This is a genomic window from Cellulomonas sp. SLBN-39, from assembly GCF_006715865.1.
Lineage (GTDB): Bacteria > Actinomycetota > Actinomycetes > Actinomycetales > Cellulomonadaceae > Cellulomonas.
In genome coordinates, this window is sequence record NZ_VFOA01000001.1 from 3372979 (window position 1) to 3603664 (window position 230686).

At 75.1% G+C, this 230686-nt stretch carries 204 protein-coding genes, 2 tRNA genes, 4 pseudogenes and 1 riboswitch (2 of these 211 running past the window's edge); of the genes and pseudogenes, 116 read left to right on the forward strand and 94 right to left on the reverse strand.

Features of this window, described 5'->3' with window-relative positions; translation table 11 throughout:
• Positions 1-460, reverse strand: the 5' portion of a protein-coding gene (locus FBY24_RS15400) for a fructosamine kinase family protein (protein ID WP_142161921.1). It extends 308 nt beyond the left edge of the window; only the first 460 of its 768 coding nucleotides appear in the window; it begins with the start codon at positions 458-460; the stop codon falls past the left edge of the window.
• Positions 461-473: 13 nt separating this feature from the next.
• The gene (locus FBY24_RS15405; protein WP_142161923.1) at positions 474-1016 is read right to left on the reverse strand and encodes an Lrp/AsnC family transcriptional regulator; all 543 of its coding nucleotides are present in this window, start codon (positions 1014-1016) and stop codon (positions 474-476) included.
• A gap of 202 nt (positions 1017-1218) precedes the next feature.
• On the opposite strand from FBY24_RS15405, the gene ald reads away from it, so the two are divergent.
• From ald to FBY24_RS15425, 4 genes are read left to right on the forward strand one after another with little or no spacing between them, the layout of a single operon-like run.
• A complete protein-coding gene (gene ald, locus FBY24_RS15410) occupies positions 1219-2358 on the forward strand; it encodes an alanine dehydrogenase (RefSeq protein ID WP_142161925.1) in 1140 nt (379 codons plus the stop codon).
• A gap of 10 nt (positions 2359-2368) precedes the next feature.
• Complete coding sequence (locus FBY24_RS15415) at positions 2369-3391, forward strand: NAD(P)-dependent oxidoreductase (protein ID WP_142161927.1); 1023 nt, start codon at positions 2369-2371, stop codon at positions 3389-3391.
• Positions 3392-3401: 10 nt separating this feature from the next.
• The gene (locus FBY24_RS15420) at positions 3402-5495 is read left to right on the forward strand and encodes a M3 family metallopeptidase (protein WP_142161929.1); all 2094 of its coding nucleotides are present in this window, start codon (positions 3402-3404) and stop codon (positions 5493-5495) included.
• Positions 5492-6808: a M20/M25/M40 family metallo-hydrolase gene (locus tag FBY24_RS15425; protein WP_142161931.1), complete on the forward strand. Its 1317-nt coding sequence runs from the start codon at positions 5492-5494 to the stop codon at positions 6806-6808. Before FBY24_RS15420 ends, FBY24_RS15425 begins: the two co-directional genes overlap by 4 nt.
• A gap of 37 nt (positions 6809-6845) precedes the next feature.
• Here the strand turns inward: FBY24_RS15425 and FBY24_RS15430 are convergent, their stop codons facing one another.
• Complete coding sequence (locus FBY24_RS15430) at positions 6846-7082, reverse strand: DUF5703 family protein (protein WP_142161933.1); 237 nt, start codon at positions 7080-7082, stop codon at positions 6846-6848.
• Between the two features lie 202 nt (positions 7083-7284).
• On the opposite strand from FBY24_RS15430, the gene FBY24_RS15435 reads away from it, so the two are divergent.
• Positions 7285-7566: a primosomal protein gene (locus FBY24_RS15435; protein WP_140458817.1), complete on the forward strand. Its 282-nt coding sequence runs from the start codon at positions 7285-7287 to the stop codon at positions 7564-7566.
• Positions 7567-7591: 25 nt separating this feature from the next.
• Here FBY24_RS15435 and FBY24_RS15440 read toward each other — a convergent pair whose 3' ends face one another.
• Positions 7592-8563 carry an aldo/keto reductase gene (locus FBY24_RS15440; RefSeq protein WP_142161935.1) on the reverse strand — a complete coding sequence of 324 codons (972 nt, stop codon included), beginning with the start codon at positions 8561-8563 and terminating at the stop codon, positions 7592-7594.
• A 63-nt stretch (positions 8564-8626) separates the two neighbouring features.
• Here FBY24_RS15440 and uppP point away from each other — a divergent pair, with 63 nt between their 5' ends.
• The gene (gene uppP, locus FBY24_RS15445) at positions 8627-9520 is read left to right on the forward strand and encodes an undecaprenyl-diphosphatase UppP (RefSeq protein ID WP_140458819.1); all 894 of its coding nucleotides are present in this window, start codon (positions 8627-8629) and stop codon (positions 9518-9520) included.
• 16 nt (positions 9521-9536) lie between these two features.
• On the opposite strand, the gene FBY24_RS15450 is transcribed toward uppP, so the two are convergent.
• A complete protein-coding gene (locus FBY24_RS15450) occupies positions 9537-10655 on the reverse strand; it encodes a CorA family divalent cation transporter (protein ID WP_142161937.1) in 1119 nt (372 codons plus the stop codon).
• A 50-nt stretch (positions 10656-10705) separates the two neighbouring features.
• On the opposite strand from FBY24_RS15450, the gene mshC reads away from it, so the two are divergent.
• Complete coding sequence (gene mshC / locus FBY24_RS15455; protein WP_142161939.1) at positions 10706-11953, forward strand: cysteine--1-D-myo-inosityl 2-amino-2-deoxy-alpha-D-glucopyranoside ligase; 1248 nt, start codon at positions 10706-10708, stop codon at positions 11951-11953.
• Between the two features lie 7 nt (positions 11954-11960).
• Here mshC and FBY24_RS15460 read toward each other — a convergent pair whose 3' ends face one another.
• Positions 11961-12839, reverse strand: a complete 879-nt coding sequence (locus tag FBY24_RS15460; protein ID WP_174243504.1) for a PAC2 family protein — start codon at positions 12837-12839, stop codon at positions 11961-11963.
• Positions 12840-13000: 161 nt separating this feature from the next.
• On the opposite strand from FBY24_RS15460, the gene FBY24_RS15465 reads away from it, so the two are divergent.
• Positions 13001-14017: a methyl-accepting chemotaxis protein gene (locus tag FBY24_RS15465; RefSeq protein ID WP_142161941.1), complete on the forward strand. Its 1017-nt coding sequence runs from the start codon at positions 13001-13003 to the stop codon at positions 14015-14017.
• A 78-nt stretch (positions 14018-14095) separates the two neighbouring features.
• A complete protein-coding gene (locus tag FBY24_RS15470) occupies positions 14096-14794 on the forward strand; it encodes an HAD family phosphatase (protein WP_255432431.1) in 699 nt (232 codons plus the stop codon).
• An 18-nt stretch (positions 14795-14812) separates the two neighbouring features.
• Here FBY24_RS15470 and FBY24_RS15475 read toward each other — a convergent pair whose 3' ends face one another.
• Positions 14813-15679, reverse strand: coding sequence for a PD-(D/E)XK nuclease family protein (locus FBY24_RS15475; RefSeq protein WP_255432532.1), 867 nt, complete (start codon positions 15677-15679; stop codon positions 14813-14815).
• A 111-nt stretch (positions 15680-15790) separates the two neighbouring features.
• Here FBY24_RS15475 and FBY24_RS15480 point away from each other — a divergent pair, with 111 nt between their 5' ends.
• From FBY24_RS15480 to dop, 4 genes are all read left to right on the forward strand, one after another.
• A complete protein-coding gene (locus tag FBY24_RS15480; RefSeq protein WP_142161943.1) occupies positions 15791-16918 on the forward strand; it encodes a site-2 protease family protein in 1128 nt (375 codons plus the stop codon).
• Positions 16919-16970: 52 nt separating this feature from the next.
• Positions 16971-18020, forward strand: a complete 1050-nt coding sequence (locus FBY24_RS15485; protein ID WP_370510999.1) for a tRNA (adenine-N1)-methyltransferase — start codon at positions 16971-16973, stop codon at positions 18018-18020.
• Positions 18021-18164: 144 nt separating this feature from the next.
• Positions 18165-19793, forward strand: a complete 1629-nt coding sequence (arc, locus tag FBY24_RS15490) for a proteasome ATPase (protein WP_142161947.1) — start codon at positions 18165-18167, stop codon at positions 19791-19793.
• Between the two features lie 64 nt (positions 19794-19857).
• Positions 19858-21468, forward strand: coding sequence for a depupylase/deamidase Dop (dop, locus tag FBY24_RS15495; protein ID WP_142161949.1), 1611 nt, complete (start codon positions 19858-19860; stop codon positions 21466-21468).
• Positions 21469-21486: 18 nt separating this feature from the next.
• On the opposite strand, the gene FBY24_RS15500 is transcribed toward dop, so the two are convergent.
• Complete coding sequence (locus FBY24_RS15500; RefSeq protein ID WP_142161951.1) at positions 21487-26085, reverse strand: hypothetical protein; 4599 nt, start codon at positions 26083-26085, stop codon at positions 21487-21489.
• A gap of 157 nt (positions 26086-26242) precedes the next feature.
• On the opposite strand from FBY24_RS15500, the gene FBY24_RS15505 reads away from it, so the two are divergent.
• The 6 genes from FBY24_RS15505 to hisF all read left to right on the forward strand — a co-directional run bounded on the left by FBY24_RS15505 (position 26243) and on the right by hisF (position 31170).
• Complete coding sequence (locus FBY24_RS15505; protein ID WP_140458828.1) at positions 26243-26437, forward strand: ubiquitin-like protein Pup; 195 nt, start codon at positions 26243-26245, stop codon at positions 26435-26437.
• Positions 26434-27285 carry a proteasome subunit beta gene (gene prcB / locus FBY24_RS15510; protein WP_174243506.1) on the forward strand — a complete coding sequence of 284 codons (852 nt, stop codon included), beginning with the start codon at positions 26434-26436 and terminating at the stop codon, positions 27283-27285. Before FBY24_RS15505 ends, prcB begins: the two co-directional genes overlap by 4 nt.
• On the forward strand, positions 27282-28022 hold the full coding sequence (prcA, locus tag FBY24_RS15515; protein ID WP_142161953.1) for a proteasome subunit alpha: 741 nt from the start codon (positions 27282-27284) through the stop codon (positions 28020-28022). Before prcB ends, prcA begins: the two co-directional genes overlap by 4 nt.
• Positions 28023-28068: 46 nt before the next feature.
• A complete protein-coding gene (gene pafA, locus FBY24_RS15520; protein WP_142161955.1) occupies positions 28069-29430 on the forward strand; it encodes a Pup--protein ligase in 1362 nt (453 codons plus the stop codon).
• A gap of 91 nt (positions 29431-29521) precedes the next feature.
• A complete protein-coding gene (locus tag FBY24_RS15525) occupies positions 29522-30403 on the forward strand; it encodes an FKBP-type peptidyl-prolyl cis-trans isomerase (RefSeq protein ID WP_255432432.1) in 882 nt (293 codons plus the stop codon).
• On the forward strand, positions 30400-31170 hold the full coding sequence (hisF, locus tag FBY24_RS15530) for an imidazole glycerol phosphate synthase subunit HisF (protein ID WP_142161957.1): 771 nt from the start codon (positions 30400-30402) through the stop codon (positions 31168-31170). Before FBY24_RS15525 ends, hisF begins: the two co-directional genes overlap by 4 nt.
• Positions 31171-31256: 86 nt before the next feature.
• Here the strand turns inward: hisF and FBY24_RS15535 are convergent, their stop codons facing one another.
• Positions 31257-31904 (reverse strand): TIGR03085 family metal-binding protein, encoded by a 648-nt coding sequence (locus tag FBY24_RS15535; protein ID WP_142161959.1) that lies wholly within the window; start codon positions 31902-31904, stop codon positions 31257-31259.
• Positions 31905-32031: 127 nt separating this feature from the next.
• Here FBY24_RS15535 and FBY24_RS15540 point away from each other — a divergent pair, with 127 nt between their 5' ends.
• From FBY24_RS15540 to FBY24_RS15620, 17 genes are all read left to right on the forward strand, one after another.
• Entirely contained in the window at positions 32032-33975 is a 1944-nt protein-coding gene (locus tag FBY24_RS15540) for an ABC transporter ATP-binding protein (protein ID WP_255432433.1), read from the forward strand.
• A complete protein-coding gene (locus FBY24_RS15545; protein WP_142161963.1) occupies positions 33972-35798 on the forward strand; it encodes an ABC transporter ATP-binding protein in 1827 nt (608 codons plus the stop codon). Before FBY24_RS15540 ends, FBY24_RS15545 begins: the two co-directional genes overlap by 4 nt.
• A 41-nt stretch (positions 35799-35839) precedes the next feature.
• Entirely contained in the window at positions 35840-36310 is a 471-nt protein-coding gene (gene hisI / locus FBY24_RS15550; protein WP_370511000.1) for a phosphoribosyl-AMP cyclohydrolase, read from the forward strand.
• On the forward strand, positions 36307-37914 hold the full coding sequence (locus FBY24_RS15555) for an anthranilate synthase component I (RefSeq protein ID WP_142161965.1): 1608 nt from the start codon (positions 36307-36309) through the stop codon (positions 37912-37914). The genes hisI and FBY24_RS15555 overlap by 4 nt, the downstream gene beginning before the upstream one ends.
• Positions 37911-38519: a Trp biosynthesis-associated membrane protein gene (locus tag FBY24_RS15560; protein ID WP_142161967.1), complete on the forward strand. Its 609-nt coding sequence runs from the start codon at positions 37911-37913 to the stop codon at positions 38517-38519. Before FBY24_RS15555 ends, FBY24_RS15560 begins: the two co-directional genes overlap by 4 nt.
• Positions 38520-38645: 126 nt before the next feature.
• Positions 38646-38951, forward strand: a complete 306-nt coding sequence (locus FBY24_RS15565; protein WP_142161969.1) for an HGxxPAAW family protein — start codon at positions 38646-38648, stop codon at positions 38949-38951.
• 72 nt (positions 38952-39023) lie between these two features.
• Entirely contained in the window at positions 39024-39560 is a 537-nt protein-coding gene (locus tag FBY24_RS15570) for a DUF4190 domain-containing protein (RefSeq protein WP_142161971.1), read from the forward strand.
• Positions 39561-39562: 2 nt separating this feature from the next.
• The gene (locus tag FBY24_RS15575) at positions 39563-40012 is read left to right on the forward strand and encodes a DUF2752 domain-containing protein (protein ID WP_142161972.1); all 450 of its coding nucleotides are present in this window, start codon (positions 39563-39565) and stop codon (positions 40010-40012) included.
• Between the two features lie 95 nt (positions 40013-40107).
• Entirely contained in the window at positions 40108-40761 is a 654-nt protein-coding gene (locus tag FBY24_RS15580; RefSeq protein WP_142161974.1) for a DUF4190 domain-containing protein, read from the forward strand.
• Positions 40762-40909: 148 nt separating this feature from the next.
• Complete coding sequence (gene trpC, locus FBY24_RS15585) at positions 40910-41722, forward strand: indole-3-glycerol phosphate synthase TrpC (RefSeq protein ID WP_140458843.1); 813 nt, start codon at positions 40910-40912, stop codon at positions 41720-41722.
• Positions 41723-41760: 38 nt separating this feature from the next.
• Positions 41761-43038: a tryptophan synthase subunit beta gene (gene trpB, locus FBY24_RS15590; RefSeq protein ID WP_142163626.1), complete on the forward strand. Its 1278-nt coding sequence runs from the start codon at positions 41761-41763 to the stop codon at positions 43036-43038.
• On the forward strand, positions 43035-43871 hold the full coding sequence (trpA, locus tag FBY24_RS15595) for a tryptophan synthase subunit alpha (RefSeq protein ID WP_142161976.1): 837 nt from the start codon (positions 43035-43037) through the stop codon (positions 43869-43871). The genes trpB and trpA overlap by 4 nt, the downstream gene beginning before the upstream one ends.
• On the forward strand, positions 43868-44746 hold the full coding sequence (gene lgt, locus FBY24_RS15600; RefSeq protein ID WP_142161978.1) for a prolipoprotein diacylglyceryl transferase: 879 nt from the start codon (positions 43868-43870) through the stop codon (positions 44744-44746). The genes trpA and lgt overlap by 4 nt, the downstream gene beginning before the upstream one ends.
• 149 nt (positions 44747-44895) lie before the next feature.
• On the forward strand, positions 44896-49461 hold the full coding sequence (gltB, locus tag FBY24_RS15605) for a glutamate synthase large subunit (protein WP_142161980.1): 4566 nt from the start codon (positions 44896-44898) through the stop codon (positions 49459-49461).
• The gene (locus tag FBY24_RS15610) at positions 49454-50929 is read left to right on the forward strand and encodes a glutamate synthase subunit beta (RefSeq protein ID WP_142161983.1); all 1476 of its coding nucleotides are present in this window, start codon (positions 49454-49456) and stop codon (positions 50927-50929) included. The genes gltB and FBY24_RS15610 overlap by 8 nt, the downstream gene beginning before the upstream one ends.
• A gap of 102 nt (positions 50930-51031) precedes the next feature.
• Positions 51032-52468, forward strand: a complete 1437-nt coding sequence (gene pyk / locus FBY24_RS15615) for a pyruvate kinase (RefSeq protein ID WP_142161985.1) — start codon at positions 51032-51034, stop codon at positions 52466-52468.
• 130 nt (positions 52469-52598) lie between these two features.
• Positions 52599-53633, forward strand: a complete 1035-nt coding sequence (locus FBY24_RS15620; RefSeq protein WP_142161987.1) for an RDD family protein — start codon at positions 52599-52601, stop codon at positions 53631-53633.
• 61 nt (positions 53634-53694) lie between these two features.
• Here FBY24_RS15620 and FBY24_RS15625 read toward each other — a convergent pair whose 3' ends face one another.
• From FBY24_RS15625 to FBY24_RS15635, 3 genes are read right to left on the reverse strand one after another with little or no spacing between them, the layout of a single operon-like run.
• On the reverse strand, positions 53695-54570 hold the full coding sequence (locus FBY24_RS15625) for an ABC transporter permease subunit (RefSeq protein ID WP_142161989.1): 876 nt from the start codon (positions 54568-54570) through the stop codon (positions 53695-53697).
• Positions 54557-55600: an ABC transporter ATP-binding protein gene (locus FBY24_RS15630; protein WP_142161990.1), complete on the reverse strand. Its 1044-nt coding sequence runs from the start codon at positions 55598-55600 to the stop codon at positions 54557-54559. The genes FBY24_RS15625 and FBY24_RS15630 overlap by 14 nt, the downstream gene beginning before the upstream one ends.
• The gene (locus tag FBY24_RS15635; protein ID WP_142161995.1) at positions 55597-56844 is read right to left on the reverse strand and encodes a hypothetical protein; all 1248 of its coding nucleotides are present in this window, start codon (positions 56842-56844) and stop codon (positions 55597-55599) included. The genes FBY24_RS15630 and FBY24_RS15635 overlap by 4 nt, the downstream gene beginning before the upstream one ends.
• A 94-nt stretch (positions 56845-56938) precedes the next feature.
• Between FBY24_RS15635 and FBY24_RS15640 the strand changes: the two genes are divergently transcribed.
• Positions 56939-57592 (forward strand): response regulator transcription factor, encoded by a 654-nt coding sequence (locus FBY24_RS15640; protein ID WP_142161997.1) that lies wholly within the window; start codon positions 56939-56941, stop codon positions 57590-57592.
• Positions 57589-59007, forward strand: a complete 1419-nt coding sequence (locus FBY24_RS15645; protein WP_142161999.1) for a HAMP domain-containing sensor histidine kinase — start codon at positions 57589-57591, stop codon at positions 59005-59007. The genes FBY24_RS15640 and FBY24_RS15645 overlap by 4 nt, the downstream gene beginning before the upstream one ends.
• 24 nt (positions 59008-59031) lie before the next feature.
• Here FBY24_RS15645 and FBY24_RS15650 read toward each other — a convergent pair whose 3' ends face one another.
• The 3 genes from FBY24_RS15650 to FBY24_RS15660 form a co-directional block, all read right to left on the reverse strand.
• Positions 59032-62211 (reverse strand): DEAD/DEAH box helicase, encoded by a 3180-nt coding sequence (locus FBY24_RS15650; protein ID WP_255432534.1) that lies wholly within the window; start codon positions 62209-62211, stop codon positions 59032-59034.
• A gap of 103 nt (positions 62212-62314) precedes the next feature.
• Positions 62315-62388: transfer RNA gene (locus FBY24_RS15655), tRNA-Leu, on the reverse strand.
• A 39-nt stretch (positions 62389-62427) separates the two neighbouring features.
• Positions 62428-64593, reverse strand: a complete 2166-nt coding sequence (locus FBY24_RS15660) for a SpoIIE family protein phosphatase (RefSeq protein WP_142162004.1) — start codon at positions 64591-64593, stop codon at positions 62428-62430.
• Positions 64594-64738: 145 nt separating this feature from the next.
• On the opposite strand from FBY24_RS15660, the gene FBY24_RS15665 reads away from it, so the two are divergent.
• The 3 genes from FBY24_RS15665 to FBY24_RS15675 all read left to right on the forward strand — a co-directional run bounded on the left by FBY24_RS15665 (position 64739) and on the right by FBY24_RS15675 (position 67748).
• On the forward strand, positions 64739-65419 hold the full coding sequence (locus tag FBY24_RS15665; protein ID WP_370511001.1) for an ANTAR domain-containing response regulator: 681 nt from the start codon (positions 64739-64741) through the stop codon (positions 65417-65419).
• A gap of 200 nt (positions 65420-65619) precedes the next feature.
• Positions 65620-66894: an ABC transporter substrate-binding protein gene (locus FBY24_RS15670; RefSeq protein WP_142162006.1), complete on the forward strand. Its 1275-nt coding sequence runs from the start codon at positions 65620-65622 to the stop codon at positions 66892-66894.
• 134 nt (positions 66895-67028) lie between these two features.
• Entirely contained in the window at positions 67029-67748 is a 720-nt protein-coding gene (locus FBY24_RS15675) for a bifunctional 2-polyprenyl-6-hydroxyphenol methylase/3-demethylubiquinol 3-O-methyltransferase UbiG (RefSeq protein ID WP_142162008.1), read from the forward strand.
• Positions 67749-67874: 126 nt separating this feature from the next.
• Here FBY24_RS15675 and FBY24_RS15680 read toward each other — a convergent pair whose 3' ends face one another.
• The 4 genes from FBY24_RS15680 to FBY24_RS15695 are packed head-to-tail and all read right to left on the reverse strand — an operon-like array spanning position 67875 to position 72081.
• Positions 67875-68783 (reverse strand): ABC transporter ATP-binding protein, encoded by a 909-nt coding sequence (locus tag FBY24_RS15680; protein ID WP_255432434.1) that lies wholly within the window; start codon positions 68781-68783, stop codon positions 67875-67877.
• Positions 68780-69709, reverse strand: a complete 930-nt coding sequence (locus FBY24_RS15685) for an ABC transporter ATP-binding protein (protein WP_142162010.1) — start codon at positions 69707-69709, stop codon at positions 68780-68782. Before FBY24_RS15685 ends, FBY24_RS15680 begins: the two co-directional genes overlap by 4 nt.
• On the reverse strand, positions 69699-70685 hold the full coding sequence (locus tag FBY24_RS15690) for a branched-chain amino acid ABC transporter permease (RefSeq protein WP_142162012.1): 987 nt from the start codon (positions 70683-70685) through the stop codon (positions 69699-69701). Before FBY24_RS15690 ends, FBY24_RS15685 begins: the two co-directional genes overlap by 11 nt.
• 16 nt (positions 70686-70701) lie before the next feature.
• Positions 70702-72081, reverse strand: coding sequence for a branched-chain amino acid ABC transporter permease (locus tag FBY24_RS15695; protein WP_255432435.1), 1380 nt, complete (start codon positions 72079-72081; stop codon positions 70702-70704).
• A gap of 322 nt (positions 72082-72403) precedes the next feature.
• Between FBY24_RS15695 and FBY24_RS15700 the strand changes: the two genes are divergently transcribed.
• Positions 72404-73069, forward strand: coding sequence for a GNAT family N-acetyltransferase (locus FBY24_RS15700; protein ID WP_142162017.1), 666 nt, complete (start codon positions 72404-72406; stop codon positions 73067-73069).
• Here the strand turns inward: FBY24_RS15700 and FBY24_RS15705 are convergent.
• Complete coding sequence (locus tag FBY24_RS15705; protein ID WP_140459200.1) at positions 72985-73368, reverse strand: hotdog fold thioesterase; 384 nt, start codon at positions 73366-73368, stop codon at positions 72985-72987. The two genes, FBY24_RS15700 and FBY24_RS15705, sit on opposite strands and share 85 nt — an antisense overlap.
• Before the next feature lie 100 nt (positions 73369-73468).
• Between FBY24_RS15705 and polA the strand changes: the two genes are divergently transcribed.
• The 3 genes from polA to FBY24_RS15720 all read left to right on the forward strand — a co-directional run bounded on the left by polA (position 73469) and on the right by FBY24_RS15720 (position 78409).
• The gene (polA, locus tag FBY24_RS15710) at positions 73469-76237 is read left to right on the forward strand and encodes a DNA polymerase I (protein ID WP_142162019.1); all 2769 of its coding nucleotides are present in this window, start codon (positions 73469-73471) and stop codon (positions 76235-76237) included.
• 154 nt (positions 76238-76391) lie between these two features.
• Positions 76392-76766: a DUF485 domain-containing protein gene (locus FBY24_RS15715; protein WP_142162021.1), complete on the forward strand. Its 375-nt coding sequence runs from the start codon at positions 76392-76394 to the stop codon at positions 76764-76766.
• A complete protein-coding gene (locus FBY24_RS15720) occupies positions 76763-78409 on the forward strand; it encodes a cation acetate symporter (RefSeq protein ID WP_142162023.1) in 1647 nt (548 codons plus the stop codon). The genes FBY24_RS15715 and FBY24_RS15720 overlap by 4 nt, the downstream gene beginning before the upstream one ends.
• A gap of 12 nt (positions 78410-78421) precedes the next feature.
• Here the strand turns inward: FBY24_RS15720 and FBY24_RS15725 are convergent, their stop codons facing one another.
• The gene (locus tag FBY24_RS15725; RefSeq protein ID WP_142162025.1) at positions 78422-79228 is read right to left on the reverse strand and encodes a class I SAM-dependent methyltransferase; all 807 of its coding nucleotides are present in this window, start codon (positions 79226-79228) and stop codon (positions 78422-78424) included.
• 293 nt (positions 79229-79521) lie between these two features.
• Here FBY24_RS15725 and FBY24_RS15730 point away from each other — a divergent pair, with 293 nt between their 5' ends.
• The 11 genes from FBY24_RS15730 to FBY24_RS15780 all read left to right on the forward strand — a co-directional run bounded on the left by FBY24_RS15730 (position 79522) and on the right by FBY24_RS15780 (position 93643).
• Positions 79522-81186 carry an ABC transporter substrate-binding protein gene (locus FBY24_RS15730; protein WP_142162027.1) on the forward strand — a complete coding sequence of 555 codons (1665 nt, stop codon included), beginning with the start codon at positions 79522-79524 and terminating at the stop codon, positions 81184-81186.
• 16 nt (positions 81187-81202) lie between these two features.
• On the forward strand, positions 81203-82207 hold the full coding sequence (locus FBY24_RS15735) for an ABC transporter permease (RefSeq protein WP_140458867.1): 1005 nt from the start codon (positions 81203-81205) through the stop codon (positions 82205-82207).
• Positions 82204-83148, forward strand: a complete 945-nt coding sequence (locus FBY24_RS15740) for an ABC transporter permease (protein WP_142162029.1) — start codon at positions 82204-82206, stop codon at positions 83146-83148. The genes FBY24_RS15735 and FBY24_RS15740 overlap by 4 nt, the downstream gene beginning before the upstream one ends.
• Before the next feature lie 3 nt (positions 83149-83151).
• Positions 83152-84900, forward strand: a complete 1749-nt coding sequence (locus tag FBY24_RS15745; protein WP_142162031.1) for an ABC transporter ATP-binding protein — start codon at positions 83152-83154, stop codon at positions 84898-84900.
• 129 nt (positions 84901-85029) lie between these two features.
• Complete coding sequence (locus tag FBY24_RS15750; RefSeq protein WP_140458870.1) at positions 85030-86055, forward strand: 6-phosphofructokinase; 1026 nt, start codon at positions 85030-85032, stop codon at positions 86053-86055.
• A 235-nt stretch (positions 86056-86290) separates the two neighbouring features.
• A complete protein-coding gene (gene rpsA, locus FBY24_RS15755) occupies positions 86291-87772 on the forward strand; it encodes a 30S ribosomal protein S1 (RefSeq protein WP_142162033.1) in 1482 nt (493 codons plus the stop codon).
• Between the two features lie 132 nt (positions 87773-87904).
• Complete coding sequence (gene coaE / locus FBY24_RS15760; RefSeq protein WP_142162035.1) at positions 87905-88534, forward strand: dephospho-CoA kinase; 630 nt, start codon at positions 87905-87907, stop codon at positions 88532-88534.
• A gap of 177 nt (positions 88535-88711) precedes the next feature.
• The gene (locus FBY24_RS15765; protein ID WP_142162037.1) at positions 88712-89158 is read left to right on the forward strand and encodes a hypothetical protein; all 447 of its coding nucleotides are present in this window, start codon (positions 88712-88714) and stop codon (positions 89156-89158) included.
• A gap of 58 nt (positions 89159-89216) precedes the next feature.
• Entirely contained in the window at positions 89217-91322 is a 2106-nt protein-coding gene (uvrB, locus tag FBY24_RS15770; protein WP_142162039.1) for an excinuclease ABC subunit UvrB, read from the forward strand.
• A 207-nt stretch (positions 91323-91529) separates the two neighbouring features.
• Entirely contained in the window at positions 91530-92612 is a 1083-nt protein-coding gene (locus FBY24_RS15775; protein WP_142162041.1) for a TerC family protein, read from the forward strand.
• Positions 92609-93643, forward strand: a complete 1035-nt coding sequence (locus tag FBY24_RS15780; RefSeq protein WP_174243508.1) for a TerC family protein — start codon at positions 92609-92611, stop codon at positions 93641-93643. The genes FBY24_RS15775 and FBY24_RS15780 overlap by 4 nt, the downstream gene beginning before the upstream one ends.
• Positions 93644-93731: 88 nt before the next feature.
• On the opposite strand, the gene FBY24_RS15785 is transcribed toward FBY24_RS15780, so the two are convergent.
• On the reverse strand, positions 93732-94025 hold the full coding sequence (locus FBY24_RS15785) for a YciI family protein (RefSeq protein WP_142162043.1): 294 nt from the start codon (positions 94023-94025) through the stop codon (positions 93732-93734).
• 123 nt (positions 94026-94148) lie between these two features.
• Between FBY24_RS15785 and FBY24_RS15790 the strand changes: the two genes are divergently transcribed.
• Positions 94149-95309, forward strand: a complete 1161-nt coding sequence (locus tag FBY24_RS15790) for an acyl-CoA dehydrogenase family protein (RefSeq protein ID WP_142162045.1) — start codon at positions 94149-94151, stop codon at positions 95307-95309.
• A 4-nt stretch (positions 95310-95313) separates the two neighbouring features.
• Here FBY24_RS15790 and FBY24_RS15795 read toward each other — a convergent pair whose 3' ends face one another.
• A complete protein-coding gene (locus FBY24_RS15795) occupies positions 95314-96021 on the reverse strand; it encodes an MBL fold metallo-hydrolase (RefSeq protein ID WP_142162047.1) in 708 nt (235 codons plus the stop codon).
• On the reverse strand, positions 96018-97925 hold the full coding sequence (locus FBY24_RS15800; RefSeq protein ID WP_142162049.1) for a glycoside hydrolase family 15 protein: 1908 nt from the start codon (positions 97923-97925) through the stop codon (positions 96018-96020). The genes FBY24_RS15795 and FBY24_RS15800 overlap by 4 nt, the downstream gene beginning before the upstream one ends.
• 111 nt (positions 97926-98036) lie before the next feature.
• On the opposite strand from FBY24_RS15800, the gene uvrA reads away from it, so the two are divergent.
• The gene (gene uvrA / locus FBY24_RS15805; protein ID WP_142162051.1) at positions 98037-100898 is read left to right on the forward strand and encodes an excinuclease ABC subunit UvrA; all 2862 of its coding nucleotides are present in this window, start codon (positions 98037-98039) and stop codon (positions 100896-100898) included.
• Between the two features lie 57 nt (positions 100899-100955).
• Here the strand turns inward: uvrA and FBY24_RS15810 are convergent, their stop codons facing one another.
• The gene (locus FBY24_RS15810; RefSeq protein WP_142162053.1) at positions 100956-101462 is read right to left on the reverse strand and encodes an OsmC family protein; all 507 of its coding nucleotides are present in this window, start codon (positions 101460-101462) and stop codon (positions 100956-100958) included.
• Positions 101463-101552: 90 nt separating this feature from the next.
• Here FBY24_RS15810 and uvrC point away from each other — a divergent pair, with 90 nt between their 5' ends.
• From uvrC to FBY24_RS15855, 9 genes are all read left to right on the forward strand, one after another.
• Positions 101553-103640, forward strand: a complete 2088-nt coding sequence (uvrC, locus tag FBY24_RS15815) for an excinuclease ABC subunit UvrC (protein ID WP_142162055.1) — start codon at positions 101553-101555, stop codon at positions 103638-103640.
• A complete protein-coding gene (gene rapZ / locus FBY24_RS15820; protein ID WP_140458883.1) occupies positions 103637-104578 on the forward strand; it encodes an RNase adapter RapZ in 942 nt (313 codons plus the stop codon). Before uvrC ends, rapZ begins: the two co-directional genes overlap by 4 nt.
• Positions 104579-104586: 8 nt before the next feature.
• The gene (yvcK, locus tag FBY24_RS15825) at positions 104587-105588 is read left to right on the forward strand and encodes a uridine diphosphate-N-acetylglucosamine-binding protein YvcK (RefSeq protein ID WP_255432438.1); all 1002 of its coding nucleotides are present in this window, start codon (positions 104587-104589) and stop codon (positions 105586-105588) included.
• 62 nt (positions 105589-105650) lie between these two features.
• Entirely contained in the window at positions 105651-106631 is a 981-nt protein-coding gene (whiA, locus tag FBY24_RS15830) for a DNA-binding protein WhiA (RefSeq protein ID WP_140458884.1), read from the forward strand.
• A 295-nt stretch (positions 106632-106926) separates the two neighbouring features.
• Positions 106927-107931 (forward strand): type I glyceraldehyde-3-phosphate dehydrogenase, encoded by a 1005-nt coding sequence (gap, locus tag FBY24_RS15835; protein WP_142162057.1) that lies wholly within the window; start codon positions 106927-106929, stop codon positions 107929-107931.
• 183 nt (positions 107932-108114) lie between these two features.
• Positions 108115-109314 carry a phosphoglycerate kinase gene (gene pgk, locus FBY24_RS15840; RefSeq protein WP_142162059.1) on the forward strand — a complete coding sequence of 400 codons (1200 nt, stop codon included), beginning with the start codon at positions 108115-108117 and terminating at the stop codon, positions 109312-109314.
• 3 nt (positions 109315-109317) lie between these two features.
• Positions 109318-110112: a triose-phosphate isomerase gene (tpiA, locus tag FBY24_RS15845; protein ID WP_140458887.1), complete on the forward strand. Its 795-nt coding sequence runs from the start codon at positions 109318-109320 to the stop codon at positions 110110-110112.
• 154 nt (positions 110113-110266) lie between these two features.
• Entirely contained in the window at positions 110267-110512 is a 246-nt protein-coding gene (gene secG / locus FBY24_RS15850; protein ID WP_140458888.1) for a preprotein translocase subunit SecG, read from the forward strand.
• Positions 110513-110534: 22 nt separating this feature from the next.
• Entirely contained in the window at positions 110535-110882 is a 348-nt protein-coding gene (locus tag FBY24_RS15855) for an RNA polymerase-binding protein RbpA (protein ID WP_142162061.1), read from the forward strand.
• A gap of 113 nt (positions 110883-110995) precedes the next feature.
• On the opposite strand, the gene FBY24_RS15860 is transcribed toward FBY24_RS15855, so the two are convergent.
• The 6 genes from FBY24_RS15860 to tkt form a co-directional block, all read right to left on the reverse strand.
• Positions 110996-111682: an O-methyltransferase gene (locus FBY24_RS15860; RefSeq protein ID WP_142162063.1), complete on the reverse strand. Its 687-nt coding sequence runs from the start codon at positions 111680-111682 to the stop codon at positions 110996-110998.
• A complete protein-coding gene (gene pgl / locus FBY24_RS15865) occupies positions 111675-112439 on the reverse strand; it encodes a 6-phosphogluconolactonase (RefSeq protein WP_142162065.1) in 765 nt (254 codons plus the stop codon). The genes FBY24_RS15860 and pgl overlap by 8 nt, the downstream gene beginning before the upstream one ends.
• Before the next feature lie 67 nt (positions 112440-112506).
• On the reverse strand, positions 112507-113421 hold the full coding sequence (locus FBY24_RS15870; RefSeq protein WP_142162067.1) for a glucose-6-phosphate dehydrogenase assembly protein OpcA: 915 nt from the start codon (positions 113419-113421) through the stop codon (positions 112507-112509).
• Positions 113418-114959, reverse strand: a complete 1542-nt coding sequence (gene zwf / locus FBY24_RS15875; RefSeq protein ID WP_142162069.1) for a glucose-6-phosphate dehydrogenase — start codon at positions 114957-114959, stop codon at positions 113418-113420. The genes FBY24_RS15870 and zwf overlap by 4 nt, the downstream gene beginning before the upstream one ends.
• On the reverse strand, positions 114956-116074 hold the full coding sequence (gene tal / locus FBY24_RS15880; protein ID WP_142162071.1) for a transaldolase: 1119 nt from the start codon (positions 116072-116074) through the stop codon (positions 114956-114958). The genes zwf and tal overlap by 4 nt, the downstream gene beginning before the upstream one ends.
• Before the next feature lie 86 nt (positions 116075-116160).
• Positions 116161-118329, reverse strand: a complete 2169-nt coding sequence (gene tkt / locus FBY24_RS15885) for a transketolase (RefSeq protein ID WP_142162073.1) — start codon at positions 118327-118329, stop codon at positions 116161-116163.
• A gap of 285 nt (positions 118330-118614) precedes the next feature.
• On the opposite strand from tkt, the gene FBY24_RS15890 reads away from it, so the two are divergent.
• From FBY24_RS15890 to FBY24_RS15945, 12 genes are all read left to right on the forward strand, one after another.
• Positions 118615-119691: a heme o synthase gene (locus tag FBY24_RS15890; RefSeq protein ID WP_255432439.1), complete on the forward strand. Its 1077-nt coding sequence runs from the start codon at positions 118615-118617 to the stop codon at positions 119689-119691.
• Positions 119692-119707: 16 nt separating this feature from the next.
• Positions 119708-120685: a site-specific tyrosine recombinase XerD gene (locus tag FBY24_RS15895; RefSeq protein ID WP_174243570.1), complete on the forward strand. Its 978-nt coding sequence runs from the start codon at positions 119708-119710 to the stop codon at positions 120683-120685.
• 109 nt (positions 120686-120794) lie between these two features.
• On the forward strand, positions 120795-121661 hold the full coding sequence (locus FBY24_RS15900) for a ParA family protein (protein ID WP_142162077.1): 867 nt from the start codon (positions 120795-120797) through the stop codon (positions 121659-121661).
• Positions 121645-122640: a ScpA family protein gene (locus tag FBY24_RS15905; protein WP_142162079.1), complete on the forward strand. Its 996-nt coding sequence runs from the start codon at positions 121645-121647 to the stop codon at positions 122638-122640. The genes FBY24_RS15900 and FBY24_RS15905 overlap by 17 nt, the downstream gene beginning before the upstream one ends.
• The gene (locus FBY24_RS15910) at positions 122637-123362 is read left to right on the forward strand and encodes an SMC-Scp complex subunit ScpB (RefSeq protein ID WP_142162081.1); all 726 of its coding nucleotides are present in this window, start codon (positions 122637-122639) and stop codon (positions 123360-123362) included. The genes FBY24_RS15905 and FBY24_RS15910 overlap by 4 nt, the downstream gene beginning before the upstream one ends.
• 200 nt (positions 123363-123562) lie before the next feature.
• Positions 123563-124297 (forward strand): pseudouridine synthase, encoded by a 735-nt coding sequence (locus FBY24_RS15915; protein WP_370511002.1) that lies wholly within the window; start codon positions 123563-123565, stop codon positions 124295-124297.
• Positions 124294-125403 (forward strand): prephenate dehydrogenase, encoded by a 1110-nt coding sequence (locus FBY24_RS15920; RefSeq protein ID WP_142162085.1) that lies wholly within the window; start codon positions 124294-124296, stop codon positions 125401-125403. The genes FBY24_RS15915 and FBY24_RS15920 overlap by 4 nt, the downstream gene beginning before the upstream one ends.
• Complete coding sequence (gene cmk / locus FBY24_RS15925; RefSeq protein WP_140458902.1) at positions 125385-126101, forward strand: (d)CMP kinase; 717 nt, start codon at positions 125385-125387, stop codon at positions 126099-126101. Before FBY24_RS15920 ends, cmk begins: the two co-directional genes overlap by 19 nt.
• Positions 126098-126787, forward strand: a complete 690-nt coding sequence (locus tag FBY24_RS15930) for a 1-acyl-sn-glycerol-3-phosphate acyltransferase (RefSeq protein ID WP_142162087.1) — start codon at positions 126098-126100, stop codon at positions 126785-126787. The genes cmk and FBY24_RS15930 overlap by 4 nt, the downstream gene beginning before the upstream one ends.
• A 71-nt stretch (positions 126788-126858) precedes the next feature.
• Complete coding sequence (der, locus tag FBY24_RS15935; RefSeq protein ID WP_255432440.1) at positions 126859-128394, forward strand: ribosome biogenesis GTPase Der; 1536 nt, start codon at positions 126859-126861, stop codon at positions 128392-128394.
• The gene (locus tag FBY24_RS15940) at positions 128391-129476 is read left to right on the forward strand and encodes a hypothetical protein (RefSeq protein WP_255432441.1); all 1086 of its coding nucleotides are present in this window, start codon (positions 128391-128393) and stop codon (positions 129474-129476) included. The genes der and FBY24_RS15940 overlap by 4 nt, the downstream gene beginning before the upstream one ends.
• 28 nt (positions 129477-129504) lie before the next feature.
• A tRNA-Pro gene (locus FBY24_RS15945) sits at positions 129505-129578 on the forward strand.
• Here the strand turns inward: FBY24_RS15945 and FBY24_RS19185 are convergent.
• Positions 129570-129896 carry a hypothetical protein gene (locus tag FBY24_RS19185; RefSeq protein WP_186343264.1) on the reverse strand — a complete coding sequence of 109 codons (327 nt, stop codon included), beginning with the start codon at positions 129894-129896 and terminating at the stop codon, positions 129570-129572. The two genes, FBY24_RS15945 and FBY24_RS19185, sit on opposite strands and share 9 nt — an antisense overlap.
• A gap of 221 nt (positions 129897-130117) precedes the next feature.
• Between FBY24_RS19185 and FBY24_RS19580 the strand changes: the two are divergent.
• The 3 genes and pseudogenes from FBY24_RS19580 to FBY24_RS15965 all read left to right on the forward strand — a co-directional run.
• Positions 130118-130207: pseudogene (locus FBY24_RS19580) on the forward strand (helix-turn-helix domain-containing protein); the annotation flags it as partial.
• 114 nt (positions 130208-130321) lie between these two features.
• Positions 130322-131707, forward strand: a complete 1386-nt coding sequence (locus FBY24_RS15960) for an aminotransferase class I/II-fold pyridoxal phosphate-dependent enzyme (RefSeq protein ID WP_370511003.1) — start codon at positions 130322-130324, stop codon at positions 131705-131707.
• A gap of 562 nt (positions 131708-132269) precedes the next feature.
• On the forward strand, positions 132270-133724 hold the full coding sequence (locus FBY24_RS15965; RefSeq protein WP_255432442.1) for a Tat pathway signal sequence domain protein: 1455 nt from the start codon (positions 132270-132272) through the stop codon (positions 133722-133724).
• Positions 133725-133777: 53 nt separating this feature from the next.
• Here the strand turns inward: FBY24_RS15965 and FBY24_RS15970 are convergent, their stop codons facing one another.
• Complete coding sequence (locus FBY24_RS15970) at positions 133778-134929, reverse strand: site-specific integrase (protein ID WP_142162089.1); 1152 nt, start codon at positions 134927-134929, stop codon at positions 133778-133780.
• Between the two features lie 280 nt (positions 134930-135209).
• Here FBY24_RS15970 and FBY24_RS19705 point away from each other — a divergent pair, with 280 nt between their 5' ends.
• From FBY24_RS19705 to FBY24_RS15985, 3 genes are all read left to right on the forward strand, one after another.
• Complete coding sequence (locus FBY24_RS19705; RefSeq protein WP_160158524.1) at positions 135210-136277, forward strand: hypothetical protein; 1068 nt, start codon at positions 135210-135212, stop codon at positions 136275-136277.
• 82 nt (positions 136278-136359) lie between these two features.
• The gene (locus tag FBY24_RS15980) at positions 136360-137763 is read left to right on the forward strand and encodes a UTP--glucose-1-phosphate uridylyltransferase (protein ID WP_142162091.1); all 1404 of its coding nucleotides are present in this window, start codon (positions 136360-136362) and stop codon (positions 137761-137763) included.
• A 234-nt stretch (positions 137764-137997) separates the two neighbouring features.
• The gene (locus FBY24_RS15985) at positions 137998-138891 is read left to right on the forward strand and encodes a hypothetical protein (RefSeq protein WP_142162093.1); all 894 of its coding nucleotides are present in this window, start codon (positions 137998-138000) and stop codon (positions 138889-138891) included.
• Between the two features lie 280 nt (positions 138892-139171).
• On the opposite strand, the gene FBY24_RS15990 is transcribed toward FBY24_RS15985, so the two are convergent.
• On the reverse strand, positions 139172-140023 hold the full coding sequence (locus FBY24_RS15990; protein WP_140458910.1) for a metal-dependent hydrolase: 852 nt from the start codon (positions 140021-140023) through the stop codon (positions 139172-139174).
• Between the two features lie 238 nt (positions 140024-140261).
• On the reverse strand, positions 140262-141158 hold the full coding sequence (locus FBY24_RS15995; RefSeq protein WP_160158525.1) for a universal stress protein: 897 nt from the start codon (positions 141156-141158) through the stop codon (positions 140262-140264).
• Positions 141159-141409: 251 nt separating this feature from the next.
• On the opposite strand from FBY24_RS15995, the gene FBY24_RS16000 reads away from it, so the two are divergent.
• Together FBY24_RS16000 and FBY24_RS16005 are read left to right on the forward strand one after the other, a co-directional pair.
• On the forward strand, positions 141410-141943 hold the full coding sequence (locus FBY24_RS16000; RefSeq protein WP_142162097.1) for an RNA polymerase sigma factor: 534 nt from the start codon (positions 141410-141412) through the stop codon (positions 141941-141943).
• Positions 141936-142526: a methylated-DNA--[protein]-cysteine S-methyltransferase gene (locus tag FBY24_RS16005; protein ID WP_142162099.1), complete on the forward strand. Its 591-nt coding sequence runs from the start codon at positions 141936-141938 to the stop codon at positions 142524-142526. The genes FBY24_RS16000 and FBY24_RS16005 overlap by 8 nt, the downstream gene beginning before the upstream one ends.
• A 59-nt stretch (positions 142527-142585) precedes the next feature.
• Here the strand turns inward: FBY24_RS16005 and FBY24_RS16010 are convergent, their stop codons facing one another.
• From FBY24_RS16010 to FBY24_RS16020, 3 genes are all read right to left on the reverse strand, one after another.
• On the reverse strand, positions 142586-143005 hold the full coding sequence (locus tag FBY24_RS16010) for a hypothetical protein (RefSeq protein WP_255432443.1): 420 nt from the start codon (positions 143003-143005) through the stop codon (positions 142586-142588).
• Positions 143006-143010: 5 nt separating this feature from the next.
• Entirely contained in the window at positions 143011-144510 is a 1500-nt protein-coding gene (gene mqo / locus FBY24_RS16015) for a malate dehydrogenase (quinone) (RefSeq protein WP_255432444.1), read from the reverse strand.
• Positions 144511-144697: 187 nt separating this feature from the next.
• Positions 144698-147472, reverse strand: coding sequence for a cellulose-binding domain-containing protein (locus FBY24_RS16020; protein WP_142162101.1), 2775 nt, complete (start codon positions 147470-147472; stop codon positions 144698-144700).
• Between the two features lie 273 nt (positions 147473-147745).
• Between FBY24_RS16020 and FBY24_RS16025 the strand changes: the two genes are divergently transcribed.
• Complete coding sequence (locus tag FBY24_RS16025; RefSeq protein WP_142162102.1) at positions 147746-147958, forward strand: hypothetical protein; 213 nt, start codon at positions 147746-147748, stop codon at positions 147956-147958.
• Positions 147959-148009: 51 nt separating this feature from the next.
• Here FBY24_RS16025 and FBY24_RS16030 read toward each other — a convergent pair whose 3' ends face one another.
• The 4 genes from FBY24_RS16030 to FBY24_RS16045 form a co-directional block, all read right to left on the reverse strand.
• A complete protein-coding gene (locus tag FBY24_RS16030) occupies positions 148010-149161 on the reverse strand; it encodes an App1 family protein (protein ID WP_142162105.1) in 1152 nt (383 codons plus the stop codon).
• A complete protein-coding gene (locus tag FBY24_RS16035) occupies positions 149158-149721 on the reverse strand; it encodes a Dps family protein (protein ID WP_142162107.1) in 564 nt (187 codons plus the stop codon). Before FBY24_RS16035 ends, FBY24_RS16030 begins: the two co-directional genes overlap by 4 nt.
• Positions 149722-149848: 127 nt before the next feature.
• Complete coding sequence (gene ligD, locus FBY24_RS16040) at positions 149849-150733, reverse strand: non-homologous end-joining DNA ligase (RefSeq protein WP_142163645.1); 885 nt, start codon at positions 150731-150733, stop codon at positions 149849-149851.
• Entirely contained in the window at positions 150730-151674 is a 945-nt protein-coding gene (locus FBY24_RS16045) for a DNA ligase (protein WP_142163646.1), read from the reverse strand. Before FBY24_RS16045 ends, ligD begins: the two co-directional genes overlap by 4 nt.
• A 117-nt stretch (positions 151675-151791) precedes the next feature.
• On the opposite strand from FBY24_RS16045, the gene FBY24_RS16050 reads away from it, so the two are divergent.
• The 4 genes from FBY24_RS16050 to FBY24_RS16065 all read left to right on the forward strand — a co-directional run bounded on the left by FBY24_RS16050 (position 151792) and on the right by FBY24_RS16065 (position 154639).
• Entirely contained in the window at positions 151792-152661 is an 870-nt protein-coding gene (locus FBY24_RS16050; RefSeq protein ID WP_142162109.1) for a Ku protein, read from the forward strand.
• On the forward strand, positions 152658-153710 hold the full coding sequence (locus tag FBY24_RS16055; protein ID WP_142162111.1) for a PHP domain-containing protein: 1053 nt from the start codon (positions 152658-152660) through the stop codon (positions 153708-153710). The genes FBY24_RS16050 and FBY24_RS16055 overlap by 4 nt, the downstream gene beginning before the upstream one ends.
• A 131-nt stretch (positions 153711-153841) precedes the next feature.
• A complete protein-coding gene (locus FBY24_RS16060; protein ID WP_140458921.1) occupies positions 153842-154123 on the forward strand; it encodes an HU family DNA-binding protein in 282 nt (93 codons plus the stop codon).
• Between the two features lie 114 nt (positions 154124-154237).
• Positions 154238-154639 (forward strand): Fur family transcriptional regulator, encoded by a 402-nt coding sequence (locus tag FBY24_RS16065; protein WP_140459212.1) that lies wholly within the window; start codon positions 154238-154240, stop codon positions 154637-154639.
• Positions 154640-154667: 28 nt separating this feature from the next.
• Here the strand turns inward: FBY24_RS16065 and FBY24_RS16070 are convergent, their stop codons facing one another.
• The gene (locus FBY24_RS16070) at positions 154668-155162 is read right to left on the reverse strand and encodes a DUF6328 family protein (RefSeq protein WP_142162113.1); all 495 of its coding nucleotides are present in this window, start codon (positions 155160-155162) and stop codon (positions 154668-154670) included.
• Between the two features lie 191 nt (positions 155163-155353).
• Here FBY24_RS16070 and FBY24_RS16075 point away from each other — a divergent pair, with 191 nt between their 5' ends.
• Positions 155354-156427, forward strand: coding sequence for a low specificity L-threonine aldolase (locus tag FBY24_RS16075; RefSeq protein WP_255432445.1), 1074 nt, complete (start codon positions 155354-155356; stop codon positions 156425-156427).
• A gap of 129 nt (positions 156428-156556) precedes the next feature.
• Here the strand turns inward: FBY24_RS16075 and FBY24_RS16080 are convergent, their stop codons facing one another.
• The gene (locus tag FBY24_RS16080) at positions 156557-158476 is read right to left on the reverse strand and encodes a glycoside hydrolase family 6 protein (RefSeq protein WP_255432446.1); all 1920 of its coding nucleotides are present in this window, start codon (positions 158474-158476) and stop codon (positions 156557-156559) included.
• A 176-nt stretch (positions 158477-158652) separates the two neighbouring features.
• Positions 158653-159714, reverse strand: coding sequence for a LacI family DNA-binding transcriptional regulator (locus FBY24_RS16085; RefSeq protein WP_255432447.1), 1062 nt, complete (start codon positions 159712-159714; stop codon positions 158653-158655).
• 164 nt (positions 159715-159878) lie between these two features.
• Here FBY24_RS16085 and FBY24_RS16090 point away from each other — a divergent pair, with 164 nt between their 5' ends.
• Positions 159879-162545 (forward strand): substrate-binding domain-containing protein, encoded by a 2667-nt coding sequence (locus FBY24_RS16090; RefSeq protein ID WP_255432448.1) that lies wholly within the window; start codon positions 159879-159881, stop codon positions 162543-162545.
• 101 nt (positions 162546-162646) lie between these two features.
• On the opposite strand, the gene FBY24_RS16095 is transcribed toward FBY24_RS16090, so the two are convergent.
• Positions 162647-164410: a DEAD/DEAH box helicase gene (locus tag FBY24_RS16095; protein ID WP_142162121.1), complete on the reverse strand. Its 1764-nt coding sequence runs from the start codon at positions 164408-164410 to the stop codon at positions 162647-162649.
• Between the two features lie 286 nt (positions 164411-164696).
• A complete protein-coding gene (locus FBY24_RS16100) occupies positions 164697-165182 on the reverse strand; it encodes a CoA-binding protein (RefSeq protein ID WP_142162123.1) in 486 nt (161 codons plus the stop codon).
• Positions 165183-165295: 113 nt separating this feature from the next.
• Between FBY24_RS16100 and FBY24_RS16105 the strand changes: the two genes are divergently transcribed.
• From FBY24_RS16105 to FBY24_RS16140, 8 genes are all read left to right on the forward strand, one after another.
• Complete coding sequence (locus FBY24_RS16105) at positions 165296-165862, forward strand: CDP-alcohol phosphatidyltransferase family protein (protein ID WP_142162125.1); 567 nt, start codon at positions 165296-165298, stop codon at positions 165860-165862.
• On the forward strand, positions 165859-166815 hold the full coding sequence (locus FBY24_RS16110) for a DUF881 domain-containing protein (RefSeq protein ID WP_142162126.1): 957 nt from the start codon (positions 165859-165861) through the stop codon (positions 166813-166815). The genes FBY24_RS16105 and FBY24_RS16110 overlap by 4 nt, the downstream gene beginning before the upstream one ends.
• A complete protein-coding gene (locus FBY24_RS16115; RefSeq protein WP_140458930.1) occupies positions 166812-167144 on the forward strand; it encodes a small basic family protein in 333 nt (110 codons plus the stop codon). Before FBY24_RS16110 ends, FBY24_RS16115 begins: the two co-directional genes overlap by 4 nt.
• Positions 167141-168334 carry a DUF881 domain-containing protein gene (locus FBY24_RS16120; protein ID WP_142162128.1) on the forward strand — a complete coding sequence of 398 codons (1194 nt, stop codon included), beginning with the start codon at positions 167141-167143 and terminating at the stop codon, positions 168332-168334. Before FBY24_RS16115 ends, FBY24_RS16120 begins: the two co-directional genes overlap by 4 nt.
• Positions 168335-168533: 199 nt before the next feature.
• A complete protein-coding gene (locus FBY24_RS16125) occupies positions 168534-168995 on the forward strand; it encodes an FHA domain-containing protein (RefSeq protein ID WP_142162130.1) in 462 nt (153 codons plus the stop codon).
• 24 nt (positions 168996-169019) lie between these two features.
• Positions 169020-169784 carry a MerR family transcriptional regulator gene (locus FBY24_RS16130; RefSeq protein WP_142162132.1) on the forward strand — a complete coding sequence of 255 codons (765 nt, stop codon included), beginning with the start codon at positions 169020-169022 and terminating at the stop codon, positions 169782-169784.
• A 59-nt stretch (positions 169785-169843) separates the two neighbouring features.
• The gene (locus tag FBY24_RS16135; RefSeq protein WP_142162134.1) at positions 169844-170380 is read left to right on the forward strand and encodes a bifunctional nuclease family protein; all 537 of its coding nucleotides are present in this window, start codon (positions 169844-169846) and stop codon (positions 170378-170380) included.
• A 167-nt stretch (positions 170381-170547) separates the two neighbouring features.
• The gene (locus tag FBY24_RS16140; RefSeq protein WP_140458935.1) at positions 170548-171135 is read left to right on the forward strand and encodes a MerR family transcriptional regulator; all 588 of its coding nucleotides are present in this window, start codon (positions 170548-170550) and stop codon (positions 171133-171135) included.
• Between the two features lie 99 nt (positions 171136-171234).
• Here FBY24_RS16140 and FBY24_RS16145 read toward each other — a convergent pair whose 3' ends face one another.
• The gene (locus FBY24_RS16145; protein ID WP_142162136.1) at positions 171235-172014 is read right to left on the reverse strand and encodes a ParA family protein; all 780 of its coding nucleotides are present in this window, start codon (positions 172012-172014) and stop codon (positions 171235-171237) included.
• 91 nt (positions 172015-172105) lie between these two features.
• Between FBY24_RS16145 and FBY24_RS16150 the strand changes: the two genes are divergently transcribed.
• The 3 genes from FBY24_RS16150 (at position 172106) to FBY24_RS16155 (ending at position 173535) form a co-directional block, all read left to right on the forward strand.
• Positions 172106-172756, forward strand: coding sequence for an MBL fold metallo-hydrolase (locus FBY24_RS16150; protein WP_255432449.1), 651 nt, complete (start codon positions 172106-172108; stop codon positions 172754-172756).
• Between the two features lie 77 nt (positions 172757-172833).
• Positions 172834-172992 (forward strand): hypothetical protein, encoded by a 159-nt coding sequence (locus tag FBY24_RS19050; RefSeq protein WP_160158526.1) that lies wholly within the window; start codon positions 172834-172836, stop codon positions 172990-172992.
• 33 nt (positions 172993-173025) lie between these two features.
• Positions 173026-173535: a GNAT family N-acetyltransferase gene (locus FBY24_RS16155; RefSeq protein WP_142162138.1), complete on the forward strand. Its 510-nt coding sequence runs from the start codon at positions 173026-173028 to the stop codon at positions 173533-173535.
• Positions 173536-173562: 27 nt separating this feature from the next.
• On the opposite strand, the gene FBY24_RS16160 is transcribed toward FBY24_RS16155, so the two are convergent.
• From FBY24_RS16160 to FBY24_RS19060, 10 genes are all read right to left on the reverse strand, one after another.
• Positions 173563-174240, reverse strand: coding sequence for a maleylpyruvate isomerase family mycothiol-dependent enzyme (locus FBY24_RS16160; RefSeq protein WP_142162140.1), 678 nt, complete (start codon positions 174238-174240; stop codon positions 173563-173565).
• A gap of 646 nt (positions 174241-174886) precedes the next feature.
• On the reverse strand, positions 174887-175474 hold the full coding sequence (locus FBY24_RS16165; RefSeq protein WP_142162142.1) for an AAA family ATPase: 588 nt from the start codon (positions 175472-175474) through the stop codon (positions 174887-174889).
• 4 nt (positions 175475-175478) lie between these two features.
• Positions 175479-175766, reverse strand: a complete 288-nt coding sequence (locus FBY24_RS16170; RefSeq protein ID WP_142162144.1) for a phosphopantetheine-binding protein — start codon at positions 175764-175766, stop codon at positions 175479-175481.
• Positions 175767-175861: 95 nt separating this feature from the next.
• Positions 175862-176920: a beta-ketoacyl-ACP synthase III gene (locus FBY24_RS16175; protein ID WP_142162146.1), complete on the reverse strand. Its 1059-nt coding sequence runs from the start codon at positions 176918-176920 to the stop codon at positions 175862-175864.
• Positions 176907-177608, reverse strand: a complete 702-nt coding sequence (locus tag FBY24_RS16180; RefSeq protein WP_142162148.1) for an AAA family ATPase — start codon at positions 177606-177608, stop codon at positions 176907-176909. Before FBY24_RS16180 ends, FBY24_RS16175 begins: the two co-directional genes overlap by 14 nt.
• A gap of 11 nt (positions 177609-177619) precedes the next feature.
• Entirely contained in the window at positions 177620-178666 is a 1047-nt protein-coding gene (locus tag FBY24_RS16185; RefSeq protein ID WP_142162150.1) for an AvrD family protein, read from the reverse strand.
• Positions 178663-180135 carry an MFS transporter gene (locus tag FBY24_RS16190; RefSeq protein ID WP_142162152.1) on the reverse strand — a complete coding sequence of 491 codons (1473 nt, stop codon included), beginning with the start codon at positions 180133-180135 and terminating at the stop codon, positions 178663-178665. The genes FBY24_RS16185 and FBY24_RS16190 overlap by 4 nt, the downstream gene beginning before the upstream one ends.
• Before the next feature lie 175 nt (positions 180136-180310).
• Positions 180311-181051, reverse strand: a complete 741-nt coding sequence (locus FBY24_RS19055; protein ID WP_160158527.1) for an MBL fold metallo-hydrolase — start codon at positions 181049-181051, stop codon at positions 180311-180313.
• Positions 181052-181143: 92 nt separating this feature from the next.
• Positions 181144-181974 (reverse strand): helix-turn-helix transcriptional regulator, encoded by an 831-nt coding sequence (locus tag FBY24_RS16200; protein ID WP_160158528.1) that lies wholly within the window; start codon positions 181972-181974, stop codon positions 181144-181146.
• The gene (locus FBY24_RS19060; protein WP_160158529.1) at positions 181971-182648 is read right to left on the reverse strand and encodes a thioesterase II family protein; all 678 of its coding nucleotides are present in this window, start codon (positions 182646-182648) and stop codon (positions 181971-181973) included. The genes FBY24_RS16200 and FBY24_RS19060 overlap by 4 nt, the downstream gene beginning before the upstream one ends.
• 223 nt (positions 182649-182871) lie before the next feature.
• On the opposite strand from FBY24_RS19060, the gene FBY24_RS16205 reads away from it, so the two are divergent.
• From FBY24_RS16205 to FBY24_RS16215, 3 genes are all read left to right on the forward strand, one after another.
• Entirely contained in the window at positions 182872-183945 is a 1074-nt protein-coding gene (locus FBY24_RS16205; RefSeq protein WP_142162158.1) for an alkene reductase, read from the forward strand.
• A gap of 249 nt (positions 183946-184194) precedes the next feature.
• Entirely contained in the window at positions 184195-184449 is a 255-nt protein-coding gene (locus FBY24_RS16210) for a hypothetical protein (protein WP_140458945.1), read from the forward strand.
• A 202-nt stretch (positions 184450-184651) separates the two neighbouring features.
• Entirely contained in the window at positions 184652-185095 is a 444-nt protein-coding gene (locus tag FBY24_RS16215; RefSeq protein WP_142162159.1) for a hypothetical protein, read from the forward strand.
• Positions 185096-185173: 78 nt separating this feature from the next.
• Here the strand turns inward: FBY24_RS16215 and FBY24_RS16220 are convergent, their stop codons facing one another.
• A complete protein-coding gene (locus FBY24_RS16220) occupies positions 185174-186130 on the reverse strand; it encodes an aldo/keto reductase (RefSeq protein ID WP_142162161.1) in 957 nt (318 codons plus the stop codon).
• Positions 186131-186299: 169 nt separating this feature from the next.
• Between FBY24_RS16220 and FBY24_RS16225 the strand changes: the two genes are divergently transcribed.
• Positions 186300-186644, forward strand: coding sequence for an RNA polymerase-binding protein RbpA (locus FBY24_RS16225; protein WP_140458948.1), 345 nt, complete (start codon positions 186300-186302; stop codon positions 186642-186644).
• 206 nt (positions 186645-186850) lie between these two features.
• Here FBY24_RS16225 and lnt read toward each other — a convergent pair whose 3' ends face one another.
• From lnt to FBY24_RS16270, 9 genes are all read right to left on the reverse strand, one after another.
• Positions 186851-188419: an apolipoprotein N-acyltransferase gene (gene lnt / locus FBY24_RS16230; protein ID WP_142162163.1), complete on the reverse strand. Its 1569-nt coding sequence runs from the start codon at positions 188417-188419 to the stop codon at positions 186851-186853.
• Between the two features lie 573 nt (positions 188420-188992).
• Positions 188993-190627 (reverse strand): amidohydrolase, encoded by a 1635-nt coding sequence (locus tag FBY24_RS16235; protein WP_142162165.1) that lies wholly within the window; start codon positions 190625-190627, stop codon positions 188993-188995.
• A gap of 37 nt (positions 190628-190664) precedes the next feature.
• On the reverse strand, positions 190665-193535 hold the full coding sequence (locus FBY24_RS16240; RefSeq protein ID WP_142162167.1) for an RNA helicase: 2871 nt from the start codon (positions 193533-193535) through the stop codon (positions 190665-190667).
• Between the two features lie 105 nt (positions 193536-193640).
• Entirely contained in the window at positions 193641-194558 is a 918-nt protein-coding gene (locus FBY24_RS16245) for a diacylglycerol kinase family protein (protein WP_142162169.1), read from the reverse strand.
• A 16-nt stretch (positions 194559-194574) separates the two neighbouring features.
• Positions 194575-195360, reverse strand: a complete 786-nt coding sequence (gene tatC / locus FBY24_RS16250) for a twin-arginine translocase subunit TatC (RefSeq protein WP_142163652.1) — start codon at positions 195358-195360, stop codon at positions 194575-194577.
• A 49-nt stretch (positions 195361-195409) separates the two neighbouring features.
• Positions 195410-195691 (reverse strand): Sec-independent protein translocase subunit TatA, encoded by a 282-nt coding sequence (gene tatA, locus FBY24_RS16255; protein ID WP_142162170.1) that lies wholly within the window; start codon positions 195689-195691, stop codon positions 195410-195412.
• A gap of 123 nt (positions 195692-195814) precedes the next feature.
• A complete protein-coding gene (locus FBY24_RS16260; protein WP_142162172.1) occupies positions 195815-196147 on the reverse strand; it encodes a hypothetical protein in 333 nt (110 codons plus the stop codon).
• Positions 196148-196152: 5 nt separating this feature from the next.
• The gene (locus FBY24_RS16265; protein ID WP_142162174.1) at positions 196153-197139 is read right to left on the reverse strand and encodes a YafY family protein; all 987 of its coding nucleotides are present in this window, start codon (positions 197137-197139) and stop codon (positions 196153-196155) included.
• Positions 197132-198175: a YafY family protein gene (locus FBY24_RS16270; RefSeq protein WP_142162176.1), complete on the reverse strand. Its 1044-nt coding sequence runs from the start codon at positions 198173-198175 to the stop codon at positions 197132-197134. Before FBY24_RS16270 ends, FBY24_RS16265 begins: the two co-directional genes overlap by 8 nt.
• Positions 198176-198304: 129 nt before the next feature.
• On the opposite strand from FBY24_RS16270, the gene FBY24_RS16275 reads away from it, so the two are divergent.
• Both FBY24_RS16275 and FBY24_RS16280 read left to right on the forward strand, forming a co-directional pair.
• A complete protein-coding gene (locus FBY24_RS16275; protein WP_142162178.1) occupies positions 198305-199468 on the forward strand; it encodes a DUF3866 family protein in 1164 nt (387 codons plus the stop codon).
• Between the two features lie 150 nt (positions 199469-199618).
• Complete coding sequence (locus FBY24_RS16280) at positions 199619-199936, forward strand: YciI family protein (RefSeq protein ID WP_255432536.1); 318 nt, start codon at positions 199619-199621, stop codon at positions 199934-199936.
• An 18-nt stretch (positions 199937-199954) separates the two neighbouring features.
• Here the strand turns inward: FBY24_RS16280 and FBY24_RS16285 are convergent, their stop codons facing one another.
• Positions 199955-200350, reverse strand: a complete 396-nt coding sequence (locus FBY24_RS16285) for a hypothetical protein (protein ID WP_142162182.1) — start codon at positions 200348-200350, stop codon at positions 199955-199957.
• Positions 200351-201400: 1050 nt separating this feature from the next.
• Here FBY24_RS16285 and FBY24_RS16290 point away from each other — a divergent pair.
• A complete protein-coding gene (locus FBY24_RS16290) occupies positions 201401-202042 on the forward strand; it encodes a hypothetical protein (protein WP_142162184.1) in 642 nt (213 codons plus the stop codon).
• Positions 202043-202619: 577 nt separating this feature from the next.
• On the opposite strand, the gene FBY24_RS19800 is transcribed toward FBY24_RS16290, so the two are convergent.
• Together FBY24_RS19800 and FBY24_RS19805 are read right to left on the reverse strand one after the other, a co-directional pair.
• Positions 202620-203009, reverse strand: a complete 390-nt coding sequence (locus FBY24_RS19800; protein WP_222117259.1) for a recombinase family protein — start codon at positions 203007-203009, stop codon at positions 202620-202622.
• Between the two features lie 16 nt (positions 203010-203025).
• A pseudogene (locus FBY24_RS19805) lies at positions 203026-203190 on the reverse strand (recombinase family protein); the annotation flags it as partial.
• On the opposite strand from FBY24_RS19805, the pseudogene FBY24_RS19810 reads away from it, so the two are divergent.
• The 3 genes and pseudogenes from FBY24_RS19810 to FBY24_RS16310 form a co-directional block, all read left to right on the forward strand.
• Positions 203144-203254, forward strand: a pseudogene (locus FBY24_RS19810) (hypothetical protein); the annotation flags it as partial. The pseudogenes FBY24_RS19805 and FBY24_RS19810 overlap by 47 nt on opposite strands.
• Positions 203255-203269: 15 nt before the next feature.
• Positions 203270-203347, forward strand: a pseudogene (locus FBY24_RS19815) (hypothetical protein); the annotation flags it as partial.
• Positions 203348-203668: 321 nt separating this feature from the next.
• Entirely contained in the window at positions 203669-203938 is a 270-nt protein-coding gene (locus FBY24_RS16310; RefSeq protein WP_142162186.1) for a Rho termination factor, read from the forward strand.
• A 35-nt stretch (positions 203939-203973) separates the two neighbouring features.
• Here the strand turns inward: FBY24_RS16310 and FBY24_RS16315 are convergent, their stop codons facing one another.
• The 23 genes from FBY24_RS16315 to pyrR form a co-directional block, all read right to left on the reverse strand.
• A complete protein-coding gene (locus FBY24_RS16315; protein ID WP_142162188.1) occupies positions 203974-204438 on the reverse strand; it encodes a PH domain-containing protein in 465 nt (154 codons plus the stop codon).
• Positions 204435-205283, reverse strand: coding sequence for an ATP phosphoribosyltransferase (hisG, locus tag FBY24_RS16320; RefSeq protein WP_140458964.1), 849 nt, complete (start codon positions 205281-205283; stop codon positions 204435-204437). Before hisG ends, FBY24_RS16315 begins: the two co-directional genes overlap by 4 nt.
• 75 nt (positions 205284-205358) lie before the next feature.
• A complete protein-coding gene (locus FBY24_RS16325) occupies positions 205359-205622 on the reverse strand; it encodes a phosphoribosyl-ATP diphosphatase (RefSeq protein WP_140458965.1) in 264 nt (87 codons plus the stop codon).
• Between the two features lie 36 nt (positions 205623-205658).
• Positions 205659-206144 (reverse strand): 6,7-dimethyl-8-ribityllumazine synthase, encoded by a 486-nt coding sequence (gene ribH / locus FBY24_RS16330; protein ID WP_142162190.1) that lies wholly within the window; start codon positions 206142-206144, stop codon positions 205659-205661.
• Entirely contained in the window at positions 206141-207607 is a 1467-nt protein-coding gene (gene ribA, locus FBY24_RS16335) for a GTP cyclohydrolase II (protein WP_142162192.1), read from the reverse strand. Before ribA ends, ribH begins: the two co-directional genes overlap by 4 nt.
• A complete protein-coding gene (locus tag FBY24_RS16340) occupies positions 207604-208215 on the reverse strand; it encodes a riboflavin synthase (protein ID WP_142162193.1) in 612 nt (203 codons plus the stop codon). Before FBY24_RS16340 ends, ribA begins: the two co-directional genes overlap by 4 nt.
• Positions 208215-209351 carry a bifunctional diaminohydroxyphosphoribosylaminopyrimidine deaminase/5-amino-6-(5-phosphoribosylamino)uracil reductase RibD gene (gene ribD, locus FBY24_RS16345; RefSeq protein ID WP_370511004.1) on the reverse strand — a complete coding sequence of 379 codons (1137 nt, stop codon included), beginning with the start codon at positions 209349-209351 and terminating at the stop codon, positions 208215-208217. The genes FBY24_RS16340 and ribD overlap by 1 nt, the downstream gene beginning before the upstream one ends.
• 92 nt (positions 209352-209443) lie before the next feature.
• Positions 209444-209575: riboswitch (FMN riboswitch) on the reverse strand.
• Between the two features lie 66 nt (positions 209576-209641).
• The gene (gene rpe, locus FBY24_RS16350) at positions 209642-210310 is read right to left on the reverse strand and encodes a ribulose-phosphate 3-epimerase (protein WP_142162195.1); all 669 of its coding nucleotides are present in this window, start codon (positions 210308-210310) and stop codon (positions 209642-209644) included.
• 98 nt (positions 210311-210408) lie between these two features.
• On the reverse strand, positions 210409-212055 hold the full coding sequence (locus FBY24_RS16355) for an RsmB/NOP family class I SAM-dependent RNA methyltransferase (protein WP_142162197.1): 1647 nt from the start codon (positions 212053-212055) through the stop codon (positions 210409-210411).
• A complete protein-coding gene (gene fmt, locus FBY24_RS16360) occupies positions 212052-213002 on the reverse strand; it encodes a methionyl-tRNA formyltransferase (protein ID WP_142162199.1) in 951 nt (316 codons plus the stop codon). Before fmt ends, FBY24_RS16355 begins: the two co-directional genes overlap by 4 nt.
• A 49-nt stretch (positions 213003-213051) precedes the next feature.
• Positions 213052-215154 (reverse strand): primosomal protein N', encoded by a 2103-nt coding sequence (locus tag FBY24_RS16365; protein WP_142162201.1) that lies wholly within the window; start codon positions 215152-215154, stop codon positions 213052-213054.
• Positions 215155-215192: 38 nt separating this feature from the next.
• A complete protein-coding gene (metK, locus tag FBY24_RS16370) occupies positions 215193-216392 on the reverse strand; it encodes a methionine adenosyltransferase (RefSeq protein WP_142162203.1) in 1200 nt (399 codons plus the stop codon).
• A 19-nt stretch (positions 216393-216411) separates the two neighbouring features.
• Complete coding sequence (gene coaBC, locus FBY24_RS16375; protein WP_142162205.1) at positions 216412-217701, reverse strand: bifunctional phosphopantothenoylcysteine decarboxylase/phosphopantothenate--cysteine ligase CoaBC; 1290 nt, start codon at positions 217699-217701, stop codon at positions 216412-216414.
• A gap of 10 nt (positions 217702-217711) precedes the next feature.
• Entirely contained in the window at positions 217712-217978 is a 267-nt protein-coding gene (rpoZ, locus tag FBY24_RS16380) for a DNA-directed RNA polymerase subunit omega (RefSeq protein WP_140458975.1), read from the reverse strand.
• A gap of 93 nt (positions 217979-218071) precedes the next feature.
• A complete protein-coding gene (gene gmk / locus FBY24_RS16385; RefSeq protein ID WP_140458976.1) occupies positions 218072-218647 on the reverse strand; it encodes a guanylate kinase in 576 nt (191 codons plus the stop codon).
• A 120-nt stretch (positions 218648-218767) separates the two neighbouring features.
• A complete protein-coding gene (gene mihF / locus FBY24_RS16390; protein WP_136520018.1) occupies positions 218768-219079 on the reverse strand; it encodes an integration host factor, actinobacterial type in 312 nt (103 codons plus the stop codon).
• A gap of 292 nt (positions 219080-219371) precedes the next feature.
• Complete coding sequence (gene pyrF / locus FBY24_RS16395) at positions 219372-220217, reverse strand: orotidine-5'-phosphate decarboxylase (protein WP_142163656.1); 846 nt, start codon at positions 220215-220217, stop codon at positions 219372-219374.
• 92 nt (positions 220218-220309) lie between these two features.
• Entirely contained in the window at positions 220310-223645 is a 3336-nt protein-coding gene (carB, locus tag FBY24_RS16400) for a carbamoyl-phosphate synthase large subunit (protein ID WP_142162207.1), read from the reverse strand.
• Complete coding sequence (gene carA, locus FBY24_RS16405; protein ID WP_142162209.1) at positions 223645-224874, reverse strand: glutamine-hydrolyzing carbamoyl-phosphate synthase small subunit; 1230 nt, start codon at positions 224872-224874, stop codon at positions 223645-223647. Before carA ends, carB begins: the two co-directional genes overlap by 1 nt.
• Complete coding sequence (locus FBY24_RS16410; RefSeq protein WP_142162211.1) at positions 224871-225440, reverse strand: hypothetical protein; 570 nt, start codon at positions 225438-225440, stop codon at positions 224871-224873. The genes carA and FBY24_RS16410 overlap by 4 nt, the downstream gene beginning before the upstream one ends.
• Positions 225440-226771 carry a dihydroorotase gene (locus FBY24_RS16415; protein ID WP_142162213.1) on the reverse strand — a complete coding sequence of 444 codons (1332 nt, stop codon included), beginning with the start codon at positions 226769-226771 and terminating at the stop codon, positions 225440-225442. Before FBY24_RS16415 ends, FBY24_RS16410 begins: the two co-directional genes overlap by 1 nt.
• Positions 226768-227793 carry an aspartate carbamoyltransferase catalytic subunit gene (locus FBY24_RS16420; RefSeq protein WP_142162215.1) on the reverse strand — a complete coding sequence of 342 codons (1026 nt, stop codon included), beginning with the start codon at positions 227791-227793 and terminating at the stop codon, positions 226768-226770. The genes FBY24_RS16415 and FBY24_RS16420 overlap by 4 nt, the downstream gene beginning before the upstream one ends.
• Complete coding sequence (gene pyrR / locus FBY24_RS16425; RefSeq protein ID WP_142162217.1) at positions 227790-228374, reverse strand: bifunctional pyr operon transcriptional regulator/uracil phosphoribosyltransferase PyrR; 585 nt, start codon at positions 228372-228374, stop codon at positions 227790-227792. The genes FBY24_RS16420 and pyrR overlap by 4 nt, the downstream gene beginning before the upstream one ends.
• Before the next feature lie 251 nt (positions 228375-228625).
• Between pyrR and FBY24_RS16430 the strand changes: the two genes are divergently transcribed.
• Positions 228626-230686, forward strand: the 5' portion of a protein-coding gene (locus tag FBY24_RS16430) for a bifunctional diguanylate cyclase/phosphodiesterase (RefSeq protein ID WP_142162219.1). Its footprint extends 240 nt past the window's final position; only the first 2061 of its 2301 coding nucleotides appear in the window; it begins with the start codon at positions 228626-228628; its stop codon lies beyond the right edge, outside the window.

Consider the following 230686-nt stretch of genomic DNA (forward strand, 5'->3'; position numbering starts at 1 on the left):
GGTCCTCGTCGTCCCACGTCCCGGCACGCAGGCGGTCGAGCAGCACCTCGGCCGCCTGCAGGTCGTCCGCGTCGAGGTCGTCGCGCAGGCGGGCGAGGACCGGGGTGAGCCGGTGGTCGGCCAGGAACCGGCCCCACGACGACTCCTGCGCCGCCGCCATCGGCAGCGGGTCGGACAGGGGGCCGAACCAGCCGTGGCCGGCCCACCCCGCGGGCGGGGCCCCGAACGCCTCGGCGCCGGCGTCGTGCGTCACGGCGAGGCGGGCGCCCAGCTCGGCCGCCGCCCACGGGGTCGGCGCGACCTCGTCGAGCCGGACCAGGTCGAGGTGGTCGTCGCCGACGTCGAGGACCTCGACCACCGGGACGCCGCCGGGCACGCGCAGCCACCGCAGGCCGGCCGCCTCGCAGCGGAAGAACCCGGCCGGTGCGCCGGGGCGCGCCTTGCGGTGGACGCCGGTCACCGGACGGGGTCCGTCACCGGGTCGCCGTCGGGGCGTGCAGGTGCTCGAAGACGAGGGAGGTCTGCGTGTGGGCGACCTCGTGCCGCGTGCTCAGGTGCTCCACGACGAAGGCGCGCAGCGCGGGGGAGTCCTGCACGGCCACGTGCACGAGCACGTCCTCGGCGCCGCCGAGCAGGTACACGTCGCGCACCTCGGGCCGCTCGGCCAGCCCGCGGGCGAACGCACCCAGGCGGGCCCGCGCGGCGGCCTGCAGCCGCACCGCGATGATCGCCTGCAGCCCGCGTCCGAGCGCCTCGGGGGACACGTCGGCGTGGAACCCGCGCAGCACCCCGCGGGCACGCAGCGCCGCGACCCGGGCGTGGCAGGTGGACGCGGCGACGCCCACCCGGTCGGCCAGGTCCTTGTTCGACATGCGCCCGTCGGCCTCGAGGGCACGCAGGATCGCGCGGTCGACGTCGTCGAGGGGGACACCCGCGGCGGCGACGGGCTGCGCGCCGAACGCCGTTCGGCGACCGGCGCTGGCCGACCCCGCTCCGGCCGACGTCTGTGCGGACATGAGGCCACCGTAACGAAGGAACATCAGTCGCAACCCGCTCGCAACACACGAACTTCACACTGGTGACCGGCGTCACACGCTTTCGGGTGAGGGCGGTCGTGCACCCCCGCGGCCCCCACGAGCGCCACCAGCACCACGACCACCACACCCGTGGTGGCACCGCAGACCCCACAGCCACCACACGCACCCGAAGGAGCCCGCCATGCGCGTCGGCGTCCCCCGCGAGGTCAAGAACCGCGAGTACCGCGTCGCCATCACCCCGGCCGGCGTCCACCAGCTCGTCCGCTCCGGCCACGAGGTCCTCGTCGAGACCGGGGCCGGCACCGGCTCCGCCATCACCGACGAGGCCTACACCGCCGCCGGCGCCACCGTCGTGCCCACCGCCGCCGACGCGTGGGCCGCCGAGCTGGTCTGCAAGGTCAAGGAGCCCGTCGCGTCGGAGTACCACCACCTGCGCGAGGACCTCGTGCTGTTCACCTACCTGCACCTGGCCGCCGACCAGGCCGGCACCGACGCGCTGCTCGCCGCGGGCACCACGTCGATCGCCTACGAGACCGTGCAGCTGCCCGACGGGTCGCTGCCGCTGCTCGCCCCCATGAGCGAGGTCGCCGGGCGCCTGGCCACCCAGGTGGGCGCGTACCACCTCATGCGCAACGAGGGCGGCCGCGGCGTCCTGCTGGGGGGCGTGCCCGGGGTCGACGCCGCCAAGGTCGTCGTGCTCGGCGGCGGCGTCGTGGGCACCCACGCCGCCGAGATCGCGCTCGGCATGCGCGCCGACGTGACGATCCTCGACCTGTCCGTGCCGCGCCTGCGCGAGCTCGACGTGGCGTTCGGCGGGCACGTGCGCACGCTGGCGTCGTCCGCGTGGGCCGTCGAGGACGAGCTGCGCACCGCCGACCTCGTCGTCGGTGCCGTCCTCCTGCCCGGCGCCCGCGCGCCGCGGCTCGTCAGCAACGAGCTCGTCGCCGCCATGCGCCCGGGCTCGGTGCTCGTCGACGTCGCGGTCGACCAGGGTGGCTGCTTCGAGGACACCCGCGCCACGACCCACGACGACCCGACCTACCGGGTGCACGACTCGGTCTTCTACTGCGTCGCCAACATGCCCGGCGCCGTCCCCGTGACGTCCACGCGCGCGCTGACCAACGTCACCCTGCCGTACCTCGCCGCGCTGGCGAACCACGGCTGGGAGGCCGCGACGGCCCGTGACGCAGCCCTCGCCGGCGGGCTCACGACGCACGCCGGGCGCCTGCTCAGCGCCGCGGTCGCCGAGGCCCACGGGTACCAGGTCGACACCCTCGGCGCCGACGTGCCGACCGGTGCGCCGGAGCCCGCCCGGGCCTAGGCTCGCGCGCATGGGGCGTGCGCTCGTCGTCGGCGGCACCGGGCAGATCGGCCGCGCCGTCGTGCCCGCGCTCACCGCCGCCGGGTGGCAGGTGGACGTCCTCACGCGGGACCCGGCCCGGCACGGTCCGTGGCTCGCCGACGCCGGGGCCACTCCCGTGCCGGGCCACCGCGGTGATCCCGCGGCGCTGGCCGGCGCGCTCGGCGCAGGGGTCGACCTGCTCGTCGACGTCGTCGCGTTCGACGACCGGGACGCCGCGGCGTTCCTCGACCGGCCCGGTGCCGTCGGTGCGGCCGTCGTGGTCTCGAGCGCCGCCGTGTACGTCGACCCCGACGGCCACGGCTTCGAGACCGAGCGGTTCGCCGCGTTCGACGGCCCCGTCGGCGAGGACGCGGGCACGGTCGCACCCGGGCGCGGCTCGTACGCGCGGGGCAAGGTCGCGCTCGAGCACGCGTGGCTGGGCTCGCCCGTGCCGACCACGGTGCTGCGCCCGGCCGCCGTGCACGGGCCGTGGAGCACCCAGCCCCGGGAGTGGCTGCTGGTCCGGCGGGTCCTCGACGGCCGGGACGTGCGGGTGCTCGCGCACGACGGGCGCAGCCGCTTCGCGACGACCGCGGCCGCCGCCGTCGGCGCCCTCGTCGCTGCAGCGGCCGCCGACCCCGCCGACCGGGTCCTCAACGTCGCCGACGCCGACGCCCCCACCGTGACCGAGATCGCGCGGGCCGTCGACGCCGCCCTCGGCGTCACGTCGCGGGTCGTCGGGCTGCCCGGACCGCCGCGCGGGGACCTCGGCCGCACGCCCTGGTCCGTGCCGCACGACCTCGTCCTCGACACCGGCCGCGCGCGTGCGCTGCTGCCCGCACCGCCCGCGCCGTACGCGCAGGCCGTCGTGCCCGCGGCGCGCTGGCTGGCCGCGCGCGGCCGGGACGCCACGTACGCCGGCTTCGCGCGCCTCGAGGGTGGCGGCGACCTGTTCGACTACGCCGCCGAGGACGCGTGGCTCGCGCAGCACGACGACGGGCGTGATCTGTGACGATGGGGGCATGACGTCTCCCGAGCTCGAGCTCGACCCGACCAACCCGTTCGCCCACGCCTCGTCCCTGCCCTACGGCCTGCCCGACTTCCGGGCGATCCGCGAGGAGCACCACCGGCCCGCCCTCCTGGCCGGGATGGCCCAGCAGCGCGCCGAGGTCGAGGCCATCGCCACCGACCCGGCCGAGCCCACGGTCGAGAACACGCTCGTCGCGCTCGAGCGCTCGGGCCGCCTCCTGCACCGCGCCGCCACGGTCTTCTACAACCAGTCCAGCGCGGACTCCACCCCCGGCCTGGACGCGGTCGAGGAGGAGATCGCCCCGCTGCTGGCCGAGCACTCCGACGCCATCTGGCTCGACCCGCGCCTGCACGCCCGGGTCGAGGCGCTCGCCGCCCGCGTCGAGGCGGGCGAGATCACGCTCGAGCCCGACACCGCGTGGCTGCTTCACCGCACCCGCACCCGCTTCCAGCGCGCCGGCGTGGGCCTGGAGCCCGTCGCGCAGGCCCGGCTGCGCGAGATCAACGGGCGGATCACGTCGCTCGACGCCCAGTTCGGCCGGCTGCTGCTCGCCGCGACCAACGCCGCCGCGGTGCTCGTCACCGACCCCGCCGAGCTCGACGGGCTGCCGCAGGACGCCCAGGACGCCGCCGCGCAGGCCGCCGCGGCCGCCGGGCACCCCGGGGCGTGGTTGATCGAGCTCCAGCTGCCCACGCAGCAGTCCGTGCTGGCGTCGCTGCGGCACCGCGGCCTGCGCGAGCGCGTGTTCACCGCGTCCGCGACCCGCGGGGCCACCGGCGGGGAGCACGACACCCGCGCCACGCTGCTCGAGCTCGCCCGGCTGCGCGCCGAGCGGGCCCGCCTGCTCGGCTACGAGCACCACGCCGCCTACGTCGCCGCCGACGCCACGGCCAAGGACGCGCAGGCCGTCGCGGACATGCTCGGCCGGCTCGCGCCCGCCGCCGTGGCCAACGCCCGCACCGAGGCCGCGGACCTCGAGGCCGCGCTGCAGGTCGACCACCCCGGCGCCGCTCTCGAGCCCTGGGACTGGCAGTACTACGCCGAGCGTGTGCGCGCCGAGCGCCGCTCCCTCGACGACAGCGCCCTGCGCCCCTACCTGGAGATGGAGCGCGTCCTGACCGAGGGTGTCTTCGGTGCCGCCACGGCCCTGTACGGGCTGACGTTCGCCGAGCGGCGCGACCTGCCCGGGTACCACCCCGACGTGCGCGTGTACGAGGTCTTCGACGCCGACGGCACCGGCCTGGGCCTGTTCCTCGCCGACTACTGGACGCGCCCGTCCAAGCGCGGCGGCGCGTGGATGAACAACCTCGTCGACCAGTCGACCCTGCTGGGCGAGCCGCCCGTCGTCGTCAACAACCTCAACGTGCCCAAGCCCCCGCCCGGCCAGCCCACGCTGCTGACCTGGGACGAGGTCATCACCGCGTTCCACGAGTTCGGGCACGCGCTGCACGGGCTGCTCTCGGACGTGCGGTACCCGTCGCAGTCCGGCACCGAGGTGCCCCGCGACTTCGTCGAGTACCCCTCGCAGGTCAACGAGATGTGGGCGTGGGACCCGGCCGTGCTCGCCCGGTTCGCCGTGCACCACGAGACCGGCGAGCCCATGCCCGCGGCCTGGGTCGAGACGCTGCTGGCCGCCCGCCAGGACGGGGAGGGCTTCGCCACCACCGAGTACCTCGCCGCGGCGCTGCTCGACCAGGCCTGGTACCGGCTGGCCCCCGAGGACGTGCCGACCGACCCCGAGCAGGTGCTCGCGTTCGAGGCCGCCGCCCTGCGTGAGGCCGGCGTCGACCTGCGCACCGTCCCGCCGCGCTACCGCACGACGTACTTCAACCACGTCTTCGGCTCCGGGTACTCCGCCGGGTACTACTCGTACATCTGGTCCGAGGTCCTCGACGCCGACACCGTCACCTGGTTCGCCGAGAACGGCGGCCTGCGCCGCGAGAACGGCGACGCCTTCCGCGCCAAGCTCCTCGGCCGCGGCGGCTCCGTCGACCCCATGGAGGCGTTCGCCGACCTGCGCGGCCGCGCCCCCCGCATCGAGCCGCTGCTCGAGCGTCGCGGGCTGACCGGGGCCGAGGCACGGTGAGCGGCACCACCACCGCCGCGGACGAGGTCGTCGACGTCTGCCGCGAGCTCATCCGCTTCGACACCTCCAACCCCGGCGACGGCACCGGGCCGGGGGAGCGGGCCGCCGCCGAGTACGTCGTCGGCCTCCTGCAGGACGTCGGCCTCAAGCCCGAGCTGTTCGAGTCCGCGCCCGGGCGCGCCAACGTCGTCGTCCGGGTCGAGGGCGAGGACTCCTCGCGCCCCGCGCTCGTCGTCCACGGGCACCTCGACGTCGTGCCCGCGCACGCCCCCGACTGGAGCGTCGACCCCTTCGCCGGCGAGCTGCGCGACGGCCTCGTGTGGGGCCGGGGCGCCGTCGACATGAAGGACATGGACGCCATGGTCCTCACCGTCGTGCGGCAGATGGCCCGCGAGGGCCGCCGCCCCGCCCGGGACCTCGTCGTCGCGATGTTCGCCGACGAGGAGGCCGGCGGCCGGCAGGGCGCCCACTGGGCCGTCGAGCACCGCCCCGAGCTGTTCGCCGGCGCCACCGAGGCGATCAGCGAGGTCGGCGGGTTCTCGGTCGACGTCGCCGGGCAGCGGGTCTACCTGCTGCAGACCGCCGAGAAGGGCCTGGCGTGGCTCCGGCTGGTCGCGTCGGGGCGCGCCGGGCACGGGTCCCAGGTGCACACCGACAACGCGGTCGTGCACCTGGCCGAGGCGGTCGCCCGCATCGGCGCCCACCCCTGGCCCACCCACCTGACGCCCACCGTCCGCGCCCTGCTCGAGGGCGTGGCCGAGCTCACCGGGCTGCCGTTCGACCCCGAGGACCCCGCGGGCCTGGACGCGCTCGTCGACGCCCTCGGGCCCGCCGCCCGGTTCGTCGGGTCCACGCTGCGGCACTCCACGAACCCCACGCGCCTGGCCGCCGGGTACAAGGAGAACGTCGTGCCCGGCACCGCCACCGGCGTCGTCGACGGGCGCTTCCTGCCCGGGCGCTCCGAGGAGTTCGACGCGCAGGTCGCCGCGCTCGCGGGCCCGCACGTGCGGGTCGAGGACGTCGTGCGCGACACCGGCCTCGAGGTGCCCTTCGAGGGGGACCTCGTCGAGGCGATGGTCGCGGCCGTCACCGCGGAGGACCCGGGGGCGCACGTCCTGCCGTACATGCTCTCCGGCGGCACGGACAACAAGGCGCTCTCGCGCCTGGGCATCACCGGCTACGGGTTCGCCCCGCTGCGCCTGCCCGCGGACCTGGACTTCGCCGGCATGTTCCACGGCGTCGACGAGCGCGTGCCCGCCGACGCGCTCGTCTTCGGCACCCGCGTGCTGGACCGGCTGCTGCGGACCTGCTGACGACGCGTGCGCCCCGCCCGTGCGGCGGGGCGCACGCTCAACCCAGGGTCTCGACCAGCGTCGAGCGCACCCGGATGATCTTGCGCCGCAGCCACACCCGCCGCTCGCCGCCCGCGTACAGGCGGGTGCGCGCCAGCTCCCAGCGGCCGTACTCGGCCTCGTCGGTGAGCATGCGACGGGCGTCGTTGCGCGACGTCGTGCGGGGGATCGTCACGACCCGGTACTCGTACTGCGCCGCGCTCGTGCGTGCGGCGCGCGCCTGGTCCACCGCCATGCCTCACCCGTCCCTCGTCCTGGCGCCCCGGACCGGTCCACGGCCCGTGCCTCGGCCGTGCCGCCGGGGCGCTGCGTCCGTCGGCCGTCGGCCGCCCCTCGTCCCGTCGCAGGTCGGGCCGCACGGGCGGCGTGACGTGCGCGACGGGCCGAAGGACGCCCGACCGGTGCCATTGTGCCCCCGGCGGCGCTACCGTCATCGCATGACCGTGGACCCGCGCGCTGCCCTCGACCGACTGGTGGCCGCCCTCGAGGCGCACTTCAACGCCGTGGTGGCCAGGAAGGGCGACGACGACCCCGCGGTCGACGACGCGTACGACGTGCTCGCCGACGCCTTCGAGGTGTACGACGACGCGCTCGGCACCGTGCACGGCGAGGCCACGCCGTTCTACCTCGCCGAGGAGGACGACGAGGACGACGACCTGGACGAGGACGACCTCGACGAGGACGACCTCGACGACGACGTGGACCTCCAGCAGGTCTGACGGCCCGGGCCGCCCCTGCGGCGCGTCAGCGGGCGTCGAGGCGCTCGGGGTAGCCGAACGACGGTGCCGTGATCTCGTCGAGCGCCCGGACGATCTCGTCCGGGAGCTCGAGGTCGTCCGCGCCCAGCGCCACCCGCAGCTGGGCGGCCGTGCGGGCCCCGACGAGCGCCGACGCCACGCCCGGGCGACCCACCACCCAGGCGAGCGCGACCTCCAGGGGCTGCCGCTCCAGGCCCGCCGCGGCCGTGGCGACCGCGTCGACGACGCCCGCCGCGTCGGCCGTCAGGTACGGGCGCACGAAGCCCGCCAGGTGCGCCGACGCCGCCCGCGAGTCCGACGGGATCGTGCGCCGGTACTTGCCCGTCAGCACCCCGCGACCCAGCGGCGACCACGCCAGCAGACCCGCACCGAGGCCCGTGCACGCCGGCAGGACCTCGCGCTCGACGCCGCGCTGCAGCAACGAGTACTCGGCCTCGACGGCCGCCAGGCCCGGGTCGGGCTCCAGCAGCGTCGCCGCCCGCGCGACCTGCCACCCCGGGTGGTTCGCCAGGCCCACGTACCGGGCGCGACCGCTGCTGACGGCCAGGCGCATCGCCGAGACCGTCTCCTCCAGCGGCGTGCGCGCGTCCGGGGTCTGCACCAGCCACAGGTCGACCCGGTCCGTGCGCAGGCGCGCCAGCGAACGGTCCAGGGAGTCCAGCAGGGTGCCGCGCGAGGCGTCGACCACGCCGCCGTCGACCGTGCGCCGCACCCCGCCCTTGGTGCACAGCACCAGCTCGTCGCGCGCCACCACGTCGCCCAGCAGCGAGCCCAGCAGCTCCTCGGCACCGCCGTCCGCGTACGACGCCGACGTGTCGACCAGGGTGCCGCCCGCCTCGACGAAGTCGCGCAGCTGGTCCTTGGCCTCGTGGTCGTCGGTGTCGCGGGACCACGTCATGGTGCCCAGGCCGACCGACGAGACGCGCAGGCCCGTGCGGCCCAGCTGACGGTGCTCCATGGCTCGTCACCCTAGCCGCGGACCGCGCCCGCGCCGACGACCACGGCGCTAGGGTGTGCGCTCGTGGCAACAGGCATCGGCATCGGCGACGGCATCCTCCTCGGGCTGGTCCAGGGGCTGACCGAGTTCCTCCCGGTGTCCTCCAGCGCGCACCTGCGCATCATCGGCACCCTGCTCGGCTCCGACCCCGGGGCCGCGTTCACCGCCATCACCCAGCTCGGCACCGAGACCGCGGTGCTGCTGTACTTCCGGCGCGACATCAAGCGGATCGCGCTCGCGTGGTGGTTCGCGGTCCGCGGCGGCTACGGCGTGGACTGGCGCTCGCGGATCGGCATGCCCCACGGCCGCCCGCAGGACCACGACGCGCTCATGGCGTGGTTCATCGCGCTCGGCTCGGTGCCGATCGTCGTGCTGGGCCTGGCGTTCCAGGACGCGATCGAGGCCCCGTTCCGCAACCTGTGGCTCACGGTCGTCACGCTGTCGGTGTTCGGCCTGATCCTCGGCTGGGCGGACAAGTTCTCGATCCGGCGCCGGCCCCTCGAGGAGCTCACGCCCAGGCACGCGCTGGCGTTCGGGTTCTGGCAGGCCCTCGCCCTCGTCCCGGGCGTGTCCCGGTCCGGCGGCACCATCACCGGCGGTCTGCTCATGGGCTACACCCGCGAGGCCGCCGCCCGGTACTCGTTCCTGCTCGCGATCCCCGCGGTCTTCGGGTCGGGCCTGTACCAGCTGGTCAAGAGCCTCGGCGACTTCGGGCAGGCCGGGACCCCCGGCTTCGGCGTGACGCTGGTCGCGACGCTCGTGGCCTTCGTCATCGGGTACGTCGTGATCATCGCGTTCCTGAAGATCGTCTCGACGTTCAGCTACAAGCCGTTCGTCGTCTACCGGCTCGCGCTCGCCGCGCTCGTCGCGCTCCTGCTGATCACGGGCGTGCTGGAGCCCACCGCCGGCGCCGTCTGACCGGTCCTGCTGCCGGTCAGAGCCAGCCCGAACGGCGGAACAGGCCCCACAGCAGCACGCACAGCACGGCCATGCCACCCACGGCCACCGGGTAGCCCAGGGGCCACGCCAGCTCGGGCATGTGCCGGAAGTTCATGCCGTACACGCCCGCGACGAGCGTCGGCACCGCGACGATCGCCGCCCACGCGCTGATCTTGCGCATGTCCTCGTTCTGCCGCACGGAGACCTGCGCCAGGTGCACCGCGAGCATGTCGCCCAGCAGCGAGTCGTGCGCCTGCAGGTGCCGGTCGGCCCGGTCGACAGCCACCTGCACGCGACGCAGCCAGTCCGGCTGCCGGTGGGCCGCGTCCCCGTCGAGGACCTCCTCGACCAGCTCGCCCAGGTGGGTGCCCAGCGGGGCGAGGGCACGACGGGCCTCGGCGATCTCCCGCTTGAGCGCGTAGAGCCGGTCGAGCGCGTCGGCGGCCGGGCGCTCGCTCAGCACGAGGCGCTCGACGTCGCCGACCGCGTCACCCACGGCCAGCTCGAGCTCGGCACCGCGGCCCGCGAGCGTCAGCAGCACCGCCGCGAGCACCGCACGCACCCCGTGCTCGCCCGAGGCGCGGCGCCCGTGCGTCAGACGGTCCACGGTCGCGGACACGACACCCGCGTCGCCGTCCTCGGCCGTCACCACCACGTCGTCGCGCACCACGACCACCACGCGGCCCGTCCGCACGTCCCACGAGGTGTCCACCCACGTCAGCGTCGGCGCCGTCAGGAGCAGACCGCCCCCCGGCAGCCGCTCGGCCCGGGCCCGCAGCCGCGGGTGCTCCGTCGTCGGCAGGGGGGCCTCGGCCTGCACCGTCGAGGCCCGGACGGTCTCGACGGTGCGCACGTCCGTGCCGACCGCCGCGAGCGCGTCGGCGACGTCGGCCACGTCGACGACCGTGAGCCACGTCGCCCCGCGGGCCGCCGCCTCGCCGGGGCGGACCGCCGGGTCGTCCAGCGGCACCCACGTGCCCGCGACCCCCTCCACCCAGCCCCGGGCGCCGGCCGGTGCCCCGGCCGGCGCGTCGTCGGGCGCCGCGTCCTCGTCGGGCAGCACCCCCGGGCGCACCGGTCCGTCGTCGTGGTCGTCGGGCGCGCTCGCGGTCACCGGGACATTGTGCGCCCGGGGTGGGCGCGGGGGCCGGTTAGGCTTCCGGCGTGCTCACCTGGCCTGCGCCCCAGATCCCCCGGCTCCCCGGGCGCGGCGGACCCGTCCGCGTGCTCGACACCGCCAGCGGCCAGGTCGTCGAGGCCGCGACCGGCCCCGTGGCCAGCCTGTACGTGTGCGGGATCACCCCCTACGACGCGACGCACCTCGGCCACGCCGCCACGTACGTCGCCTTCGACGTCCTCGGCCGGGCCTGGCGCGACGCCGGCCTGCAGGTGCGGTACGCGTCCAACGTCACCGACGTCGACGACCCCCTGCTCGAGCGCGCCACGGCCACCGGCGTCGACTGGCGCGACCTCGCCGTCGAGCAGACCGCCCTCTTCGCCGCGGACATGACCGCCCTCGGCGTCGTCCCGCCCGACGTCTACCAGGGCGTCGTCGAGAGCGTCCCGCAGATCGCCGCGGCCGTCGTCGCGCTGCTCGACACCGGGGCCGCGTACCGGGTGCCCACGCCCGACGCGGACGGTGACGACGTGTACGCCGACCTGTCCGCCGACCCCCGCTTCGGCTCCGTCAGCGGCCTGCCCGACGGCACGATGCGCGCGCTGAGCGCCGAGCGCGGCGGCGACCCCGACCGCCCCGGCAAGCGGTCGCCCCTCGACCCGCTGCTGTGGCGCGCCGCCCGCACCGGCGAGCCCGCGTGGGACGCCCCCGGCCTGGACCGCGGCCGCCCCGGGTGGCACGTCGAGTGCGCCGTCATCGCCCAGGGCGGCCTGGGCGTCCCCTTCGACGTGCAGGGCGGCGGGTCGGACCTGGCGTTCCCGCACCACGAGATGAGCTCCTCGCACCTGCGCCTGCTCGACGCCGGGCGGTCCGCCGCCCGGCACGTGCACGCCGGCATGGTCGGGTACGAGGGGCACAAGATGAGCAAGTCCCGCGGCAACCTCGTGCTCGTCTCGCGCCTGCTCGCCGACGGCGTCGAGCCGATGGCCGTGCGCCTGGCCGTGCTCGCGCACCGCTACCGCGACGACTGGGAGTGGACCCCGGCGGGCCTCGCCGAGGCCGAGCAGCGGCTGGTCACGTGGCGGCGCGCCCTGTCCGGCAACGGCGGTCCCGCCGCCGAGCCCGTGCTGGCCGCCGTGCGCGCCGCCGTCGCCGACGACCTCGACACCCCGACGGCTCTCGCGGCCGTCGACGCGTGGGCCGCGCGCTCGATCACCGGCGCCGGGCCCCTCGAGGAGGGCGCGCCGGGCGTCGTGGCCCGCACGGTCGACGCGCTGCTCGGCGTCCGGATGTGACGACCGCTCAGCCGCCGGTGCCCTTGTCGCGCCGGCGCAGGTAGCGCTCGAACTCCTGCGCGATGGCCTCGCCGCTGGCCTCGGGCAGCTCGGCGGTGTCCTTGGCCTCCTCGAGCTGGCGCACGTACTCGCCGATCTCGGCGTCCTCGCCCGCGAGCTCGTCCACGCCGCTCTGCCAGGCGAGCGCGTCCTCGGGCAGCTCGCCCATGGCCACGGGCTCGCCGAGGAGCTGCTCGACCCGGTGCAGGATCGCCAGCGTCGCCTTGGGCGACGGCGGGTGCGCCACGTAGTGCGGCACGGCCGCCCACAGCGACAGCGCGCGCAGGCCCCGGGCCGCGGCCTCGTGCTGCAGCACCCCGACGATCCCCGTGGGGCCCTCGTACGTGTTGGGCTCCAGCCCGAGCATCTCGCGGACCGCGACGTCCTCGCTGGTCGCGTTCACCGGGATGGGCCGGGTGTGCGGCACGTCCGCGAGGAGCGCGCCGACCGTGACGACGGTCTTCACGCCCAGGCCCTGCGCGATGTCGAGGATCTCCCCGCAGTAGCGGCGCCACCGCATCGACGGCTCGATGCCGTGCACCAGCACGACGGTGCGGCTCGTGCGCGGCGTGGTCGTCACCGCGACGGCCGTCGTGGGCCAGGTGATCTCGCGGTTGCCGTCGGGGCCGACGGCGATCACCGGGCGGTTCACCTGGAAGTCGTGGTACTCCTCGGGGTCGAGCTCGTCGACCTGCTCCGCGCCCCACGTGTCGTGCAGGTGCTCCAGCGCCTGGCTGGCGGCGCCGCCCGCGTCGTTCCACCCCTCGAACGCCGCGAGCAGCACGGGCTCGCGGGCCGGCAGGTCGGGCCGGCGCGGTTCCAGGTCGGGTCCGGGGTGCTCGCTCACCGCACCAGCCTAGGGTCCCGCACCGTCGCGGGCCTGGTCATCGGCCCGCGCGAGCCGCCACCCGTGCTGGACAGACGACCAGGAAGCCTCAAGCCCGACCCGTCGACGGTCGATGGACGGGTGAAGAAGCCCGGTCGAGCAGCGGTGAACGGAGTCCGAGCGTGCCCGAACGCGTCGTGCGGCTGGCCGAGGAGGTCGGCCAGGTCACCGGCCAGACCATGCAGGGGATCGAGCAGGTCGCCAGGAGCACCAAGATGCTCGCCCTCAACGCCCTCATCGAGTCGGCCCGGGCGGGGGAGCGCGGCGCCGGGTTCGCGGTCGTGGCCCGCGAGGTCAGCGAGGTCGCCGACCGGGCGCGGACCCTGTCCGAGGACCTGTCAGGCGAGCTGCGCCCCCGCATCGCCGAGCTCACCGAGCTCGGCCACCAGCTCGTGGCCCGCGTGCGCGGGCAGCGCCTCGCCGACCTGGCGCTCAACGCCATCGAGATCGTCGACCGCAACCTGTACGAGCGCTCGTGCGACGTGCGGTGGTGGGCCACCGACGCCGCCGTCGTCGACGCGCTCGCCCCCGGCGCCCCCGCAGCGGCCGCGACGTTCGCCGGGCAGCGTCTCGGCGTCATCCTGCGCAGCTACACCGTGTACCTCGACCTGTGGCTCGCCGACGCGCACGGGCGCGTCGTCGCGCACGGGTCGTCGACGCGGGCCCGCGACGCCGTCGGCTCTGACGTGTCCGGGCAGGCGTGGTTCCGGGCCGCCATGGCCACCCGCGACGGCGACGACTACGCGGCCCTCGACGTCGAGCAGCACGCCGCCCTCGGCGCGACCACCGCCACCTACGCCACCGCCGTCCGCGAGGGCGGGCGCGCCGACGGTCGGCCCGTGGGTGCGCTCGGTGCGTTCTTCGACTGGGAGCACCAGGCGCAGACCATCGTCGAGGGGGTCCGTCTGACGCCCGCGGAGCGCGACAGCACCCGCGTGCTCCTGCTCGACCGCGACGGCCTCGTGCTCGCCGCCTCCGACCGCGTCGGCGTGCTGCACGAGCGGGTCGCGCTGCGCACCGACGGGCAGGCCAGCGGCACGTACACCGCGGACGGCACGACCGTCGGGTTCGCCCTCACCCCCGGCTACGAGACCTACCCGGGCCTCGGCTGGTACGGCGCCCTCGTCCAGCGGCACTGACGGCCTCCTCCGACCTCGGCGGCGCCGGCACGTAGGGTCGTCACGCCCGCAACGCGCCGACGACGGAGGACCCCACCCGTGGCACCAGCACGCGACCACCGCACGCCCGACGACCTGCCCGCCGCGGTGCTGTGGGACATGGACGGCACGCTCATCGACTCCGAGCCGCACTGGATGGTCGCGGAGACCGAGCTCGTCGAGGCGCATGGCGGGGTGTGGACCCGCGACGACTCGGTGTCGATGATCGGCTCGTCGATGGACGTGGCCGCCGCACGGCTGCGCGAGCGCGGCGTGGCGCTGAGCACGGCGCAGATCGCCGACGCGCTCAACACGTCCGTCGCGGCGGCGATCGCCGCGGGCGTCCCGTGGCAGCCGGGTGCACGCGAGCTCGTCGAGGCCCTCGCCGCCGCGGGCGTCCCGCAGGCCCTCGTCACGTCGTCGTACCGGGTGCTCGCGGAGCCGTTCGCGCAGGCCGTCGGACTCTTCGACGTCGTCGTCGCCGGCGACGACGTGACCCGCCCCAAGCCGGACCCCGAGCCCTACCTCACGGCCGCTGCACGGCTCGGGGTCGACCCCCGCGCGTGCGTCGCCCTCGAGGACTCCGTCTCCGGCCTCGCGTCCGCGGTCGCGTCGGGCGCCCATGTCGTGGCCGTGCAGCTCATCGCGCCGGTCGACCCGCCGGCCGGGGTCTCGCGCACCACCACGCTGCGCGGCGTGACGGTCGCCGACCTGGCCCGGGTCGCGTCCGGGCAGCTGCTCGACCGGCGGGCGGCCTGAGCGCCGCCGCCGCGCGGGTCAGTCGGGGAGCACGCCGATCGCGCGCTGCACCGCCGCCGGCTCGACCGGCGGCGGCGTGCCGCCGAACTCCGGGCACAGGTCGCGGAACGAGCACCAGTCGCACAGCTTCGACCGGCGCGTCGGCCAGGATCCCGAGCGTGCCGTGTCCTCGATGCCCGCCCAGATCGACCGTACGCGCTGCTCCAGCGTGAGCATCTCCGCCTCGGTGGGCTCGTGCGAGACCACCACCCCGTCGCCCAGGTACTCCAGCTGCAGCCGCTTGGGCAGCACGCCGCGCGTCTTCCACACCACGTACGCGTAGAACCGCATCTGGAACAGGGCCGAGCTCTCGTAGCCCGCCCGCGGCGACCTCCCGGTCTTGTAGTCCACCACCCGCACCCAGCCGTTCGGCGCGACGTCGACCCGGTCGATCACGCCGCGCAGCTGCGGCCCACCGTCCAGGTCCACGCGCACCTGCAGCTCGCGGGCCCGCGGCTCCAGCCGGGTGGGGTCCTCCAGCGTGAAGTACGTCTCCAGCAGCCGCCCGGCCGTCGCGAGCAGCGCCAACCGCTCCTCGTCCTGCGCCACCAGGTCCGCGTACGCCGCCGAGCCGGCCTCCAGCACCGCCCATGCCGGCTCCACCAGCGCCTTGGCCGCGTCGACGGTGCGGTCGGCCGCCGGCAGGTCGAACAGCTGCTCGAGCACCGCGTGCACCAGCGTCCCGCGCGCCGCCGCCGTCGACGACGGCTCGGGCAGCCGGTCCACCACCCGCAGGCGGAACAGCAGCGGGCACTGCAGGAAGTCGTTGGCCCGCGACGGCGACAGCCCCGGCACCCGCGGGCTCGCCTGCGGGTCCGGCCCGACGGTCTCGACGCTGCCCTGCACGTCCTGGCCCCGCACGTCCACGCTCACGCGACGAGGGTAGGCGCCACGACCCACACCCCCGACCAGCCCCGCCACCGACGCCCCGGTCAGCGGCGACCGTAGGCTGGGCCCGTGAACGCAGCGCGCCCCGAGCGTCCCTCCGGCTGGGTGCTCGGGCACGTGGCCGGCGCCCCCGTCGTGCTCGCCCCGAGCTGGCTCCTCGCCGCCGTCGTCCTCACCGTGCTGTTCGCGCCCAACGTCAGCGCCTGGACCGGGCAGACCGGCACTCTCACGTACGTCGTCGCGCTCGCCTTCGTCGTCCTGCTGTTCGCCTCGGTGCTCGTGCACGAGCTCGCGCACGGGCTCGTCGCCCGCGCCCGCGGCCAGCAGCCGCACGCGTTCGTCCTGACGCTCTGGGGCGGGCACACGACCTTCGGCGGCGCCGCACCCACCCCCGCGACCACCGCGCTCGTCGCCATCGTCGGACCCCTCGCCAACATCGTCCTCGCCGTGCTCTTCCTCGTCGCCGGCCGCGCCGTCGGCGGCGACGTGCTGCTCGGCATGCTGCTGCTGTCCGGCGCCGTCGCCAACGGCTTCGTCGCCGCGTTCAACCTCGTCCCCGGCCTGCCGCTCGACGGCGGCCGCGTGCTCGAGGCCGGGGTCTGGGCCGCCACCGGCGACCGGCACCGCGGCACCGTCGTCGCCGGCTGGGCCGGGCGGCTCGTCGCCGTCGGCGTCGTCCTCGTCGCGCTCGGCAACCCCCTCCTCGCGGGGCGCACCCCCGACCTCGTCACGGTCGCCTGGGCCGCGCTCGTCGGGGCCTTCCTGTGGTCCGGCGCCACCGGCGCGATCCGCGGCGCGCGCACCGGCCGCGCCGTCGACGCCCTCACCGTCCAGCGCGTCGGCAGCCCCGCCACGGCCGTCGGCGCCCGCGCGTCCCTGGCCGAGGCCCGTGCCGCCGCGGCGGCCGCCGGCGTCGCCGACGTCGTCGTCGTCGCGCCCGACGGGCGCCCGGCCGCGTACGTCGACCCCGCCGCGGCCGCGTCGGTCCCGCCCGCGCTCGCGGGGACCACGGCCGTCGGGGCGGTCAGCGCGCCGCTGCCGGTCGGCACCACCGTCGACGGGGCGCTCGTCGGGCAGGCGCTGCTGCACGCGCTGAGCGCCGCGTCCGCGCACGGTCCGGTGCTCGCCGCGACCGTCGAGGGGCGCGTCGTGGCGCTCGTGCGGGCCAAGGACGTCGTCGCGGCGCTGCGCGGCTGACGACGGCGTCGACCGGGCCGCGTCCGGTCGCGCGGTCGTGGTGTGCCGGGGCGTGCGTGCTCGCCGCCTAGACTCGTGCCACGTGACCCACGACGCGACCGTCCCGCCCGCACCGACCGGCGCCGCCCTGCGTCGCGGGCCCCTGCGCGTCGGCGAGCGCGTCCAGCTGACCGACCCGCGCGGACGCCTGCACACGATCACCCTGCAGCCCGGCGGCACGTTCCACACGCACAAGGGCTGGTTCCGCCACGAGGAGCTCATCGACCAGCCCGAGGGTGTCGTCGTGCGCACCAGCTCGGGCATCGAGTACCTCGCGCTGCGGCCCCTGCTCTCGGACTACGTCCTGTCGATGCCGCGCGGCGCCGCCGTGGTGTACCCCAAGGACGCGGGCCAGATCGTCACGATGGCCGACATCTACCCGGGTGCCACGGTCGTCGAGGCCGGCGTCGGCTCGGGCGCGCTCACGCTGTCGCTGCTGCGGGCCGTCGGCGACGGGGGGCGGGTGCACTCGGTGGAGCGTCGCGACGACTTCGCGGCGGTCGCCCGGGGCAACGTCGAGGCGTTCTTCGGCGGCCAGCACCCCGCGTGGCGGCTGCACACCGGCGACCTGGCGGACGTGCTGCCGACGATCGCGGAGCCGGGCACCGTCGACCGGGTCGTGCTCGACATGCTCGCGCCGTGGGAGAACCTCGACGCGGTCGCGCACGCCCTGGCGCCCGGCGGGGTGCTCATCGGGTACGTCGCCACGGCCACGCAGCTGTCCCGGCTCGCGGAGGACGTGCGCACCGACGGCCGGTACACCGAGCCGCAGGCGTGGGAGTCGATGGTCCGCGGCTGGCACCTCGAGGGCCTGGCCGTCCGCCCGCAGCACCGGATGATCGGGCACACCGGGTTCCTGCTCACCACGCGGCGGCTCGCGGATGGCGTCGTCGCCCCCGAGCGCCGGCGGCGGCCCGCGAAGGGCTCGTACCCGGTGGCCGGCGACGGCACGCCGGTCGTCGAGGACGACGCCTGGACGCCCGAGGCGCTGGGCGAGCGCGCCGTCTCCGACAAGAAGGTCCGCCGCGTGCGCCGCGACCTCGGGGTCGCCGACGACGCCTGAGGTGTCCGCGGGTCGGTCACGACGCGCGCCCGCGCGGCGGACGGGCCAGGGTTGACACCGCTGGTTAGGGTCGTCGGACCAGCAGGCACAGCGGCGTGCACGGTGGACCCGGAGGGCAGGGCGACGCAGCGGAGGGGCGAGACCATGACGGAACCTTCTGGACGTGACCTGCAGCGCGAGCTCACGGTGCTCGCGGCGAAGAACGAGCGCCTCAGCGAGGCGCTGGTAGCCGCACGCGAGCAGATCCTCGAGCTCAAGCGCCAGGTGGACGACCTCGCCAAGCCGCCGGGGACGTACGCGACGTTCCTCGGCGCACGGCCGGACGGCACGGTCGACATCGTCTCGGCGGGCCGCAAGATGCACGTGGGCGCGAGCCCGACGCTCGACGTCCACCGCCTGCGCCCCGGCCAGGAGGTCATGCTCAACGAGGCCCTCACGGTCGTCGAGGCCGGCGGGTACGAGAAGGTCGGCGAGATCGTCACCGTCAAGGAGGCCCTCGGCGACGGCCGCGTGCTCGTCGTGGGCCGCGGCGACGAGGAGCGGGTCGTGCGGCTCGCAGGCCAGGTCGCCGACGCGAACGTGCGGGTCGGGGACGCGCTGACCATCGACTCGCGCAGCGGGTTCGTCTTCGAGGTCATCCCGCGGGCCGAGGTGGCCGAGCTGGTGCTCGAAGAGGTCCCCGACATCGACTACACCGACATCGGCGGGCTGGGGCCGCAGATCGAGACGATCCGCGACGCCGTCGAGCTGCCGTTCCTGCACCCCGAGCTGTTCCGCGAGCACGGGCTCAAGCCGCCCAAGGGCGTGCTGCTGTACGGGCCTCCCGGCTGCGGCAAGACCCTCATCGCCAAGGCGGTGGCGCACTCGCTCGCGGCGACGGCGGCGGCGGCGCGCGGCGAGGAGGTCACCGACGCCCGCAGCTACTTCCTCAACGTCAAGGGCCCGGAGCTGCTCAACAAGTACGTCGGCGAGACCGAGCGGCACATCCGCCTGATCTTCGCCCGCGCCCGCGAGAAGGCGTCGCAGGGGCATCCCGTCGTGGTGTTCTTCGACGAGATGGAGTCGCTGTTCCGCACCCGCGGCACGGGCGTCTCCTCCGACGTCGAGACGACGATCGTGCCGCAGCTGCTCTCGGAGATCGACGGCGTCGAGCGCCTCGAGAACGTCATCGTCATCGGCGCCTCGAACCGCGAGGACATGATCGACCCCGCGATCCTGCGGCCCGGGCGGCTCGACGTGAAGATCAAGATCGAGCGCCCCGACGCCGAGGGCGCCCGCGAGATCTTCGCCAAGTACCTCACGGCCGGCCTGCCGATCCACGCCGACGACGTCGCCGAGCACGGCGGCTCCGTGACCGCCGCGGTCGAGGCGATGATCCGCCGGGTGGTCGAGCGCATGTACTCCGAGGCCGACGAGAACCGGTTCCTCGAGGTCACCTACGCCAGCGGCGACAAGGAGGTCCTGTACTTCAAGGACTTCAACTCCGGCGCGATGATCCAGAACGTCGTCGACCGGGCCAAGAAGTCCGCGATCAAGGACTTCCTGGCCACCGGTCAGCGCGGCATCCGCGTGGACCACCTGCTGACGGCGTGCGTCGACGAGTTCAAGGAGAACGAGGACCTGCCGAACACGACCAACCCCGACGACTGGGCGCGGATCTCGGGCAAGAAGGGCGAGCGGATCGTCTTCATCCGCACGATCGTCCAGGGCAAGAAGGGCGTCGACACCTCCCGCACCATCGAGAACGTCACCAGCACCGGCCAGTACCTCTGAGGGGCGCCGGTCCGCCCGCTGGTCGTCGCGCTGCGCGGGCGGCACCGGCGCCTAGGGTGGTCGCGTGACGGTGACGCGCGTGATGGGCCTCGAGACCGAGTACGGGGTGCTCCAGCCCGGACGTCCGATGGCCAACCCGATGCTGCTGTCCTCGCACGTGGTGGCGGTGCACGCCGCGGCCCGCGACTCGGGTCGCTCGCGCGCACGGTGGGACTACGACGACGAGGACCCCCTGCACGACGCCCGCGGCTTCCACCTGCAGCGGGCCTCGGCCCACCCGTCGCTGCTGACCGACGACCCGCAGGCCCCGGCGCCCTCGGGCGACGGGCCGCAGGAGATGCCGCGCTCGACGGTCGAGGAGTACGAGGACCCGGGCGCGGCCAACGTCATCCTCACCAACGGTGCACGCCTGTACGTCGACCACGCCCACCCCGAGTACTCCACCCCCGAGGTCACGACCCCGCTCGACGCGGTGCGGTGGGACCGGGCGGGGGAGATGGTGATGCTCGGGTCGGTGCGTGCGCTCGCGTCGACGGCCGCGCTGCCGGACGTCGCGCTGTACAAGAACAACGTCGACGGGAAGGGCGCCACGTACGGCACGCACGAGAACTACCTCGTCGAGCGGGCCGTGCCGTTCGGGGACCTCGTGCGGTCGCTGACGCCGTTCTTCGTCACCCGGCAGGTCTTCACCGGTGCCGGCCGGGTGGGGCTGGGGCAGCGCGGGGAGACGCCGGGGTTCCAGCTGTCGCAGCGCGCCGACTACGTGGAGGCCGAGGTCGGGCTCGAGACGACGCTGCGCCGGCCCATCGTCAACACCCGCGACGAGCCGCACGCCGACCCGGTGCGCTGGCGCCGGCTGCACGTCATCGTCGGCGACGCCACGATGCTCCAGGTCGCGACGTACCTCCGGCTGGGCACGACGTCGCTCGTGCTGTGGCTCGTCGAGCAGGCCGCGGCGTCCGACGGGCCCGCGCGGGCCGCGCTGCGTGACGTCGACGCCCTCGCCCTGCGGGACCCGGTCGGGTCGGTGCACGCGGTCAGCCACGACCTGACCCTCACCGAGCGCCTCGAGCTCGCCGACGGTGGGCGCCTGACCGCGCTGGAGGTCCAGCGCGTGTACCTCGACGCCGTGCGGACCGCCCTGGACGCGACGGGGGAGGCGCCCGACGAGCAGACCGCCGACGTCGTGGGCCGCTGGGCGTCGTTGCTGGACCGGCTGGCGACCGACCCGGCGTCGTGCGCGCGCGAGGTCGAGTGGCTCGCCAAGATGCGGCTGCTGGAGGGCATGCGGCGCCGCGACCACCTCGACTGGGACCACCCGCGCCTGGCTGCCGTCGACCTGCAGTGGTCCGACGTGCGGCCCGAACGCGGGCTCTACCACCGGCTGGTCGCCGCCGGTGCGGTCGACCTGCTGGTCACCGAGGAGCAGGTCCGTGACGCGGTCGTGCACCCGCCGCAGGACACCCGCGCGTACTTCCGCGGTGAGGCCGTCGCCCGGTACGGGCCCCACGTGTCGGCCGCGAGCTGGGACTCCGTCGTCTTCGACGTGCCGGGCGCGCAGACGCTGCAGCGGGTGCCCATGCGCGACCCCCTGCGGGGCACGCGGGCGCACGTCGGCGAGCTGCTCGACCGCAGCCCCGACGCCGCGACGCTCCTCGCCGGGCTCGGCGGGTAGCGGGCCGGCAGCGACCGCTCAGCGCATCGCGCCCACGAGCCGCACCGCCTCACGGGCCTGCTGGACGCGTCGCTCGTACGTCAGCCCGAGGCCGAGGACGGCCGCACCGCCGACGGCGAGCAGGACCCACCCGTCCACGCGGGCGAGCGCGGACGCCGCGACCGGGCTGAGCACGACCGCGAGCGCGGCGAGGGTCGCGGCCGCACCGAGCAGGAACGGTGCCTGCGCCCGGGCCAGCGCGCCCCCGACGGTCGCGCCCACCGCGAGCGCCAGCACCAGCGCCACGCGCCACGGCGCGGGCGCTGCCACGAGCGCGAGCAGCGGGGCGCCGAGCAGCAGCATCAGCGGTGCCCCGAGCACGGTCCACGACGACGACCGGTCGGGCTGCCACCGGCGGACCGCCAGGGCCGTGGTCACGGCACCGAGCAGGACGAGCGGCACGTCGGCGGGCTCGGGACCGCCGCGGCCGGCCGCGACGAGCGCCCCGGCTACCGCCACGCCGACGGCGACGAGCACGTGGTGCCGATCGCGCGCCAGGTGCGCGAGCACCGACCCCGCCGCCAGCACCGCGTAGGCGCGGACCGTGCCGGTGGCCCCGGGGCCGGCGGCGACGAGCGTCGGCACGGCCGCGAGGGTCGCCAGCACGGCGAGCGCGGGCCACGGGACGGCGCGCCGGGACCCCCACCACGCGAGAGCGGCGCCACCCGCGACGACGACCGCGCCGAGGGAGACGACCTCGACACCGACGGGGGCGGGTGTCCCTGGTCCGGTGGCACGCACGGCGGCCTGCGACCACGGCCCGAGGGCGGCGAGCGCGGCAGCGGCGGCGGCCAGCGTGCGGCGCACGACGGGTCCGTCGACCGCGGCCCAGGTCGGGCGGGTCGCCGGTGCGGGCGGTGCGCCGGTGCGGTCCGCGGCCCGGGCCAGCACGAGCAGCAGTGCCCCGCCGGCCAGCCAGAGCGCGTCGCGACCGGGGGTGTCGCGCACGCCGAGCGTCGCCGCGGCGGCGACCAGGCCGACCAGCAGCCACCCGGCGGGTGCGGCGCCCCGGCGGACGGCCGCGGTCACGGCGGCGAGCGTCAGGGTGGCCAGCACGGCCGCCGGGGCGTCGCGCAGCCCGGGCACGGCCGCGGCCGTGGCCAGCGCGGTGATCACGGCGACGGCGACCCCGAGGTCGCCCAGGCGGGGGCGGCGGTCGGACCCGGGCACCGGCCCCTGCGCGGGGCGAGGTCCGGTGCGCCGGCCCGTGGCCGCCCCGAGGAGCGTCGCGGCTGCGGCGAGGACGGCGAGGACCCCCAGGCGGACGGCGTCCGGGAGGGGTGTGGCGGGCAGGGCGGTGGTGCTCGGGGCGGCTGCGGCCAGGCACGTCGGCAGCACGGCCGCCGCGAGGACGACCCACGGCGCGGCGACGGCCGTCCGGGCCCCGGCGGGCGGGGGGAGCCGGACGAGGACCGTCGCGCAGACGGCCAGGCCGACGGCCGCGGCGACCGCCCACGGCTCGACGAGCGGGCTCCCGTCGGCGAGCACGGGGACGGAGGGCGGCAGGGGGCCGCCCGCGGCGGGCGCGAACGCCCGGCGCAGCGGGGCGAGCGCGATCAGGACGGCGGCGAGCGCGGCGATCCCCGCCGCCAGCGGCGCGGGCGTACGGCGCGCGAGCAGGTGCGCCCCGGCCACGAGGAGGGCGGCGGCCACGGTCGCGACGGCGACGCGGTCGACGAGGACGGCGCCCACGGGCAGCGGTGCGACGAGCACGGCGGTCGGTGCGGTCGCCAGGGCCAGCCCGCCGACGACCTGCCCCGCGGCGGCACGCGACCCGCGGAGCGCGGACCTGGTGGTCGCGGCGGCGAGGACCAGCCCCGGCGGCACGACGTACGGTTCGACCAGCACGGTGCCCTGGACGCCGAGGGTGACCCACCAGGCGCTGCTGCCGAGGGCGAGTGCGAGCCAGCCGGCTGCGCGCCGGTCGCCCTGGAGCGCCCACGCGCCGGCGGTGACGGACGCCAGGACGAGGACCACGACGACCGTGGTGGCCGACACCCCGGCGGCGACGGCGACCGCGACGGCGAGCACCGACCACCCGGCGGCCTCGGCCAGGGGCCGGCCGGCGGCACCCGCGCGGCGCAGGGTGAGGTGGGCCGTGAGGACGCCTGCCGCCCCGAGGGCGGCCGCCAGCACGACGGCGCCGGCGGCAGGAGGCACGTCGAGCAGCGCGTGGACGGTGGCGACGCCGAGCGCGGCCACAGGGGCGACGGTGGCGGCGCCGACGGGCCCGGCCGTGGTGCCCCAGGCGGGGCCGCGGCGGAGCAGCTGGAGCGCGACGGCGAGCACGACGGCGGCGGCGGCGAGCACCGTCACGGCACCGGCTCCGGCGGTGCCCGAGCCGACGAGCTGGGCGGTGCCGGCCGCCCAGGCGACGGCGGGCACGGTCCCGGCGGCGGCGACGGCGGCGACCTGCTCGGTCCGTGCGGCGCGTGCGGCGTGCGCGCGGACGGCCAGGCCGGCGCCGACGAGCGCCGCGGCCCCGGCGGTGGTCACCGGCGCGACGAGGCCTGCCGCGTCGCCCGCGCGCACCAGTGCGACGAGCAGCAGGGCCGCCGCGCCGAGCGTCGAGGCCGCGTCGGCCGGGCCGCTGCCGGTGCCGGTGCGGTGCTCGGCGTCCGGGACCCGCGGCGGCACCCAGGTGCGCGCCAGGACGACGAGGAGTGCGGCGCCGCTCAGCGCGACCGCGCCCCAGGCGGGGTCCGTGCCGGCACCGAGCACGGCGGCGACCGCGGCCGCAGCAGCACCCGCGCGCGCGGTCGACGCCCGGACCCGTCCGCCGCGAGCCGCCGTGAGCAGCGCGACCGCGACCGCGACCTCGCCGACGACGAGGGGCGCCGCGCCCCCGGGCAGGGGCGCCACCGCAGGCAGGCAGACGAGCAGCAGCAGGCCCGTGACGGCGCGCACGAACGTCCCGGCACGGGCCCGGCCCGCACCGGACCGTGCGGCGAGCGTCGCGGTGCCCACGGTGACGAGGACGACGACGAGGGCGGCGCCCGTGGCGGGCGACCACGGCGGTCCCCAGGCCGACGGCACCCACGACGTCGCGTCGGCCGGTGCGGGACCCTGGGCGAGCCGACCCAGCACGGCGAGGACCAGGACCAGCGCCCCGGCCAGGGCACCAGGGGCGGCCGCGGCGACCGCACCGGCGGTCACGTGCCGGAGCAGCGGCCACCGCCCGCCCGCCCGGGACCCGGCGACCGCCGTGGCTGCCAGGGCCGCGGCCGGCACGAGCAGCGCCACGGCGCAGCCCAGCAGCAGCGCGCCCGCCGTGCCGACGCCGGCACCCAGCGTCGCGCCAGCCCCGGCGGACCCGGCGGCGGCGACCGCGGCGACGCCGGTGGCGACCGACCACGTCGCGGCCCAGGGCCCCGCACCCGGGGTCCCGCCCGCCGGCGTGCTGCTGACCGGGGCGGCCGCGGCACGGTGGTCGCGCAGGTCGACGACCGCCTGGGCGGCCAGCGCGGCACCGGTCAGGGCCAGGGCGCCGGTCGCGGCCCACGGCGCCTCGCCCGCCAGGGCCTGGACGCCGGCGGTCGCCGCGGCCAGGGCGAGCCCGGCCGGGACGAGGGCCGCCGCGGCCGCCTGCAGCACGCGTCGCTCCGGCGTGCGGGCGGGCGCGGGCAGCGCTGCCCGCAGCAGGCCCAGGGAGCCGGCACCGGCCAGCAGCGCGGCGGCGGACGCGGGCGTGCCGACGGCGGGCAGCCAGGCCAGCGGTGCGGCGGGGACCAGCATGGCAGCGGCGAGCGCCCCCACCCGGACCCGGGACGCCCGGGACCACGCGCCCAGCAGCACCGCGCTCGCCGCCAGCGACACCCCGGCCTGCGTGGTGGCGGGCCCGAGCACCAGGGTGCCGGTGGCGCGCAGCGCCCACGCGTCGAGCAGGAGCAGCACCACGGCGATCGCGCCCACCGCCTCCGCACCGTGCACGAGCCCGCGGCGGCGCAGCAGCGACGCGAGCGCGAACACCACGAGCGTCCCGCCGCCGACGACCGCGGCACGGGCGGGGAGCGTCATGACGTCCCACGCGAAGACGAGGAACGTCAGGCTGGCCGCCGCGAGGAGCCCGGCGCCGACCACCTGCAGCACGGTCTGCACGCGCCACGACGCGCGGGCGGGGGACGGCACCGGGCGCGCGGGCGGCGTGGTGGGGGCCGCCGGTGCGGCGGGGGCGGCCGGCACGGTGCCCGTCGGTGCGGCGACGGGCCGCGACGGAGCAGGGGTCGGGGGAGCGAACGGAGCCGGGGGTACCGGCCGGTGGGTGGGCGACGTGGCGCTCGGCGTCGCCGTGGAACCGGGGTGGGCCGGCGGGGCCACGACCGGCCGGACGGCGGGCGCCACCACCGCAGGTGCGGCGGCGCGCAGCTCGGCGATCGTCTCGGCGCGGCGGCGCAGCGCCTGCGCGGCGGCCTGGCTGTCGGCCCACAGCCTGCTCGCCACCGGGCCCGTCACGTCCAGCCCGCAGGCGGCGCACCGCGTCGACCCGAGCGGGGCCGTGCACGCCGGGCAGCACGTGGGGTCCAGCAGCGCGGCGAGCGCACGTGCGTAGAGGGTGTCGGGTCGCACCGGCTCGGCCATGCCGGCATCGTGCCAGCACGACGACCCGCCGGGGGCCGGTGTCCGGCGTCTGTGGACGTCCGTGCCGGTCCGGCGCGCGGACGCCGGCACGCGGGTCGGCCGACGATGGGCCTAGGGTGGGCGGCAGGTCGTCAGCACCCGCGAGACGGAGGTCACCATGGCTGGTCAGGAGCACGTCAGGCGCCACGAGGACGACGAGCCGGTCGACGGCCCCGACGTCCCGGCCCCGGCGGCGGCGGGCGCGCAGTCCCGCGACGACGAGGTCGACGCCCTGCTCGAGGAGATCGACGACGTCCTGGAGTCCAACGCCGAGCAGTTCGTGCGCGGGTTCGTGCAGAAGGGTGGTCAGTGACCGCCCCGACCGGCCGGCTGGACCCCACGGGCCAGGGCCGGCTGCCGCACGCCTTCACGACGCCCGGCTCGGCGTCGTTCGTGGACTTCCTCGCCGGGTACGCCCCGGAGCTGCTGCCCGGGGCGCGCGCGGTGACGGGCCACGGCCCGGGGGCCGGCGTCCAGGCCCCGCACGGCACGACCATCGTCGCCGCGACGTTCGACGGCGGCGCCGTCCTCGCCGGCGACCGTCGCGCCACGATGGGCTCGATGATCGCCAGCCGGCACATCGAGAAGGTCTTCCCGGCCGACGACTACTCGGCCGTCGGGATCGCCGGCACCGCCGGGCTCGCCATCGAGCTGGTCCGGCTGTTCCAGCTCGAGCTGGAGCACTACGAGAAGATCGAGGGCAGCCTGCTCTCCCTCGACGGCAAGGCCAACCGCCTCGCGACGATGATCCGGGGCAACCTCGGCCTCGCGCTGCAGGGGCTGGCCGTCGTCCCCCTGTTCGCCGGGTACGACCTGGACCGCTCGCTCGGGCGGATCTTCTCCTACGACGTCACCGGCGGCCGGTACGAGGAGCACGAGCACCACGCGGTGGGCTCGGGCTCCGTCTTCGCCCGCGGCTCGCTGAAGAAGCGCTGGCAGCCGGGCATGGACGCGGCCGCCGCCGTGAGGGTCGCGGTCGAGGCGCTCGTCGACGCGGCCGACGACGACTCCGCCACCGGCGGGCCCGACCGCGTCCGGCGCATCTGGCCCGTCGTCGCGACGGTCACCGAGGCCGGCTACCTGCGGGTGCCGGACGACGAGCTCGCGGACGTCGCGGCCCGGATCGAGGACGAGCGCCGCCGGGACGGGGGTGCGCGATGAGCATGCCGTTCTACGTCTCGCCCGAGCAGCTGATGAAGGACCGGGCCGACTACGCGCGCAAGGGCATCGCCCGCGGCCGGTCGGTCGTGGTGCTGCAGTACGACGAGGGCGTGGTGTTCGCGACCGAGAACCCCTCGCGCGCGCTGCACAAGATCTCCGAGATCTACGACCGCATCGCGTTCGCGGCGGTCGGCAAGTACAACGAGTTCGAGAACCTGCGGGTCGCGGGGGTGCGCTACGCGGACCTGCGCGGCTACTCCTACGACCGGGTCGACGTCACGGCGCGCGGGCTGGCGAACGCCTACGCCCAGACGCTGGGCACGGTGTTCACGACCGAGTCCAAGCCGCTCGAGGTCGAGCTCGTCGTCGTCGAGGTGGGCAAGGACGCCTCGGGCGACCAGATCTACCGGCTGTCGTACGACGGCTCGGTGACCGACGAGCACGGCTGGGTCGTGATGGGCGGCCAGGCCGAGCGCCTGGCGACGCTGCTCGGCGAGGGGTGGCGCCCGGGCATGACGCTGGCGCAGGCGCTCGGCCTGGCCGTGCGCGTGCTGGGCTCGGCGCCCGACGAGAAGGACGCCCGCACGCTCGGCGCGGCGCAGCTCGAGGTCGCGGTCCTGGACCGCACGCGGCCGCGGCGCACGTTCCGGCGGCTCACCGGCGCGCTGCTCGACGACGTCCTCGGGGCGTCCGGCGAGGTCGACGCCGCACCCGCGGCGGACGGCCCCGTGCACTGAGCGCGCCGCCCGGCAGGACGGCACCGTCGACGGAAGGGGAGGGCGCATGGACCGGCGCATCTTCGGGCTCGAGACCGAGTACGGCGTGACCTGCGCGGCGCAGGACGGGCGGGGCCTGTCGGCCGACGAGGTCGCCCGGTACCTGTTCCGCAAGGTCGTGGCGTGGGGCCGCTCGTCGAACGTGTTCCTGCGCAACGGGTCGCGGCTGTACCTCGACGTCGGCTCCCACCCCGAGTACGCGACCGCCGAGTGCGACGACTGGCGCCAGCTCGTCACGCACGACCGTGCCGGGGAGCGGATCCTCGAGGGCCTCGTCGCCGACGCCCAGCAGCGCCTCGAGCACGAGGGTCTGCCCGGGCGCATCCACCTGTTCAAGAACAACACCGACTCCGCCGGCAACTCCTACGGCTGCCACGAGAACTACCTCGTGCGCCGCCAGGGGGACTTCGCCCGCCTGTCGGACGTGCTCGTGCCGTTCCTCATCACCCGCCAGGTGCTCACCGGCGCGGGCAAGGTCCTGGCCACACCCCGGGGCGCCGTGTACTGCCTCTCGCAGCGCGCGGACCACATCTGGGAGGCCGTGTCGTCGGCGACGACGCGCTCGCGGCCGATCATCAACACCCGCGACGAGCCGCACGCCGACGCCGAGCACTACCGCCGCCTGCACGTCATCGTGGGCGACTCGTCGATGTCGGAGACCACGACGATGCTCAAGGTCGCCTCGACGGACCTGCTGCTGCGGCTCGTCGAGGCCGGGGTGCCCATGCGGGACATGGCGCTGGAGAACCCCATCCGCGCGATCCGGGAGATCAGCCACGACATGACGGGCAGCCAGCCCGTCACCCTGGCGTCGGGGCGCACGGTCACGGCGGTCGACCTGCAGGAGGAGTACCTGACCCGCGTCACGGACTTCGTCGGGTCGGAGCTGGGCCCGTCGCCGGAGACGAAGCAGGTCCTCGACCTGTGGGAGCGCGGGCTGCGCGCGCTGCGCACGGGCGACCTGGGCCTGGTCGACCGCGAGCTCGACTGGGTCATCAAGCACCGCATGATCGAGCGCTACCGCGCCAAGCACGGCCTCGACCTGGGCGACGTGCGCGTGCAGCGCCTCGACCTGGCGTACCACGACATCTCCCGCACCGAGGGGTTGTACAACCTCATGGCGGCCCGGGGCCTCGTCGAGCGGGTCACCACCGACCTCGAGGTCTTCGAGGCCACCGCCGTGCCGCCGCAGACGACCCGCGCCAAGCTCCGCGGCGACTTCGTGCGAGCCGCCCAGGAGGCCCGGCGCGACTACACGGTCGACTGGGTGCACCTCAAGCTCAACGACCAGGCCCAGCGCACCGTGCTGTGCAAGGACCCGTTCCGGGCCGTCGACGAGCGCGTGGACCGGCTGATCGAGTCCATGTGACGTGACGTCCGCCCCTGCCGCGGGCACGTACAGTGAGGCCGCGCCGCGCCCGTCCGGGGGCGGCGCGGGGTCGTCGACAGGAGGGCTGGGCGTGGCGCGTGTGACCGGTGCCCGCCGGTGGGGTGTGCTCGGTGTGCTGGTGGCGCTCGTGGTCGCGGGCTGCGGCGAGGTCGCCGCTCCGGACCCCGACGTGACGGTGACGGGCGACCCAGGCGTCGCACCCACGGTCACGTACCTGACGCCGCTGGCCGTCACGGACACCTACCGCGAGACCATCTGGCCCGGCACGGGCGACGCCCTCGTCGAGGGCGCACCCGTCCTCATCGACTTCCTGCTCAAGAACGCCACCGACGCGACGCTCGTCAAGGAGAGCTACTCCACGAGCCCCACGCCGCGCCTGCTGACCGAGGAGGACCTCGGCACCGACCTGTACGAGACCCTGCGCGGGCAGGACGTCGGCGCACGCCTGCTGCAGGTCGCGCCCGGCGGCTCGGGCGCCGACTACCCGACCGTCACAGTCCTCGACGTGCTGCCCACGCGCGCCGTCGGCGAGGCCGTCCCGCCCACCGAGGGCATGCCGACCGTCACCCTCGCGGGCAACGGCGAGCCGACCCTCGCCCCCGCGGGCACCGAACCGCCGGCCGACCTGCTCGTGCGGCCCCTGGTGCGGGGCACCGGCGCGCAGGTCCGCGCCAGCGACGTCGTCACCGTGCAGTACTCGGGTTTCGCATGGGACACCGGCGAGCAGTTCGACTCCTCCTGGACCCGCGGCCTGCCGGTGTCCTTCCTGCTGTCGGACGTGCAGGCCTGGGCCGACGGGCTGGTCGACCAGCCGACCGGCTCCCAGGTGATGCTCGTCGTGCCGCCGTCCTACCCGCTCGGCGTCACGGACGCCGAGGAGCTGGCGGGGCAGACGGTGGTGTTCGTCATCGACATCCTCGCGACCGGCGCACCCGCAGGAGGCGGATCATGACCCTGGCCCTGCGTGTCATCCCGTGCCTGGACGTCGACGCCGGGCGCGTCGTCAAGGGCGTGAACTTCCAGCACCTGCGCGACGCGGGCGACCCCGTCGAGCTCGCCCGCCGGTACGACGGCGAGGGCGCCGACGAGGTCACGTTCCTCGACGTCTCGGCGTCCTCGGGCGACCGGGAGACCACGTACGACGTCGTGCGGCGCACCGCCGAGGAGGTGTTCGTCCCGCTGACCGTCGGGGGCGGCGTCCGTTCGCCCGACGACGTGGACCGGCTGCTGCGCGCCGGGGCCGACAAGGTGGGCGTCAACACCGCGGCGATCGCCCGCCCCGAGCTGATCAGCGAGATCGCCGAGCGGTTCGGCAGCCAGGTGCTCGTGCTGTCGGTGGACGCCCGCCGCACGGGCGAGGGCACCAGGACCGACTCGGGCTACGAGGTCACGACGCACGGCGGTCGCCGGGGCACCGGCATCGACGCCGTGGCCTGGGCGGCGCGGGCGGCCGAGCTCGGTGCGGGGGAGATCCTGCTGAACTCGATGGACGCCGACGGCACGACGTCCGGGTTCGACCTGCCGATGCTGCGGGACGTGCGCGCGCAGGTCCGCGTGCCCCTCATCGCCTCCGGCGGGGCGGGCACGGTCGAGCACTTCGTCGAGGCGGCCCGGGCCGGTGCGGACGCCGTGCTCGCCGCGAGCGTCTTCCACTTCGGCACGCTGACCGTCGGGGCCGTCAAGGACGCGCTGCGCGCCGCGGGGGTCGTCGTCCGCTGACCCGGCGCGCGCCGGACGCCCAGGGCACGCGGGCGGCCAGGGAGCGCCGGGCCGTCGGGGGCGACGGCCGTGGCGGGCGCCGTTCGTCAGGGGCCGCTGAGCGCCTCGCGCACGTGCGCCGCGTCCGTCGCGTCGCCCTCGACCTGCACGTGGGCGGCCTGCAGCCGGCCCGACACGGCCAGGACGAGCTCGCCGACCTCGCCGCGCAGCACGACCGCGCCGTGGCCGGCCCGCGGCGAGCGCACCCGCCGGCGCACCCCGTCGGGGCGCACGAGCACCACGCCGACGCCGAGACGGGCCAGGCGCAGCGGCGCCACGGCCACGAGCTGCGACCACAGGCGGTCGCGCAGCTCGTCGGGCACCGCGCGCGCGGCCACGGGGCCGGCGCCGCGCCGCACGTCCTCGCCGTGCACGAAGTACTCGGTCACGTTGACCAGCTCGCCCGCCCAGGACATCGGCGACCACCGCGGGGGCGGCGTGGCGAACCGCTCGACGAGCGCCGCGTACCCGTCCGCGTCCTGCGCGCCGGCCGCGAGGGTGTCGATCGCCTCGTCGAGCCGGCCCGTCAGGACGGGGACGACGACGCCCGCACCCAGCGACGGTGCCTGCTCGCGCACGACGAGGTGCGCGGCGAGGTGCCGGGTGCGCCACCCCGCGCACAGGGTCGGTGCGTCGGGTCCGGCGGCGGTCAGGGCCTCGGCGAGGCGTGCCCGCTCGGTCGCGTGCCAGGTCATGGGCCCCGATGCTGCCACGTCGCGGCCGCCGGCGTCGCCGGTCCGGCCCCCGGGCGCGGACGGACCGCGTGAGAGGATGACGGCACCGCCTGCCCCACCCACGACCTCCGACCGAGGAGTGCTGCCTGTGCCTGCCCGCGCACCGTCACCGACCACCTCTGCGGCGCTGCGCGGCTCCGTGGCCCGCCGCTCCGTCGCCCTCGTGTGGCGGGGGCTGCGCGCGCACCCGGGCACGTACGCGGGCGCCATCGGTGCGTCCGCCGCCTTCGGTGCGCTGACCGTGGCGGTCAGCCAGGTGCTGGGCCGGGTCACCGACCAGGTCGTCGTCCCCGCCATCGCGGGGTCGGCGTCGGCGCGGGGGCAGATCTGGCTCGCGGGGGCGGTGGTCGCGCTCGTCGCGGTGAGCCTCGCGGTGGCCGTGGCGCTGCGCCGTGTCCTCGCCGGCGTCGGCGTGGCCCGTCTGCAGGCGGACCACCGGCGCGCCGTGACCCGGCAGTACCTGCGGCTGCCGATGTCGTGGCACCGGCGCCACCCCACCGGCCAGCTGCTGTCGAACGCGGGCTCGGACGTGGAGGCCGCGACGGGGGTGTTCAACCCGCTGCCCTTCGCGCTCGGCGTCGTGGTGATGATCGGTGTCGCGGCCGTCGCCCTGCTGCGCACCGACGTGTGGCTGGCGCTCGCGGCGCTCGTGGTGCTGCCCCTGGCGGTCGTGGCGAACCTGGTGTTCCAGCGGCGGATGAGCCCGGCCATCACCCGGGCCCAGCAGCTGCGCGCCGAGGTCGCGGACATCGCGCACGAGTCGTTCGAGGCGGCGTCCCTCGTGAAGTCCCTCGGCACGGAGGACCGCGAGGGCGCGCGGTTCACGGAGCGGGCCGCGGCGCTGCGGGACGCGAACGTCCGTGTCGGGGTCGTGCGCGCCGTGTTCGACCCCGTCATCGACCTGCTGCCCAACCTCGGCACCCTGCTCGTCCTGCTGGTCGGCACGCTGCGGGTGTCCGCGGGTGCGATCGGCACGGGCGACGTCGTGGCCGCCGCGTACCTGCTCACGGTGCTCGCGGTGCCCGTGCGCGCCTTCGGCTGGGTGCTCGGGGAGCTGCCGCGCGGGCTGGTCGGCCACGACCGGATCGCCCGGGTCCTCGACGCCGGCGGCGCCCCGCGCGACGGGGCGGTGCCGCTGCCGGTGAGCGCTCCCGGCGCGCGGGTGACGATGCGCGACGTCGTCGTGCGCGTCCCCACGGCCGAGGGCGAGGTCACGCTGCTCGAGGATGTCGCGCTCGACGTGCCCGCCGGGCGCACCGTGGCCGTCGTCGGCCCGACGGGCTCCGGCAAGTCGACGCTCGTGGGGCTGGTCGCCCGCCTGGCGGACCCGAGCGCGGGGGTCGTCGAGGTCGACGGGCGTGACGTGCGCGACGTCGACGCCGCCGACCTGGCGGCGCAGGTCGCGCTCGTCAGCCAGGCCACGTTCGTGTTCGAGGACACGGTGCGGGGCAACGTGACGCTCGCCGACGCCGGTGACCCCGGGGCCCCCACGGACGCCCAGGTGTGGGACGCGCTGCGCACCGCGCACGTCGAGGACGTCGTGCGGGCCCTGCCCGGCGGGCTCGACGCGCCCCTGGGCGAGCGGGGCGCGAACCTGTCCGGCGGGCAGCGTCAGCGCCTCGCCCTGGCCCGCGCCCTGGTCCGCCGGCCCCGCGTGCTCGTCCTCGACGACGCGACGTCGGCCGTGGACCCGCGCATCGAGCGGGCCATCCTCACGGGGCTGCGCCGTGACGACGACGGCGCCGGCGCGGGCGGCGACCCGACCGTGCTGCTCGTCGCGTACCGGATGTCCTCCGTCCTGCTCGCGGACGAGGTCGTGCACCTCGAGGGTGGTCGCGTGGTCGACCGCGGGACGCACGCCGAGCTGCTGGCCCGCGACCCCGGCTACCGCGACCTGGCGACCGCGTACGAGGAGGAGACGGCCCGCCGCGCGCGGGAGCGTGCGGACGCCGACGCGGTCGACGCGGACGCCGACCCGCCCCCGGGGGCCGGGGGGCGCAGGACCGACGAGGCGGCGGGGGAGCGACGATGAGCGGGACCGGACCGACGGCGGCCCAGCGGGGCGAGAGCGGACGGATGTCCGCGACCAGCGACCTCGGCGTCATGGCGACGCTGCGCCGCGGGGTGCAGGTCTCGCCCGAGCTGCTCGACGGCGCGGTCGTGACCCTCGGGCTGGCCGTGCTCGCCGCCACGGCCCGCGTGCTGGTGCCGATCGCGGTCCAGCAGACCGTCGACAGCGGCATCCTCGCCGGTGGCGGCGTCGACACCGCACGCGTCGCGGCGTTCGTCGGGCTGGCGGCCGTGGGCCTGCTGCTCGGCGCGGCGTGCTCCGCGGCGGTGAACGTGCGGCTGTTCCGGTCCAGCGAGTCCGGGCTGCTGACGCTGCGCACCCGGGCGTTCCGGCACGTGCACGACCTGTCGGTGCTCACGCAGAGCACGGAGCGGCGCGGGTCGCTGGTCTCGCGCGTCACGTCTGACGTCGACACGATCTCGATGTTCGTGCAGTGGGGCGGCATCATGCTGCTCGTCTCGGTGCTGCAGATCGGCGTCGCCACCGTCCTGATGGCCGTCTACTCGTGGCAGCTGACGCTGCTGGTGTGGGCGTGCTTCGTGCCGCTCGCCCTGGTCCTGCCGCGCATGCAGCGCGGGGTGAACCGCCGGTACGGGGCCGTCCGCGAGCGGTACGGCGCCATGCTGGGTGCGGTGTCGGAGGCGGTCGTCGGCGCGGAGACGATCCGCGCGTACGGCGTCGCGGAGCGCACCCAGCGACGCATCGACGCCGCCGTCGACGGCACCCGCCGGGCGATGGTGCGCGCGCAGAACCTCGTCTCGGTCGCCTTCTCCTCGGGCGTGCTCGTCGCGAACCTCGTCCTGGCCGTCGTCGTCGTGGCCGGCACGTGGCTCGGCGTCGCGGGCGACCTCAGCGTCGGGCGCGTCCTGGCGTTCCTGTTCCTCGTGCAGCTGTTCACCGGGCCCGTGCAGATGGCCACCGAGATCCTCAACGAGCTGCAGAACGCGGTCGCCGGGTGGCGTCGCGTGCTCGGCGTGCTCGAGACCCCCGTCGACGTGCACGACCCCGAGGACGGGGGTGTGCCGAGCCCGCGCGGACCGGCGTCGGTCTCGTTCCACGGGGTCGGCTACGCCTACCCCGGCGGGCCGCCCGTGCTGCGCGACGTCGACCTCGACGTGCCCGCCGGGGCGTCCGTCGCCGTCGTCGGGGCCACCGGCTCGGGCAAGACGACGATCGCCAAGCTCGTCGCCCGGTTCATGGACCCCACCACGGGCGTGGTGCGCCTCGACGGCGTGGACCTCACGCGCGTGCGCGGCGCGGACCTGCGGCGCCGGGTGGTGCTCGTCCCGCAGGAGGGCTTCCTGCTCGACGGCACGGTCGCGCAGAACGTGGCCTACGGGCTGCGCGACGACCACGGCGGGGACGTCGACGTCGCGGTGCGCGACGTGGTGGCCGAGCTCGGGCTCGACGCCTGGGTCGCCGAGCTGCCCCTGGGTCTGGGCACACCTGTCGGCCAGCGCGGGGAGCTGCTCTCGGCGGGGGAGCGGCAGCTCGTGGCGCTGGCGCGCGCCCGGCTCGCGGACGGCGACCTGCTGCTCCTCGACGAGGCGACGTCGGCGGTCGACCCCGTCAACGAGGTCCGCATCGCCCGGGCGCTGCGCGAGCTCGCCCGCGGGCGGACGACCATCACGATCGCGCACCGGCTCTCGACGGCCGAGGCCGCGGACCTCGTCGTCGTGGTGCACGCCGGGCAGGTCGTCGAGGTCGGCACCCACCACGAGCTGGTGGACGCCGGCGGGCACTACGCGGGCATGCACGCCGCCTGGGTCGCGCAGACGCGCTGACCCCGGCCGGACGGCGGCGGTCCGCGTGGCAGGATCGTCGCGTGCCCACCGCCGACCCCGCCCCGACCGCCGTGCCGTCCGACCCCGCCCCGTCGCTCGACCCCGCCGTCGCCGCGCGCCTGCGCCGTGACGACGCCGGCCTGGTGGCCGCGGTCGTCCAGCAGCACGACACCCGTGAGGTCCTCATGGTCGGCTGGATGGACGACGAGGCCCTGCGCCGCACCCTGACCAGCGGGCGGGTCACGTTCTGGAGCCGCTCGCGCCAGGAGTACTGGCGCAAGGGCGACACCTCGGGGCACGCCCAGCACGTCAAGCACGTCGCGCTCGACTGCGACGGCGACGCGCTGCTCGTCCAGGTGGACCAGGTCGGCGTCGCCTGCCACACCGGGACCCGCACGTGCTTCGAGGCCGGCGGCACCCTGCCCGCGGTGGTGGGGTCGCGCCCCGCCGCCGAGCCGACCCCGTCCGACCCGACCCCGTCCGACCGCGACCCCGCAGGAGCGACCCGGTGAGCGTCCCCTCCGTCCACGCCGCACCCTCCCCGACGGACCCCACGGCCCCGGCCGCGCCCGTCGCCACGCCCGCCGGGCTCGCGTGGGGTGCGACGTGGCCCGTGCTCGAGGACTTCCGCACGCTGGCCGCCGACCGCCGCGTCGTGCCCGTCGTGCGTCGCCTGCTCGCCGACGACGTCACGCCCGTCGGCCTGTACCGCACGCTCGCCGACGGCCGCCCCGGCACGTTCGTGCTGGAGTCCGCCGAGTCCGACGGCTCCTGGGGCCGCTGGTCGTTCGTCGGCGTACGCTCGCGCGCGAGCCTGAGCGTCCGCGACGGGCGGGCGCAGTGGTCCGGCGACGTGCCGGTGGGCGTGCCCACCTCCGGCGACGTCCTCGACGTGCTCGGCCGGACGCTCGACGTGCTCGCCACGCCCGCCGTCCCGGGCCTGCCCCCGCTCACCGGCGGGCTCGTGGGTGTGCTCGGCTGGGACGTCGTGCGGCACTGGGAGCCGACCCTGCCCGCGGTCGCCCCGGACGAGCTGGGGGTGCCCGAGGTCGCGCTGCTGCTGGCGACCGACCTCGCCGCGGTCGACCACGGCGACGGCTCGGTGTGGCTCGTGGCCAACGCCATCAACTTCGACGCGACCGACGAGCGGGTCGACGAGGCGCACGCCGACGCGGTCGCCCGGCTCGACGCCATGCAGGCGGCGCTGCGCACCCCCGCACCCCCGGCCACGTCCGTGCTGGACCCGACGCTGCCGGAGCCGGAGCTGGAGTTCCGCACCACCCGCGAGGACTTCGAGTCCGCGGTGCGCCGCGGGCAGGAGGCCATCCGCGACGGCGAGGTGTTCCAGGTGGTGCTGTCCCAGCGCCTGGACCTGGACTGCCCGGCACCGCCGCTGGACGTGTACCGCGTGCTGCGCACCATCAACCCGAGCCCGTACATGTACCTGCTCGCGCTCCAGGACGCCGACGGGCAGGACTTCGCGGTCGTCGGCTCGAGCCCGGAGACGCTCGTCAAGGTCACCGACGGGCACGTCACGACGTTCCCCATCGCGGGGTCCCGCCCGCGCGGGGCCACCCCGGAGGAGGACCGCGCGCTGCAGGACGAGGTGCTCGCCGACCCCAAGGAGCGGGCGGAGCACATCATGCTCGTCGACCTCTCGCGCAACGACCTGGCCAAGGTCTGCGAGCCGACGAGCGTCGAGGTCGTGGAGTTCATGGCCGTGCGCCGCTTCTCGCACATCATGCACATCTGCTCCACCGTCGTCGGCCGGCTGCGGGCCGGGTCGACCGCGCTGCAGACGCTCGTCGCGACCTTCCCCGCGGGCACCCTGTCCGGGGCGCCCAAGCCCCGGGCCATCGCGCTGATCGACGAGATCGAGCCGGCCCGCCGCGGCGTGTACGGCGGCACGGTCGGGTACTTCGACTTCGCCGGCGACATGGACATGGCGATCGCGATCCGTACCGCCCTGCTGCGGGACGGGCGGGCGAGCGTCCAGGCGGGCGGCGGGATCGTCGCGGACTCCGTGCCCGCGCTGGAGTACGCGGAGTCGCGCAACAAGGCCGCCGCGGCGGTGCGCGCGGTGCAGGTCGCGGCGCGGCTGCGCCGGGACGCGTGACGACCGCCCCGGCGCCGCACCGGCCGGGCCGCGGCCGGTGGGTCGTCGCCGTGCTGGCCGCGGCAGGGGTCGTCGGAGCGCTCGCGCTCCCGACCTGGGTGCTGGCGACGGCCGGCACCCCGGTCGACGGGGACGTCGCGCTCGCGGTCCGCGGCGCCGTGGCGGCCCCCGGCACCGTCGCGGGCGCCCTGGTCCTGCTCGCCTGCGCGGGCGCTCTCGCACTCGTGGGGCGGATCGGCCGCTGGGTCGTCGTCGGCGTGGTGGTGCTGGCCGGGCTGCTGGTGGCAGCCGCCGCCGGCACCGTGCTGGCGGACCCGGCGGGTCCGGCGGCGGCCGCCGTGGCCGAGGCGACGGGCGTGGTGCCCGCGGCCCCGCAGGCCGAGGTCACCGCCTGGCCCGTCGTCGCGGCGGGCGTCGGGGCGGGCCTCGTGCTGCTGGCCGGCGGGCTCGCCCGGGCGTCCGCCGCCTGGCTGCCGGCCTCGACCCGGCACGAGGCACCCGCCGCCGGCGGCCCGCGACCCGCGGGGCGGGCGCCCGACGAGCGCGACGACTGGGACGCGCTGAGCCGCGGCGACGACCCGAGCCGGGGCGACCGTCCGGCCTGAGCCACCGGCAGGCGCCCGCGCCGGGCGCTGCCGCGTCCCACCTGGCCAGGCCCCGGGCGGCGGGCGCGACGGCACCGGGACTCGGATAGGGTGGCCGCCAGGACCGAGCACGAAGGACCATCTCTGATGAGCGACCACTCCCTCGCCCACCGCGCCCAGCACGTGACCCGCACCGAGACGGTCCACCTGCCCCCGAGCGCCCCGCCGACCAACCACGGCCGCACCCTCGCGGCGTGGGTGACCACCTGGACGGTCGTGGCGGGCTTCGTCGTCGCCGCGCTCGGCGTCGCCTTCGCGCTCGTGTGGCTGGCCTGGGTCGGCGCCGCCGTCACCGTCGGGGGCATGGTCCTCGGCAAGGTGCTGCAGGTCCTCGGCCACGGCCAGGGCGGCGCGGCCACGCTCGCCCGCCAGGCCCGGCGCGGCGGGCACTGACGCCCACCGGGGCCTGACGCCCACCGACGGGCTCGCGCGCAGCGAGCGCCGACCGCACCCCGAGAGGACCGCATGTCGACCCCGCAGGAGCCCCGCGACCCGTACCAGCAGCCGGACGGCCCGACCTCCGGGACGCCCGCGACCGGCGTCCCGCCGACCGGGACGCCGTACCCCGCCGGGACCGGTCCGGAGCCGACGCCGGCGGCACCGCCGGTCGCCGGCCCGCAGCAGCCGTACTACCCCGCCGCCCCCGCGGTGCCGGGCTCCCCGGCCGCCGGGTACGGGGTCGCCCCGACGAAGAACGGGCTCGGCGTCTGGTCGCTCGTGCTCGGCATCGCCTCGGTCGTGCTGTGCTGCCTGGCCCTCGGCCTGCCGCTGGGCGCTGTGGCGATCGTGCTCGGTGTCAAGGCGCGTCGGGCGACCGCCCAGGGCCTGGCCACGAACGGTGGCATGGGTCTGGCCGGTCTGATCCTCGGCGTCGTCGGTGTGCTCGCGAGCCTCTACATGATCGTGAGCTTCGGTCTCGCGATGGCGCAGTTCGGTGGCCTCGACGGCTACATCGACTACGTGACCTCGCTCGCCGAGCAGGGCCAGGTGCCGCAGCCCTGACCATGGACGCGACGAGCGCACCCGCGACCCCGTCCGTCGCGAACGACGGCGGCGGACCGTGGGCGCGCACGCGGCTGCCGCTGCTCCTCGGCGGGGCCGCCGCGGCCGCCGTCGTCCTGGTGGCGGTGCGCTCGCCCTACGAGCCGTTCAGTTACGGCATCTGCCCGTCGGTGCTCCTGCTCGGCGTGTGGTGCCCCGGCTGCGGCGGCCTGCGGGCCACGCACGACCTGGCCCACCTCGACCTCGTCGGGGCCTGGCAGGCCAACCCGCTGTGGGTGCTGGTCGTCCCCCTGCTGCTGGCCGCGTGGGTGCGCTGGCTCGCGCTCGCGGCCCGGGGCCGTCCGGTGCCCGCCGCGCCCCGCTGGCTGCCGTGGGTGCTCCTCGCGGTGGTCGTGGGGTTCGCGGTCCTGCGCAACGTCCCCGCCCTCGTCCCGTACCTCGCACCCGTCTGACCCGACCGACCGCGCAGGCGGCCACCCGCCGGCCCCGCGACCCGCGGCGCCCCCACCGGGCGTCGACCCCGACCCACCCGTCCGAGGAGGACACCGTGACCCAGCCGACCGAGCCCGTGCCCAGCAACGAGGGCACCCCCGCGCCCTACGGCCAGGAGGCGCCCTGGGTGGGTGCCTCGGGCACGACGCCTGCCACCCCCGAGCCGACCGCCACCCCCGCGCCCGGCTCGGCGCCCGAGACCGGTGCCGCGGGGACGCCGGCCGTGCCGCCGCCCCCGGCGCCGACCGCCCCGTACGGCGCGCCCGCCGCTGCCCCGGCGCCGGCCGCGCCGCAGGCCCCCGCCTCGCCGTACGGCACCGCGCCCGCGTACGGGTCGGCCCCGGCCTACGGCGCGGCGCCCGCGTACGGCTCGGCCCCGCAGGGCGCCCCGGCCTACACGGGTGCTCCGCCGTACGCCGGCGGCGGCTACGTGCAGGCGTACCCCCGCAACGACCTGGCGGTCTGGTCGCTGGTCCTGGGCCTGGCCGGATTCGTGCTGGGCTGCCTGCTCCTCACCGGCATCCCCGCGATCATCCTCGGCAACAAGGCCAAGCGGGCCGTCGAGGCCGGCGAGGCCAACAACGGCGGCATGGCCACGGCGGGCATCGTCCTCGGCTGGGTCTCCGTCGCCCTCACCGTCCTGGCCGTCGTCGGCTTCATCGCGCTCGTCGTGATCGGCGTGGCGGTCGAGGGGACCTCCTCGTACTGACGCGTCCGGCGTGACGCCCCCGTCCATGGTCCGGGCCGTGGACGGGGGCACCGCAGGTCGCGTCTACGATGACCCGGTGGCGCCCGGACAGGGGGAACCGGGGCGAACCGCCGCGCCGCACCGACCGGGCGAAGGGGATGAGCCGTCGATGACCGTTCTGGACGACATCGTCGCGGGGGTCCGTGAGGACCTCGCGCTCCGGGAGGAGGCGACCCCGTTGGCCACGCTCAAGGAGCGGGCGACCCGCCGGGAGTCCGCCGTGCACTGCGTGTCCCGCCTCAAGGCCGCGGACGCCGTCACCGTGATCGCGGAGGTCAAGCGGTCCAGCCCGAGCAAGGGCGCGCTCGCCGCGATCAGCGACCCCGCCGCCCTGGCCGCGGAGTACGAGAAGGGCGGCGCGGTGGCGATCTCGGTCCTCACCGAGCAGCGCCGGTTCAACGGCTCGCTCGACGACCTCGACGCCGTCCGTGCGCGGGTCGAGATCCCCGTCCTGCGCAAGGACTTCGTGGTCTCCCCGTACCAGGTGTGGGAGGCCCGCGCCCACGGCGCCGACCTCGTCCTGCTCATCGTGGCGGCGCTGGAGCAGACCGTGCTGGAGTCGCTCGTCGAGCGCGTGCACTCCCTCGGGATGACTGCGCTGGTCGAGGTGCACGACACCGAGGAGGTCGCGCGGGCCGTCGACGCCGGTGCCCAGGTCATCGGTGTCAACGCCCGCGACCTGAAGACGCTCGACGTCGACCGCGGCACCTTCGCCCGCGTGGCGCCGTCGATCCCGTCGGACGTGGTCAAGGTCGCCGAGTCCGGTGTCCGCGGGCCGCTCGACGTCATGGACTACGCCCGGGCCGGCGCTGACGTCGTGCTCGTGGGCGAGGCGCTCGTCACCGACGACGCGCCCCGACGCTCGGTCGCCGACCTGGTCGCCGCCGGTGCGCACCCCTCGCTGCGGGCGGTGCGCCAGTGACGGCCGCGGAGGTCGGGCGCGCGGCGGGCACGCTGCGGATGCGCGACGTGCTGCGCGGGGGCGGGGTGCTCGGTGCGCACGAGGGCCCGTACTTCGGGGACTTCGGCGGACGGTTCGTGCCGGAGGCGCTCGTCGCCGCGCTCGACGAGCTCGAGACGGCGTACCACAAGGCGCTCGCCGACCCGACGTTCGCCGACGAGCTCGAGCGCCTGCACCGCACGTACACGGGCCGCCCGAGCCCCCTGACGGAGGTGCCGCGGTTCGCGCGGCACGTGGGCGAGGGGGTGCGGGTGTTCCTCAAGCGCGAGGACCTCAACCACACCGGCTCGCACAAGATCAACAACGTCCTGGGCCAGGCCCTGCTGGTCAAGAGGATGGGCAAGCGCCGGGTCATCGCCGAGACCGGCGCCGGCCAGCACGGCGTGGCCACGGCCACGGCCGCGGCGCTGCTCGACCTCGAGTGCACGGTGTACATGGGCGAGGAGGACACGCGCCGCCAGGCGCTCAACGTCGCCCGCATGCGCCTGCTCGGCGCCGAGGTCGTCCCCGTCACCATCGGGTCGCGGACGCTGAAGGACGCGATCAACGAGGCGCTGCGCGACTGGGTCGCGAACGTCGAGAGCACGCACTACCTGCTGGGCACGGTCACCGGGCCGCACCCGTTCCCCGAGATGGTGCGTGACTTCCACAAGGTCATCGGTGCCGAGGCGCGCGAGCAGCTGCTCGCCGAGACGGGGCTGCTGCCCGACGCGGTCGCGGCGTGCGTCGGCGGCGGCTCGAACGCCATGGGCATCTTCAACGCGTTCCTCGACGACCCGCAGGTGCGCCTGTTCGGGTTCGAGGCCGGCGGCGAGGGCGTGGGCTCCGGGCGGCACGCCGCACGGTTCTCCGGCGGCTCGCCGGGCGTGCTGCAGGGTGCGCGCAGCTTCCTGCTCCAGGACGAGGACGGGCAGACGCTGCCCAGCCACTCGGTCTCGGCAGGCCTGGACTACCCGAGCGTCGGCCCCGAGCACGCGTGGCTGCACGAGATCGGCCGCGCGGAGTACCTGCCCGTGACCGACGAGGAGGCCATGGAGGCGTTCCGCCTGCTGTGCCGCACCGAGGGCATCATCCCCGCCATCGAGTCCGCGCACGCGCTGGCCGGTGCGATCCGGCTCGGTCCGCAGATCGCGTCGTGGGGCGTGCGGGACCGCGAGCCGGTCCTGCTGGTCAACCTGTCGGGGCGCGGCGACAAGGACGTGGCGACCGCTGCGGCCTGGTTCGGGCTCATCGAGGACGAGCCGGTCGTCAAGGCCGACGAGGGGGAGCAGCTGTGAGCGTGACGGACGTGCGCTCGGTGACCGGGGACCGGCTGGACGCCCTGGCGTCCGGCGAGCAGCCCCGCGCCGCGCTCGTGGGGTACCTGCCCGTCGGCTTCCCGACGGTTCCCGGCTCGGTCGAGGCCGTCCGGACCATGGTCGAGGCCGGTGTCGACGTCGTCGAGCTCGGCATGCCGTACTCCGACCCGGTGATGGACGGACCGCTCATCCAGCACGCCGTGGACGTGGCGCTGCAGGGCGGCACCCGCGTGCGCGACACGCTGGTCGCCGTCGAGCAGGTCGCGGACGCCGGGGCCCCGGTGCTGGTCATGACGTACTGGAACCTGGTGCTCCGCTACGGGGTCGAGGCCTTCGCGCGCGACCTGGCGGCCGCCGGGGGCGCGGGCCTGATCACCCCGGACCTCGTGCCCGACGAGGCGGGGGAGTGGGTCACCGCGTCGGACGCCCACGGCCTGGACCGGGTGTTCCTCGTCGCACCGAGCTCGACGCCCGAGCGGCTGGTCACCACCACGGCCGCGAGCCGCGGGTTCGTCTACGCCGCCTCGACGATGGGTGTGACCGGCGAGCGGGCGACGGTCGGCTCACGGGCCGAGCAGCTCGTGGCGGACACCCGCGCCGCCGGTGCGCGGCGGGTGTGCGTCGGCCTCGGCGTCTCGACGCCCGAGCAGGCCGCGCAGGTCGCCGCGTACGCCGACGGCGTGATCGTCGGTTCCGCGCTGGTCCGCCCGCTGATGGAGGCCGCGACGCCGACGGCGGGCCTCGACGCGCTGGCCGCGGCCGCGGCCGGCCTGGCGGCCGGTGTGCGTGGCGCCCGGCGGAGCGAGCGGTGAACGCGCTCCTGGCCGAGATCCCCAGCCCGTCGCAGTCCGTGTGGCACCTCGGGCCGTTCCCGGTGCGCGCGTACGCGATCGCGATCCTCCTGGGCATCGTCGTCGCCGTGGTCATCACGCAGCGGCGCTGGAAGGAGCGCGGGGGCGACCCCGAGACGGTGCTGGACATCGTCTTCTGGGCGGTCCCGTTCGGCATCGTCGGCGGGCGGCTCTACCACGTCGTGTCCTCGCCGGACGCGTACTTCGGCCCGGGTGGCGACCCGTGGAAGGCGTTCGCGATCTGGGAGGGCGGGCTCGGCATCTGGGGTGCGGTCGCCCTCGGTGCGGTCGGCGCCTGGATCGGCTGCCGGCGCGCGGGCGTGCGGTTCGCGTCGTTCGCCGACTCCGTCGCCCCGGCCCTGCTCGTCGCGCAGGCGGTCGGACGCCTCGGCAACTGGTTCAACCAGGAGCTGTTCGGGGCGCCGACGACGTTGCCGTGGGGTCTGCGCATCGACGACGCGCACCTGCCGGCCGGCTACGACCCCGGCACGCTGTTCCACCCGACGTTCCTGTACGAGATGCTCTGGAACCTCGCGGCGGCCGCGTTGATCGTGTGGTTGGACCGCCGGTTCCGGCTCGGTCACGGCCGTGTGTTCTGGCTGTACGTGATGACCTACACGGTCGGGCGCCTGTGGATCGAGCTGCTGCGCATCGACCCCGCGGAGACCGTCCTGGGCCTGCGACTCAACGTCTGGACGTCCCTCATCGTGGGCCTCGGAGCGCTGGTAGCGTTCGTCGTGGTCGGACGTCGCAACCCCGGACGTGAGACGACCGTCCTGCTGGCACCCCCCTCGACGCAGGACGACGAGGCGGAGGCCTCCGAGCCGAGCCGCTGATCCGGCCGGACCGGACGCACCGACCTGATCCGCGGCGGTGCGGAGTCCCGGACACCGGGCGGTATCGTCGCCTCTCCAAGGGCCGATGGCGTCCCGTACCCCCTGTTCGCGCAACTCCCCCCGCCCCCGGGGACTGGAGGACGGTGCTGATGTCGACGTCGCCCGCAGGCCCCGGTGCCCTCGCGGCTCCCGCGCGCCATGCCCTCTACGACCCTGCCGCCGAGCACGACGCGTGCGGTTTCGCCTTCGTGGCGACCCTGCGCGGGACGCCCGGCCGGGACATCGTGGACGCCGGCCTGACGGCGCTGCTCAACCTCGACCACCGCGGTGCGGTGGGCGCGGAGGAGGACAGCGGCGACGGTGCCGGAATCCTCACCCAGATCCCCGACGCGTTCCTGCGCGACGTCGTCGACGCCGAGCTGCCGCCCGTCGGCCGCTACGCGATCGGCATGGCGTTCCTCCCGCACGGCGGGGACGAGCAGCGTCGCGTCGTGCGAGCGGTCGAGGCGATCGCCGCCGAGGAGAAGCTCGACGTGCTCGCGTGGCGCGACGTCACCGTCACGGCGGACCTCGTGGGCCCCACGGCCCGGGCGTCCATGCCGGTGTTCCGCCAGCTCGTGGTGGCCGACCCGTCCCGCGAGCTCGCGGGCGTCGAGCTGGACCGCCGCGCGTTCCGCCTGCGCAAGCGCGCCGAGCGCGAGGTCGGCCTCTACTTCGCGTCGCTGTCGTCGCGCACCCTGGCCTACAAGGGCATGCTCACCACGGGGCAGCTCGAGCCGTTCTTCACCGACCTGTCGGACCCGCGCTACGCCTCCGAGCTGGCGCTCGTCCACTCGCGGTTCTCGACCAACACGTTCCCCTCGTGGGAGCTGGCGCAGCCGTTCCGCATGATCGCGCACAACGGCGAGATCAACACGGTCCGCGGCAACCGCAACTGGATGGCGGCCCGGCAGGGCACGCTCGCCAGCGAGGCGCTCGGCGACCTGACCCCGCTCATGCCGGTGTGCACGCCCGGGGCGTCGGACTCGGGCAGCTTCGACGAGGTGCTCGAGCTGCTGCACCTGGCGGGGCGGTCGCTGCCGCACGCCGTGATGATGATGATCCCGGAGGCGTGGGAGAACCACGCCCAGATGGACCCGGCGCGCCGCGCCTTCTACCAGTACCACTCGACGCTGATCGAGCCGTGGGACGGCCCCGCGGCCATGACGTTCACCGACGGGACCCTCGTCGGGTCCGTCCAGGACCGCAACGGGCTGCGCCCCGGCCGGTACTGGGTGACGGAGGACGGCCTGGTCGTCTGCGCGAGCGAGGCGGGCGTGCTCGACATCGATCCCGCCACGGTCGTGGCCAAGGGTCGCCTGGAGCCGGGCCGCATGTTCCTCGTCGACACCGGCAGCGGCCGGATCGTCGAGGACGAGGAGATCAAGTCCCAGCTCGCCGCGCAGCGCCCGTACGCCGAGTGGGTCGAGCAGAACGCCGTGTTCCTCGAGCAGCTGCCCGAGCGCGAGCACATCGCGCACTCCTCGGCCTCGGTCCGTCGGCGCCAGCGCGCCTTCGGGTACACCGAGGAGGAGCTGAAGATCCTCCTGACGCCCATGGGCGGGACGGGCGCCGAGCCGCTCGGAGCGATGGGCTCCGACACCCCGGTGGCGGTGCTCTCGCAGCGCCCCCGCATGCTGTTCGACTACTTCACGCAGATGTTCGCGCAGGTGACGAACCCGCCGCTGGACGCGATCCGCGAGGAGCTCGTCACCTCGATCGGCGGGGCGATCGGACCGGAGCCGAACCTGCTCGTCGACGGTCCGGAGCACGCGCGCAAGCTCATGCTGCCGTTCCCGGTGATCGACAACGACCAGCTCGCGAAGATCGTGCACGTGGCCAAGGAGCCCTCGCTGGGCTTCCGTGCGACGACGATCCGCGGCCTGTACCGCGTCGACGGCGGGGGAGCGGCGCTGGAGAAGCGCCTCGAGGAGATCTTCGCCGAGGTCGACCGCGCCGTCGCCGACGGCGTGAGCTTCCTCGTGCTGTCCGACCGCCACTCCGACGCCGACCTTGCGCCGATCCCGTCGCTGCTGCTGCTGTCGGCCGTGCACCACCACACCCTGCGTCGGCACACGCGCACGCAGATCTCGCTGGTCGTCGAGGCCGGTGACGTGCGCGAGGTCCACCACGTCGCGCTGCTCATCGGCTACGGCGCGGCCGCCGTCAACCCGTACCTGGCCATGGAGACCGTGGAGGAGCTCGCGCGCAGCGGGTACCTGCCCGACGTCGCGCCCGAGAAGGCGGTCGCCAACCTCATCAAGGCGCTCGGCAAGGGCGTGCTGAAGGTCATGTCCAAGATGGGCATCTCGACGATCGCGTCGTACCGCGGTGCGCAGGTCTTCGAGGCCGTGGGGCTGTCGCACGCGCTCGTCGACCGCTACTTCACGGGCACGACGAGCCGTCTCGGCGGCATCGGGCTCGACGTCATCGCGGCCGAGGTCGCGGCGCGGCACGCCGACGCGTACCCGGCCAGCGGCAACCGTCAGGCCCACCAGCGCCTCGCCGTGGGCGGGGAGTACCAGTGGCGCCGCGGGGGCGAGGAGCACCTGTTCGACCCCGAGACGGTGTTCCGGCTGCAGCACTCGACGCGGACGCGGCAGATGGACGTCTTCCGGGAGTACACGGCCCGCGTCGACGAGCAGTCCGAGCGCCTGATGACGCTGCGCGGCCTGCTGCGGTTCCAGGAGGGTCGGCGCGCACCCGTCCCGATCGACGAGGTCGAGCCGGTCAGCGAGATCGTCAAGCGGTTCAGCACCGGTGCGATGTCGTACGGGTCGATCTCCGCGGAGGCGCACGAGACCCTCGCGATCGCCATGAACGAGCTCGGTGCCAAGTCGAACACCGGCGAGGGCGGCGAGGACCCCGAGCGCCTGCACGACCCGCGCCGGCGGTCCGCGATCAAGCAGATCGCGTCGGGCCGCTTCGGCGTCACGAGCGAGTACCTGACCAACGCCGACGACATCCAGATCAAGCTCGCGCAGGGCGCCAAGCCCGGTGAGGGCGGGCAGCTGCCCGGGCACAAGGTGTACCCGTGGGTCGCCAAGACCCGGCACTCGACGCCCGGCGTGGGGCTCATCTCGCCGCCGCCGCACCACGACATCTACTCCATCGAGGACCTCGCGCAGCTCATCCACGACGCGAAGAACGCGAACCCGTCGGCGCGCATCCACACCAAGCTCGTCAGCGAGTTCGGGGTCGGCACCGTCGCGGCGGGCGTGGCCAAGGCGCACTCGGACGTCGTGCTCATCTCGGGCCACGACGGCGGCACGGGCGCGAGCCCGCTGACGTCGCTCAAGCACGCCGGCACGCCGTGGGAGATCGGGCTCGCCGAGACGCAGCAGACGCTGGTGCTCAACGACCTGCGCGACCGTGTCGTCGTCCAGGTCGACGGTCAGCTCAAGACCGGCCGTGACGTCGTCGTCGGCGCGCTGCTCGGCGCCGAGGAGTTCGGGTTCGCGACGGCGCCGCTCGTGGTCTCGGGCTGCGTCATGATGCGCGTCTGCCACCTGGACACCTGCCCCGTGGGCGTCGCGACGCAGAATCCCGAGCTGCGGGCCCGCTTCAACGGCCGGCCGGAGTTCGTCGTCACGTTCTTCGAGTTCATCGCCCAGGAGGTGCGCGAGATCCTCGCGAGCCTCGGGTTCCGCTCGCTCCAGGAGGCCGTGGGGCGGGTCGAGATGCTCGACACCCGGCCGGCGATCGACCACTGGAAGGCCGAGGGCCTGGACCTCGCGCCGGTGCTCGCCCAGCCGCAGCCCAAGCCCGGCTCGGCGCTGCACCACGTGAAGGACCAGGACCACGGCCTGGCGCGCGCGCTGGACAACCAGCTCGTGCACCTCGCCGAGCCGGCGCTCGAGCGGGGCGAGCCCGTCCGCATCGACCTGCCCGTGCGGAACGTCAACCGCACGGTCGGCACGATGCTCGGTCACCACGTGACCAAGCGGTACGGCGGTGCCGGGCTGCCCGACGACACCATCGACGTGACCCTGACGGGCTCGGCGGGCCAGTCGTTCGGCGCGTTCCTGCCCCGCGGGGTCACCCTGCGTCTTTTCGGCGACGCCAACGACTACGTCGGGAAGGGCCTGTCCGGCGGGCGCATCGTGGTGCGGCCCGACCGCAGCTCGGTGCTGTCCAGCGACCGCAACGTCATCGCCGGCAACGTCATCGGCTACGGCGCGACCGGCGGGGAGATCTTCCTCCGGGGCCTGGCGGGCGAGCGGTTCGGCGTGCGCAACTCCGGGGCGACCCTCCTCGTCGAGGGCGTCGGCGACCATGCCTGCGAGTACATGACCGGCGGGACCGTGGTGGTCCTGGGCCGCACGGGCCGCAACTTCGGCGCCGGCATGTCGGGCGGCACCGCGTACGTGCTCGACCTGCGCCCGGCGCTGGTCAACACCGACGCGGTGCGCACCGGGGAGATCTCGCTCGACCCGCTGGACGACGAGGACGCCGCGCTGGTGGCGGACCTGCTGCGGCGGCACGCCGAGGAGACGGGCTCGCCGGTGGCGCGCCAGCTCCTCGAGGACCCCGCCGCCACGCGGGCGCGGTTCACGCGCCTGCTCCCGACCGAGTACGCCCGGGTGCGTCGCGCCCTGGCTCAGGCCGAGGCCGACGGTCTCGACCCGACCGCTCCCGGCGTGTGGAACCAGATCCTGGAGGTGGCACGTGGCTGACCCCCGCGGGTTCCTGAAGGTGCGGGAGCGCGAGCTCCCGCCGAACCGCCCGGTCGAGGTGCGTCTGCGCGACTGGAAGGACGTGCACGCCCACCTGCAGGAGGGCCAGCCGTACCTCAAGGAGCAGGCGGGTCGCTGCATGGACTGCGGCATCCCGTTCTGCCACAACGGCTGCCCGCTGGGGAACCTCATCCCCGAGTGGAACGACCTGGTGTGGCGCGGGCAGTGGTCCGACGCCATCGACCGCCTGCACGCGACGAACAACTTCCCCGAGTTCACGGGGCGGATCTGCCCGGCGCCGTGCGAGTCGAGCTGCGTGCTCGGCATCAACCAGCCGCCGGTCACGATCAAGAACGTCGAGGTCTCGATCATCGACGAGGCGTTCGACCGCGGGCTCGTGACGCCGCAGGTGCCGCAGCGCCTCACCGGGCACACCGTGGCCGTGGTCGGCTCGGGCCCGGCGGGCCTCGCCGCCGCGCAGCAGCTCACACGCGCGGGCCACACCGTCGCGGTGTACGAGCGGGACGACGAGATCGGCGGCCTGCTGCGCTACGGCGTGCCGGACTTCAAGCTCGAGAAGGTGCACATCGACCGGCGCCTGGAGCAGATGCGCGCCGAGGGCACCCGGTTCCGACCGGGTGTCGCGGTGGGCACCGACGTGACCTGGGTGCAGCTGCAGGCGCGCTACGACGCGATCGTCGTGGCGACGGGTGCCACCGTGCCGCGTGCGCTGCGCGTGCCGGGCGCCGACCTGGCCGGGGTCCACCCGGCGATGGAGTACCTGCACCAGGCCAACGCCGTCGCGGCCGGCAAGCCGGTGCCGGACCAGATCACCGCGGCCGGCAAGCACGTTGTCATCATCGGCGGCGGCGACACCGGCTCGGACTGCCTGGGCACGGCGCTGCGCCAGGGTGCGGCGTCGGTGACGACGCTCGCGATCGGCAAGCGTCCCCCCACGGAGCGCCCCGAGCACCAGCCGTGGCCCACCGACCCCGTGCTGTTCGAGGTCTCGTCCTCGCACGAGGAGGGCGGCGAGCGGTCGTACCTCGCGTCGACGGTCGCGTTCCTCGGCGGAGACGGTGACGCGGAGGGCCAGGTGCGCGCGCTGCGCCTGGCCACGACCGAGTACCTGCCCGACGGGCGCCGTGTGCCCACCCCGGGCACCGAGCGGGACATCCCGGCGGACCTCGTGCTCGTCGCGATGGGCTTCACCGGCCCGGAGACGGACACGCTCAGCGGCCAGACGGGCCTCGAGCTCACCGAGCGCGGGCTCGTGCGTCGCGGCGACGACTTCGCCACGTCCGTGCCGGGCGTGTTCGTCGCCGGTGACGCCGGTCGCGGGCAGTCGCTCGTGGTCTGGGCGATCGCCGAGGGCCGGGCCGCCGCGGCGGCCGTGGACGCCTACCTGTCGGGCACCTCGGAGCTCCCCGCGCCGGTCTCGGCGAGCACCGTCGCGCTGCGCCCCTGACCTCCTCTTTCACCCCCTCACGTCCCGCGTACCGGCAGCCTGCCGGTGGGGTCCGGGACGTCCGGCCTGAGGCCGACAACCAGGAAGGCATAGTCTTCAACCATGCGTAGAGCCAAGATCGTCTGCACCATCGGTCCGGCCACCGAGTCGCCGGAGCAGGTCCAGGCCCTCGTCGACGCGGGGATGGACGTCGCCCGTCTGAACCGCAGCCACGGTGACACCGAGGTGCACAAGCGCGTGTACGACAACGTGCGTGCCGCTGCCAAGGCCTCGGGTCGTTCCGTCGCCGTCCTCGTCGACCTCCAGGGCCCCAAGATCCGCCTCGGGCGGTTCGTCGAGGGCAAGCACGACCTCGCGGTCGGCGACGTCCTGACCATCACGACCGACGACGTCGAGGGGACCAAGGACCGCGTCTCCACGACGTTCAAGGGCCTGCCGGGTGACGTGAGCCCCGGCGACCCCATCCTCATCGACGACGGCAAGGTCCTCGTGCGGGTCACCGCCGTCGAGGGCAACGACGTCGTCACCCGCGTCGAGGTGCCGGGCCCCGTCTCGAACAACAAGGGCCTGAACCTGCCGGGCGTGGCCGTGTCGGTCCCCGCGATGAGCGACAAGGACGAGGAGGACCTGCGCTGGGCCCTCAACGTCGGCGCGGACCTCATCGCGCTGTCCTTCGTGCGCAGCGCGGCGGACTACGACGACGTGCGCCGGATCATGGAGGAGGAGGGCCGGGTCGTCCCGGTCATCGCCAAGATCGAGAAGCCGCAGGCCGTCGAGAACCTCTCGGAGATCGTCCAGGCGTTCGACGGCATCATGGTCGCCCGTGGCGACCTGGGCGTCGAGCTGCCGCTGGAGCAGGTCCCGCTGGTGCAGAAGCGCGCGGTCGAGCTGGCGCGTCGCAACGCCAAGCCCGTCATCGTGGCCACGCAGGTGCTCGAGTCGATGATCACGAGCCCCCGCCCCACGCGCGCCGAGGCGTCGGACTGCGCGAACGCGGTCCTCGACGGTGCGGACGCGGTCATGCTCTCGGGCGAGACCAGCGTCGGCGACTTCCCCATCGAGGCCGTGCGCACGATGGCGCGGATCATCGAGAGCACCGAGGAGCTGGGCCGCGAGCGCATCGCGCCCCTCGGCTCGGTCCCCTCGACGCGCGGCGGTGCCATCACCCGCGCCGCCGCCGAGATCGGCGAGACGCTCGGTGTGAAGTACCTCGTGACGTTCACGCAGTCGGGCGACTCGGCGCGGCGCATGTCGCGTCTGCGCTCGTCGATCCCGCTGCTGGCGTTCACGCCGGTCGAGGCCGTCCGCAGCCGGCTCTCGCTGTCCTGGGGCGTGCAGACGTACCAGGTGCCCGAGGTCGAGAGCACGGACGTCATGGTCAGCCAGGTCGACCAGACGCTGCGCGCCAACGGCCTGGCGGAGGTCGGTGACTACGTGATCGTGGTCGCCGGCACGCCGGTGGGTCAGATCGGCTCGACGAACACGGTCGTCGTGCACAAGATCGGCGACGAGGAGGTCGTGCGCACGCGCATCGCGTGACGCCGACCCCGGTCGAGACGGCCGCCGCCCCGCACCGGGGCGGCGGCCGTCGTCGTCGTGGCGTGCTCGTGCGCGGCAGGCCGGACGCCGTTCGGGCACGGTGGGGGTCGCGCTCTGCCACGATGGCGGGATGACGCAGGGGGGTGCGGCAGCGGTCCTCGAGGAGGTCGCGCCGGTGGAGGATGGACGGGCGTCGTACGCGACGTGGGGCCAGCGCGTGCTTGCTACGGTCCTGGACGGCGCCGTGCTGTCCGGCGTGACGTGGTTGGCCCTCGGGCCCGACGCGGCCCCGCCGACGTGGTGGCCCGGGCTGCCGCCGTCGACCGCGGTCGACCTGCCCCTGGCCTGGACGTCCTCGCCCTGGGTGTGGCTGCTCCTGGCCGTCTACGTGCTGCTGCAGGGCCTGACGGGGCAGACGCCCGGGCGGCGGCTCGTCGGCATCGCCGTGGTGGACCGCGTCACGGGCACGCCCGCGGGCCTGCTGCGCACGCTCGTGCGCCCGGTGGTGCACCTGCTCGACGCGATCCTGCTGGTCGGCTATGCGCGCCCGCTGTGGGACGGCCGGCGGCGCACGTTCGCCGACCAGGTCCTCGGCACGCTCGTCGTGCCTGCGGTACCGGCGGGGCGCGGTCCCCTCGGCGGACGCGCCGTGACCGCCGTCGCGACGGTCGTCTGCGTGCTGGGGCTGGGGGCGTCGTTCACGTCGTCGCAGGCCGGCGGGTCGGCGCAGACGTTGCGGGTCGCGTGCGCACCGGTGGACGGGGCCCCGGTGACGCCGGTCGGCGGGCTGACCTGGTCGGGCGAGATCACGCGCGATGTCACCTGGGGCTACGAGCGGCGGCTCTTCTGGACGCGGCACGAGCGGACGGATGCCGGCCCGTTGACGGTCCGCTGGTGGCCGCTCGCCGAGGCGGGCACGCCCCAGGTCACGGCGGCCGCGACGCTGCGCGCGCCCGGCATCGCGGACGAGCGCCAGGCCGAGCAGGTGGGCGACGGCGCAGGCGAGGTGGCGGTCGAGCTGCCCGTGCCTGCCGACGTGGAGGACGGCACCGTGGTCGTCACCTCGGAGGTCGTCGAGGCCGGGCAGGTCGTGGCGGCCTGCTCCCAGGTCGTCGACCTCGACGGGTCGCGGGACGTGCCGGAGGACGCGACGCGCGTGCCGTGACCGCGTGCGGGCGCCGAGCAGCACCGCCCGCACGCGGGACACGGTCTTCGCGCGACGTTGGTCAGGACGTGACGTCGGCGGTGGTGAACCGTGCCCACGCCAGCGACCCGAAGACCACCACCCACGCCGCCTGGACGTACATGCCCTGCGCGAGCACCCCGGGGTCGGGGGACAGGCGCAGGAGCTCGGCGAAGTCGAACCAGTGGTGCGTGAGCAGCCCCGGCCGGATCGCCGCGAGCTGCGGGAGCGTGTCGAGCACGGCGGACACGACCGCGACGACGACCGTCGCGGCCATGGCGCCCACGGGGACCTCGGTGAGCGTGGAGAAGAACAGCCCCACCGCGACGAGCCCCGTCATCGACAGCCCGACGTAGGCGACGATCCCCGCGACGCGCAGGACGCCGTCGGCGACGGGCACGGTGGTGCCCGAGAGCAGGGTCACCTCGCCGACGCCGAACAGCGCCCAGCCGGCGACCAGCCCCACCAGGGCGATGGCCAGGACGGCCGCCGCCGCGAAGGCGAGGGCGCCGGCGGCCTTGACGACGAGCAGCCGCGTCCGGTCGACGGGCACCACGAGCAGGTAGCGCAACGTCCCGGTGGCCGCCTCGCCGGCGATCGCGTCGCCGGACGCGATCCCGATGGTCAGGGGCAGCAGGAACGGCAGGCACAGGAACAGCGCCGCCACGACGAGGAACAGGCCGTTGCCGGTGACGCGGGCGACGAACCCGGGGCCCTGGCCGCCGAGCGCGGTGTCCTGCGTGAACCACAGCACGAGGCCCAGCAGGAGCGGCACGAGGGCGAGCCCCACGAGCAGCACGATGTTCCGGCGCCGGCCCAGCACGAGGCGCAGCTCGGCGCGCAGGAGGCGTCCGAACGCGCCCCGCACGTGCGCGGGCGCGACGTCCGGTGCGCGCACGGCGGTGTCAGCGGGCGACATCGAAGCCCTCCCCGGTCAGCTCCACGAAGACCTCTTCCAGCGACGGGTGGCGCACGTCGAGCCCCAGCAGCGGCACGTCGGCGCGCACGAGGGCCGCGGCGACGTCCTGCGGGCCGGGCGCCGAGGTGCCGGCCGGGACGGGGGCGGGCAGCAGGGCGGCGGTGAGCTCGGCGACCTGCGCCCCCGGCTCGGTGCGGACGTCCACGAGCCCGACCCGGACGAGCACGGTGCGGGCCGCGTCCAGGTGCTCGGGCAGGGTGCGGACCACGACGCGTGCGGTGCGGCGCTCGGCCAGGACGGACCGGGGGCCCTGCAGCAGCAGACGCCCGCGGCCCATGATGCCCACGTGGGTGCAGACCTGCTCGATCTCGGCCAGCAGGTGCGACGAGACCAGGACGGTGGTGCCGGACTCCGCGAGCTCGCGCACGAGCGTGCGGACCTCGCGGGTGCCCTGGGGGTCGAGCCCGTTCGTCGGCTCGTCGAGCACGAGCAGGTCGCGGGGCCGCAGCAGCGCCGCGGCCAGCCCGAGGCGCTGCTTCATGCCGAGGGAGTACTGCCGGTACCGCTTGTCGGCGGCCGCGAGCAGGCCGACGCGCTCGAGGGCCTCGTCGGCGCGGCGCCGGGACGTGCGCGGGTCGACGGTCGCGTCGGCGGCGTCCACGCGGGCGAGGTTCGCGCGGCCGCTGAGGTACGGCTGGAACGCCGGACCCTCGACGAGCGCGCCCACCCGGGGCAGCACGCGGCCGCCGGCCGCGGGCATCGGCTCGTCGAGCAGGTGCACCTGTCCCGCGGTGGGCCGCACGAGCCCCAGCAGCATGCGGATCGTCGTGGTCTTCCCCGAGCCGTTGGGCCCGAGGAACCCGTACACGGCACCGCGGGGCACGTCCAGGTCGACACCGTCGACCGCGACCTGCCCGGTGCGGAACCGCTTGGCCAGCCCCTGCGTGCGCACGGCGCTGGCCGTGGCAGGAGGCTCGACGCGCGCCGGGGCGGGCGCCTGCGCGGCGCCCGCCCCGGTGGTCGTCGTCATCCGGCGAGGTCCTGCAGCGTCTGCGCCGGAACGGCCCCGACGAGGACGCGTCCGTCGTCGGTGACCAGGACGGACAGCAGCGCCGAGGTCAGCAGCCGCCCCCCGTCGACGGGCGTCGTCAGCTGGTCGTACAGCGCGGTCGCGTCCAGGTCGGGCACGGGGCTCGTGCCGTCGGTCGCCACGAACTCGTCGACGAGGCCCTGGGCGGCCTCCGAGCCGAACGTCTTGTCCGGCAGGGCCATCTCGGCCACGGCGGTCGGGTCGGCGGCGAGCAGCCCCGCGACGTCGACGTCGGCGACCTCCAGGACCGTGTCCCAGCCGGAGCCGGTGACGGTCACGCCCTCGGGCAGCGCGGGCTCGCCCGTCGTGGCGTCCGGCGCGTCCGGGACCTGCTCGGCCTCGGGCACCGGCACGACGACGTCGCGCACCGAGGCGCCGGGCGGCGGCGAGAAGGCCAGCACGGCCTCGTCCGGGGCCTCGAACGTCACGTCGGTGAACCCGATCTCCAGGGCCGGGGTCTGCGTGTCGTCGCTGGACCACACCTGCACGCGCAGCGGCGTCGACGTCTGCGCGTCGACGGCCACGACGATCCGGCCCACCAGCGTCGTGCTGCTCGTCGGGGTCACGACCACCTGGTACGCGTCGCGCCCGGCGACGGTCGTGGGGGAGTCGACGCCGACCGTGGCGTCCTCCTCGGCCTTCGCGAGCGCCTGCGCGCCCACCTCGGCGGGCGTCGGCAGGTCGCCGGCGACCTCCGGGGCCGCCTGCGCGGCGGCCTCCAGCCGGGCCAGGTCCTCGTCGGCGACGGTGTAGTGCACGACCTCGTCGTCCGACGAGGAGTAGGTCCACGCCTGCGCGCCGTCCGTGACGACGGAGTACTCCGACGTCGGGCCGAGCAGCGCGACGCGCGAGCGGGTCTGCCCGTCGCTCCACACGCGCAGCGTCGACGAGCCCGACAGCAGGCTCACCGGGTCGGCCCCGCCGATCTGGGTGAACGACACGTCGGGCAGCCCGAGGCGGGCGGTGTGCACCACGGTCCCGGACAGCGCCGGCGGCTCGGCGGCGGCGACCCGCGCGACGAGCTCGGCCGCCGTCACGTCGGGAAGGTCGGTGTCGGCCGACGCCAGCAGCGGCGGCGCGGCGAACGCCCCCGCCACGGCGAGCGCGGCGACAGCAGGGACGGCCCAGCGTGCGCGGGCCGACGGCAGGCGCCGTGGGGCGCCGGAGGACGTCTGCGTGGTCATGGCACCAGGGTGCGCCCTGCGCGCTGAGCGGTCCCTGAGAGGCGCGCCGCACCGTCGTGGGCGGCGGACGCTCCGACGGTGGGATGCTGCGCAGGTGCGGGTCCTGGTGGTCGACGACGAGCAGGGGCTGGTCCGTGCCCTGCGCCGGGGCCTGGCGGCCGAGGGGTTCACCGTCGACGTCGCCCACGACGGGGCGACGGGCCTGGCGAAGGCGCTCGTCGGGGACTACGACGCGGTGGTGCTCGACATCATGCTGCCGGGGGTCCACGGCTACGACGTGCTGCGCCGGCTGCGCGAGCAGGACGTCTGGACGCCCGTGCTGATGCTCTCGGCCAAGGACGGGGAGCACGACGTCGCCGACGGGCTCGACCTCGGCGCCGACGATTACCTGACCAAGCCGTTCTCGTTCGTGGTGCTCGTGGCCCGGCTGCGGGCCCTCGTGCGCCGGCAGTCGGGCCCGCGCCCCGCCGTGCTGCGCGTCGGGGACCTCGAGCTCGACCCCGCCGCCCGGTCGGTCACCCGCGCGGGCGCTCCCGTCGACCTGACCGCCCGCGAGCTCACGCTCCTGGAGCACCTCATGCGGCACGCCGACCGGGTCGTGCCCAAGCTCGAGCTGCTCGACCACGTCTTCGACACCGGGGGCGAGGACCCCAACGTCGTCGAGGTCTACGTCGGCTACCTGCGCCGCAAGCTCGGCCGGGACGCCGTCCGCACCGTGAGGGGTGCGGGCTACCGGGTGGCGGGGTGAGCCGCGGCGATGCCGCCCCCCGTCCCGGCTGGCCGGCGCTGTCGCTGCGCTCGCGCCTGACCGCGCTGTCCACCGCGGCGGTCGCCGGGGCGCTGGTGCTCGGCGCCCTCGCCCTGTCGGGCGTCCTGCAGGCCGCCCGGGTGGGCGCCCTCGACGCCGTCGTGCAGGAGCGCTCCGCGGCCCTGGCGGCCCTCGTCGCCGACGACCGGGTGCCTGCGACGCTGCCCGTGGCGGAGCCCGGCGAGGTCGCGCAGGTCCTCGACGCCGCGGGCGGGGTGCTGGCCACGTCGACGACGGCGAGCCGCACCCTGCCCGTGGCGTCGCCGGACGTCCTGGCCGGGTGGCGCGAGCGGGCCGCCGCCGAGCCCGACGACGTCCTCGTCCTGACCACCTCGGACAGCGCCTACGACACCTCGGCCCGCGCCGCGGTCCGTGCCGCGACGCTCGACGGCGCACCCGTGAGCGTCGTCACCACCGTCCCGCTCACCGAGGTCGAGGGGCTCGTGCACGCCCTGCGCCTGGCGCTCCTGCTCGTGGTCCCCGTGCTCACCGCCGGTGTGGGGTTGGTCATCTGGTTCGTCATCGGGCGGGCGCTGCGCCCCGTCGAGGCCCTGCGCCGCGGCGCCGACACGGTCGCCCGGACGGGCGGCCCGGGGGCGCTGCCCGTGCCGACCGCCGACGACGAGGTCGGCGCCCTGGCGCGCACGCTCAACACGATGCTCGACCGGCTGCGGGTCGCCGCCGACCGCCAGCGCACGTTCGTCGCCGACGCCGCCCACGAGCTGCGCTCACCCGTCGCCGCCGCCCGCGCGGTCGTCGAGGTCGCCCGCGCCCACCCCGACGCGTACCCCGTGCAGGACCTGCTCGACGACCTGACACCCGAGGTCGCGCGCATGCAGGCCCTCGTCGACGACCTGCTCGTGCTGGCCCGCGTCGGGGCAGCACCCGTCGCACGCACGCCGGTCGACCTGCGGGCGCTGGCGGACGACGTGGTCGACGGCGTGCGCGCCGCGGCACGCGGGGCGACGGCACGCACCGTCGACGTGACGGTCGTCGGTGGCGGCAGCGCGCTCGCGGGGGAGGACGGGGTCCGTCGCGTGCTGCGCAACCTCGTGGACAACGCGGTCCGGCACGCCCGCTCCGCCGTCGTGGTGCGGGTCGACGAGGGGTCCCTGGTGGTCGACGACGACGGGCCCGGCATCGCCCCGGAGCAGCGGGAGGCGGTGTTCGAGCGGTTCGTGCGGCTCGACGACGCGCGGCAGCGCGACGCCGGCGGCACCGGGCTCGGCCTGGCGATCGCCCGCGAGGTGGCCGTGGACCTCGGCGGGTCGGTGCGCCTGGAGCAGGCGCCCGCCGGAGGGTTGCGGGCCGTCGTGGACCTGGCACCCTCGGACGGCACACGAGCCCGGGCCTGAGACGGCTCACGCGAGGAGGACGGCTCACGCGAGGAGCGCGCGCACCTCGTCGGCGGTGAGGGCCGAGGAGAACAGGTCCCCGTCGTCGATGACGGCGTCGACGAGCGCGGCCTTGCGGGCCTGCAGCGCCACGACCTTCTCCTCGATGGTCCCCGCCGCGACCATGCGGTACACCATCACGGTGCGCTGCTGGCCGATGCGGTGGGTGCGGTCCACGGCCTGCTGCTCGCTCGCGGGGTTCCACCACGGGTCGAGCAGGAAGACGTAGTCGGCCTCCGTGAGGTTGAGCCCCGTGCCGCCGGCCTTGAGGCTGATGAGGAACACCGGGGCCGCGCCCGTGCGGAACTCCTCGAGGACCTCCTCGCGGCGCACCGTCGAGCCGTCGAGCTGCACGAACGGCACGCCGGCCTCCCGCAGCGCGTCGCCGACGATCGCCAGGTACGACGTGAACTGGCTGAACACCAGCGCCCGGTGCCCCTCCGCGACGACGTCCTCGAGCTGCTCCAGCAGCGTGTCGAGCTTCGCCGACCGGCTCCCGCCGAGAGCGGGGTCGATCAGTGCGGGGTCGAGCGCGAGCATGCGCAGCAGCGTCAGCGAGCGGTACACGATGAAGCGCTGGCGGTCGAGGTCGTCGATGAGCCCGAACAGCTTGGCGCGCTCGCGCTGCAGGTACCGGTCGTAGACCTCCCGGTGCGCGGGTGTGAGCTCGACCGTGAGGGTCTGCTCCTGCTTGGCGGGCAGGTCCGCCGCCACGAGCTCCTTGGTGCGGCGCAGCAGGAACGGTCGCACGCGCCGCCGCAGCCGTGCCAGCCGCTCCGTCCGGACGCGTGCGACGTCGGCACCGACGTCCTCGCCGCCGCCGGGCCCCGCGGTGATGCCCGTCCGGACGCCCTCGACGGGGCGCACGTACTGCTCGACGAACCCGCGGGCGGACGGGAAGAGGCCGGGCACGGTCAGCGCGAGGAGCGCGTGCAGCTCGGTCAGGGAGTTCTCCATCGGCGTGCCCGTGACGGCGAGGGTGAACGGCACCTCGAGGTCGCGCGCGGCCGCGTGCACGAGGGACGTGGCGTTCTTCACCTGCTGCGCCTCGTCGAGGACCAGCCCGGCCCACCCGGTGCCCCGCGCGACGTCCCGGTACGCGTCGGCGTCGAGCCGCAGCAGCGCGTAGCTGGTGACCACCAGGTCCGCCTCGGCGGCGGCGTCGGCGACCCGGACCCCGCCGCTCGCCTCCGTGGCCCGGAGCCGGCGCACGCGCAGGCCCGGCGTGAACCGCGCCGCCTCGGCGACCCAGCCCGGCACCACCGACGTCGGGGCGACCACGAGGAACGGGCGGCGCGGCCCGAGCGCCCCCTGCCCGTCGACGGCGCGCTCCTCGACGGTGTGCTGCACGAGCGCGAGGCACTGCAGCGTCTTGCCCAGCCCCATGTCGTCGGCGAGGATCCCGCCGGTCCGGTGCCGCCACAGCGACGCCAGCCAGTCGAAGCCCTCGCGCTGGTACGGGCGCAGCGTCGCGCGCAGGCCGCGCGGCAGCGGCGTCGCACGCGGCGAGCCCTGCGCGACGTCCGCGAGCATCGCCTCCCACGTCGGTGCGGCCACCGCCTCGTCGGCGACGGCCACCAGGTCGGACCACAGGCTGGTCTGGTGCCGGCTGATCCGCGGACCGGTCTCCCACTCCGCGAGGTCGCGGGCCTCGGCGATCAGCGCCGCGAGCGGCGCCAGCACCGGGTGGTCGAGGCGCAGGTACGTGCCGTCGACGAGCAGCAGCCGCCGCTTGCCGCCCGCCAGAGCGGCGAACAGCGGCGCGAACGGCACGGCCCGCCCGTCGACGTGCACGCTCACGCCCAGGTCGAACCAGTCGTGCTTCTGCGTCTCGTACGTCGTGACGCTCAGCACGGGCGGACCGTCGAGGCGTCGGAAGTCCGGCGCCGTCCCCACCGTCTCCACGCGCACGCCGGGCAGACCCTTGAGCCGGGGGAGCGTCGTGGTCACGAGCTCGGCCGCGTCCTCGTCGCGGAGCGTGGCCGGGCCCGGCAGCGCGGGCGTGCCCGTGTCGTCGGTGACCGCGTCGGGCCACCCGAGCACCGCCCGCAGGTCGGCCGGCAGCAGCGTGCGGGGGTCCGGCGCCGGCGCCGACCGGGCGTGCCCGTCCCAGCGCCACGACAGGTCCACGGTGTGCGGGGGTCGGTGCCGCACCGTCAGCACCAGGGTCGGCGGAGCCGGCGGGGGCAGCACGACCGTCCGGTCCGCGCTGACGACGTCGAGCCCGGCGAGCAGCGCGGGCAGGTGCTCCTCGACGAGCTCGCCCGCGGCGTCCGGCGGCACGACCAGGCCGCCCGCCAGCACGTCCGCGAGGCCCCGGCCGCCCTCGGTGCCGGCGCCGAGCAGCACGAGCTGCTGCGCCGACCACGTCCGCGCCGCCGGTGCCAGGACCACCCGGTTGGGCCGGGTCAGGTCGACCACGTACACGCCGTGGGTGCCGATGGCGTGCGCGTGCGCCACGGGCGCCGGGGCGCCGTCGATGCGCAGCCGTGCCCGGACCACCACGCCACGCGCCTCCTGCACGACGTCCAGGTCGAGGTCCGCGCGCCCGGCGAGGCGCACGTCCGCGCCCGCGCCCGAGCCCACGAGCTCCACGCCCAGCTCCCGCGCCTGGACGAGGAGGTCCCAGAGCACCGGGTTGGTGAAGTCGTCGAGGTGCACCCAGTCGAGGTCGGTGCCCGGCACCGCCGGCCCGGCGGCGCGGTGGAACGCGCCCAGCTGGCAGAACCACCGGTGCTGCTCGACGTCGAGGTCCAGCCGGTGGCGCATGTGCGCGACGTTCGACCACGTGAGGTTCCCGCGGGCCCACCCGCGCGCCGTGCGCAGGACGGGCCGGGCACCGAGCCGGATCATCCCGGTCGCGGGGCCGCCCCCCGCGCCCGCGCCGGCCGGCACCGTGCCCGCCGCAGGGGGTCCACCCGCCGCCCGGCCGCGTCCGGCGGCGCCCCGCACGGCGGTGACCCGCCGTGACGTCGGCCCGTTCCACCGCTCCCGGGTGTGCGGCGTCAGCTCGCGCAGCTCCAGCTGCAGGCCGAGCACGCCCGTGGCCGCACCCTCGCCGGCGGGACCGGGCTGCGGCGCGGCCAGCGTCCGCAGGACCTCCTGCCACGCCATGCTGCGGGTGTCGCCGAGGACGAGCCCGACGGGGAGGTCGGGCGGGTCCATCGGCACCCGGCGATCGTGCCACACCGCACCGACAGCGCCCTGGCGCTGCACCGCACGGCAACTGGCGGGCGCCGGTGGACGACGTCCGCGCAGGTCAGACGGGTGCCCCGAGTGGGATTCGAACCCACACTGGATCGGGTTTGAGCCGAACGCCTCTGCCGGTTGGGCTATCGGGGCCGCCCGGAGAGGATAGCGGCCGACGACCCCCGCCGTGCCTCAGCCGGCTGGGTCGGGCGTGGTCCGGCGGGCGAGCCGGGTCACCACCAGCGCCACGTCGTCCTCGGGCTCGTCCACGGCCATCGCTGCCAGCACGGCGTCGGCGAACCCCTCGAGGTCGTCCGGCGCGACCGCCGCGGCCGTGCGCTCCACGACGTGCGTCAGCCGGGCGATGCCGTCGCGCAGGTGCGTGCCCCGCCGCTCGACCAGGCCGTCGGTGTACAGGACGAGGGTCGAGCCGTCGGCGAGGACGTCGTGCGACTCCTGCCGCGCCGACCGCGACCCGAGCCCCAGGACGATGCCCCCGTGCGTGGCGCGCAGCTGCCGGGCCGTCCCGTCGGGCCCGACCACCAGGGCCGGCAGGTGCCCCGCCGACGCCCAGCGCACCGGGTGGCCCGCCCCGGCTCCGACCGGTGCGGCACCCGCCGGTCCGGCGTCCGCACCCGGCCGCGCAGCGCCCACCGCGAGCACCAGCGCCGTCGCGACCGCCCCCACGTGCAGGTCCTGCATGGCGGCGTCGAGACGTTCGAGCACCTCCGCCGGGCCCGCGCCCGTCGTGTGCGCGATGCCGCGCAGGAGCGTGCGGACCTGGCCCATGGCGGCCGCCGCCTGCGTGTCGTGGCCCATGACGTCGCCGATGACCAGCAGCCGCTCGCCCGCCGGGGTGGTGAAGGCGTCGTGCCAGTCCCCGCCGACCTGCGCCAGCCGTGCCGCCGGCAGGTAGCGCGCGGCCACGAGGGGGTCGGCGGGCGAGGCGAGCAGCGCGCGCTGCAGCTGCTCGGCGATCGCGCGCTGCTCCCCGTACATCCGGGCGTTGTCCAGGGCAAGACCGGCGCGGTCCGCCAGCTGCTCGAGCGTGGCCAGGTCCTCCTCGGACAGGTCCGTGTCCTCCGCGCCCAGCAGCAGCGTCACCGCGCCGACCGTCGCGTGCCTGGCCCGCAGCGGGGCGATGCACGCGGTCCGCGGACCCAGCTCCCGCAGCAGCCCGCCCGCCTCGGCGCTGACCACGGCGGCCAGGCGCTCGGTCGCGTCCGGCACCACCACGGTCGTCCCCGAGCGCAGCGCCTGGTGCAGGTACGAGGTCGGCGACATGCCGCGCAGCCGGGTGCTGGCGTACCGCTCCACCGTGGCCCGCCGCGCCGGGTCGACGTGCCAGCTCGCGATGTCGCGCAGCCGGTGGTGGTCGTCCACGAGCGTGACCAGGCACGCGCTGCCGAAGGTCGGCACGAGGTGGCGGGCGAGGCGCGCCACCGCCTCCTCGACGTCGAGGACCGACGCGAGGTCGTCGCTCACCGCGCGCAGCAGCCGCCCGCGGGCCTCGGCCGCCCGCGCCGCCTCCTGCGCGCGGTGCCGCGCGGTGACGTCGTGGAAGTACACCGACAGGCCGTCCGGTCCTGGCCAGGCCCGGACCTCGTACCAGCCGTCCAGCGGCGCGGGGTAGTGCGCCTCGAACTCGTGCGGCTCGCCCGTCGCGACCGCCGCACGGTAGTGCTCGTCGAACGCGGACGCGTTGGCGGCGGGGAACAGGTCCCACACCACGCCGCCCAGCAGCTCGTCGCGCGGACGTCCCAGCAGCCGCTCCGCCTCGGCGTTCACGTACGTGAAGCGCCACTCGTGGTCCAGCAGGTAGAACGCCGAGGCCATCGTCTCGAGCACCCGGTCGATGCGGGCGTGGGCCGCGCGCTCGCGGGTCGTGTCGTACGCGGCGCCGATGACGCGCTCGGCGCCACCGGCCGGCCCGGCCAGCGCCTGCCCGCGGGCCTGCACCCAGCGGGTCGTGCCGTCGGGCCGCACCACCCTGTACTCGGCGGCGTACTCCCCGCAGACGGCGATGGCGTCGGCGAGCGCGCGCTGCACGCGCCGCCGGTCGGCCGGGTGGACGCACGCGTCGAACGCCTCGATGGTCCCGCCGAACTGGGCCCGGGTGAGCCCGAACACGCGCAGCAGCGCGTCGTCCCAGTCGAGCGCGCCCGTGCCCAGGTCCCAGTCGAAGGTCCCCACGCCCGCGGCGCCGACCGCCAGCCGGTGCCGGGTGCGACGGGCGGTCTCGTCGAGGTCGTCGGGTGCCCTGCGGAGGTCGGGCGGTCTCGTCGCGCGGGGCCCGGGGACGACGGGCGAGGGCGCGACGTCGCCGTCGCCGCCCTCGGGCGGTGGTGCTGCCGCCATGTCCGAGCCCCTTCCCGCGGTGGACGCAGCATAGGTCGCGCGACGCGCGCGTCGGGCCCTGCGGCGACGGTGCGGGCCGACGGTGCTCGAGGGACGTGACCTCGACCACGCGGACGTGGCCACCGACGGGCACTACGCTGTGCACGTGACCACGAAGGACGACAGCACCGAGCCGGCGGCGGACGCCACGCAGATCCTCGACCTCCCCACCGCGGAGCCGGGTGCCCCGAAGCCGGCGGGCCGGCCTGCTCGTCGCGCGGTCGTGGCCGAGGACGAGGCGCTGATCCGCATGGACGTCGTCGAGACGCTCACCGAGGCAGGCTTCGACGTCGTCGGCGAGGCGGGCGACGGCGAGACGGCCGTGGCGCTGGCCACCGAGCTCAAGCCCGACATCGTCGTGATGGACGTCAAGATGCCGGTGCTCGACGGCATCTCGGCCGCCGAGCGGATCGGCAAGGCCCACCTGGCGCCGGTCGTCCTGCTCACCGCGTTCTCGCAGACCGAGCTGGTCGAGCGGGCCCGCGACGCCGGGGCCATGGCGTACGTCGTCAAGCCGTTCAGCCCGGCCGACCTGCTGCCCGCGGTGGAGATCGCGATCTCCCGCTACGCGCAGATCACGGCGCTGGAGTCCGAGGTCGCCGACCTCGCCGAGCGGTTCGAGACGCGCAAGCGGGTCGACCGGGCCAAGGGTCTGCTCATGACGAAGATGGGCCTGAGCGAGCCCGAGGCGTTCCGCTGGATCCAGAAGACGTCGATGGACCGTCGTCTGACGATGCGCGAGGTCGCGGACGCCGTGATCGAGCAGGTCGGCGGCGGCGCGTCCTGACGCCTGCCTGACGTACCCCCGCCGGAACCCGGTCGACGCCCGAGTCGACCGGGTTTCGTCGTCTTGGTCACAAGTGCGCAACGACATCGTGGCGAGACGTTGCCATTCACATGGCGGACACAAAGCATGAGTACGTTCGCCGCACATTGCCGGGCACGCCAGTGCCCGGTAGGTGGAGTGCTCACAGAGGGGTACCACGCATGATTCGTTCGACACATGCAGGACGTGCTGTCGCCGTCGCCGGTGTGCTCGTGCTCGCGCTGACCGCCTGCTCGGGCGGCTCCGACGAGGCGGGCGAGGGTGGCTCGGGATCCGGGGAGCCGCTGAAGATCGGCACGCTGCTGCCCGTCACCGGCTCGCTCGCCCAGCTCGGCCCGCCGGAGATCGCCGGCGTCGACCTCGCGCTGGACGAGATCAACGCGGCCGGCGGCCTGTTCGGCTCCGACGTGACGGTCGTCCACACGGACTCCTCCGACGCGCAGAACGCCTCGGTCTCGACGGCCTCCGCCCAGGAGCTCATCACCGAGGGTGTCTCGGCCGTGATCGGCGCGGCGTCCTCGTCGGTGACGCTCAACGTGATCGACGACGTCACGGGTGCGGGCATCGTGCAGGTCTCTCCCGCCAACACGGCGACGAGCCTGTCGGGCTACTCCGACTTCTACTTCCGGACCGCGCCGCCGGACACGGTCCAGGGTGACGTGCTCGGCAACCTCATCGTCTCCGACGGGGCCGCGAACGTCGGCATCCTCGTCTTCAACGACTCCTACGGCACGTCGCTGCGCGACGTCGTCTCGGGCGTCGTCGAGGAGAGCGGCGGCACGATCGTCTACGGCGCCGACGGCGAGGAGTTCGACCCCGCGGAGCAGAACTTCGCCACGATCGTCGGCGACGCGATCGCCGCGCAGCCGGACGCGATCGCGATCCTCGCGTTCACGGACCAGACCCCGCTGATCGTGCGCGAGCTCGTGGCGCAGGGCTGGGACATGAGCAAGACGTACTTCGTCGACGGCAACCTGCAGAACTTCGGCACCGACGGTGACACGGGCTTCCCGGAGGACACCCTCACCGGTGCCCAGGGCACGCTCCCGGGCGCGTACCCGTCGGAGGAGTTCCAGGGCCGCATGCTCGAGATCGACCCCGAGCTGGAGGAGTTCTCCTACGGCCCGGAGGCGTACGACGCCACCATGCTCGTGGCGCTCGCGGCGCTCAAGGGTGGTGCCTCGGACGGCGAGACCATCCAGGCCAACATGGCAGCCGTCTCCGGCGCCACGGACGGCACGGAGTGCACGGGCTGGGAGGAGTGCTCGGCGCTCGTCGAGGACGGCGAGGAGATCGCCTACCAGGCCGTCTCCGGCGTCGGCCCGTTCAACGACGCCAACGACCCGTCGTCGGCGTTCATCGGCGTCTACGAGTTCGGCGCGGAGAACACGTACGAGTTCTCCCGCTCGGAGGAGGGTGTCGTCCCCCAGGGCTGACCGGGAGCGGCAGGACCGTCGACGAGGGCCCTCGGAGCACGCGCTCCGGGGGCCCTCGCCCCGTGAGGGGCGGGCGTCTTGCGTTATCGGCAAGGGGTGATGCCCGTCGAGCATCGCGGCGGCAGACTGAGTGCATGACGCACCAGCAGCAGACGCCCCCGCACCACGACACGCCCACCACCGGCGGCCACGGTCACCACCACGGCACCGGGGCGCCGGACGACGAGCTCGACGTGTTCGAGCCCGCCGGCTGGGAGATCCGGTACGCGGGCGACGCACCCGTCTGGAGCGGCGAGCCGAACCCCCAGCTCGTCACCGTCGCCTCCGGTCTCGGCCGCCCGGGCACGGCGCTCGACCTCGGCTGCGGCGAGGGCGGGGACGTGGTCTGGCTGGCGCGCCAGGGCTGGCGGGTCACGGGCGCCGACTTCTCCGCGAACGGCCTCGCGCGGGCCGCGCGGCACGCCGCCGACGCCGGTGTCGCCGACCGGGTCGACTGGTGGCAGGTCGACGCCCGGACGTTCGCGGCAGGCGGCCGGTCCTTCGACCTGGTCACGTCGCACTACCTGCACCCCGCGGCCGGGGGGATCGTCGACGTCGTGCGCCGTCTGTGCGAGGCGGTCGCCCCGGGCGGGCACCTGCTCGTCGTGGGTCATGCGCCGACGGACGAGCTCGCGGGGGTGAGCCAGCTCCGCCGGGCGGCGATGTTCGAGGCGACCGACCTCGTGCCCGCGCTGCCTGACGACGTCGAGGTGCTGGCCGCCGAGCGCCGCCCCCGGACCGTCGTCCGTGACGGGGTGCGTCGGGACATCCAGGACGCCGTCCTGGTCGCACGCCGGGGGCCCGAGCGCCCCTGACGGTGCCAGCGGCGCCGCCCTCAGCGACGGTGCTGCGGCCCGGTGGGCGCGTCGCGGACCCGAGGGCGGGGCGCCACGACGACGAGGGGGCCGGGAGCGAACGCTCCCGGCCCCCTCGTGCGCACCTCAGTCCTTGGCCTCGGGCGACGTGTCGGGACCGACCGGTGCGGTGCCCGCGGTGGCGGCGGCCGGTGGAGCTTCCGACGGAGCAGCCTCCGCGGCAGCGTGCGCCGCCGTGCCCGCCTCGGCGTCCGCGCGGGCGGCGTCCACGTCGGTCGCGAGCGTGCCGAGGTAGAGCTCGATCACCTTGGGGTCGGTCATGAGCTCGCGGCCCGGGCCGGAGTACGCGTTGCGTCCCTGGTCGAGGACGTACGCCCGGTCGCAGATCTGCAGGGCACGGCGGGCGTTCTGCTCGACGATGATGACCGAGACACCCGCCTTGTTGATGCGGCGGGTCCGCAGGAACGCCTCGTCCTGGCGGACGGGGGACAGGCCCGCGGACGGCTCGTCCAGCAGCAGCACCGACGGCTCGGGCATGAGCGCCCGGGCCATCGCGACCATCTGGCGCTCACCGCCCGAGAGTGCGCCCGCACGCTGCTTGCGGCGCTTGACCAGCTCGGGGAACAGGTGCAGCACGACCTCGAGGCGCTCGGAGAACTTCGCGGGCGTCTGGTAGACGCCCATCTGCAGGTTCTCCTCGATCGTCAGGCTCGGGAACACGTTGTTCGTCTGGGGGACGAAGCCCACGCCCTTGTGCACGAGCGCGTCGGCCCGCATGTTCGTGATCTCCTCGCCCCCGAGGGTCAGCCGGCCCTCGCGGATGTTCACGAGGCCGAACAGGGCCTTGAGCAGCGTCGACTTGCCGGCGCCGTTGGGGCCGATGATCCCGACGAGCTCGCCGGGGTGCAGCACGAGCGAGCACCCGTTGAGGATGTTGACGCCGGGCAGGTAGCCCGCGACGAGGTCGTCGGCGTGCAGCAGCGGCTCGCCCGCAGGCGCTCCGCGGTGCAGGGCGGGTGCAGTGGTCTCGGTCACGGCTTCGTCTCCTCGGCCTGCGCCTCGGCCTCGGCCTCGGCGTCGATGGTGCCGCCCTCGACGAGCAGCGCGTCGTCGCCCAGGTCGGTGTCGTGGTGGGCGCCCAGGTAGGCGTCGATGACGGCCTGGTCGGCCATGACCTCCGCCGGAGGGCCCTCGGCGACGACCTGCCCCTGGGCCATGACGACGACCCAGTCGGAGATGTGCCGGACCATGTGCATGTCGTGCTCGACGAACAGCACGCTCGTGCCGTGGTCGCGCAGGTCGGTGATGTGCCCGAGCAGCGACTGCGTGAGGGCCGGGTTGACCCCGGCCATCGGCTCGTCCAGCATCACCAGGGCCGGGTCGGACATGAGCGCGCGCGCCATCTCCAGGAGCTTGCGCTGCCCGCCCGAGAGCGAGCCGGCGAAGTCGTCCTTCTTGGCGTCGAGCTTGAACCGCTCGAGCAGCGACATCGCCTTGTCGGTGATCTCCCGCTCCCGCGGCGACCACAGCGGCTTGACGAGCGCCGTGAAGAGGTTCTCGCCGGGCTGGTCCCGGGCGCCCAGGCGCATGTTCTCCAGGACGGTCATGCGCGAGAGCGCCTTGGTCAGCTGGAAGGTGCGGACCATGCCGGCCGTGGCGACCCGGGACGCGGCGACGCCGGCGAGCGGTGTGCCGTCGAAGACCCAGGTGCCGGCGTCGGGCTTGTCGAACCCGGTCATGAGGTTGAAGAACGTCGTCTTGCCGGCGCCGTTGGGGCCGATGAGCGCGGTGATGACGTTCTTCTGCACCTCGAGGTGCGCCACGTCGACGGCGTTGACGCCGCCGAAGCTGCGGCGGACGCCGTCGGCGACGAGCACGGCGTCGGGCTTGACCGCGCCCGGGACGCGCTCGACGTGGGCGAGGTCGCGGCGGGCCTGGTCGACGACGTCCTTAATGGGCATTGATCGCCAGCTCCTTCTTGTCGCCCAGGATGCCCTGGGGCCGGAACACGATGAGCAGCATGAGCGTCAGCCCGACGAGGATCCACCCGATCTGCTCGATCTGCTGCACGGAGAGGACGTCGCCGGGGACGACGCCGCGCAGGAACCCGCGCACGAAGATCAGCGAGCCCCAGAACAGCAGCGAGCCGAGGACCGGGCCGAAGACCGTCGCGGCACCGCCGAGCAGCAGGATCGTCCAGGTGTTGAACGTGACCGGCCGGCCGAGCGAGTCGGCCTGCACCGAGCTGGCCAGGACGAACACGATGCCGCCGAGGGCGCCGAAGACGCCGCCGAGGACGAGGGCCTGGAGCTTGTAGGAGTACACGTTCTTGCCGAGCGCACGGACCGCGTCCTCGTCCTCGCGCACACCCTTGAGCACGCGGCCCCACGGGCTGCGCATGAGGCGCCAGACGAGCAGGCACGCGAGGGCCACCACGAGCCACCCGACGATCCGCAGCCACCAGCTGTTGGAGGTGTTGGTCGCCAGCGTGATCGGTCCGAGGGCCCAGCGGTCGTCGGGGAACGGCGACGCGTCCTGGAAGGTGCCCTTGAAGGAGTTGCCGGTCAGGCCCTCGGAGCCGCCGGTGATGTCCGTCAGCGCCGTCGAGCGGCCGATCATGCGGATGATCTCGGCGGCGGCGATCGTGACGATGGCGAGGTAGTCGCCCCGCAGCTTCAGGGTCGGCAGGCCCAGCAGCAGCGCGAAGAGCACCGCCACGACCACCGCGACCACGAACGCGAGCCACAGGGGTGCGCCCGCGATCGTCGAGATCGCGAAGCCGTAGGCGCCCAGCAGCATGAAGCCTGCCTGGCCCATGTTGATCAGCCCGGTGAGGCCGAAGTGGATGTTCAGACCGATGGCGGCGAGGGCGTACGCGATCGCGGTCGGCCCCGTCATCTCGGTGAGCACGTTGGTGAGCAGCTGCCCGAAGTCCATGGTTTCCGACCTCCCGCTAGCCGATGCGCTCGGCGCGCCCGAGGATGCCCTGCGGCCGCAGCAGCAGGACGAGGATGAGGATCACGAGCGCGCTGGCGTACCGCATGTCGCTGGGCAGCACGAGCGTGGACAGCTCCACGACCAGGCCGATGACGACGGCCCCGAGGACCGCGCCGAGCGGGGAGCCGAGACCCCCCAGCGTGATCGCCGCGAACATGAGCAGCAGCAGCGTCGACCCGAAGTTGAACCGCGTCGAGTTCAGGTACAGCGCGAGCAGGACCCCGCCGAGCGAGGCCAGGGCGGCCGAGACCACCCAGACGCCGCTGATGATCGACTCCACCCGGATGCCGGTCGCGGCGGCGAGGGCCGGGTTGTCGCTGACGGCCCGCGTCGCACGGCCCAGCCGGGTGCGCGACAGCGTGAACGCCACGACGGCCAGCGCCACGACGGCGATCGCCACCGAGATCATCGACTGCGCCGAGATCTGCACGGGCCCGATCTGGATGCGCGCGGAGATGCCCGAGACGATCGGCGTCGGCTGCGCCCCGAAGATGAACAGGAACGTCGACAGCCCCGCCAGGGCGAGACCGATCGTCACGATCATCTGCTGCGTGACCCCGACGCCGCGGCGGCGCAGCGGGGCGAAGATGATCGCGTTGAGCAGCCAGCCCGCGAGGGCGCCGGCCGCGGTCGCGACGACGATCGCCAGCCACAGCGGCAGCTCCCAGCGCTGCACCGCGACGAAGGCCATCATCCCGCCGAGGGTGACGAGCTCGCCGTGCGCGAAGTTCGACAGCCCGGTGGTGCCGTAGATCAGGTTCGCGCCGAGCGACGCGAGAGCCAGCAGCAGGCCGAAGACGAGACCGGCGAGGACGAGCTGGGCGACCCGGTTGGTGCCGCGCGTCGCACCCGCCTCGGCGCCGGTGCCGGTCTCGGGGGCGGCGGTGGCGTCGTCGGCGGGGCTCTCGCCGTCCGCGGGCGCGGTGGTCGGCGAGGCCGCGACGTCGGACGGGTCGACGGCCTGGAAGATGCGTCCGGCGGAACGGCCCAGCTCGACGGTCACCGTCGCGGGGTTCGCGGCGGGGTCCCGCAGCGTGGTGCCCGCGGGGAGCGTGGCCTCGTCCACCTCGACGACGTAGTCACCCGCGGCGGTGACGGGCACGCTCGCGCGGCCGGCCTCGTCGGTCGTGGCCTCGACGGTCGTGCCGTCGCCCTCGACGGTGAGGCCGACGTCGGCCGCCGGGCCCGTCCCGGGGACGGTGACGGTGATGTTGAGGCACGCGGTGGTGTCGTCAGGGGTGCACGCGGTGGCGGCGGCTCGCGCGGGGACGCCGGCGACGAGCGTCGCCAGGGTCAGCAGGAGGGTCGCCAGCAGGGCCGCCCCTCCCCGTCGCACGAGGGCTGGCCGGTCCGGGCATGCGACTGCTCGCACGAGGGACCTCCGTCCTTGGTGGTGGGCAGGTGCGCCGGGGCGCTGGGTCGTGGTGGGCCTGACGCCCGCCGGGTGGCAGACGATAGGGAGGGATTGTGTCCTGTTCATTACGTCCTGACGAGACCCCGCGCCGTCCGGACCGGCGCCGCGGTGCAGGCGTGGTGGACGCCCGGGACTCTCGACCGTGGGACTAGGCAGGGGCGTGCGGGTGCGCCATGATCGGGACGGGACGCGTCCGGGGGGAGCTGGTCCCGTCCGGCTGGTCCACCCCGTCAGGAGGCCCCCCGTGCGCTCTGGTGCGCGAGTCCGTCCGCTCACCCGGACCGACCTCGACCCCGTCGTCGACCTGTGCCTGCGGGCCCGTGCGGAGCTGGGCGTGGGGCGCCAGCTGTGCACCGACGACCGCGACCGCCTGCGCGAGCAGATCGGTGCGCTGCTCGGCCTCGACGGTGCGACGGTGCTCGTGGCGACGCTCGACGAGGAGCCCGCGGGCGTCCTGCTCGGGCGCCTGGTCGGCCCCGGGCCCTTCACCGACGCCGTGGTCCTCAACCTCGAGGCGCTCTACGTCCGGCCGGACGCGCGACGGCGCGGGCTCGGGCACGCGCTGCTGGTCGCGGCCGCCGACGCCGCGGGGCGGGCGGGTGCGGACGAGGTCTTCGCCTCCCCGCTGCCCGGTGCGCGCGGCATGCACCGGTTCCTCGCACGCCTGGGCTTCGCGCCGGCGGCCGCCCACCGGGTCGTGCCCACGGCCGTGCTGCAGCGGCGCCTCGCGCACGACACGGGGTCCGCGGCCGTGCGGCGACCCGCGGCCCGGGGGATCGAGGACCTTCTCGAGCGCCGGCGCCGCGCCCGCGCCGCCGAGGCCGCTCAGCCGGTCGCGTCGACGAGCATGCAGGTCAGCCGTGCCGTGCACAGCCGCCGGCCGTCCGCGTCCTCGACGACCACCTGGTAGGTCGCCAGGCTCCGGCCCAGGTGCAGCGCCGTCGCGGTGCCGCGCACGGTCCCTGCCCGGGCCGACCGGTGGTGCGTCGCGCTCAGCTCGACGCCGACGGCGGCGCGCCCCGCCCCGGCGTGGACCTGCGCGGCGTAGGAGCCCAGCGTCTCGGCCAGCACGGCCGACGCGCCGCCGTGCAGCAGGCCGTACGGCTGGGTGTTGCCCTCGACCGGCATCGACCCGCGGGCCTCCCGTGCGTCGACGTGGTCGATCGTGATCTGCATGCGTTCGATGAGCGTGCCGGCCACGGGCGGCATCGCGGCGGCGGTGCCCGGGGTGACGGGGTCCGGGGCGGGCGCGGCTGCGCCCCGACCGGTGGGAGCGGCGGCGGACGGTGCGCGGTCGGCGGTGTCAGGCATGGCAGATAGGTTGGCACCCGTGAGCGCCGTGCAGCCATCCGCCCCGTCGACGCCGACCTCGCAGGAGGGTGGCCCCGCCCCCCGCCTGCTCCTGATCGACGGCCACTCCATGGCCTACCGCGCCTTCTACGCGCTGCCCGTGGACAAGTTCGCCACGTCCTCGGGCCAGCCCACGAACGCCGTGTTCGGGTTCGTGTCGATGCTCGCGAACCTGCTCCGCGACGAGGAGCCCACGCACGTGGCCGTCGCGTTCGACGCCGGCCGCACGACCTTCCGCACCGAGCGGTACGCCGCGTACAAGGGCACGCGCGACGCGACGCCCGAGCCGTTCCGCGGGCAGGTCGACGTGGTCCGTCGGGTCCTGGAGACGATGCACGTCCAGGTCATCGACAAGCCCGGGTTCGAGGCGGACGACATCCTCGCCACGCTCGCCGGCCGCGCCGTCGCCCAGGGCATGCATGTGGCGATCTGCTCCGGCGACCGCGACGCGTTCCAGCTCGTGCGCCCCGAGGTCACGGTGCTCTACCCCGTCAAGGGCGTCTCCGAGCTCGCGCGCATGACGCCCGAGGCCGTCGAGGCGAAGTACGGCGTCCCGCCGCAGCGCTACCCCGACCTCGCGGCGCTCGTCGGGGAGTCCAGCGACAACCTGCCGGGCGTGCCCGGTGTCGGCCCGAAGACCGCCGCGAAGTGGATCGCCGCGCACGACGGGCTCGCGGGCGTCCTCGACGCGGCCGACCGCATCACCGGCAAGGCCGGGGAGTCGCTGCGCGCGCACCTCGACCAGGTCCGGCTGAACCGCGAGCTCAACCACCTCGTCGACTCCGTCGAGCTGCCGGTCGGCCCCGAGGACCTCGCCGTGCGGCCGTGGGACCGTGCCGCGCTGCACGCGATCCTCGACGAGCTCGAGTTCCGTGCCCTGCGCGACCGGCTGTTCGCGATGCTGCCCGACGACGGGCAGGAGGAGCGTGCCGCGACGGCAGCCGCGCTGGACGTCGTCGAGGTCGGCGCCGGTGGGCTGGCCGCGTGGCTCGACGCGCGCGGCACCGCCCTCGTCGGGGTCGACGTCCGGGGCACCGGGGCGCCGGCGCGGGGAGACGCGTGGGGCGTGGCGCTCGCCGACGGCAGCGGGCAGGCCGTCGCCTACGACCTCGCCGAGATCGACCCCGTCGACGAGGCGGCGCTCGCGGCGTGGCTCGCCGACCCGGCGCGGCCCAAGGCGGTGCACGCCGCCAAGACGGCCTGGCACGCGCTCGACGGCCGCGGCCTGACCCTCGCGGGCGTGGTGTTCGACACCGAGCTGGCCGCGTACCTGTGCCAGCCGGACCGGCGGGCCTACGACCTGGGCGACCTGGCGATCGGCTACCTGCACCGTGAGCTCGCGGCGGACGACGCGGCGTCGGCGGGGCAGGGGGCGCTCGACCTGGAGATGGACGGTGCCGACGAGGGGCGGCGCGCGGCGGTGCGTGCGGCGGCCGTGCGCGACCTCGTCGACGTGCTGTCCGCCGAGGTCGACGACCGGGGGGCGGGCGGGCTGCTGGCCGACCTGGAGCTGCCGCTGCAGGGGGTGCTCGAGCGCATGGAGCGGACGGGCATCGCGGTGGACCACGACCACCTGGTGGCGCTGGAGCGGACGTTCGACGGCCAGGTGCAGGCCGCCGCGGCGGACGCGTTCGCGGTGATCGGCCGCGAGGTGAACCTCGGCTCGCCCAAGCAGCTGCAGGAGGTCCTGTTCGACCAGCTGGGCATGCCGCGCACCAAGAAGATCAAGACGGGCTACACGACGGACGCCGCCGCGCTGACGGACCTGTTCGCCCGGACGCAGCACCCGTTCCTGGAGCACCTGCTCGCGCACCGCGACGCGATCCGGCTGCGGCAGACCGTGGAGGGTCTGCTGCGCTCGGTCACGCCGGCGGGTCGGATCCACACGACGTTCCAGCAGACCATCGCCGCGACGGGGCGCCTGTCGTCGGCCGACCCGAACCTGCAGAACATCCCGATCCGCACGGAGGCGGGCCGGCGCATCCGTCGGGCGTTCGTGGTGGGCGACGGCTACGAGACGCTGCTGACGGCCGACTACTCGCAGATCGAGATGCGGATCATGGCGCACCTGTCGGGCGACGTCGGCCTCGTGGAGGCGTTCCGCTCGGGGGAGGACCTGCACAGCTACGTGGGTTCGCGGGTGTTCGGCGTGCCGACGGACGAGGTCACGGCGGCGATGCGCTCGAAGATCAAGGCGATGAGCTACGGGCTGGCGTACGGCCTGTCGTCCTACGGCCTGTCGCAGCAGCTCGCGGTCGAGGTCTCCGAGGCGTCCGCGCTGATGGACGACTACTTCGCACGGTTCGGGGGCGTGCGCGACTACCTGACGGGCGTGGTCGACGAGGCCCGCGCGACGGGCTGGACGGCCACGATCCTGGGCCGTCGGCGCTACCTGCCGGACCTGACGAGCGACAACCGGCAGCGCCGGGACACCGCCGAGCGCATGGCGCTCAACGCGCCGATCCAGGGCAGTGCGGCCGACCTGGTCAAGGTGGCGATGCTGGGCGTGGACGCCGAGCTGACCCGCCGCGGCCTGTCGTCGCGGCTGCTGCTCCAGGTGCACGACGAGCTCGTGCTCGAGGTCGCGGCGGGCGAGCGCGAGGAGGTCGAGCAGCTCGTGCGCGAGCAGATGGCGCACGCGGGCGACGGGGCGCCCGACGGGCCGTTGTCGGTGCCGCTCGACGTGTCCGTCGGCGTCGGCGAGAGCTGGCACGCGGCCGGGCACTGAGCGAGCGAGGTCACTAACGCGGCTGACCACGGTGCGAATCGCAGAAACTCGGACGTTCTTCTGCGGCGCGGAATCTGGATTCCGTGGGTGATCTGCGCCACAGTAGGCCGCCTACGGTGGCAACGAGGCCGCCGGAGCAGCCCCGGAGGTGCTCGTGCCCGAGACCGCCCACCACGGCCCTGACGTCGTCGCCGAGACCGACTACCAACGCGTCCAGCGGTCGGCGGAGTTCGCCGACCTGCGCCGGCGCTTCCGCCGGTTCGTCTTCCCGCTGACCGCGTTCTTCCTCCTGTGGTACTTCACGTACGTGCTGCTGGCGAGCTACGCGCACGACGTCATGAGCCAGCGCGTCACCGGCACGATCACGGTGGGGCTGCTGCTCGGTCTCGGCCAGTTCGTCACGACGTTCGCGATCACGATGGGCTACGCCCGCTGGGCGAACAGGCGCCAGGACCCTGTCGCCGCGCGCCTGCGCGACCAGATCGAGCAGGGCACGGTCGGCGCGGCCGACGGGCAGGTGCGCGCATGAGCGCGGTGCGCGTCGCGGCCCCCGCCGCCCAGGTGGGTGACCCGGTCGTGAACATCGCGATCTTCGGCGCGTTCGTGCTGGTCACCCTCGTCATCGTGTTCCGCGCCTCCCGCAACAACCGCAGCGCCGCCGACTACTACGCGGCGGGCCGCTCGTTCACCGGTCCGCAGAACGGCACGGCGATCGCCGGCGACTACCTGTCCGCGGCGTCGTTCCTCGGCATCTGCGGCGCCATCGCGATCTACGGGTACGACGGGTTCCTCTACTCCATCGGCTTCCTCGTCGCGTGGCTGGTCGCGCTGCTGCTGGTCGCCGAGCTCCTGCGCAACACGGGCCGCTTCACCATGGCCGACGTCCTGTCGTTCCGGCTCCGGCAGCGCCCCGTGCGCATGGCCGCCGCGCTGTCGACCCTGGCTGTCGTCTTCTTCTACCTGCTCGCGCAGATGGCCGGGGCAGGCGGGCTGGTCGCGCTGCTGCTCGGCATCGAGGGCACGGCGGGGCAGGCGGTCGTGATCGCGGTCGTCGGCGCGCTGATGATCATGTACGTCCTCGTCGGCGGCATGAAGGGCACCACGTGGGTGCAGATCATCAAGGCGGTGCTGCTCATCGCGGGCGCCGGCGTCATGACGGTGTGGGTGCTCGCACGGCACGGGTTCGACCTGTCGGCGCTCCTCCAGGCCGCGATCGACACGGCGGGCGAGGGCGGGGAGTCCCTCGTGGAGCCCGGTCGGCAGTACGGCCTCTCGGGCCTGACGCAGCTGAACTTCCTGTCGCTGGCGCTCGCGCTCGTCCTCGGCACCGCGGGGCTCCCGCACGTGCTGATGCGGTTCTACACCGTGCCGTCGGCGCAGGAGGCGCGCCGGTCGGTGGTCTGGGCCATCTGGCTCATCGGCGTCTTCTACCTCTTCACCCTCGTGCTCGGGTACGGCGCGGGCGCGCTCGTCGGCCCCGAGGTCATCCTCGGCTCACCCGGCGGCGTCAACTCCGCCGCGCCCCTGCTGGCCTACGAGCTCGGCGGCGTGCTGCTGCTCGGCGTCATCTCGGCGGTCGCCTTCGCCACGATCCTCGCGGTCGTCGCCGGCCTGACGATCACGGCTGCGGCGTCGTTCGCGCACGACATCTACGCGTCGGTGATCAAGCGGGGCGAGGTCGCGCCCGACGGCGAGGTGCGGGTCGCGCGGATCACCGTGGTGGCGATCGGTGCGCTCGCGATCGTCGGCGGGATCTTCGCCAACGGGCAGAACGTGGCGTTCCTGGTGGCTCTGGCGTTCGCGGTGGCTGCGTCGGCGAACCTGCCGACGATCCTCTACTCGCTGTTCTGGCGCCGCTTCAACACGGCGGGGGCGCTGTGGAGCATGTACGGCGGGCTCGTCTCGTGCGTCGTCCTCATCGTCTTCTCCCCGGTCGTCTCGGGGAAGGTCGACCCGACGACGGGGGAGAGCCTGTCGATGATCCGCGACACGTCCGTCGACTTCTCGTGGTTCCCGCTGGAGAACCCCGGCATCGTGTCGATCCCGCTGGCGTTCCTCCTCGGGATCGTCGGCACCCTGCTCAGCAAGGAGACCGGCGACCCCGCACGGTTCGCGGAGATGGAGGTCCGGTCGCTGACCGGGGCCGGCGCGGAGAAGGCGACGGCCCACTGAGGGCGTGCGTGCTCAGCCGGCACGGCGGGTCACGAAGACCGCCGTGCCGGGCAGCAGCGCCCCGCGGACCGGGCCCCAGCCGCCCCACACCCGGTCGTGCCCGGCCGGCCACGGCGGCTCCACGAGGTCGTCCAGCACGAGGCCCGCGCCGGTGAGCTCACGGACGTGGTCGCCGAGCGTGCGGTGGTACTCCGCGTACAGCACCCGCCCGTCGGCGGCCTCCTCGACGTACGGCCGCCGGTCGAAGTACGAGCGCGCGGCCGTCAGCCCGCCGGTGCCCGGGTCGTCGGGGAACGCCCAGCGCACGGGGTGGGTCACCGCGAAGACCCACCGCCCGCCCGGGCGCAGCACGCGGGCGACCTCGGCGTGCACCCGGCCGGCGTCCGGCACGAAGGGCAGGGCGCCGAACGCGGTGAACGCCACGTCGAACGACGCGTCGGCGAACGGCAGGTGCCGGGCGTCGGCCTGGACCATCGGGGTGCGGCTCCCGCGACGGGCGTCGTACCCCGCGCCGGCGGCCAGCATGCCGCCCGACACGTCGGTCGCCACGGCGCGGGCACCGGCGGCCGTGAGCCACCGCGAGCACTGCGCGGCGCCCGCGCCGACCTCGAGCACCGTCGCGCCGCGCACGTCGCCGAGGAGGTGCGCGTCCGCCTCCCGCAGGCCCTCGGGGCACCAGACGAAGTCGTCCGGGCCCAGGAAGTCCCCGTGCTCGGCGAGGTACTCCTCGGCGTTGGCGTCCCACCAGCCGCGCGCCGCGCCGCCACCCTCCTCGGGGGCCACGTCGCGGTACCCGGCCCGTGCCAGTGCGTCGTCCACGGCCGCATCCTCCCAGGCCCGCGGTGCAGGGCGCGCGCGGGGCCGCGCCCCACGGTGCCGGCCTCGTGACCCCCGGGCGTGCCCCTGCCGGTCCGGGCGTCGGCCCGTGCGGTGCCCGTGAGCCGCCCGTGCGGCTGCGGTGAGCCCACCATGTGTCCACCATGTGAACAGTGCGTACTGGTACGTAACACGCCTGTGATGTGCTGCTCCACTCGCTGTGACGTTGGCTCTTTACGGTCGGGCGGGTTGCCCCGGCGCGGTCTGCTCCGCGCCCTGACGAGAGGTGCTGATCGATGAGGACCAGGTGGCAGACGGTCGCCGGCGGCGTCGCGGTGGGGCTCGTGCTCACCGGGTGCGCGGCGAGCGACCGCGACGCGGAGGAGGGCGCCACGGCGTCCGGAGGCCGGGACACGTTCATCTTCGCGGCGTCCTCGGACCCCGCGTCGCTCGACCCGGCGTTCGCGAGCGACGGTGAGTCGTTCCGCATCGCCCGGCAGATCTTCGAGGGCCTCGTCGGCGTCGAGCCCGGCACGGCCGACCCCGCCCCGCTCCTCGCGGAGTCCTGGGAGGTCAGCGAGGACGGGCTGGAGTACACGTTCGCCCTCAAGGAGGGCGTGACCTTCCACGACGGCACGGACTTCGACGCCGACGCCGTGTGCTTCAACTTCGACCGGTGGAACGGCTTCACCGGCGTGCTCCAGTCGGAGTCCCTGTCGTACTACTGGCAGAAGGTCAACGGCGGCTTCGCCGAGAGCGACGTCGAGACCCTCGACGGCACCGGCAAGTACGAGTCCTGCGAGGCGGTCGACCCCAGCACCGCCGTCGTCACGCTGCAGAGCCCGCTGCCCGAGCTCATCTCGGCGCTGTCCCTGCCCGCGTTCTCCATGCAGTCGCCCACCGCGCTCGAGGAGTACGACGCCGACGGCGTGACGGGCGAGGGCGACGCGCCGGTGCTGCCCGAGTACGCGACCGGCCACCCGACCGGCACCGGACCCTTCGTGTTCGAGTCGTGGAGCCCGGGCGAGGAGGTCGTCCTGTCGGCCAACGAGGAGTACTGGGGCGAGCAGGGCCAGGTCCGCCGGATCGTCTTCCCGATCATCGCCGACGCCACCGCCCGCCGGCAGGCGCTGCAGGCCGGCGACATCGACGGCTACGACCTGGTCGGCCCGGCCGACGTCGTCGCGCTCGCGGACGAGGGCTACGAGATCGTCAACCGCGACCCGTTCAACATCCTCTACCTGGGCATGAACCAGGCCAACCCGGACCTCGCGGACCTGCGGGTGCGGCAGGCGATCGCGCACGCGATCAACAAGGAGGCGCTCGTCGCGCAGACCCTCCCCGAGGGCACCGAGGTCGCGACCAACTTCGTCCCGCCCGTCGTGGCCGGCTGGAACGAGGACGTGACGACGTACGAGTACGACCCCGACAAGGCGCGCGAGCTCCTCGCCGAGGCCGGGAAGTCGGACCTGACGCTCGACTTCAACTACCCGACCAACGTCTCGCGGCCCTACATGCCGACCCCGGAGCAGGTGTTCACCGCGATCACGGCCGACCTCGAGGCCGTCGGCATCACGGTCAACCCCGTCCCGGACCCGTGGAACCCGGAGTACCTGGACAAGATCCAGGGCGGCGAGGACCACGGCCTGCACCTGCTGGGCTGGACCGGCGACTACAACGACACCTACAACTTCATCGGTGTCTTCTTCGGCGGCCCGTCGAACGAGTGGGGCTTCGAGAACGAGGACCTGTTCGCGGCCATCAACGACGCGCGGTACGTCGCCGACATCGACGAGCAGACCGCGGCGTACGAGGAGGCCAACGCGCAGATCCTCGACTTCCTGCCCGGCGTCCCGCTCGCCCACCCCGTGCCCTCGCTCGCGTTCGCGCCCTACGTCCAGGGGTACCCGGCGTCGCCGGTCCAGGACGAGGTCTACAACGTGATCACGTTCACGGACTGAGGAGCTGCACCACCCGATGACCCGACTGATCCTGCGGCGCCTGGCGCTGCTCGTCCCGACCCTGCTCGGGTTGTCGATCCTGCTGTTCCTGTGGGTGCGCGCTCTCCCCGGAGGGCCTGCCCAGGCCCTCCTGGGGGAGCGCGCCACCCCGGAGGCCGTGGAGCGGATCAACCAGCTCTACGGCTTCGACCGGCCCCTGCCCGAGCAGTACGTGACCTGGCTCGGCCAGCTGCTGCAGGGCAACTTCGGGGTCTCGACCCGCACGGGACGCCCCGTGCTCGACGAGTTCCTCCTGCGGTTCCCGGCGACGATCGAGCTCTCGCTCGTCGCCCTCCTGGTGGCGGTCGGCGTGGGCATCCCGCTCGGGTACCTCGCCGCCCGCCACCAGGGCCGGTCCGTCGACCACGTCGCCGTGGTCGTCTCCCTCCTGGGCGTGACCGTGCCGGTGTTCTTCCTCGCGTTCCTGCTCAAGTGGCTGTTCGCGGTGCAGCTCGGCTGGTTCCCGTCGTCCGGGCGCCAGGACCCCGCGATGATCGCGACGCACCCGACGGGCTTCTACGTGCTCGACGGGCTGCTGACGAGGGAGTGGGACGCGAGCTGGGACGCCTTCGTCCACCTCGTCCTGCCGGCGGTCGCCCTCGGATCGATCCCGCTGGCGATCATCGCCCGCATCACCCGCGCGTCCGTCATCGACGTGCAGCACGCCGACTACGTGCGCACCGCACGGGCCAAGGGCATGCGCCCGGACCACGTGCGCGGCCGCGTGATCCTGCACAACGCCATGCTCCCGGTGTCCACGACGATCGGTCTGCAGGTCGGCCTGCTCCTGTCGGGGGCCGTGCTGACCGAGACCGTGTTCGCCTACCCCGGGATCGGCAAGTTCCTGTCCGACGCCATCTTCTCGCTCGACTACGCGGTGCTGCAGGGGTTCATCCTGCTGATCGCCGTGGTCTACGCGATGGTGAACCTGCTCGTCGACGTGTCGTACGGGCTGATCGACCCGAGGATGAGGGCCCGATGAGCGCACCCGAGGTCTACGAGGTCCCGCAGGACACCCCCGGCTCGCCCGGGGACGGCCTCGCCGAGGACCGCCGCGCGGGCGAGGCGCTGTGGCGCGTCGCGGCCCGGCGCCTGGTCCGCAACCCCGGCGCGCTCGTCGGCGCCGCGATCGTCCTGGTGTTCGTGCTCGTCGCGCTGCTCGCACCCGTGCTGGCCCCCTACGCCCCGGGCGAGCTGCCCGGCCGGGCCGACGTGCGCCCCACGTTCATCCCCGGCCCCTCGGCCGAGCACCCCCTGGGCCTCGACCGCTACGGCGCCGACCTGCTGTCCCAGCTGATCTGGGGTGCGCGGGCGTCGCTGCTCATCGGCGTGCTGTCCACGCTGCTCGGGCTGGCCGGCGGCATGGTCGTCGGCCTGCTCGCGGGGGCGTTCGGCGGCTGGGTCGACTCGGCCGCGATGCGCCTGGTCGACCTCATGCTGGCCGTCCCCAGCCTGCTGCTCGCGGTCTCGATCGCCGCCGTCGCCGGACCGTCGCCCTCGTCGGTCGTGCTCGCCATCGGCGTCGTGCAGGTCCCCGTCTTCGCCCGGCTCCTGCGCGGGTCGATGCTCGCCCAGCGCGGCCAGGACTACGTGCTGGCCGCACGGTCGCTCGGGCTGTCCCGGCGCACGGTGACGATGAGCCACATCCTGCCCAACTCCGTCTCGCCGGTGATCGTCCAGGCCACGCTCCTGCTCGCGACCGCCGTCATCGAGGCCGCCGCGCTGTCGTTCCTCGGCCTGGGCGGCGGGTCGCCGACGACCGCCGAGTGGGGCCGCATGCTGGTCGCCGCGCAGAACGAGCTCGAGATCGCACCGCGCCTGGCCCTGTGGCCCGGCATCTGCATCTCCGTCACGGCCCTCGGCTTCACCCTGTTCGGCGAGGCGCTGCGCGAAGCCCTCGACCCCCGCTCCCGGAGGCGCTGACCCGTGACCACGCAGACCACGCCGTTGCTGAGCATCCGTGACCTCGAGGTCACCTTCCGCACCGACGCCGGCCCGACCGTCGCCGTGCGCGGCGTCTCGTTCGACGTGCACGCCGGCGAGACCGTCGCGGTGGTGGGGGAGTCCGGGTCGGGCAAGTCCACCTCCGCCGCGGCCGTCATGGGCCTGCTCGCCGACAACGGCCGGGTCACGGGAGGGCAGATCACCTTCGACGGCCAGGACCTGACGACGCTGTCGCCCGCGGCCATGCACCGGCTGCGCGGGTCGCAGATCGGCCTCGTGCCGCAGGACCCCATGTCGAACCTCAACCCCGTGCGCCGCGTCGGTCACCAGGTCGACGAGGCCCTCGTCGACAACGGGGTGCTCAGCGGCCGGGGTGTGCGCGCGCGCACCGTCGAGCTGCTCGGCGAGGCGGGGCTGCCCGACGCCGAGCGTCGGGCCCAGCAGTACCCCCACGAGTTCTCCGGCGGCATGCGCCAGCGGGCCCTCATCGCGATGGGCCTGGCCGCGCGCCCGCAGCTGCTGGTCGCGGACGAGCCCACGTCGGCGCTCGACGTGACCGTGCAGCGCACGATCCTGGACAACCTCACCGCGCTGACCGACCGGCTCGGGATCGCGGTGCTGCTCATCACGCACGACCTGGGCCTGGCCGCCGAGCGGGCCGACCGCGTGGTGGTCATGTACCGCGGCGAGGTCGTCGAGCAGGGGCCGGCCCGCACGCTGCTGAGCGACCCGCAGCACGAGTACACGCGCCGCCTCATCGCGGCCGCGCCGTCGCTGGCGTCCCGGCGGATCGACCTCGCGCACGCCGGGGCGCCCGTGCAGGCGTCGACGACCGCGTCCCCGCCCGCGGCGGACGTCGGCACGGAGGAGCCCGCCACCGCGGCGGCGCCGACCGGGGCGGCCGCGGCCGACGGGACGGCTGCCGACCACATCGTCGAGGTCGAGGACGTCAGCAAGGTGTTCCGCCTGCGCGGGCGCGGCCTGCTCGGGCGCGGCACCGACCTGCGCGCGGTCGACGACGTGAGCTTCGTCGTCCCGCGCGGGACGACGGTCGCGGTGGTGGGGGAGTCCGGCTCGGGCAAGTCCACCGTGGCGCGCATGATGCTCGGGCTGCTCGAGCCGACGTCCGGCACGATCCGCTTCGACGGCGAGGACGTCGCGGGCCGCGACCGTGCGGGCGAGCTCGCGCTGCGCCGCCGCGTGCAGCCGATCTTCCAGGACCCGTACGCCTCCCTCGACCCGCTGTTCACGATCTACCGGACCATCGAGGAGCCGCTGCGCGCCCACGGGCTCGGTGACCACGCCGCCCGCCGGGCCCGCGTGCGCGAGCTCCTCGAGCAGGTCGCGCTCCCGGCCGAGCTGCTGCGCCGGTACCCTGCCGAGCTGTCCGGCGGGCAGCGGCAGCGGGTCGCGATCGCGCGTGCCCTCGCGCTGGAGCCCGAGCTGGTCGTGTGCGACGAGGCCGTCTCGGCGCTCGACGTGATCGTCCAGGCGCAGATCCTGGGCCTGCTCGCGGACCTGCAGGACCGGCTCGGCCTGTCGTACCTGTTCATCAGCCATGACCTGGCGGTGGTGCGGCAGATCGCCGACCACGTCGTGGTGATGCAGCAGGGCGCGGTCGTCGAGCAGGGCTCGGCGGACGACGTCTTCGACCGGCCGGCCACCGACTACACCCGCATGCTGATCGACGCGATCCCCGGCCGCGGGCTGGAGCTGGGCCGGTCCGCCTGATCCGCGGGGCAGGTGGGGGCACCTGACCAGGACCGAAGGCGCACCCGGCCGGTCCGCGGCGTCAGTAGGCTGGTCGCGACGCGCACGGTGGCGCGTCGCACCCCCCACCACGAACGAGGAGCTACCAGCGTGCGAGTCGGACTGCTCACCGGCGGCGGCGACGTCCCGGGACTGAACGCCGCGATCCGTGCCGTCGTCAAGCGGGGCGAGGGCGACCACGGGCACTCGATCATCGGGTTCCGCAACGGCTGGAAGGGCGTCGTCGACGGCGACGTCATGCCGCTCACGCGCCAGCACATCCGCAACGTGCTGGCCACGGGCGGGACGCTGCTCGGCACCGCCCGGTACCACCCCCACGCGGACGACGGCGGCATGGACGCCGTGCTCGCGACGCTCGAGGCCGAGCGCATCGAGGCCCTCATCTGCATCGGCGGCGACGGCACCCTCAAGGCGGCCAGCCGCATCGCCGAGGCCGGCGTCCGGATCGTCGGCATCCCCAAGACGATCGACAACGACGTGTGGGGAACGGACCGCTCCATCGGCTTCGACACCGCGGTGACCATCGCGACCGAGGCCATCGACCGGATCCACACGACGGCCGAGTCGCACAACCGCGTCATGGTCGTCGAGGTCATGGGCCGCAGCGCCGGCTGGATCGCGGTGACGTCGGGCATCGCCGGCGGTGCGGAGCTCGTGCTCGCGCCCGAGGCGCCGTTCGACATCACCCGTGTGGAGAAGTTCCTCAAGCACCGGCACCGTGCGCACGCGAGCTTCTCGATCGTCGTCGTCGCCGAGGGCGCGGTGCCCGCGGAGGGCACGGCCATGCACTACGAGACCCAGGTCGGCCAGTTCGGCGAGATCGTCGCCGGGGCGATCGGCGAGCGGCTCAAGGGCGAGATCGAGCGGCGCACCGGCTTCGACACCCGTGTCACCGTCCTCGGGCACACCCAGCGCGGCGGCACGCCCACCGCGGCGGACCGCATCCTGGCGTCCCGGTTCGGGGTCGCGGCGATCGACGCGATCAACGCGGGCCGGTCGGACGTGATGACCGCGATCCGCGGCGAGCGGATCGAGCTCGTCGAGCTGCAGGAGGTCGCCGGGAAGGTGCAGCACGTGCCCGACGACCTGCTCATGGTGGCCGGTGCGCTCGCCTGATCGCGCACCTGCTCCTCGCTTTGCCTGCGCACCGCCGACCCGTTAGGGTTGACGGCGGTGCCGCGCGCCTTCGTCCTGGTCGGATCCGTGCAGCGACCGGTCGCGGAGCGGCCCTCGACCTCGGTCGCGGACCGCGCCCCCGGACCCCACGGACCGCCCGCCCGGCGGTCGTCGGCACCAGCACCACCCATCCCTGTCCGCACGACGCCCTGTCCGCATCGGAGCCCACCACTACATGAGCATCTCCACCCCCGCGAAGCCCGCCACGCCGCAGGTCGCGGTGAACGACATCGGCACGGCGGAGGACCTCCTCGCCGCGATCGACGCCACCATCAAGTACTTCAACGACGGCGACATCGTCGAAGGCACCATCGTCAAGGTGGACCGCGACGAGGTCCTCCTCGACATCGGCTACAAGACCGAGGGCGTCATCCCGTCCCGTGAGCTGTCGATCAAGCACGACGTCGACCCCGGCGAGGTCGTCCAGGTCGGTGACCAGGTCGAGGCCCTCGTCCTCCAGAAGGAGGACAAGGAAGGCCGCCTGATCCTGTCCAAGAAGCGGGCGCAGTACGAGCGCGCGTGGGGCACGATCGAGAAGATCAAGGAGGAGGACGGCGTCGTCACCGGCACCGTCATCGAGGTCGTCAAGGGCGGCCTCATCCTCGACATCGGTCTGCGCGGCTTCCTGCCCGCCTCGCTCGTCGAGATGCGTCGTGTCCGCGACCTCCAGCCGTACGTCGGCAAGGAGATCGAGGCGAAGATCATCGAGCTCGACAAGAACCGCAACAACGTCGTGCTCTCGCGGCGTGCGTGGCTCGAGCAGACGCAGTCCGAGGTCCGCTCCACCTTCCTGCAGACGCTGCAGAAGGGCCAGGTGCGCCCCGGTGTCGTGTCCTCGATCGTCAACTTCGGTGCGTTCGTGGACCTCGGCGGCGTCGACGGCCTCGTGCACGTGTCCGAGCTGTCCTGGAAGCACATCGACCACCCCTCCGAGGTCGTCGAGGTCGGCCAGGAGGTCACGGTCGAGGTTCTCGAGGTCGACTTCGACCGCGAGCGGGTCTCCCTGTCGCTGAAGGCGACGCAGGAGGACCCGTGGCAGGCGTTCGCCCGGACCCACGCGATCGGCCAGGTCGTGCCGGGCAAGGTCACCAAGCTCGTCCCGTTCGGTGCGTTCGTGCGCGTCGAGGACGGCATCGAGGGCCTCGTGCACATCTCGGAGCTGGCCGTGCGCCACGTCGAGATCCCCGAGCAGGTCGTCCAGGTCGGCGACGACGTCTTCGTCAAGGTCATCGACATCGACCTCGAGCGCCGTCGCATCTCGCTGTCGCTGAAGCAGGCGAACGAGGGCTTCGACCCCGAGTCCGACGACTTCGACCCCGCGCTGTACGGCATGGCGGCGGAGTACGACGACCAGGGGAACTACAAGTACCCCGAGGGCTTCGACCCGACCACCAACGAGTGGCTCGAGGGCTACGAGACCCAGCGCGAGACGTGGGAGGCCCAGTACGCGGCCGCGCACGAGCGCTGGGAGGCGCACCGCAAGCAGGTGTCGGACGCCGCGCGCGCCGACGCCGAGGCGTCGAACGAGCCCGCCGCCGCTGCGGTCAGCAGCAGCAGCGTGCCGTCGACGTACTCCTCGTCCACGGACGAGGCGACCGGCACGCTGGCCTCGGACGAGGCTCTCGCCGCGCTGCGCGAGAAGCTCACGGGCGCCTGAGCCCGGCGGCGCGCGCGCCGCACCGAGCAGCATCGACGGCCGGTCACCCTCGGGTGGCCGGCCGTCGGCGTCCCCGGCCGCGGGCCGGCCCAGCGGTCGCGGCCCCGCGCACCCTGCGGGCAGGATGGGGCCATGCAGAGGATCGGGCTCACGGGCGGCATCGCGGCCGGCAAGTCGGTGGCCGCTCGACGGTTCGCCGAGCACGGGGCGGTCGTGATCGACGCCGACGAGCTGGCCCGCACCGCGGCGGCGCCCGGGTCCGCCGGGCTCGACGCGGTGACCGAGGCGTTCGGTGCCGGGGTCCTCGCCGCTGACGGGTCCCTGGACCGCCCTGCCCTGGCCGCGGTCGTGTTCGCCGACGCCGCTGCCCGGGCACGCCTCGACGCGATCGTCCACCCGGTGGTGCGGCGCCTGGCCGCCGAGCGGGAGGCAGCCGCCGCCACGCTCGACGCGGGCGCGGTCGTCGTCCACGACATCCCGCTGCTCGTCGAGACGGGTCAGGCCGACGACTTCCACGTGGTGGTCGTGGTCGACGCCCCCGCGCTGCTGCGCGTCGAGCGGCTCGTCCGGCTGCGGGGCATGACCCGCCAGGACGCCGAGGCGCGCGTCGCGGCCCAGGCGGACGACGCGGCCCGGCTGGCTGCCGCGGACGTGGTCCTCGACGGCAGCGGCAGCGAGGACGTGCTGCGCGCGCAGGTCGACGTCCTGTGGCTGCGGCTGGCGGCGGAGCGCGACGCCGAGCTCGCGGCGGACACCCCCTGACGCTGCGACCCGCCCGGTCGCTACGATCGCCCTCGTCCGCCGGTCGGGTGAACCCGCCGTCGGACACGAAGGCGAGGGCTGCGTGCACCCGATGCAACGGTCGGGTGCGTGTCCCTCGGACCCTGCCCGGTCGACGACGACCGGGCTCCACGTGGGGGTACCTGTCGGAGGAGAGCGATGACGCTGGACGGGGACGGCTCGCACGGGTGGGAGCTGCGCCCGCTGCAGTCGAAGGCGTCGGTCTCGGTGGCGACCGCGACGTTGTCGGCGACACGGGTGCTCGAGATCGCGGCCAAGGCGGGGACGGGCGTCGAGGACGACTCGGGCTGGTTGAAGGTGGGCGAGCGCACCGCCGGTCAGGTGGAGTTCGTGGTGAAGGACCTCACGCGGACGGAGGACAGGGCGACGCTGCAGTTCGTCGTCGCGATCGAACGGTCGGTGGGGAGGGTGACGGCACGCTCGGCCATCACGCGGTTCGAGATGCGGTCGGGGCTGTCCTCGCTCGTGCCGGTCGCGCGGCGCAAGATCGTGGGCTTCAGCGTCTACCGCGCGTTCATGGACGCGTTCGTGGACGCCGTGCACGCCGAGGACCCGGGCTGCCGCGTGTCGTTCAGCGGCGACTGAGCCGCCGTGGCACCGGCCCGGACGGGTCGGTGTCACCGGCTCGTCGTACCGTGGGCCCATGCGACCCGTCACCGACCTGCAGCGGACCGTGGCACCGTTCGAGGTCGTCTCCGAGTACACCCCGAGCGGGGACCAGCCGACGGCGATCGCCGAGCTCGCGTCGCGCGTGCGGGCGGGCGAGAAGGACGTCGTCCTGCTCGGCGCCACCGGCACCGGCAAGTCGGCGACCACGGCCTGGCTGATCGAGGAGCTGCAGCGTCCGACGCTGGTGATGGCGCCGAACAAGACCCTCGCCGCGCAGCTGGCGACCGAGTTCCGTGAGCTCCTGCCGAACAACGCCGTCGAGTACTTCGTCTCGTACTACGACTACTACCAGCCCGAGGCGTACATCGCCCAGACCGACACCTACATCGAGAAGGACTCGTCGATCAACGACGAGGTCGAGCGGCTGCGGCACTCCGCGACCAGCTCGCTGCTGACCCGCCGGGACGTCGTCGTGGTCGCCACCGTCTCGTGCATCTACGGCCTGGGCACCCCGCAGGAGTACGTCGACCGCATGGTCACCCTCTCGGTCGGCGACCGTGTCGACCGGGACCAGCTCCTGCGCCAGTTCGTCACGATGCAGTACGCGCGCAACGACGTCGCGTTCACCCGCGGCACGTTCCGGGTGCGGGGCGACACGGTCGAGATCATCCCCGTGTACGAGGAGCTGGCCATCCGGATCGAGCTCTTCGGCGACGAGGTCGAGGCGATCGCGACCCTGCACCCGCTCACCGGGGACGTCGTGCGCTCCGAGCAGCAGGTCCACGTGTTCCCCGCGACGCACTACGTGGCCGGTCCCGAGCGCATGGAGCGCGCTATCGGGGGCATCGAGGCGGAGCTCGAGGCACGCCTGGCCGACCTCGAGCGTCAGAACAAGCTGCTCGAGGCGCAGCGCCTGCAGATGCGCACGACCTACGACATCGAGATGATGCGGCAGATCGGGTCGTGCTCCGGGATCGAGAACTACTCCCGCCACATCGACGGCCGCGCCCCCGGATCGGCGCCGAACACCCTCATCGACTACTTCCCCGAGGACTTCCTCCTCGTGATCGACGAGTCGCACGTGACCGTCCCGCAGATCGGGGCGATGTACGAGGGCGACATGTCCCGTAAGCGCAGCCTCGTCGACCACGGCTTCCGGCTGCCCAGCGCGACGGACAACCGCCCCCTGCGGTGGGAGGAGTTCGTCGAGCGCATCGGCCAGACCGTCTACCTGTCCGCGACCCCCGGCAGCTACGAGCTGTCGATGTCCGACGGCGTCGTCGAGCAGATCATCCGACCGACCGGCCTCGTGGACCCCGAGGTCGTCGTCAAGCCCACCCAGGGCCAGATCGACGACCTGCTCGGCGAGATCCGCGACCGGGTCGAGCGCGACGAGCGCGTCCTGGTCACGACGCTGACGAAGAAGATGTCCGAGGACCTGACGGACTACCTCCTCGAGAAGGGCGTGCGGGTCCGGTACCTGCACTCCGAGGTCGACACCCTGCGCCGCGTCGAGCTGCTGCGCGAGCTGCGGATGGGGGAGTACGACGTCCTCGTCGGCATCAACCTCCTGCGCGAGGGCCTCGACCTGCCCGAGGTCTCGCTCGTCGCCATCCTCGACGCCGACAAGGAGGGCTTCCTGCGCTCGGCGACCTCGCTCATCCAGACCATCGGCCGTGCCGCCCGCAACGTCTCGGGACAGGTCCACATGTACGCCGACCGCATCACGGCCGGCATGGCCACGGCGATCGAGGAGACCAACCGGCGGCGGGAGAAGCAGGTCGCCTACAACCTCGAGCGCGGCCTGGACCCCCAGCCGCTGCGCAAGCGCATCGGCGACATCACCGACATGCTCGCCCGCGAGGACGCCGACACCGCGGAGCTGCTCGGCGGCGCGGGCCGGCAGGCCAGCCGCGGCAAGGCCCCCGTCCCCGGTCTCGGCTCCCGGGCCGGCGGGCAGGACGGTCGGCGCGCGCTGGCGGGGGTCGCCGCGGGCGAGCTCGCGGACCTGATCCAGGAGCTCACGGACCAGATGCACGCCGCGGCGGGTGAGCTGCAGTTCGAGCTGGCGGCGCGGCTGCGGGACGAGATCTCGGGGCTGAAGAAGGAGCTGCGCCAGATGCAGGCCGCCACGGCCTGACGGCGCAGGCCTCGCCGCTCGCCGGGGTCCTCGCCTCCAGGTCGCCTATAGTGGCCCGTCGGAGGGGAGTACTCCCCGCGACTGCATCGTCATCACGGCCGCCGCTGACGCCGGCCCGGTGCGGCCGGCTGCGAGTCACGCCAGAGCGCGTGCGGTGGCGGAAGAGACCTCCGGTCATCCCCTGTCCCTACCGGGAGGTCATCTGCCGTGGACGTTCCTCTGTGGGCGTGGGCCGTCACCGTCGGCGTCATCCTCGTGATGCTCGCCGTCGACTACGTCGGCCACGTCCGTTCCCCGCACGAGCCGACCCTGCGCGAGTCCGCGTGGTGGTCCGCCGGCTACGTCGGCGTCGCGGTGCTGTTCGGCGCGATCGTGTGGGCCGTGTGGGGGTCGACCTACGGCGGGGAGTACTTCGCCGGGTACATCACCGAGAAGAGCCTGTCGGTCGACAACCTCTTCGTCTTCGTGCTGATCATGGCGAGCTTCCGGGTGCCGCGGCTCTACCAGCAGAAGGTGCTGCTCATCGGCATCACCATCGCGCTGGTGCTGCGGACCGTGTTCATCTTCGTCGGCGCGGCGCTCATCGAGAACCTCAGCTGGATCTTCTACGTGTTCGGCGCGTTCCTGCTCTGGACGGCCTGGTCGCAGATCCGCTCGGGCAGCTCCGACGACGACGAGGAGTACCAGGAGAACGCCGCGCTGCGTCTGACACGCCGGCTCCTGCCCACGACCGACGACTACGTCGGCGACAAGATGACGGTGAATGTCGACGGACGCCGGTTCATGACGCCGATGCTCATCGTCATGGTCGCGATCGGCACGGCCGACATCATCTTCGCGGTCGACTCCATCCCCGCGATCTTCGGGCTCACCCAGGAGACGTACCTGGTCTTCGCGGCGAACGCGTTCTCCCTCCTCGGCCTGCGCCAGCTGTTCTTCCTCATCGACGGCCTGCTCGACAAGCTCGTGTACCTGTCCTACGGGCTGGGTGCCATCCTCGGGTTCATCGGCGTGAAGCTCGTGATCCACGCGCTCCACACCAACGAGGTGCCGTTCATCAACGGCGGCGAGCACGTCACCGCCGTGCCCGAGATCACGACGCCCGTCTCCCTGGGGTTCATCGTGCTGACGCTGCTGCTGACCACCGTGCTGTCGCTGCGGCGCACGCGCCGTGACGAACGGGTCGCGCTGTCCGAGGCCACGTCGGCCCGCGAGGCGACGCTCGGCGTGCAGGACGGCCCCGAGGGCACCATCGGCGACGCAGGTCGGACGGACGGGGCGGACCGGTGAACCACGAGCTCCCCGTCGTCTTCGAGGTCGCCGCGATGGTCGCGGTCGTGAGCATGCTGGTGCTCGACCTCGCGATCGTCCGCCGCCGCCCGCACGTGCCGACCACGCGCGAGAGCCTCGTGTGGGTCCTGGTGTACGTGGGGCTCGCGCTCGGCTTCGCCGGGCTCCTCGCCGCCGTCGGCGGCGCGGCACCCGCGGGGGAGTTCCTCGCCGGGTGGCTGACCGAGTACAGCCTCTCGGTCGACAACCTCTTCGTGTTCATGCTGATCATGTCGAGCTTCGCGGTGCCGCGGGAGCAGCAGCAGCGGGTCCTCATGGTGGGCATCGTGCTGGCGCTCGTGCTGCGGGGAGGGTTCATCCTCGCCGGCGCGGCCGTGCTCGAGCGGTGGACGTGGGTGTTCTACCTGTTCGGCGCGTTCCTGGTGTACACGGCCGTGAAGATCGCACGCGACGGCGCCGGCGGCGGTGACGAGGAGTACGCCGAGAACCGGCTCGTGCGCACCGTGCGGCGGGTCCTGCCGATGTCGGCGGGGTACGACGGCGGCCGGGTGCGCACCGTGGTCGACGGCCGGCGCGTGTTCACGCCGCTCGTCGTCGTCTTCGTCGCGATCGGCACGACGGACCTGCTGTTCGCGTTCGACTCGATCCCGGCGATCTTCGGCCTGACGCAGGACCCGTTCCTGGTGTTCACGGCGAACGTCTTCGCGCTGATGGGGCTGCGCCAGCTGTACTTCCTGCTCGGCGGGCTGCTCGACCGGCTCGTGTACCTGCCGTACGGCCTGGCGGTGATCCTCGGGTTCATCGGGCTCAAGCTCGTGGCGGAGGCGCTGCACACCAACACGCTGCCGTTCCTCAACGGCGGGGAGCCCGTCGCGTGGGTCCCCGAGGTGCCCACGTGGGTGTCGCTCGCCGTCATCGCGGTGTCCCTGGCCGGTGCGACCGTGGCGAGCCTGCTCGTCACGCGCCGTCCCGAGGCGGCCGGTCCCGCCGACGCGGAGCCGGTCCTCCGCGAGACGGACGAGCAGCGCTGAGCGCAGCACGGGGACGACCCGCCGGGTGCACGGCGGGTCGTCCCCGTGCACGCACCCGGGGGCGTGGTCCGGGTGCGGTGCCGCTTCCTCAGACCGTCGTCGACCAGGGGCCCAGGACGAGGTCCCACGCGAGGACCTCGGCGTCCCGCACGAGCCCGGCACGGGCGAACGGGTCCTGGTCGAGCAGCGCGCGCACCTGCGCGACGTCCTGCGCGCGGAACACCAGCAGGGCGCCCGGCGGATCGGCCTGCGGGAGCGGGCCCGAGCCGAGCAGGGTGCCGGCCTCGGCGAGGGACGCGAGCCACGCCCGGTGCTCGGGGCGGACGACGTCACGCTCGGCGGCGCGATCGTCGTAGGTGTAGCGGACGGCGATGACGGTCATGGGGCCATCCTGCCCGAGCGTGCGTCGCGCCGAGGGGGCCGGACGACCCTGCGGACGCGGCGGCTGCCGGTGCGGGTGGCACAGTGGTCCCATGACCCGTACCGCTGCCCGCGGGGCCCGGCGATGACCCGCCGCCCGCGCACCCTGCTGACCGACGACCTGCTCGCCGCCGTGCACGCGCGCGCCCCGCAGCACGACCGCGACAACACCTTCCCGCACCACGACCTGGCCGACCTCGTCGCCGCCGGGTACCTGCGGGCCTTCGTGCCCGTCGAGCTCGGCGGTGCCGGGCTGACCCTCGAGGAGGTCGCGCGCGAGCAGATGCGGCTCGCGGCGGCCGCACCGGCCACGGCGCTCGCTGTCAACATGCACCTCGTCGTGACGGGACTGGCCGCGCACCTGCACGCCCACGGCGACGACTCCGTCGCGTTCGTGCTGCGCGACGCCGCGGCGGGCGAGGTGTACGCCTTCGGCAACTCCGAGGCGGGCAACGACCTCGTCATGTTCGGCTCGCGCACCCGCGCCGAGCCGCAGGCCGACGGCGGCTACCGGTACACCGGCACCAAGATCTTCACGTCCCTGTCGCCGGTGTGGACGCGCCTGGCCACGTTCGGGCTCGACGACTCCGACCCGGACGACCCCCGCCTCGTGCACGGCGTGGTCGCCCGCGGCGACGGCGTGCACGCCAAGGACGACTGGGACACCCTCGGGATGCGGGCGACGCAGTCGGCCACGACCGTCCTCGACGGGGCATACGCCCCGCCCGGCCAGGTGTACCGGCGCCTGCCGCCCGGCCCCAGCGCGGATCCGTTCGTCTTCGCGCTGTTCGCCGTCTTCGAGGTCCTGCTCGCCGCGGTGTACACCGGCATCGGCCGGCGCGCCCTGGCGCTGGGCGTCGAGCACGCCCACCGGCGCACGTCGATGAAGCACGACGGGCGCACCTACGCCCAGGACCCCGACATCCGCTGGAAGGTCGCCGACGCGGCCCTCGCCCAGGACGGCGCCGAGCTGCAGGTCGTCGCGCTCGCGCGGGACGTCGACGAGGACGCCGACCACGGTGCGCGCTGGTTCGCCCAGCTCGTCGGCCTCAAGGTCCGGGCCACCGAGAGCGCCCGGGTCGTCGTCGACCTGGCGCTGCGGGTCTCGGGCGGGGGCGCGTACTCCTCCGGCAGCGAGCTGGCGCGGCTGTACCGCGACGTGCTCGCGGGGATCTACCACCCGTCGGACGACGAGTCCGCGCACGGCACCGTCGCGACGTCCGTCCTCGGCCCGCCGCAGGGCTGAGGGGTCACCAGCCCCGGGCGCGCCACGCGTCCAGGTGCGGGCGCTCGGCGCCGAGGGTCGTGTCGGCGCCGTGCCCCGGGTACACCCACGTCGCGTCGTCGAACCGGTCGAAGACCCGTGCGCGGACGTCGGTGAACAGCTGCTCGAACCGCTCCGGATCGCCCCCGGTGGCCCCGACGCCACCGGGGAAGAGGCTGTCCCCGGTGAACAGGTGGACGCGCCCGGGCACGGCGTCGGGCACGTGGACGTGCTCGGGCTCGCGCAGGGCGAGGGCCACCGACCCCGGCGTGTGACCCCGCAGCGCGACGACCTCCAGCACGAGGTGCCCGACGGTGAGGGTGTCCCCGTGCACGAGCCGGCGCACGGGGGCACCACCGGCGGCGGCGCCGACAGCGTCCGCGTCGTCGGCGCCGGCCGCGAGGTCCGCACCGGTCACGGCCAGCACGGACACGAGCGCTCCCACGTGGTCGGCGTGCCGGTGCGTCGTGACCACGGTGGCGAGGCGGGCGGCCGGGGACCCCTCGCGCACGAGCGCGAGCAGCCGGTCGGGGTCGGCCGCCGCGTCGACGAGCAGCTGCGCGCCCGAGCGTCGGCACGTCACCAGGTACGCGTTGTTCGCGCCCGGGCCGACGGCGACCTTGCGCACCACCGCGTCGTCGAGCTCGCGCACCGCGGTGGGGCCGCCCACGCGGACGTCGCCGGTGTAGCTCATCCTCGGTCCTCCTCGTCCGTCGTGCGCCGCTGCTCGCGGTCCGGTCCTGCGACCGGTGCGCCCGACCGCTCGGCACGCAGCCGTTCGGCACGCCCGTGGCTGTGGGCGGCACGCACCAGCGCGAGGTGCGACAGCGCCTGCGGCACGTTGCCGAGCATGTGCCCGCCCACGGGGTCGTACTGCTCGGCCAGCAGGCCCAGGTCGCCGCCGAGCGGGACCACGGCGTCGAGCACCCGGGTCGCACCGTCCACGTCGCCCGCCCGGGCGAGCGCGTCCGCGAGCCACGACGAGCACGCCAGGAACGGCGCCTCCGGCCCGGCGAGGCCGTCGTCGGTCGCCTCCGTGCGGTAGCGCAGCAGCAGGCCGGGTGCGACCTCCAGCTCCTCCCGGACGGCCGCGACCGTGGACAGCACCCGCGGGTCGTCCGCGGGCAGGAACCCGACGAGCGGGATCTGCAGGAGCGCGGCGTCGGTGTGCTCCGCGCCCTCGTGCTGCACGAACGAACGGCGCCGCGACGACCACCCCCGGGCGAGGACGTCGGCGTGGATCTCGTCGCGCGCCGCCTCCCAGCGCGCCAGCGGGGCCGCCAGCCCGTACGCCCGCGCGCCGCGCACGGCCCGGTCGACGGCCGCCCACGTCATCACCCCGGAGTGCGTGAACCGGCGCGGTGCGCCCCGGACCTCCCAGATCCCCCGGTCGGGCTCTTGCCACCCGTCCAGCAGGGCGTCGACGAGCCGGCGCTGCAGCGCCCACGACGCGGTCGTCTCGGCCAGCCCCGCGTCGCGGGCCACCGCCAGCGCGCACATCACCTCGCCGAGGACGTCGTGCTGGACCTGGTCGACCGCGCCGTTCCCGACGCGCACCGGGCGCGATCCCGCCCAGCCGGGCAGGTGGTCGAGCTCGCGCTCCGGCATCCGCCGGCCGCCGTCGACCCGGTACATGATCTGCACGTCCCGCGGGTCCCCGGCGACGGCCCGCAGCAACCAGTCCCGCCACTGCGTGGCCTCGTGGCGGAAGCCCTGCTCGACCAGCGCCTCGACCGTCAGGGCCGCGTCGCGCAGCCACGTGTACCGGTAGTCCCAGTTGCGCGTGCCGCCCGGCGACTCGGGCAGCGACGTGGTCGCGGCCGCGACGATCCCGCCCGTCGCGGAGTCGGTGAGCATGCGCAGCACGAGCAGCGAGCGGACCACGGCCTCGCGGTACCGACCCTGGTACCGGCAGCCGCGCGCCCACAGGCCCCAGGCCGTCGCGGTCGCCTCGACGCGGGCCCCGTCGGGCAGGCGCGGCGGGGTCGGGCGCCACGACGGCGTCCAGGTCAGCGACAGGTCCACGGACTCGCCCGCGCGCAGCGTGAAGCGGTCGACGTGGTGGTGGTCGTCGGCGCGCGGCAGACGGGTGCCGCGCAGCACGAGGGCGTCCGGGCCGGCCGTCGCGCGGATCGTGTCGCAGCCCTGCGCGTCCTGCACGTGCTGCACCCACGGCTCGACGGCCCCGTAGCCGAACCGCACCGTCCACTCGTGCTCGACCTCGACCTCGCCCTCGGTGCACGTCAGCCGCCGCACGAGGTCCGCGCGTCCGTCGCCGAGCGGCATGGCGTCCACGGCGACGGCCGTGCCCGTGGCCGAGCGGTACGTCGTCTCGAGCACGAACGAGTCGCCGACCCAGCGCCGGCGCTCGCAGGTGGCGCCGGCGACGGCGAGGCGCCACCGGCCGTGCTCGGGGCCGCCCAGGAGGGCGGCGAAGCAGGCGTCGGAGTCGAAGCCCGGCAGGCAGAGCCAGTCGACGGACCCGTCGCGCGAGACGAGCGCGGCGGTGTGGCCGTCGCCGACCACGGCGTAGTCCTCGACGGGCGACTGGCCGGGCAGCAGGTGGGCGGACGGGACCGGGGCGTGGTGCGGGCGCATCGGTCCCAGGATGACGCGCCGGGGTCTGCGCCGCAGGTCGCACGCCCCCGGTGCCACCGGGGCGTCGAACACGTGTGCGATTGTCGGCGGGTCCGCGTACAGTCGTGCGACGTGAACGACCGACTGGTGGTCCGTGGGGCCCGCGAGCACAACCTGCGCAACGTCGACCTCGACCTTCCGCGTGACGCGCTCATCGCGTTCACGGGGCTCTCGGGGTCGGGCAAGTCGTCCCTGGCGTTCGACACGATCTTCGCCGAAGGCCAGCGCCGCTACGTCGAGTCGCTGTCGGCGTACGCCCGTCAGTTCCTCGGGCAGATGGACAAGCCCGACGTGGACTTCATCGAGGGCCTGTCGCCCGCGGTGTCGATCGACCAGAAGTCCACGAACAGGAACCCGCGCTCGACGGTGGGCACGATCACGGAGGTCTACGACTACCTGCGTCTGCTGTTCGCGAGGGCGGGGACCCAGCACTGCCCGGTGTGCGGCGAGCGGGTCACGGCCCAGACGCCGCAGCAGATCGTCGACCGGCTGCTCGAGCTGCCGGAGGGCACCCGGTACCAGGTGCTCGCGCCGGTGGTGCGTGGCCGCAAGGGTGAGTACGCGGACCTGTTCCGCGAGCTGCAGGGCAAGGGCTTCGCGCGGGCGCGCGTCGACGGCGAGGTCGTCCAGCTGACGTCGCCGCCCACGCTGGAGAAGAAGCTCAAGCACGACATCGAGGTCGTCGTCGACCGGCTCGTCGCGCGCGAGGGCGTGCAGCGCCGCCTGACGGACTCGGTGGAGACCGCCCTCGGCCTGGCGGGCGGCCTGCTGCTCGTCGAGCTGGTGGACGCGGAGGCCGACGACCCGGAGCGGGTGCGCCGGTTCTCCGAGACGCGGGCCTGCCCGAACGACCACGCGCTGTCCCTCGACGAGATCGAGCCGCGCACGTTCTCGTTCAACGCCCCGTACGGCGCGTGCCCCGAGTGCACGGGCATCGGGTCGCGCCTCGAGGTCGACCCCGAGCTCGTGGTCCCGGACGACGAGCTGTCGCTCGCCGACGGTGCGGTGGCGCCGTGGTCGCAGACGTCCGCCGACTACTTCCAGCGGGTGCTGTCGGCGCTGGCCAAGGACATGGGCTTCTCGATGGACGTGCCGTGGCGCGCCCTGCCGCAGCGCGCTCGCGACGCCGTCCTGCACGGCGAGAACCACGAGGTCCAGGTCCGCTACAAGAACCGGTGGGGGCGCGAGCGCACCTACGCGACGGGCTTCGAGGGTGTCATCACGTTCCTCGAGCGCCGGCACGCGGAGACCGAGTCGGAGTGGAGCAAGGAGAAGTACGAGTCGTACATGCGCGAGGTGCCCTGCCCCGTCTGCAAGGGCGCGCGCCTGAAGCCCGAGGTGCTCGCGGTCAAGGTCGGCGGACGGTCGATCGCCGAGGTCTGCGACCTGCCCATCGCCGAGGCCCGGACCTTCCTCGACGGGCTGGAGCTGGGGGAGCGGGAGCGGGCGATCGCCGCGCAGGTGCTCAAGGAGATCCAGGCCCGCCTGGGCTTCCTGCTCGACGTCGGCCTGGACTACCTCTCGCTCATGCGTCCCGCGGGGACGCTCTCCGGCGGCGAGGCCCAGCGGATCCGGCTGGCCACGCAGATCGGGTCCGGCCTGGTCGGGGTGCTGTACGTGCTCGACGAGCCCTCGATCGGCCTGCACCAGCGGGACAACCGCCGGCTCATCGACACCCTGACCCGGCTCCGGGACCTGGGCAACACGCTCATCGTCGTGGAGCACGACGAGGACACGATCCGCACGGCGGACTGGGTCGTCGACATCGGCCCCGGCGCCGGCGAGCACGGCGGTCGGGTGGTGCACTCCGGGGACCTCGACGGGCTGCTCGCGTCGACGGAGTCGGTGACGGGGGCGTACCTGTCCGGGCGCCGCTCGATCCCCATGCCGGCGATGCGGCGCCCCGTCGACCGGTCGCGGCAGGTCACGGTGGTCGGTGCACGCGAGCACAACCTCCAGGGCATCGACGTGTCGTTCCCGCTCGGCACGTTCACGGCGGTCACCGGGGTCTCGGGCTCGGGCAAGTCGACCCTCGTGAACTCGATCCTCTACACGGTCCTGGCCAACGAGCTGAACGGTGCGCGGCAGGTCGCCGGCCGGCACCGGCGCGTGACGGGCCTCGACCAGCTCGACAAGGTCGTCCACGTCGACCAGGGGCCGATCGGCCGCACGCCGCGGTCCAACCCCGCCACCTACACCGGCGTCTGGGACCACGTGCGCCGGCTGTTCGCCGAGACGAGCGAGGCCAAGGTCCGCGGCTACACCCCCGGGCGCTTCTCCTTCAACGTCAAGGGCGGGCGCTGCGAGGCGTGCTCGGGCGACGGCACGCTGAAGATCGAGATGAACTTCCTCCCCGACGTGTACGTGCCCTGCGAGGTGTGCCACGGGGCGCGGTACAACCGCGAGACCCTCGAGGTGCACTTCAAGGGCAAGACCGTGGCGGACGTGCTGGCGATGCCGATCGAGGAGGCCGCGGAGTTCTTCGCCGCGGTCCCCGCGATCGCCCGCCACCTGCGCACCCTCGTCGACGTGGGCCTGGGGTACGTGCGCCTGGGGCAGCCGGCGCCGACGCTGTCGGGCGGCGAGGCGCAGCGCGTCAAGCTCGCGGCCGAGCTGCAGCGCCGCTCCACGGGCCGCACCATCTACGTGCTCGACGAGCCGACGACGGGTCTGCACTTCGAGGACATCCGCAAGCTCCTCGGCGTCCTGCAGTCGCTGGTCGACAAGGGCAACACCGTGCTGGTCATCGAGCACAACCTCGACGTGATCAAGAACGCCGACTGGGTCGTCGACATGGGCCCCGAGGGCGGCAGCGGCGGAGGGCGGGTCGTGGCCCAGGGCACGCCGGAGCACGTGGCCGGCGTCCCGGAGAGCCACACGGGCCGGTTCCTCGCCGAGGTGCTCGAGCCGCAGCGGGCCGAGGCCAGCGCCTGAGGCGTCCGTCGCGGGCCGGTGCCCGCGACGGACGTGCTTCCCGCGGCCCCGGGGACCTCAGGCCGCTGCGGCGACCGTCACCGGGGTCGGCTCGTGTCGGACCGTGAAGTTCACCGACCGGGCGATGAAGCAGTGCTCGTGGGCCCGCCGGTGCAGGTCCGCCAGGAGGTCGTCGTCGACGCGTGCCCCGTCGGGCAGCGTCGCGCGTGCGACCGTGACGCGCGGGCGCAGGACGACCTCCGTGAACTGGCCGTGCCCCGCCGACTCGATCCGCATCGTCCCCGACGCGGCGTCGTCGTACCCCACGACCACCACGCCGGCCGCCGCGGCCAGGTGCAGGAACCACAGCATGTGGCACTGGGCCAGCGCCCCGACGAGGAGGTCCTCGGGCGACCACCGGTCGGGGTCGCCGCGGAACCCCGGGTCGGACGTGCCGGGCAGCGGCGGCTTGCCGCCGGACGTCAGCGTGTGGTCGCGGCCGTACGACGTGTACGTCGCGGTGCCGTCGGCACCGGCGCCCGTCCACGCGAGGTCCACCGAGTACTGGTGCAGCAGCTGGGCCATGATCCCACCCTAGTGGCGCAGGTCACAGGCGCACGCGCGGGCGGGCCCGCCGCCGACGACGGTGTCGGAGCGGCGAACTAGGCTCGCCGCATGGCCGACCCCGCGACGTACCGACCCGCCCCCGGCGAGATCCCGGACGCCCCCGGGGTCTACCGGTTCCGGGACGAGCACGGCCGCGTCGTGTACGTCGGCAAGGCCAAGAGCCTGCGCAGCCGCCTGAACAGCTACTTCCAGGACCTCGCCGCCCTGCACCCGCGCACGCAGCAGATGGTGACCACCGCCGCGTCCGTCCAGTGGACCGTCGTGGGTACCGAGGTCGAGGCCCTCGCGCTCGAGTACTCCTGGATCAAGGAGTTCGACCCCCGGTTCAACGTCAAGTACCGCGACGACAAGTCCTACCCGTACCTCGCCGTGACCATGGCCGACGAGGTGCCCCGCGTCCAGGTCATGCGCGGCGCCCGCCGCAAGGGCACCCGCTACTTCGGGCCCTACGCCCACGCGTGGGCCATCCGCGAGACCGTCGACCTGCTGCTGCGGGTCTTCCCCGTGCGCACCTGCTCCGCCGGGGTCTTCAAGCGGGCACGCCAGCAGGGCCGCCCCTGCCTGCTCGGGTACATCGACAAGTGCTCCGCACCCTGCGTGGGTCGCATCAGCACCGACGACCACCACCGCCTCGCGCAGGACTTCTGCGACTTCATGGCCGGCGACACCGCCCGCTTCACGCGGCGCCTGACCGCCGCCATGAAGGAGGCCGCCGCCGAGCTCGACTACGAGCGCGCCGCACGCCTGCGTGACGACGTCGCGACCCTGCAGAAGGCGACCGAGCGCAACGCCGTCGTCCTGCCCGACGGCACCGACGCCGACGTGTTCGCGCTCGCGGGCGACGAGCTCGAGGCCGCCGTGCAGGTGTTCCACGTGCGCGACGGCCGCATCCGCGGGCAGCGCGGCTGGGTGGTGGAGAAGGTCGAGGACCTGCAGGACGCCGACCTCGTCGAGCACCTCCTCCAGCAGGTCTACGGCAGCGAGGACGGCGGCGACGGCGGCACCGGGGCGGTCCCGCGCGAGGTCCTCGTTCCCGTGCTGCCCACCGACGTCGAGCAGGTCCAGACGTGGCTCAGCGGGCTGCGCGGCTCCCGGGTGCAGGTGCGCGTGCCCCAGCGCGGCGACAAGCGCGAGCTCGCCGCCACCGTGCACCGCAACGCCGAGCACGCCCTCGTGCTGCACCGCACCCGCCGCGCCGGCGACCTCACGTCCCGCAGCCAGGCCCTGCGCGAGATCCAGGAGGCCCTCGACCTGCCCACCGCACCCCTGCGGATCGAGTGCTACGACGTCTCCCACAACCAGGGCACCTACCAGTCGGCCTCCATGGTCGTCTTCGAGGACGGGCTCGCCCGCAAGAGCGAGTACCGGCTGTTCAGCGTCCGCGGCCCCGAGGGTCAGGGCGCGCGCGACGACACCGCCGCCATGCACGAGGTCATCACCCGTCGCTTCCGCCGCTACCTCGCCGACCGCGCGCAGTCGAACGACCTCGAGCTCGCCGACGTCGACGAGGACGACGCCCCCCGCAGCGGCCCGGTCGACGAGGCCACCGGCCGTCCCGTGCGCTTCGCCTACCCCCCGAACCTCGTCGTCGTCGACGGCGGCCCCCCGCAGGTCGCCGCCGCCGCCGCGGCCCTCGCCGAGCTCGGCATCGACGACGTCGCCCTGTGCGGCCTGGCCAAGCGGCTGGAGGAGGTCTGGCTGCCCGGCGAGGACTACCCGGTCGTCCTGCAGCGCACCTCCGAAGGCCTCTACCTGCTCCAGCGCGTGCGCGACGAGGCCCACCGCTTCGCCATCACCGCCCACCGCCGCCGGCGCAGCAAGGGCATGACCGTGTCCGCCCTCGACGACGTCCCCGGCCTCGGCCCCGCCCGCCAGGCCGCGCTGCTCAAGCACTTCGGCTCCGTCAAGCGCCTGCGCGCGGCCTCCGTCGAGGAGGTCGCCTCGGTCCGGGGGATGGGCCGGCGCACCGCCGAGGCCGTGCTCGCCGCGCTCGCGGGCCCGTCGGCGGCACCGGCGGCCGACGGGCCGTCCGACCAGCACGTGGACCCGCCCGCCGACCTGCACGCCGACCCGGACGCCGTGCCGGGCGCGCCGTCCCGGGTGGACGCGGACCCGGCTGGCATGCTGGAGGCATGAAGGAGCCGTCGCCCATCACCGTGCCGAGCGGCATCCCCGCGCTCGAGGCGGCCGCCGAGGCCCCCGTCCTCGAGCAGCCCGAGGTCCTCGTCATCACCGGCATGTCCGGGGCCGGTCGGTCCCGGTCGGCAGCCGTCCTCGAGGACCTCGGCTGGTACGTCGTGGACAACCTGCCCGCCCAGATGCTCACCCACCTCGTCGGGATGCTCACCAGCGGGCCCGTGGGGGAGGGCGCGCGCCGCCTGGCCGCGGTCATCGACGTGCGTGCCCGCGAGTACTTCGACGCCCTCGAGGGCGTCCTGGAGCAGCTGCGCGGCTCGGGCGTCGAGCTGCGGATCCTCTTCCTCGACTCCTCCGACGAGGTGCTCGTCCGCCGGTTCGAGCAGGTCCGCCGCCCGCACCCCCTGCAGGGCGAGGGGCGGATCCTCGACGGCATCACGCGCGAGCGTCAGCTGCTGTCCGCGCTGCGCGAGCAGGCCGACACGATCATCGACACCTCCGACCTCAACGTCCACGACCTGGCCCGCCAGGTGCGCGCCGTCGTCGCGGGCGACCACGAGGACGTCCTGCACGTCTCCGTGGTCTCGTTCGGCTTCAAGTACGGCATCCCGCTCGACGCCGACCACGTCGTGGACGTGCGGTTCCTGGCCAACCCGTACTGGATCTCCGAGCTGCGGCACCTGTCCGGCCGCGACGCGCCCGTGCGCGACTACGTGCTCGGGCGGCCCGGCGCACTCGTCTTCGTGGAGCGCTACGTGGACGCCCTCGAGCCGGTACTCTCCGGCTACCTGCAGGAGGAGAAGCGCTACGTCACCGTCGCTGTCGGCTGCACGGGCGGCAAGCACCGCTCGGTCGCGATCAGCGAGGCGATCGGCGCCCGCCTGCGCGACCGCGGGCACCGGGTGCAGGTGACCGCGAGGGACCTCGGCAAGGAGTGAGATCGCCCGTGCTCGGCCCGATCGACGTGCCGCGCGCCGGGGACCCGACGCGCCCCGCCGTCGTCGCGCTGGGCGGCGGGCACGGTCTGTCGTCCACGCTGTCCGCCCTGCGGCTGATGACGGACCGGATCACCGCCGTCGTCACCGTCGCCGACGACGGCGGCTCCTCGGGCCGGCTGCGCGACGAGCTGGGCGTGCTCCCGCCGGGCGACCTGCGGATGGCCCTCGCCGCGCTGTGCGACGACTCCGACTGGGGCCGCACCTGGCGCGACCTCATGCAGCACCGGTTCTCCTCGTCCGGGCCGCTGGACCGCCACTCGGTGGGCAACCTGCTCATCGTCGCGCTGTGGGAGCTCCTGGACGACACCGTCGAGGGGCTCGACCTCGTCGGGCGGCTGCTCGGCGCCCGCGGGCGCGTGCTGCCCATGTCGTCGGTGCCCCTGAGCATCGAGGCCACCGTGCGGCGCGCGGACGGCACCCGCGAGACCGTGCGCGGCCAGAGCCGCCTCGCGAGCACCGCGGACCACATCGAGCACCTGCGCCTGGACCCGGGCACGCCGCCGGCGTGCCCGGAGGCCGTCGCCGCCGTGCGCGCCGCCGACTGGGTCGTGCTCGGCCCCGGCTCCTGGTACACGTCCGTGCTCCCGCACCTGCTGGTGCCCGACCTGCGCGACGCGCTCCTGACCACGCGCGCCCGGGTGGTCGTCACCCTCAACCTCGCACCGGACGGGGAGACCGCCGGCATGGGTGCGGAGGACCACCTGGAGGTCCTGCGCGCCCACGCTCCCGAGCTCCCCGTGCACGCCGTGGTCGCCGACCCGGGGTCCGTCGAGGACGTCTCGGCGCTCGCGGACCTGTGCGCGAAGCTCGGCGCCCGGCTGCTCGTGCGGCAGGTCCGGCGGGGGGACCAGCCGGGCGTGCACGACCCGTTGCGGCTGGCCGCGGCGCTGCGCGACGTGGTCGAGGGCTTCCTCGGCGACGTCGGGACGGTGACGTCACCACACCCCTGACCAGCGCAGGAAAGGTCACGGGACCGTCACGACCAGGGTGTCCGAGATGGCAGGATGACGCCATGGCTCTGACGGCACAGGTGAAGGACGAGCTGGCGCGCCTGAAGATCGACAAGACCTCCTGCCGCAAGGCGGAGATCTCGGCGACGCTGAGGTTCGCGGGCGGCCTGCACATCATCTCCGGCCGGATCGTCATCGAGGCCGAGCTCGACACGGGTGTGGCGGCGCGACGGCTGCGGCAGGCGATCGCCGAGGTCTACGGCCACGAGAGCGACATCATCGTCGTCTCCGGCGGGGGTCTGCGCCGCGGGAGCCGGTACGTCGTCCGCGTCGTCAAGGAGGGCGAGTCGCTCGCCCGCCAGACGGGTCTGCTGGACAACCGCGGACGCCCCGTCCGTGGTCTGCCCCCGCAGGTCGTCTCCGCCGGCATCGGCGAGGCGGAGGCCGCGTGGCGCGGGGCGTTCCTGGCACACGGCTCGCTGACCGAGCCCGGGCGCTCGTCGTCCCTCGAGGTGACCTGCCCCGGCCCGGAGGCGGCGCTCGCCCTCGTCGGCGCGGCCCGCCGGCTGGGCGTGACCGCGAAGGCGCGCGAGGTGCGGGGCGTCGACCGCGTCGTGATCCGCGACGGCGACGCGATCAGCGCCATGCTGGCCCGGCTGGGCGCCCACGAGGCGATGCTCGTCTGGGAGGAGCGCCGGGTCCGGCGGGAGGTCCGGGGGACCGCGAACCGGCTCGCGAACTTCGACGACGCCAACCTGCGGCGTTCGGCACGTGCCGCCGTCGCGGCGGGGGCCCGCGTGGAGCGCGCGTTCGAGCTGCTCGGCGACGACCTGCCGGACCACCTGCGCCAGGCCGGCGAGCTGCGCCTCGCGCACAAGGAGGCCTCGCTCGAGGAGCTCGGCAAGCTCGCCGACCCGCCGCTGACGAAGGACGCGGTGGCGGGGCGGATCCGGCGGCTGCTCGCGACCGCCGACCGCCGCGCCGCCGAGCTGGGCGTGCCCGACACCGAGGCCGGCCTGAGCCCGGAGCTGCTGGACATCTGACGGGCCCCGCGACGCGTCCCGGTGCGACGCACCGGGACGCGTCGGCATGCACCGGGGGCCTCGGGTCCGGTGCCCGGACGACGGATCGTCCAGCATGCGAACGGGTACCCGCACGGACCAACGTCATGGGCGGGGCCGGGGCCACGGGGTATAGGCTCGCGTCATCCGATCGTCACAGGGGCGTCACGTGCCGGGCACGTGGGGTCATGCGATGGTCGGGACGCACAGCGGCGTGCGTGACCCGAACACCAACTGTGTGCGCCGGCATCCGCGCGGCGCGTGCCGAGGAGGGCAAGTGACCATCAAGGTCGGCATCAACGGCTTCGGCCGCATCGGGCGCAACTTCTACCGCGCCATCGTGGCCTCGGGGGCCGACATCGAGATCGTCGGCGTCAACGACCTGACGGACAACAAGACCCTGGCGCACCTGCTGAAGTACGACACGGTGCTGGGCCGGTTCCCGCTGAGCGTGGACTTCGACGACGACAACATCATCGTCGACGGCAAGAAGATCCGTGCCCTGGCCGAGCGCAACCCGGCGGACCTGCCCTGGGGCGAGCTCGGTGCGGACATCGTGATCGAGTCCACGGGCTTCTTCACCGACGCGACCAAGGCAAAGGCCCACCTCGAGGCCGGCGCGAAGAAGGTCATCATCTCGGCCCCGGCCAAGAACGAGGACGCGACGTTCGTCGTGGGTGTCAACCACACCGACTACGACGCCGCCGCGCACCACATCATCTCGAACGCGTCCTGCACGACGAACTGCCTGGCCCCCATGGCCAAGGCGCTCAACGACGCGATCGGCATCGAGCGTGGCCTCATGACCACGATCCACGCCTACACGGGTGACCAGAACCTGCAGGACGGTCCCCACAAGGATCTGCGTCGCGCCCGCGCCGCCGCGCAGAACATCGTCCCCACGTCGACCGGTGCGGCCAAGGCCGTCGCCCTCGTGCTCCCCGAGCTCAAGGGCAAGCTCGACGGCTTCGCCATGCGCGTGCCGACGATCACCGGCTCGGCCACCGACCTGACCTTCACCGCCTCGCGCGAGGTCACGGTCGAGGAGGTCAACGCCGCGGTCAAGGCCGCCGCGGAGGGCCCCCTCAAGGGCGTGCTGTCCTACGTCGAGGACGACATCGTGTCCAGCGACATCGTCACCGACCCGCACCAGAGCATCTTCGACGCCAAGCTCACCAAGGTGTCGGGCGACCTGGTCAAGGTCGTCTCCTGGTACGACAACGAGTGGGGCTACTCCAACTCCCTCGTCGCGCTGACCTCGTACGTGGGCGAGCGTCTCTGACCTCGCAGCCGCGAGGGTAGGCAGTCCATGCGTCCGCGTGCGCCCAGGCCACCGGCCCGGCGCACGCGGACGCTGCTGTGCCCGGACCAGGACGGTCCGGCACCCACCCGCACCTCGTCCTCGCTCTCGCGTGGACGTCCCCGCACGCCGGCGCGTCCGGCGGCAGCCAGGTAGTAGGAGACCATGAAGACCATCGAGGACCTCGGCGACCTGCGCGGCAAGCGCGTGCTCGTCCGCTCCGACTTCAACGTGCCGCTCGACGGCACGACCATCACCGACGACGGCCGGATCCGTGCGGCGCTGCCGACGATCCAGGCGCTGACCGCGAAGGGCGCCCGCGTCGTCGTCGTCGCGCACCTCGGCCGCCCCAAGGGCGCCCCGGAGGCCAAGTACTCGCTCGCGCCCGTCGCGGCCCGCCTCGGCGAGCTGCTCGGTGCACCGGTCGCGCTCGCCGAGGACCTCGTCGGCGACTCGGCGAAGGCCACCGTGGCGGCGCTCGCCGACGGTCAGGTCGCCCTGCTCGAGAACGTGCGCTTCGACGCGCGCGAGACGTCCAAGGACGAGGCGGAGCGCGGCGCGCTCGCCGACGAGCTGGCGGCCCTCGTGGACGCGTACGTGTCCGACGGCTTCGGCGTCGTGCACCGCAAGCAGGCGTCGGTCTACGACGTCGCGCAGCGCCTGCCGCACGCCGTGGGCCAGCTCGTGCTCAAGGAGGTCGAGTCGCTGCGCAAGGCGACCGACGCCCCCGCGCGCCCCTACGTCGTCGTCCTCGGCGGCTCCAAGGTGTCCGACAAGCTCGGCGTCATCGAGAACCTCATCGGCAAGGCGGACCGCCTCCTCATCGGCGGCGGCATGCTCTTCACGTTCCTCGCGGCGCAGGGCCACGCGGTCGGCAAGAGCCTGCTCGAGCAGGACCAGGTCGAGACGGTCAAGGGCTACCTCGCCACGGCCGCCGAGCGCGGCGTGGAGATCGTGCTGCCCGTCGACGTGGTCGTCGCGCCCGAGTTCAAGGCCGACGCCCCCGCGACCGTGGTGCCGGCCGACGCGATCCCGGCCGACCAGATGGGCCTGGACATCGGCCCCGAGTCGGCCGCGCTGTTCGCCTCGAAGATCGTCGACGCCAAGACCGTCGTGTGGAACGGCCCCGCGGGCGTGTTCGAGTTCGACGCGTTCGCCGGCGGCACCCGTGCCGTCGCGCAGGCGCTCGTCGACGCGGGCACGCACGGCGGCTTCACCATCGTCGGCGGCGGCGACTCGGCCGCTGCCGTGCGCACGCTCGGCTTCGACGAGGCCGGGTTCGGCCACATCTCCACCGGCGGCGGCGCGTCGCTGGAGTTCCTCGAGGGCAAGACCCTCCCGGGCATCGCCGTTCTGGAGGACTGACGCATGGCCACGACCCGTACCCCGCTGATGGCGGGCAACTGGAAGATGAACCTGGACCACCACCAGGCGACGCACACCGTGCAGAAGCTGGCGTGGACCCTCAAGGACGCCAAGCACGACTTCGGGGCCGTCGAGGTCGCCGTGCTGCCGCCGTTCACGGACCTGCGCAGCGTGCAGACCCTCGTGGACGCCGACAAGCTCGAGCTCGTCTACGGCGCGCAGGACGTGTCGGCGCACGAGTCCGGTGCCTACACCGGCGAGATCTCGCCGCTGTTCCTGGCCAAGCTCGGCGTCACGTACGTCGCGGTCGGGCACTCCGAGCGTCGTGAGTACCACCACGAGGACGACGCCCTGGTCAACGCCAAGGTGAAGTCGTCGCTCGCGGCCGGCCTCGTGCCGATCCTGTGCGTCGGCGAGCCGCTCGAGGTCCGCAAGGCCGGCGAGCACGTCCCGCACACCCTGGCCCAGCTCGACGGTGCCCTCGTGGGCCTGTCGGCCGAGCAGGTCGCCGGCCTCGTCGTGGCGTACGAGCCCGTGTGGGCCATCGGCACGGGCGAGACCGCGACGCCCGAGGACGCGCAGGAGCTGTGCGCCGCGATCCGCGTGCGCATCGGCGAGCTGTACGACCAGGCCACGGCCGACGCCGTGCGCGTGCTCTACGGCGGCTCGGTGAAGTCGTCGAACGTCGCGTCGATCATGGCCAAGCCGGACGTCGACGGCGCGCTCGTCGGCGGTGCGAGCCTCGACCCCGAGGAGTTCGCGAAGATCGCCCGGTACCAGTCGCACCAGGTCGGCTGACCGCAGCGCACCGGTCGGGCGGGCGCAGCGCGCTGCTGCGCCCGCCCGACCTGCGGCGCGAGGTGGTGGCTCCTACGCCCCCGCGTCGCCTACCCTGTACCGCGCCACCCCGTGCCGCCGTGCGGCGCACACCCCGAGTGAGGAACCCCACCCCGTGACTGGCCTGCGCATCGCCCTCCAGGTCCTGCTGGTGCTGACCAGCCTCCTGCTCGTCCCGCTCGTGCTGCTGCACAAGGGCAAGGGCGGCGGTCTGTCGGACATGTTCGGCGGCGGGATCACCGCCGGCGCCGGGTCCTCGGGCGTCGCGGAGCGCAACCTCAACCGGATCACGGTCACCGTGGCGCTGCTGTGGACCGTCGTCATCATCCTTCTCGGCCTGGTCGAGAAGGTCGCGGAGTAGCGGGCAGAGGGGGAGGACGACGATGGCGAGCGGGAGCGCGATCCGCGGGTCGCGAGTGGGCGCCGGCCCGATGGGCGAGGCGGAGCGCGGCGACGCGGCCCCGCGCGTGTGGATCTCCTACTGGTGCGCGAACGGCCACGAGACGCGGCCGAGCTTCGCCGAGGAGGCCGCGGCCGAGGCGCCGGCGACCTGGGACTGCCCCCGGTGCGGCTACCCGGCCGGGCAGGACCCGGAGGCTCCGCCGTCGCCGACGCGCAACGAGCCGTACAAGACGCACCTGGCGTACGTGAAGGAGCGGCGCAGCGACGAGGACGGTCAGGCGATCCTCGACGAGGCCCTGGCTGCCCTGCGCGCCCGTCGCGGCCGCTGAGCCGCCCGCCGGCGCCACGCCGGTCGCCCGCCGTCGGGCGGCCCCTCGACATGCCGAGGCCCCTCGTCCGTCGGACGAGGGGCCTCGGGCGTCTCGTGCGGCGCTCCTGAGGGTCACCGCACCCGCAGGAGCGCGAACCCGTCGTAGCCCTTCGCGCCGACGGTCTGCACCACGGTCGCCTCGAGGCGGTCGTCGGCGGCGACGGCCGTCGCGAACGCCCGCACGCCGTGGACGCGGTCGTCCGGGTGCGCGGGGTCGACGACGCCGCCGCCGCGCACCACGTTGTCGACGACGATCAACGTCCCCGGTCGGGACAGCGCCACGACACGCTCGGTGTACGCCGCGAGCTGCTGCTTGTCCGCGTCGACGAACGCCAGGTCGAACGGCGCGACGCCCGCGGCCACCAGCGCGTCGAGGGAGTCGAGGGCCGGACCCTCGTGGATCTCGACCCGGTCCCCGACGCCGGCGGCGTCGAGGGACGCGCGGGCCACCGCCGCGTGCTCGGGCACGAGCTCGAGCGTGACGACGGAGCCGTCGTCCGGCAGCGCCTGCGTGAGCCACCACGTGGAGTACCCGCCGAGGGTGCCGACCTCGAGGACGCGCCGGGCCCCTGCCGTGCGCGCGAGGAGGGTGAGCAGCCGGCCCTGGTTCGGGGCGACGGCGATGTCGGGCAGGCCTGCGGCCGCGGCGGCCTCACGGACCCGGACGGCGGCCGCCGGCTCGGCGGTCACGTCCGCGAAGAACGCGTCGACGGCCGACCAGGTCTGCTGGGGCGTCTCGGGAGCGGTGCTGTCAGTCACCGGGCGTCACCTCCTGCACGGCGGCGACGTCCACGAGCCACAGCGTCCGCTCGGTCCCGCGCGCCCCGGCGGCCGGTGTCGTGGTGACGGCGTCGCCGGCGAGGGCACGGGCCACGGCCGGTGCCTTCTCCGCACCCGCGGCCACGACCCACACCTCGCGGGCGGCGCCGATCGCGGGGTAGGTGAGCGACACGCGCTCGGGCGGCGGCTTGGGGGAGTCGTGCTCCGCGACGACGGTCACGTCCTGCACGTCGAGCGTGGCCTTGCCGGGAAAGAGGGACGCGACGTGGCCGTCGGGGCCCATGCCGACCAGGAGGACGTCGAAGGCTGGTGTCGCCGCGCCCTCGGGGGCGTGCGCGGCCAGGTCGGCGGCGTACGCGGCAGCGCTGGTCTCACCGTCGGGCACGGCCACGTCGAGCGCGGGGAACGGGTGCACGTTCGCCGCCGGCAGGGCGTCGCCGAGGGCGTCGAGCAGGGCCTCGCGGACCTGGGTCTCGTTGCGGTCGCGGTCGCCGTCGGGGAGGAACCGCTCGTCGCCCCACCACAGGTGGACGCCGGACCAGTCGACGGCGTCGCGGGCGGGGCTGGCGGCGATCTCGCGCAGCGTCGCGATCCCGACGGTCCCGCCCGTCAGGACGACGTGCAGGGGGCTGCGGTGCGACTGCAGGTCGACCAGCCGGGTCAGCAGGCGTGCCGCGGTGGCGGCGGCGAGCACGGGCGCGTCCGGGTGGACGACGACCTCGGGGTGGGTGGGCATGGTGTCCTTCCCTGCCGCGGCCGCGGCGTCGTCGGGCCGCGCCGGTCGGTGCCGGCGCGGCCGGGTGTCAGGCGTCGATGCGGGCGAGGCCCTTCTGGAGGACCTCGCCGTAGACCTCGTCCGCGTCCAGGCGGCGCAGCTCCTCGACGAGGCACTCGCGCAGCTGGCGGATCGGCAGGGCGATCCGGTGCTCGGGCTGGTCGGGCTGGCGCAGGGCTGCGGTCTTGCCGTCGGGGCGGTCCAGCACGATGTCGCCGCTGGCGCGCTGCAGGCGGACCTGCGTGATCGCGGGGGCGTCGGGCTGGCGCTCGACGTCGACCGGGCACCGCAGCGACTGGGCGAGCCATGCTGCCATGAGGTCCACCGAGGGGTGGGTGCTCTCGCCGACGACGACCGCACGCTGGACGGGCTCGAACGGCGGCTGGTCGAGGGTCGCGGCGATGAGGCCGCGCCACAGCGTCGCCCGCGTCCACGCGAGGTCGGTGTCGCCGTCGGCGTAGACCTCCGCCAGGTGCCGCAGCGACCGACCGGGGCTCGAGCACTGGGACGTGTCCGTGATCCTGCGCTGCGCCATGGTGCCCAGGGGGTGCGTGGACGGGTTCTCGGGCACGTCGTACGGCCACCACGCGACGATCGGCGCGTCGGGCAGCAGCAGCGGCATGACGAGGGTGTCGAGGTGGGTCCCGGCGCCGCCGGCGACGCGCAGCACGATGACCTCCGACGCGCCGGCGTCCCCGCCGAGGCGGATCTGGGCGTCGAGGCACGTCGAGCCGTCGTCCTTCTGCGTGAGCACGACGATGCGGCACGGGTGCTCGCGGGAGGCCTCGTTGGCCGCCGCGATGGACTCCTCGGGGTCGTGGCCCTCCGCGTCGATGATGAGCGTCAGGACCCGGCCGAGGGCGACCGCGCCGCCCTCGTCGCGCTCGGTGAGGAGGCGCTTGTTGATGTCCCGGGTGGTGGTATCGGGCATGTCGATGATCACGGGAGCCTCCAGGCGCGTCCGTCACGGGCCATCATCGCGTCGGCGGACTCCGGGCCCCAGGTCCCCGCGCGGTACGGGTCGGGGCGACCCTTGGACGCCCAGTACGACGTGATCGGGTCGAGGATCTTCCAGGAGAGCTCGACCTCCTCGTGCTGCGGGAACAGCGGCGGGTCGCCGAGCAGCACGTCGAGGATGAGGCGCTCGTACGCCTCGGGGGAGGACTCGGTGAACGCGTGGCCGTACCCGAAGTCCATGGTGACGTCGCGGACCTCCATGGCGGTCCCCGGCACCTTGGCGCCGAACCGCAGGGTCACGCCCTCGTCGGGCTGGACCCGGATCACGAGCGCGTTCTTGCCGAGCTCGGAGGTCGCCATGGACTCGAACGGCAGGTGCGGGGCGCGCTTGAAGACCACGGCGATCTCGGTGACGCGCCGGCCCAGACGCTTGCCGGTCCGCAGGTAGAACGGCACCCCGGCCCAGCGGCGGGTGTCGATGTCGACGCGGATCGCGGCGAACGTCTCGGTGGTGGAGGCGGGGTCGAAACCCTCCTCCTCCAGGTAGCCGACGACCTCCTCGCCGCCCTGCCAGCCGGCCGTGTACTGCCCACGGGCGGTGTGCTTGCCCAGGTCGCGGGGGAGCCGCAGGGCCGAGAGGACCTTCGTCTTCTCCGCGCGCAGGGCCGCCGCGTCGAACGAGACGGGCTCCTCCATGGCGGTGAGCGCCAGCAGCTGCAGCAGGTGGTTCTGGATGACGTCGCGGGCCGCGCCGATGCCGTCGTAGTACCCGGCGCGGCCGCCGATGCCGATGTCCTCGGCCATGGTGATCTGGACGTGGTCGACGTAGTTGCCGTTCCAGATCGGCTCGAACATCTGGTTCGCGAAGCGCAGCGCCAGGAGGTTCTGGACCGTCTCCTTGCCCAGGTAGTGGTCGATCCGGAAGATGTCGTCCGGCCGGAACACCTCGGAGACGATGTCGTTGAGCTCGCGGGCCGACTGCAGGTCGTGCCCGAACGGCTTCTCGATGATGACGCGCCGCCACGTGCCGTCCTTGGGCTGCGACAGCCCCGAGCGGGCCAGCTGCTTGCTGACCACGGGGAAGGCCGACGGCGGCACGGACAGGTAGAACGCGTGGTTGCCGCCCGTGCCGCGGGACACGTCGAGCTCCTCGACGGTCTCGCGCAGCCGGTCGAACGCGTCGTCGTCGTCGAACGACCCCTGCACGAACCGGATGCCCTCGGCGAGCTGGCGCCAGGTGGCCTCCCGGAACGGGGTGCGGGCGTGCTCCTTGACCGAGTCGTGGACGATCTGCGCGAAGTCCTGCGTCTCCCAGTCGCGCCGGGCGAAGCCGGTCAGGGCGAAGCCCGGGGGCAGCAGACCGCGGTTGGTGAGGTCGTAGACCGCGGGCATGAGCTTCTTGCGGGCGAGGTCGCCCGTGACGCCGAAGATCACCAGGCCGCTGGGGCCGGCGATGCGGGGGAGCCGGCGGTCGCGGGGGTCGCGCAGCGGGTTGTGGCCGGCGCTCACCTTGGCGGGGCTCATGCCGGCGTCCCGCCGTTGCGCTGCAGGCCGGCGCGCACCGAGGTGAGCAGCTCGTCCCAGGAGGCCTCGAACTTGCGCAGGCCGTCCTCCTCGAGCGCGGTCGTGATCTCGTCGACGGAGATGCCGGCGGCCTCGACGCGGTCGAGCGTGCGCGCGGCCTCGTCCTGCCGGCCGGAGACGGTGTCGTGCACGGTGCCGTGGTCCTCGACGGCCTCCAGCGTCTTCTCGGGCATCGTGTTGACGGTGCCCGCCACGACGAGCTCGTCGACGTACCGGGTGTCCGGGTAGGCGGGGTCCTTGACGCCCGTCGAGGCCCACAGGGGGCGCTGCGGACGGGCGCCCGCGGCCTCGAGGGCCTGCCAGCGGGGGCTGCGCAGGACCTCCTGGTAGAGGCCGTAGGCGAGCCGGGCGTTGGCGATCGCCGCGCGTCCGCGCAGCTCGGCGGCCTCGGGCGTGCCCAGGGCGTCGAGGCGGGCGTCGACGGCCGCGTCGACGCGGGAGACGAAGAACGACGCGACCGACGCGATCGGGGCGAGGTCGCGCCCGGCGGCCTGCGCCTGCTCCAGGCCCTCGAGGAACGCGTCGAGCACCGCCGCGTACCGCTGCAGCGAGAAGATCAGCGTGACGTTGACCGAGATGCCCTGCGCGAGGGCCGCGGTGATCGCGGGCAGACCCTCCACCGTCGCGGGGATCTTGACCAGCAGGTTCGGCCGGTCGACGACCGACCAGAGCCGCTGCGCCATGGTCGACGTCGCGTCGGTGTCGCGCGCCAGGCGCGGGTCGACCTCGATGGAGACCCGCCCGTCGACGCCGCCGCTGCGCTCGTGCACGGGGCGCAGCACGTCGCAGGCCTCGCGCACGTCGTCGGTGGTGATCGCGAGGACCGCGTCCTCGACGTCGGTGCCGGCTGCGGCGAGCGCGCGCAGCTGCTCGTCGTAGGCCTCGCCGTGCGCGAGCGCGCCGGCGAAGATCGTCGGGTTGGTCGTCACGCCGACGACGCCGCGCTCGACGAGCGCGGCGAGGTCGCCGGACCGGGTGCGCCGGCGCGACAGGTCGTCGAGCCACACGGCGACGCCGGCGTCGTGCAGCTGGTGCAGCGGGGTGGTGCTGGCCATGGTCGTTCCCCTTCGTCCCACGACGGGTGGACGGACGTGCGGGCGGCGCGGCGGGCCGGCTGGAGCGGCCCGCCGCGCGCGGTGGGTCAGGCGGGCAGGTCGCCCGTGCCGGACTGCGTCGGCGTGGCCGACACCGAGCTCGGCGCCTGGTCGCCCCGGGCCGCGGCGAGCGACTCGTGCGCGGCCGCGACGACGGCCTCGGCGGTGATGCCGAACTCGCGGTAGAGCGTCTGGTAGTCCGCCGACGCCCCGTAGTGCTCGAGCGAGACAGAGCGCCCGGCGTCGCCGACGATCTTGTGCCACGACAGCGCGATGCCGGCCTCGACCGAGACGCGGGCGCGCACGGACGCGGGCAGCACGGACTCGCGGTACGCCTCGTCCTGCTCGGCGAACCACTCCAGGCACGGCGCGGACACCACGCGGGTCGGCACGCCGGCCGCCTCGAGGGTCGCGCGCGCCTCGACGGCGAGCTGGACCTCCGAGCCGGTGCCGATCAGCACGACGTCGGGGGTGCCGGTCGACGCCTCCAGGAGCACGTACGCGCCGCGCGCCACGCCGTCGGCGGTGGCGTAGCCGTCCTCGCCCCGGGGGAACGTCGGCACGTTCTGCCGGGTCAGGACGAGAGCCGTGGGGCCTCCGGTCCGCTCGAGGGTGGCCTTCCACGCGTGCGCGGTCTCGTTGGCGTCCGCGGGGCGCACGACCGACAGGCCGGGGATCGCGCGCACGGCGGCGAGGTGCTCGACCGGCTGGTGCGTCGGGCCGTCCTCGCCGAGGCCGATGGAGTCGTGCGTCCACACGTAGGTCACGTCGACGCCCATGAGCGCGGCGAGGCGCACCGCACCGCGCATGTAGTCGGAGAACGTGAAGAACGTGCCGCCGTAGGGGCGGGTCAGCCCGTGCAGGCGGATGCCCGACAGGATCGCGCCCATGCCGTGCTCACGGATGCCGAAGTGCAGCGTGCGCCCGTACTCGTCGCCGGCGAAGTCGTGCGAGGACCGGTGTGCCGGCAGGAACGACGGCTCACCCTTCATGGTCGTGTTGTTCGAGCCGGCGAGGTCGGCCGAGCCGCCCCACAGCTCGGGCAGCACGGGCGCCAGCGCCGAGAGGACCTCGCCGGACGCGGCGCGCGTGGCCACGGCCTTGCCCGCCGGGAACACCGGCAGCGCGTCGGCCCAGCCCTCGGGCAGGTCGCCGGCCACGAGCCGGTCCAGGAGCGCCTTGCGCCCGGGGTTCGCGGCGGCCCACGCGTCGAACGACTCCTGCCAGGCGGCCCGCACGGGGGCGGTGCGCGCCGCGAGGCCGCGGGTGTGCGCCAGCACGTCGTCGTCGACCTGGAACGTGCGCTCGGGGTCGAAGCCGAGCAGCTCCTTGAGGCCCTTGATGGCGTCCCCGCCCAGCTTGGAGCCGTGCGAGGAGTGGTCCCCGGTCTTGCCGGGCGTCGGCCACGCGATCAGGGTCCGCAGACCGATGAACGACGGCTTGTCCGTCACGGCCTTGGCTGCCTCGATCGCGGCGTGCAGCGCGTCGACGTCCTCGCGGTACTCCCCGCCGACGGTCCAGTCGACGTACTGCACGTGCCAGCCGTACGCCTCGTAGCGCTTGAGGACGTCCTCGGTGAAGGCGATCTGCGTGTCGCCCTCGATCGAGATGCGGTTGTCGTCCCACAGGACGACGAGGTTGCCGAGCTCCTGCGTGCCGGCGACCGACGACGCCTCGGACGTCACGCCCTCCTGCAGGTCGCCGTCGGAGGCGATGACGTAGACGTGGTGGTCGAACGGGCTCGTGCCCGCGGGCGCCTGCGGGTCGAGCAGACCGCGCTCGCGGCGGGCGGCCATGGCCAGGCCGACGGCGGAGGCAAGACCCTGCCCGAGCGGGCCGGTGGTGATCTCGACGCCGGCGGTGTGGCGGTACTCGGGGTGGCCGGGGGTCTTCGAGCCCCACGTGCGCAGGGCCTGCAGGTCCTCCAGCTCGAGGCCGAACCCGGCCAGGTACAGCTGGATGTACTGGGTCAGGCTCGAGTGGCCCGCCGACAGCACGAACCGGTCGCGGCCCAGCCAGTGCGGGTCGGTCGGGTCGTGGCGCAGCACGTGCTGGTACAGGTGGTAGGCGGCGGGCGCCAGGCTGACGGCCGTGCCGGGGTGGCCGTTGCCGACCTTCTCCACTGCGTCGGCCGCGAGCACGCGCACCGTGTCCACCGCTCGCAGGTCCAGGTCCGTCCAGCCGGCCGTGGTGGCCAGGGGAGCCTTCGCGTTCACCGCACCTCATTCCCGCCCCGTCTGGGGCGTCGTCTGCGCCGGCGCCGAGCGCCGGGTGCCCGGGACGCGGCGCGGGTCCGCCGTGGGGCGGGGCGCCGTGGAGTCCGTGTCCGGGTTCGACCCTATAGCGCGGGAGGGGGGACCCGTGTTCCTCGTCCACCCGCAGGTAAGCGGTTTCCAAGACCCGCCCCCGCCGTCGCGGGGCGTGTGATGCGCCACATCCACCCGCTCGCGGGCCCGCCGCGCACCCTCGGGGTCGTCGTGGCGGCCCGCACAGGTCGTAGCATGGCTGACCGGGACCTCGGTCCCGGCCGTCCCGCCGTCGCCGACGGCCCGCACCACCGAACGGAGCCGCAGCGCGTGCGCCTGTCCAGCCCGCCCTCCGTCGATCCGCGCCGCACGCCCCACGACGCGCTCGCGGGCTCCTCGTCCGCCGGGCGCCCGGCGCCCGCGACCCGCGCCGCCCGGGCCCTCGCGGCGGTGCGCGACCGGGTGGGCCCGTACGTGGCGCTCACCAAGCCGCGCGTCATCGAGCTGCTGCTCGTCACCACGGTGCCCACCATGTTCCTCGCCGAGGGCGGCTTCCCGCCCCTGGGCCTCGCGCTGGCCACGCTCGTCGGCGGCGCCGGCGCGGCCGGCGCCGCGAACACGCTGAACCAGTACCTGGACCGCGACATCGACCAGGTCATGCACCGCACCAAGCGGCGCCCCGTGGTCACCGGCCGGATCTCCCCGCGTGCGGCCGTCACGTTCGGCCTCGTGCTGGGCGCGGTCTCGCTCCTGTGGCTCTGGTTCGCGGTCAACCCCGCGTCCGCGCTGCTGACCGCCGCGGCGATCGCGATCTACGTGGTCGGCTACACGATGATCCTCAAGCGCCGCACCCCCCAGAACATCGTCTGGGGCGGTGCCGCCGGGTGCATGCCGGTCGTCATCGGCTGGTCGGCGATGACGGGCGGGATCTCCTGGGCCGCGGTCCTGCTGTTCGGCGTCGTGTTCTTCTGGACGCCGCCGCACTACTGGCCCCTGTCGATGAAGTTCCGGCAGGACTACGCCGCGGCCGGCGTGCCGATGCTGCCCGTCGTGGCCTCCGACACGCGCGTGGCCCGCGAGATGATCGGCTACACGCTCGCGATGATCGCGTGCTCGCTCCTGCTGGTGCCCGTCGCGGGCATGACGTGGGTGTACGGCATCGTCGCGGCGGCGCTCGGCGGCTGGTTCCTGTGGTCGTGCACCAACCTGCTGCGCCGCGCCCGGCGCCCCCAGGGCGGACCGCTGCGCGCGATGACCGTCTTCCACGCCTCGATCACGTACCTGACCCTGCTGTCGGTCGCGATCTGCGTGGACGTCTTCCTGCCGCTCTGACGTGCCCGGCGCGGACCTGCTCGACCCGGACCCGGCGCCCACGGACGACGCCCCGCAGCCCGCCCCCGCCCTCACGTCCGCGCTCGAGGGCTACCTCGCGCACCTGTCCGTCGAGCGCGGCCTGGCGCCCCACACGCTCGCCGCGTACCGCCGCGACCTGACGCGCTACCTGCACCACCTCGCCACCACCGGCCGCACGGACCCCGCCGACGTCCTCGAGCGCGACGTCGAGGACTACGTGCTGGCCGTGCGCACCGGCGCCGACGGCCGCGCCGAGCTGTCCGCCGCGTCCGCCGCCCGCAACGTCGTGGCCGTCCGCGGCTGGCACCGGTTCCTCGTGCGCGAGGGCGTCGCCGACCACGACCCCGCGGCCCGGGTCAGGCCGCCCGCGCTGCCCAAGCGGCTGCCCAAGGCGATCTCCGTCGACGACGTCGCCCGCCTCATCGACGCCGCCGGGCTCGGCGACGGGCCCGTCCCGCTGCGCGACCGGGCCCTGCTCGAGCTCGTCTACTCCACCGGGGCCCGGATCTCCGAGGCCGTCGGGCTCGACGTCGACGACCTCGACCTCACCCCCGGCCGCGGCGCCGTGCGCCTGCTCGGCAAGGGCGGCAAGGAGCGGGTCGTGCCCGTCGGCACCTTCGCCGCCGAGGCCGTCGAGGCCTACCTCGTCCGGGCGCGCCCGGAGCTCTCCGCCCACGGCCGCGGCACCCCCGCGGTGTTCTGCAACACCCGTGGTGCCCGCCTCTCCCGGCAGTCGGCGTGGGGCGTCCTGCGCACCGCCGCCGAGCGCGCCGGCCTGCCGGGAGCCGAGCACGTGTCCCCGCACACGCTGCGCCACTCGTTCGCCACGCACCTGCTGGCCGGCGGCGCCGACGTGCGCGTCGTGCAGGAGCTGCTCGGGCACGCGTCGGTCACCACGACGCAGATCTACACGATGGTCACCCCCGACACGCTGCGCGAGGTCTACGCCGCCGCGCACCCGCGGGCCCGCTGACACCCGCGACGCGCCGCACGCCGCGCCGCCACGGCAGCGCCCGGAGCCTCGGGTAGGTTGGCGTGCGACGTGAGCCCCCGCCGGGGCCGGGTGAGCAGATGGTGGACGGATGACGAGCCAGGGAACGACCGAGCCGCAGGTCGACGTGGTGGGCAGAGTGCTCCCCGACCTGCCCGACCCCGCGCCGCTCACGACCCACGGCCCGGCCCGTGTGATCGCCATGTGCAACCAGAAGGGCGGCGTCGGCAAGACGACGACCACGATCAACCTCGGTGCCGCGCTCGCCGAGTGCGGCCGGCGCGTGCTCGTCGTCGACTTCGACCCGCAGGGCGCCGCGTCGGTCGGCCTCGGGGTCAGCCCGCACGAGCTCGACCTGACGGTCTACAACCTGCTGATGGACCGGCACGCCGACATCGCGGACGTCGTGCGGCCCACCGCCGTCGCGGGACTGGACCTGCTGCCGGCGAACATCGACCTGTCCGCGGCCGAGGTCCAGCTCGTCGGCGAGGTCGCCCGCGAGACGGTCCTGGCGCGGGCGCTGCGGCCCGTGCTCGACGACTACGACGTCGTGCTCGTCGACTGCCAGCCCTCGCTCGGCCTGCTCACCGTCAACGCGCTGACCGCCGCGCACGGTGTGCTGATCCCGCTGGAGTGCGAGTTCTTCGCCCTGCGCGGCGTCGCGCTGCTCATCGAGACGATCGACAAGGTCCGCGACCGGCTGAACCCGCGCCTGGAGGTCGACGGGATCCTCGCCACGATGTACGACTCGCGGACCCTGCACGCGCGCGAGGTCGTCGCCCGCGTGCACGAGGCGTTCGGCTCCACGCTGCTGCACACCGTGATCGGGCGCACCGTGAAGTTCCCCGACGCGACCGTCGCGGCCGAGCCCATCACCGTCTACGCGCCGAACCACGCCGGCGCCGCCGCGTACCGCCAGCTGGCCCGCGAGCTCGTCGCCCGTGGCGACGCAGCCTGACCCCGCGGGTGCCGCGCAGGAGCTGACGCCGCCCGGCGGCACCCCCGTGCCCGCGCCGGCGGCACCCGGCGGCTTCGAGGTGCACCTCGCCGTCTTCAGCGGCCCCTTCGACCTGCTCCTCGGCCTGATCGCCAAGCACAAGCTCGACATCACCGAGATCGCGCTGGCCCAGGTCACCGACGAGTTCATCGCGTACATCCGGGCCGCCGAGCGCGCCGCCCTCGACGGAGGCCGCGACTGGGACCTGGGGCAGGCCAGCGAGTTCCTGCTCGTGGCCGCGACCCTGCTCGACCTCAAGGCCGCACGGCTGCTGCCGTCCGCGGAGGTCGAGGACGCCGAGGACCTCGAGCTGCTCGAGGCGCGCGACCTGCTGTTCGCGCGCCTGCTGCAGTACCGGGCGTACAAGCAGGTCGCCGCGTACCTCGGCACGGGCCTGGACGCCGGCGCCCGCCGCTTCCCCCGCACCGTCGGGCTCGAGCCGCACCTGGCGGCGCTGCTGCCGGAGCTGGTGTGGCAGATGGGCACCGAGCGGCTCGCCGAGCTCGCGGCCCGCGCGCTCGCGCCGAAGGCCCCGCCCCCGGGTGTCGACCTCAGCCACCTGCACGCCCCCGCCGTGTCCGTGCGCGAGCAGGCCGCCCTCCTCGTCGAGCGCCTGCGCCAGCAGGGCACCGCGACCTTCCGGGCCCTGGTCGCGGACGCCGACGAGGCGATCGTCGTGGTGTCCCGCTTCCTGGCGCTGCTGGAGCTGTTCAAGGAGGGCGTCGTCGCGTTCGACCAGGTCGTCGCCCTGGGCGAGCTCACCGTGCGCTGGACCGGCGGCCAGGACGGTGACGTGGTCGTCTCCGACGACTTCGACGACGCCGCAGACCCCACGACCACCACGGCACCGACCACCACGACCACCACCGACGCCGCAGCACCCGCCGCGGGCCGCCCCGCCCCGGCCGTCGCGGGCACCGGGACGCAGGAGGACGCATGACCACCGACCTGACGGACGAGCCCGACGCCACCGGCGGGCCCGGCGCCACGCCCGTGCCCGCCGACGGGAGCGGCGCGCCGGACGCGGCGGACCCGACCGGCGCACCTGCGCCCGCCGCGGCGGAGGAGACCGTCGTCGACGTCGGCACGCTCCCGGGCGGTGCCCTCGCCGCGCTGGAGGCCGTGCTCATGGTCGTCGACGAGCCTGTCCCCGCGGTGCGCCTGGCCACCGTGCTGTCCCTGCCGACGGCACGGGTCGAGGAGCTGCTGGACGAGCTGGCGGCCGAGTACCGCGGCGAGCGCGGCGGCCGCCCCCGCGGGTTCGAGCTGCGGCGTGCGGGCGACGGCTGGCGGATCTACTCGGCGCCGCCCTACGCGGACGTCGTCGGACGCTTCGTCGTCGACGGGCAGACGGCCCGCCTGACGCAGGCCGCGTTGGAGACCCTGGCCGTCGTCGCGTACCGTCAGCCGGTCTCGCGCGGGCAGGTGTCCGCGGTGCGCGGGGTCAGCGTGGACGGCGTCATGCGGACGCTGACGACGCGCGGTCTGGTCGCCGAGGTCGGCACCGACCCGGCGACTGGCGCACACCTGTACGGGACCACGGGATACTTCCTGGAGCGGATGGGGCTGACCAGCCTCGACGAGCTGCCTCCGCTGGCGCCGTACCTGCCGGACATCGAGGCGCTCGAGGGTGCCGTGGACGGCCGAGAGGGGATGCGATGAGCGGGGCACGAGGACATCGAGGGGGCGGCACCGGGGGATCCGGTCGCGACGCCTCGGCAGGACGCGGCGGGCGCCCCGGGGCGCCCCGGGGCCGCGGCGGGCAGGGCGGCGCCGGGCGCGGCGGGTCGCAGGGCGGCCCGGGGGCACGTGGCGGACGGCCCGGCGGTGCGCGGCGCGGTCCGGCACCCGAGCCGGTCGACGTGCACGACCCCGACGGCGTGCGCCTGCAGAAGGTGCTCGCCCAGGCCGGCCTCGGCTCGCGCCGCGCGTGCGAGGAGCTCGTCAGCTCCGGGCGCGTGACGGTCGACGGGCAGGTCGTCGTCGAGCTCGGCGTGCGCGTCGACCCGACGAAGGCCGTGCTCCACGTCGACGGGATGCGCGTCCAGCTCGACACCTCCCTGGTGACGATCGCGCTGAACAAGCCCCTGGGCGTGGTGTCGACCATGCACGACCCCGAGGGGCGCCCGTCGCTCGCGCAGCTCGTCGCGGACCGCGAGGAGCGCCTCTTCCACATCGGCCGCCTCGACGCCGAGTCCGAGGGCCTGATCCTGCTCACCAACGACGGGGAGCTGGCCAACCGGCTCGCGCACCCCCGGCACGGCGTGCCCAAGACGTACCTCGCCGACGTCGAGGGACGCGTCCCGGCGAACCTCGCCGCACGCCTCAAGCGCGGCATCGAGCTCGACGACGGCCCCGCGGCCGTCGACGAGTTCCGGGTCGTGCAGACCACCCCGCAGGCCAGCCTCGTCGAGGTCGTCATCCACGAGGGCCGCAACCGGATCGTCCGCCGCCTCATGGAGCAGGCCGGGCACCCCGTCACCCGCCTGGTCCGCACCAAGGTCGGCCCCATCCGCCTGGGCGACCTGCGCCCCGGACGCAACCGCGTCCTGTCCCGCACGGAGGTCGGCTCGCTCATGGCCTCGGTGGGGATGTGACCGTCGCGACCGTCGGCCCGGTGCGCGTGATCGGCACCGGGCTGCTCGGCGCGTCCGTCGGGCTGGGCCTGCGCACCCACGGGGTCGCGGTCCAGCTCGAGGACCCGTCCCGCACCGCCCTGGCCCTGGCCCGCGACGTCGGCGCCGGCACCCCCGCGGGCCCGGACGACCCCGAGCCCGCGCTCGTCGTCGTCGCCGCACCCCCCGACGTCACGTCCGACGTGGTCCGCGCCGCGCTCGCGGCCCACCCGCACGCCGTCGTCACCGACGTCGCCTCCGTCAAGGGCTACGTCCTGGCCGAGCTGCGCGCCGCCGGCGCGGACCTGACCCGCTACGTCGGCTCCCACCCCATGGCCGGGCGCGAGCGCTCCGGCCCGTCGGCCGCCGTGCCGGACCTGTTCCTCGGCCGGCCCTGGGTGCTCACCGACTCCGGCGCGAGCGCCCCCGAGGCGCTGCTCGCGGTCCGTCACCTGGCCGTCGACCTCGGCGCCCTGCCCGTCGCGATGGACGCCGACGCCCACGACGCGGCCGTCGCCGCCGTCTCGCACGTGCCGCAGATCGCCGCCAGCCTCGTCGCGGCACGCCTGCGCACCGTCGACGACACGGCCCTCGGCCTGGCCGGGCAGGGGCTGCGCGACGTGACCCGCATCGCCGCGTCCGACCCGGCCCTGTGGACCTCGATCCTCGCCGCCAACGCCGACGCCGTCCGCGCGGTCCTGCGGGACCTGCGCGACGACCTCGACACGGTCCTCGGCGCGCTCGACAGCGCCGCCGCCGCGTCCGGCCCCGAGACCGTCGAGCTGGGGGCGCTCGCCACGATCGCCCGCGCCATCGCCGACGGCAACACCGGCGTCGCGCGCGTGCCCGGCAAGCACGGCGGCGCCCAGCGCACCTACGCCGTGGTCACCGTGCTCGTCCCCGACACCCCCGGGCAGATCGCCCGCCTGCTCGCCGACGTCGGGGACGCCGACGTCAACGTCGAGGACCTGCACCTCGAGCACGCCGCCGGCCGCCCGGTCGGCATGACGTCGATCTCGGTGCTGCCCACGCGCGCCGAGCACCTGGAGACCGAGCTGACCGCTCGGGGATGGAGGATCGTCCGTTGAGCACCGTCGTCGCCGTCGACGGCCCCTCGGGGTCGGGCAAGTCCAGCGTGTCGCGGGAGGTCGCCGCCCGCCTGGGCCTGGCCTACCTCGACACCGGGGCGATGTACCGCGCCGCCACCTGGTGGTGCACCCACCAGGGCGTCGACCTGGCCGACGGCACCGCCGTCACCGCCGCCGTGCGCGCCATGCCCCTGGTCATGGGCATGGACCCCGCCGCCCCGACCGTGCACGTCGACGGCCACGACGTCGCCGCCGCGATCCGCACCACCGAGATCTCCGCCGCGGTGTCCGCGGTCGCCACGACCCTCGACGCCCGCGCCGAGCTCGGCGCCCGCCAGCGCGCCCTCATCGACGCCGAGCGCACCGGCGGGTTCTCCGCCGGCCGCGGCGTCGTCGCCGAGGGCCGCGACATCACCACCGTCGTCGCCCCGGACGCCGACGTGCGCGTCCTGCTGACCGCGTCCGAGGAGGCCCGCCTGGCCCGCCGCGCCCGCGAGGTCCACGGCACCGACGACGCCGCCGCGCTGGCCGCGACCCACGACCAGGTCCTGCGCCGCGACGCCGACGACTCCACGGTCGTGCAGTTCCACGTCGCCGCCGACGGCGTCGTCACCGTCGACTCCTCCCACCTGACCTACGAGGGCACCGTCGAGGCCGTCCTCGACGTCGTGGCCCGCACCCTGGCGGTCCGGTCGTGACCGGCCGCCCCCAGGACGTCGCGCCGTCCGCCCGCGCCGCGGTCTGGGGCCACCAGGCCGGCCGGTTCCTCGCCCACGTCGTGTGGCGCACCCGCGTCACCGGCGCCGAGCACGTCCCCGCCGACGGCCCCGTCCTCCTCGCCGCCAACCACGTCTCCGCGATCGACGGGCCCCTGCTCGTCGGCGCGTCGCCCCGCCCCCTGCACGTCATGGTCAAGCAGGAGATGTTCACCGGCCTGCTCGGGGCGTACCTGCGCTCCGCCGGGCAGATCCCCGTCGACCGCACCGGCGGCCGCACCGCCCTGCAGCAGGCCCTGGCCGTGCTGCGCCGCGGGGGAGCGGTCGGGATCTTCCCCGAGGGCAACCGGGGCAACGGCGCCGTCGAGTCCGCCCGCGCCGGCATCGCCTGGCTCGCCGTGCAGTCCGGCGCCCCCGTCGTCCCCGTCGCGATCCTCGGCACCCGCCGCACCGGCGAGGACGTCGGCCACGTGCCCGGCCTGCGCCGCACCGTGCACGTGCAGATCGGCGCACCCGTGCACGTGGTCCGCCCCGACCTGCCCCGCCGTCAGGCCATCGCCGCCGCGGCCGACGACGTGCGGACCGCGCTCGCGGACCTCGTCGCGCAGGCCCAGGAGCGCACGGGCGTGCGTCTGCCCGAGGACGACGGCGCCCGCCCGCTGGCCTGACCCCGGGGCCCGCCCGCCTGCCGGGGCCGCGCGTGTCACGTCGCGAGGCCCCGGCAGGGGAGAATGGCCCCATGGACCAGCCTGACCCCGCCCAGCCGACGCCCGCCGACGACCTGCTGACCGTCGACGAGGACGCGCCCGAGGTGGACGTCACCCTCGCGGGCGACGACGTGGACGACGAGGCCCGTGAGCGCGCGCTGCGCGCCGGGCTGGCGGAGTACGACCTCGCCGACGACGACCTCGCGCTCCTCGACCACGACGGGGACGACGTCGACGCCGAGGGCCCGGCGGCGCCCCTGCCGGTGCTCGCGGTCGTCGGCCGCCCGAACGTCGGCAAGTCGACCCTCGTCAACCGCATCCTCGGGCGCCGCGAGGCCGTCGTGGAGGACAACCCCGGCGTCACCCGCGACCGGGTGAGCTACCCCGCCGAGTGGTCCGGGCGGCGTTTCACGCTCGTCGACACCGGCGGCTGGGAGGTCGACGTCGCCGGGATCGACGCGCGCGTCGCCCAGCAGGCCGAGGTCGCGATCTCCCTGGCCGACGCGGTGCTGTTCGTCGTCGACGCGACGGTCGGCGCGACCGACACCGACGAGCAGGTCGTGCGCCTGCTGCGCCGCGCCGGCAAGCCCGTCGTCCTGGTCGCCAACAAGGTCGACGGTCCCGCGGTCGAGGCCGACGCCGCGACCCTGTGGGGCCTGGGCCTGGGCGAGCCGCACCCGATCTCGGCGCTGCACGGGCGGGGAACGGGCGACATGCTCGACGCCGCGATGCACGCCCTGCCGACGGTGTCCGCGCACGGCGTCGCCCTGCCGGACGGGCCGCGGCGCGTCGCGCTCGTGGGTCGCCCCAACGTGGGCAAGTCGTCGATGCTCAACAAGGTCGTCGGTTCCGAGCGCGTCGTCGTCGACGACACGGCGGGCACCACGCGCGACCCCGTCGACGAGCTCGTCGCGCTCGGCGGCAAGCCCTGGGTGTTCGTCGACACCGCCGGCATCCGCCGCCGCGTGCACCAGACGTCCGGCGCGGACTTCTACGCCTCGCTGCGCACGCAGGCCGCGATCGAGAAGGCCGAGGTCGCGGTCGTCCTCGTCGACGCGTCCCAGCCGATGACCGAGCAGGACACCCGGATCATCCAGCAGGTCATCGACGCCGGTCGTGCGCTCGTCGTGGCGTACAACAAGTGGGACCTGATGGACGCCGACCGCCGCCCGTACCTCGAGCGCGAGATCGAGCAGGACCTCGTGCAGGTGCAGTGGGCGCCGCGCGTGAACGTCTCGGCGCGCACCGGGTGGCACACGGACCGCCTCGTGCCGGCCCTGGAGCGGTCCCTGGAGTCCTGGGACACCCGCATCCCCACCGGGCGCCTGAACGCGTTCCTCGGCGAGCTCGTCGCCGCGCACCCGCACCCCCTGCGCGGCGGCAAGCAGCCGCGCATCCTGTTCGCCACGCAGGCCTCGACCCGCCCGCCGCGGTTCGTGATCTTCGCCACCGGGTTCCTCGAGCCGGGGTACCGCCGGTACATCGAGCGTCGTCTGCGCGAGACCTTCGGCTTCGAGGGCACGCCCATCACCATCTCGGTGCGGGTGCGCGAGAAGCGCCGGCGATGACCGCACCGGCCGCGGGACGGTCGTCGGGGGACGGCATGACGCACCACGACGTGCGCCGCGCCGCCACCGACGGCCGCCTGCGGCTGGGCCTGGCCCGTGACCCGCGCGGCACCGAGCACGTGGGCACGTTCCTCGCCGTCGCAGCCCTCACGGTCCTGGTCACCCGCGCTCTCCTGGCTGCGACCGGCTACCCCCAGCTCGGCGGCGGCGGTCTGCACGTCGCCCACGTCCTGTGGGGCGGCCTGCTCATGGCGGTGGCGTTCGGCCTGCTCCTGCTGTTCGTCGGGCCGGCGATGCGCCCCCTGGCCGCCCTCGTCGGCGGCGTCGGCTTCGGGCTGTTCGTCGACGAGGTCGGCAAGTTCGTCACCAGCGACAACGACTACTTCTACGAGCCGACCGCCGCGATCGTGTACGCCACGATCGTGGCCCTGGGGCTGCTCGCTGAGGCCGTGCACGGCCGCCGCCCGCGCGACCCGCGCGAGCACCTCGCCGCAGCGGTCGACCTGGCCGTCGCCGGCGTCGCAGGTGGCTTCAGCCCCGCGACCCGTGACCGTGCCGAGGCCCACCTCGCCGCCGCCGGCGACGCCCCCGGGGCCGCCGAGACGGCCGCCCTGCTGCGGTCCGTCGAGGAGGACCACGCCGAGCTGCCCGACCCCGTCGGTGCCGTCGCGCGCACCACCGTCGACCTCCTGCACCGCCTCGTGCAGGCCCGGTTCGTGCCGTGGCTGGCCGTGGGCGTCCTCGTCGGCTCGTCCGTGCTGTCCGTCGCCCGCGGCATCCGCGCCTGGGACGGGTCGCAGGACCTGCGCCTCATGGCCGCCGGAGCCGTCCTGGGCGGCCTGTTCAGCACCGCGCTTGCCGTCGTGGGCCTGTTCCGCGTCCGCACCGACGCCGTCCCCGGGTACCGCTGGTTCCGCCGCGCGGTGCTCGTCAGCGTCCTGGTGACGCAGTTCTTCCTCTTCCGCCTCTCCGAGTGGGACGCGTCGTGGGGCCTGGTCGTCGACCTCGTCGTCCTCGGCGTCGTCAGCGCCGAGCTGGCGACCCTGCGACGCGCGGACCAGCACCCCCGTCCGGTGGGGTAGAGTTCTCGACGGCCCTCACGGGGGCCGACGGGCTGTGGCGCAGCTTGGTAGCGCACTTGACTGGGGGTCAAGGGGTCGCAGGTTCAAATCCTGTCAGCCCGACCGTCGCGAAGGGCCTCGCACCGGAGAACTCTCCTGGTGCGAGGCCCTTCGTCCGTCTCCGGGGCTTGCGGGGCCGGTGCTGTCAGCGGCCCCGTCGTCGGTCGGCGTGGTCGGGGTGATCTCCGGCCCGCGCACGAGGACGACCACGACGAGGACCGCCATGACGGCGACGCCCACCCACATGGCGTCCTGCCAGGCGGCGACGAACGCGTCCTGGGCGGCGGCGCGGATCACCTCGGCGTGGGCGCCCGCGGTGCGGCTCACGGCGTCGGCACGGGCGATCCCCTCGCCCGCCGCGGCGGCGAGGTCGGCGGGCACCCCGTCGAGGCGGCCCGCGATCGCGTCCTGGTAGCCGGCGACCAGGAGGCCGCCGAGGAGCGCGATGCCCAGGGCCGCGCCGAGCTCGCGGGTGAGGTCGTTGATCGCGACGCCACCCCCTGCTGCTCACGGGGGGAGCGAGGACGTGATCCCCTCGGTCGACGGGGTCATGGCCAGGCCCGCCCCGAGGCCCATCGCGGCCAGCCCGGGCGGCCACCGGCATCTCCAGCAGCACCCTGTCCCGGCTCGAGGCCGGCCTGCGACGCCCCACCCTCGAACAGCTCCTGCCCCTCGCGCGCCACCACGGCGTCACGCTCGACTCCCTCGTCGACGCCCCACGGACCGCCGACCCTCGCATCGACCTGGGGCCCCTGGCCTGCGCCGACGGATCCGTCATCATCCCGCTCACCCGCCGCCCCGGCGGCGTGCAGGCCTACAAGCTCGTCCTCCCAGGCAGCCGCGACGACACCGTGCACGAGCTGCGCTCCTACGAGGGGTTCGACCGGGCCTACGTCCTCCACGGCACCCTCCGGCTCGTCCTCGGCGACCAGGACCTGTGCCTGCGCCCAGGCGAGGCCGTGGAGTCCGACAACTGCGGCCCCGCACCCGCCGCCGTCGACACCGCGCTCGCGGGCGGAACACCCCCGTCACGTGGGAGGACTACCCTGCGCGCCGTGCCTCGCCTCGCGCCCCACGTCGCCACCGTCCCCGGCTCCGGGATCCGCCGTGTCACCGAGCTGGCCTGGGCCACGCCGGGCGCGATCGTGCTGTCCGTCGGCGAGCCCGACCTGCCCACCCCGGCGCACGTGCTCCGGGCCGCCACGGACGCCCTCGCGCGCGACGACACCCGGTACAGCGCCAACGCCGGCATCACCCCGTTGCGCGAGGCTCTCGGTGCACGTCTGGCGCAGCGCTTCGGGCTCGACGTGCCGACCCGCCGCGTGTGGGTGACCGCCGGCGGGTCGCAGGCCCTGCACCTGGCGCTGAGCCTCACCGTGGCGGCGGGCGACGAGGTGCTCGTGCCCGACCCCGGCTACCCGCCGTTCGTCATGGCGACCCACCTCGTGCAGGGCCGGCCCGTGCCGTACGCGCTGCGTGCAGCCGACGGGTTCCTGCCCGACCCCGACCGGATCGAGCGTCTCGTGACGGACCGGACGCGCGTGCTCGTGCTCAACACCCCGTCGAACCCGCTGGGCACCGTGCTGCCGGAGGCGCTGACCGCCGAGCTCGTCGACCTCGCCCGACGTCACGACCTGTGGGTGCTGGCCGACGAGTGCTACGAGGCGTTCACCTTCGACCGGCCCCACGTCCCCGCCGCACGCTTCGACGAGGAGCGGGTCCTCACGCTGCACACGTTCTCCAAGACGTGGGCCATGACCGGGCTGCGCGTCGGCGCGCTCGTGGTGCCGGACGCGGTGCTCCCGGTGATGGCGTCGGTGCAGGAGGCGATCGTCTCCTGCGTCAACACCCCCGCCCAGCACGGCGCCGTCGCCGCCCTGCTCGGTCCACAGGATGACGTCGAGGCGGCGGCGCGCACGTACCGGGCCCACCGCGACCTCGCCGCCGGGGTGCTCGACGCGCACGGCGTGCCGTACCTGCACGCGGACGGCGGGATCTACCTGTGGGCGGACGTCTCCGACCGGACGGGTGGCGACGTCGACGCGTGGGCCCGGCGCCTCGTCGCCGAGCACGGCGTCGCAGTGGCCCCGGGCTCGGCGTTCGGCGCGGAGGGGGAGGGGTGGGTGCGCATCTCCCTGACCGCCACGGCCGACGACCTGCGTACCGGGCTCTCCCGCCTCGCCGGTGCCTGACGCCCGGCACCGGGGCGCACGGCGCGGTCCCGGGCAGGGCGGGATCGCCGTGCGGTGACCGTCGCCGAGACAAGTCGGCAGGGGAGGCGATTCTGATAACAGAAGCAGGCGCCCCGGGACGGGGCCATGGCTCGGAGGGCGCGCCGGCACCGGCCCGGGCGGGGGAGCGGGCCGCCTCTCGTCGTCCGGAGATCGAGGGGGAGACCCCTGGCGCAGCAGGCGTCTCGCAGGCGCTGCGGAGATCCAGGCGCGTGACACGGATCGTGTGGAGGGTCGTCGGGCCGTTCGTCGCCCTCGCGAGTCCTTCGAGGGCCGTGTCTGGCACCATCGCTGATAACAGAAACATGCGCCACAGGATGGCGCCCACGACGCCTAGGCGAGAATCCGAGAGGCACAAACACGCCGGGACGAACGAGAATCTCCCGCCGGCCGGCGTGCCGATGCTGCTCCCCGGCACGACGTGCGGGGGAGGGTCGGGAGGCCTTCCGGCGCCCTGCGGGAGTCCCTACGCTGAGCGCGGGTCGCAGCGTCGCGGCCCAGCCACGCAGCGAGGGGACTTGCGATGACCGCAGCCACGAACTCCCGTCCGCACGACGACCACGCACCACGGTACGAGGCACGCCCGCTGGCCCGCCGGACCTTCCTGGCCATCACCGGTGCGACCGCCGCGGCGGCAGCCGGTGGGAGCGCTGCCGCCGCGGCAGCGCCCGCACGCCTGCCCGGACCGGTGCCGGCGGGTGGGTCGCACCACGGCGGCGGGGCCCGCTCGGAGCGGGCGGCGCTGGCGTTCCTCCAGGCGGCGACGGACGCGTACCCGACGATCAACACCGGGCCGCGCCTGGCCCAGAGCTACACCGACGAGCTGGGGCTGTTCAGCACCGCGTTCGTCTACGACACGGCGCTGGCGGTGCTCGCGCTGCTGGCCGACGGCCGGCGCTCGACGCTCGCGACCGCCCGCGTGCTCGGCGACGGCCTCGTCTACGCCCAGGAGCACGACCCCGTGCACGACGACGGGCGCCTGCGCCAGGGCTACAACGTCGGCCCGTACACCTTCTACGACGGCAACCCGCAGCCGCACGGGTTCGTCCAGCCCGACGGCACCGCGAACATCGGCTGGCAGTTCGGGTTCCTCGGCACGGCGGTCGGTGACATGGCGTGGCCGGGGATCGCCCTGCTGCAGCTGTACAAGCGCACACGCGACCGTCGCTACAAGGACGCCGCCGTGCGCATCGGGGAGTGGATCACGGCGAACACGTGGTCGACGCAGCCGCTCGGCGGGTTCTCGTTCGGGCGCAACGGCGCCGACGAGCCCGTGCCCAACGGGTCGACGGAGCACAACGTGGACTGCGTCGCGTTCTTCTCGATGCTGCGCACGGTGACCCGTGACCGCGCCTGGTCGCGTGCCGAGGCCCACGCACGTGCCTTCGTCGCGCGGATGTGGGAGCCGGCGTCGGGCTGGTTCTGGACGGGCACGAACGACGGCGTCGAGATCAACCGTGACCCGGTGCCGCTGGACCCGGCGACGTGGTCGTGGCTGGCGATGCGCGACCGCCGGTTCTCGCGGGCGCTGGACTGGGCGCGCACGGGCCTGGCGGTGACCGACGTCGCTGGCGCGCCCACGTCGCAGATGCCTGCCGGCGAGCAGGTGTCCGGGGTGACGTTCAGCACCGCGAGCCTGACGTCGACGGCGCAGTACAACGGGATCACCGTGCACCCGCAGGGCGTCTGGCTCGAGGGGACGGGGCAGCTGGCCACCGCCCTGGCCGACCGGGGCGGTCGGCAGGACCGGTCACGGGCACGCGGCCTCCTCACGCAGGTGCAGCACGCGCAGGACGTCCTGGGCGGCGGGCAGCACCTCGGTGGTGTCGAGGTCGACGGCGGGGTCGTGGCGGCGTCGAGCCTGCTGGACTCCGGGTTCGGCTTCGGGTACTTCCAGGTGCAGCACGTCGGCGCGACGTCGTGGTTCGTGTTCGCCTCGACGGCCACCAACCCGATGCGGTGGGGCGGCCTGGACTGAGCACGGCGTGACCGTGGTGGGCGCGGCCGTCACGGGTCGCGCCCACCGTCGTGTCAGCCGCCGTACGCGCGGGCCAGGGCCTCGCCGACCGCGCGGATGCCGCCCGGGGTGGAGCGGCCGTAGCGGTCGTGCAGCACCTCGGTCGTGTGGCCGAGCCAGGCCGCGACGTCGACGGCCGGCACGCCGGCGGCGAGGAGGGTGTCGGCCGCGGTGTGGCGGGTCGCGTGCAGGTGGATGACGGGGACGTCGGCCTCGCGGCAGAGGGCGGCGAACCGGTCGGAGTACCACTCGGGCCGCGGGGCGCGTCCGCGCTCGTCGACCACGACGTAGCCGGCGCTGCGGTAGCCGGTGCCGCGGGCCAGGCGCTCGGCCGCCTGCCGGGTGCGCAGCGTCCTCAGCGCGGGCACGACCCCGGGGACGAGGCCCACGGGGATGACGCGCCGGGACTGCTCGGACTTGGGATCGTCGACCGCATCCGTCGTGGCCGTCACCGACACGCGGCCGCGCTCGACCCGGACGGTGCCGGCGTCGAGGTCGACGTCCTCCCAGCGCAGGCCCAGCACCTCCGACCGGCGCAGGCCCGCCAGGCTGAGCAACCACGCGGCGGCGAGCCGGTCGGGCAGCACGTGGGCGCGGAACGCGGCGGCCTGGGCCGCGTCCCAGCGGGCGGCGTCGCGGCGCACCTGCCGCGGGCGCTTGACCATGCGCGCGACGTTGCGCGCGACGAGCTCCTCACGCATCGCCAGGTCGAGCACCTGCGAGACCGCGCCGAGCGTCGCTGCGACCGAGCGGGGGGACAGGGCCCGCCCACCGCGGCCGCCCTCGCGGCGCATCCACTCCGCGAGGGCGTCGAGGTCGGCCACGGTGAGATCCTGGACGCGGCGTTCGCCGAGCCGGCGGCGCGCTGGGACGAGCGCGTAGCGGTAGCCCTGGACGGTGACCTCCCGCACGTCGCGACGACCGTCGAGCCAGCGCTGGCAGAGGGCGTCGAGGGTGTCGGTGCTGCGGGCCAGGTAGGCGCCGCGGGCGACATCGGTGCGGGTGGCCGCGACCCACGACCGGGCCTCGCGGCGGGTGGCGAACACCCGGGTGACCTGGCGCCGTCGACCGGTGTCGGGGTGCACCCCCGCGTCCACGGTCGCGCGGTACCGGGTGGCTCCGGAGCTCGTCGTGTACTCGCGCACGGGCAGGTCTGACCGGGGCAACGTTTCGTCCTCCAGAGGCACCGCCGGCAGGTCCCGGCAGGGTCCCATTCTGGCACCCAGTTGAGAGCGTGACAAGTGGAAAACACCGTTTCATCTGCGCGGACGCGCCATATGTCACTGTCCGCGTCACGACTTGCCGCGCGGACCGCTCTCGCCACGGGCTTTTTGTGGTCACTGGCGATACGGTAACGGAATGACGGAACGTAACGACAGGTCGCTTGCGGAAGACGCGCCCGTGGAGGGTGCACGGACGTGCCGGTACCCCGGGTGCGACCGGCCCGTGGCGCCGGGGGACGGCCGCGGACGCCCGCCCGCCTACTGCGACGACGCGGGGCACACCCGCGCCTCGGCGTTCCGTGCGCGCCGCGAGGCCGTCGAGCGCAGGGACGACACGACGGACGTCACGGACTCCGCACCCGTCTCCTCGGCACGCGTCCGCGCGGGCACGCTCGTCGAGCGCGTCGAGGCGGCCGTCGGCGAGCTCACCACCCTCACCGCCGCGGTGGTGGCTGACCTGCGCACGCTCGGCGACGTCGAGGCCGTCGAGCTCGAGATGGCCAGCGTCACCGCCTCCGCCGAGCGGCGTGCTGCGGAGGCGCGGGCCAACGCCGCGGAGGCCGACACCCGGCGCCGGCGGGCCGAGGCCGCCGCGGCCGAGGCGGAACGCCTGCGTGAGGAGGCCGAGGCCGCCGCCGACGAGTCGATCGCGGAGGCGGCGTCGGCCCGGGCGCTGGCCGACGAGGCCACCCGCCAGCTCGAGGAGGCCCGCGAGCGCGAGGTGGTGGTGGGTCAGGAGCGTGACGGGGCGTTTGCGCAGGTGCGGGACCTGGCGGGGCGGCTGGAGGAGGAGGGGGCGCAGCTGGCGCGGGTGGAGACGGATCTGGATCGCGCGCTGGAGCGGGTGCGGGTGCTGGAGCGGGCGGTCGCGTCGGCGGAGGGGTCGGTGGCGGCGCTGCGGGAGGAGCTGCGGGACGAGGTGGGGCGTCGGGAGCGGGCGGAGGCGTCGGTGGTCGCGGGGGAGCGGGCGGTGGAGGTGCTGCGGGGAGAGGTGCAGGAGGTGCGGGGGGCGTTGGTGCGGTCGGAGGCGCTGGTGGCGGAGGGGGCGGCGCGGCGGGAGGAGCTGGGGGCGTTGGTGGTGGCGCGGGAGGAGCGGGTGGCGGTGCTGGAGCGGGAGGGGGAGGTGGCGCGGTCGCGGGTGGCTGTGCTGGAGGCGCGGCTGGAGGAGCAGCGGGTGGCGGCGGAGCTGGCGGTGGCGGCTGCGGAGCGGTCGACGGTGGAGCGGGTGGCGGAGCTGCGGGCGGTGTACGAGGCGCAGCTGCGGGTGCCGGGTGGGGGCGACGCGCCGTGATGGGTGTCGTGACCAGCGCATACGTATCGTGTGACACGGGTCACCGGGCCGGGTGGTGGGGTGTGCTCCTAGAGTCGAGGGCATGAGTGCAGACGGACTTGCCCGTGCCCAGCTCAAGATGCGCGACGCCGGCGTGCCTGCCACGGCGGTGGACGTGTTCACCCGCTTCTACGGGCTCCTGGAGTCCGGGCGGACCGGGATGATCCCGGAGCAGGAGGTCGATCCGCTGGTCGACGTGCCGTCCCTGGGTGACCTGGAGGTCGATGCGGCCGCGGGTGCGCAGGCGTTGGCGGTGACGGCGGTGGTCAAGCTCAACGGGGGCCTGGGGACCTCGATGGGGATGGATCGTGCGAAGTCGTTGCTGCCGGTGCGGGGGGAGCGGACGTTCCTGGACCTGATCGCGGCGCAGGTGCTGGCGGCGCGGGAGGCGACGGGGGCGCGGCTGCCGCTGGTGCTGATGAACTCGTTCCGGACGCGGGAGGACTCGTTGGCCGCGCTGGCGGCGTACCCGGAGCTGGCGGTGGAGGGTGTGCCGCTGGACTTCGTGCAGAACCGCGAGCCGAAGCTGCGGGTGGAGGACCTGAGCCCGGTGGAGTGGGCGGCGGACCCGTCGTTGGAGTGGTGCCCGCCGGGTCACGGGGACCTGTACACGGCGTTGCAGGCGTCGGGGGCGTTGGACGCGTTGCTGGCGGCGGGGTTCCGCTACGCGGCGGTGTCGAACTCGGACAACCTGGGGGCGACGCCGGACGCGCGGATCGCGGGGTGGTTCGCGGCGTCGGGTGCGCCGTTCGCGGCGGAGGTGGCGCGGCGGACGCCGGCGGACCGCAAGGGTGGTCATCTGGTGGTGCGGCGTGCGGACGGGCGGCTGGTGCTGCGTGAGTCCGCGCAGACGCCGGCGGAGGACGCGGCTGCGGCGGGGGACATCGGGCGGCACCGGTTCTTCAACACGAACAACCTGTGGCTGGACCTGCGGGCGCTGGCGGCGGAGCTGGAGCGGACGGGTGGGGTGCTGGACCTGCCGCTGATCCGGAACGAGAAGACGGTGGACCCGACGGACAAGACGTCGCCGCGGGTGGTGCAGATCGAGTCGGCGATGGGAGCGGCGATCGAGGTGTTCGACGGCGCTGCGGTGCTGGAGGTGGACCGGTCGCGGTTCTTGCCGGTGAAGACGACGAACGACCTGCTGGTGCTGCGGTCGGACGTGTACGAGACGGATGCGGACCACCGGCTGGTGGCACGGGTGGGTGCACCGTTGGTGGATCTGGACCCGGAGTTCTACGCGACGGTGGCGGCGTTCGACGCGCGGTTGGGGCAGGTGCCGTCGTTGGTGGAGGCGTCGTCGTTGCGCGTGCGGGGGGACTGGTCGTTCGGCGCGGGCGTCCGGGTGGTCGGCGACGGTGTGCTGGCTGCCGAGGGAGCCCCGGGGCAGGTGCCGGCGGGTGCGACGGTCGGTCCGGCAGGTGTCGGAGGGGCCGACGCGGTCTGAGTGGTCTGGCGGGTGCTGTGCTGTGGGGCGGTTCCGGTGGCCCGGGGCCGCCCCGCCGGCATTGCTAGGGCGTCCGAGGGATCCTAATAACAGAAACTAGGCGCATCCGCTCGCACCGAGATCGAGAAGCAGAGGACTGCGGCGCTCCGCGCAGCCCGGAGGAACGACGAACGCGGCCACGCCGAGAGCCCTGACCGGTCACGCGTGCGGGTGCGCTCTGGTAGACATCCGCACGTGCACCCCAGCAGGCCGGCCGACGTGGTCGTCGAGCAGTTCCTCTCGTCGCTCGACGCGGCGGCCTCGACCGTGCGCCAGCGCCGGTGGGCGGCCGCGGACCTCATCGCCTACACCCGCGGCCGAAGCCTGCACCGCCCCACGCTGGCCGAGGCGCTCGCACCGCAGAACGTGGCCGACTGGCTCGCCCACCACGACGAGCAGGGCACGTCCCTTCCCGGGCGTCGCGCGCGTGCCGCCACCGCCCGCGCGCTCGAGGCCTACGCCCGAGAGCGCGCGCTGCTGCCGGCGGACGCGGGGGAGCAACGGGTGCCGCTGCCGGCGCCCGTGCCGGTGGAGGTGCACGTGCGGCGGGCGCGGCGGCTGCTGGCGGTGACGACGGGCGCGGCGCCGTACGCGGTGCACCACCAGATCTGGTCGCGGTTCACCGCCCACGTCCACGTGCTCGCGGCCACAGGTGCGACAGACGCGCAGCTGACGGGGGTGCGGGTCAAGGACCTGGACCTGGCGGCCGGCGTGGTCCGCGTCGCGGGCGTGCGCCACGAGCTGCCGGACGTGTCGCGGCACGTGGTCGAGCGGTGGCTGGAGGTGCGCACGCAGGTGGTGCGGACGCTGGAGGGCAGCGACCCGCTGGCGTGCTGGCTCAGGGTGCACCCGGGGCACGACCGTCGCACGGGTGCGCTGGCACCCGCCGGGCTGCCGATCAGCGCGCGAGGCCTGCGGCACTCGTTCACGACCGTCGTAGGCGTCCTGGGGACGACGGTGCCCGGCGTGGGAGGCGTGCAGTCCCGCGACGTGCGAGCCCTGGGCCGCGACCTGGATGACGCCCGTCGTCCCTCGCCGCCGACGTCCCTGCCGACCGACGCCGACGTCGACCGACCTGGAGAGCCGTGACGGGCCGTCCGGGCGCCTCGGTGACGTGGTGCCTGCACGTCTCGTCGACGTCAGTCGATGCCGCCGGGAGGGTCGCCAGGCGTGTCGTCGCCGGGTCGTGGGAGGTCGAGGTCGTCGCCTCTGCCGGACCTTCGGGGGCGGGTTCCGGGTGCCCGGCGTGCGGTGGGCCTCCGTGCGCGGCGAAGGCCCCGGCACGGGTGCCACCACGGACGGTCCCGCCGCAGGCGCCTGAGGCGCGCCCTTGGTGCGCCGAGTACGGGCACGCGACCCGCCGACCGGGTCAGACGCCGCCGGTGTGGACCGTGCCGACCACGGTCGAGGCGACCTCGACGAAGCGCAGGAGGACGGCGTCGGCGTCCAGGCCGAGCGACGTGAGCACCCCGACGGCGATGGCGACCCCCACCCCGTAGGTGGCGTAGAGGCCGACGGGCACGACCATGATCCACTCGCGGGTCGAGCCGGCGTTGCCCAGGACGGGCAGCGCGAAGTTGCCGCCGGAGCGCCACACGAGCTTCAGCACGGGACGGCGCGACCACCAGCGCGGCGGGCGCGGCTCCCAGGGCCACAGCAGCGGGACGCCGCCGGTGGTGAGCATGTCGCCGACCACGTGGACGGCGGCACCCAGGCCCACGGCGACGGGCAGCCACGTCCACTCCGTGGGAGCGGTGATCGTGATGAAGCCCGCGAGCGCGACGGCGAGGGTCCAGGCGCCGAGGCGGCTGTCGCCGGACAGGCCGAGTGCGCGGGCGGCGAAGGCGACGAGGAGCACGGAGATCAGGCCGGCGCCGATGGCGAGGTCGCCGAACCAGGGGGTGTCGAGGGTGACCTGTCCGGCGGCCCAGGCGAGGACGGTGAAGGCGGCGATGCCGAGGATCGAGTGGGTGCCGTTGCGGTGGCCGCCGGCGAGGACGCCGATGGCGTCGCAGACGACCTCGGAGACCGGGGGCAGGGAGTGGGCGATGGTGGCGTCGTGGTGGTCGGCGTCGGGGGCGAGGGCGGCGCCGGCGCAGACGAGGGCGCCGGCGACGACGCCGAGCGGGGAGACGGGGTACCAGCCGAGGGTGTAGGGCGCGGTGGAGGCGACGGCGACCCAGGCGGCGGCGCCGCTGGCGGCGTGGTGCGCGCCCATCATGGTGCGACCACCTCGCGGGCGCCGGCGATGGGGGCGGGGGTGTGCGGGGACGCGGGTCGGGCGTGGGCGCGGCGCGCGCGGCGCACGGGGGCCTCCTGTGCAGGTCAGCGGGCTGGTCGGCGCCTACCTCAGCGGTCGGGGGCGGGTGCGTCAAATGCCCGGTGTGTCCTGCACGGGGCGTGTCGGGGGCATGTCGGGGGACAGGGCGGTCCGTCGGGGGGCCGGGTGGGGTGCGGGGTCAGCGCAGGAGGGGCTCGTCGGGGACGTGGTCGTCGGGGGTGCCGTGGACGACGAGGACGGTGCAGGGGGCGTGGCGGACGGCCTCGTGGCTGACGGAGCCGAGGAGCATGCCGGGGAACGCGCCCAGGCCGCGGGACCCGACGACGAGGAGCTGGGCGTCGGAGGCGAGCTGGACGAGGGCGTGCGCGGGGTCGTCGTCGACGACGTGCAGGTCGGTGCGCAGGTCGGGGTGGTAGGCGACGAGGTCGTCGACGAGGGCGCGGGCGGCGGTGCGGGTGGGGTCGTCCTCGGACGCCGGCGGCAGGTATGCCAGGCCGTAGGGGGCCTGGACGGTGGGGCGGGCGTGGACGACGCGCAGGACGGCGTCGCGGGCGACCGCTGCGGCGGCTGCGGTGGTGGCGGCGTGGCGGGCGGCGCGGGAGCCGTCGACGCCGACGACCACGGGGGCGGGGTGCCCGTCGGGGGTGCGGGTGGTGGTGGGTCGGACGACGGCGACGGGGCAGCGGGCGTGGGCGGCGACGTGCGCGGCGACGCGTCCGGTGCGGTGGGGGCGGTGGCCGGCGCCGACGACGAGGAGGCGGGCGTCGGCGGACAGGTCGCGCAGCGCGGCGGCGGGGTTGCCGTGGGGGGTGTGCGCGGTGATCGTCAGGTCGGGGTGGCGGGCCTGCTCGCGGGTGAGGACGTCGGCGAGGTGGGCTCGGGTGTCGGTGTCGTCGACGACGTCGGGCAGGGTGAGGGTCCACGCCCACAGGGTCGTGTCGCGCGGCTCGGGGACGACCTCGACGAGGTCGACGGGTGCGGCGAGGCGGGTGGCCTCGGACAGCCCCCATGCCAGGACGTGCTCGCTGCCGGGCTCGCGGGAGAGCGCGACGACCACGGGTCCGTCGGTACGCACGGTGACCACCTCCACGGCGGGCGCTCGTCGGTGGGCGTCCTCCTCTTCACGGTGCGCCGCACGCGGGCCGAGGGCAAGGGACCGAGGTCCGTGCGGCGGGGGACCTCACGTCGGGGCGGGCCCGGGCGTCGGGTGGGTGTGGGTGTCGGGCCCGCCCGGGGCGGGCCGGTGGTCCGGTGGACGTCGGGAGCGGGTGGGCATGCTGGTCCCCGGTGGGTGCGGTGGCGTGCAGGGACGGGAGGTGGTGCGGGGTGCGGGATCCCTTCGAGGGGGCGGTGCGCGCGCACGGGCGCACGGTGCTGGCCGTGTGCCGGTCGGTGCTGCGTGACGACGGGGCGCAGGACGCGTGGTCCGAGACGTTCCTGTCGGCGCTGGTCGCGTGGCCCGCGCTGCCCGAGGACGCGAACGTCGAGGCGTGGCTGGTGACGATCGCGCGCCGCAAGGCCCTCGACGAGCTGCGCCGCCGGGGCCGTCACGCCGTGCCCACGGACCTGCTCGACGGTGACGTGCACCTCGCGGCGCGGGGGCACGCGTCGGGGGCGGTCGAGCTGCCGGGGGACCGCGACCTGGACCTGTGGGCCGCGCTGGCCGGCCTGTCGGACCGGCAGCGCCGGGTCGTGGTGCTGCACCACGTCGGGGGGATGCCCTACGCGGACGTGGCGCAGGTGGTGGGCGGGTCCGCGGTGGCGGTGCGTCGGGCCGGGGCCGACGGGGTCGCCGCGCTGCGTCGCACGCTCGGCGGAGCGGGGACTGACCAGGAGCGCACGGAGGTGGGCGGTGGCTGAGGACGAGCGGGACGAGGACGGCCGCGAGCTGGCGGCTCTGCACGGGAGGCTGGTCGAGCGGGCGGCGGCCCGAGGGCTGCTCGACGTGACCTACCGGGTGGTGGACTCCCCGGTCGGGGCGCTGCTCGTGGTCGGCGGGGAGCGCGGGGTGCTGCGTGTCGCGTTCGAGGTGCAGGACCACGAGGCCGTCCTGGGCGACGTCGCGCGCCGCGTGAGCCCCCGGGTGCTGGAGGGCGGTGCCCGTCTCGACCCGGTGCTGCGCGAGCTCGACGAGTACTTCGCCGGCACCCGGCACCGGTTCGACGTGCCGGTGGACCTGCGCCTGGCCACCGGGTTCCGCCGGGACGTGGTCGCCGCGCTGCCCGACGTCCCCTACGGGCGGACCGCGACGTACGCGCAGGTCGCCGCGGCGACCGGCAGACCCCGGGCCGTGCGGGCGGTCGGGACGGCGTGCGCCCGCAACCCGGTGCCGCTTCTGCTGCCCTGCCACCGCGTCGTGCGGTCCGACGGCACCACCGGGCAGTACGCCGGCGGCACGAGCGCCAAGCGCGTCCTGCTCGACCTGGAGGCCCAGCGGGGCTGAGAGACCCAGCGGGGCTGACCCGGGTCACCGGGCACCAGGTGCGGACGCGGCGCCCGTCCTCAGCGCATCCCGGGTCCGTCCGTCGACCCCGCGTCACGACCGGCGTCCGACGGAGGGACCGCGGGCAGGGGCCACTCCACCAGGCGCGGGATCCCTGCCGGTGCCACGGCCGCGAGTGCGAGGAACCGTGCCTCGGCGCGGTGCAGGCGGATGTGCTCGTCGAGGGACCAGCCGGGCCCGTTGGTCAGGGTCATGCCGCACGCGCAGGCGATCGTGACGTCGCCGTCGGCGGTGCTGCGGACCTGGCCGACGGTGGTGTGCTCGGTGAACGCCCGGACCTTCGCGTGCCGCATGGGTGCGCTGACCGGGACGGGGAGCGCGTCCCCGCCCCCGGGGGCGCCGTCGGTGGGTGAGCGGTCCGCGGGCGGGGTGCCGGCGGGCCGGTCGGACGGTGCGGCGACGGGGGCGGGGGCGTTCACGGGGGTCAGTGTCCGCCGGTGGGGGCGTGGTCGTCGAGGCGGTCCTGCGCGACGAGGCGGTCGAGGTCGGCGTCCCAGGACGCCCCGAGGCTGGGCATCATCTCGTGCAGCACGGGCCGCCAGGCCTGCGCGCGGTCGGGGAAGCACCGCTCGAGCAGGTCGAGCATGGTCGCGGCGGCGGTAGACGCGCCGGGGGAGGCGCCGAGCAGGCCGGCGATGGTGCCGTCGGCGGACGTGACGAGCTCGGTGCCGAACTCCAGGACGCCGCCGCCGGGCCCGCGCTTGATGACCTGGACACGCTGCCCGGCGGTGACGAGCTCCCAGTGCCGCAGGTCCGCGGTGGGCATGTACGCGCGCAGGGCGCGCAGGCGCGCTGCGCTGGTGGCGGTGACCTCGCGGACCAGGTACGTGAGCAGGTCGAGGTTGCGCAGCCCGACGGCGAGCATCGGCACGAGGTTGCCGGGGCGGATCGACCGCAGCAGGTCGGTCCAGGAGCCGGCCTTGAGGAACTTCATGCTCCAGCCGGCGTAGGGGCCGAACATGATCGCGTCGCCGCCGTCGACGGTGCGGGAGTCCAGGTGCGGCACGGACATCGGCGGGGCGCCGATCGCGGCCTTGCCGTAGACCTTGGCGCGGTGGGCGCGCACGAGGTCGGGGTCCGTGGTGCGCAGGAACTGCCCGGAGATCGGGAAGCCGGCGTAGCCGCGGATCTCCTTGATCCGCGAGCGCTGCAGCAGGTGGAGGGCGCCGCCGCCGGCGCCGACGAACACGAAGCGGGCGGTGACGGTGCGTCGGCCGGTGCCGTTCCAGCGGCGGTCGCGCACGGTGACGCGCCAGCGGCCGTCGCGGGTGCGGCGCAGGCGGGTGACCTCCGACGAGGTGTGGACGGCGACGCCGCGGGTGGTGGCGTCGGCGAGCATGGCGCGGGTGAGGGCGCCGAAGTCGACGTCGGTGCCGGTGGTGGCGCGGGTCGCGGCGACGGGCTCGTCGTCGTCGCGGCCGGCCATGAGCAGCGGTGCCCACTCGGCGATGGTCGCGGGGTCGGTGGTGAGCTCGAGGTCCGCGAACAGGGGGTGGGCGGCGAGGGCGGCGTGCCGGGCCTGCAGGTAGGCGACGTCGGCGGCGCCGCGGACGAACGTCATGTGGGGGGTGGGGGTGCAGAACTGCCCGGCGCCGGGCAGGCGACCGTGGGTGGCGAGGTGGTCCCAGAGCTCGCGGGAGATCTCGAACTGCTCGTTGATGGCGACGGCCTTGGTGATGTCGACGGTGCCGTCGGGGCGTTGCGGGGTGTAGTTGAGCTCGCACAGCGCGGCGTGGCCGGTGCCGGCGTTGTTCCAGGGGTTGGAGCTCTCGAGGGCGGGAGCGTCGAGTCGTTCGTGGACCTCGATGGTCCAGCCGGGCTCGAGGGTGGTGAGGAGTGAGGCGAGGGTCGCGCTCATCACCCCGCCCCCGACGAGGAGGATGTCGACGTCTGCGGCGCTGCGGTCGGTCGTCCGTGGTTCCACGCGTCGCGATGTTATGTCGACGTCAAGAGATCTTCGTCACCCCTCGGGTGTGATCTTCGTCTCCTCGTCGCTGACCAGCGGGTTCGCCCCGGGACGGACGACGCCCGGCCGGTCCGTGAGACCGTCCGGGCGTCGTCCGGGCAGGCGGCCCGCGCCGGGAGTCAGCGGCGCGGGCCGCACGGCCGCGTCATCCGGTCGTGCACGTCGACCCGTTCAGCGTGAACGCCGTCGGGTTGACGTTCGTGCCCGTGTGCGACCCGTTGAAGCCGATGTCGACGCTCGCGCCGGGGGCCAGGGCGCCGTTCCACGCCGCGTTGGTCGCCGTCACCTGGGTGCCGGACTGCGACCACTGCGCCGACCAGCCCTGCGTGACCTGCTGGCCGCTGCCGAACGCGAACCGCAGGGTCCAGCCCTGCAGGGTCGCGGCCGACGTGTTCGTGATCCGCACGCCACCGGTGAACCCGGTGTTCCAGCTGCTGGCCGTGTAGGTCACCCGGCACGCACCGGTGGCCGTCGGGCTGGGCGTCGGCGTGACGGTGGGCGTCGGGCTCACCGTGGGGGTCGCCGTCGGCGTCGGGCTCACGGTGGGCGTGGGCGTCGGAGTGGGCGTGGGCGTCACCGTCGGCGTCGGGGTGGGCGTCGGGGTCGGGGTGACCGTCGGGACGGACCCGCCGTCCTCGCCCACCACCACGCCGCGACCGTTCGTGCCGACGTACACCCGCCCGAACACGTCCGGGTCACCGGTGATGACCGACCCCGTCCACGCGTACTGGTGCTCGTCGTCGTTGATCCGGACCCACGTCGCGCCGCCGTCGACCGACCGGAAGAAGCCCCGCACGCCCTGGTACTGGGACGTGGAGTAGATCGCCGGGTACGACGCGCCCGGTGCCGCCTTGCCGAACCCGACCGCCCCGCCGTCGGTGAAACCGGGGACCGCGGTGAACGTCACGCCGCCGTCCGTGGAGCGGTACATGCCGTCCGCACCGGCCAGCCACACGTGACCCGCCTTGCCGGGCACCGCCCCGAACCGCACGTTGCCCTCGGCGGGCAGCACGGTCGTCGCCGACGCGGTGAACGACGCCCCGCCGTCCGTGGAGCGGTAGAACGTCCCGCCGGCGTACGCGTAGAAGACCTTCGGGTCCACCCGGTCGGCCTCCACCCGGGCTCCGGCCGGGACACCCGTCGACGCCGTCCACGACGAGCCGAGCGTCGTCGAGCGGTGCACGCCCGTGCCGGCCGGGCTCCACACGATCGTCGACCCGTCCGCAGCCATCGCGACGGTCCCGCCGCCGGTCACCCCCGACGGCTGCTGCCCGGCCCACCAGCTCGACCCCGACGACGTCGACACCCCGATGTGGGACTCCACCGTGCCGTCGACGGCCTGCCCGACCCGCACCATCGTCGCGGGCTTCGCCTCGGCGAAGTCCACCCCCGTGACCGACCCGTGGTACGGCTGGGTGAACATCTGCGACGGGACCGTCGAGATGTCGGTGTGCACGAACCCGCCGACGTCCCCCAGACCCGAGACCAGCTCGACCGCCCCGGGCGGCGCGGCCAGGTCCAGCACCGCGGTCTCCTCGATTCCCTGCGCGCGGACCTCGATGTCGACGGTCCCCCCGGTGTCCCACGCGGTCAGGTTGTCGCTCCCGTAGACCGTGGCACCCGTGCCGTAGAGGAAGCCGTCGGAGTCGAACGGGTCGATCTCGAACGACTCGACCATCCACCCCAGCTTCACCAGCGGCTCGGCCGGCGGCGCCGACGTCTTGCCGAACGTCAGCCACGGCGCGCCGGAGTAGTCCAGGTCGTAGCGCAGGTCCCTGTTCGGGTAGCCCGCCCAGTCCCAGATCCGCGACCACGTGGCCCCCCGGTCCGAGGACCGGAAGATCTGCACGTCCGGCCACCACGACATCTGCGTCGTCACCATGACCGTGTCCGGGTCCTGCCGGTCGACCGTCAGGCCCGAGTACCCGAAGTACGCGTCCGCGCTCGACGACGGCACGGGGGAGACCGACGTCCACGTCCCCGTCGCGGTGTCCAGGCGCCACACGTCGCCCTTCCCGCCGTCGTACGGGCCGCCGGTGTCGCTCGTCGCGACGTACAGCTGCCCGCCGACCTCGTCGAGGACGCCCTTGTGCGGCACGAAACCGGTCGGCTGCCCCGGGACCGCCTGCCACGTCGCCCCCGCGTCGGTGGACCGGTAGATGCTCTCCTCCTTGTCGGCCACCCCCACGTAGATCTCCCGCGTCGGGGAGCCCGCGGTGCCGCTCGTGGGGTCGAACGTCACCCACACCACACCCTGCGGCACCGTCAGGTACTCGTTGCTCGACGTCGGGTCCGCCACGTAGTCCCCGGGGTTCGGGAAGCTCGTGACCTTCGCCCACGTCACACCCCGGTCCGTCGAGCGCCACAGGCCGTTGCCGTCCTCCGCGCCCAGGTACAGCACGCGGGGGTCGTTCGGGTCGACCTGCAGGCGCTCACCCATCCCACGGCCGGGCATGTTCCCGCCCACCTTGAACGGCAGCATCGTCCGCTGCCACGTCTCGCCCCGGTCGTCCGAGCGCAGCACCGCACCGTTCTGCGGGTCCCACGAGTTCGTGTACGTGCCCACGGCCGCGTACACCCGGTCCGGGTCGACCGGGTCGGGTGCGATCGACAGCACCCCCGAGTGGCTCCAGTCGTCCCACCCGACGTGGTCCAGCAGCGGCACCCACCGGCGCGTCGCCGGGTCCAGCCGGTACGCACCACCGATGTCCGTGCGGGCGTACACCAGGCCCTGCTCGGCCCGGCTGTACACGATCCCCGGGACGAAGCCGCCCCCGACGATCTCGACGTTGCCCCAGTCGTACGTCGACGCCGCAGCGGCCGGGGCCGCGTCGGCCACACCCGCAGCCACACCACCGGCGACCAGCGCGGCCGCGACACCGGCCGCCGCCCACGGGCCCAGAAGAGGAGGGACGCGCATCGTTGCACTCCTTCACCACGCGGCCCGAGCCCCCGGGGCCGTCCCGGGAGGGGCGGGGAGCCCGCGAGCGCGGCCCCGCCACCGCGGCCGTCACGCTATCGATGCGCTTCGACGACCGGGCAGGGACCGAAGCGTTTAGCCGTGCCGGCACGGCCGCCCCCCGGGACGCACGGAGCCCGGGCCCGGGCCCGGCACCGGACCGCCACGACGTCGTCACCGGCCCGGCACCGCGAGCAGGTGCGGACCACGGTCCGCGCACGGTACAAACGGGTCATGAGCAGGAACCGCGACACCGACCTCACGTCCGACCCCTCGGCCGAGCACCTCGCCGACGCACCCCTGCTCGAGGCGGAGCTGCACGCCGCCGACGCACGCTCCGGCGGCGACCCCGCCCGCGCGCCCCGGTCCCTGCGCGCGGCCGAGCTCGTGCCCGACGACGAGGCCATCGCGTCCGGCGAGGACTGGGATGACCCCCAGCGTCTGTGACGTGCGGCACCGGTCCCCGGGCGGCCTGCTCACCGGGGACCGGTGCGCCGCTCAGCCCCCGGTGAGCAGGCCGTGCGCGCGTGCCGCGCGCTCCAGCTCGACGCCGTCCGCGCCGTCGAGGACCGGCACCCCGCCACGGGCGGCGTCGCCCTCGGCCTCACCGGTCCCGGCCGGTCGCGCCGGCGCGCCGTGGGACAGCACGTGCTCGCCCGGTGTCAGGCGGCGCACGAGGACGGCGCGCACGTGCTCCGGGTGGTGCTCGACGGCACCGGCGTAGATGACCGGGTCGTGCTGCCCGTCGTCGCCGACGAGCGTCCACCGCACCTGCGGCAGGTCGGCGAACAGGCGGCGCAGCTGGGTGACCTTGTGCGCCGGGCCGGACCGGAACCAGCCGGTGTTCGTCGGCCCCCAGTCCGTCAGCAGCAGCGGGCCCACCGGCAGGTCGTGCCGGCGCAGGAACCGGGCGATCGCCGGTGCGGCGTTCCACGCCCCTGTCGACAGGTACACGACCGGGCGGGCGGGGTCGTCGCCGCCCAGCGCCCGGTACAGGCCCGCCATGCCGGGTACGGGTTCGCGGGCGTTCTCGTGGCGGACGAAGACGTTCCACGCCGCGACGAGCGGGCGGGGCAGTCGGGTGACCATCACGGTGTCGTCGATGTCGGAGACGATGCCGTCGACCGGGTCCGGGCCGACGACCAGCACGGGTGCGGTCGCTCGGGCCCCGTCGATCGACGTGAGGGTGATCTCGTGCCACCCCGGGGGCAGGTCCGCCTCGACGAGCGCGTCGAGGTACCCGCCCCGGTCGGTCGTCAGGGTGTGCACCCGCCCGCCGACGTGCGCGAGGACCTGCGCGCCGGCGACCGACGCGGTGAAGAACGAGCGGAAGCCCCGGACGGCGGGCTGCTCGCGGGACGTGTCGTCCTGGCCCGGCAGGTCGTCCTGCCCGACGGTCGGTGCCGCCAGGAGCGTCCGGGCCAGGACCCGCACGCGTCCGCCGGTGCCGTACCCGGTGTAGCCGACGATCCGCAGGGTCCAGCCGCGGCGCCGCAGCAGAGCCGCCAGTGCCGTGTCGAAGCGGTCCTCGAGGCGGGCGGCGACGTGCAGGCGGGGCGGGGGGACGTCCAGCCGGGGCTGGACGCGCCCGGTGCGCAGCCCGGCCCCGTCGGACGTGCCGACGGGGCCGGGCGGGGGAGAGGTGCTCACGCGTCGGCGCGGTCCGCGGCCGCTGCGGCGTCGCGCTCGGTGCTGGCGCCGGCGGTCGAGAGCTCGCCGCCGGCGGACTCCAGGTGGGCGCGCACGAACCAGTGGAACAGCTCCAGGTCGTGCAGGTGCCCGATGAGCAGGTCGTTCGTCACGTCGTCGAGGGCCTCGGCGGCCTCGGCGGCCTTGCGGTGGTCGGTGATGACGCCGACGTACACCTCGTCGAGGGCGCCCAGGTGCGCCGTGGTCGACGCGCGGCCGATCGAGTAGTCGTCCCAGGTGCGGGCCTTGACCAGGGCGCCCGGGGTGCCCTGGGGTGCGACGCCGAGGGTTGCGATGCGCTCGGCGATCGCGTCGACCATGGCCCGCACGGCGTCGACCTGCGGGTCGATCATCTCGTGCACGGCGATGAAGTGGGGGCCGACGACGTTCCAGTGGATGTGCTTGAGCGTCAGGGCGAGGTCGTTGAGGGCGTGCAGGCGGCCCTGCAGGATCGCCGCGAGCTCGGCGCCGTCCTCAGGGGTCAGCGAGGGGACCGTGTAACGGGGCAGGTCGCGCGCCATGGGGTCAGTCTCCTTCGGGCCCGGGGGCCGTCGTGGGTGGGACGTGACCACGCTGCCAAAGGTCGCCGGTGCCCGCCATCGGAGCCGGTCGCCGGGTCCGATGACGGGCACCGGTGGACCCGGGGCCTCAGGCGTCGAACGGGTCGCCCTCGGCGGCCAGGCGCGCGACCGCCTGCGCCGCGTCCAGCTGGGCCAGGTCGGGCCCGATCTCGTCCCACCGGCGGGGCGCGGCGACCGTCGGGCGGTCGCGGCCGCGCAGCGACCACGGCGTGATGGTGGTCTTGGCGGGGTGGTTCTGCGACCAGTCCAGCAGGACCCTGCCGCCGCGCACGTCCTTGCGCATGACGGCCACGACGAGGCCCGGGTGCGCGGCTGCGAGGTCGTGGGCGAGGGTGCGGGCGTAGGCGCGCACGTCGACGGCCGGGCGGCGGGCGGGCAGCGGCGCGTACAGCTGCATGCCTTTCGAGCCGGACGTCACGGGGACCGTGCGGGTCAGCCCGTCGGTACGCAGCCGGTCCGCGACGAGGTGCGCGACGCGCGCGCACGCGGCCAGGTCCGCACCCGGGCCGGGGTCGAGGTCCACGACGAGGCGGTCCACGTCGCGCACGTGCCCGGCGGCGTCGACGCTCCACTGCGGGGTGTGCAGCTCCAGGGCGGACGCGTTCGCGGCCCACACCAGCCCCGGCAGGGAGTCCAGCACGGGCAGGTCCAGTGTCGTGCCCTCGTCGTCGGTGCCCGGCGAGGCCGGCAGCCGGTGGTGCCGCAGCCAGGGCGGGGCGCCCCGGGGCACGTTCTTCTCGAAGAACCGGGGCCCGCCCGTGCCGTGCGGCCACCGGACCCGCGTCACCGGGCGGTCGTGCAGCTGGCGCAGCAGGGCCGGCGCGACCTGCACGACGTAGTCGATCACCTCGGCCTTCGTGAACCCCGACGGGTACAGGACCTTGTCGAGGTGCGTGACCCGCACCGGCACGCCGTCGACGTCCAGGGTCTGCCCGGCCGGCTGCGGGTTCACCGGGACTCCCACGGGTCGACGTCGGTGTCGGTGCGCGCGCCCAGGACCACGGGCTGGCGCAGCCGCCCCGACGGGGTCCGGGTCAGGTACCGCACGTCCACCGCCACGTCGGGCGCCACCCACACCGTGCCGCGGGCGTCGACGGCCGGCACCGGGTCCGCCACCGGGCACCGCGCCGCGGGGGCGTGCCGCAGCCGCCCGTCCAGGTCACGGCCGACCGGCCCGCCCAGGCCCGAGCCGGCGCGCCCCAGGTACCGCAGCGCCCCCGACGCGTCCGGGGCGACCAGCAGCACCGCGCCCAGCCGCCCCGTCCCCGTCGACTCCGGCCGCCACCCCGCGACCAGCGCCGTGCGCACGTGCCGGTGCGGGGCCTTGACCCAGTCCGGCGACCGCACCCCCGGCCGGTACGGCGACGCCACCCGCTTGGACACCACACCCTCCAGCCCCTGCTGCGCGGTCGCGTCCCACAGGGCCGCACCGTCGTCGTACAGCGGCGAGACGTGCACCGTGCCCGGCAGGTCGGGAGCCACGGCGTCGAGCACCTCCCGGCGCCGGGCGAACGGAACGCCCGTCAGGTCCTGCCCGTCGTGACGCAGCACGTCGAACACCACGAGCGCCACCGGCCGGACCGCGGCCAGCGCCGCCGCCCGTCGGGCGTCACGGACGTGCATGCGGTCCGCGAGCGCCGTGAACGAGGGTCGGCCGTCGGCGAGCAGGACGACCTCGCCGTCCAGGACGGTGCCGCCCGCGAGCGCGGGCACGGCGGCCAACGGCGCGAGCTCGGGGTAGGCGACGGTGGTGTCGCGGCCGGTGCGGGCGGTCAGGCGCCAGGTGCCGTCGTGCAGGGTCACCAGGGCGCGTACGCCGTCCCACTTCACCTCGTGGGCCCAGCCCGGGCCCGCGGGCGGGCGGCCGGGCGGTGGTGCCGCGGTGGCGAGCATGGGCTGCACGGGTCCATCCTGCCGGGAAGGGGTGCGCCGGTCGCGGGCAGCGGCGGGGCCAGGTCCGCGTGGCGGGCGGGGCCGGTGCGCCCGCCGGGGCGGGGCGGGGAGGCGCGCGTGCGGGCGATCTGGAAGGGCGCGGTGGCGTTCGGGCTGGTGAACGTGCCGGTGCGGCTGTACGCGGCGACGGGGGAGCACGAGGTGCGTCTGCACCAGGTGCACCGCGACGACGGCGGGCGGATCCGGTACCGGAAGGTCTGCTCGGTGTGCGGTGAGACCGTCGAGTGGTCGGACGTGGCCAAGGGCTACGAGACCGGGGACGGTGAGCTGGTGGTCCTCGACGACGACGACCTGGCGGGGCTGCCGCTGTCGACGGAGCGGGAGATCGACGTCCTGGAGTTCGTGCCGGCGGAGCAGGTGGACCCGGTGATGCTCCAGAAGACGTACTACCTGGAGCCGGAGCGGTCCGCGGCCAAGCCGTACGCGCTGCTGCGGGGGGCGCTGGAGGCCACGGACCGGGTGGCGGTGGTGAAGGTCGCGATCCGGCAGCGGGAGGCGATGGCGGTGCTGCGGGTGCGGGACAAGGTGATCTGCCTGCAGACGCTGCTGTGGCCGGACGAGGTGCGCGAGGCGGACTTCCCGGTGCTGGACGAGGACGTGACGGTGCGCCCGCAGGAGCTGACGATGGCGTCGTCGCTGGTGGAGTCGTTGGCGGGGGACTTCGACCCCTCGCAGTACGAGGACGCGTACGCGGCGGCGCTGGAGGAGCTCATCGAGACGAAGGTGTCGTCGGGGGACACCCGGTCGGCGCCGGCGCCGGCGGGTCAGGAGGACGCCGGTGGCGAGGGCGAGGGCGCGCAGGTCGTGGACCTGCTGGCGGCGCTGCAGCGCAGCGTCGACCGTGCGCGGTCGGCGCGTGAGGGCGGGGCGCAGGGTGGCGGGGAGGACGGCGGACGGGACGAGGCGCCGGCGGCGACGGCCCGGTGAACGGGGGCGACGAGGACCGGCGCGAGCGTGCCGTCGCGGCGCTGCGGCGTGCGGCGTTCCTGCTGGAGCGGGCGCAGGCGTCGAGCTACCGGTGCCAGGCGTACCGGACGGCGGCGACGGTCGTGGAGGGCACCGACGCGGCACGGCTGGGGTCGCTGGTGGCGGCGGGGTCGGTGACGGACCTGCCGTCCGTGGGTGCGCGCACCGCGGACGTCGTGGCACGCGTGTGGGCGGGGGAGCCGGTGCCGACGCTGGTGGAGCTGGAGGAGCAGGCCGCGGCGGTGGACGCCGCCCGCACGGACCCGGGCGCCGTCGCGCTGCACCGGGCGCTGCGGGGGGACCTGCACGCGCACTCGGAGGCGTCCGACGGGTCGACGTCGGTGCAGGAGATGGTGCTGGCCGCGATGGGCCTGGGTCGTGAGTACCTGGCGGTCACGGACCACTCGCCGCGGCTGCGGGTCGCGAACGGGCTGTCCGCGGCGCGGCTGCGCGCGCAGGTGGCGCAGGTCCGTGCGCTGGCGGGGGCGGTGGCGCCGTTCGACGTGCTCACGGGCATCGAGGTCGACGTCCTCGACGACGGCACCCTCGACCAGGACCCCGATCTGCTCGACGAGCTGGACGTCGTCGTCGCGTCGGTCCACTCCCAGCTGCGGATGGACGCCCCGGCGATGACGCGCCGCCTGCTGCGGGCCGTGGCGGACCCGCGCACCGACGTGCTCGGGCACTGCACCGGCCGGCAGGTCACGGGCCGGTCGCGCCCGCCGAGCCAGTTCGACGCCCGGGCGGTGTTCGAGGCCTGCGCGGAGCACGGCGTGGCGGTCGAGGTCAACTGCCGCCCGGACCGGCTCGACCCCCCGCACGCGCTGCTGGCGATCGCCGTCGAGGTCGGGTGCGAGCTGAGCATCGACTCCGACGCGCACGCGCCGGGGCAGCTGGACTGGACGTGGACGGGGTGCGAGCGGGTGGCCGCGCACGGGGTGCCGGCGGAGCGGGTGATCACCACGTGGACCGCCGAACGGGTCCGTGCCCGGGGGCGTCGGGGCAGGTGACCGGTGCGCTGACGCAGCATCATCGCGGTTGTGGGGCTAGGGTCTGGCACCGTGCGTCGGGCCGAGCCCCGTACGACGCCGTCCCGGGTCGCCGGGCCGGCAGCAACCGAACGACAAGGAGCACACCACTCGTGAGCGTCAACCGCACCGAGCTCGTCCAGGCCGTCGCGGCGAAGGCCGGGCTGTCCAACGCCGACACCGACAAGGCCCTCAAGGCCTTCCAGGAGGTGCTCGTCGAGCAGCTCGCCGCCGGCAACGACGTGTCTCTGCCGGGCTTCATCGCCTTCGCGCGCGCCGAGCGTGCCGCTCGCACGGGTGTGAACCCGCAGACGGGCGAGAAGATCGAGATCCCCGCGGGCCACCGCGTGAAGATCACCGCGGGCAGCACGCTCAAGCGCGCCGTCCAGGGCTGACCTGACGTGCGTGACGCGCCCGGGCGACCGCCCGGGCGCGTCACGTATCCTGCTGGGAGCAGTTCTCGACAGCGGTCCGGCCCGGGCGGGCCGGTGACCGCACCGGAGGTGACCATGGCCGTCGTGCAGCGACGCACCCGCCAGCGCGCGGAGATCGTCGACCTCCTCGACGAGCTCGAGGAGTTCCGGTCCGCGCAGCAGCTGCACGAGATCCTGCGGGACCGCGGATCCAGCGTGGGCCTGGCCACGGTGTACCGGGCCATGCAGAACCTCGCCGGGTCGGGGGACGTCGACGTCCTGCGGACCGCCGACGGTGAGGCCGTGTACCGCCGGTGCGCGGTGTCCCGCCACCACCACCACCTGGTGTGCCGCTCCTGCGGTGCCGCGGTGGAGATCGACGGACCGAACGCCGAGGCGTGGGCCGCGCAGGTCGCGGCCGCCCACGGGTACGGCGACGTCGAGCACACCATCGAGCTGGTCGGCACCTGCGCGACCTGCCGGGCCGCGCAGGCCTGAGACCCGCACCCGGGGCCCGGCGGGGGAGTCAGCCCCGCGAGCGACGCACGATGACGTGCGGCACCGCCACCCACGCGAGGACCACCAGCAGCGCGAGCCCCGCGGCGACCGTCCACCCGGCCGGGCGCGAGACCACCACGTCGAACAGCAGCATCGCCGCACCGATCAGCACCAGCGCGAGCGCCCCCAGACCCGCCCGGGCGAACGCGTGCGCGGCGTCGACGAGCTCGGCCTTCAACCCCCGGCGGAACAGCAGCCGGTGCAGGCTCACCGGCGTCACGATCAGCACCGTCGCGACCGACGCCAGCACCACCAGCACGAGGTACAGGCGCACCTGGTGGGTGTCGAGGTCGGAGAACCGCTGCTGGAACGGCAGCGTCAGCAGGAACCCGGTGAGGATCTGCGTGCCCGTCTGCGTCACCCGCAGCTCCTGCAGCAGCTCCTCCCAGTTGCGGTCCATGCGCTCGGCGGACGACTCGTCGCGACCGTGCGACGGGTCGTGGTGCTGCGGCTGCTCGCCCATGCGGGGCCGTCTCCTCCCGGGGCGCGCACGCCCGTGCCGTGCCCGCCCGGCGGCGGGGCTGCACGGATCATGCCGCCTGCCCCCACGGTCCGCACCTGCACCGACGCCCTGCCCGAACCCCCGCCCGCCCATCGCCCGGCGGCCCTGCGACGCCACCGGGACGACCGGCCCCCTGCCCGATACTGGGACCCGTGACCGTGCCCCCGCCCACCTCCGCCCGCCACTTCGCGTCCGACAACTACGCCGGCGCGCACCCCGACGTCCTCGCCGCCGTCGCGGCCGCCAACGTCGGGCACGCCCCCGCGTACGGCGACGACCCCTGGACCGCGCACCTGCAGGACGTCACCGCCGCACACTTCGGCCCGACCGCGAGCGCGTTCCCCGTCCTCAACGGCACCGGCGCGAACGTCGTGGCGCTGCAGGCCGCGTCACCGCGGTGGGGCGCCGTGGTCTGCACCGAGCAGGCCCACGTCCACAACGACGAGAACGCCGCCCCCGAGCGCGTCGGCGGGCTCAAGCTCCTCGCCGTCCCCACCACCGACGGGCGCCTGACCCCCGCGGACCTCGACCGCTTCGCCTGGACCATCGGCGACGTGCACCGCGCCCAGCCGTGCGTGGTGTCCCTGACCCAGTCCACCGAGCTCGGCACCGTGTACACCCCCGAGCAGGTCCGGGCCGTCGCGGACCGTGCGCACGCGCTCGGCATGGCCGTCCACGTCGACGGGGCCCGCCTGTCGAACGCCGCCGCGCGGCTCGACGCCACGCTCGCCGAGCTGACCACCGACGTCGGCGTCGACGTCGTGTCCCTCGGCGGGACCAAGAACGGGATGCTCCTCGGCGAGGCCGTCGTCGTCCTCGACCCCGACCGGGTGCCGGGCGTGGACCTGCTGCGCAAGCAGAGCATGCAGCTGGCGTCCAAGGCCCGGTTCGTGTCCGCGCAGCTGATCGCGCTGTACGAGGGCGACCTGTGGCTGCGGTGCGCGCGGCACGCGAACGCCATGGCGGACCGTCTGCGCGCCGGCGTCGACGCCGCCGGGCTCGTCACCACCCTGCCCACGCAGTCCAACGCCGTGTTCGTGCAGATGCCCGCACCGGTGGCCGCCGACCTGCGCGCCACGTGGCGGTTCTACGACTGGGACCGGGCGACGAGCACGGTGCGGCTGATGTGCGCGTTCGACACCACGCCCGACGACGTCGACGCGTTCTGCACCGCCCTGACCTCGTCGGTGCGCACCCACGGCGCGGTGGTGCCCGCCGCCGGCTGAGACCACGGCCCCGGGGCGCCGGCACCGACCGGTGACCGCGCCCCGAACGCCCGTGGGGCCCGCCCGGTCGTCCCGGACGGGCCCCACGGGGCCGTGCTGCACGTGCCGGGGGTCACCCGGCAGCAGGCGTCAGCCCACCGTGCAGGTCGCACCGTTCAGCGTGAACGCCGTCGGAGCGGTCGTGGTGCCGGTGTGCGAGCCGTTGAAGCCCACGTCCACCGACGCCCCCGGCGCCAGCGACCCGTTCCACGCGGCGTTCGTCGCCGTCACGGCCGCACCGGACTGCGCCCACGTCGCGCTCCAGCCCTGCGTGACCGCCTGCCCGCTCGCCAGCGTGAACCGCAAGGTCCAGCCGCTGAGCGCGCTCGTCCCGGTGTTCGTGATCTTCACGTTCGCCGAGAAGCCGGAGTTCCAGCTGCTCTGCGAGTACGCCACCCGGCACGCACCCTGCGACGTGGGCGTCGGCGTGGGCGTCACGGTCGGCGTCGGCGTCGGGGTCGGGGTCGGGGTGACCGTCGGCGTCGGCGTCGGCGTGGGCGTCGGCGTCGGCGTGGGCGTCGGCGTCGGCGTGGGCGTCACGGTCGGCGTCGGCGTCGGGGTGACCGTCGGCGTCGGCGTGGGCGTCGGGTTCGTGCCGTTGACCGGGATCACCGGGTACGCGTTGCGCACCAGCGTCGTGAACTGCGTGTCGAACCACTGCCCGGCCAGCGGCGCGTCAGGCGTCGCACCCGTCAGCTGGTTCGCCAGCTTCGGCGACACGAACGTCGGGTCGCACATCCGGTCGAAGCTCTTGCCCTGGTCGTTCGGGATCTCCTTCGAGGCCCCGTCCGACTCGCCCGGAGGCTTGATCCACACGTAGGCGTCCAGGTGCGCGTCAGCCGGCACGCCGGCGGGCGTCGCACGCGGCAGCTCGCCGATGCCCGCACCCAGCGGGTTGCACCACGCGCCGCGGTGCACACGACGGTCGATCCGCGACTCGTTCACGTACGTGTTCAGGTTCGTGCTCGTCGCCGCGGCCGTCGGCCGTGCCGGTCCGCCCCACCCGTTGCGGGACGTGTCGATGAGCATGCCCGTGCTCGCCGGGAAGCCCTCCGCGACCAGCAGACGGTGCAGGTGCGCCGTCCACGCCAGCTCGCCGAAGTCCGAGTTCCACTCGTAGAACGACGACGACCGCACCGGAGCACCGCCGACCTGCTTGTTCGGGTCCGTCAGGAACGGCTCCGCCAGCGGCGTCGTGTTCGCCGTGTTGGTGACGAACCCGTCGATCGACGCGAACCCCAGCCGCGTGCTGCGCGCGACCTCGGCGAACAGCTTCGCCGCCGGACCGGCGTTGGAGTCCCAGCCCAGCCAGCCCGAGTGCGCCGCGTCGACGTACGTGTACACGTTCGACATCGTCTTCAGCTCGTCCAGCGCGTACTTCACACCGGCCCGGTAGAACGGGGCCGACTGCTGGCACGCCTGCTCACCGATGTTCGTCACCAGGTTCGGCAGCGAGTCCGGCTCGATCGTCGCCGCGATCCGCAGATCCGCGTACTTCGGCTCCGACAGGATGTCCACGATCGGGTCGATGTACTCCGTCTGGTACCGCGTCAGACCCGCCGCCGTCGCCGGCAGCTCACCGTTGGACGCCAGCGCGTAGCAGTCACGACCCGGCAGGTTGTAGATCACCAGGTTGAACACCAGCGGCGTGCCCGCCTGCTTCTGCTCCAGCGCCTCGTCCAGGTGGAACCGCAGACCGTTGCCGTCGGCGTTGCCCGTGATCGCGCTGATCCGGTCCATCCACACCGCGGTCGGCTGGTTCGCGACCGTGCGCATCCGCCCGGCCAGCGTCGCGTCACCCGCACGCGACGCCGCGTCCTGGACCGTCGCCGACCACGTCGGGTTCACGTACTGCGTCGCCCCCGCGTAGGGGTTGTCGACATGGGGCTCGGCGGCGCTCGCGGACGTGCTCGCCAGCGCCAGGGGGACCGCGACCACCGCTGCGGCGGTCGCGACGGTCGCAGCGGCGCGCCAGCGCTGCCCGCCCGTTCTCGTACGGTTCGTGGACACCATCGTCCTCCGGTTCGTCTCGGTGCATCCCGGCCCTCGGCGGCACGGGTGCGTGGCGCCGAGGTCGGGACCCCGGCGTCCGACGCGAATCCATCACGCACGCCCCGCACCGCGAACGTCCTCGAAACGTTTAGGGAACGGCCCGTTACCGGATCGTGACCAACGCCCGCGCCGGCTCAGCGCGAGCGCGGACCCGTGCTGCCGCGGACCGCCAGCCCGCCGGGCTCGACCCTCCACGTCCGCTGCCCCGACCCGTCCAGCAGCGCGAGCACCGCCTCGCCGACCGCCGTCCCCGCCTCCTCGGCCACCGCCGGGAGAGCGGTGATCGACGGTGTCGCCAGCCGGCACAACGCCGAGTCGGCCATCGCCACGACCGACAGGTCCCACGGCACCGCCAGGCCCGTCCGACGCGCGACGTCGAGCGCCGCGACGGCCATCTGGTCCGAGTCCAGCATCACCGCCGTCGGGGGCCGCGGGTCCGTCAGCAGGCGCCGGCACGCGGCCGCGGCCTCCTCCGGCGTCCCGGCCGTGGCCCGGTGCGTGAACGTGCCGCCGGCCGCCGCGACGGTCCGTCCGAGGCCGGCGACCCGGGCGCGCGTGCGGTCGAGGCCTGCAGGGGCCGTGACGGCGGCGACGTGCCGGTGCCCCAGCTCGACGAGGTACCGGCCCACCCGAGCGGCGGCGTCCTCGTCGTCGACGCCGACCGCCGCGACCTCCCCGCCCGGGCTGGTCCCGCCAAGCACCACGGACGGCACGCGCAGACGGCGCAGCGCGTCGACCCGGGGGTCCTGCGTGCGCACGTCCGTGACGACCATGACGTCGAAGCGCCGTTCGGCCCACCACTGCGCGTACAGCGCGACGGCGGCGTCGACGTCGTCGACGACCTGCAGCACCAGGGCCAGGGAGCGTGTCGCGAGGACGTGCTGCAGCGCGTCGACGAGCTCGAGGACCTGACCCGCCCGCCCGGCCGTCCCGGACGGGCCCCGGTCGACGACCAGACCCACGGCGCGCGGCCCGGTCCGCATCGAGCGGGCCGCGGCGCTGGGCCGCCACCCGAACTCGTCGGCGACCCGCAGCACCCGTTCCCGGGTGGCCGCCGAGACCCCCGGGCGGCCGTTGAGGGCGTAGGACACGACGGCGATCGACACCCCCGCCGCACGTGCCACGTCGGTGATGGTCGGCCGGCGCGCCGCGACCGCCGGGTGCGACCCCGTGACCACGGGCACGGGGGACGTCACCGGGGGGACCGGCGGAGAGGAGGCGCCTTTGCCGCTGTCATGTGCAGGAGTGACCACGATCGCCTAGTCTTGCGCCCGATGTGGGTGACGCGCATCATCTCGACTCCGACGACGTGGCCGAGGGGAGAGTCATGGGGACTGTCCGACGGGGTGCACCACCGGCCGTGCGCCGCACCATCGGTGTGCTCTCGCCCGTGGTGGGCGGGTTCTACTTCGGCGCGCTGATCGGGGGCGTCGCCCGTGCGGCACGCGCCGCCGGGCACCGTGTCGTCGCCGTGCAGACCTACCCCGCGGGCCTGGACCGCGAGCGCTACCCCGACGGGTCGGTGCTCGACACGCCCGTCGCGCTGGGCGCGGTCGACGGCCTCGTCGTCGTCGCCCGGGCCCTGTCGGGCGAACGCCTCGCCGCGGTCCGCGAGTGGGGGATCCCCGTCGTCCTGGTGTCCGAGGACCCCGCGCACCCCGACGACCCCGTCGTCGTGCCCGACAACGACGGCGGCGTCCGCGCCGCGATCGACCACCTCCTCGAGCACGGGCACCGGGCGATCGGCTTCGTCGGGCACCTCGGGCAGCGCGACATGCGCGAGCGGTACGAGGCGTACCGGGCCGCGATGGCCGCGCACGGCATCGACGCGCCCGACGCCTGGTGGTACGAGGCGTCGGACAACCAGGAGCAGGGCGGCGCCGACGCCGCGGCGCGCATGCTCGCCGCCGGCGTCCCCACGACCGCCGTCGTGGCCGCGACCGACCGCAACGCGATCGGCCTGATCCGGGCGCTGCGGTCGCACGGCCTGGTCCTCCCGCGCGACCAGGCCGTCGTCGGGTTCGACCATGCCGACTCCGGTGCCCGCGTCACACCGCGGCTCTCCACGGTCGACGCGCACTACGGACGGGTCGGGGAGCTCGCCGTCGAGCTGCTGCTGGCGCGCCTGCACGGCGACGACGTGGCCCCCGGCGAGCACCGCGTGCCCGCCGGCCTGGTGCTGCGCGAGTCCTGCGGGTGCACCGAGGTCGCCCGCCACGCCGGCGCCGACCCCGACGACCAGGGCTGGACGGCGCGCGTGCGGCGCCTCGCCGACGCCGCGTTCGCCGGGCCCGTCGGCACCGGCGGCACCCGCCGGCCGACCGGCCAGGACCCGCGTGAGGCCTGGTGGCGCGCCCTGTGCGAACCGCTCGAGGCCGCCGCCGAGCGGGGCACCGCCGCACCCGGGGCGGTCCTCGGGCGCCTCGCGGACCTCACCGCCGCCCTGCAGCCGCACCCCGAGGCCCTCGAGCAGGTCGTGGCGACCCTGCGGGCCGTCGAGCAGGACCTCACCGCAGCGCAGCCCGCGCCGCCCGCCCGGCACGCCGAGGCCGTGCACCGCACGGTGACCGACGTCCTGCTGGCCGTGACGAAGGGCGCCACCCGGGCCATGCTCGCGCGCAGCGGCCAGCTCGAACGGACCATCGTCGACCAGTACGAGGTCGACATGGACCTGCTGCGCGGCGACGCCAGCCCGCGCGCCCTCGGCTGGCTGCCCCGCGGCATCCGCGGCCACGCGTGCCTGGGCCTGTGGGTCGGCACGGACCGGGGGCCCGGCGACCGCGAGATCGAGGTCGTCGGCGTCCACGACACGTCCGGGACCCTCGCCCGGCTCGTGGGCGTGCGGACCACCGCCAGCCAGTTCCCGCCCGCCGCCCTCACGCGTGCGGGCGCCGTCGGCACCAACGAGCTCACGTTCGTCGTCCCCGTCACCTTCGGCGGCGGGGACTGGGGCCTGCTCGCGATCGACGGGACCGTCGAGACGCGCGCCACGCAGCCACGGGACCGCTTCAACCACTGGGCGGCGCTCCTGGCCGTGGCGCTCGACCAGGAGCGGCTGCTGGCGTCGCTGCGCGAGCAGCGCAAGGCGCTCGAGCAGGCCGCGGCCCGCGAACGGTCCCTCGCCGACACGCTGCGCGAGAGCGAGGAGCGGTACGCGCTGGCGTCGATGGCCGCGCACGACGGCACCTGGGACTGGGACGTGTCCGCCGGCACCGTCTACTACTCGCCGCGGTGGAAGCAGACCCTCGGCTACGCCGACGACGTGATCGGGGACCGCCCCGCCGAGTGGCTCGAGCGCGTCCACCCGGCCGACCGCGACGAGGTGTCCGCGGCGATCGCCGCCCAGCTCGCCGGGTGCGGCACGCCGCTGGAGCTCGAGCACCGTGTCCGCACGTGGACCGGCGACTACCGGTGGATGATGTGCCGCGCCGTCACCGTGCTCGACGACGCCGGCTGCCCGGCCCGCCTCGTCGGCACGCTCGTCGACGTGACCGAGCGCAAGGAGGCGGAGATCGCGCTGCAGCGCGACGCCCTGCACGACCCCGAGACGGGCCTCGTCAACCGCCTGCTGTTCCTCGACCGCCTCGGGGCCGCGCTGCTGCGCACCCGCCGCTCGCCCGCGTACGACTGCGCCGTGGCGGTGGTGCGGGTGCTGCCCGCACCCGCGGGCCGGCTGCCCGCGCCCCGCGACCCCGACGTCGGGCACCGCGCCGACGCCCAGCACCTGGACGTCCACCGTGAGGTCGTGCGGCAGCTGCGCCGCCCCCTGCGCGAGGGCGACACCACGGCCCGCATCGGTGAGGACGACTTCGCCGTCCTCGTCGACGACGTCACGACCGGCCTGCCCGAACGCGTCGCCGACCTGCTCTCCGGGCTGCGGCGGGAGTTCGGGTCGCGGGTCGCGGTCGGGACCCTGCCGAGCGTGCGGCACCTGCAGACCCCCGCCGACGTCCTGCGGGAGGCCGACATCGTGCTGCTGCGCGGCCAGAGCGCGGCCGACCGGGCCCGGGCCGCCCTGCACCGCTGAGACCACCGTCCGACGGCCGTCGTCGGACCACGCACGACGGCCGGCCCGACGACGAGCGTCGGACCGGCCGTGACGTGGGTGCCCCTGGGCGCCCCCGGGGGTCAGCGGTGCGGGCGGCTGCCGACCTCCGGGCGACCCGCCCGGGGCTCGCGCTCGCCACGCGGGCCCGTGTCCTCACGGATCCGCAGCGGACGACCCGCGACCCGGGTCTGCGCGAGCTTCTCGAACGCCTCCGGCGTCAGCCCGGACGGGATGTCGACGAGCGCGAAGCTGCCGAAGATGTCGATCTTGCCGACGTCCTTGCCGTTCAGGCCGCCCTCACCGGTCAGCGCACCGACCAGGGCGCCCGGCTGGAGGCCGTCACGGTGACCGACGGCGACGCGGTACCGCGCCCGCCCGCTCGGACCGTTCGAGGTCGGACGCCGACGCGGACCACCGGCACGCACCTCCGACGCGCGGTGCGTCGACTCGTGCCGGGCGCGCACCAGCGCGTCGTCGAGGTCGTCGCCGGCCGGCTTGTCGCCGCCGACGGCGATCGCGAGGACCGCCGCGAGCAGGTCGGTCACGTCCAGCTCGGGGTTCGCCGCCAGGTGGGCAGCGACGGCGTCACGCTGCACGCGCAGGTCGGCGCCCAGACGCTCCGGGGTGCGCGCCAGCAGACGCTCGACCTGGTGCGACGCGACCTGGGCGGGCGTCGGCAGGGTCGCCTCGACGAGGCTGGTGCGGATCGTGCGCTCGATGTTCCGCAGCCGGCCCCGCTCGCTCGGCGTGACGAACGTCAGCGCCTCGCCCGTGCGACCGGCACGACCGGTGCGCCCGATGCGGTGGACGTACGCCTCCGCCTCGCGCGGCAGGTCCATGTTGACCACGAGCCCGATGCGCTCGACGTCGAGGCCGCGGGCCGCGACGTCCGTGGCCACGAGCACGTCGAGCGAGCCGCCGCGCAGCCGCTCGACGATGCGCTCACGGTCGGACTGGGCGACGTCGCCGGAGATGTGCGCCGCGGCCACGCCGTGCCGGACCAGCGCGTGCCCGACCTCCTCGGCCGCCTCGCGGGTCCGCACGAACACGATCGTCGCGGGGGCGTCGGTGATCGCCAGGACGCGCTGCAGCGCCGCCGTCTTGTGCTGGTGGGGGACCACCGCGTACGACTGCTTGACCGCGGTGACGGTCGAGGACTGCCGGGTGACGGACACCTCGACGGGGTTCGACAGGTGTCGGGCGGCGACGCGACGGATCTGGTCCGGCATGGTGGCCGAGAACAGCGCGACCTGCCGACGCTCGGGCGAGGACTGCAGGACGCGCTCGACGTCCTCCGCGAAGCCCATCCGCAGCATCTCGTCGGCCTCGTCGAGGACGAGGACCTTCAGGCCGTCCAGGCGCAGGGACCCGCGGTCGAGGTGGTCGATCACGCGGCCGGGGGTGCCGACGACGACCTGCGCGCCGCGCTTGAGCGCCCGCTGCTGCGGCACGTAGGGGGAGCCGCCGTACACGGGGACGACCTGCAGGCCCTCGACGTGCGACGCGAAGGACTCCAGCGCGTCGGCGACCTGCATGGCGAGCTCGCGCGTCGGGGTCAGCACGAGGGCCTGGACGCCGGCGGCGCCGGCGTCCACGGCCTGCAGCAGGGGCAGCCCGAACGCGGCGGTCTTGCCGGTGCCGGTCTGCGCGACGCCGACGACGTCGCGACCGCCGAGCAGCGCGGGGATGGTGCGGGCCTGCACCGGGGTGGGGGTCGTGAAGCCGAGGCCGAGGACGGCGTCGAGCAGGTCGGGGTCCAGGCCCAGGTCCGCGAAGGTCGGACCCTCGACGGCCGGGACGGCCGGGGCGTCGGTGGGCAGGGCAGGGTGCAGCGTGTCGCTCATGGAAGCCGTTCGGTGAGATGCGGGGGAGGCGGGCCCAACGATGTGGTCCCGTGCGTCGCCCTGCCCCTGACCAACCCGGCTCACCTGTGACGGTGCGCTCGACCACTGCTGCGGTGGCTGCTGTGTGCAGCCCGCGAAGGGGGCGCGACGAACTCCTACGGTCGCCGGACAGCATAGCCGCAGGCCGGGCACCGGCGGCGGTGCGGACCCGGGTGACGTCCGGCACACGCGCGGCGCCCCGGTGCCCGCGCCCTCCCGCGGCGCCGCGGCCCGGGCACCGCGCCGGTCAGCGGAGGCCGCGCCGCGGCCCCTCGATCGCCGGGCACCGGTCCTCGACCACGACCACGCCCGCAGCCCGGGCACGGGCGACCGCGGCGTCGGCGCGCACGCCCAGCTGCAGCCACACCGCGCGCGCACCGGCCGCGACCGCCTCGTCGACCACGGCCCCGGCGCGTGCGCTGTTGACGAACACGTCGACGACGTCCGGCCTGACCTGCAGGTCCGCGAGCCTGCGCACGCCGGCGACCCCGGCCACGACCGGCGCGTCCGGGTGCACCGGCACCACCACGTGCCCCAGCCGCCGCAGGTACGCCGCGACGCCGTGCGCCGCCCGCGCGGGGTTGGTCGAGAGCCCCACGACGGCCCACGTGCCGGGCGTGCCGAGCAGCGCGCCGACGGCGTCGACGTCCTCCTCGGGCGCGTCCACGGGTGCGCCCGAGGCGGGCGCGTCACCTCCCGGGGCGATCGGCCCCGGTGCAGCGGAACGGGTCATGCAGGGAGCCTGCCACCCGCCGCGCCGTCGCGCCTGGGCCGGCGGACCCGGGACGGACGCATAGGATCCGGGCAGGGCGACGACGGGGGAGGGTGTTGACGGACGAGGCCACGATGAGCTCGCGCGTGCTCACGGTGCCGAACATCATCAGCGGGACGCGGCTGCTGCTCGTCCCGGTCTTCGCCGTCCTCGTCGGGCAGGGCCACGACGCGTGGGCGCTGGTCGTGGTCGCCGCGTCGGGCGCGTCGGACTGGCTCGACGGCGTCCTGGCCCGCCGCATGCACCAGGTCACGCGCCTCGGGCAGATGCTCGACCCCGCCGCCGACCGGCTGTTCATCCTCGTCACGCTCCTCGCGCTGGCGTGGCGCGACGTCGTCCCGGTGTGGCTCGTGCTGGTCCTCGTCGTCCGTGACGTCGTGCTGGCCGTGATGCTCGTCGTCCTGGCCCGCGCGGGCTTCGCCCCGCTGCCGGTGCACATGGCCGGCAAGGCCGGCACGTTCGCGCTGCTGTACGCGTTCCCGCTGCTGCTCCTCTCGGAGTGGCCCGCCCCGGTGGGCGCCGTCGCCGGCGTGCTCGGCTGGGCGTGCGCGCTGTGGGGCGTCGGCCTGTACTGGTTCGCGGGTGCCCTGTACCTCGCCCAGGCGGCCTCCGTCCTCGGCGCCCGGACGAGGACGGCGTGAGCCGCCGGCACGTCGTCGCCCCGCCCCGGCGGGCCGCCGACGAGTCGATGACGCTGATCAACGCCGTCTACGAGCGGCCGCTCGACCCCGGGTACCAGGAGGCCGCGCGCCGCAAGGAGGCGGGCCTCGCCCCGCGCCGCACCCTGACCGCCACCAGCGGTCTGCTCGCGCTGGCCCTCGTGCTCGGCGCGGGCGGGACCGCGGCCGCCGTGGCCCTGCGCCGCCCCGTCGCCGCCGTGACCGAGGCCCGCACGCTGCTCGAGGAGCAGATCCTCGCCCGCGGGGCGCAGGTCGAGCGCCTGAGCGCCACCAACGCCGCCCTCAACGCCGAGATCTCCGCGCTGCAGACCGAGGCCGCGCGCTCCGCCGACCCCGGCCTGCTCGCCGAGCTGCAGCAGGACGCCGTCGCCGCCGGGTCCGTCCCCGTGCAGGGCCCCGGGCTGCAGGTGGTCCTCACCGACGGCACGGTCGACACCCAGGACCCCGACCTGCGGGTGCAGGACGTCGACCTGCAGGTCCTGGTCAACGGGCTCTGGGCCGCGGGCGCGGAGGCCGTCTCGATCAACGGGGCCCGACTGACCTCGACGTCGGCCATCCGTTCCGCCGGTGCCGCCGTCCTCGTCGACCTCACGCCCCTGAGCAGCCCGTACACCGTCCTGGCCGTCGGTGACGGCGTCGACCTGCAGACCGGCCTGGCCCGCACGTCCGCCGGCCAGCACCTGGCCACCCTGCAGCAGCGCTACCGCATCGGCGTGGACGTCTCGGTGCGCGACGACCTCGCGCTGCCTGCGAGCGCCCAGGTCGTCCTGCGGCACGCGCGGCCGCCCGAGGTCGCGCCGGCGACGACGCCCGCCGGTCCCACGGGCACCGGCAGCCCGTCCGCCGCGAGGCTTGGGCCCGCCGTGCCCGATGTGGCATCGTCGGGGCGACCCGGAGGACAGGAGCAACGGTGATCGCGGTGATCGGCCTCGTGCTGGGTGTCGTCGCGGGTCTGCTCGTCGAGCCGACGGTGCCCGCCGACCTGCAGCCCTACCTGCCCATCGCGGTCATCGCAGCGCTGGACGCGCTCTTCGGCGGCCTGCGGGCCTTCCTCGACGGCATCTTCGACGAGCGGGTCTTCCTCACCTCGTTCCTGTCGAACGTGGTGGTCGCCGCCCTCATCGTCTTCCTCGGCGACCAGCTCGGCGTCGGGTCGCAGATGACCACCGCCGTGATCGTGGTGCTGGGGATCCGGATCTTCTCCAACGCGGCCTCGATCCGGCGGCACCTGTTCAAGGCATGACCAGACCAGCAGCCGACGAGCCGTCCGCCCGGAGCACCGCGACACCGGTGCCGGAGGGCGCGACGGCCCCTGCGGACGCCGAGGCGGCCGCGCGCGGCGTGGACCCGCAGGACGACGTGGTGCCGCAGGACGACGTGACGCCGGCGGACGACCGGGCGGTGGCGGACGACGACCTGGCGGCGGCGGACCGCGCGGGCGTCGAGGCCCCGGGCCTGCTCGACGGCGCCGAGCCGGGCGGGCCCTCGGCCGCACCCGCGCGCCCAGACCACGTCGGTGCGACCACCTCCTCGGCACCCTCCGACGCACCCGCGGACGAGGCAGCCGTCTCCTCGGTCGACGGCCCCCTGCCGGCGGACGATCCCGCCCTGGAGGACCCCTCCCCGGGCGACGCCCGGCACGTGGTCCCCGCGCCGGGCGTCGCCGGGGATGCCGCCCCGCCCGTGGTCACGGCCGACGACGCGCGGCGGCCCGGTGCGTGGGCGACGCTCGGACGTGCCATGCGCCCGTCGACGAGCAGGGGCCAGCTGCTCGCGGCGGCGCTGTGCGCACTGCTGGGGTTCGCGCTGGTGGTCCAGCTGCGCCAGTCCGACGAGTCCCAGCTGGGCTCGCTGCGGCAGAACGACCTCGTGCGGCTGCTCGACGAGACCACGACCCGCGCCGACGAGCTCAGCCGCGAGGCGGCGGAGCTCGAGCGGGAGCGCGACGACCTGGTGTCGGGCACCGACAGCCAGCAGGCGGCCCTGGACGCGGCGCGGCGCAACGCGACCACGCAGGGGATCCTCACGGGGCGGCTGCCGGCCGTGGGTCCTGGCGTGCGGATCACGTTGACGGAGACCAGCGGGCCGATCCGTCCGGTGACGATGCTGCACGTGCTGGAGGAGCTGCGGAACGCGGGTGCGGAGGCCATCCAGATCAACGAGACCCGGGTGGTGGCGAGCAGCGCGTTCACGGGCGTCGCGGGGGAGGTCGTCCTGGACGGCGCGCTGCTCGAGCCCCCCTACCGGTGGTTGGTGATCGGCGACCCGGACACGATGGCCACGGCGCTGGAGATCCCCGGGGGCGCGATCGCCGCGGTGCGCCTCGACGGCGGCAGCGGATCGGTCGAGCAGCTCGAGGACGTCGAGGTCGACGCGGTCGTGGACGTGCCCGAGCCGCAGTACGCGACCCCCGTGCCGGTCGAGGGCTCCTGACGGTTCCCTGTCCGCGCCCATTGCCCTGACCTGGGGTGTCTTCGACCCGTCGCAGGGCTGCTGATGGCACGACACGCCGCCGGGCCGGCGTGGCGCAGGCTGCACGTCAGGCCGGGATCCGCATAGGGTGAGACCCGCGACGCCGAAGGGCGCGCGCGGGTCGCAGCACGCGGTCCGTCACCCGCACGGGAGGTGGCCCATGAGCGACGACCAGTACGCCCCGCTGCCGGTGCACCGTGCCGAGGGGCCCGACACCACCATGGTGTTCGGTGCGATCGGCGCGGTCGACGCCGAGATCCCGGCAGCGGCCGGGCTGAGCGCGGCCGAGGCCGCTGCCGTCGCGGCGCTGCCGCCGACGTCCGCCCTGCTCGTGATGCAGCGCGGCCCGAGCGCCGGGGCGCGGTTCCTGCTCGACGCGGAGCGCACCACGGCGGGGCGCAGCACGCAGGCCGACATCTTCCTCGACGACGTCACGGTCTCGCGCAAGCACGCCGAGTTCGTGCGTGACGGCGGCACGTTCGTGGTCCGGGACATCGGCTCGCTGAACGGCACGTACGTGAACCGCACCCGGATCGACCAGGCCGCCCTGCGCGCCGGCGACGAGGTGCAGATCGGCAAGTTCCGCATGACGTTCCACCCGAGCCCGCACCGCGGTGCCTGAGCGCGTGCCGGGAGAGGGACGCGCATGAGTGGTGCAGGGGCCCAGCGGGTCGAGGACCCGGACGAGGGCGTCGAGGCCGTCGCGCCCGGGGAGCCGTGGCCGCGGGGGATCTCGCGGCGCGCGTCGATGCGGATCTCCGACGTGCTGGCCGCGCTGCGCCTGGAGTTCCCCGCGGTGACGACGTCGAAGCTGCGCTTCCTGGAGGAGCAGGGCCTGGTCGAGCCGGTGCGGACCCCGGCGGGGTACCGGCAGTACTCGCCGGCGGACCTCGAGCGGCTGCGCTACGTGCTGCGTCAGCAGCGTGACCGGTACCTGCCGCTGAAGGTGATCTCTGAGCAGCTGGCGGCGCTGGACGCGGGTGCCGAGGACGGTGCGGTGCCGCGGGCGCGGCTGGCGACGGCTGACGGGGTGGCGGCCGCTCCGGGGCGGCTGACGTCGGAGCGGCTGGCCCAGGACGCGGGCGTCGAGACGGCGTTCATCGACGAGCTGGTGGCGCAGGGCGTGCTGCGTCCGGGCCCGCGGGGCGTCTTCGACGCGTGGGCGCGGGACGTGGTCGTGGCGGCGGCGGCGCTGGCCGAGCACGGGATCGACGCGCGGCACCTGCGGGCGTTCCGGTCGGCCGCCGACCGGCAGGTGGACCTGGTGGAGCAGGTCGTGGCGCCGTGGCGCGGGCAGCGGGCCGTCTCGGCGCGGGGTCGGGCGGGCACGCTGGCGGCCGAGGTGGGGGAGCTGTGCGTCCAGATGCACACCGCCCTGGTGCGGTCGGCCGTGGCGGACCTCGCCCCCTGAGGCGGCCGCTCGGCCGCCCGGCGCGCCGACCTGGCCCGGGTGGTCGTAGCGTGGGGCGCGTGGACGCCGAACCGGAGCTCGTGCGGGTCGAGGTCGTCGGGGTGCGCACGCACCTGTCGGACGACGAGATCGTCGTGCTCCTGCTCGACCCGGACTCGTCGCTGGTGGTGCCGATCCTCATCGGCCCGACGGAGGCGTCCGCGATCGCCGCGGCGCAGGCGGGGATCGTGCCGCCGCGACCGATGACGCACGACCTGCTGCGCGACGCGCTCGTCGCGGCGGGGGAGCCGGTGCACCGGGTGGAGATCACGAGCCTGGAAGAGGGTGTGTTCCACGCGGCGCTGGTGCTCGCGGGCGGGCAGGTCGTGGACTCGCGGGCGTCGGACGCGATCGCGGTGGCGCTGAGGTTCGGGTGCCCGGTGCTGTGCTCGGCGGAGGTCGTGGCGGTGGCGGGCGTGGAGGTGCGGCCGGCGGCGACGGAGGACGACGTCGCCCAGTTCCGGGAGTTCCTCGACCACGTGACGCCGGAGGACTTCGAGACGGGGAACGAGCCGGGCACGGGCCCGGGGACGGAGCCGCGGGGGCCGAACGGGTGAGGTGGGGGAGGACGAACCACGCAGAACCCTCGACCTCAAGTTGAAGGTGAGACTTGCCGTGGCGACACGCCGGGTGCTCCTCGTTGCGCGTGTCGCACGGCGGGCCTAGCGTTGCCGCACAGATGTACACACCGCGTCCGGCGACGGGCGACGAGCGGAGGCCCCCCGTGATCAGCAACGAGAGCGCCGAGCAGCACGGCGCGATCCCCGATGGCGCGCAGGGGCTCCTCTTCGACGACGACCTTCCCGAGCTGGACGCGACGACCGGCTACCGCGGCCCGACGGCGTGCCGGGCGGCGGGCATCACGTACCGCCAGCTCGACTACTGGGCCCGCACGGGCCTCGTGGAGCCGTCGGTCCGCCCCGCGACCGGCTCCGGGACGCAGCGCCTGTACAGCTTCCGCGACATCCTCGTCCTCAAGGTCGTCAAGCGGCTGCTCGACACCGGGGTCTCGCTGCAGCAGATCCGCTCGGCGGTCGGGCACCTGCGCGAGCGCGGCGTGGAGGATCTCGCCCAGATCACCCTGATGTCCGACGGCGCGAGCGTGTACGAGTGCACGTCGGCCGACGAGGTCATCGACCTCGTGCAGGGCGGGCAGGGTGTGTTCGGCATCGCCGTGGGTCGGGTGTGGCGCGAGGTCGAGGGCACGCTGGCCGCGCTGCCGACCGAGCGCGCCGAGGACGAGCAGGCCGTGCCGGCGGGCAGCCCGCAGGACGAGCTCGCCGCGCGCCGGCAGGCACGCACCGCCGGCTGAGACCGGGACGACGTCAGGCCCGGCCCCGCGGGGGACCGGGCCTGCTCCGCGTGACCGCGCACCCGCCGTCGCGGTGCCCGGCGTGCCGGTGGTGCGGGCTCAGCGACCGCGTTCGACGCGGGGCGCGCGCAGCGCGCGGTCGAGCAGCTGGTCGAAGACACCGGCGAGCTCGGCCGCCGCCGCGCCGGGCCAGGCGTGCACGGGCTGCGCCGCGCCCTGCGCCTGCTGCAGCGCGGCGCGCTCGGGCACGTGCGGGGACAGGACGAGGGGACCGTACAGACCCTGCAGCTCCTCGAGCCGGTACGCCTGCTCGACCGACCGGGCCCGGACCCGGTTGACGACGATGCCGAGCGGCTGCAGCGCCGGGGCCGGGCCGCGGCGCAGCTCGTCGATCGTGCGCATCGCACGCCCGACGGCCATCACCGCGAACAGCCCGGGCTCGGTGACGACCACGGCCCGGTCGCACGCGGTCAGCCCGGTGCGGGTGAGGCCGCCGAGGGACGGCGGGCAGTCGATGAGCACCAGGTCGTACCCGGTGGCGAACGACAGCGCGTAGGCCAGCCGCCCCGTCTCGGCGTCGTCGAGGCGGTCGTGCAGGACCGTGCGCTCGGACCCGAGGAGGACGTCGAGCCCGGACTCGGCCCACCCGGACCGGCCCGTCGCAGCCTCCAGGGCGGGGCCGCCGGGGGAGTCGAGCACCGTCGAGACGTCACCGCCGCCGGGCCGCGACGCCCCCAGGGACATCGTGCTGTCCCCCTGGGGGTCGAGGTCGACGACCAGCGTCCGCAGACCGCGCTCGAGCGCGGCGGACGCCAGTCCGAGGGTCACCGACGTCTTGCCGACGCCTCCCTTGAGGCTGCACACACCGAGGACGAGCACGCCACCCACCGTAGCCGCGCACGGGTGCGGGGTGAAACGTGGTGCGCGCCACGGCGTGGCGCGGCGCGGGAGCCGGGGGCAGGATGACGCCATGCCTCTGACCCTGACCCGCCACGGCCATGCCTGCGTCCGCCTGACCCGCGACGACGGGGCCCGTCTGGTCGTCGACCCCGGCTCCTTCAGCGACGTCGCGACGGCCCTCGACGGGGTGGACGCGGTCCTCGTGACGCACGAGCACCCGGACCACCTCGACACCGACGCGGTGGTCGCCGCGACCGGGCGGGGGGTCCAGGTCTGGGCGCCGGCCGCCGTCGTGGAGCAGCTCGCCGCCGTGGGTGCGCCCGTGGCAGCGCTGCACGCCGTGCAGCCCGGCGACGCCCTGACCGTCGGCGGCCTCGACGTCCAGGTGCTCGGCGGCTGGCACGAGGTCATCCACCCCGACGTGCCGCGCCTGACCAACGTGGCGTACCTCGTCGAGGGCGCGGTGCTGCACCCGGGCGACGCGTTCACCCTGCCGCCGGCCGGTGCAGCCGTGCGGGTGCTCCTGGAGCCCGTCGGGGCACCGTGGCTGCGCATGGCCGACGCCGTCGACCACGTGCGCGCCGTCGCGCCCGACCGCGTCGTCCCGATCCACGACGCCACGCTGTCCGACGCCGGCCGCGCCCTGGCCGCACGCCTGCTGGGGCAGCTGACCACCGCCCGGGTCGTCGAGCCCGCCGCGGGCGAACCCGTCGAGGTCTGACGGCTCCCGGTCGCCGGGCGCCGCGCGCGTGGCTACCGTGGCGGCGTCGGCAGGCCGCGACCGTGAGGAGACGTGCGATGAGCGAGCACCTGGGGGAGATCCCCGAGCTGGAGTTCGACGAGACGGTCCCGCCGCGGCCCGAGGAGGACGTCGCCGACGTCGCCCGCGCCGTCCCCGACCCGGCGGGCCACGGCGCGCCCCCGCAGAGCGTGGAGCCCGTCGGTGAGCAGCGCTGACGCGCACCGCGCGACGTGAGGCATCCTGAGCACGTGCAGATCCGACGCGTCGACGAGGACGACTGGCCCCTGGTGCAGGACGTCCGCCTGCGCGCCCTGCGGGACGCCCCGCAGGCGTTCGGCTCGACGATCGCCCGCGAGTCGGGCTTCAAGGAGTCCCACTGGCGGATGCGGGTGCGGTCGACCCCGACGTGGGTGGCGCTCGACGACTCCGGCGCACCGCAGGGGATGGTCTCGCTGGTCCTGGAGCCGGGATCACCCGCCGACGACAGGCACGTCGTGGCGCTGTGGGTCGCACCGGACCGGCGCCGGCGGGGGACCGCCTGGGCGCTGCTCGACGTCGTCGCCCGCGCCGCGGCCGCCGACGGCGCCCGGACGGTGTCGTTGTGGGTCGTCGACGACAACGCCGCGGCGATCGACCTGTACGTGCGCGCGGGCTTCCAGCGCACGGGGGAGCGGCAGCCCCTGCCGCGCGACCCGGACCGCACCGAGGAGCGCTACGTCCGCACCGTCGCCGAGACCCCGCAGGCCACCGGCACCTGACGTCCGTCCCGTCCCGGTGGCAGGACCTCAGGTGCCGCCCGACGGGTCGCCCGCACCCACGGCGGGCGTCACACGTGCGGCCAGCTCCGGGACGCCGTCGCCCGTCAGCCGCCCCACGGCCGCGGGCCGACCGGCCATCGCGAGGACGAGGTCCAGGGTCGCGCCCCGCACCAGCGGCCCGTCGCCCGTCCGGAACCCGCCGTCGTCGGCGACCAGCGTCAGACCGCGCGCCACCGTGCGGGACCGCACCGCGAAGTCCCGGCGCGCGTACCCCGCGGCGACGACCTCGACGGCGGCGGGCGCGGGCACGGTGGTGATGCCCAGCGGCTCGCGCACGTCGGCACCGTGCACGACGACCTCTCCCAGCCACGCCCACACGTCACCGGTCGCCGCGACCCGGGACGGCACCGCCTGCCGGAAGGCGTCGAGGGTCCGCGCCGGGGTGGGGCCGCGGTGCTCGGCCAGGCGCCGGTCGTTGTGGACGTCCGGGTCGAACCGCGCGCCGACGATGCTGCGCACCCACGCCCACCGGCCGGTGGAGGCGGCCGCGGTCAGGTGGGCGACGACGTCCTCGACGGACCACCGCCCGCACATCGAGGGGGCGGCCCACTGGTCGGGCGTGAGGTGCTCGAGGTCGGCCAGCAGCCGGGCGCGCTCGGCGACGACCACCTCCCACAGCGGGTCGGTCGTCGTCCATGGCGGCACGGTGCGCTCCTCGTGGTGGGGTCGGCGGGCGACGTCGACGGACGGCGCGCTCGCTGGCGGTGCCACGGTAGCGGTGGGGTCCGACAGGGGGCTGCGGGGACGGGGTCGCTGTTCGGCGACCGTTGGATTGACATAATGCACATTATCGGATGTCGCTGGGAGGGTCGGGTGGTGCGGGTGGAGCCGGTCCGGTGCCGCACGACGACGCGGCACGTGCCGCGTGGTCGGCCCGGTGCGCGACGCTGCGGGCGGCGGGCCGTCGCACGTTGTGGCGTCTCGAGGCACTGGTGCACACGTCCGACAAGTCGTCGCGGGAATGCGTGGCTCGTCGGCGCTGCCGGTGTCCGTCGAGTCCTCCGACGAGTCGTCGGCCGAACTGCGCCGGAGAACGCGTCCGGGCTGCTGCACCCCGCAGCCGTCACGTGTCGTCGTCGGCAGTCGTCGGACCGTGTCCTCGGACCGTGTGGTGCGACCGCCTCGTCCGACCGCCTCGTCGGCGTCGTCGTCGGGTCGGCTGGTCGTCGGTGCCGGATCGTGCCGCTGCGGCGGTGCGGCCGGTGGCGCCGCTCCCCCGCGACGCCCCCGGCGTGACGTCGAGTCACACCGGGGGCGTCGATCTGTGACTGCGGGTGACGGCAGCTGCTCGTCAGGCGGCAAGCCTGCCGTCGACGGCGTCGAGGACGGTCCGCACGCGGGCGGTGAGGGTGCCGCGCGCGTGGACGACGGCGACGTCGGCCCGGGTGAGGGCGGCGCGGGTGGCGCCGTCGAGGGCGTGCTGGAACGCTGTGGTGATGGGTGCGCCGGGTGGCAGGGGGCGTTCGGGGGCGAGGTGGACGACGAGGTCGTACCTGTCCCCCAGCACCTGGGTCGTCTCGGCGGTCGCGTGGTCGGCCAGGTGCGCGACGCAGGCGGCGTGGGCGGGGTCGTCGGGCGGTGCTGCGGGCGGGTCGGGCCACCGCGCGAGGACCTGCAGGTAGACCCACTCGTGCAGCAGCGACCCGTCGGACACCAGGGCGTCGCCGAGCGCGTGCTCGTGCCGGGCGCGCTCGTCGTGGCGGCGCAGGGCGAGCTGGAAGACCTGCGCGAGGGTGCACCGTGCCAGGGGCAGGGGCCGGCCGGGCTCGGGGTCGGCCATCGGGCCGACGGGGGCGACCGGGCGGCCGGTGGCACGGTGCAGGGCGCGGGCGAGCGTGGTCTTGCCGGCGCCGTAGGCGCCGACGATCGCGAGGCGCACCCGGTCAGGCGGCCGCGGCGGCGATGCGGTCCCGGACGAGGGCGCCGGCGCCGCGCAGGGTCCGGGCCTGGTGCAGCTCCCAGTCGTGCACGAGGACCCCGTAGAGGCGGGTGGCGACGACGGCGGCCTCGGCCAGGACGAGGGAGTCGATGTCGACGTCGTCGAAGGGCGCGTCGAGGCTGGTGTCGTGCGGGACCTCGGGGATGTCCCGGGTGATGGCGCGGGCGATCGTGGCCTCGTCGGGCAGGTCGGGCGTGGTGGGTCGTGCGGGCAGGGCCTCGGACGTCGACATGTGCTCTCCCTCTCTCGTGCCTGGTGCCGTGCAGTGCCTGGTGCTCCGTCGTGCCTCGTGCTCTGCGGTGCGGGGTGCTGCGGGTACGGGGTCGCTCAGCGTGCGGTCGTGGCGGTCAGCGTGGGGGCCCGGTCCGCGGTGGCGGGTCGGGTGGTGGCCGGCCAGGTGAGGGTCGTCGCGCCCCAGGTGGTGCCGCCGCCGAACGCCGCCAGGACGATCCGGTCGCCGGTGGTGAACCGGTCGGCGTGGTGCGCGAGGGCCATCGGGATGGACGCGGCGGAGGTGTTCCCGTACCGGTCGAGGTCGCACACGACGCGGTCGGGCGGCAGGCCGAGGGCACGTCCCACGGCGGCGAGGATGCGGCGGTTGGCCTGGTGGGCGACGAGCCAGTCGCACTGCTGGACGTCCCAGCCGGCGCGACCGGCCGCCTGGGCGGCGACGTCGGCGAGGCGGTGGACGGCGGCGGTGAAGACCTCCCGGCCGGCCATGGTGAAGTACCGGTCGGGCGGCGGGGTGCTGCTCGTCAGGGGCGCGCGGGTGCCGCCGGCGCGGACGATGATGTGGTCGTAGGTGGACCCGTCGGCGCCGAGGACGACGTCGCCCAGGGCTCCGGGGGTGTCGCCCGGGGTGTCGTCGGGTCGGGCCTCGACGACGACGGCGCCCGCACCGTCGCCGAAGATGACGGTGGTGCCGCGGTCCTGCGGGTCGAGCAGGGACGTGAACCGGTCGGCGCCGATGACGAGGACCCGCGTGGCGGAGCCGGCGAGGACCGCGTCGCGGGCGGTGCCCAGGGCGTAGAGGAACCCGGAGCACACGGCGGCGACGTCGTGGGCGCCGACGTCGCCGAGGCCGAGCTGGTGCGCGACCCACGGTGCGGTGCCCGGGCACGGGTGGTCCGGGGTCGTGGTGGCCAGCACGACGCGGTCGACGTGGTCGACGCCGGCGCGGTCGAGGGCCGCGCGGCCCGCGCGCACCGCCATGTCGCCGGTCGAGGTCGCCGGGTCGGCCCACCGGCGCTCGCAGACGCCGGTGCGGGTGCTGATCCACTCGTCGGTGGTGTCGAGGAGCCGTTCGAGGTCGGCGTTGGTCACGACGTGGGCCGGGGCGTGCGCGCCCCAGCCGGTCAGGACCGCACGCCGGTCAGACGAGGGCACGGTCCCGCTCGAGCTCGCTGCGGGTGTCGATCGCGGCGTAGTCGGCGCGGGCGCGGGCCACGGCCTCGTCGAGGTCGATGACGCGGGGCAGGTCGAAGTGGTCGGTGATCGCCAGGAGCCTGTCCTCGACGGTGCCGCCGGCGGTGAACGTCGGGATGCCGAGGGCGTCGACCTGGTCCTGGATCATCTCGTCGGCGAGGGTGCGGAACCGCTCGTTCACGGGGCGGTGCCCGTCGGCGACCATCGGGAACTCCACGGGCAGGCGGACGAAGGCGTCGTACCCGGCCTTGGCGTGCTGCTTCGCGGGGACGCCGAGCTGGGTGATGACGTCGTCGAAGAACGCCAGCTCGGGGGTGCGCGGGACGTTCTCGAGGGTCGCGTTGGCGGAGGGGTTGATGCCGACGAGGACGCGGACGGTCCCGTAGATCCACTCGTGCAGGGACGAGCCGTCGGAGATGAACGAGTCACCCAGGTGGGACTCGTTCACGGCACGCTCGGTGTTGCGTCGCGTGATGAGCATGAGGATCTCCGCGCCCGTGCACTCCTCGAGGGTCTTGCCGGGCACCGAGATCGGCAGGAGCTCGCGCATGGTCATCGCCGCGCTGCGCGGGATGCCGGTGTAGTGGGACAGGGCCATGGTGGTGAGGGTCTTGCCGGTCGAGTACGTCCCTGAGACGGCCAGCCTCATGCGTCGCTCCTTCACTGCGTCGGTGCTGCGGGAGTGGTGCCCGTCGCCCGTCGGGCGGCGGGGGGTCGGGGGACGCGGTGCGCGACGGCGGTGCGCACCGTGTAGGGGCCGATGTCACCGACGACGTCGGCCAGGCGCCACGTCGCGGCGTCGCGGTCGACGAGTCGGGCGCGGTCGAGGGTGGCGCGGACGTCGACCGGGCCGGTCCCGGGCAGCGGCGCCCGGGTGCGCACGCTGGTGCGGCGCATCCACAGGGTGTCGCTGGCGCCGCGGTCGATCGCGTCGAGGTCGTACAGCAGGACCTGCCCGAGCTGGAGCGTCGCGACGAACACGTCGACGAGGGTGTAGGCGGGCTGGGCCGCGGCCTCCAGACCACGGGCCGCGGCCGGGGCGGGCGCGTCGACGAGGGTCGACGTCGCGCGGACCGTCCCGGCGTCGAGGGTCACGTCCGTCAACCCCTGGGCGCGGGTCGTCATCCGCTCCCCGTAGGGCGCGCCGGGCGGGGCCACCGTCGACTCCCCCGGTGTCACGACGTCCGCCAGGGACGGCACGGCCAGCGGGCGGGCCAGCTCTCCGGACGCGGACAACGGCCCGACCGTGGCCCGGAACCGGGTCCCGGCGCCCTGGTCCTCGTCGGTCTCGAGCGTCGCCTCGACGCGGAACCGGCCGAGGTCGTCCTCCAGGGGCCGGTCCGAGGCGTGCACGTCCAGGCCGGTGACCAGCGACGCCGCCGCCGTGCCCGGGTCGAAACGGGCTGCGACCAGCGCCCCGACGGCCTGCGCGGTCAGCGCGATGACGTCCGTCGTGGCCAGGTGCGGGCGCTGCTGCTCCCCGTCCTTGACCGACCAGTCGTCGGGCAGGGTGATCGCGCCCCACGCCGACAGGGTCGACGTGCGCCCCTCGTGGGTGACGGCCAGGCCGCGCAGCTGCGGGCGGGTGCGCCGGTACCCCTCGCCGAAGAACCGCAGGGCCGCCGGGCCGAGGTGGTCGTCGATGGACGCCCACCGGTGCACCGCGCCCGGTGCGGTCCGTGACGCCAGACCCGTGACCTCGCTCACCGGACCGGCTCCTGCTCCTGCTGCCCCACGACCGCCGGCACCGCGGCGTCCGCACCGGTGGGGCCGACCGGCCGGGGCGTGCGGTAGAAGACCGCGACCAGCCCGGACACCACCAGCAGGACGACGGCGCTGACGCCCAGCCCCGTCTGCACACCGGCGAGGTTCTCCTGCGCGCTCGCGGTCGCCGAGACCCCGGCGGCGATGGCGACGGCGGCCAGGACCGGTGTGCCGAGGGTGAACGCGACCTGCTGGGTCATGGCCGTCAGGCCCGTCGCCAGGCCCTGCTCCTCGTCGGGCAGGCCCGACGTGACGGCGACCGTGTAGGACACGATGACCAGGACGTGGCCGAACCCGCCGATCGCTGTCGCGACGAGGATCAGCGCGTACCCGGCGACGAAGCCCTGCCCGAGGGCCAGCAGCGCGACCGCGGCCAGCGCCTGCGTGGTCAGGCCCACGACCAGGGTGCTGCGGGCCCCGACACGGTTGAGGACCCGCGGGGCGACCATCCCCCCGGTGAACGCCCCGGCGCCCAGGACGGTGAACGCGACGCCGGTCTGCAGCGCCGACGCGCCGAGGACCTGCTGCAGGTAGATCGTCAGGAGGAAGACCTTGCCGCTCTCCATCGAGAACGTCGCCAGCCCGGCGAGGTTGCCCAGCGCCACGGACCTGCGCCGCAGGATCGCGACCGCGGCCAGCGGGTGCGGGGACCGGGTCTCCACGACCCAGAACGCCGCCGCCAGCAGGGCAGCACCGGCCAGGAGGCCGAGGGTCGTCGGGTCGGTCCACCCGTGCTCCCCCGCCCACGTCAGGCCCAGGACCAGGCTCAGCAGCGTCCCCGACAGGGTCAGCGCCCCCGGGACGTCGAGACGCTGACGCGTCGGCTCCGAGGAGTTGCGGATCACGAACGGTGCGACGGCCAGCACCGCCAGGCCCACGGGGACGTTGATGAAGAACGTGAAGCGCCACCCGAACAGCTCGGTGAGGACGCCGCCGAGGACCGACCCGATCGCGAAGCCGAGGGACAGCAGGGCACCGTTGAGGCCCAGCGCCCGGTTGCGCGCCGGGCCCTCGGGGAACGACGTCGTCAGCAGCGCCAGCGCGGACGGCGTCGTGATCGCGGTCGCGACGCCCTGCATGACCCGGGCGACGTACACGACCTCCGCGCTCTGCGCGAGACCGCCCACCAACGACCCGAGGGTCAGCAGGGCCATCCCGCCGAGGAACAGCTTCTTGCGACCGTAGTAGTCGCCGACGCGCCCCATGAGGAGCATCAGCCCGGCGGCCGACAGCGCGAAGAGCGTGACGATCCACGTCAGCTCCCCCGGTCCCATGCCGAGGTCCGCGCCGATGGCCGGCAGGGCCACCGTCACGATGGAGAAGTCGAGGGCGAACATGAACTGCGCGGCGAGGAGCACCACCAGGACGACGGTGCCGCGTCGGACGGGCTGCGGGGCGGGGGTCGAGGACATGCCCCCAGCGTCGGTCCCTCCCCGGGGCCGATCCAGACTCTCCTCGCGGTAGGAGCAGCGGTCCTGGTGGTGGCACCACCACCCTCCACGACGCGCCCCCGCACAGCACGCGCACCCTCCGCGACGTCGCGCGGCGGCGCACCGCCCGCGGCGGCGCCCGCGCGGCTGCTGCCGGTCAGTCCCCGTCCGGCAGGGGCACCCACCGGCCGGCCCGCACCGTACCGAACGGCACGTCCGCGAAGTGGGTCACCGCCCCGACCGTCCCCGGCACGGCCAGCTCGGCCAGGACCCGCGCCCGGGACCGCGCCGACTCCCCCGGGTCGACGTCGAAGCACGACCCCAGCCCCGGGTGCGGCACCTGCACCGGGCTGTGCAGCACGTCCCCCACCACCAGCAGACGCCCCGACCCGCCGTCCACGACCAACGACACGTGCCCGTAGGTGTGCCCCGGCGTCGCCAGCACCCGCACCCCCGGCACCACCTCGTCACCGTCGCGCAGCACGCCCCACCCGGACGGCGCACGTTCCCCCGCACCCACCAGGTGCGGCACCCGCGCGACCCCGCCGAACCCCGGCCAGCCCGCCCGCGCCCACCCCACGTGGTCGTCGTGGGCGTGGGTCACCACGACCGCGTCCACCGCACCGATCTGCCCGGCGTGATCCACCAGACCGCCGCCGACCATCGCCCCCAACGAGGCGTGCGTCGCGCTCGCGGGCACGTGCGCGGGGCCGAGGCCCGCGTCGACGAGCAGGCGCCACCCCGGTCCCTCCAGGAGCAGCACCCCGACGGACGCGACGAGGTACCCCTGCGCGTCGAGGAGCTCGGGGTGGTCGGCCACGGGGCCGGGGTCGGGCAGCGAGAACCACCGGGCGGGCTCGAGCTGGACGTACCCGTCCGGCAGGTAGGTGGTCGTCACGTCCCCGACGGTCGTGCGACGCCGCACCCCGGGGCGCGCCCACCGGTGGGCGCGGGTGGCCGGACCGGCGACGGCGCCGGCGTCGCGGCCGGTCACACGATCCGCCGCAGCGCCTGCTCCGTCGGCGTCCCGGCCTTCGGGATGTACACGAACAGGCGCAGGTCCGCCCCGTCGGCCGGCGTGAGGACCGTCGGCGCGAAGCTCAGCCGCCCGAGGTTCGGGTGATCGTACACCAGGTCGACGTGCGGGGTCACACCCACCACGTGCCGGTCCCACAGCGTCCGGAACTCCGCCGACCGCGCCAGGAGGTCCTCGACGATGTCCCGGAACCGCGGGTCGTCCGCGTACCGGGCCGCGTGCGCACGGAACTGCGCGACCATCATCGGCCCCGCCACGTCCCGGAACGGGTACCGGCGGGCCGTGCCCTCGTCGGTGAAGAACGTCACCAGGCAGTTGTGGCCCGGCTCGATCCCGAACACGTACGCCGCCAGCGCGTTCGTCGCCAGCACGTCCCAGTACCGGTCGACCGCGTACACCGGCCGCCCCGACATCGCGTCCAGCAGGTCCGCCAGCCGGGCCAGGTCACGCGCGTCCGGGTCCGCCGTCGGCGCCGCCGCACCGGCCACCTCGAACAGGTAGCTCCGCTCCGCGGGGCTCAGCAGCAGCGCACGGGCGATCCCGTCCAGGATCGCAGGGGACACCGTCAGCTCCCGCCCCTGCTCCATCCACGTGTACCAGGACACCCCGACCTGGGCCAGGACCGCGACCTCCTCCCGCCGCAGACCCGGCGTGCGCCGCCGGCCCCCCGCCGGCAGCCCCACGTCCTGCGGACGGATCGCCTCCCGACGCGTCCGCAGGAAGCTCGCCAGCTCCGCCCGCCGGAACGTGCGCGCCCGGTCGTCCGCCCCCGTCGTCGTGCTCACGCGGCCACCGCCCCACGCGCCGCCGTCAGCGCGCCCTGCACCACGGCACGCACGTCCTCGCCCGGCACCAGGTGGAACAGGTGACCGGCACGCTCCACCGGGTGCCACGCCGACCCCGGACCCCCGCGCCCGACCCACGCCCGCGCCTCCTCCTCGCCGACCACGTCGTCCAGGGCACCCCGCAGCACGAGCACCGGCACCGGCAGGCGACCCTGCGACGGCCGGTACCGACGCACACGCTCCAGCCCACGCACGAGGTCACGCTCCCACGAGCGCCGCCGCACCCCGCCCGGACCCACCACCGGCCCCAGCGCCGAGACCGGCACCCGCCGACCCGGCGCCGGCGGGGCGCCGAGGACGACCGCCGACGGCACCTGCCGCACGTCGCCCTCCTCGAACGCCACGACCGCGGCCTCGAACGCCACCAGCGCCCCCAGGCTGTGCCCGTAGTACACCCCCGACCGGTCCGCCGTCCCCGCACGCCACCGGTCCACCAGCACCCCCACCGACGCCGGCGACCCGTCGTCCCCGCCGCACGACGCCACGACCACCGGCACCTCGCCGAACGCCCCGACCCACCGACGGAACGCCGCAGCACTCCCGCCCGCGTGCGGGAAGCAGTGCAGCCGGACACCGCCCGGCGCACCGCACCGACCCACGACCTCCACGCCCATGCGCCCTCTTCCCCCTCGCCAGACGCCACCCGACGCCACGGAGCCGGGTGCTTGAACTGTGACCGCGCCGCCGGTCATCGCGCAAGAGCAAGATCTATCACCCCCCTGTGACAACCCCGCCCGCCCCACCCCGCCCCGGGAATGCCCACCCCGCCCCCACCGTTGCCCCCCACAGCCGTCGCACCCCGCGACACCACCCGCACACCACCCGGAAGGCCAGGTCGTGGACCTCTTCTCCCCCGTCCAGCTCGGTGAGCTCACCCTCCCCAACCGCGTCGTCATGGCACCCCTGACCCGCAAGCGGTCAGGCGACGCCGGCATCCCCGGCGACATCGTCGTCGACTACTACGCCCAGCGCGCCGGCACCGGGCTCATCGTCACCGAGGGCACCTTCACCAGCCACGAAGGACGCGCCTTCGACGGCCAGCCCGGCATCGTCACCGACGACCAGGTCACCGCCTGGCGCCGCGTCACCGACGCCGTCCACGCCCGCGGCGGGCTCATCGCCATGCAGATCATGCACGGCGGACGCGTCAGCCACCCCGACATCACCGGCACCGACCGCATCGTCGCGCCCTCCGCCGTCGCCATCGACGCCACCGTCCACACCCGCCACGGCAAGCAGCCCTGCCCCGTGCCCCACGCCCTCACCACCGACGAGCTCCCCGCCGTCCGCGACGAGATCGTCACCGCCGCCACCCGCGCCCTCGAGGCCGGCATGGACGCCGTCGAGCTCCACGCCGCCAACGGCTACCTCCTGCACGAGTTCCTCTCCCCCACCACCAACCAGCGCACCGACGCCTACGGCGGCACCCCCCAGGCCCGCACCCGCTTCGTCACCGAGGTCGTCACCGCCGTCGCCGACGCCGTCGGCCCCGGACGCGTCGGCCTGCGCATCTCCCCCGCCCACAACATCCAGGGCGCCCTCGAGACCGACCCCCACGACGTCGCCACCACCTACGGCACCCTCGTCGACGCCCTCGCCCCCCTGCCCCTGGCCTACCTCAGCATCCTGCACGCCGACCCCGCCGGACCCCTCACCCAGGACCTGCGCCACCGCTTCGCCGGACCCGTCGTCGTCAACAGCGGCTTCACCACCGCCACCACCCGCGACGAGGCCCTCGCCCTCGTCGCCCACGCCCACGGCGACGCCGTCGCCGTCGGACGCCCCCTCATCGCCAACCCCGACCTCGTCGACCGCTGGCGCACCCAGGCCCCCGAGAACACCCCCGACCCCACGACCTTCTACACCGACGGCCCCCACGGCTACACCGACTACCCCGCGCTCGCGGGCTGACCCGACCGCCCGCACCGGGTCGACCGGCGGACCACGCCCCGGCCCACCCGGCACCCGAGCCCGGCCCGCGACCGCGCACCAGCACCCTGACCAGGCACGACGGTCCGCCCCGGCCGGCTGCACCACGCGTCCACCGACGATCCGGACGCCTCTCCGGTCGACGGACATCCCGGACAAGTGTCAAGATGCCCGGCGAACCGCCTCGCGCACGGCCCCGGCCCGCGCGAGCGCACGACCCACGGAGGACCAGTGACACACGCAGCAGAGGCGACGATGCCCGGCACCACGCCGGAGATCGACGAGGAAGCACGACTGCACTGCCCGCGTTGCAGCTCCCACGAGCTCACAGCCGGCGCACCGGTCACCGACCCGGCCGTCGCCTGGACGAACCACAGCATCACCTGCCGCTCCTGCGGCACCACCCGCGACCTCGCGGTCGTCGCCGTCTTCGGACGCGTCGTCGTCCGCTGGCTCGACGAGACCACGGACACCCCGCGCCGCTGACCCCCCGGGGCCACCCACGCCCCGACCCACCGCGCCACCCGACGGCCGGCACCCACCCGGTGCCGGCCGTCGCTGCACCGCCCGTCGCTGCACCAGCGCAGGCGCCGACACCCAGCCACCCCCAGCCCGGCCGCGCGCACGCCGCACCACCGCCGAGCCGCCCGCGCCACACCCCGCCGCACCACCCGCGGACCGTACCGGCATGGACGCACCCCCCTGGGACGGCACCGGCCCCGACGACGACCTGCCCGCCATGCCCTCCGCACCCCTGGCCGCACCCGCGGACGCCCTCGAGCTCCTGCTCGGCCTCGTCGGACCCGAGGCCGGCGGACCACCCGCCCTCTGGTTCGTCCTCCTCGACGCCGCGCGCCAACCCCTGCCCCTCGTCCTGCCCATCACCGACGTGCCCCCGCGCCCCGACACCCGCGTCACGCACGAGCTCGCCCGCGTCCTGGCCTCCGTCCTCGCCCACGACGCCCCCGACGGCTCCGTCGTCGTCGCCCTCGTCCGCGCCGCCGGCGGCGACGACGGACCCTTCGAGCGCGACTGGTCCCGCGCCGTCCACGACGCCTGCCACCACGCCGGCGTCACCGTCTGGACCACCCTCGCCATCGGCGCCCACCGCGCACGCGTCCTGCACCGCTGACACCGCGGCGCTCGCGGGCGTGGCCCCGGACGACGAGGCCCGCGCCGTCCGGGGCCACGCGGGCCGGTGCGGGGCGGTTCAGCCCGTCGGGCCGGGCGACGCCTCGTCGATCGCGGCGAGCTGCGCGAGCGACGGCTCCCACCCCGCGGACGCCACGTTCTCGCGCACCTGCTCCGGGGTGCGGGCGCCGGAGATGATCGACGCGACGCCGGGCTGGGCCGCGAGGCCGCCGAGCGCCAGCGTCGCGAGGCTGACGCCCCACTCCCGCGCGAGGGCTGCCAGGGCCTCGATGCGGTCGAAGTCGGCCGTGCGCAGCCGCTGCGGGATCCGCGTGAGCCGGCTCCCCTCGGGCGCGGCCTCGCCCCGGCGGTACTTGCCCGTGAGCAGCCCCGAGGCGAGCGGCACGTAGGGCAGCACGCCGACGCCGCACGCCTCGGTCGCCGGGACGAGCTCCGCCTCCGCGCCCCGGTCGAGCAGGTTGTAGCGGTTCTGGGCGGACACGAACGGCGTCGTGCCGGCCGTCCGGGCCGTCCAGTCGGCCTCCACGACCTGCCAGGCGGCGAAGTTGGACGAGCCGACGTAGCGGACCTTGCCCTCGACGACGAGCTCGTGGAGCGCCGCGAGGGTCTCCTCGACGGGCGTCCGCGGGTCCGGCGTGTGCATCTGGTACAGGTCGATGCGGTCGGTGCCGAGCCGCTGCAACGAGCCCTCGACCGCGCGCCGCACGTACCGCCGCGAGCCGCGCACGCCCCAGTCGGCACCGTTGAGGCCGCCGACGTCGAGCCCGAACTTCGTCGCGACGACCACGTCGTCGCGACGCCCGCGCAGGGCGCTGCCCAGCAGCTCCTCGCTCTGCCCCGGCGTGCCGCCGTAGACGTCCGCGGTGTCGAAGAGCGTGACGCCCTCGTCGAGGGCCGCGTGCACGACGGCCGGCACGTCCTCGGGCGCGAGCGTCGCGCCGAACGTGTTGCACCCGAGTCCTGCGGTCGAGACGGTGAGTCCGCTGTCGCCCAGCTGGCGGTAGGTGGTGGTCATCCGGGCACCCTACGATGCCGGTCCGCGGACGTCGCCGCGCGCTGCCGGTGCGACCCTGGGACAGTGGTGTTTCACGACACCTTCACGTCGGGGTGGAACACCGGTGCCTGCACGGCCGTTGTGCCCCCTGGAAGAACGACCGCCGAGAGGCACGGCACGGAGGTCCACCATGGCGAACAGGTCCCTGCGCGGGATGCGCATCGGGTCCCACAGCATGGAGTCAGAGCAGGGCGTCGACTTCGCCCCGCGGCTCCAGGCGCACTACGACTGCCCCAACGGGCACACGATCATCCTGCCGTTCTCGGTCGAGGCCGATGTCCCGGTGGTGTGGGAGTGCCGGTGCGGTGCGGAGGCTCTCCTCCGCGACGCGTCGAAGCCCGAGGTCAAGAGCGGCAAGCCGCCGCGCACGCACTGGGACATGCTCCTCGAGCGGCGCACGGTGAACGAGCTGCAGGAGCTGCTCGACGAGCGGCTCGACCTGCTGCGTGCGGGCAAGCTCCGCCGCAGCGCCTGACCCGAACGGTCGGCTCCACCCGGAGCCGTTGACGAGAGCCCCGCCCTTCTGGGCGGGGCTCTCGTCGTTGACGGGTGAGGCGGAGGACTGACCGCTCCCCCGTCCTCGACCTCCCGCGTGACCACGGCGACGTAGGCGGCGCCTGTTTCTGTTATCAGCTTGCCGATGTGCGGCGACCAGTGCCGGGACGCTGGCGCTGGCGCCGGTCAGGCCGCCGGCTCGGTGCGGTCCTTCCGGCGCAGGCGCGCCGCGCCGACCATCCCCGCGAGCACCACCCAGACCGCCAAGGCGTCGAGCACGAGCGCCGGCCACTCCCCTGCCGCGGCGGCGGGCGACAGCGACGTGCGCAGCGGGACCGTCGCGACCATCCGGTCGGCCGTGAAGAGGTCCGTGCGGTCCATCACCGTGCCGTTGGGGGCGATGACGGCGCTGACGCCGACCGTCGAGATCTGCACCGTCGATCGACCGTGCTCGATCGCCCGCAGCCGCGACATCGCCAGCTGCTGCGTCGACTCGTCCGACCAGCCGAACGACGCGTTGTTGGTCTGGACGACGAGCAGCTCGCCACCCTCACGCACCGACTCGCGCACCAGCGCGTCGTAGGCGACCTCGAAGCAGATCACGTCGCCGACCACGACGGTGCGGCCGAGCCGCTCGGACTCCACCGGCACCACGCCGGGCTCCGTGCCGGGGAGCATGTCCGCCGTCACGAGGTCGACCGCGTCGGAGAACAGGCGGGCGACGTCCCGCATGGGGACGTACTCGGCGAACGGCGCCGGGTGCTGCTTGGAGTACGTGGCCACGACCCCCTCCCCCGGCTCCCACAGCACCGCTGTGTTGTACCGGCCGCCCGACTCCGGGTACTCGACCGTGCCCACCAGCATGGGCGCACCCACCGCGACGGCGGCCTCGTCGATGATGGCCGCCGCCTCGGCGTCGACCTGCGGGTCGATGTCGGTGCCGTTCTCGGGCCACAGCACGAGGTCCAGCCAGCCGGGCTCCACCTCGTCGAGGAGGGCGTGCGTGCCGTTCGCGTGGTTGTCGAGCACCTGCCGGCGCTGGCCGAAGGCGTCGAGCTGCCCCGGCTCGGGGACGTTGCCCTGCACGGCCCCGACCCGCAGCGAGCCGGTCTCCGCACTCGTGTCGAGGGGCACCAGCAGGGACCCGACGCCGATCCCCACGAGCGCGCCCAGCGCCGCGAGGGTGCGCCCCAGGCGCACGTCGAGACCGGCGAGCACCGCACGCGCGAGCAGGACGCCCACGGCGGCGACCACCGCGCTCAGCAGCGGGGTGCCGCCCAGCCACGCGTAGGACGCCAACGGCGAGTCCGCCTGCGAGAACGCCAGGCGCCCCCAGGGGAACCCTCCGAACGGCTGGGCGGAGCGCAGCTCCTCGACACCCACCCACAGCACGACGAACGTCAGCAGCTGCCACCACCCGCTGCGCCACACCGCGTGCCCGCGCCGGGCCCACGCCCACGCGGCGCCGAAGCCGGCGACGAAGAGAGCCTCCAGCACGCTCAGCGCGATCCACGGCACCGGCCCGACGGCGTCGTTCGCCCACGTGATCATCGGGGCGAAGCACGCCAGGCCCCAGACGAGGCCGATGAGGGTGTTCCACCGTGCGCTGTCCCGGCGCAGGGCGAGGTACAGCAGCCCCACGCCGACGTAGGCACCGGCCCACCAGCCCGGGTCGGGGAACGCGAGCCGCGTGAGGTACCCGCCGAGGGCCGCGAGGAGGATCGTCGTCCAGCGGGCCGGGGGCGTCAGAGGCACCGCAGAAGGGTACGTCAGCACCCTGCGCGGACAGGTGCGGCCGCTGCTCAGGCGGCCGCCGGACCTCGGTGGCCGTGCACGGCGCGTCGCCGCGGCGGACGACCCGGGGCCTGCACCGGACTGGCGCGTCCGGCCCGGCGCCGGGGCTGCTCCCCCGACGTGCCGACGCCGGACGACGCCGGCCCCGGCCGACCGGCCCGCGCGCCCTTCGTACCAGCGAGGGCTCTCGCCCTGCCGTTCTCTGTTGGACGCGCGGGCCCGGTCGGAGCTTCGGTTCGGACGGGGCCGCGCACCACGGCCGGCCCCCTTCCCCCCGATGCCCGCCGTGGCGGACTGAAGCGAAACTACCCGTCTCGTCACGGGTGTCAAGGCCGGTGTCTGCCCAGGTCAGCGGTCTCGACGCAGGTCACTCGGGCTCCCCCGGGGGCCGAGGAAGGCCGCGATCCGGCGTGTCGCCCGCGTGTCGCAGCCTCACCCGGTCGGAGCAGCGCCAGGCACCCCGGCACCGGGCGTGCCGGGCACGTGGGAGGGGTCCCACGGGCCCGGGTGCCGGGCCCGTGGCAGGGCCAGATTTCACCCGGTCAGCTCGTCGTGCAGCACCACGCCGTCGCGGACCGTGCGGACGCAGCGCGGCGGCGCCGCGTCGGGCGACAGGTCGGGCAGCAACGGGCTGCCCGCACGTGCGTCGGTGCTCCACGACGCCGTGCGGGCCGCCTGCACGACCAGGTGCTCGGCACGCCACACGGCCAGGTGCGCCGGCGCTCCCACCCGCAGCTCGCCCGCACCGGTGTGGTCGAGGTGCGCCAGGCGCCACCCGCCGCGGGTCGCGGCACGGAACGCCGCCCGGACCGAGATCCGCTCGTCCTCGGCGTGCAGGTGGGCCGCCGCGCGCACCCCGGCCCACGGGTCGAGCGGCGTCACGGGGCTGTCCGAGCCCAGCGCGAGCGGCACGCCCGCCGCCGCGAGGTCCGCGAGCGGGTTGAGGGTCGCCGCCCTCGCTGCGCCGAGCCGGGTGGCGTACATGCCGCCGGGCCCGCCCCACGCCGCGTCGAAGGCCGGCTGCACGCTCAGACGCGCGCCGAGCAGCACGAGCTGGGCGAGGGCGTGCGCGTCGACCATCTCCGCGTGCTCGACGCGGTGCCCGGCACCGGCCACGGCCGCCAGGCCCTCGACGTCGGCGGCGGCCCGCAGGCCCAGCACGAGCTCGTCGAGGGCGCGGTCGCCGATGACGTGGAACGCCGCGTGGCTGCCCGCGCGTGTCACGGCCGTGACGTGGTTCGCGATCTCCTCGGCCGACAGGTACAGGTGGCCGCGCGTGCCCGGGTCGTCGGCGTACGGGTCGCGCAGGGCGGCCGTGCGCGACCCCAGGGACCCGTCGACGTTGAGGTCACCCCCGATGCCGGTCAGGCCCGGGATGTCGGCGAGCAGCGCCCGGGCGTCGTCGACGGTCACGCACTGCTCGCCCCGGTACCCGACGACGAGCGGCAGGCCCGACGCGGCCGCGGCCGTGGTGGCGAGCAGCTCGCGCAGCCCGGCGCGGGTGTCGATCGACGGCGCGGAGTGCTCGTGGACCGCCACGACCCCGGCGGCCGCGGCGCGGCGCAGGGCGTCGCGGTACAGGGCCGTGCGCTCGGCGGGCTCGACGTGACGGGCCACGGCCCGTGCGGCGTGGTGGGCGTCCCGCTCGACCCGTCCGTCGTCCGACCAGCCGGGCAGGTCGACGAGACCGGCCTGCTGCGCGAGCACGGTCGAGACGACGGCGGAGTGCACGTCCACGCGCGCCAGGTACACGGGCAGGCCGGGTGCGGCGGCGTCGAGCTCCGCCCGGGTCGGGGGCCGACGGGCCGGCCAGCGCTGGTCGTCCCACCCCACGCCCAGCAGCGGCGTGCGGTCCCAGTCGGGGCGGGCGGCGGCGGCACGCGCGACGGCCGCCAGCGCGTCCGGCAGGTCGTGCACGCCCCCGGACGGGCCGAGGTCGACGGAGCGGTCCGCGAGGGCGGTCTCCAGCACGTGGACGTGCGCGTCGACGAAGCCGGGGGCGACGAGGGCGCCGTCGAGGTCGACGACGTGGTCGACCCCGGCGACGAGCCCGTCGGCGGTGTCGTCGGAGCCGAGCCAGGCGACGGTGCCGTCCTCCACGAGGAGGGCCTCGGCGAAGGGGTCGGCGGGTGAGTGGACGACGCCGTGCCGGTAGAGGGTCGAGGTCACGCTTGAGAACTGTAGGGGTCGCGGGCGCCCACCGGGATCAGACGCCCGTGTAGGCGACGACGCCGCGGCGCACGGCGGTCACGGCACGGTCGGCGGTGGTGCGCAGGCGGGCGGTCGGGGCGGCCTTGGCGATCTGGTCGAGGACGTCGACGACCTGCTTGCACCAGCGGACGAAGTCGCCGGCGGCGAGGTCCGTGCCGCGCAGGACCGTGTCGAGGCTGCGGCCCGAGGCCCAGCGGTGCAGGGGCTGGACGAGGCCGGTGTCGAGGGGTGCGAGGGTCTCCAGACGGTGGGCCGTCTCGAGGTCCTCCAGCTGGGACCAGGCCCGGGTGGCGGCGTCGAGGGCGCGACCGAGCCGGGACTCGGGTCCGCCGGGCACGTGGGTGTCGGCGTCCTCGTCGCGGCGCGAGCGGTACACGAGCGTGGAGACGAGCGCGGCGAGCGCGGGCGGGTCGAGCTCGTCGAGGATCCCGCGACGCAGGCACTCGGCGAGCAGGAGGTCGTTCTCGGCGTAGATGCGCCGCAGCCAGCGGCCGTCGTCGGTGACGGTGAGGGTGGGCCCGTCCGGGCCCTCCGCGGTCTCGAGGTAGCCGAGGGTGGCCAGGACGTCGCAGGTGCGGTCGAAGACGGCGGCGATGGAGCCGGTGCGGCCGGCGATGCGGGCGACGAGCGCGTCGTGCTCGGTGCGCAGGCGGTGGTGGCGGTCCGCCCAGCGCAGGTGCTCGTCGCGGTCGGGGCAGCCGTGGCAGGGGTGCGCGCGCAGCTCGCGGCGCAGGGCGGCGATCTGGGCGTCGTCCTGCGCGCCCGTGCGGCGGTCGCGCCGTCCGGGAGTCGGGGCGGGGTCGAGGTCGTCGGCGGTGGCGCGCAGGCGTGCCGCGAGGTCGCGGCGGTGCGGTGCGGTGCGCAGGTTGAAACCGGTGGGGACACGCAGGTGGGCGACGGTACGGGCGCCGGTGCCGACGTCGTGGACGGTGAGGTGGCGGATCTGCCGGTCGGTCGTCAGGACGGTCGGGCGGGGACCGTCGAAGCCGGGGCGCCCGCCGGGGTCGACGACGACGACGTGGGTGGTGCGGCGGCCGGTGGGGTACTCCAGGACGTCGCCGACGCGCAGCCCCTCGAGGGTGCGGGCGACGTCGGCACGCCGGGCGGTGGCGGTGTCACGGCTGACGCGGCGCTCGTGCTCGGTGAGGCGGCGGCGCAGGGCGTCGTAGGCGGGCAGGTCGCCGCGGTCGCACGTCATGGCCTGCGCGTAGCCCTCGAGGGCCTCGGTGTGGGCCTGCGCCTGGCGGGCGAGGCCCACGACGCCACGGTCGGCCTGGAACTGCGCGAAGGAGGTCTCGAGGACCTCGCGGGCGCGGGTGCGGCCCACCTGCGCGACGAGGTTGACCGCCATGTTGTAGGTGGGACGGAACGCCGAGCGCAGCGGGTAGAGGCGGCGCGACGCGAGACCGGCGAGCTGGACGGGGTCGAGACCGTTGTGGGCGACGACGACCGCGTGGCCCTCGGTGTCGATGCCGCGGCGGCCGGCACGTCCGGTGAGCTGCGTGTACTCCCCCGGGGTGATGTCGACGTGCGAGGAGCCGTCCCACTTGACGAGGCGTTCGAGGACCACGGAGCGGGCGGGCATGTTGATGCCGAGGGCGAGGGTCTCCGTGGCGAAGACGACCTTGACCAGGCCCTGGGAGAAGAGGTCCTCGACGGTCTCCTTGAACAGCGGGAGCATGCCGGCGTGGTGGGCGCCGACGCCGCGGACCAGCGCCTCGGCGAAGGCCTCGTAGCCGAGGACGGCGAGGTCCTCGGGCGGGATCGCGGCGGCGCGCTCCTCGACGACCCGGCGGATCTGGCTCTGCTCGGCGGGGGTGGTCAGCCGCACCCCGGCCGACAGGCACTGGGTGACGGCGGCCTCGCAGCCGGCGCGGGAGAAGATGAAGACGATCGCGGGGAGCAGGTGCGCGGCGGCGAGGGAGTCGACGACGGCGAAGCGCGGGGCCTGGCGGATGCCCGGGCCGGGTCGCTGGCCGCCGCGCCCGCGGTAGCCGCGGTCGCCGGGGCCGCGCCGGCCGCGGTCGTCGCGGCCCTCGGGGCGTCCGTCCCCAGGGCGGTCGCGGCGCAGGAGGTGGCGCAGGTCGGGGTTGATGGGCGGGTCGACCCCGGGGTCGGTGGGGTCGACGTGACCGGCGTAGAGGTCGTAGAGCTCGTCGCCGACGACGACGTGCTGCCCGAGCGGCACGGGGCGGTGCTCGGAGACGACGACCTCGGTGTCGCCGCGCACGGTCGCGAGCCAGTCGCCGAACTCCTCGGCGTTGGAGACCGTGGCGGACAGGGACACGAGCTGGACGTCGTCGGGCAGGTGGATGATCACCTCTTCCCACACCGGGCCGCGGAACCGGTCGGCGAGGTAGTGGACCTCGTCCATGACGACGTAGGCGAGCCCCTGCAGGGCGGGCGAGCCGCCGTAGAGCATGTTCCGCAGGACCTCGGTGGTCATGACGACGACGTCGGCGTCGCCGTTGAGGGTCGTGTCGCCGGTGAGCAGGCCGACCCGGTCGGTGCCGTGCACGCGGGCGAGGTCGGCGTACTTCTGGTTCGACAGCGCCTTGATGGGGGTGGTGTAGAACGCCTTGCGGCCCGCGGCCAGCGCGAGGTGGACGGCGAACTCCCCCACGACCGTCTTGCCGGCGCCCGTCGGGGCGGCGACGAGGACTCCGCTGCCGCGCTCGAGGGCGACGCACGCCTCGGTCTGGAAGTCGTCGAGGGGGAAGTCGAGACGGTCGCGGAACGCGGCGAGCTCGCTGCGCTCGGCGACGTGGCGACGGCGGGCGGCCGCGTACCGCTCGGCCGGTGACGGCTCGGCAGGCTCGGGGCGCGGGGCGTCGGCGGGGGTGCGGGGGCGGGACCGGCGGGGCACGCGCCCACCCTAGGCACAGGGCGGCGCGGTGCGGTGGTCAGACGCGGTCGGCGGGCGCGCTCCGCGGGTGCGGCCGTCGGGTGACGGCGGTCCTGGCGCGGCGGCTCAGACGAGGACGCGCACAGCCCCGGGCACGCACTCGACGGTCAGGGGCAGTGGGCCGATGCGCTCGCCGTCGGCGAACGCCGCAGGCGGAGGCGGCCCGTGGTGGGGCGCGGCCTCGACGACGACGGTGCGTCCGCGGAGCACCCGCACGCGCCGGTCGCGCACGTGCGACCCCCCGTACAGCCGCGGGAAGACGCCCAGGGCGCCCACGCGCGTGAAGGAGCCCGCCAGCACGACGTCGAGCAGACCGTCGTCCAGGCGGGCGTCGGGTGCCACGTGCAGGCCGCCGCCGAACCAGGGCGCGTTGGCGACCGCGACGAGCGTGCCGGGCTGCTCCCAGAGCACGTCGTCGACGCGCACGCGGTACCCGTAGGGCCGGAACCGCGCCAGCTCGGGCACGAGGGCTGCGAGGTACCGGGCGTTGCCCTGGGGGCGGCGGAGCGTGTTGGCACGGGCGTTGACGGCGGCGTCGAGCCCGCAGGACAGCACGCCGAGGAACCACTCGCGCGCACCGGCGCCGGGCCGGCCCGTGCGGGCCGCGTCGACCGATCGGGCACGCCCGGCCCGCAGGGCCGCGTCGACGACGTCGGTCGCGGCGCGCACGTCGCCCCGCGGCAGGCCCAGCGCCCGGGCCGCGTCGTTGCCGGTGCCGACGGCCACGACCCCCAGCGGCAGCCCGGTGCCGGCCACGAGGCCGACGCCGAGGTGGACCATGCCGTCACCGCCGACGACGACGAGCGCGTCGAGCCCGGCGAGGACCGCGGCGCGGGCCCGGTCGGCGGAGTGCGCGAGCGTCGGCCCGGACAGGTCGCGCACGGCGTGCCCCGCACCGGCGAGCCGGTCGTGCACGGCCCGGCCCGCGTGGCTCCCGCGGCCGCGGCCGGCGACGGGGTTCACCACGAGCCCGACGAGGCTCACCCCGTCCTCACGCACGTCACGCGGTCGCGGCGTCCTCGTCCGCGAGGGTCCCGTCGAGCCGTGGGAGTCCCTGAGCGACGAGTGCACGGTCCACGCGTCGGTCGTGCAGCACGCAGACCCCGAGCGCGAGGAAGTAGAGGATGCACACGGGGAAGGCCACCGACAGCATCGTCACCACGTCGGGGGTCGGTGTCGCGATCGCGGCGAAGACGAATGCTGTGAGCACGGCCCAGCGCCACCCGACGGCCCACGTGCGCGCACGGACGAGACCCGCGAGGTTGAGGGCCACCATGACCACGGGCAGCAGGAAGGCGACCCCGAACGCGAGGATGACCCGCATGACGAAGCTCAGGTAGAGCTGGGCGTCGATCAGGTTGGTCGCCTCGTCCGGCGTGAACTCGGTCAGCAGAGCGACGGCGTTCGGCAGCACCCACCACGCCAGAGCTGCGCCACCGAGGAACAGGGGCACCGCGGCCCCGAGGAAAGCGACGGCGTAGGTTCGCTCGCGGCGCGTCAGGCCGGGCGTGATGAAGGCCCACAGCTGGTAGATCCACCAGGGGCTCGACAGGATCACGCCCAGGAAGAGCGAGACCTTGATCCGCATGTCGAACGAGGTGGCGACGCCCTGGAAGTTCAGGGCGACCGTCTGCTCCCGCGCCTCGGCGAGGTCGAGGATCGGGCGCTGGAGCAGCGCGAACACCGGGTCGTACACGAACCAGCCCACCACGGCGCCGACAGTCAGCCCGAGGGCGATGAACGTCAGGCGCCGGCGCAGCTCGCGCAGGTGGTCGCGCAGGGGCATCCGGCCGCCGGGCTCGCTGCCCGGTCGACGGGAACGGCTCACGGGACTCTCAGGCGCGCGGCGACGTGCTGGGCGGGGGCGGGACGTCGGTGCCCCGCTCCGCCGTCCGGGTCACCGGGTCGGGCGTCTGCGCGGACGGCGCTGCTGACGTTGTCGCCGGCTCTGCCGGCTTGTCGTCGTCGCTGGTGAGGTCCTTGACCTCGCTCTTGAAGATCTTGAGCGACTGCCCCACGCTCTTGGCCAGCCCGGGAAGCCGGTTCGCGCCGAAGAGCAGGAGCACGACCACCAGGATGATCAGGATGTGCGAGAGCTGCAGTCCGTTCCTGAGCACGACCACTCCTCCGTCGGACGGTGCTGACCCTGTCGAGTGTACGGCCTCGCCCGCCGGGCGAACGTCGATCTGGGCGCGAGGCACGCACTTCGTCGAAGCGCTTGCGTACGGACCGCGCCGACGTCAGCCGAACCAGCGGGTGACCGACGCCTGCACCGTGCCGCGGTGGCGGTCGCGGCGGGCGTCGCGGCGGTCCCGGCGGGCGGCGAGCAGCACGCCGTAGCGGGCCGCGAGCACCTCGGGGTCCTGCCCCAGCGCCGGCTGCGTCACCGGCCCGCGAGCGCGGGCGATCTCCTCGAGCGCGGCGGTGCGGTCGGCGAGGCGGGTGGCGACGTCGGCGGCGCGGGAGAGCTCGTGGCCGAGGGCGACGGCGGAGCGCCACAGACGTCGGGCGAGGAGTGCCGCGCCGGCGAGGGTGGCGAGGGCGAGGACGGTCCAGACGGTTCCCCAGAGCACGTCGGTCAGCCTGCCGTACGGGTGGGGGTGGGCGCGAGCAGGGGGGCGTAGGCGTCGAGGGCGGCGCGGGCGTGGTGGGCGACGTCGGCGCCGACGTCGGGGGGGTCGACGGCGAGGACGTCGTCGGCGACCTGGAGGAGCAGGTGGCGCAGCCAGGCGGGCTGGACGACGCGGACGTCGATCTCGAAGGTGCCGTCGGTGTGGTCGCGGACGGTCTCGACGGGGACGGACTCGGCGACCCAGCGGGCGGGGCCGGCGAGGTGGAGGGTGACGAGGTCGGCGTGGGGGTCGGGGTGGAAGTGGTCGGCGTCGGGGGTGACGTCGTGGTCGTCGGCGGGGGTGTCGAGGACGGTGGCGGCGGTGATGCGGTCGGTGCGGAAGCGGCGTTCGGCGTCGGCGGGCAGGGACCAGGCCAGGAGGTAGGAGTGGTCGTCCTGGGTGAGGAGGCGGATGGGGTCGACGTCGCGCTCGGTGGTGGTGTCGGAGGCGTCGGTGTAGCGCAGGCGCAGGCGTCGGCGGGTGGCGAGGGCGGCGCCGAGGGCGGCGACGACGTCGGGGCGTCCTTCGACGTCGAGGCGGACGTCGACGCCGGCGGCGGCGTCGCCCGTGGCGGTGGTCAGCTTGGCGAGGGCGGAGTCGAGGACGGCGGCGCGCTCGGGGTCGAGGGCGGGGCGCAGGGCGGTGAGGGCGCGCAGGGCGGCGACGAGGGCGACGCCCTCGCGGGGGCCGAGGCGCAGGGGGCGGGTGAGGCCGCGGCCCTCGGTGAGGCGGACGACGCCCTGCTCGTAGGAGGTGGCGTCGAAGTCGATGAGGTCGTCGGGGAGGTAGCCGGGGGTTCCGGTGACCCAGAGGGTGTCGATGTCGGCCATCACCTGGGCGGGGGTGACGCCGAACTGGGCGGCGACGTCCTCGACGCGGACGGGGTCGTGGCGTTCGAGGTAGGCGATCATGCCGAGCATGCGGACGAGGCGGTCGCTGGCGCGTTCAGGCACCGCGCACCTCCGTGCTGGTGGTGGGGCGGCGGGCGGGGCGGGTGTCGAGGTCGGCGGCGCCGTGGAGGAGGTCGAGGACGGCGTCGCGGACGTCGGTGGGGTGCAGGACGACGACGGCGTCGCCGTAGCCGGCGACGTGCTCGGCGAGCTCCCAGGCGTGGCGGTAGGGGACTGCGACGAGGTCGCGGTCGGCCAGGACGGTGGTGGCGCCGGGTGGGAGGTCGGGGTCGGCGGGGGTGGGGACGGCGCGGGCGCGGACGGCGCCGGCGCGTCCGGGGGTGACGGCGAGGAGGGCGAGGTTCTCCGCTCCCCCGCCCCAGGCGTGGGCGGCGGCGTCGAGGTCCTCGGGGGCGGGGGGTGCGAAGGAGCCGAGGTCGCCGACGGTGCGGACGGGGCCGCGGATGCGGGTGAGGCGGTAGGAGCGGGCGGCGTCGCGGTCGCGGTCGCGGCCGAGCAGGACCCAGCCGCCGCGGCGGGCGAGGAGCTTCCAGGGTTCGACGACGCGGTCGCGGACCTGGCCGGTGGAGGCGGCGGCGTAGGTGAAGCGGACGGCCTGGCGGGACTGGACGGCGTCGACGAGGGGGCCGAAGGAGGTGCCGCCGGCGCGGACGCGGGGGGCGAGGCCGGCGACGAGGTCGTCGGCCTGGGGGGCCTGGCCGACGGCGCGGAGCTTGGTCAGGGCGCGGGTGGTGTCGGCGCGCAGGGACTGGTCCTGCCAGAGCTGGGCGGCGAGGGCGAGGACGCCGAGCTCGGCGGCGGTGAGGTCGATGGGTGGCAGGGCGTAGCGCTCGAGGTCGACGCGGTAGCCGACGTCGTCGCCGTGGCCGGCGTGGGTGACGGTGAGCACGGGGATGCCGAGGTCGCGCAGCGTGTCCTTGTCACGCTCGAACATGCGTTCGAACGCGTCGTCGGAGGGGGCGTCCTGGTAGCCGGCGACGGAGGACCGCACCTGCTCCTTGGTCATGCGCCCGGGGGTGTTGACGAGGGCGATGACGAGGTTCAGCAGGCGCTCGGCGGGCGGGATCGCGGGGGGCATCGTGCCCCACGGTAGTGCGGGTCGGGGCCGGTGGTGGTGCAGCACGCCGGGGCGTGCGGGTGACGGGCGGGTGACGGGCGGGTGGCGGTGCCGGCCGGTGGGTGCGGGGTGCGCCGGTAGCGTGGTCGGGTGATCGCGTGGCGTGCGGGTGTGGTGGAGCGGTGCGGGACCCGGTGGGACGGGGCCTGCGAGGTGAGCGTGGCCGTCGAGGGCGAGGACCGGACGGTGCGGGCGCTGGTGTACCCGGCGCTGGTGGGTGAGGTGGTGCCCGGGGCGCGGGTGCTGATGAACACCACGGCGCTGGAGCGGGGCCTGGGCACGGGCGGGTACGCCCTGGTGGTGGCGCGCACGGACGCGCTGCCGGCGGACCCGCTGCCGGGGCCGGGTCACCTGGTCAAGGCCCGGTACACGCCGTTGCAGGCGATGGTGCTGGGCGTCGACGACCAGGAGTCGGCGCACCACGAGGTGCTGCGGGACGCGGACGACCTGGCGGCGATGCCGGTCGTCGTGGCGGACCTGCACTCGGCGCTGCCGGCGGTGGTCGCGGGCGCGCGGGCCGCGGCGGCCCGGGCCGGGCGGGCGGTGCGCGTGGTGTACGTGATGACCGACGGCGGTGCGCTGCCCGCGTGGTTCTCGCGGGCCGTCGCGGGCCTGCGGGAGGCAGGGTGGGTCGAGGCGTGCGTCACGACGGGGCAGGCGTTCGGCGGCGACCTGGAGGCCGTGACGGTGCACACGGGCCTGCTGGCCGCCCGGCACGTGCTGGGCGCGGACCTGGCGGTCGTGGCGCAGGGGCCGGGCAACCTCGGCACGGGCACCCGGTGGGGGTTCTCCGGGGTCGCCGCCGGCGAGGCCGTGAACGCCGCGTCGGTGCTGGGCGGTCGGCCCGTGGCGTCCTTGCGTGTCTCGGGGGCCGACGCCCGCGAGCGCCACCTGGGGGTCTCGCACCACTCGTCGACGGCGTACGGGCGGGTGGCCCTGTCCCCTGCCGACGTGCCGGTGCCGGTGTTCTCGGGGCTGCCGGGCTCGCCGGTGGACCTGACGGCGGACGACGACGTGGCGGCGTGGGACGCGCTGGGCGCGCGCGTGGCGGACCAGGCCGGTGTGCTGGTCGCGCCGGGCGGGCGGCACACGGGGGTGCCGGTGGTGGCCGACGGCGACCTGCTGGAGGCGCTGCGGGGCTCGCCGGTGCGGCTGTCGACCATGGGGCGGGGCCTGGACCGGGACCCGGCGGCGTTCCTGGCCGCGGCGGTCGCCGGCGTGCACGCCGCGGAGCTGGCCCTCTCCCCCGCCTGACGTCGCCCCGGCGGTCGCCGGTCGCAGGGACGGCCGCACAGTCGGTCACGCGGTCGGAGGCGGTCGAATCCCGGGGCCACCGCGCGTCATCGTCGGTGCAGGTCCCGGCGAGCGGGTCCGTGACGAGCAGGGGGTGGTCGTGTGAGGTTCATGATGTCCGTGGTCGACGTCGGGACGGGGACCGCGAGCGCGAGCGAGGCCGCTGCGATCGACGGTTTCAACGCGCGCCTGCGGGCGGAGGGGGCGTGGGTGCTCGCCGGGGGCCTGGCCTCTCCCGGCACGGCGCGGGTCGTCGACGCGACCGGGCCGGGCGAGGCGCTGGTGACGCAGGGTCCGTTCGCGGAGACGACGGAGCACGTGGCGGGGTTCTGGGTCGTCGACGCACCGGACGAGGAGGCGGCGCTCGAGCTGGCGGTCGACGGGTCGCGGGCGTGCGGGCGGAAGGTCGAGCTGCGCGCATTCCTGTGAGCGGTCCCGTCAGGAGTGTCAGACGGTGCCTGTGGTCCACCCGGCTCCCGGGGTGACCGGGTGCAGGCCGAGCCGGCCGAACAGCTCGAGGGCAGTCGCGTCCCGGGCACGCGCCGCGACGCGGGCGCCGCGGTGGTGCGCGCGCAGGTGGGCCCGCACGGCGAGCAGTCCGCTGGCGGTGCTGGAGGCGATGTGGCTGATGACGACGTCGGGTGCGGGACCGCGGCGTCCGGCGCGGGCGATCCGGCCGGGGCGGGGCAGCCGCTCGACGACGGCGTCGATGGTGACGGCGAGGAGCGTCACGGTCCAGGCGACGACCGCGTGGACGGCGGTGGGCACGAGGAGGTCTGCCGGCACCGTCATCAGGAGCAGGAGTCCGACGGTGTACGCGGTGCCGGACGCGACGGCGAACACGCCCAGCGCCCTGGTCCAGGGTTCGTGTCACCGCGAGCGCTGCACGACGATGACGACGACCTGCCCGCGTCGATCGTGGGGGTCGACCCAGTACCGGACGAAGGGCCGGCGCATCGCCCGCACTCGCTAGTGCGTCAGCAGAGCAGATGCTCGCACGACTGGCGCCCACACGCGCGACAGGCGGTGGCGGTGGACCGTAGGCATCGGCGAGGAGCGCGGACGCGGTCGCCACCTGGGCCGAGGTCGGCATGACGACGTCCCCACCCTGGTGCGCGGCGGCCTCGTGCAGTCGGTACGGGAGATGGTGCCCGGGGCAGGCCAGCACGGACCGGCTCAGCCCCGGAGGGCCGGCGGGAGGGGTCGACGTGCGCGCGTATGGGCTAACCCGTGACGCACCCCGCGTCGGCGCCCGCTCGGCCGGCGGTCGAGCTCGGGCCCAGCCTGGACAGTCGCGTCCATCGGCCGTGTCAGTCGTTACCCCAGGCGCTGGTCGAGCGCTCGTCGGACCGCGACGTCGGTAGCGGCGCCGTTGCCCTGCCACTATCGGCCAGGGCCAGCAGCGTCGACGCGCGTGCGGGGCGTCGTGTCCGTCCACGTGCGTCACGATCTAGCCCGGGGCCCGCTCCCAGCCCGTCAGGGCTGCCGGGGGGTGGTGCCCGCCCAGCGACAGCAACCCGCGCGTGGCCTGGCGGTCCACGCCGGGCTCGTCCCGCCCGGTGGCGACAACCGCGACCGGCCGCCCATACCCCGGCGCCCACCAACGGAACGGGCGGGCGCCAAGGTCAACAAGATCAGCAGCCATACCACATAGGACCCAAGGAATATCAGTGTTTGACCCACACCGTCGCAGGCTCTAGTCTCAACCCATCTTGGGGCTATTGCCCAGGGCGACCACCTGTTTCTCGGACTACTTTCGCGGAACATCCGACACCTTGACCCCCACAGCCCCTGCACTACGCACTAAGGGAGGCATGTTAAATGTTCATCTCGATTGCCGGCAAACTCCGGAATTAATCGCGACAAATTGCCCTAGTGACTATCGGTTTTTTGATGCTCGCACTCGCGCCCGCAGGACCTGCGAGCGCCGAGACAACAGGCGAACTTATTGATCCGGAAACTATCACTGCGATTCGCGACCAGATGACATCCGGCGGTATCGCGCCTGAGGCTCAGGACGCTCTCATCGCCAAACTGCAGGCAGGCGAGCCGCTCGATTCAATGATCGGCGCGGAGCCGGTCGATACATTTACGGTTGACCTTCCCAACGCCACTCGCACAGTCTCGGAATTCGCCGACGGCTCCCGCCGATGGATCGACATCGAGAAGCCGACAACACTTTCCGCTGGAACCGTGTCGCCTATGTCATCCCTGAAGGGCTGCACTCTCAGCGGCCTTTGGCGCATCAACTGCAAACTCGGCGTCAGCGACGCAATCACGACCGCAAGCTTTCAGTTCGACTATCGCATCGCGCAAACCAAGCACGACGCTTCGATCCGAGACTACCGGGCTCAGACCTGCGGGAACGTCTTTGGCCCTTGCTCTGTTAAGGGAGGAATCAAGCGAGCGACGCAGAACTCCGCCGGTCCCGCCTGGGCCGCGATGACCTACACGGCCAAGATCAACAAGACTGGCACGACTGTTCAGTCAGAGATTGGTATTCGAGTCCAGGACACGACTGTCAGCACATACTGATGCCAATTCGGTAGCGTCAGCCAGCCCTGAAGGGGTGTCACGAGTCGGTGACACCCCTTCAGGCAACTATCACCTCTGTACCGCTGCGCGCTTTGGCCAATCCCTCGGAAGGGATCACTCGCCGGAGATGATGGCGAGACGACTACGGCAGCGCCCCAATTGCGCCCAAACGGAGAGTGTTGGGGAACTCCCTCCTTAGCATGAACTAGGGCGCGTCACGCTGGTCGGTTCCGACGGGATCACAAGAGGCCCTCCTTCTCATAAATGCCGCAAAGAAGACCGCAACGCGCCACGCGACTACCACCGCAAGTAGCACGGCCAATACGACACTGAGAGAAGTTGCAGCGAGCATTCGGGTACCAAACATGGCTGCACTCTACCGCCACTAGAGACCGACCGGTAGGGGAGACTCGACACCGTTTGGCGAACGATCTGGGTCCACGCAGCCGGGTGCGGTCGGCGAAGTTCGCGGACGCCGCCATGAGTTCGGCTCTCGAGACAACATGCCACCAGAGGGCGACGTAGACGCTACATTTCCAACACTCCCCACCATTCTGGCCTTTGCAGAGCACACCGCCTAATCTCGATCATTGGTCGGGCTCGGGCTTGGGGTTTCGATGCGGCTCACTGACGCAACGGCACCCGGAAACGCCCCGCCCACGGCGCGTGCTCCAGCGCTCGTCGAGCTAGAGGCGCAGCGAGACCCGCGCGGCCGCGTCCACGCTCGTGCCAGGGCGTGCCAGAAGGTCGTCGGCGGCCGCGCCGCTAGGGCGTCAAGACGGTGGGCTGGCCGCCGATGCGGCCACGGGTGCGAGCGGATCAGGCCTCGCCCGAACGCGGCCAGCGCCGCGAACACGTGCAGCATCAGCCGCCCGTTCGCGGTCGTGGCGTCGATGGCCGCCGTGACCGACCGGAACCCGATGCCGCGGGCGTCGAGGTCGGCGATCACCGCGACCAGGTGCGCCACGGACCCGCCTGAGGCGGTCCAAGCGCCAGACCACCAGGATGTCCCTGGGGCGGGCGTAGGCCAGCAGCTCGTCCAACGCCGGACGTGACGCCCGCGACCCGGACGCGTGGTCGGTCCGCAGGTACGACACCGCCGGACGGCTCAATACCCGCACCGACCCCACGGGGACCACCACGTACACCTACGACCAGCTCTCGAACGTGCGCTCACGGGTCAACACCGTCGATGGGCAGACCATCGCCTAGACCTACGACAAGGCCGGGCGCCTGGCCTCTACCACCTACTCCGACGGCACCACGACCAACACTTACGACACCGCCGGCGCGCTGGTCGCCATGACCTACCCCGGCCCCGATCAGGTCACCGGCACGACCCGGCACGCCGTCGACGACCACGGCCGCCGCACCGACACCTGGCTGCGGGCCAACGCCGACGCCTCCCGCTGGGCCGCGCACACCCACACCGATTACGACCGGTCCGGGCGACCGACCCGCATCCTGGCCGAACGACGCGACGCCGGCACGGCGAGCGGACCCATCACCACCGTGGTCGCGCTGTGCCCGGGTCTCTCGGCGCGGGCGCACCGTCCAGGACCGACCTACGCTCGACGGGACGGCGCGCCGCCTGCCGCCGCGTCCCCGTCGGAACGAGGTGAACCGATGCCCCGGCGTGACCCCGGACCCAGCGTGAAGGACCCCGAGCTGTACGAGAAGCTGCGCGACGAGGGCAGCAGCAAGGAGAAGGCCGCGCGGATCGCCAACGCCGCCGCGCGCAGCAGCCGCGAGGACGTCGCGGCGAAGGGCGGCCGGTCCGGCTCCTACGAGGACTGGACCGTCGCGGACCTGAGGCGTCGTGCGGCCGAGCTCGACGTCACCGGCCGGTCGACCATGACGAAGGCCGAGCTGGTCGACGCCCTGCGTTCGCACTGAGCCCTGCAGGGGCGCTGAACGCCGACGGCGAACCGTCAGTCGTCGCGGCGGGTCGTCGAGCGGCGGGCCACGAGCGTCGCCAGGCGGCGGGCCTCCTGCTCGGCGCGTGCGCCGTCGGCGCGCTGCACGCCCATGACGGCGAGGGTGTCGCCGTCGGCGAGGTCGAGCTGGACCCACGCGCGGCCCTGACCGAACCGCACCGAGACGATCTGCGCCCACGTCACGTGCCGGGTGACCACGAGGTTGCGCACGCGCAGGCCCGTGGCGTCGGGGACGGCGCTGACCGAGGCCTGCCGCCAGCAGAACCACACGATCAGCGCCCCGAACGCCACGAAACCCGCCTGGTCGAGCGGCCCCAGCCCCGGCATGACGACGACGAGGACACCGGTGAGCACCGCGACGGCGGCCGCCACGCCCAGGGTCACGAACCTCGCCAGGCGCGGCCGGAACGGCGCGTCGAGGCCCGCGGGCCCGTCGCTCGCGGTCCCGCCCGCGGTCACAGCCGGCAGGCGTGGATCGACGTGACGAGGATCGCCCGCGCGCCGACGTCGTACAGGGCGTCCATCACCCGGTTGGTCTGCGCGCGCGGCACCATGGCCCGCACGGCCGCCCACTGCCCGTTGTGCAGCGGCGACACCGTCGGCGACTCCAGTCCCGGCGTGATCGCCACGGCCTGGTCGACGAGCTCCAGCGGCACGTCGTAGTCCATGAGGACGTACTCGCGGGCCGTCAGCACGCCCTGCAGGCGCCGCGTCAGCACGTCCAGGCCCGCGGGGGCGTCGACGTCCGCCCGACGCGCCAGCACGGCCTCCGAGCGCAGGATCGGCTCGCCGAAGACCTCCAGGCCCGCGGCCCGCAGCGTCGACCCGGTCTCGACGACGTCGGCGATCACGTCGGCCACACCGAGGCGGATCGCGGACTCCACCGCGCCGTCCAGCCGGACGACGGATGCGGGCTCGACGCCGCGCTCGCGCAGGTGCGCCGCGACGAGCTCGGGGTACGAGGTCGCCACGCGCAGACCGGCGACGTCGCGGGCGTCGTGCAGCTGCCCCGCGGTCGCGGCGAACCGGAACGTCGACCGGGCGAAGCCCAGCGGCAGGTGCTCGACCGCCGCGGACGCGGAGTCGATGAGCAGGTCGCGGCCGGTGATCCCGACGTCGACCGTGCCGGCGCCGACGTACACGGCGACGTCACGCGGACGCAGGAAGAAGAACTCCACGTCGTTGTCGGGGTCGGGCAGCACGAGCTCGCGGGAGTCGCGGCGCTGGCGGTAGCCCGCCTCGCGCAGCATCTCGACGGCGGGCTCGCTCAGCGAGCCCTTGTTGGGGACGGCGATCCTCAGCACGGTGTCCTCGGGGGTACGGGAAGGGACGTCAGGGGGACGGTCGGGGCGCGCGCGGGGTGCTCGGGGCAGCGGCGCTCACAGGTGCTTGTACACGTCCTGCAGCGTCAGCCCGCGCGCGAGCATCAGCACCTGCAGGTGGTACAGCAGCTGGGAGATCTCCTCGGCGGCACGCTCGTCGGACTCGTGCTCGGCGGCCATCCACACCTCGGCGGCCTCCTCGACGATCTTCTTGCCGATGGCATGGACGCCCGCGTCCAGCTCCGCGACGGTGCCGGACCCCGCGGGGCGGGTCGCGGCCTTCTCGGCGAGCTCGGCGTACAGGTCCTCGAACGACTTCACGCGCCGACTCTAGACGCCCGCGGGGCCCGCACCGACTCAGCGTCCGTCGACCGGCTCCAGCACCCGCACCGCGAGCGCCGTCGCGACCGCGGCCTGCGCGGCCTCGTAGCCCTTGTCCTCGTGCGAGCCGGGCAGGCCGGCGCGGTCGAGGGCCTGGGCCTCGTCGTCGCAGGTGAGCAGGCCGAAGCCGACGGGGACGCCGGTGTGCACGGACACGTCGGTCAGCCCGGTGGTGGCCGCGGAGCACACGTAGTCGAAGTGCGGGGTGCCGCCGCGGATGACGACGCCGAGGGCGACGACGGCGTCGACGTCCGCGTCGGCGGCGTGCCGGGCCACCACGGGCAGCTCGAACGAGCCGGGCACGCGCACGACCGTGACGTCGTCGACGTGCGCGTCGGCCAGGGCCCGGCGGGCGCCGTCGAGGAGACCGTCCATGACGGTGGTGTGCCAGGAGGCGGCGACGACGACGACCTTCAGGCCGCTGCCGTCCAGGGTGAGGGTGGGTGCTCCGGCGCCGCTCATGCGGACTCCTCGGTGTGCTCGACGGTGGTGGGCTGGACGGGGGCGTGCTGGACGTGGTCCGCGGTGTCGACGCCGGCCGGGACCGGTGCGGCCTCGACGGGCGGGACGTGGATGGGCGCGGCCTCGGCCTGCTCGGGCAGGTGCAGCAGGTGGCCCATGGCGGTGGCCTTGGTGCGCAGGTACGCCGCGTTGTGCGGGGTGCGGCCGACCTCCAGGCCCCGGACCTGGACGACGTCGATGCCGTGCGCGCGCAGCCCCGCGACCTTGGCGGGGTTGTTCGTCAGCAGGCGGACGCGGGCGACGCCCAGGTCGGCGAGGATCGCCGCGGCGGCGCCGTACTCGCGCCGGTCGGCGGGCCAGCCGAGGTCGAGGTTGGCCTCGACGGTGTCGCGTCCGGCGTCCTGCAGGGCGTAGGCGGCGACCTTGGCGAGCAGGCCGATGCCGCGGCCCTCGTGCCCGCGCAGGTACACCACGGCGCCGCCCTCGGCGGCGGCCAGCGCCAGGGCGGCGTCGAGCTGGGGGCCGCAGTCGCAGCGGGCCGAGCCGAACGCGTCGCCGGTCAGGCACTCGGAGTGCACGCGCACCACGGGGGTCGCGGACAGGCCGGTGGACGGGACGAGGGCGACGTGCTCGTCGCCGGTGCGCAGGTCGCGGTACCCGTGCAGGCGGAAGTCGCCGTGCCGGGTGGGCAGGTGCGCGGTGTGGGTGGCGTGCACGCGCGGGGCGAGGGCGTCGGTGCGGACCGGTGCGGGCTCGGGCGCGTCGTCGTGCGCGAGGCGCCAGGCGCGCAGCTCGGCGATCGTCAGGAGCACCAGGCCGTCGGCCTGCGCGAGCGCGGACGCCTCGGGCAGGCGGACCATCGTGCCGTCGTCGTTGACGAGCTCGGCGATCGCGCCGACGGGCTCGAGGCCGGCCAGCCGGCACAGGTCGACGGCGGCCTCGGTGTGCCCGGCGCGGTGCAGGACGCCGCCGGGCACGGCGCGCAGCGGCAGGACGTGGCCGGGCCGCACGAGGTCCTCGTGGCCCGACGCGGGGTCGGCCAGGACGCGCAGGGTGCGGGCCCGGTCGGCGGCGGAGATGCCGGTGGTCACGCCCGTGGCGGCGTCGACCGTGACGGTGTAGGCGGTGCGTCGCGGGTCCTGGCTGTGCGGGACCATCAGCGGCAGGTCCAGGGCGTCGGCCCGCTCGGCGGGCATGGGGGCGCACAGGTACCCCGAGGAGTGCCGGATGGTCCAGGCCACCCACTCGGTCGTCGCGGACTGCGCGGCCAGGACGACGTCGGCCTCGTTCTCCCGGTCCGGGGAGTCCGCGACGAGCACGGGGCGGCCGGCGCGCAGCGCGGCGAGCGCGTCCTCGACGGTGCCGAGCACCACGTCCGACGGCCCCCCGGTGGTGCCTGTGGTGGTCGCTGCCGTGGTGGACGTGGTGCCCGCCGCGTCGGTGGTGGGGGCGTCGGCGCTCATCGCGCACCCGCCGTGGCGAGCAGCCGCTCGGTGTACTTGGCCAGCACGTCGACCTCCAGGTTGACGGGGTCGCCCACGGCGAGCGTCCCGAGGGTCGTCGCGCTCAGCGTGGTGGGGATCAGGGAGACGCCGAACACGTCGTCGCCGACGTGCGTGACCGTCAGGGACACGCCCTGGACGGTGATGGAGCCCTTCTCGGCGACGTACCGGGCCAGGGCGGGGTCGAGCGTGACCTGCACGTCGTCCCAGCGGGGCCCGGCCGCGCGCGAGGCGATCGTGCCGACGCCGTCGACGTGGCCCTGGACGACGTGCCCGCCGTACCGCCCGCCGACGGGCAGGGCCCGCTCGAGGTTGACGCGGTCGCCCGGGGTCAGACCGCCGAGGGCGGTGCGCCGCAGCGTCTCGGGCATGACGTCGACGACGAACACGCCGTCGCCGGGCAGCTCGACGACCGTCAGGCACACGCCGGACACGGCGATGGAGTCGCCGTGGCGGGCGTCGGACGTGACGAGGGGGCCGCGCACGTGCAGGCGTGCGTCGACCTGGTCGTCGTCGCCGGGCACGACCGCGACGACCGTGCCGATCTCTTCGACGATGCCGGTGAACATCAGACCTCCTGGGGTCCGGGCGTGGGGGTGGGTGCGGGGGCCGCGGGCGGGACGGGCGTCGCGACGACGAGCACGTCGGGGCCCAGCGGCAGGACCTGGGTGGGGGTCAGGCGCAGCGCGTCGCCGATCGACGTGACGCCGAGGTCGGCGAGCGCGGCCGGGCCGGCGCCGAGCAGGACGGGGGCGACGTAGGCGTGCACCTCGTCGACCAGCCCGGCGCGCAGGAACGCGGCGGCGAGCGTGGGCCCGCCCTCGACGAGGACGTGCCGCACCTCCCGCTCCGTGAGCGCGGCCAGGACGACGGCCGGGTCGTGGGTCCGGACGTGGAGCAGGTCGCCGCCGGGGCCGTGCAGCCGGGCGCCGGCCGGGACGTCACGGTGGCCGACGACGACCCGCAGGGGCTGGTGCTCGACGAGCCCGCCGTCGCTCGTGCGCGCCGTCAGGGACGGGTCGTCCGTCAGCGCGGTGCCCGTGCCGACGACGATCGCGTCGACCTGCGCGCGCAGCCCGTGGGCGTGCCGGCGGGCGACGTCGGACGTGATCCACCGGCTCGTGCCGTCGGCGGCGGCCACACGCCCGTCCAGCGACGTCGCGGTCTTCAGCGTGACGAAGGGACGCCCGCGCCGGACCGCCGGCAGCCAGGCCCCGAGCAGCCGGGCACCGTCCTCCGCGAGGACGCCGGTGACGACGTCGACGCCCGCCGCGCGCAGGCGCCCCGCACCGCCCGCGGCGACAGGGTTGGGGTCCTGCACGCCGACGACGACGCGTGCGACGCCCGCGTCGAGGAGAGCCACCGAGCACGGGCCGGTGCGGCCCGTGTGGTCGCAGGGCTCGAGCGTGACCACCGCGGTGGCGCCGTGCACGTCGTGGCCCTGCGCGGCCGCGTCCGCGAGCGCGGCGACCTCCGCGTGCGGGGTGCCGGCGCCACGGTGCCAGCCCTCCCCCAGCACGGTGCCTTCGGGGTGCAGCAGCACGCAGCCGACCTGGGGGTTCACGCCCCGGGGGCCGCGGGCGGCCAGGCCGAGGGCGCGGTGCATCGCAGCCGTCTCGACCGGGGTGGCGGTCGGGGCCGGGCCGTCGGCGGGGCGCGGGCCGGGCGGCGTCGTGGTCGCCGGTGCCGTCGGCGTGGTGCTCATCGTGCGTCCTCCTCCGGGGCCGTCAGGGCGCTCCGGGGTCGGACGGGTCGGGCACGCCGAACCGTCGCGGCGCACCCCAGGGGTACGCCGCCACGTGTCTCCTCCCATCCGGACTGTCACCGTCGGTCCCGGAGTTCCACCAGGTCAACCGCTCGGCCCTGGCGGGCCTCACGGGTCGCGGACTGTCACCGCCGGCTCGGAATTGCACCGACCCCGGAGCACGTGTGTGCTGCTTGCTGCGCCAACGATGATGCCACAGCGGGCATTCCCGACCGGCACGACCGGTCGGGTCAGGCGTCGAGCGGCGGGTGCGCGGCGAGGTCGCGCAGGGCGGCGATCTCGGCGGCGACGTCGTCGGCCCCGTACACGGCGGACCCGGCGACGAACACGTCGGCCCCGGCGCGGGCGATGCGGGCGATCGTGGCGCGCGAGACGCCGCCGTCGACCTGGATGCGGGTCCCGGTGCCGGCGCGGTCGACCGCGGCGCGGGCCCGACGGACCTTGGGCAGGGTGCCCTCGATGAACGCCTGCCCGCCGAACCCGGGCTCGACCGTCATGACGAGGATCATGTCGATCTCGTCCAGGAGGTCGAGGAACGGCTCCACGGAGGTCGCGGGGCGCACCGCGACGGCGGCGCGCACACCCCCGGCGCGCAGCTCGCGGGCCAGGCGAACGGGCGCCTGCGTGGCCTCGGCGTGGAACGTGACGGACGCGGCGCCGGCCTCGGCGTACGCGGGGGCCCAGCGGTCGGCGTCCTCGACCATGAGGTGCACGTCCAGCGGGACGGGGCTGACCTCGGCGATGCGCCGCACCACGGGCAGGCCGAGGGTCAGGTTCGGCACGAAGTGCTGGTCCATGACGTCGACGTGCACGTGGTCCGCCGTGGCGATCGCGGCCAGGTCGCGCTCGAGGTTGGCGAAGTCGGCGGACAGGATGCTGGGGTTGATCTGCGGTCGCACGGGACCACGCTACCGACCCGGCCGGCGGGCGGCCGGGTCGGCGGGCGGCCGGGTCGGCGGGCGGCCGGGTCGGCGGGCGGCCGGGTCGGCGGGCGGCGTCACAGGCGGCGCAGCAGGGACAGGTGCATCGCGTCGGTGCCGTGCACGTGGGGCCACAGCTGGACGTCGCGGCGGTCCCCCGCGGGGGCGGTCGCCGCCCACGCCGGCGCGACGCCCGCGACGACGGCGCCGGCGTCGAGGACCTCGACCTGCGTCCCCGCGCGAGCGGCCGCGCGGACCGCGTCGGTGACGACCAGGCGCGTCTCGGCCTGGTGCGGGGAGCACGTGACGTAGGCCACGACCCCGCCGGGTCGGACCGCGGCCAGCGCGGACGCGAGGAGCTCGCGCTGCAGGCGGGTCAGCTGCGCCAGGTCCGCCGGCGTGCGCCGCCACCGCGACTCCGGGCGTCGGCGCAGCGCGCCCAGGCCGGTGCAGGGGGCGTCGAGGAGCACCCGGTCGTACGACGCGGGCTCCAGGTCGCCGACCTCGCGCCCGTCGGCGGTGCGGACGTCCTCGACGGCGTCGGCGGGCACAGCGCGCAGCGACTGGCGGACCAGGCGGGTCCGGTGCGGCTGCACCTCGGTGGCGACCAGGCGCGCACCGCGGTCGGCCGCGAGCGCGGCCAGCAGCGCGGCCTTGCCGCCGGGTCCGGCGCACAGGTCGAGCCAGCGGGCGTCCGGGCCGTCGAGCGGGGCCGCGGCCAGGGCGAGCGTCACCAGCTGGGAGCCCTCGTCCTGGACGCCGGCGGCACCGTCGCGCACGGCGGGCAGCGCGGCGGGGTCGCCGCCGGGCAGCACCACGGCCGTGGGGGTGAGCGTGCCGGGCTCGGCGTCGGGGCCGGCCTGCGCGGCGAGGACGTCGCGGTCGACCAGGCCGGGGCGCGCCACGAGCGTGACGCGGGGCGGGGCGTTGTCCGCGTCGAGCAGGGCGCCCACCTCGTCGGCGGCACGGCCGGAGCCGACGAGCGCCTCGCGCAGCGCCCGGACCACCCACGCCGGGTGGGAGCCGACGACCGCGAGCCGGGCGACGGCGTCCGTGCCGTCGGGGTCGGCAGCGGTGCCGATCGCGTCGAGCCAGGCGTCGAGGGTGCGCTCGGACACGCGGCGCAGCACCGCGTTGACGAACTGCGCCGCGCCGGCACCGACGCGGTCCCGGGCCAGGCCGACGGTCTCGGCGACGGCCGCGTGCGCGGGGACGCGCATGCCGAGCAGCTGGTGCGCGCCCAGGCGGAGCACGTCCAGCACCGGCGGGTCGACCTGGTCGAGCGGGCGGGACGACGCGATCGCCAGGACCGCGTCGTAGCGGCCGCGCAGGCGCAGCGTGCCGTACGCGAGCTCGGTCGCGAACCCGGCGTCCCGGCCGCTGACGCCCCGCTCGCGGAGCATCGGGGGGAGCACGAGGTTCGCGTACGCGTCGGAGCCCTCGACGGCGCGCAACGTGTCGTAGGCGGCGGTGCGCGCGGCGTCGCCCGTGCGGGCGCGCTGCCCCGGGGCGGCCGACGTGCGCCCGGCCCGGCCCTGCGCGCGGGCGGCACCGCGCTGGCGGCCCGCCGCGTCACGGCGTGCGTCGGCGGCGTCGCCGCGGGGACGGTCTCCCCCGCCGGTCCGGCCCGCAGCGGAGCGCGCGCCGGCCGGGCGTCCGCCACGCGAGCCCCGCCCGCCGGCGCCCGCGCGTCCGCCGCCCTGCGGGGCGTCCTGGCCGCTCACCGCTGCACCGGCGTCGTCGCACCGAGGACCGTGCCGTCGTCGAGGCGGGCCCCGCGCGCCCAGTCGGCGGCGGCCATCGCGCGCTTGCCGGGGGGCGTGACCTCGCCCAGCCGCACCGCCCCGGAGGCCGTGCCGACCAGCACCTCGGACTTCCCCGCGCGCAGCCGCCCCGGGGGCAGGTCCGTGACCTCGGGCACGGGTGTGACGGGGCCGAGACCCAGCCGCGAGCCGTCCGGGAGCGTCGTCCACGCACCGGGTGCGGGCGTCACGCCGCGCACGCGGCGGTCCACCGCGAGGGACGGGTGGTCCCAGCGCACGCGCGCGTCCTCGACGGTGAGCTTGGGGGCGTGCGAGACGCCCTCGTCGGGCTGGGCCACGGGGGCGAGGAGGCCGTCCTCGAGGGCGTCGAGGGTGCGCACGAGCAGCTCGGCGCCGACGACCGCGAGACGGTCCAGCAGGGTGCCGGCCGTGTCGCGGGGGCGGACCGTCTCGGTCAGGGTGCCCAGCACCGGACCGGTGTCCAGGCCCGCCTCGAGCCGGAACGTGGACGCGCCCGTGACCTCGTCGCCCGCCATGACCGCGTGCTGCACGGGAGCGGCGCCGCGCCACGCCGGCAGCAGCGAGAAGTGCAGGTTCACCCACCCGTGGGCGGGCACGTCGAGCAGCGCGGGCGGCACGAGCACCCCGTACGCCACGACCGGTGCGGCGTCCACGCCCAGCGCCGCGACCTGCGCCTGCACCTCGGGGTCGCGCAGCGTCGTCGGCGTCAGGACCGGCAGGCCGTGCTCGCGGGCCACCGCGGCGACCGGGGAGGGCGCGAGCGTGCGGCCACGGCCCGCACGGGCGTCCGGGCGGGTGAGGACGGCCACCACCTCGTGCCGGGACGCCAGCAGGGCGTCGAGGGAGGGGACGGCGACCGCGGGGCTCCCCGCGAACAGCAGACGCATGGGCCCGATCCTAGGTGCGTCGACGGTGACGGCCGTCCTCCCGCAGCCGTCAGAGCAGGTCGACGGGGTCGACGTGGACGCGCACGGTGCCGCCCTCGCGGCGCGCGGACCGCACCGCCGCCGACGCCGCCACGGCACGCGTCAGGGCCCGCCCGCCCGCGAGCGGCGCCCGCAGGAGCGTGCGCACGGGGCGCTCGAGCACGTCCTCGTCCCCGGTCAGGGCGACCGGGCCGAGCACCTCCACCGGGACGGGTGCCGCGGACGGCTCGGCCAGCGACGCCACCACCCGGTCGACGACCGCCTGGACCGCGTCGCGGGGCCCCGTCAGGGCCACGACGCGCGCCGTCGGCGGCAGGTGCAGCTCGGCACGCTCCGCCAGCTCCCGGGACGCCAGGCCCGCGGCGTCCCACCGCACGAGGGCCTGCGTCGGCCGGGGCGCGCCGTCACCGACGACAAGGACCTCCCCGCCGTCGGACGCCGCGCGCACCAGGGCCGCCGCGGCCAGCCAGCGGCGCAGCGCCTGCGACTCCGCCCCCAGCCACGCGCCCGCGGTCGCGGTCGCCGCGTCGAGCAGCACCGCGGCCGCGTACCCGCCGGGGGCCACCGGCTCGGCGCCGGGCGTCGCCACGACGAGCGCGGGCGTGCCCGGGACGTCGGCGAGCACCCCGCCGGCGGCACGCGCGCCGGAGACCCGCACCGTCGCACCGGGGAACGCCCGCCCCAGCTCCTCGGCGGTGCGCTCCGAGCCCACCCGCACCGACCGCAGCTGCGCACCGCCGCACTCGTCGCACCGCCAGTCCCCCGCCGTGCGCCCGCACCAGCGGCACGTCGGCACCCCGTCGGCCCGGTCCAGGCCCAGCGGCCCGTGGCAGGCGCCGCAGCGCGCGGCGGCCCGGCACCGCCCGCAGGCCACGACCGGCACGTACCCGGCCCGGGGCACCTGCACGAGCACCGGCCCGCGCGTGAGCCCGTCGCGGACCGCCCGCCACGCCGGCGACGGCAGCCGGGCCGCGGCACCGGCACCCTCCCGGGCCAGCTCGACCGACGTCAGGGCCCGCACCCGCGGCGTCCGCGCACGCACCACGGCCCGGTCCGCGGCGACCTCGTGCGCCCAGCCCCGCTCGACGAGCTGCTGGGCCTCGACGGTCCGGGTGTGCCCGCCCACGAGCAGGGCCGCCCGCTCCAGGTCGGAGCGCAGCGCGAGGACCTCGCGCACGTGCGGGTACGGCGCCCGCGGCTCGGCGTGCAGCGGGTCGCCGTCGTCCCAGCACACCACCAGGCCCAGGTCCGCCACGGGGGCGAACGCCGACGCCCGGGTGCCGACCACCACGCGCGCGGAGCCGCGCAGGGCCGCCAGGAACGCTCGGTACCGGGTCGCCGCACCGTCGTCCGCGACCAGCCGGGCCACCGGGCCCGCGCCGCGCACACCGGTCGGCAGGCCCACGCGCTCCAGGGCCGCGCACACGCGGGTCACGTCCCGGGCGTCGGGGACCACGACGAGCGCGCCGCGCCCGCCCAGCACGCACGCCGCGACGGCCTGCGCGACCGCGGCCGTCCAGCCCGTCGCGTCGTCGCCGGGCAGGGCCGTCCACACCGCGCGCGGTGCACCACCGGCCAGCAGGTGCTGGCAGAACGCCGCACCGCCGCGGTACGCGGCCCACGCCTGCGCACCCGGGTCGGGCGGCGGCGGGGCCGGCTCCTGCGCGGGCTCGGCCTCCACGCGGGCGTGCCGCGGGGGCACGGCCAGGCGCAGCACGTCGGCGAGCGTGCCGGCCCACCGGTCGGCGACGGCCCGCGCCAGCCGCAGGACCGCCGGCGACAGCACGGGCTCGGCCGACACCACGCGGCGCAGCGGCAGCAGGCGACCCTCGTGGTCGGCCTCGGCGACACGCTCCAGCACCCACCCGTCGACGTCCTGGCCCGCGAACCGCACCTTCACCCGGGCACCGGGCACCGCGTCGTCCGACGCGTCGGCGGGCACCAGGTACTCGAAGACGCGGTCCAGGTGCGGCGGCGACAGGTCCACGCAGACGCGCGCGACCGGCAGCTCGGTGGCGACCGGGACCCCGCCCTCGGCGCGACGCGGTCGCCGCCGGGCGCGCGCCGGCGAGGCGAGCTCCAGGCCGAGGTCGGGCTGCAGCGGACCGTCCACGCCGGCGTCCGCGGCGCGGCCCGCCGGACCGGTGGCGCTCAGCCGACGGCCGCGAGCAGCGCGGCCGTGCGGTCGGTGCGCTCCCAGGTGAACCCGGGCAGCTCCCGGCCGAAGTGCCCGTACGCGGCCGTGCGCCGGTACACCGGGCGCAGCAGGTCCAGGTCCCGCACGATCGCGGCCGGGCGCAGGTCGAACACCTCGCGGATCGCCGCGGTCAGCCGCTCCTGCGGCACGGTGCTCGTGCCGAACGTCTCGACGTACAGGCCCACGGGGTGCGCCTTGCCGATCGCGTACGCGACCTGCACCTCGCAGCGGCGGGCCAGGCCCGCGGCAACGACGTTCTTGGCCACCCAGCGCATCGCGTACGCCGCGGACCGGTCCACCTTCGACGGGTCCTTGCCGGAGAACGCCCCGCCACCGTGCCGGGCCATGCCGCCGTACGTGTCGACGATGATCTTGCGGCCCGTCAGCCCCGCGTCGCCCTGCGGGCCGCCGATGACGAACTGGCCGGTGGGGTTGACCAGCAGGCGGTGCGACGCGGTGTCGAGGTCGAGGCCCTCGAGCACCGGGGCCACGACGTGCTCGGCCACCAGGCGCTCCAGGTCGCGCGACGACAGGTCGGGCTCGTGCTGGGAGGACACCACGACGGTGTCCAGGCCCACCGGGCGGTCGCCGTCGTACGCGATCGTCACCTGGGTCTTGCCGTCGGGCCGCAGACCGGCGACGGAGCCGTCCTTGCGCACCTGGGCCAGGCGCTCGGCCAGCCGGTGCGCGAGCCACACCGGCAGCGGCATGAGGGTGGGCGTGTCGTCGGTCGCGTACCCGAACATCAGGCCCTGGTCGCCGGCGCCCTGCAGGTCCAGCGGGTCCATGCCGGACGCGTCGTCGCGCACCTCGATGGCCTTGTCGACGCCCGCGGCGATGTCGGGCGACTGCGCGCCGATCGAGACCGACACGCCGCACGAGTCACCGTCGAACCCGATGTGCGACGAGGTGTACCCGATGCCGCGCACGACCTCGCGGACGATCTGCGGGATCTCGACGTACGCGCTGGTCGTGACCTCGCCGGCGACGTGCACGAGGCCCGTCGTCACCATCGTCTCGACCGCGACGCGCGCGGCGGGGTCCTGCTCGAGGATCGCGTCGAGGATCGCGTCGGAGATCTGGTCGCAGATCTTGTCGGGGTGACCCTCGGTGACCGACTCCGACGTGAACAGGCGCGACGACGCATCACTCATGGGCCGCAGCGTACCGGGGTCAGGACGGGCCGTCCGCACCGTGCCCGTCGGACGACCCACCCGCCGGGCGGTCGTGCACGACGTCCGCGGCGGGAGCGCGGCCGACGAGGTCGCGCACCGCGTCCCAGACCACGCCGGCGACCGCGTCCTTGGTGCCCGCACCCGTCGTGACGGTCCGGCCCTCGCGGTCGAGGACGGTGATGTCGTTCGTCGTGGTACCGAAGCCCAGGCCCGCGCCCACGGCGTTCACGACGAGCAGGTCGGCGCCCTTGCGCCGGGCCTTCGCGCGACCGTGGTCGAGCACGTCGCCGTCGCCGTCGCCGGTCTCGGCGGCGAACCCGACGACCGTCTGCCCGGCACGCGGCGGGTCGGTCACCAGCTCGCGCAGCACGTCGGTCGTCTCGACCAGGTGCAGCACCGGCGGCTGGCCGGACTTCTTCATCTTCGCCGGCGCGGTGCTCGCCGGCGAGTAGTCGGCGACCGCGGCGGCCATCACCACGACGTCGGCGTCCTTCGCCGCGGCGCGGACCGCCGCGCGCAGCTGCTCGCCGGTCTCGACCTCGACCACCTCGACGGTCGCACCGGCGCGTGCGAGCACGTCCGCGGCGACGTTGGCGGCGACGAGCGTCACCCGGGCCCCGCGGCGCGCGGCGACGGCGGCCAGCGCGACGCCCTGCCGGCCCGAGGACCGGTTGCCGAGGAAGCGCACGGGGTCCAGCGGCTCGCGCGTGCCGCCGGCCGACACCACGACGCGCGCCCCGGCGAGGTCCTGCGCGACGGCCGGCGGGGCGACGAGCGCCAGGGCCGCCGCGGCGATCTCCTCCGGCTCCGGCAGCCGCCCGGGCCCGGTGTCCGCACCGGTGAGCCGGCCCGACGCGGGCTCGAGCACGTGCACGCCGCGCGCGCGCAGCGTCGCCACGTTCGCGACCGTGGCCGGGTGCTCCCACATCTCGGTGTGCATCGCGGGGGCCAGCAGCACGGGGCACCGCGCCACCAGCAGCGTCGCGGTGAGCAGGTCGTCGGCCCGGCCCGCGGCCGCACGAGCCATCAGGTCGGCGGTCGCGGGTGCCACGACCACCAGGTCGGCGGACTTGCCGACCGCCACGTGCGCGACCTGGTCGACGTCCTCGAAGACGTCGGTCGTCACCGGCTGCCCCGAGAGGGCCTCCCAGGTCGCCCGGCCCACGAACTCCAGCGACGCCCGGGTCGGCACGACGCGCACGTCGTGGCCCTGCTCACGCAGCAGCCGCAGCAGCAGGACCGCCTTGTAGGCGGCGATCCCGCCGGCGACACCGAGGACGACGCGCATGACGGGTGGGTCAGGCCTCGGCCGTCGCCTCGGACGTCAGCAGCCCGCCGTCGATCTCGCGCATCGCGATGGACAGCGGCTTCTCCTGCGGGCGGGTCTCGACGAGCGGCCCGACGTACTCGAGCAGGCCCTCGTTGAGCTGGGCGTAGTACGCGTTGATCTGACGGGCACGCATCGCCGAGAAGAGCACGAGCGCGTACTTGGAGTCCGCGCGGGCGAGCAGGCGGTCGATCGGCGGGTCGGTGATGCCCGTGGGGGCGGCGACGGTTCCGGACACGGAGGTCTCCCGTTCTGGAGAGGGCGATGGTCTGCGGTGCGCGCCCGGTCCGCCGCGCTCACGCGCCGCGCCGGTCGCACAGGTCGGGACAGTCTAGCCCTCGCTCGGGGCCAGCCCCATGAGGCCGACGAGCTCGTCGGTCGCCCGGTGCACGTCGTCGTTGACGACCACGTGGTCGAACTCGGGCTCCGCGGCCATCTCCACACGGGCCGACGCGAGCCGCCGCTCCCGCTCCTCGGGCCCCTCCGTGCCGCGCCCGACGAGGCGTCGGACCAGCTCGTCCCACGTCGGCGGGGCGAGGAAGACGAACCGCGCCTCGGGCATCGACGCGCGCACCTGACGCGCGCCCTGCAGGTCGATCTCCAGCAGCGCGGGCTCCCCCGCGGCGAGCCGCTCCAGGACCGGGCCGCGCGGGGTGCCGTACCGGTTGCGACCGTGCACGACGGCCCACTCCAGCAGCTCGCCGGCCGCGACCATCTCCTCGAAGCGCTCGGTCGACACGAAGTGGTAGTGCACGCCGTCGACCTCGCCCGGGCGGGGGTCGCGGGTCGTCATCGACACCGAGAGCCACACCTGCGGGTACCGGGCGCGGATGTCCGCGGACACGGTCCCCTTGCCGACGGCGGTGGGTCCGGCGAGCACGGTCAGACGTGCCGGCTGCGTCGTCATGGGGGTGGAGCGCTCCTCGACAAGCGGGACGCCGGGCCGGACGGCGCGCGGCGTGACGGCGTCCCGCCGCCGACCTGCGACCAGGCCGGGACGGGACGCCGAAGGGGGCAGGCTACCGTCTCAGCCGAACCGGTCGACGAGCGCCTTGACCTGGTGGGGTCCCAGCCCGCGCACACGGCGGGTCTCGGAGATCCCGATCTCGGACATGATCGCGCGGGCCTTGACCTTGCCCACGCCCGGCAGGGACTCCAGCAGGGCCGCGACCTTGAGCTTGCCGATCGTCTCGTCCTTCTGGCCCTGCTCGATGACCTCCGAGAGCGAACCCTGGGAGTACTTGAGGCGATTCTTCACCTCGGCACGGGCCTGCCGGGCTGCGGCGGCCTTCTCGAGCGCTGCTGCGCGCTGTTCTGGAGTCAGCGGAGGAAGAGCCACGCGCGGTCACCTTCTCGTCGTTGGTCCGGGATCCTCGTCGGAATGCGCGGGATCGTGTTCCGAAACTAGCGAGGCGGCACGTCCACGGCAACGCGGGGCGCGCCGCGTGTCGCGCGCACGACCTGCGGCGACGCCTCGCAGGGGCCCCGCCGGGGCACGCCGTGGGCCCCGCCGGGCGTGCGCGCAGGCCCCAGGGGCGCCGCTGCCACGATTCAGCACGGTGCACCGGGGCGCGGACGGGCACGCCGGGTGAATCCTGCGCACCCGGCGTGCCCGCCACCCCCGAGACGCCTCAGCCGAGGGCCGCCGCCGCCTCGTCCGCCGCCCGGCGGGCCGCCGCCCGCAGCGCGCCGACGTCCGGTCCCGCCCCGAGGACGCCGCGCGACGACGACGCCAGCACGTGCCCGCGCGCCCGGCCGAACACCGCCCGCAGCTCCGCCGCACCCGCCCCCTGGGCCCCCACGCCAGGCGCCAGGAACGGTCCGCGGACGGCCTCCAGGTCGACGCCCGCCTCCGCGGCGGCGTCGCCGACCGTCGCACCCACGACGAGACCCACCGACCCCTGCGGGTCGGCGCCCGCGTTCAGCCCGGCCGCCCAGGCCGCGACCTGCGCCGCCACGCTGACCCCGTCCGCCGAGCGCGCGTGCTGCACGCTGCGCCCCTCCGGGTTCGACGTCAGGCACAGGGCGAAGAGCCCGCGGCCCGTGGCGAGCGCCGCCTGCGCGGCCGGCGTCAACGACCCGACGCCCAGGTACGGCGACACCGTCAGCGCGTCGCCGGCCAGCGGCGAGCCGTCGCGCAGGAAGGCGTCGGCGTAGCCGCCCATCGTCGAGCCGATGTCTCCGCGCTTGGCGTCCACGACGACGAGCGTCCCGGTCTCGCGCCCGGCTGCCACGACCTCCTCGAGGACGGCCACCCCCGCCGCCCCGTGCCGCTCGAAGAACGCCGCCTGCGGCTTGACCGCCGCGACCCGCCCGGCGACCGCGTCGAGCACCGTCAGCGCGAACGTGCGCAGCCCCGCGGCGGCGTCGGTCAGCCCCCACGCCGCGAGCAGCGAGGCGTGCGGGTCGATGCCGACGCACAGGGGCCCGTGCGCGGCCGCGGCAGCGGCCAGGCGGGCACCGAACGGTGCACGCACCGGCCCGACCTGCCCCGCGACGACGTCCGGCCCAGCGACGGAGCCCGACCCCGGGGTGCCGTCCGGCCCCGGCGTGCCGCCCGGCGTCGCGCTCACGCGGACGCCGCCGTGCGCGCCGCCCGCCGCACGTCCGCCGCCGCGCCGTGCTCCTGCAGGCTCGTCACCCGGTAGGGGCCGGCCTGCCGGGCCTCGATCGCCTGCACCGCCGCCCCGAGCTGCTGCACGGTCGTGACGATCGCCTTGTCCGCGGCCGTCGTCGCCGCCCGGATCTCGTACCCGTCGGCCCGGGCGCCCTGGCCGGACGGGGTGTTGACGACCATGTCGACCGCGCCGTCGGTGATGAGGTCGACGATCGTCGGCTCCCCCGCCGCCCCGCGTCCGGCGGAGTGCTTGCGCACCACGCGCGAGGTGATGCCGCTGCGCCGCAGCACGGCCGCGGTCCCCTCGGTCGCGAGGATCTCGAACCCGAGCTCGACCAGCCGCTTCACCGGGAAGACGATCGAGCGCTTGTCGCGGTCGGCGACGGAGATGAAGACCGTGCCGGACGTGGGCAGGCCGCCGAACGACGCGTCCTGGGACTTCGCGAACGCCGTCGGGAAGTCCACGTCGAAGCCCATGACCTCACCGGTCGAGCGCATCTCCGGCCCGAGCACCGTGTCGACGACCACGCCCTCGCGGGTGCGGAACCGCTTGAACGGCAGCACGGCCTCCTTGACGGCGATCGGCGCGTCGAGGTCCAGCACCGACGCGTCGGTGGCCGGCAGCACGCCCTCGGCCCGCAGCTCCGCGATCGTGCGTCCCGCCATGACGAGGGCCGCGGCCTTGGCCAGCGAGACCCCGGTCGCCTTGGACACGAAGGGTGCCGTGCGCGACGCGCGGGGGTTGGCCTCCAGCACGTAGAGCACGTCGGACACCAGGGCGAACTGGATGTTCAGCAGCCCCCGCACGCCCACTCCGCGGGCGATCGCCTCGGTGGAGACGCGGATCCGCTCGAGCTCCGCCGTCGACAGCGTCACCGGCGGGAGCGCGCACGCCGAGTCGCCGGAGTGGATCCCGGCCTCCTCGATGTGCTCCATCACGCCGCCGAGGAACAGCTCGGTGCCGTCGAACAGCGCGTCGACGTCGATCTCGATCGCGTCGTCGAGGAACCGGTCGATGAGCAGCGGCGGGAGGGTGCCCGCGCGCGGTCCGCCGACGGCCTCGACGAGCGCGCGCTGCACGTACTCGGTGAGCTGGGCCTCGTCGTAGACGATCTCCATGCCGCGCCCGCCGAGCACGTAGGAGGGCCGCACCAGGACGGGGAACCCGATCCGCCGGGCGGTCTCGCGGGCCCCCTCGAGCGTGGTGGCGGTGCCGAACGCCGGGGCGGGCAGGCCCGCGGCCTCGAGCACCCTGCCGAACTCGCCGCGGTCCTCCGCGGCGTCGATCGCCTCCGGGGACGTGCCGAGGATCGGCAGGCCTGCGTCGGCCAGCCGCTGCGCGAGCGACAGGGGCGTCTGCCCGCCGAGCGTGACGATCAGCCCCTCGACGGGCCCGGCGCGCAGCTCGGCCTCGTACACCTCGAGGACGTCCTCGAAGGTCAGGGGCTCGAAGTACAGGCGGTCGGCCGTGTCGTAGTCGGTCGAGACGGTCTCGGGGTTGCAGTTGACCATGACGGTCTCGTACTCGCCCTTGAGCGCCAGCGCCGCGTGCACGCACGAGTAGTCGAACTCGATGCCCTGGCCGATCCGGTTCGGTCCCGACCCGAGGATGAGGATCGCGGGGCGCTCGCGGGGGGCGACCTCGTCCTCCTCGTCGTAGGACGAGTAGTGGTACGGGGTGCGGGCCGCGAACTCGGCGGCGCACGTGTCGACCGTCTTGTAGACGGGGCGCACGCCCAGCGCCCACCGCGTGCGGCGCACCGCGTCCTCGCTGCTGCGACGCAGCGACGCGACCTGCACGTCGGACAGGCCGTGCCGCTTGGCGCGGTCGAGCACGTCGCGGGTCAGCGCGTCGGCCGCGGCGGTCTCGGCCGCGACCTCGTTGACGAGCTGGACCTGGTCGAGGAACCACGGGTCGATGCCCGTGCGGGCGTAGACCTCGTCGACGCCGACGCCGGCGCGCAGCACCTGCTGCACGTCGACGAGCCGGTGCTCGGTCGGCGTCGAGATCGACGCGACGAGCCGGTCGAGCTCCTCGCCGGCGGCCGGCTCCCCGTCCCAGTGGAACGTGCTGCCCGCCTTGTCGAGCGAGCGCATGGCCTTGCCGAGGGCCTCGGTGAAGCTGCGGCCCAGCGCCATGGCCTCACCGACGGACTTCATGGTCGTCGTCAGCGTCGGGTCCGCCGCGGGGAACTTCTCGAACGCGAACCGGGGCACCTTGACCACGACGTAGTCGAGCGTCGGCTCGAACGACGCCGGCGTCGAGCCGGTGATGTCGTTCGGGATCTCGTCGAGGGTGTACCCCACGGCGAGCCGGGCCGCGATCTTCGCGATCGGGAAGCCCGTCGCCTTCGACGCCAGCGCCGACGAGCGCGACACCCGCGGGTTCATCTCGATGACGATGATGCGCCCCGTGTCGGGCTCGACGGCGAACTGGATGTTGCAGCCGCCGGTGTCGACCCCGACCTCGCGGATGACGGCGATCGCGATGTCGCGCATCCGCTGGTACTCGCGGTCCGTGAGCGTCAGCGCCGGGGCGACCGTCACCGAGTCGCCGGTGTGCACGCCGACGGGGTCCACGTTCTCGATCGAGCAGACGACCACGACGTTGTCGTGCTTGTCGCGCATGAGCTCGAGCTCGTACTCCTTCCAGCCGAGGATGGACTCCTCGAGGAGCACCTCGGTGGTCGGCGAGTAGTGCAGGCCCTGGCCGACGATGCGACGCAGGTCCTCCTCGTCGTAGGCGATCCCCGACCCCAGCCCGCCCATCGTGAACGACGGTCGCACGACGACCGGGTACCCGAGGTCCTCGACCGCGGCGAGCGCGTCGTCGACGGTGTGCACGATCGCCGACCGCGCCGACTCCCCGCCGGCGACCTCGACGACCTCCTTGAAGGCCTCGCGGTCCTCGCCCTTCTGGATCGAGGCGATGTTCGCGCCGATGAGCTCGACGTCGTACTCGGCGAGCACGCCGGCCTCGTCGAGCGCGATCGCGGCGTTGAGCGCGGTCTGCCCGCCGAGGGTGGGCAGGATCGCGTCGGGCCGCTCCTTGGCGATGATCGTGGTGAGGACCTCGGTGGTGATCGGCTCGACGTACGTGGCGTCGGCGAACTCCGGGTCCGTCATGATCGTGGCCGGGTTGGAGTTCACCAGGACGACCCGCAGGCCCTCCTGCTTGAGCACCCGGCACGCCTGGGTGCCGGAGTAGTCGAACTCGCAGGCCTGGCCGATGACGATCGGGCCGGAGCCGATGACCAGGATGCTCTTGAGGTCGTCACGGCGGGGCATCAGGCGGCACCCTTCTCGTCAGTGGGCCCGGCGGCACCCGCGGGTGCGTCGTGCGAGCCGTCGCGGGGGGCGGTCATGAGGTCGAGGAACCGGTCGAACAGGTACGCCGCGTCGTGCGGGCCCGCGGCCGCCTCAGGGTGGTACTGCACGGAGAACGCGGGCAGGTCGAGCGCCTCGAGGCCCTCCACGACGTCGTCGTTGAGGCACACGTGCGACACCCGCACGCGCCCGTACCGGCCGCCGTCGAACGGGGCGACCGTGTCGGCGTCGCGGGGTGCGTCGACCGCGAACCCGTGGTTGTGGGCCGTGATCTCGACCTTGCCGGTGGTGCGGTCCATGACCGGCTGGTTCACGCCGCGGTGGCCGTAGCCCAGCTTGTACGTGCCGAAGCCCAGGGCCCGGCCGAACAGCTGGTTGCCGTAGCAGATGCCGAAGAACGGCACCCGGCGGTCGAGCACGCCCCGCAGCAGGTCGATCTCGTGGGTGGCCGCCGACGGGTCGCCGGGGCCGTTGGAGAAGAAGACGCCGTCCGGCTCGACGGCCAGCACGTCGGCGATCGTCGACGTCGAGGGCAGCACGTGCACCTCGACGCCGCGCTCGGCCAGCCGCTGCGGCGTCATCGCCTTGATGCCCAGGTCGACGGCCGCCACGCGGGCCAGGGGCTGCTCCCGCGGCGTGCCGTCCGGGCCCAGGGCGGGCACGACGTACGCCGTGTCGACGCTGACCTCGGCGGCCAGGTCGGCACCGGCCATCGGCGGCGCGGAGCGGACCTCGTCGAGCAGCTCGTCGACGGGCCGGCGGGTACCGTCCTCGCCGTGCAGGGCGGGGCCCGAGAAGACGCCGGCGCGCATCACGCCGCGCTCGCGCAGGTGCCGCGTCAGCGCCCGGGTGTCCAGCCCGCTGATCCCGACGACACCCTGCGCGACGAGCTCCTCGTCGAGCGTGCGGCGCGAGCGCCAGCTCGACGCGCGGCGCGCGGGTTCGCGGACCACGTAGCCCGCGACCCAGATGCGCGTCGACTCGTCGTCCTCGTCGTTCACGCCGGTGTTGCCGATGTGCGGGGCGGTCATCACGACGATCTGCCGGTGGTACGAGGGGTCGGTGAGGGTCTCCTGGTACCCGGTCATGCCGGTGTTGAAGACGATCTCCCCCAGCGTCCGACCGACGGCGCCGTAGGCCCGTCCGGTGAACGTGCGGCCGTCCTCGAGGACGAGGATCGCGTCGCTCATGACTGCTCCTCCTGCGCCGGGGCCGGCGCGGTGACGGGGTCGGTGACGGGGTGGTCCGCGCCGGGCGCGGCGACCAGCGCGGACGCCGCGGTGAGCAGCGTCCCCCGGTCGGTGTCGTGGCGCACGTGCAGCGCGGTGTCGAGCGCGGTGCCGGTGGTCGGGTCCGGGACCCAGGTGAGCACGACGAGGCCGTCGCGCCCGACGAACTTGCCGGCCTGGCCGGGGGCGGTGCCCACGGACCGCAGCGCGGACGCGGGGACCCACAGGTCGACGGCACCCGTGCGGCGCACGAGCACGCCCGTGGGGTGCACCGCGACGTGGGCGGGGCTGCGGACGCCGAGGTCGTGCGCGACGACCCGGTCGAGCCAGTCGCCGGCGCGGGTGGACGACACGTAGACGGCCTCCGCGGGCCCGGCCGTCGGCGTGCCGGCGTCGGCGGGCACCTCCGGCAGCGTGGGCACGAGCAGGGCCGTGCGGCGCGCGCGGCCCTGCCAGCCGCGCCACATGCCCCACAGGCCGAGCGCCGCGAGCGAGACGAGGAGGGTGACGGACAGCCAGAGCGGCATCAGGCGTGCACCCCCTCGGCGGCGGCGGTGCGCTCGACGGGCCGGCCGTCGAGCACGGTGGCCCGGCCCCGCAGGAACGTCGCGACGACCGCACCGGGCAGCTCGACGCCGCCGAACGGGCTGTTGACGCTCGCGGTGGCCTGCTCCTCGGGCACCACGACGCGGCGCGCGGCGGGGTCGACGAGCGTGAGGTTCGCCGGCTCGCCGACCGCGACCGGCCGCCCCTGGTCCTCGACGCGCCCGATCCGGGCGGGCGCCGTCGACAGCACGCGCGCGACGTCCGCCCAGGTCATCCGCCCGGTGTCGACCATCGCGGCCTGCACGACCGACAGGACCGTCTCCAGCCCGGTCATGCCGAAGGCCGCCGCGGCCCACTCGCAGTCCTTGTCCTCGCGCGTGTGCGGGGCGTGGTCGGTCGCGACGATGTCGATCGTCCCGTCCTCGAGCCCGGCGCGCACGGCCTCGACGTCCGCGGCGGTGCGCAGCGGCGGGTTGACCTTGTAGCGCGGGTCGTACCCGCGCACGAGCTCGTCGGTGAGCATGAGGTGGTGCGGCGTCGCCTCGGCGGTGACGTCGATGCCGCGGGCCTTGGCCCAGCGCACGATCTCGACGGACCCGGCCGTCGACAGGTGGCACACGTGCAGGCGGGATCCGACGTGCTCGGCGAGCAGCACGTCGCGGGCGACGATCGCCTCCTCGGCGACCGCCGGCCAGCCCGTCAGGCCGAGCTCGGCCGAGACGACGCCCTCGTGCATCTGGGCGCCGTCGGTCAGCCGCGGCTCCTGGGCGTGCTGGGCCACGACCCCGTCGAACGCCTTGACGTACTCCAGGGCCCGGCGCATGACCACGGGGTCGTGCACGCACCTCCCGTCGTCGGAGAACACCCGCACCCGGGCCGCGGAGCGGGCCATCGCCGCGAGCTCGGCGAGCCGCTCGCCCTCGAGGCCGACCGTGACGGCGCCGACGGGGTGCACGTCGACCCAGCCCGCGTCGCGCCCGATCCGCCAGACCTGCTCCACGACGCCCGCGGTGTCCTGGGTGGGTGTCGTGTTCGCCATCGCGTGCACGGCGGTGAACCCGCCGAGCGCGGCGGCCCGCGTGCCGGACACGATGGTCTCGGCGTCCTCGCGGCCCGGCTCGCGCAGGTGGGTGTGCAGGTCGACCAGGCCGGGCAGCAGCACGTGCCCGGCGCCCTCGACGACGTGCGCGTCGGCGGCCCGCGGGTCGGCGGCGGCCGCGGCACCGAGCGCGGCGACCGTGCCGTCGGCGAGCAGCACGTCGGTGGGGTCGCCGCCCAGGGGCGCGACGCCCCGCAGCAGGTAGGTGGTCATGCGTGCACCCTCGTCCCGTCCGTGCGCGCCGGCGTGGCGCGCGCCTCGTCGTTCGTCGTGCGGCCGTCCCCGGCCAGGAGCAGGTAGAGCACCGCCATGCGGACCGCCACCCCGTTGGCGACCTGCTCGACGATGACCGCGCGCGGGGAGTCGGCCGCGTCGGCGGAGATCTCCAGCCCGCGGTTCATCGGGCCCGGGTGCAGCACCACCGCGTGGTCGGGCAGGAGCCGCAGCCGCCGGGCGTCGAGCCCGTAGCCGCGCGTGTACTCGACCGCGCTGGGGAAGAACCCGCCGCCCGCGCTCGACATCCGCTCGCGCTGGACGCGCAGCATCATCACCGCGTCGGGCTGCCCGGCGAGCGTGGCGTCCAGGTCGTAGGACACCTGCGCCGGCCACGCGTGCACGCCCACGGGCACGAGGGTGGGCGGTGCGACCAGGGTCACGCGCGCGCCGAGCGTGTGCAGCAGCTGGACGTTGGAGCGCGCGACCCGCGAGTGCAGCACGTCCCCGACGACCGCCACGTGCACGCCCGCCAGGTCCCGGCCCGTGACGTCGGCCCGGCCGCCGTCGCCGACGAGGTGCCGGCGCAGCGTGTACGCGTCGAGCAGCGCCTGCGTGGGGTGCTGGTGGGTGCCGTCGCCGGCGTTGACGACCGCGCCGTGCGTCCAGCCGGCGTGCGCGAGCGTGTGCGGCGCGCCCGAGGCCTGGTGCCGCACCACGACCGCGTCGGCGCCCATGGCCTGCAGCGTCAGGGCCGTGTCCTTGAGGGACTCGCCCTTGGAGACGCTCGAGCCCTTGGCGGAGAAGTTGATGACGTCCGCCGACAGCCGCTTGGCGGCCGTCTCGAACGAGATGCGCGTGCGCGTCGAGTCCTCGAAGAAGAGGTTGACGACGGTGCGCCCGCGCAGCGTCGGGAGCTTCTTGATCTCCCGGGCCTGCGTCGCGGCCATCTGCGCGGAGGTGTCGAGCACGTGCACGGCCTCGTCGCGGCCCAGGTCCGCCGCGGAGAGCAGGTGCCTCATCGCGCACCCCCCGCGGCGATGACGACGGCGTCCTGGCCGTCGGTCTCGACGAGCTGGACCCCGACGCGCTCGCTCGCGGACGTCGGCAGGTTCTTGCCGACGTAGTCCGCGCGGATCGGCAGCTCGCGGTGCCCGCGGTCGACGAGGACCGCCAGCTGCACCGCGCGCGGGCGGCCGAGGTCGCTGATCGCGTCGAGCGCCGCGCGGATCGTGCGGCCGGAGAACAGCACGTCGTCGACGAGCACGACGACCTTGCCGTCGATCCCTCCCGCCGGCAGCTCGGTCGCGCCGATCGTGCGGGTGGGCTGGTGCGCGAGGTCGTCGCGGTGCATCGTCACGTCGAGGCTGCCGACGAGCCCGGCGACGGGGGTGCCGTCGGCCTGCGCGACCTTCTCGGCCAGGCGCCGCGCGAGCGGCAGGCCACGGGTCGGGATGCCCAGCAGGACGACGTCCTGCGCACCCTTGTTGCGCTCGACGACCTCGTGGGCGATGCGGGTCAGGGCCCGGGCGATCTCCTGCGGGCCGAGGACGGTCGTGCCGTCCGTGCGCCCGTCCGCGGGCGCGGGTGTGCCACTGCTCATGCGTACGACTCCTTCCCCGCCTCACGGGACGGGTCTTAAAGGAAGGCCGGCCGGCGGGACGCCGGTCGCCTTCACCCTACCGTCGCCGTCGCGTCGCTCCCCCGCCCGCCACGGCGTGAGACGGCCCACGTCCCGGCCACCCGGACGGGTGACCGGGACGCCCGCCGGGGCCGGACGGACCGGGCGTACCGGGCGCCCGGTCACCCGGACGGCCCGTCACACCCGGGCGGCGGGCGGCCGATGGGGAGAGCATGCTCGGAGACGTCCCGCTGTGGACGACCGTCCTGCAGTTCCTCGCTGCGGGTCTGGTCGGCGGTTTCTGCGTCCTGCAGTGGGTCGGCTGGCGCGGGTCGCTGCGCGCCGAGGGCCGTCTGTGGCCGCTCGCCCTGTCGTCGGCCGTCGCCGTGCAGCTCCTCGTGGCCGGCGTCCACGGGCTCGTCACGGGCGACCTCGCCCCCGAGATCCTCACCGGCGTCCACGCGCAGGTGTCCGGGGTCGTCGCCCTCCTGCTCGTCCCCACCACGCGCGCCCTCGGCGGCGGCCCGTCGCCACGCCCCTGGGTCGTCGCCGCCGGCACCGTGCTCGCCGTGCGCTCCGTGCTCTGGTGGGTCGACCTGCGCCTGGGCACGCAGGTCGTCGTCGGACGGCCCGTCGCCGTCGCCCTGCTGCTCGTCGTCGTGGCCGTCGTCCTCGCCTACGTCGTCGCCGCCCTCGGCCGGACCCGCCTGCAGGGCATCGGCTGGCTCGTGGCCACGCTCGGGGGCGTGTCCCTCGCCCTGCTCACGTGGTCGGTCGTGCACACCGGGACGCAGGACGCGCACGTGATCGCCGCGCTGTGGCCCCTGCCGTTCGTGCTCGCGCTCGAGACCGTCGCCCTCGTGCGGCTGCGCCGCTCCCAGCGCACCGCCCGGCGCCGCGGGGTCATGCGCGACGCCCTGGCCGACGTCACCAACACCGCCTGGTTCCGCCAGGACGCCGACCAGCTCCTCGAGCACGCCCGCGACGCCGCCCGCACCGTGCTCGGCGACCCGAGCGTCGAGGGCTCGCTGCGCCCGCTGCAGAACGGCCGCTTCGTGGCCGAGCTCTACGTCGACGACGCCACGCACCTGCTGCCGTTCGAGCGCGCGTTCCTCGTCGACCTCGCCCAGGTCGTCTCGACCGCCGCGGAGCGGTACGTGCTCGCCGACCGGCTCGCCCGCGCCGCCGTCACCGACCCGCTCACGCACCTGCCCAACCGGCGCGCGGTCGACGACCACCTCAGGGAGTCCCTCGAGCAGGCGGGCGTCGAGCGCACCCGCGTAGCCCTGCTGTACGTCGACGTCGACGGGTTCAAGGCCGTCAACGACCGGCTCGGCCATGCCGGCGGCGACGAGCTGCTGCGCCGCGTCGCCGACTGGCTGCGCACCTCGCAGGCCGACCCCGACTCGTTCGTCGGGCGCCTCGCCGGCGACGAGTTCGCCGTCGTGGTGTGCCGGGCGCCGGGCGACGAGGAGCTCGCCGCCCGGGCCGCGACGCTGTGCGCGGGGTTCGCCGAGCAGGTCGGCGGCGCCGGCGGCCCCCGCCTGACCTGCGGCGTCGCCGCGTGGGAGCCCACCGCCGTCGCCGCGCCCGACGTGCTGCTGCGTGACGCCGACGCCGCGATGCTCGAGGCCAAGCGCACCCGCAGCGGCCACCGCCTGTACGACCGCGAGCTGCGCGAGCGCACCGAGCAGCAGCGCCGCCGGCGCGCCGCCCTCGAGCGCGCGGTCGCCGAGGACCGCATCACCGCCTACTACCAGCCCATCGTCGACGCCCGCACCCTCGAGGTGCTCAGCCTCGAGGCGCTGGCACGGTGGGAGGAGGACGGCGACCTGGTGCTGCCCGGCGAGTGGATCGACATCGCCGAGGAGTCCGGCCTCATCGTGCCCATCGGGCGGCACATGCTGCGCCTGGCCCGCCGCGCCCTCGACCGCCACCAGATGCCGCTCGCCGTGAACCTCTCGGCCCGCGAGCTCCACGAGCCGGACGTCCTCGAGCGCATCGACGAGGCCTGGTCCGGGGGACCGTGGGAGCACCTCACCCTGGAGATCACGGAGTCGGTGATGCTGCGCACCTCGGCCGCCGTGCCGGTGCTGTCCGAGCTGCGGGCCCGGGGAGCGCACATCGCGCTCGACGACTTCGGCACGGGGTACTCCTCGCTGGCCCGCCTGGCCCGCCTGCCCGTCGACATCCTCAAGATCGACCGGTCGTTCGTCCGCGAGGTCCGCACGCCGCGCGGCGCCGGCGCGGTCCGCGCCATCGTCTCGCTCGCGGGGCACCACGGCCTGGAGGTC

Coding starts and splice junctions, on each gene's coding strand:
- FBY24_RS15405 (WP_142161923.1), bottom strand. CDS start 1,016: ATGTCCGCACAGACGTCGGCCGGAGCGGGGTCGGCCAGCGCCGGTCGC.
- ald (WP_142161925.1), top strand. CDS start 1,219: ATGCGCGTCGGCGTCCCCCGCGAGGTCAAGAACCGCGAGTACCGCGTC.
- FBY24_RS15415 (WP_142161927.1), top strand. CDS start 2,369: ATGGGGCGTGCGCTCGTCGTCGGCGGCACCGGGCAGATCGGCCGCGCC.
- FBY24_RS15420 (WP_142161929.1), top strand. CDS start 3,402: ATGACGTCTCCCGAGCTCGAGCTCGACCCGACCAACCCGTTCGCCCAC.
- FBY24_RS15430 (WP_142161933.1), bottom strand. CDS start 7,082: ATGGCGGTGGACCAGGCGCGCGCCGCACGCACGAGCGCGGCGCAGTAC.
- FBY24_RS15435 (WP_140458817.1), top strand. CDS start 7,285: ATGACCGTGGACCCGCGCGCTGCCCTCGACCGACTGGTGGCCGCCCTC.
- FBY24_RS15440 (WP_142161935.1), bottom strand. CDS start 8,563: ATGGAGCACCGTCAGCTGGGCCGCACGGGCCTGCGCGTCTCGTCGGTC.
- arc (WP_142161947.1), top strand. CDS start 18,165: ATGACGGAACCTTCTGGACGTGACCTGCAGCGCGAGCTCACGGTGCTC.
- FBY24_RS15500 (WP_142161951.1), bottom strand. CDS start 26,085: ATGGCCGAGCCGGTGCGACCCGACACCCTCTACGCACGTGCGCTCGCC.
- FBY24_RS15505 (WP_140458828.1), top strand. CDS start 26,243: ATGGCTGGTCAGGAGCACGTCAGGCGCCACGAGGACGACGAGCCGGTC.
- prcA (WP_142161953.1), top strand. CDS start 27,282: ATGAGCATGCCGTTCTACGTCTCGCCCGAGCAGCTGATGAAGGACCGG.
- pafA (WP_142161955.1), top strand. CDS start 28,069: ATGGACCGGCGCATCTTCGGGCTCGAGACCGAGTACGGCGTGACCTGC.
- hisF (WP_142161957.1), top strand. CDS start 30,400: ATGACCCTGGCCCTGCGTGTCATCCCGTGCCTGGACGTCGACGCCGGG.
- FBY24_RS15535 (WP_142161959.1), bottom strand. CDS start 31,904: ATGACCTGGCACGCGACCGAGCGGGCACGCCTCGCCGAGGCCCTGACC.
- FBY24_RS15545 (WP_142161963.1), top strand. CDS start 33,972: ATGAGCGGGACCGGACCGACGGCGGCCCAGCGGGGCGAGAGCGGACGG.
- FBY24_RS15565 (WP_142161969.1), top strand. CDS start 38,646: ATGAGCGACCACTCCCTCGCCCACCGCGCCCAGCACGTGACCCGCACC.
- FBY24_RS15570 (WP_142161971.1), top strand. CDS start 39,024: ATGTCGACCCCGCAGGAGCCCCGCGACCCGTACCAGCAGCCGGACGGC.
- FBY24_RS15575 (WP_142161972.1), top strand. CDS start 39,563: ATGGACGCGACGAGCGCACCCGCGACCCCGTCCGTCGCGAACGACGGC.
- trpC (WP_140458843.1), top strand. CDS start 40,910: ATGACCGTTCTGGACGACATCGTCGCGGGGGTCCGTGAGGACCTCGCG.
- trpB (WP_142163626.1), top strand. CDS start 41,761: ATGCGCGACGTGCTGCGCGGGGGCGGGGTGCTCGGTGCGCACGAGGGC.
- gltB (WP_142161980.1), top strand. CDS start 44,896: ATGTCGACGTCGCCCGCAGGCCCCGGTGCCCTCGCGGCTCCCGCGCGC.
- pyk (WP_142161985.1), top strand. CDS start 51,032: ATGCGTAGAGCCAAGATCGTCTGCACCATCGGTCCGGCCACCGAGTCG.
- FBY24_RS15620 (WP_142161987.1), top strand. CDS start 52,599: ATGACGCAGGGGGGTGCGGCAGCGGTCCTCGAGGAGGTCGCGCCGGTG.
- FBY24_RS15625 (WP_142161989.1), bottom strand. CDS start 54,570: ATGTCGCCCGCTGACACCGCCGTGCGCGCACCGGACGTCGCGCCCGCG.
- FBY24_RS15630 (WP_142161990.1), bottom strand. CDS start 55,600: ATGACGACGACCACCGGGGCGGGCGCCGCGCAGGCGCCCGCCCCGGCG.
- FBY24_RS15635 (WP_142161995.1), bottom strand. CDS start 56,844: ATGACCACGCAGACGTCCTCCGGCGCCCCACGGCGCCTGCCGTCGGCC.
- FBY24_RS15650 (WP_255432534.1), bottom strand. CDS start 62,211: ATGGACCCGCCCGACCTCCCCGTCGGGCTCGTCCTCGGCGACACCCGC.
- FBY24_RS15660 (WP_142162004.1), bottom strand. CDS start 64,593: ATGGCGGCAGCACCACCGCCCGAGGGCGGCGACGGCGACGTCGCGCCC.
- FBY24_RS15670 (WP_142162006.1), top strand. CDS start 65,620: ATGATTCGTTCGACACATGCAGGACGTGCTGTCGCCGTCGCCGGTGTG.
- FBY24_RS15675 (WP_142162008.1), top strand. CDS start 67,029: ATGACGCACCAGCAGCAGACGCCCCCGCACCACGACACGCCCACCACC.
- FBY24_RS15685 (WP_142162010.1), bottom strand. CDS start 69,709: ATGCCCATTAAGGACGTCGTCGACCAGGCCCGCCGCGACCTCGCCCAC.
- FBY24_RS15690 (WP_142162012.1), bottom strand. CDS start 70,685: ATGGACTTCGGGCAGCTGCTCACCAACGTGCTCACCGAGATGACGGGG.
- FBY24_RS15705 (WP_140459200.1), bottom strand. CDS start 73,368: ATGCCGCCCGTGGCCGGCACGCTCATCGAACGCATGCAGATCACGATC.
- polA (WP_142162019.1), top strand. CDS start 73,469: ATGGCAGATAGGTTGGCACCCGTGAGCGCCGTGCAGCCATCCGCCCCG.
- FBY24_RS15720 (WP_142162023.1), top strand. CDS start 76,763: ATGAGCGCGGTGCGCGTCGCGGCCCCCGCCGCCCAGGTGGGTGACCCG.
- FBY24_RS15730 (WP_142162027.1), top strand. CDS start 79,522: ATGAGGACCAGGTGGCAGACGGTCGCCGGCGGCGTCGCGGTGGGGCTC.
- FBY24_RS15735 (WP_140458867.1), top strand. CDS start 81,203: ATGACCCGACTGATCCTGCGGCGCCTGGCGCTGCTCGTCCCGACCCTG.
- FBY24_RS15740 (WP_142162029.1), top strand. CDS start 82,204: ATGAGCGCACCCGAGGTCTACGAGGTCCCGCAGGACACCCCCGGCTCG.
- rpsA (WP_142162033.1), top strand. CDS start 86,291: ATGAGCATCTCCACCCCCGCGAAGCCCGCCACGCCGCAGGTCGCGGTG.
- coaE (WP_142162035.1), top strand. CDS start 87,905: ATGCAGAGGATCGGGCTCACGGGCGGCATCGCGGCCGGCAAGTCGGTG.
- FBY24_RS15765 (WP_142162037.1), top strand. CDS start 88,712: ATGACGCTGGACGGGGACGGCTCGCACGGGTGGGAGCTGCGCCCGCTG.
- uvrB (WP_142162039.1), top strand. CDS start 89,217: ATGCGACCCGTCACCGACCTGCAGCGGACCGTGGCACCGTTCGAGGTC.
- FBY24_RS15785 (WP_142162043.1), bottom strand. CDS start 94,025: ATGACCGTCATCGCCGTCCGCTACACCTACGACGATCGCGCCGCCGAG.
- FBY24_RS15790 (WP_142162045.1), top strand. CDS start 94,149: ATGACCCGCCGCCCGCGCACCCTGCTGACCGACGACCTGCTCGCCGCC.
- FBY24_RS15795 (WP_142162047.1), bottom strand. CDS start 96,021: ATGAGCTACACCGGCGACGTCCGCGTGGGCGGCCCCACCGCGGTGCGC.
- FBY24_RS15800 (WP_142162049.1), bottom strand. CDS start 97,925: ATGCGCCCGCACCACGCCCCGGTCCCGTCCGCCCACCTGCTGCCCGGC.
- FBY24_RS15810 (WP_142162053.1), bottom strand. CDS start 101,462: ATGGCCCAGCTGCTGCACCAGTACTCGGTGGACCTCGCGTGGACGGGC.
- uvrC (WP_142162055.1), top strand. CDS start 101,553: ATGGCCGACCCCGCGACGTACCGACCCGCCCCCGGCGAGATCCCGGAC.
- rapZ (WP_140458883.1), top strand. CDS start 103,637: ATGAAGGAGCCGTCGCCCATCACCGTGCCGAGCGGCATCCCCGCGCTC.
- whiA (WP_140458884.1), top strand. CDS start 105,651: ATGGCTCTGACGGCACAGGTGAAGGACGAGCTGGCGCGCCTGAAGATC.
- pgk (WP_142162059.1), top strand. CDS start 108,115: ATGAAGACCATCGAGGACCTCGGCGACCTGCGCGGCAAGCGCGTGCTC.
- tpiA (WP_140458887.1), top strand. CDS start 109,318: ATGGCCACGACCCGTACCCCGCTGATGGCGGGCAACTGGAAGATGAAC.
- FBY24_RS15855 (WP_142162061.1), top strand. CDS start 110,535: ATGGCGAGCGGGAGCGCGATCCGCGGGTCGCGAGTGGGCGCCGGCCCG.
- pgl (WP_142162065.1), bottom strand. CDS start 112,439: ATGCCCACCCACCCCGAGGTCGTCGTCCACCCGGACGCGCCCGTGCTC.
- zwf (WP_142162069.1), bottom strand. CDS start 114,959: ATGAGCCCCGCCAAGGTGAGCGCCGGCCACAACCCGCTGCGCGACCCC.
- tal (WP_142162071.1), bottom strand. CDS start 116,074: ATGGCCAGCACCACCCCGCTGCACCAGCTGCACGACGCCGGCGTCGCC.
- FBY24_RS15890 (WP_255432439.1), top strand. CDS start 118,615: ATGGCTGACCGGGACCTCGGTCCCGGCCGTCCCGCCGTCGCCGACGGC.
- FBY24_RS15900 (WP_142162077.1), top strand. CDS start 120,795: ATGACGAGCCAGGGAACGACCGAGCCGCAGGTCGACGTGGTGGGCAGA.
- FBY24_RS15910 (WP_142162081.1), top strand. CDS start 122,637: ATGACCACCGACCTGACGGACGAGCCCGACGCCACCGGCGGGCCCGGC.
- cmk (WP_140458902.1), top strand. CDS start 125,385: ATGGAGGATCGTCCGTTGAGCACCGTCGTCGCCGTCGACGGCCCCTCG.
- der (WP_255432440.1), top strand. CDS start 126,859: ATGGACCAGCCTGACCCCGCCCAGCCGACGCCCGCCGACGACCTGCTG.
- FBY24_RS15940 (WP_255432441.1), top strand. CDS start 128,391: ATGACCGCACCGGCCGCGGGACGGTCGTCGGGGGACGGCATGACGCAC.
- FBY24_RS15965 (WP_255432442.1), top strand. CDS start 132,270: ATGACCGCAGCCACGAACTCCCGTCCGCACGACGACCACGCACCACGG.
- FBY24_RS15980 (WP_142162091.1), top strand. CDS start 136,360: ATGAGTGCAGACGGACTTGCCCGTGCCCAGCTCAAGATGCGCGACGCC.
- FBY24_RS15990 (WP_140458910.1), bottom strand. CDS start 140,023: ATGATGGGCGCGCACCACGCCGCCAGCGGCGCCGCCGCCTGGGTCGCC.
- FBY24_RS16020 (WP_142162101.1), bottom strand. CDS start 147,472: ATGCGCGTCCCTCCTCTTCTGGGCCCGTGGGCGGCGGCCGGTGTCGCG.
- FBY24_RS16025 (WP_142162102.1), top strand. CDS start 147,746: ATGAGCAGGAACCGCGACACCGACCTCACGTCCGACCCCTCGGCCGAG.
- FBY24_RS16035 (WP_142162107.1), bottom strand. CDS start 149,721: ATGGCGCGCGACCTGCCCCGTTACACGGTCCCCTCGCTGACCCCTGAG.
- FBY24_RS16045 (WP_142163646.1), bottom strand. CDS start 151,674: ATGCTCGCCACCGCGGCACCACCGCCCGGCCGCCCGCCCGCGGGCCCG.
- FBY24_RS16065 (WP_140459212.1), top strand. CDS start 154,238: ATGGCCGTCGTGCAGCGACGCACCCGCCAGCGCGCGGAGATCGTCGAC.
- FBY24_RS16070 (WP_142162113.1), bottom strand. CDS start 155,162: ATGGGCGAGCAGCCGCAGCACCACGACCCGTCGCACGGTCGCGACGAG.
- FBY24_RS16095 (WP_142162121.1), bottom strand. CDS start 164,410: ATGAGCGACACGCTGCACCCTGCCCTGCCCACCGACGCCCCGGCCGTC.
- FBY24_RS16100 (WP_142162123.1), bottom strand. CDS start 165,182: ATGACCCGTTCCGCTGCACCGGGGCCGATCGCCCCGGGAGGTGACGCG.
- FBY24_RS16105 (WP_142162125.1), top strand. CDS start 165,296: ATGAGCTCGCGCGTGCTCACGGTGCCGAACATCATCAGCGGGACGCGG.
- FBY24_RS16120 (WP_142162128.1), top strand. CDS start 167,141: ATGACCAGACCAGCAGCCGACGAGCCGTCCGCCCGGAGCACCGCGACA.
- FBY24_RS16125 (WP_142162130.1), top strand. CDS start 168,534: ATGAGCGACGACCAGTACGCCCCGCTGCCGGTGCACCGTGCCGAGGGG.
- FBY24_RS16130 (WP_142162132.1), top strand. CDS start 169,020: ATGAGTGGTGCAGGGGCCCAGCGGGTCGAGGACCCGGACGAGGGCGTC.
- FBY24_RS16150 (WP_255432449.1), top strand. CDS start 172,106: ATGCCTCTGACCCTGACCCGCCACGGCCATGCCTGCGTCCGCCTGACC.
- FBY24_RS19050 (WP_160158526.1), top strand. CDS start 172,834: ATGAGCGAGCACCTGGGGGAGATCCCCGAGCTGGAGTTCGACGAGACG.
- FBY24_RS16170 (WP_142162144.1), bottom strand. CDS start 175,766: ATGTCGACGTCCGAGGCCCTGCCCGCACGACCCACCACGCCCGACCTG.
- FBY24_RS16180 (WP_142162148.1), bottom strand. CDS start 177,608: ATGAGGCTGGCCGTCTCAGGGACGTACTCGACCGGCAAGACCCTCACC.
- FBY24_RS16190 (WP_142162152.1), bottom strand. CDS start 180,135: ATGTCCTCGACCCCCGCCCCGCAGCCCGTCCGACGCGGCACCGTCGTC.
- FBY24_RS19060 (WP_160158529.1), bottom strand. CDS start 182,648: ATGGGCGTGGAGGTCGTGGGTCGGTGCGGTGCGCCGGGCGGTGTCCGG.
- FBY24_RS16215 (WP_142162159.1), top strand. CDS start 184,652: ATGGACGCACCCCCCTGGGACGGCACCGGCCCCGACGACGACCTGCCC.
- FBY24_RS16220 (WP_142162161.1), bottom strand. CDS start 186,130: ATGACCACCACCTACCGCCAGCTGGGCGACAGCGGACTCACCGTCTCG.
- FBY24_RS16225 (WP_140458948.1), top strand. CDS start 186,300: ATGGCGAACAGGTCCCTGCGCGGGATGCGCATCGGGTCCCACAGCATG.
- tatC (WP_142163652.1), bottom strand. CDS start 195,360: ATGCCCCTGCGCGACCACCTGCGCGAGCTGCGCCGGCGCCTGACGTTC.
- FBY24_RS16270 (WP_142162176.1), bottom strand. CDS start 198,175: ATGCCCCCCGCGATCCCGCCCGCCGAGCGCCTGCTGAACCTCGTCATC.
- FBY24_RS16280 (WP_255432536.1), top strand. CDS start 199,619: ATGATGTCCGTGGTCGACGTCGGGACGGGGACCGCGAGCGCGAGCGAG.
- FBY24_RS16290 (WP_142162184.1), top strand. CDS start 201,401: ATGCTCGCACTCGCGCCCGCAGGACCTGCGAGCGCCGAGACAACAGGC.
- FBY24_RS16310 (WP_142162186.1), top strand. CDS start 203,669: ATGCCCCGGCGTGACCCCGGACCCAGCGTGAAGGACCCCGAGCTGTAC.
- ribH (WP_142162190.1), bottom strand. CDS start 206,144: ATGAGCGGCGCCGGAGCACCCACCCTCACCCTGGACGGCAGCGGCCTG.
- ribA (WP_142162192.1), bottom strand. CDS start 207,607: ATGAGCGCCGACGCCCCCACCACCGACGCGGCGGGCACCACGTCCACC.
- FBY24_RS16340 (WP_142162193.1), bottom strand. CDS start 208,215: ATGTTCACCGGCATCGTCGAAGAGATCGGCACGGTCGTCGCGGTCGTG.
- ribD (WP_370511004.1), bottom strand. CDS start 209,351: ATGAGCACCACGCCGACGGCACCGGCGACCACGACGCCGCCCGGCCCG.
- fmt (WP_142162199.1), bottom strand. CDS start 213,002: ATGCGTCTGCTGTTCGCGGGGAGCCCCGCGGTCGCCGTCCCCTCCCTC.
- metK (WP_142162203.1), bottom strand. CDS start 216,392: ATGAGTGATGCGTCGTCGCGCCTGTTCACGTCGGAGTCGGTCACCGAG.
- coaBC (WP_142162205.1), bottom strand. CDS start 217,701: ATGCGCGTCGTCCTCGGTGTCGCCGGCGGGATCGCCGCCTACAAGGCG.
- gmk (WP_140458976.1), bottom strand. CDS start 218,647: ATGACGACGCAGCCGGCACGTCTGACCGTGCTCGCCGGACCCACCGCC.
- carB (WP_142162207.1), bottom strand. CDS start 223,645: ATGCCCCGCCGTGACGACCTCAAGAGCATCCTGGTCATCGGCTCCGGC.
- carA (WP_142162209.1), bottom strand. CDS start 224,874: ATGAGCGACGCGATCCTCGTCCTCGAGGACGGCCGCACGTTCACCGGA.
- FBY24_RS16410 (WP_142162211.1), bottom strand. CDS start 225,440: ATGCCGCTCTGGCTGTCCGTCACCCTCCTCGTCTCGCTCGCGGCGCTC.
- FBY24_RS16415 (WP_142162213.1), bottom strand. CDS start 226,771: ATGACCACCTACCTGCTGCGGGGCGTCGCGCCCCTGGGCGGCGACCCC.
- FBY24_RS16420 (WP_142162215.1), bottom strand. CDS start 227,793: ATGAGGCACCTGCTCTCCGCGGCGGACCTGGGCCGCGACGAGGCCGTG.
- pyrR (WP_142162217.1), bottom strand. CDS start 228,374: ATGAGCAGTGGCACACCCGCGCCCGCGGACGGGCGCACGGACGGCACG.